At 73.0% G+C, this 166,397-nt stretch carries 168 protein-coding genes, 3 tRNA genes, 2 pseudogenes and 1 riboswitch (1 of these 174 cut by a window edge); of the genes and pseudogenes, 85 read left to right on the forward strand and 88 right to left on the reverse strand.

Going from position 1 to position 166,397, the window contains the following annotated elements; translation table 11 throughout:
* The 5 genes in view from ACA361_RS20520 to ACA361_RS20540 are tightly spaced (at most 59 nt apart) and all read right to left on the reverse strand, a layout consistent with a single transcriptional unit that may run on beyond the window.
* A protein-coding gene (locus tag ACA361_RS20520) for a response regulator (protein ID WP_375013920.1) crosses the window boundary here: on the reverse strand, positions 1-219 show its beginning. 408 nt of this gene lie to the left of the window's left edge; 219 of the gene's 627 nt are visible here — the first part of the coding sequence; it begins with the start codon at positions 217-219; the stop codon falls past the left edge of the window.
* A complete protein-coding gene (locus tag ACA361_RS20525) occupies positions 212-1,366 on the reverse strand; it encodes a sensor histidine kinase (RefSeq protein WP_375013922.1) in 1,155 nt (384 codons plus the stop codon). Before ACA361_RS20525 ends, ACA361_RS20520 begins: the two co-directional genes overlap by 8 nt.
* A gap of 14 nt (positions 1,367-1,380) precedes the next feature.
* Positions 1,381-2,121, reverse strand: a complete 741-nt coding sequence (locus ACA361_RS20530) for an ABC transporter permease (protein ID WP_375013924.1) — start codon at positions 2,119-2,121, stop codon at positions 1,381-1,383.
* A complete protein-coding gene (locus ACA361_RS20535; RefSeq protein ID WP_375013926.1) occupies positions 2,122-3,027 on the reverse strand; it encodes an ATP-binding cassette domain-containing protein in 906 nt (301 codons plus the stop codon).
* A 59-nt stretch (positions 3,028-3,086) separates the two neighbouring features.
* A complete protein-coding gene (locus ACA361_RS20540; RefSeq protein WP_375013928.1) occupies positions 3,087-4,316 on the reverse strand; it encodes an APC family permease in 1,230 nt (409 codons plus the stop codon).
* Between the two features lie 78 nt (positions 4,317-4,394).
* On the opposite strand from ACA361_RS20540, the gene ACA361_RS20545 reads away from it, so the two are divergent.
* Together ACA361_RS20545 and ACA361_RS20550 are read left to right on the forward strand one after the other, a co-directional pair.
* Positions 4,395-4,853, forward strand: a complete 459-nt coding sequence (locus tag ACA361_RS20545; RefSeq protein WP_375013929.1) for an Lrp/AsnC family transcriptional regulator — start codon at positions 4,395-4,397, stop codon at positions 4,851-4,853.
* A 29-nt stretch (positions 4,854-4,882) separates the two neighbouring features.
* On the forward strand, positions 4,883-5,062 hold the full coding sequence (locus ACA361_RS20550) for a hypothetical protein (RefSeq protein WP_375013931.1): 180 nt from the start codon (positions 4,883-4,885) through the stop codon (positions 5,060-5,062).
* On the opposite strand, the gene ACA361_RS20555 is transcribed toward ACA361_RS20550, so the two are convergent.
* The 4 genes from ACA361_RS20555 to ACA361_RS20570 all read right to left on the reverse strand — a co-directional run bounded on the left by ACA361_RS20555 (position 4,990) and on the right by ACA361_RS20570 (position 8,061).
* Positions 4,990-6,516, reverse strand: coding sequence for a DHA2 family efflux MFS transporter permease subunit (locus ACA361_RS20555; protein WP_375013933.1), 1,527 nt, complete (start codon positions 6,514-6,516; stop codon positions 4,990-4,992). The two genes, ACA361_RS20550 and ACA361_RS20555, sit on opposite strands and share 73 nt — an antisense overlap.
* A 14-nt stretch (positions 6,517-6,530) precedes the next feature.
* Positions 6,531-7,094, reverse strand: a complete 564-nt coding sequence (locus tag ACA361_RS20560) for an NADPH-dependent FMN reductase (protein WP_375013935.1) — start codon at positions 7,092-7,094, stop codon at positions 6,531-6,533.
* Between the two features lie 248 nt (positions 7,095-7,342).
* Positions 7,343-7,624 carry a helix-turn-helix domain-containing protein gene (locus tag ACA361_RS20565; RefSeq protein ID WP_375013937.1) on the reverse strand — a complete coding sequence of 94 codons (282 nt, stop codon included), beginning with the start codon at positions 7,622-7,624 and terminating at the stop codon, positions 7,343-7,345.
* Positions 7,625-7,698: 74 nt separating this feature from the next.
* Positions 7,699-8,061, reverse strand: a complete 363-nt coding sequence (locus tag ACA361_RS20570; protein WP_375013939.1) for a type II toxin-antitoxin system RelE/ParE family toxin — start codon at positions 8,059-8,061, stop codon at positions 7,699-7,701.
* A 351-nt stretch (positions 8,062-8,412) separates the two neighbouring features.
* Between ACA361_RS20570 and ACA361_RS20575 the strand changes: the two genes are divergently transcribed.
* Positions 8,413-9,021, forward strand: a complete 609-nt coding sequence (locus ACA361_RS20575) for a TenA family protein (RefSeq protein ID WP_375013941.1) — start codon at positions 8,413-8,415, stop codon at positions 9,019-9,021.
* A gap of 25 nt (positions 9,022-9,046) precedes the next feature.
* Here ACA361_RS20575 and ACA361_RS20580 read toward each other — a convergent pair whose 3' ends face one another.
* Together ACA361_RS20580 and ACA361_RS20585 are read right to left on the reverse strand one after the other, a co-directional pair.
* The gene (locus ACA361_RS20580) at positions 9,047-10,114 is read right to left on the reverse strand and encodes an alkene reductase (RefSeq protein WP_375013942.1); all 1,068 of its coding nucleotides are present in this window, start codon (positions 10,112-10,114) and stop codon (positions 9,047-9,049) included.
* 28 nt (positions 10,115-10,142) lie between these two features.
* Positions 10,143-10,532, reverse strand: coding sequence for a RidA family protein (locus ACA361_RS20585; RefSeq protein WP_375013944.1), 390 nt, complete (start codon positions 10,530-10,532; stop codon positions 10,143-10,145).
* 98 nt (positions 10,533-10,630) lie between these two features.
* On the opposite strand from ACA361_RS20585, the gene ACA361_RS20590 reads away from it, so the two are divergent.
* Positions 10,631-11,044, forward strand: coding sequence for a MarR family winged helix-turn-helix transcriptional regulator (locus ACA361_RS20590; protein WP_375013946.1), 414 nt, complete (start codon positions 10,631-10,633; stop codon positions 11,042-11,044).
* An 82-nt stretch (positions 11,045-11,126) separates the two neighbouring features.
* Entirely contained in the window at positions 11,127-11,309 is a 183-nt protein-coding gene (locus ACA361_RS20595) for a hypothetical protein (protein WP_375013948.1), read from the forward strand.
* Between the two features lie 189 nt (positions 11,310-11,498).
* Here the strand turns inward: ACA361_RS20595 and ACA361_RS20600 are convergent, their stop codons facing one another.
* The 3 genes from ACA361_RS20600 to ACA361_RS20610 are packed head-to-tail and all read right to left on the reverse strand — an operon-like array spanning position 11,499 to position 15,018.
* Positions 11,499-13,802 (reverse strand): heavy metal translocating P-type ATPase, encoded by a 2,304-nt coding sequence (locus ACA361_RS20600; protein ID WP_375013950.1) that lies wholly within the window; start codon positions 13,800-13,802, stop codon positions 11,499-11,501.
* A gap of 39 nt (positions 13,803-13,841) precedes the next feature.
* The gene (locus tag ACA361_RS20605; RefSeq protein WP_375013952.1) at positions 13,842-14,810 is read right to left on the reverse strand and encodes a hypothetical protein; all 969 of its coding nucleotides are present in this window, start codon (positions 14,808-14,810) and stop codon (positions 13,842-13,844) included.
* Position 14,811: 1 nt separating this feature from the next.
* Positions 14,812-15,018, reverse strand: coding sequence for a heavy-metal-associated domain-containing protein (locus ACA361_RS20610; RefSeq protein WP_375013954.1), 207 nt, complete (start codon positions 15,016-15,018; stop codon positions 14,812-14,814).
* 397 nt (positions 15,019-15,415) lie between these two features.
* Here ACA361_RS20610 and ACA361_RS20615 point away from each other — a divergent pair, with 397 nt between their 5' ends.
* Positions 15,416-16,129, forward strand: a complete 714-nt coding sequence (locus tag ACA361_RS20615; protein ID WP_375013956.1) for a hypothetical protein — start codon at positions 15,416-15,418, stop codon at positions 16,127-16,129.
* A gap of 83 nt (positions 16,130-16,212) precedes the next feature.
* On the opposite strand, the gene ACA361_RS20620 is transcribed toward ACA361_RS20615, so the two are convergent.
* Positions 16,213-18,009 carry an alpha/beta fold hydrolase gene (locus ACA361_RS20620; RefSeq protein ID WP_375013958.1) on the reverse strand — a complete coding sequence of 599 codons (1,797 nt, stop codon included), beginning with the start codon at positions 18,007-18,009 and terminating at the stop codon, positions 16,213-16,215.
* Positions 18,010-18,079: 70 nt separating this feature from the next.
* Positions 18,080-18,652 carry a TetR/AcrR family transcriptional regulator gene (locus ACA361_RS20625; protein ID WP_375013960.1) on the reverse strand — a complete coding sequence of 191 codons (573 nt, stop codon included), beginning with the start codon at positions 18,650-18,652 and terminating at the stop codon, positions 18,080-18,082.
* A 282-nt stretch (positions 18,653-18,934) separates the two neighbouring features.
* Between ACA361_RS20625 and ACA361_RS20630 the strand changes: the two genes are divergently transcribed.
* Both ACA361_RS20630 and ACA361_RS20635 read left to right on the forward strand, forming a co-directional pair.
* Positions 18,935-20,557 carry an ABC-F family ATP-binding cassette domain-containing protein gene (locus ACA361_RS20630; RefSeq protein ID WP_375013962.1) on the forward strand — a complete coding sequence of 541 codons (1,623 nt, stop codon included), beginning with the start codon at positions 18,935-18,937 and terminating at the stop codon, positions 20,555-20,557.
* Positions 20,558-20,651: 94 nt separating this feature from the next.
* Positions 20,652-21,311: an alpha/beta fold hydrolase gene (locus tag ACA361_RS20635; protein WP_375013964.1), complete on the forward strand. Its 660-nt coding sequence runs from the start codon at positions 20,652-20,654 to the stop codon at positions 21,309-21,311.
* A gap of 22 nt (positions 21,312-21,333) precedes the next feature.
* On the opposite strand, the gene ACA361_RS20640 is transcribed toward ACA361_RS20635, so the two are convergent.
* Entirely contained in the window at positions 21,334-21,759 is a 426-nt protein-coding gene (locus ACA361_RS20640; RefSeq protein WP_375013966.1) for a VOC family protein, read from the reverse strand.
* Between the two features lie 673 nt (positions 21,760-22,432).
* Positions 22,433-23,722, reverse strand: coding sequence for an XRE family transcriptional regulator (locus tag ACA361_RS20645; protein ID WP_375013968.1), 1,290 nt, complete (start codon positions 23,720-23,722; stop codon positions 22,433-22,435).
* A 214-nt stretch (positions 23,723-23,936) separates the two neighbouring features.
* Between ACA361_RS20645 and ACA361_RS20650 the strand changes: the two genes are divergently transcribed.
* The 3 genes from ACA361_RS20650 to ACA361_RS20660 all read left to right on the forward strand — a co-directional run bounded on the left by ACA361_RS20650 (position 23,937) and on the right by ACA361_RS20660 (position 26,933).
* Positions 23,937-24,236, forward strand: coding sequence for a hypothetical protein (locus ACA361_RS20650; protein ID WP_375013970.1), 300 nt, complete (start codon positions 23,937-23,939; stop codon positions 24,234-24,236).
* Positions 24,237-25,392: 1,156 nt separating this feature from the next.
* Positions 25,393-25,986 carry a dihydrofolate reductase family protein gene (locus ACA361_RS20655; RefSeq protein WP_375013971.1) on the forward strand — a complete coding sequence of 198 codons (594 nt, stop codon included), beginning with the start codon at positions 25,393-25,395 and terminating at the stop codon, positions 25,984-25,986.
* An 83-nt stretch (positions 25,987-26,069) separates the two neighbouring features.
* Complete coding sequence (locus tag ACA361_RS20660; RefSeq protein ID WP_375013973.1) at positions 26,070-26,933, forward strand: Fpg/Nei family DNA glycosylase; 864 nt, start codon at positions 26,070-26,072, stop codon at positions 26,931-26,933.
* Positions 26,934-26,942: 9 nt separating this feature from the next.
* Here ACA361_RS20660 and ACA361_RS20665 read toward each other — a convergent pair whose 3' ends face one another.
* Positions 26,943-27,356: an SSI family serine proteinase inhibitor gene (locus tag ACA361_RS20665; RefSeq protein ID WP_375013974.1), complete on the reverse strand. Its 414-nt coding sequence runs from the start codon at positions 27,354-27,356 to the stop codon at positions 26,943-26,945.
* Positions 27,357-27,447: 91 nt separating this feature from the next.
* On the opposite strand from ACA361_RS20665, the gene ACA361_RS20670 reads away from it, so the two are divergent.
* The 4 genes from ACA361_RS20670 (at position 27,448) to ACA361_RS20685 (ending at position 32,113) form a co-directional block, all read left to right on the forward strand.
* The gene (locus ACA361_RS20670; protein WP_375014239.1) at positions 27,448-27,780 is read left to right on the forward strand and encodes a rhodanese-like domain-containing protein; all 333 of its coding nucleotides are present in this window, start codon (positions 27,448-27,450) and stop codon (positions 27,778-27,780) included.
* A 19-nt stretch (positions 27,781-27,799) separates the two neighbouring features.
* A riboswitch (TPP riboswitch) is annotated at positions 27,800-27,916 on the forward strand.
* Positions 27,911-29,308, forward strand: a complete 1,398-nt coding sequence (locus ACA361_RS20675) for a purine-cytosine permease family protein (RefSeq protein ID WP_375013976.1) — start codon at positions 27,911-27,913, stop codon at positions 29,306-29,308. (Overlaps the previous riboswitch by 6 nt.)
* A gap of 123 nt (positions 29,309-29,431) precedes the next feature.
* Positions 29,432-31,294: a PAS domain-containing protein gene (locus tag ACA361_RS20680; RefSeq protein ID WP_375014241.1), complete on the forward strand. Its 1,863-nt coding sequence runs from the start codon at positions 29,432-29,434 to the stop codon at positions 31,292-31,294.
* Positions 31,295-31,606: 312 nt separating this feature from the next.
* Positions 31,607-32,113 (forward strand): ATP-binding protein, encoded by a 507-nt coding sequence (locus tag ACA361_RS20685; RefSeq protein WP_375013978.1) that lies wholly within the window; start codon positions 31,607-31,609, stop codon positions 32,111-32,113.
* 428 nt (positions 32,114-32,541) lie between these two features.
* Here ACA361_RS20685 and ACA361_RS20690 read toward each other — a convergent pair whose 3' ends face one another.
* Entirely contained in the window at positions 32,542-33,732 is a 1,191-nt protein-coding gene (locus ACA361_RS20690; protein ID WP_375014243.1) for an arginine deiminase, read from the reverse strand.
* Positions 33,733-33,830: 98 nt separating this feature from the next.
* Here ACA361_RS20690 and ACA361_RS20695 point away from each other — a divergent pair, with 98 nt between their 5' ends.
* On the forward strand, positions 33,831-34,979 hold the full coding sequence (locus ACA361_RS20695; RefSeq protein WP_375013980.1) for an MFS transporter: 1,149 nt from the start codon (positions 33,831-33,833) through the stop codon (positions 34,977-34,979).
* Here the strand turns inward: ACA361_RS20695 and ACA361_RS20700 are convergent.
* The gene (locus ACA361_RS20700; RefSeq protein ID WP_375013981.1) at positions 34,942-35,385 is read right to left on the reverse strand and encodes a pyridoxamine 5'-phosphate oxidase family protein; all 444 of its coding nucleotides are present in this window, start codon (positions 35,383-35,385) and stop codon (positions 34,942-34,944) included. The two genes, ACA361_RS20695 and ACA361_RS20700, sit on opposite strands and share 38 nt — an antisense overlap.
* A gap of 411 nt (positions 35,386-35,796) precedes the next feature.
* On the opposite strand from ACA361_RS20700, the gene tuf reads away from it, so the two are divergent.
* Both tuf and ACA361_RS20710 read left to right on the forward strand, forming a co-directional pair.
* Positions 35,797-36,981 (forward strand): elongation factor Tu, encoded by a 1,185-nt coding sequence (gene tuf / locus ACA361_RS20705; protein WP_375013983.1) that lies wholly within the window; start codon positions 35,797-35,799, stop codon positions 36,979-36,981.
* A gap of 166 nt (positions 36,982-37,147) precedes the next feature.
* Positions 37,148-38,056, forward strand: a complete 909-nt coding sequence (locus tag ACA361_RS20710; protein WP_375013985.1) for an endonuclease/exonuclease/phosphatase family protein — start codon at positions 37,148-37,150, stop codon at positions 38,054-38,056.
* Between the two features lie 55 nt (positions 38,057-38,111).
* Here the strand turns inward: ACA361_RS20710 and ACA361_RS20715 are convergent, their stop codons facing one another.
* The 3 genes from ACA361_RS20715 to ACA361_RS20725 form a co-directional block, all read right to left on the reverse strand.
* The gene (locus ACA361_RS20715) at positions 38,112-39,665 is read right to left on the reverse strand and encodes a long-chain-fatty-acid--CoA ligase (protein WP_375013986.1); all 1,554 of its coding nucleotides are present in this window, start codon (positions 39,663-39,665) and stop codon (positions 38,112-38,114) included.
* Positions 39,666-39,754: 89 nt separating this feature from the next.
* A complete protein-coding gene (locus tag ACA361_RS20720) occupies positions 39,755-39,925 on the reverse strand; it encodes a hypothetical protein (protein ID WP_366620964.1) in 171 nt (56 codons plus the stop codon).
* Positions 39,926-40,114: 189 nt separating this feature from the next.
* Positions 40,115-40,981, reverse strand: a complete 867-nt coding sequence (locus ACA361_RS20725) for a hypothetical protein (RefSeq protein ID WP_375013988.1) — start codon at positions 40,979-40,981, stop codon at positions 40,115-40,117.
* Between the two features lie 98 nt (positions 40,982-41,079).
* Here ACA361_RS20725 and ACA361_RS20730 point away from each other — a divergent pair, with 98 nt between their 5' ends.
* Together ACA361_RS20730 and ACA361_RS20735 are read left to right on the forward strand one after the other, a co-directional pair.
* Positions 41,080-41,790: a response regulator gene (locus ACA361_RS20730; RefSeq protein ID WP_375013989.1), complete on the forward strand. Its 711-nt coding sequence runs from the start codon at positions 41,080-41,082 to the stop codon at positions 41,788-41,790.
* Positions 41,790-42,911, forward strand: a complete 1,122-nt coding sequence (locus tag ACA361_RS20735) for a sensor histidine kinase (RefSeq protein WP_375013991.1) — start codon at positions 41,790-41,792, stop codon at positions 42,909-42,911. Before ACA361_RS20730 ends, ACA361_RS20735 begins: the two co-directional genes overlap by 1 nt.
* On the opposite strand, the gene ACA361_RS20740 is transcribed toward ACA361_RS20735, so the two are convergent.
* Positions 42,908-43,354: a MarR family winged helix-turn-helix transcriptional regulator gene (locus ACA361_RS20740; RefSeq protein WP_375013993.1), complete on the reverse strand. Its 447-nt coding sequence runs from the start codon at positions 43,352-43,354 to the stop codon at positions 42,908-42,910. The genes ACA361_RS20735 and ACA361_RS20740 overlap by 4 nt on opposite strands.
* A gap of 68 nt (positions 43,355-43,422) precedes the next feature.
* On the opposite strand from ACA361_RS20740, the gene ACA361_RS20745 reads away from it, so the two are divergent.
* The gene (locus tag ACA361_RS20745; RefSeq protein ID WP_375013994.1) at positions 43,423-44,025 is read left to right on the forward strand and encodes a TIGR03086 family metal-binding protein; all 603 of its coding nucleotides are present in this window, start codon (positions 43,423-43,425) and stop codon (positions 44,023-44,025) included.
* Here the strand turns inward: ACA361_RS20745 and ACA361_RS20750 are convergent.
* On the reverse strand, positions 44,001-44,387 hold the full coding sequence (locus ACA361_RS20750; RefSeq protein WP_375013995.1) for a hypothetical protein: 387 nt from the start codon (positions 44,385-44,387) through the stop codon (positions 44,001-44,003). The genes ACA361_RS20745 and ACA361_RS20750 overlap by 25 nt on opposite strands.
* A gap of 250 nt (positions 44,388-44,637) precedes the next feature.
* Between ACA361_RS20750 and ACA361_RS20755 the strand changes: the two genes are divergently transcribed.
* From ACA361_RS20755 to mptB, 3 genes are all read left to right on the forward strand, one after another.
* Complete coding sequence (locus ACA361_RS20755) at positions 44,638-44,976, forward strand: STAS domain-containing protein (protein WP_375013997.1); 339 nt, start codon at positions 44,638-44,640, stop codon at positions 44,974-44,976.
* 98 nt (positions 44,977-45,074) lie between these two features.
* The gene (locus ACA361_RS20760) at positions 45,075-45,791 is read left to right on the forward strand and encodes a glycosyltransferase family 2 protein (RefSeq protein WP_375013999.1); all 717 of its coding nucleotides are present in this window, start codon (positions 45,075-45,077) and stop codon (positions 45,789-45,791) included.
* Complete coding sequence (mptB, locus tag ACA361_RS20765) at positions 45,788-47,287, forward strand: polyprenol phosphomannose-dependent alpha 1,6 mannosyltransferase MptB (RefSeq protein ID WP_375014001.1); 1,500 nt, start codon at positions 45,788-45,790, stop codon at positions 47,285-47,287. The genes ACA361_RS20760 and mptB overlap by 4 nt, the downstream gene beginning before the upstream one ends.
* Here mptB and ACA361_RS20770 read toward each other — a convergent pair.
* Positions 47,169-49,364, reverse strand: coding sequence for a hypothetical protein (locus ACA361_RS20770; RefSeq protein ID WP_375014002.1), 2,196 nt, complete (start codon positions 49,362-49,364; stop codon positions 47,169-47,171). The genes mptB and ACA361_RS20770 overlap by 119 nt on opposite strands.
* A 61-nt stretch (positions 49,365-49,425) precedes the next feature.
* Between ACA361_RS20770 and ACA361_RS20775 the strand changes: the two genes are divergently transcribed.
* The 7 genes from ACA361_RS20775 to ACA361_RS20805 all read left to right on the forward strand — a co-directional run bounded on the left by ACA361_RS20775 (position 49,426) and on the right by ACA361_RS20805 (position 55,653).
* A complete protein-coding gene (locus ACA361_RS20775; protein WP_375014004.1) occupies positions 49,426-50,754 on the forward strand; it encodes a glycosyltransferase 87 family protein in 1,329 nt (442 codons plus the stop codon).
* Complete coding sequence (locus tag ACA361_RS20780) at positions 50,754-51,212, forward strand: DUF4446 family protein (protein WP_375014245.1); 459 nt, start codon at positions 50,754-50,756, stop codon at positions 51,210-51,212. Before ACA361_RS20775 ends, ACA361_RS20780 begins: the two co-directional genes overlap by 1 nt.
* Positions 51,213-51,328: 116 nt before the next feature.
* Positions 51,329-52,258, forward strand: coding sequence for a prephenate dehydratase (gene pheA / locus ACA361_RS20785; protein WP_375014006.1), 930 nt, complete (start codon positions 51,329-51,331; stop codon positions 52,256-52,258).
* Between the two features lie 92 nt (positions 52,259-52,350).
* Positions 52,351-52,650: a hypothetical protein gene (locus tag ACA361_RS20790; RefSeq protein WP_375014008.1), complete on the forward strand. Its 300-nt coding sequence runs from the start codon at positions 52,351-52,353 to the stop codon at positions 52,648-52,650.
* Positions 52,651-52,672: 22 nt separating this feature from the next.
* A complete protein-coding gene (locus tag ACA361_RS20795; RefSeq protein ID WP_375014010.1) occupies positions 52,673-53,476 on the forward strand; it encodes a class I SAM-dependent methyltransferase in 804 nt (267 codons plus the stop codon).
* A gap of 51 nt (positions 53,477-53,527) precedes the next feature.
* Positions 53,528-54,787, forward strand: coding sequence for a serine--tRNA ligase (gene serS, locus ACA361_RS20800; RefSeq protein ID WP_375014012.1), 1,260 nt, complete (start codon positions 53,528-53,530; stop codon positions 54,785-54,787).
* Positions 54,788-54,849: 62 nt separating this feature from the next.
* Positions 54,850-55,653, forward strand: coding sequence for an HAD family hydrolase (locus ACA361_RS20805; RefSeq protein WP_375014013.1), 804 nt, complete (start codon positions 54,850-54,852; stop codon positions 55,651-55,653).
* A gap of 33 nt (positions 55,654-55,686) precedes the next feature.
* On the opposite strand, the gene ACA361_RS20810 is transcribed toward ACA361_RS20805, so the two are convergent.
* From ACA361_RS20810 to ACA361_RS20820, 3 genes are all read right to left on the reverse strand, one after another.
* Positions 55,687-55,974: a helix-turn-helix domain-containing protein gene (locus ACA361_RS20810; RefSeq protein WP_375014015.1), complete on the reverse strand. Its 288-nt coding sequence runs from the start codon at positions 55,972-55,974 to the stop codon at positions 55,687-55,689.
* Between the two features lie 68 nt (positions 55,975-56,042).
* Positions 56,043-56,579 carry a bacterial proteasome activator family protein gene (locus ACA361_RS20815; RefSeq protein WP_375014017.1) on the reverse strand — a complete coding sequence of 179 codons (537 nt, stop codon included), beginning with the start codon at positions 56,577-56,579 and terminating at the stop codon, positions 56,043-56,045.
* A gap of 13 nt (positions 56,580-56,592) precedes the next feature.
* Positions 56,593-57,549 (reverse strand): NAD(P)H-quinone oxidoreductase, encoded by a 957-nt coding sequence (locus ACA361_RS20820; RefSeq protein ID WP_375014019.1) that lies wholly within the window; start codon positions 57,547-57,549, stop codon positions 56,593-56,595.
* Positions 57,550-57,692: 143 nt separating this feature from the next.
* Here ACA361_RS20820 and ACA361_RS20825 point away from each other — a divergent pair, with 143 nt between their 5' ends.
* The 4 genes from ACA361_RS20825 (at position 57,693) to ACA361_RS20840 (ending at position 62,614) form a co-directional block, all read left to right on the forward strand.
* Positions 57,693-60,062 carry an AAA family ATPase gene (locus ACA361_RS20825; protein WP_375014022.1) on the forward strand — a complete coding sequence of 790 codons (2,370 nt, stop codon included), beginning with the start codon at positions 57,693-57,695 and terminating at the stop codon, positions 60,060-60,062.
* A gap of 90 nt (positions 60,063-60,152) precedes the next feature.
* On the forward strand, positions 60,153-61,112 hold the full coding sequence (locus ACA361_RS20830) for an alpha/beta fold hydrolase (RefSeq protein WP_375014024.1): 960 nt from the start codon (positions 60,153-60,155) through the stop codon (positions 61,110-61,112).
* Between the two features lie 11 nt (positions 61,113-61,123).
* Positions 61,124-61,981, forward strand: coding sequence for an SDR family NAD(P)-dependent oxidoreductase (locus ACA361_RS20835; protein WP_375014025.1), 858 nt, complete (start codon positions 61,124-61,126; stop codon positions 61,979-61,981).
* A 99-nt stretch (positions 61,982-62,080) separates the two neighbouring features.
* On the forward strand, positions 62,081-62,614 hold the full coding sequence (locus tag ACA361_RS20840) for a VOC family protein (RefSeq protein ID WP_375014027.1): 534 nt from the start codon (positions 62,081-62,083) through the stop codon (positions 62,612-62,614).
* 8 nt (positions 62,615-62,622) lie between these two features.
* Here the strand turns inward: ACA361_RS20840 and ACA361_RS20845 are convergent, their stop codons facing one another.
* A complete protein-coding gene (locus ACA361_RS20845; protein ID WP_375014028.1) occupies positions 62,623-62,802 on the reverse strand; it encodes a DUF1737 domain-containing protein in 180 nt (59 codons plus the stop codon).
* 36 nt (positions 62,803-62,838) lie between these two features.
* Positions 62,839-62,928: transfer RNA gene (locus tag ACA361_RS20850), tRNA-Ser, on the reverse strand.
* 112 nt (positions 62,929-63,040) lie between these two features.
* Between ACA361_RS20850 and ACA361_RS20855 the strand changes: the two genes are divergently transcribed.
* The gene (locus ACA361_RS20855) at positions 63,041-63,211 is read left to right on the forward strand and encodes a hypothetical protein (protein ID WP_375014029.1); all 171 of its coding nucleotides are present in this window, start codon (positions 63,041-63,043) and stop codon (positions 63,209-63,211) included.
* A gap of 2 nt (positions 63,212-63,213) precedes the next feature.
* Here the strand turns inward: ACA361_RS20855 and ACA361_RS20860 are convergent, their stop codons facing one another.
* Positions 63,214-63,942 carry a M15 family metallopeptidase gene (locus ACA361_RS20860; protein ID WP_375014031.1) on the reverse strand — a complete coding sequence of 243 codons (729 nt, stop codon included), beginning with the start codon at positions 63,940-63,942 and terminating at the stop codon, positions 63,214-63,216.
* A gap of 140 nt (positions 63,943-64,082) precedes the next feature.
* Here ACA361_RS20860 and ACA361_RS20865 point away from each other — a divergent pair, with 140 nt between their 5' ends.
* Positions 64,083-64,472, forward strand: a complete 390-nt coding sequence (locus ACA361_RS20865) for a hypothetical protein (protein ID WP_375014033.1) — start codon at positions 64,083-64,085, stop codon at positions 64,470-64,472.
* Here ACA361_RS20865 and ACA361_RS20870 read toward each other — a convergent pair.
* Positions 64,469-64,927, reverse strand: a complete 459-nt coding sequence (locus tag ACA361_RS20870) for a MarR family winged helix-turn-helix transcriptional regulator (protein WP_375014035.1) — start codon at positions 64,925-64,927, stop codon at positions 64,469-64,471. The genes ACA361_RS20865 and ACA361_RS20870 overlap by 4 nt on opposite strands.
* Before the next feature lie 80 nt (positions 64,928-65,007).
* On the opposite strand from ACA361_RS20870, the gene ACA361_RS20875 reads away from it, so the two are divergent.
* Both ACA361_RS20875 and ACA361_RS20880 read left to right on the forward strand, forming a co-directional pair.
* Positions 65,008-66,018 carry a pirin family protein gene (locus ACA361_RS20875; RefSeq protein WP_375014037.1) on the forward strand — a complete coding sequence of 337 codons (1,011 nt, stop codon included), beginning with the start codon at positions 65,008-65,010 and terminating at the stop codon, positions 66,016-66,018.
* Positions 66,019-66,260: 242 nt separating this feature from the next.
* On the forward strand, positions 66,261-67,457 hold the full coding sequence (locus ACA361_RS20880; RefSeq protein ID WP_375014039.1) for an AAA family ATPase: 1,197 nt from the start codon (positions 66,261-66,263) through the stop codon (positions 67,455-67,457).
* A 286-nt stretch (positions 67,458-67,743) separates the two neighbouring features.
* On the opposite strand, the gene ACA361_RS20885 is transcribed toward ACA361_RS20880, so the two are convergent.
* Complete coding sequence (locus ACA361_RS20885; protein WP_375014247.1) at positions 67,744-68,691, reverse strand: MauE/DoxX family redox-associated membrane protein; 948 nt, start codon at positions 68,689-68,691, stop codon at positions 67,744-67,746.
* A gap of 9 nt (positions 68,692-68,700) precedes the next feature.
* Complete coding sequence (locus ACA361_RS20890) at positions 68,701-69,654, reverse strand: hypothetical protein (RefSeq protein ID WP_375014041.1); 954 nt, start codon at positions 69,652-69,654, stop codon at positions 68,701-68,703.
* A 326-nt stretch (positions 69,655-69,980) separates the two neighbouring features.
* Between ACA361_RS20890 and ACA361_RS20895 the strand changes: the two genes are divergently transcribed.
* The 3 genes from ACA361_RS20895 (at position 69,981) to ACA361_RS20905 (ending at position 74,317) form a co-directional block, all read left to right on the forward strand.
* The gene (locus tag ACA361_RS20895; protein WP_375014043.1) at positions 69,981-70,511 is read left to right on the forward strand and encodes a SigE family RNA polymerase sigma factor; all 531 of its coding nucleotides are present in this window, start codon (positions 69,981-69,983) and stop codon (positions 70,509-70,511) included.
* 227 nt (positions 70,512-70,738) lie between these two features.
* Positions 70,739-72,361, forward strand: coding sequence for a long-chain fatty acid--CoA ligase (locus ACA361_RS20900; protein WP_375014046.1), 1,623 nt, complete (start codon positions 70,739-70,741; stop codon positions 72,359-72,361).
* 288 nt (positions 72,362-72,649) lie between these two features.
* Positions 72,650-74,317, forward strand: coding sequence for an RNA polymerase sigma factor (locus ACA361_RS20905; RefSeq protein WP_375014048.1), 1,668 nt, complete (start codon positions 72,650-72,652; stop codon positions 74,315-74,317).
* 34 nt (positions 74,318-74,351) lie between these two features.
* On the opposite strand, the gene ACA361_RS20910 is transcribed toward ACA361_RS20905, so the two are convergent.
* Positions 74,352-75,143, reverse strand: coding sequence for a MerR family transcriptional regulator (locus ACA361_RS20910; protein WP_375014049.1), 792 nt, complete (start codon positions 75,141-75,143; stop codon positions 74,352-74,354).
* A gap of 113 nt (positions 75,144-75,256) precedes the next feature.
* Here ACA361_RS20910 and ACA361_RS20915 point away from each other — a divergent pair, with 113 nt between their 5' ends.
* The gene (locus tag ACA361_RS20915; protein WP_375014051.1) at positions 75,257-76,249 is read left to right on the forward strand and encodes an adenylate/guanylate cyclase domain-containing protein; all 993 of its coding nucleotides are present in this window, start codon (positions 75,257-75,259) and stop codon (positions 76,247-76,249) included.
* Between the two features lie 9 nt (positions 76,250-76,258).
* On the opposite strand, the gene ACA361_RS20920 is transcribed toward ACA361_RS20915, so the two are convergent.
* A complete protein-coding gene (locus ACA361_RS20920) occupies positions 76,259-77,068 on the reverse strand; it encodes an NAD(P)-dependent oxidoreductase (RefSeq protein WP_375014053.1) in 810 nt (269 codons plus the stop codon).
* A 56-nt stretch (positions 77,069-77,124) separates the two neighbouring features.
* On the opposite strand from ACA361_RS20920, the gene ACA361_RS20925 reads away from it, so the two are divergent.
* Positions 77,125-77,751 carry a TetR/AcrR family transcriptional regulator gene (locus ACA361_RS20925; RefSeq protein ID WP_375014055.1) on the forward strand — a complete coding sequence of 209 codons (627 nt, stop codon included), beginning with the start codon at positions 77,125-77,127 and terminating at the stop codon, positions 77,749-77,751.
* A 12-nt stretch (positions 77,752-77,763) separates the two neighbouring features.
* On the opposite strand, the gene ACA361_RS20930 is transcribed toward ACA361_RS20925, so the two are convergent.
* From ACA361_RS20930 to ACA361_RS20940, 3 genes are all read right to left on the reverse strand, one after another.
* On the reverse strand, positions 77,764-78,183 hold the full coding sequence (locus ACA361_RS20930) for a PPOX class F420-dependent oxidoreductase (protein WP_375014057.1): 420 nt from the start codon (positions 78,181-78,183) through the stop codon (positions 77,764-77,766).
* Between the two features lie 123 nt (positions 78,184-78,306).
* A tRNA-Ser gene (locus ACA361_RS20935) sits at positions 78,307-78,399 on the reverse strand.
* A gap of 94 nt (positions 78,400-78,493) precedes the next feature.
* Positions 78,494-78,922 carry a hypothetical protein gene (locus ACA361_RS20940; RefSeq protein WP_375014059.1) on the reverse strand — a complete coding sequence of 143 codons (429 nt, stop codon included), beginning with the start codon at positions 78,920-78,922 and terminating at the stop codon, positions 78,494-78,496.
* A gap of 219 nt (positions 78,923-79,141) precedes the next feature.
* On the opposite strand from ACA361_RS20940, the gene ACA361_RS20945 reads away from it, so the two are divergent.
* Positions 79,142-79,214: transfer RNA gene (locus tag ACA361_RS20945), tRNA-Arg, on the forward strand.
* Between the two features lie 70 nt (positions 79,215-79,284).
* On the opposite strand, the gene ACA361_RS20950 is transcribed toward ACA361_RS20945, so the two are convergent.
* The 3 genes from ACA361_RS20950 to ACA361_RS20960 form a co-directional block, all read right to left on the reverse strand.
* Positions 79,285-79,842, reverse strand: coding sequence for a site-specific integrase (locus ACA361_RS20950; RefSeq protein WP_375014061.1), 558 nt, complete (start codon positions 79,840-79,842; stop codon positions 79,285-79,287).
* Positions 79,843-80,120: 278 nt separating this feature from the next.
* Complete coding sequence (locus tag ACA361_RS20955) at positions 80,121-80,771, reverse strand: class I SAM-dependent methyltransferase (RefSeq protein WP_375014063.1); 651 nt, start codon at positions 80,769-80,771, stop codon at positions 80,121-80,123.
* A gap of 585 nt (positions 80,772-81,356) precedes the next feature.
* Complete coding sequence (locus ACA361_RS20960) at positions 81,357-81,704, reverse strand: hypothetical protein (RefSeq protein ID WP_375014065.1); 348 nt, start codon at positions 81,702-81,704, stop codon at positions 81,357-81,359.
* A gap of 230 nt (positions 81,705-81,934) precedes the next feature.
* On the opposite strand from ACA361_RS20960, the gene ACA361_RS20965 reads away from it, so the two are divergent.
* Complete coding sequence (locus ACA361_RS20965) at positions 81,935-82,351, forward strand: hypothetical protein (protein ID WP_375014067.1); 417 nt, start codon at positions 81,935-81,937, stop codon at positions 82,349-82,351.
* Here the strand turns inward: ACA361_RS20965 and ACA361_RS20970 are convergent.
* Complete coding sequence (locus ACA361_RS20970) at positions 82,348-82,809, reverse strand: hypothetical protein (RefSeq protein WP_375014069.1); 462 nt, start codon at positions 82,807-82,809, stop codon at positions 82,348-82,350. The two genes, ACA361_RS20965 and ACA361_RS20970, sit on opposite strands and share 4 nt — an antisense overlap.
* Before the next feature lie 189 nt (positions 82,810-82,998).
* Between ACA361_RS20970 and ACA361_RS20975 the strand changes: the two genes are divergently transcribed.
* The 4 genes from ACA361_RS20975 (at position 82,999) to ACA361_RS20990 (ending at position 85,761) form a co-directional block, all read left to right on the forward strand.
* Positions 82,999-83,295: a CPCC family cysteine-rich protein gene (locus ACA361_RS20975; protein ID WP_375014071.1), complete on the forward strand. Its 297-nt coding sequence runs from the start codon at positions 82,999-83,001 to the stop codon at positions 83,293-83,295.
* A 66-nt stretch (positions 83,296-83,361) separates the two neighbouring features.
* A complete protein-coding gene (locus tag ACA361_RS20980; protein WP_375014073.1) occupies positions 83,362-83,625 on the forward strand; it encodes a hypothetical protein in 264 nt (87 codons plus the stop codon).
* The gene (locus tag ACA361_RS20985; protein WP_375014075.1) at positions 83,622-84,410 is read left to right on the forward strand and encodes an inositol monophosphatase family protein; all 789 of its coding nucleotides are present in this window, start codon (positions 83,622-83,624) and stop codon (positions 84,408-84,410) included. The genes ACA361_RS20980 and ACA361_RS20985 overlap by 4 nt, the downstream gene beginning before the upstream one ends.
* Positions 84,411-84,606: 196 nt before the next feature.
* The gene (locus tag ACA361_RS20990; RefSeq protein ID WP_375014077.1) at positions 84,607-85,761 is read left to right on the forward strand and encodes a S8 family peptidase; all 1,155 of its coding nucleotides are present in this window, start codon (positions 84,607-84,609) and stop codon (positions 85,759-85,761) included.
* 138 nt (positions 85,762-85,899) lie between these two features.
* Here ACA361_RS20990 and ACA361_RS20995 read toward each other — a convergent pair whose 3' ends face one another.
* From ACA361_RS20995 to ACA361_RS21015, 5 genes are read right to left on the reverse strand one after another with little or no spacing between them, the layout of a single operon-like run.
* The gene (locus ACA361_RS20995; RefSeq protein WP_375014079.1) at positions 85,900-87,315 is read right to left on the reverse strand and encodes an APC family permease; all 1,416 of its coding nucleotides are present in this window, start codon (positions 87,313-87,315) and stop codon (positions 85,900-85,902) included.
* Between the two features lie 10 nt (positions 87,316-87,325).
* Positions 87,326-88,195 carry a polysaccharide deacetylase gene (locus ACA361_RS21000; protein ID WP_375014081.1) on the reverse strand — a complete coding sequence of 290 codons (870 nt, stop codon included), beginning with the start codon at positions 88,193-88,195 and terminating at the stop codon, positions 87,326-87,328.
* The gene (speB, locus tag ACA361_RS21005) at positions 88,192-89,142 is read right to left on the reverse strand and encodes an agmatinase (protein WP_375014083.1); all 951 of its coding nucleotides are present in this window, start codon (positions 89,140-89,142) and stop codon (positions 88,192-88,194) included. Before speB ends, ACA361_RS21000 begins: the two co-directional genes overlap by 4 nt.
* 21 nt (positions 89,143-89,163) lie before the next feature.
* Complete coding sequence (locus tag ACA361_RS21010; RefSeq protein ID WP_375014085.1) at positions 89,164-89,892, reverse strand: SDR family NAD(P)-dependent oxidoreductase; 729 nt, start codon at positions 89,890-89,892, stop codon at positions 89,164-89,166.
* The gene (locus ACA361_RS21015) at positions 89,892-90,587 is read right to left on the reverse strand and encodes an SDR family NAD(P)-dependent oxidoreductase (protein ID WP_375014087.1); all 696 of its coding nucleotides are present in this window, start codon (positions 90,585-90,587) and stop codon (positions 89,892-89,894) included. The genes ACA361_RS21010 and ACA361_RS21015 overlap by 1 nt, the downstream gene beginning before the upstream one ends.
* Before the next feature lie 171 nt (positions 90,588-90,758).
* Between ACA361_RS21015 and ACA361_RS21020 the strand changes: the two genes are divergently transcribed.
* The 3 genes from ACA361_RS21020 to ACA361_RS21030 all read left to right on the forward strand — a co-directional run bounded on the left by ACA361_RS21020 (position 90,759) and on the right by ACA361_RS21030 (position 93,601).
* On the forward strand, positions 90,759-91,838 hold the full coding sequence (locus tag ACA361_RS21020; protein ID WP_375014089.1) for a PucR family transcriptional regulator: 1,080 nt from the start codon (positions 90,759-90,761) through the stop codon (positions 91,836-91,838).
* Between the two features lie 10 nt (positions 91,839-91,848).
* Positions 91,849-92,325, forward strand: a complete 477-nt coding sequence (locus tag ACA361_RS21025; RefSeq protein WP_375014090.1) for a macro domain-containing protein — start codon at positions 91,849-91,851, stop codon at positions 92,323-92,325.
* A 139-nt stretch (positions 92,326-92,464) separates the two neighbouring features.
* On the forward strand, positions 92,465-93,601 hold the full coding sequence (locus tag ACA361_RS21030; protein WP_375014092.1) for a serine hydrolase domain-containing protein: 1,137 nt from the start codon (positions 92,465-92,467) through the stop codon (positions 93,599-93,601).
* A 27-nt stretch (positions 93,602-93,628) separates the two neighbouring features.
* Here ACA361_RS21030 and ACA361_RS21035 read toward each other — a convergent pair whose 3' ends face one another.
* The 6 genes from ACA361_RS21035 to ACA361_RS21060 form a co-directional block, all read right to left on the reverse strand.
* A complete protein-coding gene (locus ACA361_RS21035; protein WP_375014094.1) occupies positions 93,629-94,951 on the reverse strand; it encodes a sensor histidine kinase in 1,323 nt (440 codons plus the stop codon).
* A complete protein-coding gene (locus ACA361_RS21040) occupies positions 94,948-95,628 on the reverse strand; it encodes a response regulator transcription factor (protein ID WP_375014096.1) in 681 nt (226 codons plus the stop codon). Before ACA361_RS21040 ends, ACA361_RS21035 begins: the two co-directional genes overlap by 4 nt.
* Positions 95,625-96,116, reverse strand: a complete 492-nt coding sequence (locus tag ACA361_RS21045; RefSeq protein WP_375014098.1) for a hypothetical protein — start codon at positions 96,114-96,116, stop codon at positions 95,625-95,627. The genes ACA361_RS21040 and ACA361_RS21045 overlap by 4 nt, the downstream gene beginning before the upstream one ends.
* A 69-nt stretch (positions 96,117-96,185) precedes the next feature.
* Positions 96,186-97,058 (reverse strand): NAD(P)H-binding protein, encoded by an 873-nt coding sequence (locus ACA361_RS21050; RefSeq protein WP_375014099.1) that lies wholly within the window; start codon positions 97,056-97,058, stop codon positions 96,186-96,188.
* A gap of 220 nt (positions 97,059-97,278) precedes the next feature.
* Complete coding sequence (gene recQ / locus ACA361_RS21055) at positions 97,279-99,123, reverse strand: DNA helicase RecQ (RefSeq protein WP_375014101.1); 1,845 nt, start codon at positions 99,121-99,123, stop codon at positions 97,279-97,281.
* 65 nt (positions 99,124-99,188) lie between these two features.
* Positions 99,189-99,851 (reverse strand): HAD family hydrolase, encoded by a 663-nt coding sequence (locus ACA361_RS21060; RefSeq protein ID WP_375014102.1) that lies wholly within the window; start codon positions 99,849-99,851, stop codon positions 99,189-99,191.
* A gap of 201 nt (positions 99,852-100,052) precedes the next feature.
* Between ACA361_RS21060 and ACA361_RS21065 the strand changes: the two genes are divergently transcribed.
* Complete coding sequence (locus tag ACA361_RS21065; RefSeq protein ID WP_375014103.1) at positions 100,053-100,514, forward strand: hypothetical protein; 462 nt, start codon at positions 100,053-100,055, stop codon at positions 100,512-100,514.
* An 89-nt stretch (positions 100,515-100,603) separates the two neighbouring features.
* Entirely contained in the window at positions 100,604-100,978 is a 375-nt protein-coding gene (locus ACA361_RS21070; protein ID WP_375014104.1) for a phage holin family protein, read from the forward strand.
* Here the strand turns inward: ACA361_RS21070 and ACA361_RS21075 are convergent.
* On the reverse strand, positions 100,962-102,485 hold the full coding sequence (locus tag ACA361_RS21075) for a hypothetical protein (protein WP_375014105.1): 1,524 nt from the start codon (positions 102,483-102,485) through the stop codon (positions 100,962-100,964). The genes ACA361_RS21070 and ACA361_RS21075 overlap by 17 nt on opposite strands.
* 978 nt (positions 102,486-103,463) lie before the next feature.
* On the opposite strand from ACA361_RS21075, the gene ACA361_RS21080 reads away from it, so the two are divergent.
* Together ACA361_RS21080 and ACA361_RS21085 are read left to right on the forward strand one after the other, a co-directional pair.
* Positions 103,464-104,069 carry a hypothetical protein gene (locus ACA361_RS21080; RefSeq protein WP_375014107.1) on the forward strand — a complete coding sequence of 202 codons (606 nt, stop codon included), beginning with the start codon at positions 103,464-103,466 and terminating at the stop codon, positions 104,067-104,069.
* Between the two features lie 264 nt (positions 104,070-104,333).
* Positions 104,334-104,462, forward strand: coding sequence for a hypothetical protein (locus tag ACA361_RS21085; protein ID WP_375014109.1), 129 nt, complete (start codon positions 104,334-104,336; stop codon positions 104,460-104,462).
* 292 nt (positions 104,463-104,754) lie between these two features.
* Here ACA361_RS21085 and ACA361_RS21090 read toward each other — a convergent pair whose 3' ends face one another.
* The 3 genes from ACA361_RS21090 to ACA361_RS21100 all read right to left on the reverse strand — a co-directional run bounded on the left by ACA361_RS21090 (position 104,755) and on the right by ACA361_RS21100 (position 108,106).
* Positions 104,755-105,687: a cation diffusion facilitator family transporter gene (locus ACA361_RS21090; protein ID WP_375014111.1), complete on the reverse strand. Its 933-nt coding sequence runs from the start codon at positions 105,685-105,687 to the stop codon at positions 104,755-104,757.
* Positions 105,688-105,755: 68 nt separating this feature from the next.
* Positions 105,756-106,760 carry a hemolysin family protein gene (locus ACA361_RS21095; protein WP_375014113.1) on the reverse strand — a complete coding sequence of 335 codons (1,005 nt, stop codon included), beginning with the start codon at positions 106,758-106,760 and terminating at the stop codon, positions 105,756-105,758.
* Positions 106,757-108,106 carry a hemolysin family protein gene (locus ACA361_RS21100; RefSeq protein WP_375014115.1) on the reverse strand — a complete coding sequence of 450 codons (1,350 nt, stop codon included), beginning with the start codon at positions 108,104-108,106 and terminating at the stop codon, positions 106,757-106,759. The genes ACA361_RS21095 and ACA361_RS21100 overlap by 4 nt, the downstream gene beginning before the upstream one ends.
* A 275-nt stretch (positions 108,107-108,381) precedes the next feature.
* Between ACA361_RS21100 and ACA361_RS21105 the strand changes: the two genes are divergently transcribed.
* The 7 genes from ACA361_RS21105 to ACA361_RS21135 all read left to right on the forward strand — a co-directional run bounded on the left by ACA361_RS21105 (position 108,382) and on the right by ACA361_RS21135 (position 117,487).
* Positions 108,382-109,629 (forward strand): hypothetical protein, encoded by a 1,248-nt coding sequence (locus ACA361_RS21105; RefSeq protein WP_375014117.1) that lies wholly within the window; start codon positions 108,382-108,384, stop codon positions 109,627-109,629.
* Positions 109,626-111,974: a tetratricopeptide repeat protein gene (locus ACA361_RS21110; RefSeq protein ID WP_375014119.1), complete on the forward strand. Its 2,349-nt coding sequence runs from the start codon at positions 109,626-109,628 to the stop codon at positions 111,972-111,974. Before ACA361_RS21105 ends, ACA361_RS21110 begins: the two co-directional genes overlap by 4 nt.
* Before the next feature lie 2 nt (positions 111,975-111,976).
* Positions 111,977-112,942: a PP2C family serine/threonine-protein phosphatase gene (locus tag ACA361_RS21115; protein WP_375014121.1), complete on the forward strand. Its 966-nt coding sequence runs from the start codon at positions 111,977-111,979 to the stop codon at positions 112,940-112,942.
* Positions 112,939-114,312: a VWA domain-containing protein gene (locus tag ACA361_RS21120; protein WP_375014124.1), complete on the forward strand. Its 1,374-nt coding sequence runs from the start codon at positions 112,939-112,941 to the stop codon at positions 114,310-114,312. Before ACA361_RS21115 ends, ACA361_RS21120 begins: the two co-directional genes overlap by 4 nt.
* A 4-nt stretch (positions 114,313-114,316) precedes the next feature.
* Complete coding sequence (locus ACA361_RS21125) at positions 114,317-115,066, forward strand: FHA domain-containing protein (protein WP_375014126.1); 750 nt, start codon at positions 114,317-114,319, stop codon at positions 115,064-115,066.
* Positions 115,063-116,595, forward strand: coding sequence for a hypothetical protein (locus ACA361_RS21130; protein ID WP_375014128.1), 1,533 nt, complete (start codon positions 115,063-115,065; stop codon positions 116,593-116,595). The genes ACA361_RS21125 and ACA361_RS21130 overlap by 4 nt, the downstream gene beginning before the upstream one ends.
* Positions 116,596-116,662: 67 nt before the next feature.
* Positions 116,663-117,487, forward strand: coding sequence for a glutamate ABC transporter substrate-binding protein (locus ACA361_RS21135; RefSeq protein WP_375014130.1), 825 nt, complete (start codon positions 116,663-116,665; stop codon positions 117,485-117,487).
* A 37-nt stretch (positions 117,488-117,524) separates the two neighbouring features.
* Here the strand turns inward: ACA361_RS21135 and ACA361_RS21140 are convergent, their stop codons facing one another.
* On the reverse strand, positions 117,525-117,878 hold the full coding sequence (locus ACA361_RS21140; protein WP_375014132.1) for an STAS domain-containing protein: 354 nt from the start codon (positions 117,876-117,878) through the stop codon (positions 117,525-117,527).
* Positions 117,879-118,294: 416 nt separating this feature from the next.
* Here ACA361_RS21140 and ACA361_RS21145 point away from each other — a divergent pair, with 416 nt between their 5' ends.
* From ACA361_RS21145 to hisC, 7 genes are all read left to right on the forward strand, one after another.
* Positions 118,295-118,972, forward strand: coding sequence for a lysophospholipid acyltransferase family protein (locus tag ACA361_RS21145; RefSeq protein WP_375014134.1), 678 nt, complete (start codon positions 118,295-118,297; stop codon positions 118,970-118,972).
* Between the two features lie 183 nt (positions 118,973-119,155).
* Positions 119,156-119,851, forward strand: coding sequence for a hypothetical protein (locus ACA361_RS21150; protein WP_375014136.1), 696 nt, complete (start codon positions 119,156-119,158; stop codon positions 119,849-119,851).
* 72 nt (positions 119,852-119,923) lie between these two features.
* Entirely contained in the window at positions 119,924-120,124 is a 201-nt protein-coding gene (locus ACA361_RS21155) for a hypothetical protein (protein WP_375014138.1), read from the forward strand.
* Positions 120,125-120,262: 138 nt separating this feature from the next.
* Entirely contained in the window at positions 120,263-121,636 is a 1,374-nt protein-coding gene (locus tag ACA361_RS21160; protein ID WP_375014140.1) for a flotillin family protein, read from the forward strand.
* Between the two features lie 98 nt (positions 121,637-121,734).
* A complete protein-coding gene (locus ACA361_RS21165; protein ID WP_375014143.1) occupies positions 121,735-122,418 on the forward strand; it encodes an NUDIX domain-containing protein in 684 nt (227 codons plus the stop codon).
* A 124-nt stretch (positions 122,419-122,542) separates the two neighbouring features.
* The gene (locus tag ACA361_RS21170) at positions 122,543-122,839 is read left to right on the forward strand and encodes a DUF6401 family natural product biosynthesis protein (RefSeq protein WP_375014145.1); all 297 of its coding nucleotides are present in this window, start codon (positions 122,543-122,545) and stop codon (positions 122,837-122,839) included.
* Between the two features lie 68 nt (positions 122,840-122,907).
* The gene (hisC, locus tag ACA361_RS21175) at positions 122,908-123,987 is read left to right on the forward strand and encodes a histidinol-phosphate transaminase (protein WP_375014147.1); all 1,080 of its coding nucleotides are present in this window, start codon (positions 122,908-122,910) and stop codon (positions 123,985-123,987) included.
* A gap of 2 nt (positions 123,988-123,989) precedes the next feature.
* On the opposite strand, the gene ACA361_RS21180 is transcribed toward hisC, so the two are convergent.
* From ACA361_RS21180 to purD, 7 genes are all read right to left on the reverse strand, one after another.
* On the reverse strand, positions 123,990-124,499 hold the full coding sequence (locus tag ACA361_RS21180) for a hypothetical protein (RefSeq protein ID WP_375014149.1): 510 nt from the start codon (positions 124,497-124,499) through the stop codon (positions 123,990-123,992).
* A gap of 153 nt (positions 124,500-124,652) precedes the next feature.
* Positions 124,653-125,981, reverse strand: coding sequence for a transcriptional regulator (locus tag ACA361_RS21185; RefSeq protein WP_366621125.1), 1,329 nt, complete (start codon positions 125,979-125,981; stop codon positions 124,653-124,655).
* 694 nt (positions 125,982-126,675) lie between these two features.
* Positions 126,676-127,962, reverse strand: a complete 1,287-nt coding sequence (gene murA, locus ACA361_RS21190; RefSeq protein ID WP_375014249.1) for a UDP-N-acetylglucosamine 1-carboxyvinyltransferase — start codon at positions 127,960-127,962, stop codon at positions 126,676-126,678.
* 314 nt (positions 127,963-128,276) lie between these two features.
* Positions 128,277-129,131, reverse strand: coding sequence for a phosphoribosylaminoimidazolesuccinocarboxamide synthase (locus tag ACA361_RS21195; RefSeq protein ID WP_375014151.1), 855 nt, complete (start codon positions 129,129-129,131; stop codon positions 128,277-128,279).
* Between the two features lie 7 nt (positions 129,132-129,138).
* Positions 129,139-129,921: an MOSC domain-containing protein gene (locus ACA361_RS21200; protein ID WP_375014153.1), complete on the reverse strand. Its 783-nt coding sequence runs from the start codon at positions 129,919-129,921 to the stop codon at positions 129,139-129,141.
* Positions 129,922-129,947: 26 nt separating this feature from the next.
* On the reverse strand, positions 129,948-131,258 hold the full coding sequence (purB, locus tag ACA361_RS21205; RefSeq protein WP_375014155.1) for an adenylosuccinate lyase: 1,311 nt from the start codon (positions 131,256-131,258) through the stop codon (positions 129,948-129,950).
* A gap of 63 nt (positions 131,259-131,321) precedes the next feature.
* Positions 131,322-132,569, reverse strand: coding sequence for a phosphoribosylamine--glycine ligase (gene purD, locus ACA361_RS21210; RefSeq protein ID WP_375014157.1), 1,248 nt, complete (start codon positions 132,567-132,569; stop codon positions 131,322-131,324).
* A 390-nt stretch (positions 132,570-132,959) separates the two neighbouring features.
* Here purD and ACA361_RS21215 point away from each other — a divergent pair, with 390 nt between their 5' ends.
* Entirely contained in the window at positions 132,960-134,066 is a 1,107-nt protein-coding gene (locus tag ACA361_RS21215; RefSeq protein WP_375014159.1) for a magnesium and cobalt transport protein CorA, read from the forward strand.
* Between the two features lie 16 nt (positions 134,067-134,082).
* Here the strand turns inward: ACA361_RS21215 and ACA361_RS21220 are convergent, their stop codons facing one another.
* The 3 genes from ACA361_RS21220 to ACA361_RS21230 all read right to left on the reverse strand — a co-directional run bounded on the left by ACA361_RS21220 (position 134,083) and on the right by ACA361_RS21230 (position 137,638).
* Positions 134,083-135,003: a glycerophosphodiester phosphodiesterase family protein gene (locus ACA361_RS21220; protein ID WP_375014161.1), complete on the reverse strand. Its 921-nt coding sequence runs from the start codon at positions 135,001-135,003 to the stop codon at positions 134,083-134,085.
* Positions 135,004-135,121: 118 nt separating this feature from the next.
* Positions 135,122-136,405, reverse strand: a complete 1,284-nt coding sequence (locus ACA361_RS21225) for an adenylosuccinate synthase (protein WP_375014162.1) — start codon at positions 136,403-136,405, stop codon at positions 135,122-135,124.
* A 117-nt stretch (positions 136,406-136,522) separates the two neighbouring features.
* A complete protein-coding gene (locus tag ACA361_RS21230; RefSeq protein ID WP_375014164.1) occupies positions 136,523-137,638 on the reverse strand; it encodes a LuxR C-terminal-related transcriptional regulator in 1,116 nt (371 codons plus the stop codon).
* Positions 137,639-137,758: 120 nt separating this feature from the next.
* Between ACA361_RS21230 and ACA361_RS21235 the strand changes: the two genes are divergently transcribed.
* Positions 137,759-139,207, forward strand: coding sequence for an FAD/NAD(P)-binding protein (locus tag ACA361_RS21235; RefSeq protein WP_375014166.1), 1,449 nt, complete (start codon positions 137,759-137,761; stop codon positions 139,205-139,207).
* A 28-nt stretch (positions 139,208-139,235) separates the two neighbouring features.
* Here ACA361_RS21235 and ACA361_RS21240 read toward each other — a convergent pair whose 3' ends face one another.
* The 4 genes from ACA361_RS21240 to fbaA form a co-directional block, all read right to left on the reverse strand.
* A complete protein-coding gene (locus ACA361_RS21240) occupies positions 139,236-139,658 on the reverse strand; it encodes a DUF3151 domain-containing protein (protein ID WP_375014168.1) in 423 nt (140 codons plus the stop codon).
* A gap of 74 nt (positions 139,659-139,732) precedes the next feature.
* Positions 139,733-140,272 (reverse strand): GNAT family N-acetyltransferase, encoded by a 540-nt coding sequence (locus tag ACA361_RS21245; RefSeq protein ID WP_375014170.1) that lies wholly within the window; start codon positions 140,270-140,272, stop codon positions 139,733-139,735.
* A 48-nt stretch (positions 140,273-140,320) separates the two neighbouring features.
* Positions 140,321-140,779 carry a winged helix-turn-helix transcriptional regulator gene (locus ACA361_RS21250; protein ID WP_375014172.1) on the reverse strand — a complete coding sequence of 153 codons (459 nt, stop codon included), beginning with the start codon at positions 140,777-140,779 and terminating at the stop codon, positions 140,321-140,323.
* Between the two features lie 92 nt (positions 140,780-140,871).
* The gene (fbaA, locus tag ACA361_RS21255) at positions 140,872-141,894 is read right to left on the reverse strand and encodes a class II fructose-bisphosphate aldolase (RefSeq protein ID WP_375014174.1); all 1,023 of its coding nucleotides are present in this window, start codon (positions 141,892-141,894) and stop codon (positions 140,872-140,874) included.
* 390 nt (positions 141,895-142,284) lie between these two features.
* Here fbaA and ACA361_RS21260 point away from each other — a divergent pair, with 390 nt between their 5' ends.
* Both ACA361_RS21260 and ACA361_RS21265 read left to right on the forward strand, forming a co-directional pair.
* Positions 142,285-143,013 carry a DedA family protein gene (locus ACA361_RS21260; RefSeq protein WP_375014176.1) on the forward strand — a complete coding sequence of 243 codons (729 nt, stop codon included), beginning with the start codon at positions 142,285-142,287 and terminating at the stop codon, positions 143,011-143,013.
* Between the two features lie 72 nt (positions 143,014-143,085).
* Complete coding sequence (locus tag ACA361_RS21265; RefSeq protein WP_375014178.1) at positions 143,086-143,517, forward strand: hypothetical protein; 432 nt, start codon at positions 143,086-143,088, stop codon at positions 143,515-143,517.
* Positions 143,518-143,522: 5 nt separating this feature from the next.
* On the opposite strand, the gene pyrE is transcribed toward ACA361_RS21265, so the two are convergent.
* Entirely contained in the window at positions 143,523-144,059 is a 537-nt protein-coding gene (gene pyrE / locus ACA361_RS21270) for an orotate phosphoribosyltransferase (RefSeq protein ID WP_375014180.1), read from the reverse strand.
* 38 nt (positions 144,060-144,097) lie between these two features.
* On the opposite strand from pyrE, the gene ACA361_RS21275 reads away from it, so the two are divergent.
* Positions 144,098-144,595 carry a hypothetical protein gene (locus tag ACA361_RS21275; RefSeq protein WP_375014182.1) on the forward strand — a complete coding sequence of 166 codons (498 nt, stop codon included), beginning with the start codon at positions 144,098-144,100 and terminating at the stop codon, positions 144,593-144,595.
* Between the two features lie 189 nt (positions 144,596-144,784).
* On the opposite strand, the gene ACA361_RS21280 is transcribed toward ACA361_RS21275, so the two are convergent.
* From ACA361_RS21280 to ACA361_RS21295, 4 genes are all read right to left on the reverse strand, one after another.
* Positions 144,785-145,426: a tol-pal system YbgF family protein gene (locus tag ACA361_RS21280; RefSeq protein ID WP_375014183.1), complete on the reverse strand. Its 642-nt coding sequence runs from the start codon at positions 145,424-145,426 to the stop codon at positions 144,785-144,787.
* Positions 145,427-145,516: 90 nt separating this feature from the next.
* Positions 145,517-147,034, reverse strand: coding sequence for an NYN domain-containing protein (locus tag ACA361_RS21285; RefSeq protein WP_375014185.1), 1,518 nt, complete (start codon positions 147,032-147,034; stop codon positions 145,517-145,519).
* Between the two features lie 377 nt (positions 147,035-147,411).
* Entirely contained in the window at positions 147,412-149,061 is a 1,650-nt protein-coding gene (locus tag ACA361_RS21290; protein WP_375014187.1) for an alkaline phosphatase D family protein, read from the reverse strand.
* 63 nt (positions 149,062-149,124) lie between these two features.
* Positions 149,125-149,964, reverse strand: coding sequence for a LysR family transcriptional regulator (locus ACA361_RS21295; RefSeq protein WP_375014190.1), 840 nt, complete (start codon positions 149,962-149,964; stop codon positions 149,125-149,127).
* A 70-nt stretch (positions 149,965-150,034) separates the two neighbouring features.
* Between ACA361_RS21295 and ACA361_RS21300 the strand changes: the two genes are divergently transcribed.
* Positions 150,035-150,769, forward strand: a complete 735-nt coding sequence (locus ACA361_RS21300; RefSeq protein ID WP_375014192.1) for an SDR family oxidoreductase — start codon at positions 150,035-150,037, stop codon at positions 150,767-150,769.
* A gap of 9 nt (positions 150,770-150,778) precedes the next feature.
* On the opposite strand, the gene ACA361_RS21305 is transcribed toward ACA361_RS21300, so the two are convergent.
* Entirely contained in the window at positions 150,779-151,795 is a 1,017-nt protein-coding gene (locus ACA361_RS21305; RefSeq protein WP_375014194.1) for an NADP-dependent oxidoreductase, read from the reverse strand.
* A 68-nt stretch (positions 151,796-151,863) separates the two neighbouring features.
* Between ACA361_RS21305 and ACA361_RS21310 the strand changes: the two genes are divergently transcribed.
* Positions 151,864-154,998: a BTAD domain-containing putative transcriptional regulator gene (locus tag ACA361_RS21310; RefSeq protein WP_375014197.1), complete on the forward strand. Its 3,135-nt coding sequence runs from the start codon at positions 151,864-151,866 to the stop codon at positions 154,996-154,998.
* A 44-nt stretch (positions 154,999-155,042) separates the two neighbouring features.
* On the forward strand, positions 155,043-155,453 hold the full coding sequence (locus ACA361_RS21315; protein ID WP_375014199.1) for a hypothetical protein: 411 nt from the start codon (positions 155,043-155,045) through the stop codon (positions 155,451-155,453).
* On the opposite strand, the gene ACA361_RS21320 is transcribed toward ACA361_RS21315, so the two are convergent.
* Positions 155,411-155,905, reverse strand: coding sequence for a DUF5825 family protein (locus ACA361_RS21320; RefSeq protein WP_375014200.1), 495 nt, complete (start codon positions 155,903-155,905; stop codon positions 155,411-155,413). The genes ACA361_RS21315 and ACA361_RS21320 overlap by 43 nt on opposite strands.
* Positions 155,906-156,054: 149 nt before the next feature.
* Between ACA361_RS21320 and ACA361_RS21325 the strand changes: the two are divergent.
* Positions 156,055-156,261 (forward strand): annotated as a pseudogene (locus tag ACA361_RS21325) (RNA-guided endonuclease TnpB family protein); the annotation flags it as partial.
* A 13-nt stretch (positions 156,262-156,274) separates the two neighbouring features.
* Here ACA361_RS21325 and ACA361_RS21330 read toward each other — a convergent pair.
* Positions 156,275-158,164, reverse strand: coding sequence for a RiPP maturation radical SAM C-methyltransferase (locus ACA361_RS21330; protein ID WP_375014202.1), 1,890 nt, complete (start codon positions 158,162-158,164; stop codon positions 156,275-156,277).
* A gap of 85 nt (positions 158,165-158,249) precedes the next feature.
* Here ACA361_RS21330 and ACA361_RS21335 point away from each other — a divergent pair, with 85 nt between their 5' ends.
* Complete coding sequence (locus tag ACA361_RS21335; protein ID WP_375014204.1) at positions 158,250-159,449, forward strand: MFS transporter; 1,200 nt, start codon at positions 158,250-158,252, stop codon at positions 159,447-159,449.
* Here ACA361_RS21335 and ACA361_RS21340 read toward each other — a convergent pair.
* The gene (locus ACA361_RS21340; RefSeq protein WP_375014206.1) at positions 159,446-159,961 is read right to left on the reverse strand and encodes a GNAT family N-acetyltransferase; all 516 of its coding nucleotides are present in this window, start codon (positions 159,959-159,961) and stop codon (positions 159,446-159,448) included. The genes ACA361_RS21335 and ACA361_RS21340 overlap by 4 nt on opposite strands.
* A gap of 23 nt (positions 159,962-159,984) precedes the next feature.
* The gene (locus ACA361_RS21345) at positions 159,985-160,365 is read right to left on the reverse strand and encodes a VOC family protein (protein WP_375014208.1); all 381 of its coding nucleotides are present in this window, start codon (positions 160,363-160,365) and stop codon (positions 159,985-159,987) included.
* A 160-nt stretch (positions 160,366-160,525) separates the two neighbouring features.
* Here ACA361_RS21345 and ACA361_RS21350 point away from each other — a divergent pair, with 160 nt between their 5' ends.
* Together ACA361_RS21350 and ACA361_RS21355 are read left to right on the forward strand one after the other, a co-directional pair.
* Entirely contained in the window at positions 160,526-160,882 is a 357-nt protein-coding gene (locus ACA361_RS21350) for a YciI family protein (RefSeq protein WP_375014210.1), read from the forward strand.
* A gap of 1 nt (position 160,883) precedes the next feature.
* The gene (locus ACA361_RS21355; RefSeq protein WP_375014213.1) at positions 160,884-162,113 is read left to right on the forward strand and encodes an RNA polymerase sigma factor; all 1,230 of its coding nucleotides are present in this window, start codon (positions 160,884-160,886) and stop codon (positions 162,111-162,113) included.
* A 69-nt stretch (positions 162,114-162,182) separates the two neighbouring features.
* Here ACA361_RS21355 and ACA361_RS21360 read toward each other — a convergent pair whose 3' ends face one another.
* The 3 genes from ACA361_RS21360 to ACA361_RS21370 all read right to left on the reverse strand — a co-directional run bounded on the left by ACA361_RS21360 (position 162,183) and on the right by ACA361_RS21370 (position 164,762).
* A complete protein-coding gene (locus ACA361_RS21360; protein WP_375014215.1) occupies positions 162,183-162,821 on the reverse strand; it encodes a LysE family translocator in 639 nt (212 codons plus the stop codon).
* Positions 162,822-162,923: 102 nt separating this feature from the next.
* Positions 162,924-163,682 (reverse strand): helix-turn-helix domain-containing protein, encoded by a 759-nt coding sequence (locus ACA361_RS21365; protein ID WP_375014251.1) that lies wholly within the window; start codon positions 163,680-163,682, stop codon positions 162,924-162,926.
* A 195-nt stretch (positions 163,683-163,877) separates the two neighbouring features.
* Positions 163,878-164,762, reverse strand: coding sequence for a LysR family transcriptional regulator (locus ACA361_RS21370; RefSeq protein WP_375014217.1), 885 nt, complete (start codon positions 164,760-164,762; stop codon positions 163,878-163,880).
* A gap of 176 nt (positions 164,763-164,938) precedes the next feature.
* On the opposite strand from ACA361_RS21370, the gene ACA361_RS21375 reads away from it, so the two are divergent.
* A complete protein-coding gene (locus ACA361_RS21375) occupies positions 164,939-165,826 on the forward strand; it encodes a GNAT family N-acetyltransferase (protein ID WP_375014219.1) in 888 nt (295 codons plus the stop codon).
* Positions 165,827-166,036: 210 nt separating this feature from the next.
* Positions 166,037-166,397: pseudogene (locus tag ACA361_RS21380) on the forward strand (hypothetical protein); the annotation flags it as partial.

Here is a 166,397-nt window from a genome sequence, read left to right on the forward strand (position 1 = left end):
CCGGGCGAGTTCGGTGATGGCGTCCACGCCGCCGCCACCCGGCATCCGGAGGTCCATGAGGATCACGTCGGGGCGCAGCTCGGCGGCCAGCTCCACGGCCGCGCGCCCGTCGGCGGCCTCGCCGAGGACGTCGAAGCCGGGGGCGGCGGCGAACATGCCGCGCAGGCCGTCCCGGACGACGGGATGGTCGTCGACGATCAGCAGCGTGATGTCAGCCATGGCGGATCAACGGTACGCGGGCCGAGACGGCGGTGCCCCGGCCGGGTTCGGACTCGATCTCCAGCGTGCCGGCGACCCGCGCCGCGCGCTCGCGCATCGCGGTGAGGCCGAAGCCCCGGGAGGGCCGGGTGAAGCCGCGGCCGTCGTCGCGGACGTCGAGGGTCACCTCGTCGTCCATGTAGGAGAGGGTGACGCCGACGCGGCCGGCGGCGGCGTGCCGGGCCGCGTTGGCGAGGGCCTCCTGCGCGATGCGGAGGAGGGCGGCCTCGATCTCTTCGTGCAGCGGTTCGACGGTGCCGGTGACGGTGAGCTGCGTGCCGTCCCGCACGATCTTCTTGAGGGCCTCGGGCAGCGAGTCGTGCTCCAGGTGGGTGGGCGCCAGGTCGTGCACGGAGCGGCGGGCCTCGCGCAGGCTCTCGCGGGCCAGCGCGGTGGCGCGGCGGACGTGCTCGCTGTCCTCGGCGGCCTGGAGCTGGGTGATGATGCCGGCGAGGCCCTGCGCGATGGTGTCGTGGATCTCGGCGGCGAGGCGGCGGCGCTCGTCGTTCACCCCCGCCTCCCGCGCCTGGACGAGCAGCTGCGCCTGGAGCCCGGCGTTCTCCTGGAGGGCCTGCTCAAGGCGCGCGTTGGTGCGTTCGAGCTCGGCGATCGTGTCCTGCCGGATCCGGGCCTGCTCGTCCTCGCGGCGGGCGATGCCGGCGAAGACGAGCAGGAGGGAGGCGTTCAGGAGGAAGAGGCCGCCGAGGGCGAGCCACTGGAGGAGGCCCGCCGGCGGCAGCCCGCCCGACTGCGCCCCGGCCATCGTGACGGCCGTGATCAGCATGCCCGCGACGCTCCAGCGCCGGGACAGGAACCGGTGGGCGTCGAAGTACCCGGCGACTGCGTAGACGCAGAAGAAGGGGTTCAGGTAGGAGAGCGCGGCGGCCAGGACGGTGCGGGTCCAGTAGTAGGCGGGGCCCGTGACCCGTCCCGCGGTGTGCAGGATCTGGAAGGCGAGCGCCGTGAGGAAGAGCGGGACGACCGCCCGCTCCTCCCACGGCGACATCACCTCGGTGCGGATGATCAGCGCCAGCGGGATCGAGAGGGCCAGCAGGCCGTACGGACCCCACCGGTAGAAACGTTCCTCTTCCTCCGAGAATGTCGCCACGCACCCAGTGTGCTCTACTCCCAGCGGAACCACCGCGCCGCGGCGCCGATGAGAACGGCGGCCCAGGCGGCCGTGACGCCGAGGTGCGCCCAGTCGGGCCAGTCGCCCTGGGCGGCCTGGTTGAGGGCCTGCGACGCGGCGCCGAACGGGAAGAACTCGACGATGTCCCGCAGCAGGTCCGGCATGGCCTGGACCGGGACCCAGACGCCCGCGACGAACATCATCGGGAAGAACACGACCATGCCGACCACGTTCGTGGCCTTGACGGTCGGGGCCACCGCGGTGATCGCCGCACCCAGCGCGAGCGCGCTCAGGGCGCCGAGCAGGAGCGCCGCCGCGTACCCGGGCAGGTGCCGGGGCAGGGCCACGTCGAAGACCAGCCGGCCGATGGCGAGGACCAGCAGCGACGACGCCAGCGCGGCCGCGAAGTGCAGGACGATCTGCGCGGCCAGCAGCGACGCCGGCCGTACCGGGGTGGTGGACATCCGGCGCAGGATGCCCCGCTCGCGGTAGCCGGACAGGACGGGCGGCAGCACCTGGATCCCCGACATGATCATGGCGAGCAGCACGGCGATCGGGACGTACAGGTCGACGGTCCGGAGCCCGCCGAGGTCGGCGGACGGCTCGCGGAACGACGGGATCAGGCCGATGATGACGAACAGCAGGGCGGGGAAGGCCACGATCCAGAACAGGCTGAACGGCTCGCGGCCGAAGAGGCGGAGTTCTGCTTTGAGGACGGCGGTTGACGCGGACACTCAGTTCTCCCGGGCTTCGGTGAGTTCAAGGAAGGCGTCGTCCAGCGTGGAGTCGGTGACGCGCAGCTGGTGGGCGGTGATCTGGTGGCGGGCGAGCAGCGACAGGACGGCGTTGACGGTGGTGTCGGTGCCGTGGATGGTGATCCGGCCGTTGCGCTTCTCCAGCGCCGTGGCCTCGGGGAGCCCGGCCAGGTCGCGGTCGTCCAGCGGCCGGGACGGGGCGAACGCGATCACGGTGCCGCCGGCGCTGCGCCGGATCAGCCCCTCGGGGGTGTCGAGGGCGGCGATCCGGCCGTCCTTGATCACCGCGATCCGGTCGCAGAGGCGCTGAGCCTCCTCCATGAAGTGGGTGACGAGCAGGACGGTGACGCCGGAGTCGCGGACCTCCTCGATCAGCTTCCAGGTGTCGCGGCGGGCGCGCGGGTCCAGGCCGGTGGTCAGCTCGTCCAGGACGACGACCCTGGGGCTGCCGATGAGGGCGAGGGCGATGAACAGGCGCTGCTTCTGGCCGCCGGACAGCTTGCCGAAGCGGGTGGTGAGCTTGGCCTCCAGGCCGAGGCGGGCGGCCAGGGCGCGCCAGTCGGCCGGGTTCGGGTAGAAGGCGCTGTAGAGCTCCAGCGCCTCCCGCACGGTCAGCTTCTCCTGGAGTTCGCTCTCCTGGAGCTGGGCGCCGAGGACCTTCGTGACCTCGTCGCGGTCGGCGGCCGGGTCGAGCCCGGTGACGCGGACGGCGCCGCCGTCGGGGACGCGCAGCCCCTCCACGCACTCGACGGTGGTCGTCTTCCCGGCCCCGTTCGGGCCGAGGATCCCGAAGATCTCGCCCTCCTCGACGGCGAACGAGACGTCGTCCACCACGGGGCGGCCCCCGTACGCCTTGCGCAGGCCCTGCACTTCGATGATCGGCATGCTTCGAGGATCGCGCCGGGCGCCGTTCCGCCACATCGCCCGGCGCGCTCGTTCCGGCATCATCCGATCGGTTGACGCCTCCGTACGACCATGGCCGCGCCGCCGACCGCGAGGGGGATCAGGAGGTAGGCGCCGCACGACAGCAGCACCACTCCCGTGAACGCGGTGGCGGTGCGGGCGACGGCCGGGCGGGGCAGCAGCCGGACGGCGGCGGCGACGCCCACGACGGTGACGGCGGCCAGGCACGCGGCGGTCGCGCGCATCAGGGCGTCCAGCCCGAGGCCGGTGGGGACGGCGATGATCCCGAGGGCGGCGGTGAGCGCGGCGAGCAGCAGCAGGCTGCGCCGGACGGTCGCGAACCGGGCGGGCAGCGCGCCGTCGCGGGCCATCGCGGCGCCGAGCCGGGAGCCGCCCGCGATGTAGGTGTTGATCGCGACGAAGCTGAGCACCAGGGCCGCGACGGCGGTGGCCGCGCGGGCGGCGGGGCCGGTGCCGGCCTCCAGGAGGAGGGCGAGCGGTACGGGCGATGTGGCGGCGCGGTCACCGAGGACTCCCGTGACGGTCACGGCCAGCGCGAGGTAGAGCGTGCCGACGACGGCCAGCGTGAGAGCGGTCGCCTTCGGCAGCATGCGGCGCGGGTCGGCGAACTCGGCCGACAGGTGGCTGGCCGCCTCCCAGCCGGCGAAGGCGAAGAACAGCACGCCCGCCGCGTCCGCGACGCCGAGCGCGCCGTGCGGGGCGAACGGGGTGAAGTTCCCCGGGTCGGCGTGCGGCGCGGCGGCGGTGATCGCGGTGACCAGCAGGACGGCCAGCCCGCCGACCAGGACGAGCTGGATCCCGCCCGAGAGCCGCAGCCCGTGGTGGTTGGCGGCGAAGCCCCCGGCGAGCAGCGCGCACGCGATGGCGGCGGCGCCGTACCGGCCGAGGCCCAGGGCGGCGGCCACGTACTCGCCGCCGATCAGCGCCCCGGCCAGCACGCCCAGCGGCACGGCCGCGTAGAACCACCAGCCGACCGCCGCCGAGACGCGGGGGCCGAACGCGCGCGCCGCGAACGTGGCGACGCCGCCGCCGTCGGGGAAGCGGGCGCCGAGGGCGGCGAACGTGAGCGCCACCGGGACGCTGAGGGCCAGCAGCCCCGCCCACGCCAGGATCGAGGCGGGGCCGGCGGCCGCGGCGGCGAGGTGGGGGAGGGCGAGTACGCCCGGCCCGAGGACCGCGCCGGTGAACAGCGCGGTCCCCTGGCCGAGGCCGAGACGGTGTCGCGGGCGTTCCGGGTGTTCTGGGGTCACGCCTGGAACGTACGCATCCGGTCGATCCGTTCCGGTGCTCCTCGACCGTTCGATCGGAATCACCCCGATAATCCGTGCATGGACGAACTAGATACGGAGATCGTGCGGCTTCTCCAAACGGATGCCCGGCAGTCGAACCGGGAGCTGGCCCGGCGGCTGGGCGTGGCGCCGTCCACCTGCCTGGAGCGGGTCCGGGCGCTGACCCGGCGGGGCGTGATCCGCGGCTACCACGCCGACATCAACCTCGCCGACCTCAACCGGGGCGTGCAGGCGCTGGTGTCGGTGCAGATCAGGCCGCTGAGCCGGACGGTGATCAACACGTTCAAGGACGACGTGTCCACGATGCCGGAGGTGATCAGCGTGTTCGTGGTGGCGGGCGGCGACGACCTCGTGCTGCACGTGGCCGTGCCGGACCTCGACCAGCTGCACGGGTTCCTGCTCGACCGGCTCAGCAAGCGCAAGGAGATCGCCGGCTTCCGCACCTCGGTGATCTTCCAGCATGTCCACAACACCGTCCTGACCCGGCTGGACGCCTAAGGGCGTGGAGCGCTCATCGTCATCCGCGGGTGGACTACGGGCTCACGCCGCTCGGCGGGAGCCTGCACTCCACGATCAAGGCCCTGGTGACCTGGACGGAGGAGCACCAGAGCCGGATCGCGGCGGCCCGTACCGCCTACGACGCCGCCGCCTCGGCCGGGGCCGCCGCCGGCGCGGGCTCGGCGGAGGGCTCGGTCCGCGCGGGCTGAGCGCGGCGCGGCAGCAGCAGCGCGGGGACCAGCGCCAGCGCCATCAGCGCCACCGCCCACACGTACGTGCTCTGGAACGCGTCCGCCAGCCCGGGCGCGACCGCGGCGCGGGCGTCCGCGGCGAGCCCGTGCAGCGCCTGGAGGCCGCCCTCCCCCGCGAGCGGGACGCGCGCGGCCATCGCGCCCGACAGCAGGACCGACGCGACCGCCATGCCCACCGCGCCCATCGTGGTGTTGACGAGGTTGACGGTCGTGCTGGCGGCCGGCGCCTGCTCCTTGCTCATGCGCCGGGTCGCGGCGGTCATCAGCGGCATCATCGTCGAGCCGCCGCCCGCGCCCATCATCAGCAGCGCGGCGGCCAGCGCCCAGTACGACGCGTCCGCGCTGAGCTGGTAGGCGAACAGGCCGAACCCGGAGACGGCCAGCGCGATGCTCACCGGGATCGTCCGCCCTGGCGACAGCCGGTCGGCCAGCCGGCCGGCGAACTGCATGGACGTCCCCGACGCCAGCGCCATCGGCACGCCGAGCAGCCCCGCCATCGTCGCGCTCTCGCCCCGGACGACCTGGAAGTACAGCGGGAGCAGCAGCATCGAGCCGAAGTAGCCGGTCGCGAACAGCGCCATCGTGGCGGTCGCGGTGGCGAACGAGCGGTCCCGGAACGGCCTCAGGTCCAGCAACGCGTCCGCGGTGGTCAGCGCCCGCACCACGAACGCGGCGATCAGCACGGCGCCCGCGGCCAGCGGCAGCAGCACGGCGGTCTCGGTGAACGAGCCGCGCTCGCCGCCGGAGGTCACGCCGTAGATCAGGGCGGCCAGGCCGGGCGACAGCATCAGCATGCCGGGGACGTCCAGCCGCTTGACGCTCCGCTCGCCGTCGGCGGGGAAGATCCTCGTCACCAGCACCAGGACCAGCGCGCCGACCGGCAGGTTGACGAAGAACATCCACCGCCACGAGACCTCGTCGATCAGCCAGCCGCCCAGCACCGGCCCGGCCAGCGGGCCGACCAGGATCGCCAGCCCGAGGGTGCTCATCAGCCGGCCCAGCCGATCGGGGTCGGCGGCCCGGATGAGGATCGTCATCCCGACCGGCATGATCATCCCGCCGGCCAGTCCCTGCAGCACCCGGAACGCGATCAGCGACTCGATGTTCCACGCCAGCCCCGCCAGCAGCGAGCCGCCCGCGAACAGCGCGATCGCCGACAGGTAGAGCCGCTTGGCGCCGAACCGCCCGACCGCCCACGCCGACACGGGCACGACCGCGCCCAGCGCCAGCGAGTACCCGGTGGCGACCCACTGGATGGTCGCGAGCGGCGCGTCGAAGTCGGCGGCCAGGCTCGCGATGGCGACGTTCACCACCGTCATGTCGAGCGAGGCCATGATCGACCCCAGCACCAGCACCAGGGCGATCGTCATGGCGCCTCTGCCGGGCGGGGTCGCGCTCTCCCGGTCCGTCATGGTTCTCCTCCCTTTCACGCGCTGTAGGGGCGGACCGCGCGCGCGTCGCGCAGCGCGTGCCCCCACCAGGCGAGCTGGTCGAGCATGGACTTGGCGGCGGAGTTCGCGGCCTCGGGCGCCCGGTGGCGCCCGTCGGCGCCGAACTGGCCCCACGGGTTGTGGAAGCTGACGGTGTCGCGGACGGTCACCGCGTGCAGTTCGGCGAAGACCGGCCGGAGATGCTCCACCGCGCGCTGCCCGCCGGCCATCCCGCCGTACGACACGAACGCGACCGGCTTGGCCTGCCACTGCGTGAAGTGCGCGTCGATGAAGTTCTTGAGCGTCCCGGGGAAGCTGTGGTTGTACTCGGGCGTGATCACCACGAACGCGTCGGCGCGCTCCAGCTTCGCGGTCGCCTCGGCGTGGTCGCCGTCCGAGCCCAGGTCCGCGGGCACTGCCACCGCGCCCAGGTCGATCACGTCGGGGCGCACCCCCTCGTGCCGCTCGACCTGCTCGACGAACCAGTCCGCCACGGTCGGCCCGAACCGGCCGCTGCGGGTGCTGCCGATGATGACCGCCACGTGCAGCTTGTCGATCATGTCCCTGTCCCCTCCCGTCGTTCCGATGCCGACAACGCTAGAAATCCCGCGCCTGGCGGGAATCCGTCACGTGACCGGGGTCGATGACCGGCTGATCACAGGGTGAAACCTCAACAAAGCTTGATGTCAAGCACCCGGCAGCTTCGGTGTGGGATGGCGTACGGGCCGGTACCGGCGGCGAGTGGTGCGGGCCTCCGCCTGAGCCATTCGCTCAGGTGGAGGCCCGCATCTGTTCAGGCCGCGTCCGTTCAGGCCGCATGCGGCTGGAACGTGACGACTAGTTCGGCGTCGAGGGCCGCGGCCAGCCTCTCTAGGACTCCGATCGTGGGGACGCCGGCGCCTCCGGCCTCAAGGCGTGAGAGCGCCGACTGCGTCATGTTCGCCCGCCTTGCGACCTCTGATTGGGACAGTCCGAGCGCCTTGCGCCGGCTGCGTACCTCTGCTCCGAGCTCGTAAGCGCGCCGAGCCGCCTCGTAGCCTTCGGCCACGGCGCCGGAGTCTCGGTCGCGTTCCCACCTCGTGTGCTCCATCTCCCCCATTCTGCGGTCACCTGCTCTCCCGGAAGTGAACGACTCGATCCCCCCGTGCGGGGCCACGGCCCTGCTCAGTCGCGCAGATAGACGTCATGAGCCGGACCATGGCTTGCCTCACACTCTTTCTGGGCGGCCACCGCCCGCCTCACCTCGGCGTCCTCTGACGGTCTGGTCTTGCGGAAGGCCGTCAGCAGTATCACCCGTCGCCCTGGCGCCAGCCAGTAGGTGAGCCGCGTCTGCTGCCGAGAAAGGTAGAACCTCAGTTCCCGCACTTTGCCCTCCAGGTGCCGCGTGTACGGCTCACTGAGGGTTTCCGCGTTGTCGGCCAGGAGGTCTGCGTAGAACTCGGCACGCCCATAGTCGTGATCTGAGAGGGAGTCGAGCCACATCACGACCTCTGGCTCGACCTCGATGACATAGCGGCGTTGGGCCACCTGACCATGCTCTATGTATCACATGCTATATGCAACTCATGCTATATCGCCAGATTGTGAGCGCATGCCTCAAGCCGGGCGAGCGGCAGCCTTCCCCGACCGGCGGCTTGCGGTGGCCGCCGGGCCGACGGAGTGGGGTGGGAACAATGGAGGGCCGGGCGTGGTTACATGTGATGGCCGGTGTGCCTGGAGTCCCCGGGCCTCACCTATCGCCTTCGCGGAATACCGTCCGGCTGGAGCCGCGTTGTGCATCTCGCCGAGAGGCGACCCGCACACCGGCTTGACCAAGGCCCCGCCGGGTCGCGAGACCCGGCGGGGCCTGGTCGTCCCGGCGGTGGCAGACTGCCCGGCATGAGTCTCGCGGCGCACCTGGAGGAACTCGGCCTGCCGCTGGTCGAGGAGCAGCTGAAGCACCCCACCGTGGCGGGCATCGCCCGCGGCGATCTGGACGAGGCGGTGTTCCGGTCCTGGCTGGAGCAGGACTACCTCTACCTGCTGGACTACGTGCGGGTCTTCTCGCGGCTGGCCTGGCAGGCGCCGGACGGGCACCTCGGCGACCTCGTCGATCTCGCGCACTCGACGTTCCACGAGGAGATGGCGCTGCACCGGACGCTGTCGGCCGAGTTCGGCGCTGACCTCGACGGGGCCGTGAAGGGGCCCGCGTGCGTCGCGTACACCGGGTTCCTGCTGGACGCGGCCGCCTCGTACGGCGAGGGCCTGGCCGCGCTCTACCCCTGCATGTGGGGCTATTCCACGCTCGGCGCGCGGCTCGCCGAGAACCCGCCGGACGAGCCGCGCTACCGCGCGTGGGTGGACACCTATGCCGATCCCGACTTCGCCGCGCTGACCCGCCGCATCGCCGAGATGATCGACGAGGCGGCGCCGGACCGGGCGGCGGCGGAGCGGTACTTCATGGAGGGCATGCGGCACGAGCTGGCCTTCTGGGACGTGCCGCTCTGACCTGGCGGCGCCACTCTCGCCGCCCTCACCGGACCGGCTGGAGCGCCGGGTAGTCGGTGTAGCCCTCGGCGCCGCCGCCGTAGACCAGGTGCCCGGCGTACGGGGCCAGCGGCGCGCCGGCGGCGAAGCGGGCGGGCAGGTCGGGGTTGGCGATGAACAGCCGGCCGAACGAGAAGAGGTCGGCCAGCCCCGCGTTCAGGACCTGCTCGCCGGCCTCCCGCGTGGTGGGCTCGGGCCCGTTGAAGTTGGCGACCAGGGTGCCGGGCCACAGCGGGCGCAGGTCCGCCAGCGCCTCGTACGCGCCGCGCTCGATCACGTGCAGGTACGCCAGGCCGAGCGGCGCGAGGGTCCGGACGAGCGTCCGGTACGTCGTCGCGGGGTCGGACTCGGCGATCTCGTTCTCGGGGTTGCCGGGGGAGATCCGCAGGCCCACCCGGCCGGCGCCGACCGCCGCGGTGACGGCCTCCACGACCTCGGTCGCGAAGCGCGGCAGCTCGCCGAACCGGTCGGTCCGCCGGTTGGTGTTGTCGGACAGGAACTGCTGGATGAGGTAGCCGTTCGCGCCGTGCAGCTCCACCCCGTCGAACCCCGCGCGGATCGCGTTCCGCGCGGCGGCGGCGAACGCGGCGATCGTCTCCTCGGCCTCGGCGGTCGTCAGGGCGCGCGGCGTGACGTGGTCGAGCAGCCCCTCCCTGGTGAAGATCTGCTCGCCGGTGATGCGCACCGGGGAGGGCGCGACCGGCGACGCGCCGTCCAGCGTGACCGGATGCGTCATCCGCCCGACGTGCCAGAGCTGGGCGAAGATCCGCCCGCCGGCGGCGTGCACGGCCTCGGTGATCGGGCGCCAGCCCGCCACCTGGTCCTCGTCGATCAGGCCCGGGATGCCGGGCCCGCCCTTCCCGAGCGGAGTCGGGAAGATCCCCTCGCTGACGATCAGCCCGGCGCCGGCGCGCTGGGCGTAGTAGTCGCGGGTCAGCGGGTTCGGTACGGCGGTCGCGTCGTCGGCCCGGCCGCGCGTCATCGGGGCCATCACGATCCGGTTGGGCAGGTCCAGGTGGTCGCTCTTGTAGGGCTTCAGCAGGTCGTACGTCATGGCGGTGTCCTTTCCGGGAACGCGGGGGTCAGCGGGCGCTGGGGGCGAGGGCGGTGACCTCGACCTCGATCTGCCAGTCGGGCTGGGCGAGGCCGGCGACCTCCAGGAGCGTGTCGGCCGGGTAGGGCTCGCTGAGGAACTCCCCGCGCAGCTTGATCACGCCGTCGAGGTTCGCGGCCATGTCGGTGACGAAGATGCCGACCTTGACGACGTCCTCCAGCCCGGCGCCCGCCTCGGCGAGCACGCGCCGCACGTTCTCGAACGCCCGCCGCCCCTGCTCCAGGAAGTCGCCGGACACGGTGCGGCCCTGCTCGTCGATCCCGGCCTGGCCGGAGACGTGGATCAGGCCGTTCGCCTCGATGGCCTGGGAGATCAGGTAGGGCTCGTACCAGTCGGGGGTGGTCGCGATGCGGCGCATGGTGCCTCCTCAGTTAAATGCATGTACCTGCATTACTTGCTTGTGCATGCATAGATTGGCACTGCATATACTCGGCTGTCAACGGAAGGGTGCGCATCATGGCGACGGACGCGGAGATCTGGGGACGGATCGTGACCCTGCACGGGCGCGTGCTGCACGAGCTGGCACGGGTCATGCAGCGGCGGCACGGCGTCGGCCTGTCGGAGTACTGGGCCCTGTGCCGGCTGGCGGAGGCCGAGGACGGCGAGCTGCGGATGCAGGAGCTGGCCGACCTGATCGGCCTCAACCAGAGTTCGGTCAGCCGCCTGGTGGCCCGCCTGGAGGGCGACGGCCTCTCCGAGCGCACCCACTGTCCCAAGGACCGCCGCGGCGTCTACACCGTGATCACCGAGGAGGGCCGGGCCGTCCTGGAGAAGGCGCGCCCGACGTACGAGGCCACCCTCACCCAGGCGCTCGACGACGCCGCCGGCGACGAGCGCCTCGGCCCCCTCGTCGCCTCACTCCGCGGCTGACCCGCCGCGCCGCCGGCCCTGTTTTCCGGAACTTCACCCATCGTGATGAATCGGATACGCCCGACTGGATAGAGTCCCCTCCGTGGAAACGAGGCGGACACGACTGGTGTGGCCGGTGCTGCTGGCCGCGCTGATGCTGCTGGCCGGATTCGCCGGTACGACCCGTACGCCGGAGTCCGTCCTGCGCTCCGTGAGCGGCTGGGACCACGACCGCGCCGACCAGCGGAACGGCGCCCCGGAGCGCGGGTCACCCCGGCCCGGCTGACCGTCAGCGCGTCCAGCTCGGGCAGTGGGAATCGCCGCCCATGCCCGCCCTCCGCCATCGGGGCGCCCACGATGGGAGCGGGACCGGCGGCATGTCGATCTTGTTTTCAGCGCGATCTTGCTTTCAGTGGAACGGCGCCCCGCGCGTCGTGTCGCGCGGGGCGCCGTTCAGGGGCGGTGGACGGGCGGGTCAGCCGACCTTCGCCACCGGCTTCCCGGGCTTCGCCTGGGCGGGGGCCGGGCCTGCGCCCGGCCGGGTCAGCGGCTTGAAGCCGCGCAGCCGCAGGCTGTTGCTCACCACGAAGACCGAGGAGAAGGCCATCGCCCCGCCCGCGATCATCGGGTTGAGCAGGCCGGCGGCGGCCAGCGGCAGGGCGCCCACGTTGTAGGCGAACGCCCAGAACAGGTTGCCCTTGATCGTCCGCAGCGTCCGCCGGGACAGCCGGATCGCGTCGGCCGCGGCCCGCAGGTCGCCGCTGACCAGCGTCAGGTCCGACGCCTCGATCGCGGCGTCGGTGCCGGTGCCCATCGCCAGGCCCAGGTCGGCCTGGGCGAGCGCGGCGGCGTCGTTGACGCCGTCGCCGACCATCGCGACCGTGCGGCCCTCGTCCTGCAGCCGCTTCACCACGTCGACCTTGTCGGCCGGCAGGACCTCGGCGATGACCTCGTCGATCCCGACCGACTCGGCGACCGTCCGGGCGACCGCCTCGTTGTCGCCGGTGAGCAGCACCGGCCGCAGCCCCAGCTCGCGGAGCCGGGAGATCGCCTCGGCGGACGTCGGCTTGACCTGGTCGGCGACCGTGATCACGGCCTGCGCGCGGCCGTCGATCCCCACCGCGACCGCGGTGTGGCCGAGCGCCTGCGCGCCGGTCATCGCCTTCTCCAGCTCCGGCGTCAGGTGCTGCGACCACTCGGCCAGCAGCCGCGGCCGGCCGACGAGGACGCCCTTGCCGTCCACCAGGCCTTGGACGCCCAGGCCCTCGACGTTCGCGAAGTCCTCGACGGTCCCCAGCTCGCCCACCCGCTCGGCGGCGCCGGCCGCGATGGCCTGCGCGATCGGGTGCTCGGAGGCGTTCTCCAGCGCACCGGCCAGCCGCAGTACCTCGGCTTCGTCGGCGTCCTCGGCGGTGACGACGCCGACCAGCGCCATCCTGCCGGTGGTGACGGTGCCGGTCTTGTCCAGGACGACCGTGTCGATCGTCCGGGTGGACTCCAGCACCTCCGGGCCCTTGATCAGGATGCCGAGCTGGGCGCCGCGGCCCGTGCCGACCATGAGGGCGGTCGGGGTGGCCAGGCCCAGCGCGCACGGGCAGGCGATGATCAGCACGGCGACGGCTGCGGTGAACGCGGCGGCCAGGCCGGCGCCCGAGCCGATCCAGAAGCCCAGCGTGGCGATCGCGATCGCGATCACGATCGGCACGAAGATCCCGGAGATCCGGTCGGCGAGCCGCTGCACCTGCGCCTTGCCGGTCTGGGCCTCCTCGACCAGCCGGGCCATCTGCGCCAGCTTGGTGTCGGAGCCGACCCGGGTGGCGCGGACCAGCAGCCGGCCGCCCGCGTTGACGGTGGCGCCGGTGACCGCGTCGCCGGGGGCGACCTCCACCGGGACCGACTCGCCGGTCAGCAGGGAGGCGTCCACGGCGGACGAGCCCTCCTCGACGACCCCGTCGGTCGCGATCTTCTCGCCGGGCCGGACGACGAACACGTCGCCCACCGCGAGCCGGTCGACGCCGACGCGCTCCTCGCGGCCGTTCCGTACGACTGAGACCTCCTTGGCGCCCAGCTCCAGCAGCGCCGTCAGCGCGGCCCCGGCGCGCCGCTTGGAGCGCGCCTCGAAGTAGCGCCCGGCCAGGATGAACGCGATGACGCCGGCCGCGGCCTCCAGGTAGATGTTCATCGACCCGTCGGACCGGGTCATGGAGAACTCGAACCCGTGCTTCATGCCGGGCTCGCCGGCCGTGCCGAAGAACAGCGCCCACAGCGACCAGCCGAACGCCGCCAGCGTGCCCACCGACACCAGCGTGTCCATGGTCGCGGCGCCGTGCCGGAGGTTGGTCCAGGCGGCCTTGTGGAACGGCCAGCCCGCGTACACCACCACCGGCGCCGCCAGCGTCAGCGACAGCCACTGCCAGTACTCGAACTGCCACGCCGGCACCATCGCCATCGCGATCACCGGAACCGCCAGGACGACCGCCGTCCACAGCCGCTGCCGCAGCGGCGCCAGGCCGTCGTCGGCCCCGCCGTCCGCCGCGGTCTCCGCCCGCGGGGGCGCGGGCGGCTCGGCGGTGTAGCCGGCCTTCTCCACCTGCGCGATCAGTTCCTCCGGGGTGACCCCCTCGGGGTACTCGACCTGGGCCTTCTCGGTGGCGTAGTTGACCGTCGCGGTGACGCCTTCCAGCTTGTTCAGCCGCTTCTCGACCCGCGCCGCGCACGAGGCGCAGGTCATCCCGCCGATCGCCAGCTCGATCCGCCCGGACGTAGCGCCCGTGCTCATCGCGTCCTCCTCCGTCATCGTCTCGTCGGTTCCGTCAGGTCAGTGGGTGTGGTCGTCGCCGTGCCCGCCGCCGGACTCGCCGGGCGGCGCGCTCGGGACGGTGCCCGTTCCCGCCGTGGCGGTGAACTCGGCCGTACGGACCTTGCCCCCGTGCTGGAAGTCCAGGTAGAGGCGGTACGCGCCGGAGCTCGGCACCTCGGCGTAGAACGTGATCGCCGGGCCGGGCCGGGTCCTGCCGTCGCCCGGCTCGCCGTCCGGGTGCACGTGCAGGTAGGCCAGGTCGCGGTCGCGCAGGGCGACCAGGTGACCGTACGCCTCCAGGTACGGCTCCAGGTCCGTGACCGGCTCGCCGTCCTTGCTCACGGTCAGGGTCAGCTTGCTCGACCTGCCGGGGACGAGCGCGCCGTCCAGCCGTACCTCGTACCCGTCGACCTTCGCGGTCCGGACGGGCCGCGGCAGCGGCTCGGGCTCGACGTTCCCGGGCGCCGTGACGTCCGTGCCGAGCGTCAGCTGCTCGGGGGCGCCCTCGGGCTGGATGTCGGTGAAGAACCGGTACGTTCCGGCCTTCGGAAGCGTGAGCGGGACGGTCCAGACGCCGCCTCCGGCCTCGGTCGGGTGCAGGTGCTGGAAGCCGGACAGGTCGCGCCGCGCGACGATCAGGTGCAGCTTCTTGCCGTGCAGCGGCCGGTAGCCGGTGACCGGCCTGCCGTCCGGGCCGTTCACGGTGAACCGGAAGTCGGCCTTCTCGCCCGGTTCGACCACCGTGGTCTCCGGAGTGAGCGTGTAGCCGTCCTGGGAGACCTGGAGCCCGCCCGGAACGACCTTGGCCGCGCCCTTCCGCCCCTTCGTCTCGGTGCCGTGCCCGCCTTCGCCGTGCCCGCCCGCGTGTGCCTGCTCCGCCTGTACGGTGGCGCCGGTGGGGCCGGCGACTTTGCCGATCCCCACGGCGCCACCGAAGACGGCGGCAAGGCCCAGCGCGAAGGCGCCCAGCTTGCTCGCGGTGTTCATCTCATGCCTTCAGCTCGTACCCGGCCTCCTCGACGGCGGCCCGCACCTGGGCCTCGTCGAGGGGCGCGTCACTGGTCACGGTCACCTTGCCGGAGGCCAGGTCCACGTCCACGGCGCTCACCCCGGAGACCTGGCCGACCTCCTCCTTGACCGAGTTGACGCAGTGCCCGCAGGTCATGCCGGCGACGGTGTAGGTGGCGGTGCTCATCGTGTCGCTCCTCTGGATGATTCTTACCCCTGGGGGGTATCTGACGCCCTCATGCTGGCACAGGCTCTCGTGCTCTGCAACCCCTAGGGGGTATGGGTTATTTCGCGAGCCCTGTCACAGTGCGTGGGGAGTGTCGCGCGCGAGCCGTTCCGGACCTTCGTTGCCGAGAAGTTATCCACATGCCCGCCCTGGCCGCCGTGGACGATCTTCGTAGAGTTTTGTCCGGTTATATGGCTTCCCGTCCCACGAAAGCGTCGAACACCCGGCCTCATCGCCCGTTGCCCACAGGGTTTTCCACAGGCTTCCACAGGGGTGTGGAAAGCCTCCGGCGGCCCCTGCGGACGGCCGTTCCGCCGCCCGCTGGACACCGCCGAGGCCCGCCCGCGAGGGTGTGTCCGTGCGCATCAGAGCAGTGACCGGACACCCCCTCGCCACCGCCCTCACGACCATCCTCACGGCGTCCATCCTGACGGCGTGCTCCGGCTCGGAGGCGCCGCGGCGCCCGGGCCGCACCGCCTCCGCCGCGAGTTCCGCCGCGAGCCCGTCCCCCGGCGCGGTACCGGGGCAGGACTGGCGGCGGAACCGCGCGTGCGTCAGCGGGCACGACATGTTCACCACCCAGGCCGCGCCCTACCGCCGGAACGCCCCCAACAAGATCGCCGAGGAGTGGTTCGACGGAAGCTACGAGGGTGTGGCCACCATCCCCCCGTTCCCGCGCGATGACGACGCGCTCCTCGCGCGGACGCTCCTGCCGGACGGCTGGAAGCCCGACGCCCGCGACGGCTACAGATCGACGGCGGCATCGCTGGTGCTCTGCCACACCGCCACGGCGACCGGAAAGCGCCGCATCATGACCTGCAAGTTCACCGTCATGGGCGCGCCCGGCCCGAGATCCATCCCGGTCGTGCCGGGAACGCACCACTTCGAGGTGTACGAGTCCAGGACCGGCCGCTTCGTCGCCTCCTTCGAGCTGGAGAGCAGCGAGCACCGCCCGGCGGCACCGTGCCCGGACAGCGCGTACAACGTCAGCAAGGCCGACGTGATCGCGCAACCCCCGTCCCAGGACGCCCTGACGGAGAAGCTGCGCCCCCTGCACGAAGGCACCCGCTGACGCGCACCCGCTGACCGCCCGCCGCGTTGACTCGTGGCGTGTCGCCCCTCCCCGCGCCCTCTGGAAGGGAGACACGCCACGAGTCAACCCCGTGCCGTCACCGCGGCGGCGGCTGCGACGGCGGCCGGGTGGGTGAGTTGGGGGTGGTGGCCGGCTCCGGGGATCACGGTCACCGTTACGGCCGGGATGTCGGCGATCAGCGGGTCGTGTTCGCCGGCGACGAGGTGGACGGGGACGTCGCAGGCGGCGGCCAGTGCGCGCAGCTCGGCGCGTTCGGACGCGCGCTGCGCCCGGCCCAGCCGGCGTGCGGTGCGGCGCGCCACTCCCGGCCGCCGGAGCTGCGCTACCGCGTCGTCCAGCGCCGGGACGTCCACACCGCCGAGGCCGAGGGCCGCGCCGAGCCGCCGGGCCGGAGCCGTCCGGAGTACGGGCGCGACGACCGCCGGCGTGCGCAGGTGCCGTCCGGGGCGCCGCTGGAGGAAGTAGGGGGAGACGAGGACGAGCCCGGCGACGCGGTCCGGATGGGCGTGCGCGTACCGGAGGGCGGGCGCGGCGGCCGCCGAGTGCGCGACGAGGACCGGCCGGGTCCGCAGGGGCGCGAGCAACTCGGCGAGCCAGCCCGCCGGGTTCCCGTCCGAGCGGCTCGAGCGGCCGAGTCCGGGCAGGTCCGCCATCAGGGCGGGGCCGTCCAGTTCGGGGAGGACGCCCTGCCAGCATTCGGAGTCGAGCGGCAGGCCGTGGAGCAGCACGTACTCGGGCGCGGCGCGGTCGCCCGCGAGGTAGGTCCGGCTTCCGGCGACGGGATGGAACCCGCCGGAGAGCGGCGGCCGGGCGGCGCCGAACCGCTCCGCGACGAGCCGGTCGGCCCAGCGGCGCAGCGCCTCCTGGACGGGCGGACGCGCCAGCCCGGCCGCATCGGCGAGCGCGTCGGCGGACGCGGTGTCGTACCGGTCCTCGGCCAGGAAGGCCAGCGCCTCGGGGTCGATGCCGCTGAGCGCGCGCGGCAGCCGCCGGACGAGCCCGGCCGGGAGGAGCGCGCGGGGCGCGCGCACGCCGAGATGCCGGGCGAGGAGCGCGACCAGGTCGGGCAGGTCGGGTGTGGAGCCGTCCAGGACCCAGTGGGCGCGGAACGGCCCGCCGTCGTGCTCCGGTACGGCGGCCATGAACCGGGCGAGGTGGTCGACGGTGACGACCGGGACGAACGTCCGCCGCGTCCCGGCCAGCGCGGGCAGCCGCCCGGTCCACAGCCTGCCGATCAGGTCGGCGAGCCCGATGTACTGCCCGGCCTCGCCGGTTTCCGAGTGCCCGATCACGGACGCGGGATTGACCACCGTGAGCGGGACCCCCTCCGCCGCCGCGACCGCCCGTACCGCGGCGTCCGCCTCGCGCTTGGACGCCTCGTACGCGCCCCAGCGCCGGTAGAGCGCGGCCCGCCGCTCCGGCGAGGCCGGATAGGGGAACGTCTCCGAGGCCGTCCGGTAGCCCGAGACGTGGACCAGGCGGCGCAGGCGCGGGCGCGTGCCCGCCCAGCGCAGGACGTTCAGGGCGCCGTCGACGTTGGCGCGCCGGGCCTCGTCGGGGCCGAGGCCGAAGCGGAAGACGGCGGCGGCGTTGTGGACGTCGCGCACGGACGCCGGCCGCCGCTCGTCCTCCGGCGCGAGCCCGAGCCCGGGGCGGGTGATGTCGGCCGCGACGACGGTGAGCGCTCGTTCGTCCGTGTGGCCGTGGTCGCGCAGCCAGGCGCGCAGCTCCTCGGCGCGGTCCGGGCCGCCGCGGACGGTCACGGCGACCGCCCGCCCCTGGGTGAGCAGTTCGGCGGCCAGCCACCGGCCGATGAGTCCGGTCGCGCCGATGACCAGGCTGTCGGGTTCCTTCGCCATGGATTCCTCCAAGTAGACCGATCTGCATATTCTGCGCCGACAAGAACGCGGTCCGGCCCCGCGTCCCTGTTCAGGAGGCGAGTAGCGCGCCCGCCGTCCGCCGCGCCCGCTCGATGGGGTCCCGGCTGCGCCGCGCGCGGGCCAGGACGAGCGCCCCCTCGATCAGCGCGAGCAGCGAGCAGGCCAGGTCCTCGGCCCGGTCCGGGGCGTGGCCGTCGGCGACCAGCCGGTCCGCGAGGGCCCGCTGCCAGCCGCCGTAGACGTCCGCGCACACCTTCTGGAGCGCGTCGTTGGTGGCGGCCACCTCCAGGGCGACCGTGGCGATCGGGCAGCCCTTGGCGTACGCGGCCTCCTCCATCCGGCCGGCCAGCGCGTCCAGTGCCGCGTCGACCAGCGTCCGGGTGTCCGGCGCCTCGTCCGCCAGGCCGCGGAGCAGGGCGTCGATCTCCCGGCCGGACGCGGCGATGGCCGCCGCGGTCAGCTGATCCTTGCCGCCGGGGAAGTGGTGGTAGAGCGAGCCGCGCGGGGCCCCGCCCGCCGCGATCACCTCGTTCAGCCCGGCCCCGTAGTAGCCGCGCGCCTCGATCAGCACCCGCGCCGCCTCGACCAGCCGCGCCCGGGTCTGTTCCCCTTTGACCGCCATACCGGCAAAACTAGACCGGTCTGCATAATCCTGTCCAGGCGAAAAGCACTTCCGTCCCCTGACTACCGCCTGTTACGGTCGAGGCATGCAATACCTGTTCTTCCTCTGAGGGAGACGGCCGAGGCCGCCGATCCCGTCCCCGTCGCAGCCCTGACCAAGGGCTCCGGGGCGCGCGGCCGTTCGCATCCGCCGTCAACTCTCGATCTTTCGCGGATTCCCCGCCGCCACGCGCGCTGTGTGCCGCACGCGTGCCGGCGCGGCGAGTCCTGCCATGGAGGAAGCGTGTCCACCGTCATCGTGGATCCCACTCGTTCGCGAGCCCATCTCAACGCCACCGGCCTGCACGTCGCCCGCGGCGGCAAACCCGTGCTCACCGGCGTCGACCTGACCGTCTCCCCCGGGCAGCGCCTCGGCGTCGTGGGCGAGAACGGCCGCGGCAAGAGCACCTTGCTGCAGGTCCTCGCCGGAACGCTGGCGCCCGACTCCGGCACCGTCCACCGCGCCGGCACCCTCGGCGTCGCCGACCAGGAGATGCCCGCCGGCGCCGGCCGTACCGTCGGCGACCTGATCGACGTCGAACTCGCCCAGGTACGCGCCGTCCTGCGCGACTTCGAGGCGGCCACCGAAGCGCTCACCGAGGGCCGTCCGGGAGCCGAGCGGGACTACGCCGAGGCCCTGGCGGCCGCGGAGTCCATCGACGCCTGGGACGCCGACCGGCGCGTCGAGATCTCCCTCGCCGCGCTGGACGCCGTCGGCGACCGCGACCGCCCGCTCGCCGGCCTCTCCGTCGGGCAGCGGTACCGGATCCGGCTGGCCTGCCTGCTCGGCGCCGGGCACGACCTGCTGCTCCTCGACGAGCCGACCAACCACCTCGACGCCTCCGGCCTGGACCACCTCACGTCCCGGCTCCGCGAGCATCCGGGCGCCGTGGTGCTGGTCAGCCACGACCGCGTCCTCCTCGCGGACGTCGTCACCGCCGTCCTCGACCTGGACCCGACCCGGGACGGCCGCCCGCGCGTCTACGGCGGCGGGTACGCCGGCTACCAGGAGGGGCATCGCGCCGAACGGGAACGCTGGGAGACCGAGTACCGCGACCAGCAGGCGGAACGCCACCGCCTCGCCCAGGACCTCAGCGCCGCCCAGAACCGCCTGTCCACCGGCTGGCGTCCCGACAAGGGGACCGGCAAGCACACGCGCGCGACCCGGGCACCCGCGCTGGTACGGGCCGTCCACCGGCGCCAGGAGCAGCTCGAAGCGCACGTCCTGGACGTCCCCGAGCCGCCGCTCCGCTTCCAGGCGCCCACACTCGGGGCGTCCATGACGGGCCCCCTGCTCCGGGCAGAGGAGATATCGGTCCACGGCAGACTGGCCGCGCCGTCCCCGATCCTCCTCCGCGCCGGCGACCGCCTGGTGGTGACCGGCGCGAACGGCGCGGGGAAGTCGAGCCTGCTCGCCGTGCTCGCGGGCACCCTGCGACCCGACACGGGAACCGTCCACCGCAAGAGGGGCGCCCGGATCCGCCTCCTGTCACAGGAGTCGCCGGCCCCGTCCGGCCGGCGCGCCCACGAGGTGTACGACGCGGCCGTCAACCGCCTCGTCTCCCGGGGCGAACTGGCGGAGTCGGACCGGATCGGCCTGGCCCAGCTCGGCCTGCTCCCCTCGTCCGCCGCGCGCCGCCCGGTGAACGAGCTGTCCATCGGCCAGCAGCGCCGCCTCGACCTGGCGATCCTCCTGGCCGCCCGACCCCACGTCGTCCTCCTGGACGAACCGACGAACCACCTGTCGATGACCCTGGTGGAGGAACTGACCGAGGCGCTCATGGAAACGTCGGCGGCGGTCGTCGTGGCCACCCACGACCGCCAGCTCCTGCGGGACACCGCGTCCTGGCCCGCCCTGCGCCTCTGACACGCCCGCCCGTGCCCCGGTCCGAGGACCGGCCGGGGCACGGGAGCCGGCGGCGCCGCGATGAGTTTCCGCGCCTCCGGCGGTCATGACCACCATGACGACCTTCGCTCTCATCCACGGCGGCGGCGGAAGCGCGTTCGACTGGCACCTGCTCGAAGCGGAACTCCGCGGGCGCGGGCACGACACGGTCGCGGTCGACCTGCCGACGTCCGACCCCGAAGCGGGACTCTGGGACTACGCGGACGCCGTCGCCGAGAAGATCGGCGAGCGCCGCCCTCTCGTGGTCGTGGCCCACTCCTGGGGCGGCTTCGTCGGCCCCCTGGTCTGCGCGCGCACGAACGCCGACGCGCTCGTCCTGCTGACCGCGATGATCCCGAGCCCGGGGGAGGCGCCGGACGACTGGTGGGAACGCAGCGGCCGGCCCTCGTCCACCATCGACGACGAGTTCGAGCTGTACTTCAACGACGTCCCCCGCGAGCTGGCCCGGCGGGTGCTGGACCACGACGGCGCGCTTGCGGAGAAGATGAACATGGAACGGGCGTGCCGCGAACCCTGGCCGCTCCCCGCCTGGCCGGACGTCCCGACGCGCTACCTGCTCTGCCGCGACGACCGCCTCTTCACCCCCGATTTCGTACGCCGCCACGTCCGGGAACGGCTCGGCATCACTCCGGACGAGATGCCCGGCAGCCACATGGCGATGCTGTCGCGACCGGCCGAACTGGCCGACCACCTCGTGCGAGCACTCCCCGCGTGACCGCCGAGCCCCGCCGTGCCGATCAGGACGCGTCGTACGGACCGACGACGTCCAGGACCCAGGTCACGCCGAACCGGTCCTTCAACATCCCGTACAGCGGCGCCCACTGCGCGGGCCCCAGCGGCCGGACGACGGTGGCGCCATCGGTGAGCCTGTCCCAGTACGAGGTGATCTCCTCGGCCGCCTCACCGCGCACCGAGACGAAGAACGCGTTCTCCCCCTGGTCCCACGGCAGATCGGCGGGCACGTCATAGGCCATCACCGTGAAGCCGTTGCCGGCGGTCACCTGCCCCCACATCACCTGGTCGGCGGCCGACGGGTCCTGGACGTTCCCGGCGTCCTTGTAGCTGACCGCGGCCACCTCCCCACCGAACACCGACTGGTAGAACGCGAGCGCCGCACGGGCCTCGCCACGGAAGTTCAGATGGGTCACAGTGCTGACGGACATGATCGACTCCTTGCGCTCCGGATTCATCGTCAGCGGGGCTCCGCCCCGCTCGCCGCTCACCCTCGCAAGGGAAGCGGCCAGGTCATGACCGCTACCGCCACCGAACCAACAATCACCGCACTCGCCGCCACTCTGATCACCGGACGCCCAGAACGTTGACTCGTGGCGTGTCCCTCCCCGGGCGCCCGCGCAAGAGCGCAACACGCCACGAGTCAACACACCGGCCCGCGCGTGAACATGGCTGAGGAGTGTGGTCGACGGGTTGGGCGGAGGCGTACACAGCGGTCGGGAACAGGCGCGGGGCGCACATCCGCCAGGAGCACAGGAGCGCGTCTGTGCGGGGGAACGTTCGGACGCGGGCCGTGATGGCACGCGCCTCCCGGGCCGCAGGAGCGTGTCAGCGTGCGGGAACGGTCAGACGGCGGCCGTGATGGCGCGTACCGCCCGTGGCGCAGGGGCGCGTTCGTGCGGGGAACGTTCGGACGAGGGCCAGTACGGCGCGCACCTCCCGTGGCGCAGGGCGTGTCAGCGTGCGGGAACGGTCAGACGCGGGCCGCGATGGCGCTTACCTCTCGTCGCGCCGGAGCCGGTCAGCGTGCGAGGACGATCAGACGGCGGCCGTTACGGCGCGCACCTCTCGGGCCGCTGGGGCGCGTCAGCGTGCGGGGGACGGTCAGGCGGCGGCCGTGATGGCGCGTACCTCTCGGGCCGCCGGGAGCGTGCGGGCCTTCTCGGGGAGGGCCTGGAGGGCCTGCCCGGCAATGCGCCGCCGGGCCGGGCTGACAGGGTTGCCGTGCAGCATCGTCAGCAGCTGGTCGAGGCCGGTGTCCACGTCCCGCTCCTTCACGAGCCCCATCGCCCGGATCATGTGGAGGTTGGCGACGGGCCCCAACGTTCCGGGGCTGCTGTGAGCGAGCGCGGCGCTGAGGGCGCGTTCGGCCCGCGGGTCCTTGATCAGGGTGTAGACGTACGCCTCGTTCCAGTGCACGTTGGCCTCCTTCCACCCGTAGAGGCCCGGATCGAGCTTCTCGGAGACCTCGTTCATCATCCCTAGCGCCTCATGCGCGGAGCGCACGTCCTTCCGGATGGCGGCCAGGCCGGCACGTGCCGCATGGACCCGGGGCACGCCTGGAGAAGGGGTGCCGTTGGCGATCGTCAACGCTTCGGCGGCAAGGTCTTCGATGACGTCCGGCGGAGCCGAAGCCCAGAACGCCTCCTGGATTTCGCGTCCACGCACCCAGACTCGGAGATCGCGGTCGCCGGACGCGTCGGCGGCCCGGCGTGCGGTGTTCCAGGCCATGCGGGCGCCGCGCCGGTCGCCGATGTCGCCCACCTCGGTGGCGAGCAGCCCACCCAAGGTGGCGCTGATGCGGAGGAGGTCCTGTCGCGGTGCCCCGTCCCGATTGAGGAGTTCCCCCACGGCGATCATGTCGGCGGCCAGGTCATTGATCAGCGCGCCTACCGGCTGCTTGTCGATCAGGTTGCGGTATTCGATAACGGTGCGTTCCCAGCCCGCGACGTCGACGGATGAGCCGAGGGCGCGCTCCACACCGGAGAGGGCCTGTTCGAGGACGCCTGGCGGGATGGTGGTTCCGGCGCCCAGCGCAGCGAACATTTGTAGCGCGGTACGGCGTTTCACTTCATCGTCCCAATCGTCGGGAAAAGGACCCGAAGGTACGGTACCCATCGGCGCGATGGACGCATCCCCGGCCGCGAATAGATCTTCTTCGGACCGGCCCAGGACATCGCAGTACGCGCGGCGGTATTTGTGGCCGGGTACGTGAATGCCGCGTTCCCACTTCTTGATCATGTCCGCCAGCGTGCCGACATGGGGGAACGCGGGGAGGTCGAGTCGAGCGGCGGCGTTGATCAGGAGCCGCGCCATCTCGTTCCTTGGCCAGTACGGGGCAGCGGTTCGTGCCGTTTGCAGACGCGCTCCGATGATCACGCTTTTGGCGGACATGTCGTACACCTCTCGCCAAGGAAGGTGGGGGTCACCCCCTTGTCGCCCCCTTCTCACCCCCTGATTGTCCCCTAGAAATGCGGTGCGTGACGGGGATTTACTGACGGTCACGGAAGGGCGGGAGTCGCGTTCCGTCCCAGAAAACAAGGCGGCCCCGGCCGGTGCGCTAACACCGGGACCCGGGGCCTTGATCCGACAGCTGGAGGTCGGACCCGTGACCGATCGTAGAACCGATGCCGATCCGCTCGCAGCGCTTGGGGCATTCCTGACCGCCTGCGGGTTCCTCGCCGAGCCGGCCACAGACGGCTTGAGAGTGGTGAACCCGCAGGCTCTGGGATGCTGCGGCCTGATCGCGGACACCATCAGCCTCCGCCCTGACGCCCACGGCGGTCCCGGCGTGTTGTGGACGTCCTGGGGCGAGCCCGTCGGCCCCGCCACGCGGATCACCGACGCTGCGCTGATCGTGATGGCGTACCTCAGCACGCCCGTCCAGAACCGGGTGGCGGGCCGATGACCGCCGTCACGCCGCCCTGGACGGCGGCTTACCTGGACCCTGAACGAGCCACGGCCGAGCTGTGTCGCCGCTTCCCGGGCGTGTGCACCTGGTACGGCGAGTACACCGGCTCCTGGTGGGCCATGGTCCGCGACCGGCGCGGGCACCACCGCCTGCTCGAAGCGGCCACACCGGCCGACCTGAGCCGGGCGCTGTCGGAAGTGTTGGAGGGCCCGGCCCTACAGCCAGACGGGGCAGCACGCACCACGGCTCAGGCAGGCCGTCACGTCCCGGCGCCTGCCGCACCCCGTACGCCTTCGCCGCCCGGCGCTCCGGCGCGCACGACCTTCGGGCCTCGCGCGGACCAGCACACTCCCGCGCCTGCTTCGTCTCGTACGCCTTCATCTCCCGAAGCGGTGGGTGGGACCCGCGCAGGCCAGCACACCCCCATGCCCACCTCGTCTCGTACGCCTTCGCCGTCCGGGCCTACGGCGCGCATGACGTCCGGGCTTCGCGCGGACGGGCACTTCCCCGCGCCCGCCTCGTCTCGTACGCCTTCGTCGCCTGGCGCTTCGGCGCGAATGACGTCCGGGCTTCGCGCGGACGGGCACTTCCCCGCGCCCGCCTCGTCTCGTACGCCTTCGTCGCCTGGCGCTTCGGCGCGAATGACGTCCGGGCTTCGCGCGGACGGGCACATCTCCGCGCCCGCCTCGCCTTGTACGCCATCGACGGCTGGTGCGGCCGTATCCGGCGTGGACGGGCCTCCCGCGGACTGGCGCGGCGTCGTGCCTGCTCCGTTCCGTTCCGCTTCGGCCCGGGGGCCCTCGCAGGATGCGGGGGCGGGGGCCGTCGTGGGCGGGCGCGTCGCTGTTCTCGTCCCGCCGCGCACGTTTCCGCAGGACGGTGTGGGGTCGGGGCACGCCGCTGGGACTGCGGCGGGTCGGCATGCTCCCGTGCCTGTCCCTCCTCGTACGCCTCAGCGGTCACCACAGAGGGCTGCCGTGGGGCGTCGGCGAGTGGTTCGCCGGGGCAGGTGGCAGCGCTGCCGGTCGCTGCTCCGGAGGCTGCTCGATCTGTGAGTAAGACCGCCTCTGGGCCGCCGCGCGGGCGATGATTCCGCGCGGGCCGCGCGGTCTGCTTCTGTGACGGCCGTGGAACGCGGGGAAAGGTCGAGGGCATGGGCAAGGTGTTCGTGGCGGCGACGGTGTCGCTGGACGGGTTCATCGCCGACGAGAACGACGGCGTGGGGCCGCTGTTCGACTGGTACGGGAACGGAGAGGTCGCGGTGACCATGGGCGACCCCGACCGGGTCTTCCACGTGAGCCCGGCCAGCGCCGGCTTCATCCGGGAGACGGCGGGCGGGGTCCGCGCGGCCGTGATCGGGCGGCGGCTGTTCGACATCACCAACGGGTGGAACGGCGTCCCGGCCGCCGGGGAGCACGTCTTCGTGGTCACCCATGAGCCGCCGGCGGCCTGGCCGTTCCCGGACGCGCCGTTCACGTTCGTCACCGGCGGCGTCGGCGCCGCGATCGAGAAGGCCCGCGCGGCGGCCGGCGACGGGGACGTGTCGGTCACGGCCGGGGAGATCGGCGCGCAGGCCATCGCGGCCGGGCTGGTCGACGAGGTCCACATGAGCGTGGCGCCGGTCCTGTTCGGGAGCGGGAAGCGCTACTTCGGGACGTTCGACGGCGCGTACAGGATGCTGGAGGACCCACGGATCGTCGAGGGTGACCGGGTCCTGCACCTCGTCTACCCGGTCCGCAGGACCTGATCGGGGTCAGGGCGGCCGTGCCGGGCGAACGGGGTTTGACCTGGGGGGATTCGGGTGTCGGTCGCGTCGCCGATACTTGAGGCATGCCTGAACTTCCAGAGGTCGAGTCGCTGGCCGGGTTCCTGCGGGAGCACGCGGTCGGGAGTGTGGTCGCGCGGGTCGACGTGCTCGCGATCTCGGCCCTGAAGACGTACGACCCGCCGGTCACGGCACTGGGCGGGCTGACCGTCACGGGGGTCGAGCGGTACGGGAAGTTCCTCGACGTGGACGTCGACGGGCTGCATCTCGTGATCCATCTGGCGCGGGCCGGGTGGCTGCGCTGGCGGGAGGAGATGCCGCTGCGGCCGGCGCGGCCGGGCGGCAAGAACCCGCTGGCGCTGCGCGTGCACCTGGACGGCGGGGCCGGGTTCGACCTGACGGAGGCGGGGACGAAGAAGGGCCTCGCGGTCTACGTCGTACGGGATCCGCGGGAGGTGCCCGGCGTGGCGGGGCTGGGCCCGGACCCGCTGGCGGAGTCGTTTACCGCCGGGACGCTCGCGGAGATCGTCAGGGGGCGGCGGACGCAGATCAAGGGGCTTCTCCGCGACCAGAAGGTGATCGCCGGGATCGGGAACGCCTACTCCGACGAGGTGCTGCACGCCGCGCGGATGTCCCCGTTCAAGATCGCCTCATCGCTGACCGAGGCGGAGATCGGGGAGCTGTACGAGGCGATCCGCGCCACGCTCGCGGACGCGGTGGAGCGGGCCCGCGGCGTCGCGGCGCGGGACCTCAAGGGCGAGAAGAAGTCCGGGCTGCGGGTGCACGGGCGTACGGGGCAGGCGTGCCCGGTGTGCGGGGACACGATCAGGGAGGTGTCGTTCGCCGACTCCTCGCTTCAGTACTGCCCGACCTGCCAGACGGGCGGCAAGCCTCTGGCGGACCGGCGGATGTCGCGGCTGCTCAAGTGACGCCGCCGGTCAGCGGACCTTGGGGACGTCGCCGAAGAGCGGCGCGACCTTGGTCCACCGGTTCAGCTCGCAGCCGTCGTCGCGGGTGAACTTGGCGCTGACCCGCTCGTTCTTCCAGGTGCCCTTGACCGTGGCGATCTCCGGGCCGCCGTAGATCTTGGTGCACATCTGGTTCGCCGGAACGGGCTGGAACGGGGCCTGCGCCTTCCCGAGGGCGGCGCACGCCTGCTCGGCCTTCGGGTGGTCGCCGCCCGCGGGGTCGCAGGTCAGCGTCCATTTCTTGGCGGGGGCCTGGGCCGACGCCTTGACCTCGATCGTCAGGCTGTCCTTGCCCGAGGGCTGGACGGAGGTGGTGGCGGAGGGCTTGTCCGCGGAAGGGCTCTGGGCCTGTTCCTCGCCGCAGGCCGCCAATGACAGGATCATGGCTAGGCCGGGCGTCGTGAAAAGGAGCGTCCGATACCGCATGCGTGATTCGACGCGGGCGGGGTCCGCGCGGTTCCATGGAGGTGTGATGATTTTCGGGGACGACGTCCCGGCGGTCGACGCGAAGGACGTTCCGCAGGACGCGTACCTGCTGGACGTTCGGGAGCAGGACGAGTGGGACGCGGGGCACGCGCCCGGGGCGGTGCACATCCCGATGGGCCGGCTCAGCGACCGGGCCGGTGAGGTCCCGCGCGACCAGGAGGTCTTCGTGGTGTGCCGGTCGGGCGCCCGCTCGGCGCAGGTGACGGTGGCGCTCAACCAGGCCGGCTGGCTGGCGAAGAACGTCGACGGGGGCATGAAGCGCTGGGTCGAGACCGGCCGGCCGATGGAGAGCGCCACGGGGGCCGAACCCTACGTCGCCTGAGGGTTATGATCGGGTTTGACCGATCGACCGCGGGAGCTCGGGCCATGCCGGGCTGAGAGGGCGGCTTAACGCGGCGCCGCCGACCGCATGAACCTGTCCGGGTAATGCCGGCGTAGGGAGTGTGCGTCCCGTGACGTCCGATGTTCAGTCGCGCCCTCGTGCAGAGGTCCCGTTCACGCTCGACGAGCCGGCCCCGAAGGTGCTGGGCTTCTGGGACCAGAGCGCCTTCTGGGCGAACCTCGGGGTCAGCCTCTTCGCGTTCTCCGGCGCGTACACCGTGCTCGCCCCCGACGAGAACGGCCGGCCGACGCTGTCGATCATGGCCGGGATCGTGGCCATGGCGGTCGGGACCGCGCTGGGCGGGCTGATGCTCGGCCTGGCCGCGGCGCCCGGCGCGCGGACCGGGCAGCCGGCGATGGTGCTGCTGCGCGGGCTGTTCGGGGCGCGGCTGTCGTACGTGCCGACCGTCCTCAACATCGCCCAGCTGATCGGCTGGGGCACGTTCGAGCTGATCGTGATCGCGGACGCGGCGACCGCGCTGTGGGACGGGATCCCGCGCTGGGCGTACGTGATCGCCGCCGGTGTGCTGACGACCGTGCTGACGATCTGGCCGCTGGGATCGGTGCGGATGCTGCGCCGGTACGTGACCGCCGCCGTGATGGTCGCGCTGGTCTACTTCTACGTCCAGCTTCTCCGCGAGCCGCTGCCCGACCTGACCGAGGGCTCCTGGGGCGGCTTCTGGATCGGCGCCGACGCGGCGCTCGCGGTGTCGATCTCGTGGGTGCCGGTCGCGGCCGACTACACGCGGCACGCGCGGTCGGCCAAGGGCGCCTTCGGCGCGGCGGCCGTCGGGTACTCGGTGACGCAGATCATCGCGTACGTGCTGGGGCTGCTGGCGCTGGCCCTGGTCGCGGGCGACTCCGGGAAGGTCTTCGACCCGTTCCTCGGCGTCACGCTCGGCGTGCTGTTCTTCGCGGTGTTCGTCCTGCGCGAGGCGGACCAGTCGTTCGCGAACGTCTACTCCACCGCCGTCTCCATCCAGAACCTCGTGCCGCGCGCCGACCGCAGGGTCCTGACGATCGCGCTCGGCGCCGGGATCACCGGGCTGGCGCTGCTGCTGAACATCGGGGACTACGCCGCGTTCCTGTCGCTGATCGGGTCGGTGTTCGTGCCGATGCTGGGCGTCCTGGCCGCCGACTTCTACCTCGGCCGGGGCCGCTGGCGGGCCGCGACCGGCAAGGCGGACGCGGCCCGGCTCGGCTGGGACGTCTCGCGCCGGGCCCCCGCCCGCTGGGGCATGATCGCGGCCTGGGCGATCGGGTTCACGGCGTACCAGCTGATCTACCCGGGCGCGGTGAGCTGGTGGGCGGCGTTCTGGAAGGACGTGCAGGGCCTGCTCGGCTTCACCCCGCAGGGCTGGATGAGCGCCTCGCTGCTGTCGTTCCTGATCGCCGGGCTCGCCGCGGTGGCGATCGGGCGGCTCGGCGGCGCCGCCGGGCGCCGCCGTTCGCCGCGTGACGCGGAGTGACCCGCCGGTTTCCTGGCGCTGACGTGGTGTTCTTCCGGTAAAGGCCCCCCTATCGTGGGAACCTTTCCAGGGTGGTTGCCCGGCGGCGCCCGGAGGCTCGGTGGCACGATGACAGGCGTGCGGATGGACGTTCACGACCCGATCGCCCGTGCCGTCATCGAATGCGCCGCGGACGCGATCGTGGCCGTCGACGACGGCCTGCGGGTCACGGTGTGGAACCCGGCGGCCGAGCGGATGTTCGGCTGGACCGCCGACGAGCTGCTCGGCCGGGTGCTGCCGATCGTCCCGGACGAGCTCAAGGCCGAGCACAACGCCGTGCAGGAGCGGCTGCTGACCCGGCGCTCCGGCGACGGCGGCCAGATCTCGATCGCGACCCGCCGGTTCCACCGCGACGGGCGGCTGATCGACGTGCGGATCGACAACAGCCTGCTCCAGTCGCGCGACGGCGAGCCGCTCGGCTGGGTCGGGGTCTACCACCCGGTCGAGGAGGACGAGGTCGCGCAGCACCACATGGCCGAGCGGGCCCGGCTGGTGCGCCGCCTGAACGACATCGTCGCCGACCTGAACGCCGAGCTCGACCTGGGCGTCGTGCTCGACCGGATCACCGCCGCGCTGATCGAGCTGACCGGCGCGGACGCGGGCGGGTTCGTCCGGATCGAGGGCGACCGGCTGCGGCTGGTGAACGTGTCCGGGCTGCCCCAGCGCATGCTCGGCACCACCGCCGACCTGCGGTCCAGCCTGGTCGGCGAGCTGATGCGGTCCGGCAAGACGGTCAAGCTGGCCACCGGCGCGCGGCGGCTCGACGACCTGATCTGGTCCGAGCTGGACGGCCTGCACACGGTCGCGCTCGGGCTTTCGTTCCTGCAGAACAGGCCGTACGGCGCCCTGTACGCCCTGTTCTCCGGCCGCAAGATCGGCCACACCGAGCTGGAGCTGCTGGAACTGCTCGCCGGGCATGCCGGGGTCGCGGTGGGCAACGCCGTCGCGTACGCCGAGGTCGTCCGGCAGCGGGCGCACGAGCGGGCGGTGATCGACTCCAGCGCGGACGGCATCGCGGTGCTCGACCGCGACGGGCTCGTCCGGCAGTGGAACCCGGCCGCCTCCGCCCTGACCGGGATCCCGCCCGACGAGGCGGTGGGCCGCCCGCTGCCGTTCGAGCTGCCCGCGCTCGGCGAGATGCTCACCATCCCGCTGGAGACGGGCGTCTGGCTGAACGTGCTGGTCGCGGCGATCGAGGAGACCGGCGAGCTGGTGGTCGACTTCCGCGACGTGACCGAGGCCAAGGCGCTGGAGGAGGCCAAGGACCTCTTCCTGGCCACGACCAGCCACGAGCTGCGGACGCCGGTGACGGTCGTCCAGGGCTTCGCCAGCACGCTGGCCAACCGGTGGGACGACCTGGCCGACGCCGACCGGCGGGCCGCGGTCGCGACGATCGCCGAGCGGGCCCAGTCGCTCGGCCGGCTGGTCGAGCACCTGCTGCGCGGCGCCCGCGCCGGGGCCGACGAGCTGGCCGTCACGATCGAGACGTTCGACCTGGTCAAGGTGCTGGAGGGCGTGGTCGCGGGGTTCCGCTCGCTGTCGGAGCTGCACCGCGTCGAGCTGGAGGTCGAGCCCGGCCTGCCGCCGGCCCGCGGGGACGCGCTGGCCACGGACATCGTGCTGGGGCAGTTGCTGGAGAACGCGTTCAAGTACTCCCCGGACGGCGGCGAGGTCCGCGTCCGGGCCCGGTGCGAGGGCGGCGAGCTGGTGATCACCGTGGAGGACGAGGGGATCGGCATCGCCCCCGGCGACCATGACCGGATCTTCGAGCGGTTCGTGCAGGGGGAGGCCGGGGACCGGCGCCGGTTCGGCGGCATCGGGCTCGGCCTCTACATTGTGAAACGCCTCACAGAGGCGCAGGGCGGCCGGATCTCCGCCCACCCCGCCCGGCCGGACGGCGCCCGTACCGGGACGCGGATGTGCCTGCGGCTTGAGATCGCCGATTGAGGTCGCCCGTACACCCGCCGTGACCTGCGGATCCAAAACGTGATCTTTACGTGAGGTGGCGCCACTGGAACGTTCCGGTCACGCCAGTGTGACGGACGAAACGCACGTGTGAGGAGTAATCCGCCGTTGGGTGGATAGATCCCTAGATGTTCGCGGTCGGGGAGGAGCCCGTGAGGCTCGTTCCGCACGGGCGATGGTGGCCGTGACCGGAGGGTCAGTCGCTCGTTGAGCGGGGGACAGGGTGTTGCGCCAAGGTTTCTGGATGGCCACATTCGGGCATTTCGGTCCTACTAGGCCACGGGTTCGCGGGAGGTGAGGGCGTCGAGCGTCGTACTGCTGCCACACGCGCCGTCCAGCGTCGCGGTCGCCCGCAGGCGCCTGAGCGCCGACCTGGCCGCCTCGGGCGTCTTCGAGGGCATCGTCGACGACGCCAGCGTCATCGTCAGCGAACTCCTCAGCAACGCGCTCCGCCACGCGCGCCCGCTGCCGTCCGGCCAGATCCGCCTCACCTGGAACCGCGTCGGCGACCGCCTCGAACTCGCCGTCAGCGACGGCGGCGCCATGACCGAGCCCCGCCGCGGCCCCGGCACCCTCTCCTCGCTCGGCGGCCGCGGCCTCGGCATCGTCGAGGCCCTCGCCGAAGGCTGGGGCGTCCGCCACGACGACGACGCCACCACCACCGTCTGGGCCGTCCTCCGCGCCTCCAAGGCCGGCGCCGAGGAATCCCCGTCCGACGTCCTGGCCCGCTTCGCCGACTTCGGCGACCTCACCGACGACTGGCGCGAACCCACCTCATCGACCAGGGCGTATCCGGCTTAACGGCCAAGTCCGGACCCCACCTGTCGCGCACCGTTCATCCCCATGTATGGTCCTCTTCAAGCTCGGGCGCTGTCGTGCCCCCGTCGACACCGCCCGAGCTGCCAGCTTTTAATTTTTTGCCCTTGGCGTCAGGCCGTGAACGGCCTTCCTTCGGCGGGCAAAAGCGGCGATCGCTGCATCGCTCCGACTCGCCCAGGGGCTCGCTGCGCGATCAGATGCTCGCTCGCGCTCGCATCTGCCTTCGGACGCGATCGCAACGGTTGGGGTCCGCACACCTTGCGCAGGCCGGCTTGGGCGGTCACGGTTCTTTCTCGGCCTCATGCGGCCTGTTGTATTCGGTGCCTTACGTCGCGTCGGGCTTGCCCTCTCTGCGCCTGCTTGACCGCCGGTGGCCGACATGGCCGGGCCGCGGGCATCGACCTGGTCGGCTATGCCCTGAGCAGTGGGCATGACATGCAGCGGGGGCCGCCTCTGCCGGTGCCCAGTTCGCTTCCGGTTATGCGGATCACCTCGATGCCCGCGGCTTCCAGCTGGGCGTTCGTCTCGATGTTGCGTTCGTAGGCGACCGCCAGGCGGGGGGCTATGGCGAGGGTGTTGTTGCCGTCGTCCCACTGCTCGCGTTCGGCGGTGACCGGGTCCAGGCCCGTGTCGATGACCTTGAGGCGGTCCAGGCCCATCGCGTCGGCGGCGGCCTCCAGGAACGGGCGGGGGCCGTGCACGCGCAGGTCCCCGTTGTCGGCGGTGACCTTGTACGCGGTCAGCGAGTACGCGACCGGGGGGTACATCACGACCGTGTCGACGTCGACCATGGTGCAGACGGTGTCGAGGTGCATGGTCGCGCGTTCCTGGGCGATCGGCACGGCCAGGACCGTGTGGGCGAGACCGGCGTCGAACACGCGGCGGGCCAGGCGCTCCACGCCCGCGGGGGTGGTGCGTTCGCCCGTGCCCACGGCCAGGACCCCGGGGGACAGCAGGAGGATGTCGCCGCCCTCCACGTGCTCCAGGGACGGATCGTAGATCGGTTCGGTGCCGGCGAAGCGCGGATGGTGGGCGTAGATCAGGCCGGTGAGCTCCGCCTCGCGGCGGCGGGCGTCCATGGCGAGGCTGGTCACCGCGACGCGGTCGCCGATCCAGGCGCTGTTGTCGCGGGTGAACAGCAGGCCGGGCAGCGGGTCGATGATGAAGTCGAGACGGTCCATGAGGCGGTAGACGAGGCCGTGCGCGCCCTTCAGCTCCTCGTGGGCCAGGCCGGCGATCAGCACGTGGGCCAGGACCTCGGGATCGAGGTCCTCCAGGTAGTCCCGCACGACGCGGCGCAGCTGGTCGCCCCAGCGGCCGTCGTCGATCACGCCCGCGATCGCGGCCGCGCGCGCCTCCCCGTACTCCAGGGCCTCCTGGAGCAGCTCCGTCACGTAGAGGACCTCGACATCCCGGTCGCGCAGCGCCTGGGCGAACGCGTCGTGCTCCTCCTGCGCCCTGCCCACCCACGGGATGGCGTCGAACAGGAGCTTGTCGCTGTTCCGGGGCGTGAGCCGCTTGAGCTCCGCGCCGGGACGGTGCAGCAGTACGGTGCGCAGCCGGCCGACCTCGCTGGTGACCAGGTGCTCGTGAGCCGTCATCTCCGTCACATCCGCCAGTCTAGGTCGCCGCCGAACAGGTTGATCTACGCTGTGACATGCCCGGAAGACTGCCGGTTCATCTGGCTTCCGCCACGCTGTTGCGGATTTCCGCCGAGGGTGCGGCCACCGCGCTCGTGCTGACGGTCCAGGCCCGTACCGGGCGGGCGGCGGACGCCGGGTTCCTGCAGACCGCGCTGACCTTGCCGTACGTGCTGAGCGGGCCGGTGATCGGCCATCTGCTGGACCGCGCGGCGCGGCCCCGGGTGCCCGCCCTGCTGCTCGCCGCCGGGTACGCGGTGGCGACCGTGGCGCTGTTCCTGGTCGCGGGGCGCTCGCCGCTGATCCTGGCCCTGGCCGTGGCGGCGGTCGTGGGGTGCACGGAGCCGATCGTGGTGGCGCTCACCAGCATGCTGCCGCGCTTCGTCCCGGCCGAGCGGCTCCCCCGCGCGTACGGGCTGGAGGCGTCGAGCTACAGCGTCGCCGCCATCGCGGGGCCGGGCCTGGCCGCCGCCATCGCCGCGTCCGCGGGCGGTTCCCTGTCCGGGGCCGCCATCGTCGCGGCGGCGGGCGCGGGCGCGGTCGTCCTGGCCTTCCTCCGGCTGCCGGGGCCGGGGCGCGAGCCGGAACGGGCCGGCCTGCGGTCCGTGGTGGCCGGCGGGCTGCGCGTCCTGGTCGCCAACCGGGTGCTCCGGGCGCTGACGGTGGCGACGACGTTCGGCTGGCTGGGGTTCGGCGGGGTCGCGGTGACCGCCGTGCTGTTCGCGGAGCACATCGGCGCGGACGCCAGCGCGGGCGGGCGGCTGCTGGTCGCGTTCGCGGCCGGGTCCCTGGTCGGCTCGCTGGCCTCGTCCCGCTGGCTGAAGGCCCGGTTCGCGGAACGGGTCGTGCTGGGCGGGCTGGTCGCGTTCGGCGCGGCGGTCGCGCTGGTGTGCCTGGCGCCGTCGCTGCCCTGGGCGCTGGCGTGCTTCCTGCTGGTCGGCCTGGTGGAGGGGCCCGTCTTCACCGCCACCCTGATGCTCCGCCAGCGGGAGTCGCCGCCGGACCGGCTCGGCCAGGTCAACACCACCGGCGGCAGCCTCAAGATCGCCGGATCGGCGGTGGGGGCCGCGCTGACCGGCGCGTTCGCCGACGCGATCGGGCCTGTCGGGCTGCTCCTGGCCATCGCCGCGTGCCAGCTGATCGGCGCCCTCGCCGGCCTGCTGGTCCTGGTCAGTAGGAGCGGGCGCGGGTCGGCCTCACCCGGATGACGGTGGAGAGCTCGGTGAAAGCCTCCTCGGGTGTCATGCCCGCCCCGTCCATCGCTTCCCGGTGCTTCTCCAGGTAGGCGGCGACCTCGTCGCCGGTCAGCGGCGCGGGGCCGCCGGGCGGCGCCTGGTCGAGCTCGGCGATGCCCTCGATGGTGAGGACGCTGTGCTCCTCGTCGGCGGTGTCGAGATCCAGATGCAGCGCCACCCGGGGGTTGCCGCGCAGGTTCCGGACCTTGGGGGCGGCCGGGGCGCTGATGATCAGGAACGTGTGCCCGTCCCAGGTGTACCCCACCGGCGACGTCTGGGGCTGCCCGTCCGGGGTGACGGTCGTCAGCCAGATGATCGTGTTCGCGCGCAGCCGTCCGTCGGCGCGGACGGCGCGTTCCTCCGCTAGATCGGCGAGCATGAAACCACCATAGGCAATTTGGTGGTGTCTGTCATGGCCGTCCCGGCCGGTTTCTCCCGGCAGGTGCGGACGTCTTCGCGGGGTACGGCGCGGAGCCGCTCGGCGAGGTCGCGGATCAGCCGGACGCGCGGGCGGTTCCACGATAAATCGGTCGACTTCCGATGATCCGGTTCGTACGCTCAGGGCATGTTCTTCGCAGCCGGCACCCGGACGCTCGCAGAGTTCGCTCTGCTGAGCGCGGTGCCGGCTGCCTTCCTCGCCGAGGCGGCGGAAGCGGCCGCAGTCGACGGCGCGCGAAGCTGACCCCTCTCCGTCCCACCTCCGGAGAACCAGCGGAGGGGGGTGGTCCAGACACTCGCGGAATACCCGCGGGGGGTTCTCGCTTTCCTGTACGGACGAAGTGAGGACATCATGGCCAAGCAGCTCTTCGAGCGCGGCAAGCCGCATCTGAACATCGGCACGATGGGGCACGTCGACCACGGCAAGACCACGCTCACCGCCGCGATCACCAAGGTGCTCGCCGAGCGCGGCCTGGCGGCCGCCGTGCCGTTCGAGGGGATCGACCGGGCCCCCGAGGAGCGGGACCGCGGGATCACCATCAACATCGCGCACGTGCACTACGAGACCGCGACCAGGCACTACGCCCACGTCGACATGCCCGGCCACGCCGACTACGTGAAGAACATGATCACGGGCGCGGCCCAGGTGGACGGGGCGATCCTGGTCATCTCGGCGCTGGACGGCGCGATGCCGCAGACGCGGGAGCACATCGTGCTGGCCAAGCAGGTCGGCGTGCGGCACATCGTCGTCGCGATCAACAAGGCGGACGCGGTGGAGGACGCGGAGATCCTCGACCTCATCGAGCTGGAGGTCCGGGAGCTCCTGTCCGAGTACGGGTTCCCCGGCGACGAGATACCGGTCGTCCGGGTCTCGGGCCTCAAGGCGCTGGAGGGCGACCCGTACTGGTCCGCCCGGATCGGCGACCTGCTCGACGCGGTCGACGCGTACGTGCCGGTCCCGGACCGGCTCGTCGAGGGGCCGTTCCTGATGCCGGTCGAGAACGTGCTCACCATCACCGGGCGCGGCACGGTCGTGACCGGGGTGGTGGCCCAGGGCTCGATCCGGGTCGGGGACGCCGTCGAGGTCGTCGGGCTCGGCGACACGTTCGGCTCCGTGGCGACGGGGCTGGAGACGTTCGGGCAGACGATGGACCACGCCGAGGCCGGGGACAACACCGCGATGCTGCTGCGCGGCGTCAAGCGGGAGCAGATCCGGCGCGGCCAGGTGATCAGCGCCCCGGGCAGCATCCGGCCGCACGCGCGGTTCCGGGCGCGGGTCCGGGTGCTGACCGCGGAGGAGGGCGGCCGCAGCAGGCCGTTCTTCCACGGCTACCGGCCGCAGTTCCACTTCCGCACGACCGACGTGCCGGGCGGGGTGGACCTCGGCGGCGAGCGCGAGATGGCGCTGCCGGGCGACACCGTCGAGATGGCGGTCGAGCTCGGCAAGCCGGTCGCGATGGCCGAGGGGCTCGGCTTCGCGATCCGTGAGGGCGGCCGCACGGTCGGTGCCGGCACGGTCACCGGCCTGCTCGACTAGGGCGCTCCACCAGGGCGCTCCACCAGGGAAGGGCCCGGCGGGACGTCCCGCCGGGCCCTTTCTGGGAAACTGCCGAGTACTTCGGGCGTTCACCTGGCGAAGTGGATCTTGTTGTGGTGGGATTCCGCTGATTCCCCCGCTGTTCCACTTTCCAACTGGAGAACGAGTGCGAGCCCCGCGCGCCCTGATCCCCCTTCTCGCAGTCTGCGGCGCCGCCGCGGTCGTGGCCACCGCCGGCGCCGGCGCCGCCATCGAGCTGAACCCCGACGCCCGCGGCCCGGCCCTCGCCGACGCCGCCGAGGAGGTCCCGGCCGCCACGGTCAACGCGATGACCTGGAACGTCTGCGGCGACACCGGCTGCCCGCTCGGCACCCGGCCCGACGAGCTGGTGAAGGAGATCTCGGCGCGGGCCGCGAGCAACGAGGTCGGCGGCCGCCGGGTCCGGATGAACGCGGTCCTCCTCCAGGAGGTCTGCTCGGGACATGTCGACACGCTGCGCGAGAGCGCCACGTTGAAGTCCTGGAGCTGGACGTTCGCCCCGATGCGTTCGGGCGGCGCGAAGCGGGCCTGCGCGAACGGCCAGGGCGAGTACGGCGTCGCCGTCGGCGCCGAGTCCGCCCTGTCCGAGATCGAGGAGACCAGGCTGCCCTCGCCGGAACGGCACGGCCGCTCCGCCGTCTGCGGGACGGTCTCCGCCTGGCAGACCCGGCTGTGCAGCGTCCAGCTGAGCTCGGCGCAGCCGGACGACGACCCGGCCGGGACGTGGCGCGGCAAGCAGATCGGCGAGCTGGCCGGGTTCGCCGAGGAGAACCGGGTGATCGTCGGCGGCGACTTCACCGAGCGGCCCGAGGCCCCCGCCCTCGACCCCCTCTACCGCGACTTCGCCGAGTGCGACCAGGGCCCGGGCGAGTCCCGCACGGGCGCGCCGACCCAGCAGGGCCCGGACGGCGCCGCCGTCGCGAAGACCAGCTACCTGTTCATCACCAAGGAGGCCGGCGCGTCCTGCGGCGTCTCCACCACCCCCGTCGCGGCCTCCGACCACCGGCCGCTGACCGCGGCCGTACGCTTCCGCTGATACGGCACGGTGCCCGCGGCGCGCCGGCCGGACCGGCGCGCCGCGGGACCTGCCGTCAGTGCACCGCGCGGTCCTGGCCCTGCCAGTACGGGGCGCGCAGATCACGCTTGAGGATCTTGCCGGTCGGGTTGCGCGGGATCTCGTCCCGCCGCTCGATCGAGGTGGGGCACTTGAAATGCGCCAGCCGCTCCCGGCACCAGTCGATGAGCTCCTTCTCCGGGACGTCCTCCGACAGCACCACGATGCCCTTGGGCGTCTCGCCCCACTTCTCGTCCGGCACGCCGATCACCGCGCAGTCGGTGACCTTCGGGTGGTTCATCAGGACGTTCTCGACCTCGGCCGGGTAGATGTTCTCCCCGCCCGAGATGATCATGTCCTTGACCCGGTCGTGGATGTAGAGGTAGCCGTCCTCGTCCAGGTAGCCGGCGTCGCCCGTACGGAACCAGCCGTCCGGCAGGAGGGCCGCGGAGGTGGCCTCCGGCATCTCCCAGTAGCCCTTCATGTTCTGCGGCGTCCGGCACAGGATCTCGCCGACCTTCCCGAGCGGCACCTCCTCCAGCGTCGCCGGGTCGACGATCTTCAGCTCGCAGGACGGGTTGGGGATGCCCGCGCTGCGCAGCCGGTGCGCGTTCGGGCCGTCCGGATCGTGGTCCTCGGCCGGCAGGTACGTGATCGCGCCGGTCGTCTCCGTCAGCCCGTACACCTGCATGAACCGCGTCGTCGGAAGCATCCGCATCGCGCCCCGCAGGACGTCGTCGCTGATGGGGGACGCGCCGTACAGCAGCAGCTTCAGGCTCGACATGTCCGCCTCGGCCACCTCCGGGATCAGCTGCATGAACTGCAGCAGCACCGGGACGAGGAAGACGTGCGACACCTTGCGGCGCTCGATGTCCCTGGCGATCGCCGTCGGGTCCGGCTCGCGGGCGATCACGCCGGTGATCCCGTCGAAGATGACGCAGGTGGTCAGCGCGTTGCCCGCCACGTGGTACATCGGCATCGCGACCATCAGCACCGTGTCGTCGCCGATGTCCCAGATGTCATTGCTCAGCGGCAGCACCGACAGGAAGTTGTCGTGGGTGAGCATCACGCCCTTGGGCAGCCCGGTCGTCCCCGACGAGTAGAGCTGGACGAACACGTCGGACGTGTCCGTCGCGTCCCTGGGCTCGCCGGGGTCGTGGGCGTCCATCCAGGCCGCGTAGTCCTCGTAGCCCTCGTGCCCGCCGATCACGATCGTGTGCCGGGTGTGCTCCAGCTTCCCGGCGATCGCGTCCAGGACCGGGACGAACTCCGGCCCCACGATGAAGACCTTCGCCTGCGCGTTGTTGACGATGTAGGCGACCTCGTCGGGCGCCAGCCGGTAGTTGATCGGAACCTGCGCGGCCCCGACCCGCGCCGCGCCGAACAGCTGCTCGGCGTACTCCAGGGAGTTCTTGTCCAGTACCGCGACCCGATCGCCGTGGCCGACACCGGACGCGGCGAGCGCCGCCGCGGCCCGGTCGACACGCCGGTCGAAGTCACGGTAGGTGACGGAAAGATCGCCCGCGTGGAACGCGACGCGATCCGGATGCCGCTGCGCGCGCTCGCGCAGCACCTCAGTCAGGCTCGGCACGGTGGCCCCTTTCGCCCGGTGACCGCCTGTTGGTCAGGGAATCATGCGGTCGCCGGAGGGCCCGGCACAAGCCCTGGAAGGCGGGCTTTCTACCCCTTTTTGGACGTCTTGGAGACCAGCATCACGGCGAGGTACACCAGGACGGCCACGAAGCCGATGAAGAAGAAGAACTTCAGCATCGACATCAGCCAGCCCACCACGCTGAGCACCAGCCAGATGGCGAGCACGACACCAACGATCGTCAGAATTGTCCGAGCCATGCCCTCACGGTAGGCGGTCCCCCTGACACCGTCATCACCCCTGGGGACGACCTTCGCTTCATTGCGCAGCCCTTGGCGTCGGGCGATCAGGGCCTGGCTTGCGCTCGTCCCTGCCTTCGGACGCGATCGCAACGTGGAGGTCGGCGTACGGTTGCTCAACCCAGCTTGCGCGAGCCTCCGTAGTCCGCGTCAGTTGCTCGGCTGCTGCGACGGGCCGGAGTCGGAAGGCGGCAGGGGCTGGTCGAGAGACGTCGCCGGGGGCGGCGAGGGCTGGGCGGGCGGCTCGGGCGGCGGGGCGTACTGGCCGGGCTGGGGCGCGGGGGGCTGGTACGGCTGTGCGGCGGAAGCGGGCTGGTCCGCGGCCGCGGGGGGCGCCGGGGGCGCGTACTGGCCGTACGGGGCGGGCTGGCCGGGGGCCGGGGCGCCGGGCTGGCCGGGCGGCGGGAACTGGCCGGGCTGGCCGGGGGCGGCGTACGGGGCGGGGTGGCCCGGCTGCATGGGCTGGCCGAACTGGCCCGCGGGCGGCTGCGGCTGCCCGTAGGGGCCGGGCTGGCCGGGCTGGCCGAAGGCCGGCTGGAACCCGCCGGACTGCTGCTTCTTGCCGGCGGTCACCACCCGCAGCGCCGCGACGCCGGCGGCCGTCGCCGGCGCCAGCAGCAGGATGACCATGCCCAACAGGTCCATGTTGCCGTACGACCGGAAGTAGAACTCGACGGCCCTGGTCACCGTCAGGCCGCCGCTGAAGAGCTGGTACACCGAGAGGCCGATGACGTCCCCCAGGACGCCCGCGACGAGCGCGGCCGGTGCGGCCAGGAGCGGCGCGATCGGCCCGGACGGCCGCGTCACCAGCACCGGGGCGCCCACGCACGCGCCGACGATCACCGCGAAAAGCGCGTTCGCCGCGCGGACGAGGCCGATCCCGCCGTATCCGAGGTCATTGATCACGAAGCTGAGGGCGATCGAGAGGACCGCGCCGACGAGCACGGCGACGGCGGAGCCGACGGCGAGCGCGCCGAGGACCGCGCCGTTCGACGAGCGGGAGCTGGGTTGCGGCATCCAATCATTAAACCGGGGGCGTCAATCCCGCCGCGAACAGGTCTTACAAGACGATTACGGGATCGAGTGGGACGGTGCGGGCCGCGTAGCGTGAGCCCGTGAACACCGCCGTACCCACCGGCCGCGTCCTGGTCGTCGACGACGACCCGACGGTGGCCGAGGTCGTGGCCCGCTACCTCACCCGCGACGGCCACGACGTCGCCTGCGTCGCCGACGGGCTGCAGGCGCTGCGGGACGCCCACGCGCACCCGCCCGACCTGGTCGTCCTCGACCTCATGCTGCCAGGCATGGACGGCCTGGAGGTGTGCCGCCGGCTCCGCGAGACCTCGGCCGTGCCGATCGTGATGCTCACCGCGCTCGGTGCCGAGACCGACCGGCTGGTGGGGCTGAAGACCGGCGCCGACGACTACGTGACCAAGCCGTTCAGCCCCCGGGAGCTGGCGCTGCGCGTGCGGTCGGTGCTCCGCCGGTCCCGCGGGACGGTCGTGCCCGCGCCCGGCGGGCCGCTGCGGGACGGCGATCTCGTCATCGACGTGCCGGCGCACGAGGCCGAGCTGCGCGGCGAGCGGCTGGCGCTGACCACCCGGGAGTTCGACCTGCTGGTCTTCCTGCTGCGCAACCCGCGGCAGGCGTTCACCCGCGAGCAGCTGCTCGAACGCGTGTGGGGCTGGTCGTTCGGCGACTCGTCGACCGTGACCGTGCACGTGCGGCGGCTGCGCGAGAAGATCGAGGCCGACGCCGCGGCGCCGCGCCGGCTGGTCACCGTGTGGGGCGTCGGCTACCGGTACGAGCCCATCGAGGACGCGTGATGCTCCCCGTCGAGGATCTGCTGTGGGTCGCCTACTACGCGGTGCTCGCGGCGGCCGTCGTCGCGGGCGGTGCGCTCCTCCTTCTCCACTTCCTGCGGAGCCGCTCGGTCGCCGTGCAGCTGGTCGTGCTGGGCGCGGCCACCGTGCTCGCCACGGTCTCCGGCATCGTGGTCATCTCGCTCATGATGGTGCTGAACGACCATGACCGCGCGGTCGTCCTGGCCGTCGTGACCGCCGCCGCGCCGGTGGCCCTCGCCGTGTCCGTCCTGCTGGGGCGGCGGCTGGTCGCCGCGAACCGGACGCTGGTGGACGCGATCCGCGCCGACCGGTTCGAGCCGCCCGCCGCCGCCCGGCTGCCCGCCGAGCTCGCCGAGCTGTCGCGCGAGCTGGAGGCGGCGTACGAGCGGCTGGCCGAGTCGCACCGGCGCGAGCAGGCGCTGGAGGCGAGCCGCCGGGAGCTGGTCGCCTGGGTCAGCCACGACCTCCGCACCCCGCTGGCCGGCCTCCGGGCGATGTCGGAGGCGCTGGAGGACGAGGTCGTGGCCGATCCCGCGACCGTCCGCGACTACCACGGGCGGATCCGCACCGAGGTGGACCGGCTGGCCGAGATGGTCGACGACCTCTTCGAGCTGTCCCGCATCCACGCCGGGGCGCTGCGGCTGTCCCGCGCCCGCGTCGGCCTCGCCGATCTCGTCGCCGACGCCGTCGCCGGCACCGAGCCGCTGGCCCGAGCCAAGGGCGTCCGGCTGCACGGCGGTGTCAGCGAGGCGCTCCCGGTCCAGGTGGACGCGTCCGAGCTGGGCCGGGCGCTGCGCAACCTCGTGGTGAACGCGATCCGGCACACCCCGGGGGACGGGACGATCGAGGTCACCGGCGAGGTCCGCGACGGGGAGGCGCTGGTGACCGTCGCCGACGCCTGCGGCGGCATCCCGGAGGCGGACCTGCCCCGCGTCTTCGACGTGGCGTTCCGCGGCGAGTCCGCCCGCACCCCGGGCGGCGGCGCCGGTCTCGGCCTGGCCATCGCGCGCGGGATCGTCGAGGCGCACGCCGGCCGGATCGGCGTCACCAACGCCGGGCCCGGCTGCCGCTTCGTCGTCCACCTGCCGCTGCCCGCCCCTTAGGGACCGGCGAGGTCTTCCCAAGGGAGCGCGTGAAGGTCCTGCAGTACGCGGAGGAACGTCGCGCGCTCCTCTTCGGTCAGGCGGGAGAGCAGCCGCTCCTCGCGTTCCTGAACGGCGGCCTGTGCCGCGTCCCGCAGCCGCCTGCCCTCCGCCGTGATCGAGAGCAGCCGCACGCGCCGGTCCCCCGGATCGGGGACGCGCTCGATCAGCCCCCGGTCCTGGAGGTCGTCCAGGACGCCGATGATTCGCGTCTTGTCGGCGTGGATGGCCTCCGCCAGGGCGCTCTGGCTCCGTACGGGGCCCTCGTCCAGCGCCAGCAGGACCACGTACGCCCACATGGACAGCCCGTGCGCGCGCAGCACGGGGACCTCGGCCGCCGCCAGTGCCCGGCCGAGCCGGCCCGTCATCGCCGCCAGGTCGGGCCGCCCGTTCCCCTCCGCCATGCCGACAAGATACGCCGCCACAGAAAATGAGCATCGACAAATAATATGCATTTGCCTACTATCTGCCTATGCCTAACATCATCGCCCTCAACCGCCGCGCCGTGCGGCAGAGCATCGACACCGTCTCCCGCGTGACCCCTGCCGACCTCGACCGCCCCACCCCCTGCGAGGGCTGGACGCTCCGCGACCTGCTGGCGCACATGACCGCGCAGCACAGAGGCTTCGCGGCGGCTGCCCGCGGTAAGGGAGAGGACCTGGCCGTCTGGGAGACGCGCCCGGGCGAGGAGTACCCCGCCGCCTACAGGGAGGCGGCAGAGGACGTGCTCGAAGCGTTCGCGAAAGGAGAGGCGGAGGTGTTCGCCCTACCTGAGCTGGGTGCGGGCGTCACCGTTCCGGCGGCCAAGGCGATCGGCTTCCATTTCATCGACTACGTCGTCCACGCCTGGGACGTCGCCGTTTCCCTGGACATCCCCTTCGAGACCCCGGACGAGGAGTCCCTGGAGGCCGCCCTGGCGATCGCGCGGGCCGTTCCGCAGGGGGACCACCGCCTCCAGGAGGGCGCCGCGTTCGGCCCGGCCCTGGAGGTCGGCCCCGGCGCGACGCCGTTCGACGAGGTCCTGCTCCTGCTCGGCCGTACGCCCCGTGCTCAGCGGAGGTCGCGGGCGTCGTAGGTGCACTCCTCGATCGCCTTGAACGTGGGGCACGGCCAGCGCCACATGCAGGCCCGGCAGCGGCGGATGGGGCGGTCGGGGTCGCTGGAGATGCCGCCGGCGTCCTGCGGCCGGTGCAGGTCGAGCAGCCGGGTGCCCAGTTCGGCGAAGGCGATGACCTCCTCGCGGGCGGCGGCGAGGAAGGCGAGGTCTTCCCGGGAGAGTCGGGTGCGAACAGGGACGAAGCCGGACCTGTTCACCAGCCGGGAGAGGTACTGCGTGGAAGCGCGCCAGGAGCTGGACTTCTCCGAGCGGGCGCGGATCGCCGCCAGGCGGTCCCGGAGGCGGGTCTCGCGCGGGTCGGTGATCTGGCCGGTCCTCATGCGCGGCTCCCCCCGTGGATGATCGCCGGGGACGTGCCGGCCGCCGGCCTCTGCCGCTGTCGCACGCCCTCAGCCTCTCTCACCTCGCGGGCCCGTGCGGGCGGATTCCCGCAGGACAGGGGGCATGCGCGGGAATTTTCGCGGAAGATTTCGGGCGTACGTCATATCGGGTTATGACTCGCCCGGGATCCCGACACGGGGTTGTGGAACTCTCTGGCCCGGGCGCCGTTCGCCCGATAGTGTGCCGGACGTGGAGCTAAATGTCTCGACCGCGTCTCAAGGAGGTCACGCCCTCGTCACGGCGAGCGGCGAACTCGACCTGTACACGGCGCCCAGGTTGCAGACCGCCCTGGCCGGACTGCTGCGCGAGGAGCAGATCGACCGGATCGTGGTCGATCTGAGCGGCGTCGACTTCTGCGACTCGACCGGCATGAACGTCCTGCTGTCGGCCATGAAGCGGCTCAAGGAGAGGGGCGGCACGCTGGAGCTGGCCGCGCCCCGCACCGCCGTCAAGCGAATCCTCCAGGTCACCGGCCTGGACACCGTCTTCACCATTGTGGAGGCCGTCCCCGCCATGGACGTCGGCTGACACTCGAACGACCATGCCGCGGGCACCGCGCCTGACGTCGGTGACCGCCCCAGATGGCCTGCTGGGGCGATGCGATGAACACCACTACGATCGCGGGTATGCAGGATGTAGCGGTGATCATCCCGGCCAAGGACGAGGGCGATCGGATCGCGGCGACCGTCAAGGCCGCGCAGGAACTGCCCGGAGCCGGGCTGGTCGTGGTGGTCGACGACGGGTCCGCCGACGGTACGGGCCGCGCGGCCAGGGACGCCGGGGCCCGGGTCGTCCGGCACAGCCGCAACCGCGGCAAGGGCGCGGCGATGGAGACCGGCGCCGAGGCCGTCCGGCTGCTGGACGAGGGGAGCCCGCGGCACCTGCTCTTCCTGGACGCCGACCTGGCCGAGACGGCGCGCGAGGCCGCGCCGCTGGTGGAGCCGGTACGCGCCGGGACCGCCGACATGACGATCGCCGCGTTCTCCAGCACGGTGAAGCTCGGCGGGCACGGGTTCGTCGTCCGGCTGTCCCGGGAGGGGATCCGGCGGGCCACCGGGTGGGAGGCGACCCAGCCGCTGAACGGGCAGCGCTGCCTGACGCGGGCCGCGTTCGACGCGGCGCTGCCGCTGGCCGCCGGGTTCGGCGTCGAGACGGCGCTGACGATCGATCTGCTGCGCAAGGGCTTCCGGGTGGAGGAGGTCGAGGTGCCGCTGGCGCACCGGGCGACCGGCACCGACCTGAAGGCGCAGCTGCACCGGGCCAGGCAGTTCCGGGACGTGGCGCGCGCGCTGGCCGTCCGGGACCCCGCCCTGGCCGCACGGCCGGCCAAGCGCCGCCCGTGACCCCCTGGCAGGGGCGCGCGGGTCTGGGCGCGATCGCGGCGAGTCTCGGCTGCTTCCTGCTGACCGCCCTGCTGGGCACCTCCGTCATGCAGCCGGCGCTGCCGGGCGAGCCGGGGCAGCCGCCGTTCGCGCTGGACGCGGAGCCGTCGCCGTACCTGGTGATCGGGCTGGTCGTCGCGGGCGTGCTGCTCGGGGCGGGCGGCCTCGCGCTGTGCTTCACCGCGGTGGGCCGCGGCTGGCGCTGCCGTCCCGGGCCGCCGGCGGTGGCGGGCGTGCTGGTCGCGGGGGCGTTCGCGTTCCTGCCGCCGATCGGCTCCGGCGACCATCTGAACTACGCCGCGTACGGGCGGATGGCCGTCACCGGGCACGACCCGTACGCGACCCGCGCGGTGGACGTCCCGCACGACCCGGTGATCGGCGCGGTCGAGGAGTGGCGGAAGGCGCCCTCGGTGTACGGGCCGATCGCGACGGCGCAGGAGGCGTTCGCCGCGAAGATCGGCGGCGACTCGATGCGGCTGACCGTCTTCGTGATGTCGGTGATCAACTCGCTGGCGTTCGCGCTGACGGCGCTCGTCCTGTGGTGGACGTCGAAGACCCCGGAACGGCGCCTCCGCACGGCGCTGATGTGGACGTTCAACCCGCTGCTGCTGTTCCACCTGGTCGCGGGCTCGCACAACGACACGCTGGCGATCGCGCCGATGGTCGCGGCGCTGGCGCTGTTCGCGGGGGGCCGGTCGCTGCCGCGGACGCCGGCGGCGGGCGCGCTGGTCGGCGCCGCGATGGCGATCAAGCTGCCGGCCGGGCTGGCCGGCGGCGGGCCCGCGTGGGTCCTCGTCGAACGCTGGCGGGCGTCCCGGGACCGGGGCACGCTGTGGCGGCTCGCGGCGCTGTTCGGCGGGGCGGGCGCGGTGGTGGCCGTGACGTTCGCGCTGGCGGGGCCGCACGCGTTCGACCAGGTCTCGCGGGCGGCGAACTCGGTCTCGCTGGCGACGCCGTGGCATCTGGTCGACATGCTGCTGGGCCGCGGCGGGCACCGCACCTTCATCAAGATCGGCTTCGTGGTGCTGCTGCTGGTGCTGCTCTGGATGCTGGCCAGGGCGCTGCCGTACGACCGCGACGCCGACCCGGGCGCGGACCAGAGCCGGCGGATCGCGGCGGCGCTGGTGCTGGCGTGGCTGTTCTCCGCGCCGTACGAGCTGCCCTGGTACGACGGTTTCGCGTGGGCCGCGCTCGCGCTGCTGGCCTGGTCGCGGTTCGACTGGCTGCTGCTGGCGCACACGGCTGCGCTCAGCCTGGCCTACCTGCCGGCCCGGGACCCCGAGCTGATCGGCCTGCCGGACGATCTGAACTGGCTGGTCACCGTGGTCCGGCCGGTGATCATCCCGGTGCTGACGACGGCGATCCTGATCGCTCTGATGCTGGAGTGCCGGCGGCGACATGATCGTGCTCCAGCGCCCGTACGCTCGCCGCGAGCATCAGCGGGGTCGCGAGGCTGAACGACACCGACAGGATCACCACGCCGGAGTCGTTCACCAGCGTGCCCGCCGCCGCCATGGTCAGCGCGGACAGCAGCGCGGGCCGCATCGTGGCGCTGTGCGCGTACGCGCGGTCCAGCAGCGGGGTGCGCGCCTTGATCGGCCGTACCAGCGCGAAGAACAGGAAGCCGACCGCCCCGGCCAGCGGGATGATGAACGGCCAGTAGCCGAGGCTGCGCAGCATCGCCTGGAACTTGCGGGCGATGGTGTCCCACGCGTCGCCGCTCGCCAAATCCTGCCAGAACCGGCCGAGGTGGGTCGGGTTGGCGCTGCGCGCGTTGACGTACGAGATCAGCAGCACCAGCGCGGCCCCGGCGACCAGGAACAGCGCGAGCCGCAGCGGCGAGACGCGCTTGCCCGCGATCATCAGCCCGAGCACGGCGAACGCCGGCACCATCGCGATCACGCCGCCGAAGTCGCTGCCCCAGGCCGGCAGCCCGTCCACCGCGACCGCGACCACGCCGACCGCCGCGACGATCCCGACGGCGAGCCACTTGCGGCCGGCGCGCAGCGGGTACTCCGCCAGCCAGGCCGCCGACAGGATCGTGGCCACCGCGAACAGCGAGAACGCCTGGTTGCCGAATCCGTAGAACCGGCCCGCGACCAGCGCCGTGTAGCCCATCAGCGCGTTCAGCTGCAGGGACGATCCGGTCATCACGTCCACCGCGAGGACCAGCGCGGTCACCCCGGTGATCACCAGCGCGGGCGCGGTCACCGACCGCCGCCACGGGCCGGCCACCGCCACGCCCGCGAGGAGCCCGGCGAACCCGACGACCGCGCAGACCAGCGCGGGCGCCGGATGCGTGGCCTGCCACCAGGGGAGCAGCCCCGCCAGGAAGCAGGCGGCCGGCGCGGCACCGCCGACCAGCGCGACGATCCGCGTCCCGGCGAGGATCTTGGCCCGGGACTCGGGGGTGCTCCAGCGCCGCCGCCGCAGCGCCAGCGCCGCGAGCCCGTACAGGAGCAGCTGCGCCCCGGCGAGCACCCACCAGAACGTCGGCTGGATGCGCCGGATGGCCTGCGCGGCGACGTCGGCGTTCTCCAGCGTCTCGACCCGCTCGGCCGTCGTCTTCCGCGTCGGCTGGACGCGCCACGCCGAGCCGACCGCCTGCTTGGGCTGCGGCAGCCCGAGGGTCTTGAGGACGGTCGCGGTGGCGTCGGTGAGCGTGACCATGCCGGGCTGGCGGGTCGCGCTGGAGGTCAGCAGGCCCGCGCCGTACGGGCCGTTGGCCGCGGCGGCGACCCGCAGGTGGGGCGTCCGGCCGTTGTCGGCGAGCCCCGCCACCAGGATCGTCGTCCCGGCCGGGACGGCCGACACCACCCGCGCGATCTGCCGGTCGGCGGCGGACGCGGCGGCCCTGCGGTCCTCGACGGTCACCGGCGCCTGCTCGCCGTCGGCGTCCACGCCCGCGTCGACGTACGCGCGGAACACGTCGTCGACGTCCACCGCCGCCAGCGGGCAGCGCGCCCAGTCCCCGGCGGCCACCTCGCCGACCGACCGCCGGTAGTGGTCGACGCGCCCGGAACCGTCGGCGGCGCCGAACACCGCGCCGGGCCCGACGGCGAGCGTGCAGCCGCCGGCGCGGTGCACCGCGTCGCCGAGCAGCCCGACCTGGGCGTGGTAGTCGCCGCCCGCGTTGTCCTTCTTGATCTCCGCCCAGCCGGGCGCGGCCGCGCCCTGGCCCGCGGGCGGCGCCGGCGTGGCGGGCAGCACGCACTCGCCGTGGACGAGCCGGGCCCGCTGCCCGGCCGACAGCGTCAGCCAGCCGTCGGTGGGGCAGGTGTTGACCTTGGTGGTGCGCACGCTGAGGCTGCCGCCGGCGCCCTGCCCGGTGAGCCGCCACAGCGTGGGCGTCGCCTTCTCGCCGACGTCCTTCCACATGAGCCCCGGCACACCGATGAGCACGGTACGTCCGGAAGGCGCGGCGGAAGCGTCGGCGCGGGCCGGTCCGGCGGCCGCGACGCCGCCCGCGAACAGAGCGGTCACCAGCGTGGACACGGCGGCGAGGAACAAGCCGATCTTGAGCCCCCGCGCCATGGCGTCCAGGCTACAGGCCCTTGGCAGCGGGCAGTGGGGGACTTGGGCCAGGATGGGGGGCATGCGTGAAGGCAACGGGGTCCGCGACGCGGGCGTGCGGAGGTGGGCGCGGCCGCCCGAGCTGCTGATCCTGCTCGCCGGGGTCGCCGTCGCCGTGGCGACCGTCGCGCCGATCGTCGTGTGGTGGCTCACCAATCCGCCGGACCAGCGGCTGGTCGACCTGGAGGTCTACCGGGACGGCGGGCGCGCGATCCTGCGCGGGGCGCCGCTGTACGAGGTGCTCACCCAGCCGCCGCAGCTGCTCCCGTTCACGTACCCGCCGTTCGCCTCGCTGCTCGCGGTGCCGTTCACGGTGATCTCGTGGAAGGCGGCGCAGGGGCTGTGGATGGTGCTGCTGTACGCGGCGCTGCTGGTCGTCGTCTGGTACTCGTTCCGCGACCTCATCCGCCGTACGGGCCGCTGGGCGCCGCTCACGATGGGGCTGCTGGTCGGCGCGACCGCCTGGATGATGCCGGTGTTCGACCAGGCGAGGTTCGGGCAGGTCGGGGTGCTGCTGATGGCGCTGTGCCTGGCGGACTGCGTGCCCGGCCGGACGCACTGGCCGCGCGGCCTGCTGGTCGGGCTCGCCGTCGCGATCAAGCTGGTGCCCGGCGTCTTCCTGATCTATTTCCTGGTCACCGGGCGGCGCGACGCGCTGGCCAACGCGGTCATGACGGCCGGGGCGGCGACGCTGGGCGCGTTCGCGCTGCTGCCGAGCGACTCGGTCGACTTCTGGTTCGGGGCGCTGCTGGAGGGCGGCGACCGTACCGGCGCCGTGAACGGCACCACCAACCAGGCGATCAACGGCATGGTGGCGCGGATCTACCTGCCCGACCCGTTCGGCTCGCTGGTGTGGCTGGTGCTGGCGGCGCTCATGGCGTACTTCGGGTTCCGGATGGCGCGGCGCGCGACGCTGCTCGGGGACGCGCTCGCGGGCGTCGAGGGGCGCGCCGTGGACGCCCGCAGCCTCCGCCTCGCGGCCGTCGCGATCGTGGGGCTGCTGTCCGTGCTGCTGTCCCCTGTGGGGTGGATTCACCACCTCGTGTGGATGGTCCCGGTAATCGGGGCTCTGGTGGGCGATGGGCGAGACACGCGAAGACGTCTGTTCGCGGGCGTCGCCTGGGTCTGGTTCCTGTTCCCGCTGCCGTGGTGGGGCGCCAAACTGATCGGCCTCCAGCAGGGGCTAATCACCAAGATTCCGGGCAAGATCGTGCAGGACGCGTTCGGTCTGGCGGCCGTGGCGATGGTGGTCCTGCTCGGTCACTGGCTGGTCAAGCGGATCCCACCGGCCGAGCCCGGTCTCGGAGATCCTTCGCACGGCCGTGCCGAGGTGGGTACGCTCGCCCCGTGATGCTTGTCGCGGTGGCCGTCGCCGGGCTGGTGGCCGGGGTGGCCGGACTCTCGATCGCCGTGGTCGCCCACAACCGGGCCAACCAGGTCGTCGAGGAGTGCTCGGACGTGCTCAGGCGCCAGCTCCAGGCGCTCGGCGGCGGCCCTGACCGCCATGCCCTGCGCGACCTGGCGATCGTGCACTACGACGCGCTCAAGGAGATGTCCGGGCACCGGTCGTTCTCCCTCGCCATGATCAACGCCAACGGCGACGGCGTGGTGGTCAGCTCGATCAACGGCCGTACCGAGACCCGGACGTACGCCAAGGCGGTCCGCGACGGCCACCCGATCGAGCACCTCTCGCCCGAGGAGAACCAGGCGCTGCGCGCCGCCCGGCTGGGCAAGGGCCCCGTCGTCTCCATGGACGACCCGCTGCCCGACTTCGGAACCGGGCCCCGGACCCCGTCCCCCACGCCCTGAGGAACGAACCCGAGTAGAGCGCACCGTAAACTCGGACCTCACCACACCGTTCACTTTCATTCACGCCGCACACCCGCCGGGCCGTTCCGCCGCCACGGCGGAGGAGCCGATCCCTCATGTCACAGCGATTCGCCTATCTCGGGCCGCAGGGCACCTTCACCGAGGCCGCGCTGCGCTCGATCCCGGACTCCTACGACGCCGAGCACCTGCCGTACAGCACGGTCCCCGCCGCGCTGGACGCCCTGCGCCGCCACGACGTGGACGCCGCCGTCGTCGCCCTGGAGAACTCCGTCGAGGGCTCGGTCCCGACGACCCTGGACGAGCTGGCCACCGGCGAGCCCCTCCAGATCGTCGCCGAGGTCCACCTGCCGGTCTCGTTCGCCCTGCTCGTCCGCCCGGGCGCGTCGCTGGCCGACATCAAGACCGTCGCCTCGCACCCGCACGCGCAGCCCCAGTGCCGCCGCTGGCTCGCCGAGCACGTCCCGGACGCCGAGTGGCGCGCCGCCACCTCCAACGCCGAGGCCGCCCAGCACGTCGCCGACGGCCACTACGACGCCGCCCTCGCCGGCGCGTTCGCCGCGTCCCGCTACGGCCTGTCGGTGCTGGCCGAGGACATCCACGACGTCGCCGACGCCGTCACCCGCTTCATCATGCTGCGCCGCCCCTGCCCGCCCCCGCCGCCGACGGGCATGGACCGCACGACCGTGGTCGCGTTCATCGGCGAGGACCACCCGGGCGCCCTGCTGGAGATCCTCCAGGAGTTCGCGATCCGCGGGATCAACCTGACCCTGATCCAGTCCCGCCCCACCGGCGCCGGCCTCGGCTCGTACCTGTTCTGGATGGACTTCGAGGGCCACGTCTCCGACGCCCGCGTCGGCGAGGCCCTGATGGGCCTGCGCCGCGTCTGCGCCGACGTCCGCTTCCTGGGCTCGTACACCCGGGCCGACCAGATCCGCCCGGAGATCCGCCGCGGCACCCACGACGCCGACTTCACCGAGGCCGCCGCCTGGCTGGAGTCCGTCCGCTCGGGCCAGCCCCACGCGTGACCAACCGTGATCACCGGGCTCCCCGCCCGCCGCCAACCGAAGATCGTTCTAGAGCGTCTTGAGCGGGAAGGTCGTCCGGCCCGGCATCACCGGTGTCGTTCAACGCCTCGCCGGAGCCGGTGAGGAAGGGCGGGACGATCACCGTCAAGGGGCGGCTCGACCGGCTCGTGGGGTCGTGGAAGCCGGCCGCGGCCGGGGCGGCGGTCTCCGTGCAGTTCAAGGCGAGCGGCTCGTCCACCTGGACGACCATGGCCGGGATCAAGACCGACTCCACGGGGTGGTTCGGGAAGACGTTCACCGCCTCGAAGGACGGTGCGTGGCGCGCCGTGTACAACGGCAGCTCCACCTACCTCGGGGTCGTGGGACCCGGCGATCACGTGGATGTGCAGTAGGGCGGCGTCTACGCTGCGGTGAATGACGACGTTCGACGAGTACGAGCGTGAGCTGTGGGCCGGGCGGGCCGCCGCGTACGACCGCGGGTTCGCCCGGCTCACCGCGTACACGGCGCCCCTGCTGTGCGAGGCGGCCCGGGCGGGGGCCGGGACGCGGCTGCTGGACGTGGGGACGGGACCGGGCGTGGTGGCCCGCGAGGCGGTCCGGCGCGGCGCCGAGGTGTCGGCCGTGGACGCCGAGCCGGGCATGGCCGAGACGGCGGCGCGGAACGTCCCCGGCCTGGACGTGCGGGTGGCCGTGCTGCCGGACCTGCCGTTCGGGGACGGGACGTTCGACGCCGTCACCGGCAACTTCGTGATCAATCATGTGGGGGATCCGGACGCGGCGCTGCGCGAGCTGCGGCGGGTGCTGCGGCCCGGCGGGCGGCTGGCGCTGACCTGCTGGGAGATGCCCGGCAGCGGCGCGCTGGGGATCGTCCGGGAGGCGATCGACGAGGTCGGCGTGGCGTGGCCGGACGACATCCCGGTGTCGCCGTTCATGGAGTACGGGGAGCGCGCGGCGTTCGCGGACCTGGTCCGCGGCGCCGGGTTCGGCGACGCGGACGTGGACCCGGTCACCTGGCGGCACGTCGTCGATCCGGAGGACTGGTGGGAGACCGGGGCGATGTCCCGGGTCGGCAGCAACGGCGTGATCCTCTCCCGGCAGGATCCGGCCACGGTCGCGCGGGTCAGGACCGCCTACGACGCGATCATGACCCGGTACGCGGTGGACGGCGGGAAGGTGTCGCTGCCCGCACACGCGCTCCTCGCGCACGGGACGCGCTAGAGCCGGATACTCCCGCGCGGCGAGGGGCCCCGCAACGGTAGCCTCGGGTCTGTGATTGACCTGCGAGCTCTTCGAGAGGATCCCGAGCGGCTGCGCGCCTCCCAGCGCGCCCGCGGCGAGGATGAGACCGTCGTCGGCACGCTGCTCGACCTGGACGAGCGGCGGCGCGGCGCGCTGTCGTCGTTCGAGCGGCTGCGCGCGGAGCAGAAGAGTTTCGGCAAGTCCGTGTCCAAGGCGCAGGGCGACGAGCGGCAGGCGCTGCTGGCGCGCGCCAAGGAGCTGGCCCAGCAGGTCAAGGAGGCCGAGGCCGAGGCCGACCGGCTCGGCGGCGAGCTGGACGCGCTGCTCAAGAGCGTGCCCAACATCATCGAGGACGGCGCCCCGGCGGGCGGCGAGCAGGACTACGTCGTCCTGGAGCACGTCGGCGAGCCGCCGGCGTTCGACTTCGAGCCCAAGGACCACCTGGAGCTGGGCGAGAGCCTCGGCGCGATCGACATGGAGCGCGGCGCCAAGGTGTCCGGCGCGCGGTTCTACTACCTGACCGGGATCGGCGCGCGGCTCCAGTTCGCGCTGCTCAACCTGGCCATGGAGCAGGCCGTGGCGAACGGCTTCGTCCCGATGGTCCCGCCCGTCCTGGTCAAGCCGGACGCGATGGAGGGCACCGGGTTCCTGGGCGCGCACGCCGCCGAGGTCTACCAGCTCCCCGCCGACGACCTGTACCTGGTCGGCACGTCCGAGGTGCCGCTCGCCGCGTACCACATGAACGAGATCATCACCGATCTGCCGCGGCGGTACGTGGGCTGGTCGTCCTGCTTCCGGCGGGAGGCCGGCTCGTACGGCAAGGACACCCGCGGGATCATCCGGGTGCACCAGTTCGACAAGGTCGAGATGTTCTCCTACTGCGACCCCGCCGACTCCCACCAGGAGCACCTGCGGCTGCTGGAGTGGGAGAAGGAGATGCTCGCCAAGGTCGAGCTGCCGTACCGCGTGATCGACGTGGCGGCCGGCGACCTGGGCGCGAGCGCGGCCCGCAAGTACGACTGCGAGGCGTGGGTGCCGACGCAGAACACCTACCGCGAGCTGACCTCGACGTCGAACTGCACCGAGTTCCAGGCCCGCCGCCTGTCGGTCCGGCACCGCGACGAGAACGGGAAGAACCAGCCGGTCGCCACCCTCAACGGCACCCTGGCCACCACCCGGTGGATCGTCGCGATCCTGGAGAACCACCAGCGGGCGGACGGGTCCGTGCGGGTTCCCGAGGCGCTGCGCAAGTACCTGGGCGTGGACGTCCTGGAGCCGGTCAAGCGCTGATCGTCGCCTATGGTGTGTTCCAGCGGCCGACGGACGGGTCTCGGCGGTGACTGGAAGGTGACATGTCGGACTTCACGCCTCGGCTGATCGCCACCGATCTGGACGGCACCATCGTGCGCTCCGACGGTACGGTCTCGGACCGTACCGTCGCCGCGCTCGCCCGCGTGGAACGTGCCGGAGCCACCCTCGTCATGGTCACCGGCCGGCCGCCGCGCTGGATGAAGGACATCGCCGCCGAGGTCGGCCACCACGGCGTCGCCATCTGCGCCAACGGCGCCGTGCTGTACGACCTGCACACCGAGACCGTCCTGCGCACCCACGAGATCGAGCCGCGGGTGATCGAGCAGGTGGTCCGCAAGCTGCGCGAGGCCGTACCGGAGCTGCGGTTCGCCGTCGAGCACCCGGACGGCTTCTTCTTCGAGGCCAGCTACAACCTCGGCCGCTGGGACGCCCGCCGCTTCGGCGGCCAGGCCGTCGACGACGCGACGCTGTTCAGCAAGAGCGGCACCAAGCTGCTCGCCCTGCACCCGGCCGCCGACCCCGACTCCCTCGCCGCCCAGGCGATCGGCGCGGTCGGCGACCTCGTCACCGTCACCCACTCCTCCGGCCGCGGCCTGCTGGAGATGAGCGCCCAGGGCATCACCAAGGCCAGCGCGCTGGCCGAGTTCTGCAACGAGCAGGGGATCACCTCGGCCCAGGTGGCCGCGTTCGGCGACATGCCCAACGACCTCCCGATGCTCACCTGGGCCGGCACCTCCTACGGCGTCGCCAACGCCCATCCGGACGTCCTCGCCACCGTCACCCACACCACAGCGAGCAACGACGACGACGGCGTCGCCCAGATCCTGGAGAAGTACTACAGTTGACGTCCCCTCGCCCTGGAGCGAGAAATCTCCTTGCTACTCCCAGAGAGGAGCAGACTCGGAGTGGGTTCCTGCTTCATCGTGCCGCGCCGGAACGGAATCCGGTCTCATCAGCGCTCCACAGGCGTTTCGCCTGTCGGCCCGTCCGGCCGCCAGGATGTTGCGTGCCGCGTTCACGTCCCGGTCATGCACGCCTTCCGCATATGCCTGTCGGCGTGCGCGGAGTCCATCGTTGAACACGACCCGAGCGCACCCGAACGCCCGCGCCAACTCCTGCTGTTGGGCGGGCGTCGGGTAGAGGCGGTACCGGTACCGAAGACGCACCTCTGCATACTGCCACCGTGGAGTGACGGTCTGCAGTTGGATGGTTACGTTGACGGGCGCCTGATCGGTTACAGGTAGGGGCCCGAGGTGTGGCGGGGGCCGGGCTTCTCCTCCTCCGCGCCCGGTGGCACCATGCCGGCCGGCAGCGCCCGGCGCATCTGCTCCAGCTGGGCCCGCGCCGCCATCTGCTGCGCGAACAGCGTGGTCTGGATCCCGTGGAACAGGCCCTCCAGCCAGCCGACCAGCTGCGCCTGCGCGATCCGCAGCTCCGCCTCGCTCGGCACCGTGCCCTCGACGAACGGCAGCGACAGCCGCTCCAGCTCCTCGATCAGCTCCGGCGCCAGCCCGTCCTCCAGCTCCTTGATCGAGGACTGGTGGATCTCCCGCAGCCGGGCCCGGCTGGCCTCGTCCAGCGGCGCCGCCTTCACCTCTTCGAGCAGCTGCCGGATCATGCCGCCGATCCGCATGACCTTGGCCGGCTGCTCGACCATCTCGGTCACCGACTTCTCGCCGGACTCGTTCTCGCCCGCGCCCTCGATCGCGATCCCGTTCGGACCGACCACCAGGACCTGCGGCTCCTTCTCCTGCTCCGAAGGCTGATTCATGATCACTCCCGTCTCATCCGCTCAGCAGAATCTTGCCGATGTGGCCGCTCGCCTCCAGCAGCCGATGAGCCTCGGCCGCCTCGGCCATGGGCAGCGTCCGATCGACGATAGGACGGACGTCGCCCTTCTCCAGCAGCGGCCACACATGTTCGCGCACCGCCGCCACGATCGCGGCCTTCTCGTCCAACGGACGGGCCCGGAGAGAGGTGGCGTGGACGGCCGCCCTCTTGCGCAGCAGCGCGTTCAGGTCGAGTTCGGCCCTGGCCCCGCCCTGGAGCCCGATCACCATCAGCCGCCCGCCCGTGGCCAGCGACTCCACGTTCCGCGCCAGGTACTTGGCGCCCATGTTGTCCAGGATGACGTCGTACGGGCCGTACGCCACGAAGTCGTCCTCGCGGTAGTTGACCGCCCGCTCGGCGCCCAGCTCCCGGCACCGCTCCGCCTTCTCCGCGGTGCCCACCGTGCACAGCACCCGTGCCCCGAACGCCCGCGCCAGCTGGATCGCCATCGTCCCGATACCGCTACCGCCGCCGTGCACGAGGAACGTCTCGCCCGCCTTCAGGCCGCCGAGCTGGAACACGTTCGACCAGACCGTGCAGGCCACCTCGGGCAGCCCGGCCGCCTCGACCAGACCGACACCCGCGGGCACGGGCAGCAGCTGGCCCGCCGGGATCGCCACCTTCTCGGCGTACCCGCCGCCGGCGAGCAGCGCGCACACCTCGTCCCCCACCCGCCAACCGCCGACGCCCTCGCCGAGCGCGGCGATCCGTCCCGACACCTCCAGGCCCGGGTACGGGGACGCCCCCGGCGGCGGCTCGTAGAACCCGCGCCGCTGCATCACGTCCGCCCGGTTGACCGCGCTCGCGGCCACCTCGACCAGCACCTCGCCCGGCCCCGCCGCGGCGTCCGGCACCTCGGTCCACTCCAGGACGCCGGGATCCCCGGGCTCGCGAATCACGATCGCATGCATACGGATCACGCTACCGGGAGGTCAGGGGGGACATGGGAACTCGCGGGGGATGCGTGGTATTGACGCAAAGGTATCCTTCGGATGGGCCGATGCCTTACCCGCTCCTGAACCCGACTTTAGAGGCGCGGCCGAGGGGAGAGACGGTGGCAAGGAACGATCACGACGGACGCTCCCTGGAGGAGCGTCTGGCGTCCCTGGACGCGATGAGCGGCGAGGCCACCGGGCCGTCCGCCGTCCCGCCCGCGCCCAAGCCCGCCGCCGATCCCAAGGAGCCCGCGGATACCGGTGATTCCAGCGGTCCAGGCGAACAGAGCGAACAGAGCGAACCGGGAGCGGACTCCACGCTGGTGGAGCCGGGCGAGCAGGTGTCCTCCTCCGAGGCGCCCGCTCCCGCCCTGGAGGAGCCCGAGAACCCGTGGCTGGTGCCGCCGCCGTTCCAGGACGACCTGCCCGCCGAGGCCCCCGGCGCCCCCGGGCAGCCGCCGGCGCCCCCGCCGCCCGGGTTCCCGCCCGCGTACAACGACTTCAACGCCCCGCCCCCGTACGCGGCGTCCGCGCCCCCGCCGCCTCCCCCGTACGAGGGCAGCCCGATGCCGCAGCCGTTCGACGGCGGCATGCTGCCCCCGCCGTACGCGGGCGACTTCGAGCGGCCGGGCCCGCAGCCGCCGAACGAGGGCGGCGAGGTCGCGCCCCCGCCACCGCCGCCGAGCAACGGCCAGAGCTCCCCGCCCCTGGAGCAGCTGCCCCCGTACCCGCAGGGCCCGTACGGCCCGCCCGAGCAGCAGGCGCAGGGCCCGTACTCCCCGGCCGAAGGCGACCAGCGGTTCCTCAACGCCCCGCCCGCCGAGGGCGCCCAGTACCCGTACACCCCCGAAGGCGCCCCAAACCAGCCGCCCCCTCCTGGCGTCCCCTACGACCCGAACCAGCCGCCCCCTCCTGGAGCGCCGCAGGACGCCAACCAGCCGCCGCCGCTGCCTGGGGCGCCGTTCGACGCCAACCAGCCGCCTCCGCCCGGCGCGCCGTTCGATCCGAACCAGCCGGTGCCGTCCGGGGCGGCGCAGGACGCCAACCAGCCGCCTCCGCCTGGGGCGCCGCAGGACGCCAATCAGCCGCCCGCGCCTGGCGTTCCGTTCGGTCCGAATCAGCCGCCTCCTTCTGGCGCGCCCTACGACTCGAACCAGCCGCCCCCTCCTGGCGCGCCGTTCGACCCGAACCAGCCGGTGCCGCCTGGCGCGCCCTATGACCCGAACCAGCCGGCGCCTCCTGGCGTGCCGTTCGGGGCCAACCAGGCGCCTCCGCCCGGGGTGCCGTTCGATCCGAGTCAGCCGCCGCCTCCGCCTGCGGCGCCCTACGACCCCAATCAGGCCGTGCCGCCCGGCGGCGCGCCGTACGACATGAACCCGGGTCCGCCCGCGCCGGTGTCGTACGACCCGAACCAGCCGTACCCCGCGCAGGGGTACGGACCGCCGATGCAGCCGCTGGGGGAGCAGCAGCCCCTCATTCCGGGCATGCCGCCGGCCGGCGGGTACCCGCAGCAGGGGCCGCAGCCGCCCCAGGCACCGCAGGAGCCGCAGACGGCCGAGAGCCTCAGCTCCGAGAACCTCCTCGGTGAGCGCCGCATCGCGCCGTCCGGCGGGTGGCGGCGGGCCGTCTACAAGGCGACCGCGGGGAACGTCCACCCGGGCGAGTCGCAGGCGGAGATGCGCCGCAAGGACCTGGTCGCCCGGGCGCGCCAGCCGGTCGCCGGCGGGCACCACCGGGTGGCCGTGATGTCGCTGAAGGGCGGCGTCGGCAAGACGACCACCACGACCGGGCTCGGCTCGATGCTCGCCTCGCTGCGCGGCGACCGGGTGATCGCGGTGGACGCCAACCCCGACCGCGGCACGCTGTCCGACAAGGTCAAGCTGGAGACGGCGGCGACGGTACGCGACCTGCTCAACAACCGCGACCAGATCCACCGGTACGCCGACGTCCGCGGGTTCACCTCGCAGAACGGCGCCCGCCTGGAGGTGCTGGCGTCCGACCGCGACCCGGCGGTCAGCGAGGCGTTCAGCGCCGAGGACTACTCGGCCGTCGCGGTCGTCCTGGAGCAGTACTACTCGATCTGCATCACCGACTGCGGCACGGGCCTGCTGCACTCCGCGATGGCCGGCGTGCTGAGCCTTGCCGACCAGCTCGTGCTGGTCAGCTCGCCGTCCGTGGACGGCGCGCGGTCGGCGAGCGCGACGCTCGACTGGCTGGAGGCCCACGACCACGGCCACCTGGTACGGAACGGCGTCGTCGTGCTGTCGATGGTCCGCAACCGCACCCGCAGCCAGGTCGACCTGGACAAGCTCCAGGCCCACTTCGAGAGCCGCTGCCGGGCGGTCGTCCGCATCCCGTACGACGACCACCTGGAAGAGGGCGCCGAGGTCGAGCTGGAGGCGCTCGCCCCGCACACCCGCGAGGCGTACCTCAACCTCGCCGCCGTCGTCGGCGACGGGCTGGGGCACCAGCGCCGCCCGCACGAATGATCCTGCTGAGTGGGACGGCCTGATGCGTTCCGGCGGGGACGTGCTGCACATTCGTGAGCCAGCAGCGCGTCTCCGCAAAGGAACCATGGCATGGTCGGCTGGAGTCACCGGTACGCGAAGATCAACGGCCTCGACGTCCACTACGTAGAGGAGGGCGAGGGGCCGCTGGTCGTCCTCCTGCACGGGTTCCCGCACACCTGGTTCAGCTGGCGCCACCAGATAGGGCCGATCGCCGCCGCCGGCTTCCGCGTCGTCGCGCCCGACATGCGCGGCATGGGGCGGACGAGCGGTCCGGCCGACCACCGCGAGTACGGCGTCGACCGCATCGTCGGCGACCTCACCGGCCTCCTCGACCATCTCGGCGAGGAGAAGGCCGTCTTCAGCGGGCTGGACTTCGGGCTGTTCGCGGCGTACGACCTGGCGTACCACCATCCCGAACGGGTCGCGGCGCTGATCGGCCTGGAGAACCCGTTCTTCACGCCGAGCCCGGTCTCACCGCTGACCCTCGCCGCGAAGCAGGCGCGGAAGCACTTCAACCACATCCACTACTTCGTGGACACGCCCGGCGCCGCCGACCGCGACCTGGCCGCGGCGCCCCGCGAATTCCTGCGCAAACTGTTCTACGCGCTCTCCAGCGACTACCACTACCTCGACGTCTGGCGTAAGCCGCCGGGGACCACGTACATCGACGCGCTTCCGGAGACACCGCCGCTGCCCTGGCCCTGGCTGACGGAACTGGAGCTGGAGTTCTACGTCGCCGACTACAGCCGCAGCGGATTCACGGGCGGGCTGAACTGGTATCGCGCCATGGACCTCTCCTGGGAGTACCGGAAGTCGTACGGCGACCGGAAGACGACCGTTCCGTACTACTTCATCGGCAGCGAGCAGGACGTCGACCTGGAGGCATGGCACGGCACCGATCCCCTGGACAGACTGCGGGACCACCACGGCGACGTGCGCGCCGTGCGCATGCTGAAGAACGCCGGCCACATGATGCAGATGGAGAAGGCAGAGGAAACGACGGCCACGATGCTGGAGTTCCTCTCCTGAAGGAGGAGTGGATGACCGACAACCGGGTCGCGGTCGTGACCGGCGCCAGCCGGGGCGCCGGCAAGGGAATCGCGCTCGCGCTGGGCGAGGCGGGCGCGACCGTCTACGTGACCGGACGCACCCGTTCGCCGGGCGACGCGGACCTCCCCGGCACGGTCTTCGCCACCGCCGAGGAGATCGACGCCCGCGGCGGCACCGGCGTCCCGGTCGTCTGCGACCATTCCGACGACGCCCAGGTCGAGGCCCTCTTCCGGCAGGTGGAGCGCGAGCACGGCAGGCTCGACATCCTCGTCAACAACGCCTTCACCATTCCCGACGGCCTGACCAGGAAGGGCCCCTTCTGGGAGAAGCCGCTGGGCCTCCAGGACATGTTCGACGTGGGGATGCGCTCCGCATACGTGTCCAGCTACTACGGCGCGCCGCTGCTCACCAGGAGCGATTCGGGCCTGGTCGTCAACACCTCGTCCTTCGGCGGCCGCTGCTACATGCACGGCCCCGCGTACGGCGCGGGAAAGGCGGCCGTGGACAAGATGGCCCACGACATGGCGGTCGACTTCAAGCCGTTCGACGTCGCCGTCATCTCCCTCTGGATGGGCCTCCTGATGACCGAACGCAACGCCGCCCTGTTCGGTGCCGTTCCCGAGCGCTACCAGTCCATCGCCGCAACCGCCGAATCCCCGGAATTCAGCGGCCGCGTCATCGACGCCCTGGCCCGCCACCCGGACCGGATGAACTGGTCCGGCCAGGTCCTGATCGGCGCCGAGATCGGCGCGGAACTGGGAGTGGTCGACATCGACGGCAAGAAGCCCGCGTCCCACCGCCCCATGCTCGGCGACACCCCCACCTACAGCACCGCGGTGGTCGACTGAGGAGCGCCGCCTCGGTTTCGCCGATGTTCTAGGACAGGTATCGACCTACACGCTTCCTATCGTCGCTAGCGCCGTTAAGGACCAGCGAAAGGAAGCTCGATGACCGAGCAGAACAGTGCCGCGCCGCAGGGCTACACCACCGTCGCGCCCTGGGTCGTCACCGATGACACGGGAGCCTTTCTCGACTTCGTCGCCCGGGCGTTCGGAGGCGAGGAACTGGGACGGGTGGCGACCGCGGACGGCAAGATCGGCCACGGTGAGATCCGGGTCGGCGACACCGTCGTCCTGGCCTTCGACCGGCACGCCGACTGGCCGGTCATGCCGAGCCTGCTGCGCGTGTTCGTGGCCGACGCGGACCGGGCGTTCGCGCAGGCGGCCGAGGCCGGGGGCCGGGTCGTCACCGGCCTGATGAACGACGCGTTCGGGCACCGCGGCGGCCGGGTCAGGGACCCGTTCGGCAACATCTGGTGGGTGGAGAGCCACATCGAGGACGTGCCCGAGGACGAGATGTGGGAGCGGCTCCGGCGGCCCGAGTACGCCGAGGGCATGCGGGTGGCCCAGGAGACCCTCGACGCCGAACTCAGCGGCCGAACCCGCGGCCGCAGCAGCACCCCCGTCGACCCGGCCGGCTGAGCGGCGGCTCAGGCGGCCGGTCTGAGGAGGGCCTGGGCGACGATGACCGTCCGGCCGGTGAACGCCAGTGCCGGAGAGCCGTGCAGCTCGTAGCCGAGGTCGAGCATCTCGCTGACCCTCCGGCAGAAGTCGGCGTCGTCCGGGCCGGTGAGCACCCGGTACCGGGGGAGATCATCGCTGTCGGGCATGCGGTGATCGTAACCCGTGCGGGCGATGGGTTCAGGCGGAGGCTGTGGGATTCGAACCCACGGTACCGGGGTCACCGGCACTGCGGTTTTCAAGACCGCCGCACTCGTCCACTATGCGAAGCCTCCTGGGCAGGCTCCACGATAGCGGGTCGGGTGGCGGGAGTTCACCGGGCTTTCGGCGGGGCGGGTGGGGCGTTGGGCCTGAGGCCGGATGATCCCATCCGTTACCCTCGTCCGCATGTCTGAGACACCGAACGACCCGGCCGGGACCACGCACCAGTTCCAGAACTTCCAGGCGCAGCGGCCGGCCGAGAAGACCTCGAAGGTGAACACCGGGCTGATCGTGGGCATCGTGGCCGCGGTGGCGGTCGTGGTCGTGCTGGCCGTCATCGTGGCGATGATGCTCTGAGCTCAGCGGCCTGAGGCCGAGAAGTGCTGGTAGTCCTTGGTGCCGCTCCAGTCGCCGCCCCAGCCCCAGCCGATCGAGGCGAACGCCTTGACGACCTTGTCGCCGTCGTGGATGACGCCGGGGTCGCGGCGGGAGCGGTCCTTGAACTTGACGCAGTCCTTGTGGGCGACGCGGCCGCTCGAACTGACGTAGGGGTTCTCGCACGGGTTGATGTCGACGGCCGTGCCGAGCGCGTGCTGTGACCAGTTGCTGGAGCCGGTGGCCTGGCGGCAGTTGAACGCCGAGGTGTTGTTGGCCTCGATCGAGTCGAAGTCGCTGCCCTTGTAGACGTCCACCGGCTCCATGCGCTTGATCGGGTACCGGTCGTCGTAGAGCCTCCGGAAGACCTTGACGAGGTCCTCGGCGTGGTCGGCGTTCACGACCAGGCGGCCGTTCGGGTGGGGCTTGTCGTCCATGCCCCAGTACGTCATCTCGATCATGCGGAGGCCGGACGGCGACACGGGGCAGCCCCGGCGCCAGGAGTGCGGAAGGTCGCGGGCGGTGACCTTCTTGATCTCCGACCGGAACGCCTGCGGTGAGGCGGGCGCGGACGGGGAGGCGCTGCCGCCGGTCGCGGTGGGCGGCGGGGCCGGGGTCGTCGGTTCCGGGTCGGAGTCGCGGCCACATCCGGTCGTGGTGGTGGCGAGGGCCGCCACGAGGACCGCCGTGGTGGTGAGCCGTCTGCCTGGCATGACGGCAGGATCGCATGCCGCGGCGGCTTCGCGTGGGACCCCGGATTCGCTACGGTGCGTCTGAGGGCGTGCCCGCCGTTGAAGGGGACGGGGGCGGGTTGCGCGGTGCCGAGTCGTCGTCCCCCGGCCAGGGAGCCGGAATGGGCGATCCCCAGGAGCCTTCGAGCCTGGAGGACGAGATCTTCGCGGTGGCCTCCTCGGTGGAGGAGACCGACCGGGGACAACCGCTGCTGCGGCTGAGTCCGCGGCGTGTCGAACTGCCGCGCCGGGACGTGGGCCTGGCGGCGGGCGGGTTCCTGACGTTCGCGTTCGTGGACGCCGTGATGATGTACGCGCCGCTGATGATGAGCAGCCGGCCCAGCCTGCTGCCGCAGATGGTGACGCTGCTGGTGCTGGCGTTCGGGCTGGGCGGGCTGCTCGTCTGGAAGGTGCGGGGGGCGTGGCGGCCGTTCGGTGTCGGGATGATGCTGGGCTGGGTGTTCCTGACGCTGGTGTCGGTGGGGTTCCTGACCGGCCTGACGACGCTCTAGCCGGTGCCGATGCGCTTCAGCACCTGGGTGAACGCGCGTCCGATGGCCTCCAGGTCGGCGGGGTCGACGACGTCGACGAAGAAGTCCCGGACGGTCTCGACGTGGTCGCGGGCGGCGCGTTCGAGGGTGGCGTAGCCCTCGTCGGTGAGGTGCGCGAAGACCCCGCGCTTGTCGTTGGGGCAGTTGTCGCGCCTGACCAGCCCCTTGCTCTCCAGGCGGGAGCAGGTGTGCGAGAGGCGGCTGCGGGACTGGCTGGCGTGTTCGGCCAGTTCGGCCATCCGCAGGCGCCGGTCGGGCGCCTCGGACAGCCGGACGAGGATCTCGTACTCGGAGACCGACAGCCCGTGCCTGGTCTTCAGGTCCCGGTCCATGATCTCGTTGAGCCGGACGCTGCCGTCCACGTAGGCCCGCCAGTCGCGCTGTTGGGTGGCATCGAGCCAGCGTGGTTCGCTCATGGTGAGAAGTATATGCGCATGTTGAAGATTCAACTACTGCTGGGTTATAGTTTATTATTCAACTAGTGGAGGAGAGTCCGATGCCTGCTGTCACGGCGGATCCGCTCGCGTTGCCCCGCCTGCCGCGCCTGCCCGAGGGCGAGACCGACTGGCGCCGGGTCGCCAAGGTCGTCACCGCGCAGCGACACCTGGAGGGAGAGGGGTTCCAGGTGCGGCGCCCGTTCCCGGGACCGGACCTCGCGCTGGCCGACCCCTTCCTGCTGCTCGACCACATGGGAGCCGTCGAGTACGCCCCTGGAGAGGCGAAGGGGACGCCCTGGCATCCGCACAGGGGGTTCGAGACCGTCACGTACATCATCGACGGCGCGTTCCAGCACCAGGACACGTCCGGGGGCGGCGGGCTCATCGCCGATGGGGCGACCCAGTGGATGACCGCCGCGTCCGGTATCCAGCACATCGAGCAGCCGCCGCCGGAGCTCGTCGCCAAGGGCGGGCTGTTCCACGGCGTGCAGCTGTGGGTGAACCTGCCGCGTTCCCAGAAGTGGGTCCCGCCCCGCTACCAGGACATCGAGGCGCGCGACGTGAAGCTGGTCGCCGCCGACGACGGGTCGTCGCTGGTGCGCGTCATCGCCGGCTCGGTGGCCGGGTACGACGGGCCCGGCGTCACGTACACGCCGATCAACTACCTGCACGCGACCGTCGCCCCCGGGGCCCGGCTCGCGCTGCCGTGGCCGCGGGACTTCAACGCGCTCGTGTACGTGCTCTCCGGGCGCGGCACGGCGGGCGTCGAGGAGATCGCCCTGGACGAGGGGCAGATGGCGGCGTTCGGCGGCTCCCACCACAAGGGCACGGGCGACGGGCTGCTCCTGCGGGCAGCCGGCGTCCAGCCCCAGGCGAGCGCGAACGGCTGGGAGATCCTCGTGCTGGGCGGCCTGCCGCTGCGCGAGCCCGTCGCGCGGTACGGGCCGTTCGTGATGAACACGCGGGAGGAGATCGTCCAGGCGTTCGAGGACTTCCAGGCGGGACGGATGGGGACGATCCCGGCGGAACGCGTCCCGCACCTGTCGTCCGCCGACGAACCGCTGGAGTGATTCCGCGGGTTCCCGTGACGGCCGGGGGCGCGTGCGCTACTGTGTTCGAATAGTCGAACAGAAGTTCGACCAGCACGTTCGCACGCGCGCCCCGGGAGGTGGCAACGGTGGCGACGATGACCTCGGCCGGCCGGGACACGGCGGCACGTTGCCAGGGGCGGCGGGAGCCGTACGCGACACGCCGTACGAGTTTCTACGCAAATCTACGGCCGCAGCTATATCGCCTCATAGAGTCCGAGAGCGTGGACCCCGTGCGCAACCCCTACGCCCCGGGCGCCGGGCAGCGTCCCCCGGAGCTGGCCGGCCGCGACCGCGAGCTGCGGCAGTTCGAGGTCGTCCTCGAACGGGTGGCGCGCGGCCGCCCCGAGCGCAGCATGATCGTCACCGGGCTGCGCGGGGTCGGCAAGACCGTGCTGCTCAACGCGTTCCGTTCGATGGCGATCCAGCGGCTGTGGGGCACCGGCAAGATCGAGGCCCGGCCCGACCAGTCGATCCGCCGGCCCGTCGCCTCGGCCCTGCACATGGCCGTGCGCGAGCTGGCCCCGCGACACCGCGCGCCCGACCGCATCGAGGAGTTCCTCGGCGTGCTCAAGGCGTTCGCGCAGGCGGGGGAGGAGCCGTCCGGCGGCCGCGGCAAGGCCCGCGTCCACCGCTGGCAGCCCGGCATCGACGTGCCCGCGGCGCGCGGCCGCGCCGACTCCGGCGACCTGGAGATCGACCTCACCGAGCTGTTCGTCGACGCCGCGTCCGTGGCCACCGACGTCGGCGCCGGCATCGGCCTGTTCGTGGACGAGATGCAGGACATCCCCGCCGACGACGTCTCCGCCCTCTGCGCCGCCTGCCACGAGCTGTCCCAGATCGGCGGCCCGCTGATCGTGGTCGGCGCCGGGCTCCCGCACCTGCCCGCCGTCCTGTCGGCCAGCAAGTCCTACTCCGAGCGCCTCTTCCGGTACGCCCGCATCGACCGGCTCGACCGCGAGTCCGCCGACCACGCCCTGACGGCCCCCGCCGAACGCGAGCAGGTCACCTTCACCCCCGAGGCCCTCGACGCGCTGTACGGCGCCGCCGACGGCTACCCCTACTTCGTCCAGGCGTACGCCAAGGTCGTCTGGGACGTCGCCCCCGACACCCCCATCACCGCCGACGACATCAAGGTCGCGGCGCCCGAGGCCGAGAGCGAGCTGGCGGTCGGCTTCTTCGGCAGCCGCTACGAGCGCGCCACCCCGGCCGAACGCGACTACATGCGCGCGATGGCGATGCTCGGCGACGACCCCGTCCCGACCGCCGCCGTCGCCGACGAGCTGGGCCGCAAGCCGTCCAGCCTCTCGCCCGCCCGCGACGGACTGATCAAGAAGGGCCTCATCTACAGCGCCGAACGCGGGCTGGTCGCCTTCACCGTCCCCCACTTCGGCAAGTTCCTCCGCTCCCAACCCGCCTGACAGCGCCACCCGCACAACGATCGGCCACCGCGGTCGACTGCTCTATACGGCTCTCTACTCTCCATCCAAGAGAGCCGTATAGAGCCGCATCCCCGCACCACCATCCCCACGTCGGCTCCCTGGACGACCGGGCACAAGCCGGTGCAGTCAGCGCACTACGTCTTTCTAGCAATCTCTAAGGCTCACTCTAGAAAGCCTTAGAGATCTGGATGGGACGCGGCCACGGCGACCGCCGCCCGAGTGTGCTGCGCTTTCTAAAGGACTCTAGGAGCAGGTCAAGAGGGGGCTAGAGAGTCGCAGGCAGGGCGGGAGTGGCGGGCGGAACGGCGGCGACCCGTACGGTGTGTCCGCGTTCGGCGGTGGACACGGCGAACACCAGCTCGGTGTCCCGGCCGTCCACGTGCGCCGGATAGACCACGAAGCGCCAGCAGCCCTCGCGCCACACGTCCAGCGGCACGGCGCTCACGATCGCGTTCTCCGACTCCCTCCAGGCATCGCTCTCGCGCAGCCGCGCGTACGTCTCCGCGAGCGGGCTGCGGCGGCGCTCGCACGGCGTCACCGGCCGCAGCCGCGGGCGGGTGCGGCCGAGCAGGACGGCGATCTCGGGGGACAGCGCCGCGAACAGCGCCAGCTCGGCCAGCAGGACGGCGCCCGCGGCGGACGGCCCGTCCAGCAGCACCGTCAGCCCCGCGTGCGGGGCGTCGAGCGAGACGACCGCCGCGGCGGTGAGCAGCACGGCGCGCAGCACGGTGCGATGGCCGATCTGCTTGGTGCTCAGCCCGCCGAAGCAGCCGCAGCCGGCGTCCGGCCGGCGCACCCGCAGCTCCCCCACCGCCCAGGTGGCGGCGGCGAACACCGCGATCGTGGCGAGCCGCACCGCCAGGTGCGGGGTGATCAGCAGGGCGAGGCCGAGCACGCCCTCGGCGGCGCCGAGCCCGACGTTCGCCCGGCGGTCCTGGCGCAGCGCGGTCGCCCGGCGGAGCCGTCCCGGGACCGGTACGCCGTGCACGTGCGCGGGCGCCGCCGGGACCGGGGCGCGGAACACCAGCTTGGCCAGGCAGGCGGTGAGCAGCACGCCCGCCAGGAGCAGGACCTGGGCGTTCGCGATGTCGTCGGCCAGCGGGCCGCCCAGCACGGGGGCGATCAGCACGGGATCGATCAGCGTCGACGCGACCAGCATGGGGTCGCCCAGGACGGAGAGAACCAGCGCGGGGTCGAGCGGGAGCGGATCCATCGGCACGGGTCAGCCCTCCGCGGGCCGTGCCGGGCCGGCGCCCAGGACGGCGCTGAAGCAGCCGGCGTCGAGGTCGCCACCGAGCGCGACGAACGCGGCGGGCGTCAGCTCGGCGAGCCGCCCCCGCGGGGTGGTGTCGCACTCGACGCACCGGTCGCAGAACCGGGCGGCGACGCAGCCGCACTCGATCACCGGGAGCGCCGCGGACAGGTCGGAGCACGCGTTGTGCAGCGCCAGCTCGCTGCCGATCGACAGGTAGGGGAGGGCGACGCAGCCCGCGGGCGTGTCGGCGCAGCCGCCGGCCTCGCCCTCGGGGTCGACCGCCGGGTACGCGGCGCCGGCCTCGCCGAGCAGCGTGAAGGCGCGGCCCCCGTCCGGCGGCCGGTACGTGGCGCCGCCGAACCAGGTGGCCGTGCCCCGTACCGTCTCCGGCACGGCGGCGCCCGGCTCGGGCGGGGCCAGGTCGTCGGCCCGGTGCCCCGGCTGCGACGTGCCGGGACGGACCGCCGCCGGCCCGTCCGGCGTCCGCACGCAGATCAGGTCGATCAGGTAGCCCGGTTCCAGCCGGGGGTGCCGGACGAGCACGCGGCCGAGGACGTGCGGGGGGATCACCACATGGGTACGCCCGCGATGCGGACCCATGTCCACCTCTACGGTGTCCCGCCCGCACGCCCGGATCGTGCCGGCCACGCGGCCGATGTCCACCCAGACCCGGGCCGCCCCGAGTCCGTCGGACGCCGGCCGGACGATGACCTCCCGGCCCGGCCGCAGCGCGGCGAGGCCCCCGCGCTCGCCATGCCAGATCGTGGTGCCGGGAAGCATCGGTACCCGCACCTCGCCGTCGGCGGTGTGCAGGACCAGCAGGTGGGGGCTGGCGTCCAGGACGACGCCCCCGGTGACCTTCTGCGGACGGCGCGGCGCCGCCGGGGTCGCGCTTCGCGGGTGCGCGGGCGCACCCAGCACGACGTCCCGGTATCGGCGGCGCGCCGGTCCATGACGGCGGGTTCTTGGCGGCATGGCGGCACTCCGGCGTCGATCTTTTAACTCATGGCCACTGCTGTGAGGACAGCTTGTCAAGACTCAACGCCGGGTGACCCGGGTGTCAGCGGATTTATCGCGACAAGTCGGCCAGGGGTTGACCTTCTTTTTACCCGGGTTGATTATTCTCCCCCGGTTGACACAGATATGCCATTTCCGATGGACCGGAATTACGTTCCCCATGCGATCGTCTAATCAAGATCCATCTCGGCGAGGGCCCGGCCGGCCCCTACCCCTGGCTCGGTGGTGACGTGAACCGGACGCGGCACGACGAGTTCCGCGACTACGTGGAGGCCCGCGGCCACATCCTGCTCCGCGCCGCCCTCCATCTCACCGGCGACCGTGCCGAGGCCGAGGACCTGCTGCAGGCCGCCTTGGCCAAGACGTACCTGGCCTGGGACCGCATCCAGGACCGCTCCTCGGTGGACGGGTACGTGCGCCGGGCCATGGTCAACACCCAGATCTCCTGGTGGCGACGGCGCAAGCTGGAGATCTACCCTACCGACGATCTTCCCGACCAGCCGGTCGACGACCACACCCGCCGCAGCGAGCTGCGCGACGCGCTCGGCCGCGCCCTCGACCGGCTCCCCGAGCGCCAGCGCATGGCGGTCGTCCTGCGCTATTACGAGGACATGCCGGAGAACGAGATCGCCGAAGTCCTCGGCATCAGCGTCGGCACCGTCAAGAGCACGGTCTCGCGCGCCATGGCCAAACTACGGGACGACAGCGCACTGGAAGAGGATTTCCCGGGAATTCCGCCCCAACATCCACAACGCCCCTAATTCTGAGCAATTCTCACAAAGAGGAAGATCCACTACCGCTCGGCATCCTCCGGCCGCGCGCCCCGCCCAGCGGCCGGACCGCCCCGCCGCCGGCCGCCGGACCTGCCCGGCTGCCGGGAAGGTCGGGGTTGTGGGGGATGGATAAAAATGAGGTGCCGAGTGCTGACATGGCGGGGCCGTTCGGGCAAGAATCCGGTTCTGGGATCCGTCGAGGCCGGAGGCGCGCCATGTGGAGCACGATGCAGGACTTCCCGCTGACCATCACCTCGATCATGCGCTACGGCACGAAGGTCTCCGGCGGTGCCGAGGTGGTGACCTGGACCGGTGACGGGACGCGCCGCCGCTCGTACGCCGAGCTGGGCGAGCGCGCCGCGCGCCTCGCCGGCGCCCTGCGCGGCCTCGGCGTGGACGGCGACCAGCGCGTGGCCACGTTCATGTGGAACAACGCCGAGCACCTGGAGGCTTACCTCGCCGTCCCCTCCATGGGCGCGGTGCTGCACACCCTCAACCTGCGGCTGTTCCCCGACCAGCTCGTCTACATCGCCAACCACGCCGAGGACCGGATCGTCATCGTCGACGGGTCGCTGATCCCGCTGCTGGCGCCCGTGCTCGACCAGTTCAAGACGGTGCGGCACGTCGTCGTGGTCGGCGAGGGCGACACGGCCCCGCTGGAGAGCGCGGGCAAGGAGCTGCACTCGTACGAGGAGCTGCTCGCCGCCGCGCCCGCCGAGTTCGACTGGCCCGAGATCGACGAACGCTCGGCGGCCGCCATGTGCTACACGAGCGGCACGACCGGGAACCCGAAGGGCGTCGTCTACTCGCACCGCTCCGCGTACCTGCACTCGATGGCCATCTCCACGGGCAACGCGCTCGGGCTGAACGCCGAGGACCGCGTGCTCCCCGTCGTCCCGATGTTCCACGCCAACGCCTGGGGCATGCCGTACGCGGCGGTCATGGCGGGCGCCTCGCTCGTCATGCCCGACCGGTTCCTCCAGGCCGAGCCGCTCGCGCGGCTGATCGAGGCCGAGCGGCCGACGATCGCGGGCGCGGTGCCGACGATCTGGGCGGATCTGCTGCGGTACGTGAAGGAGCACGGCGCCGACCTCAGCTCGCTGCGGCTGGTGCCGTGCGGCGGGTCGGCCGTCCCGGCGGCGCTGATGCGGGGCTTCGACGAGATCGGTGTGCGGATCGTCCAGGCGTGGGGGATGACCGAGACCTCGCCGGTGGCGACGATGGCGCACCCGCCGGTCGGCGCGGACGCCGACGCGGCCTGGGCGGCGCGGGTGTCGCAGGGCCGGGTGCTGGCCGGGCTGGAGATGCGGATCGTCGGGGACGGCGACACGGTGCTCCCCGAGGACGGCGAGGCGGTCGGCGAGGTCGAGATCCGCGGCCCGTGGATCACCGGCGCGTACCACCTGGACGAGGACCCGGCGCGCTTCCACGACGGCTGGCTCCGTACCGGCGACGTGGGGACGCTGTCGCCCGACGGCTACCTGGTCCTGACCGACCGGGCCAAGGACGTCATCAAGTCCGGCGGCGAGTGGATCTCCTCGGTGGAGCTGGAGAACCACCTCATGGCCCATCCGGACATCCTGGAGGCGGCCGTGGTGGGCGTCCCCGACGACCGCTGGCAGGAGCGCCCGCTCGCCTCGGTGGTCGTGCGGGAGGGCGCGGCCGTGACCGCGGAGGCGCTGCGGGAGTTCCTGTCCGGCCGGATCCCGAAGTGGCAGCTCCCCGAGCGGTGGTCGTTCATCGAGAGCGTTCCCAAGACGAGCGTCGGGAAGTTCGACAAGAAGGTCCTGCGGCGCCGGTACGCGGACGGCGAGCTGGTCGTGGAACGGATCGACTGAATTCCGCCGCCGCGTCTCCGGGCATTCCGCCATTTCAGCGTGTCACCGTTCCGATACTCCCTGATGTGTCGCCGAATACGAAGGGGTGGGTGATTGTCACCCCAGCGTCATGTTCATCGTGATTTCCAGGGATCAAGTGGTGCGGAAGGGGCAGCGGGGTGTATGCAAGATGGGCCGAACTATCAGCAGGCCCCGCGAGGGCGGGTCTCCCCCATGCCGGTGCCGGGAGCGCATATGCCCAGGTGGTCCTCCTTCGACGCCGCGGCCGACCGCCGGTTGGTCCATGGGTTGAACGAAGGCGACGACGTTTCCCTGGCGCTTCTCTATGAGGCGTACGCTGAGCGGCTGTACGACTACACGCTGTCCATGACGGGCGATGACAAGGCCGCCGCCGACATCGTGCACGACACGTTCATCGACGCCTGCCGCCGCGCCCCGCGAATGCGCGACCACGCCCGGCTGCGTTCCTGGCTGTACGGGGCGGCCCGGCGCCGCTGCGTGCAGCGCGGGCGGGCACGGGGCCTCCATTGGGAGCACGACGCCGAATTCGGTGACGGCGGCCCGGCGGCGGCGGACGGCGCCGACGGGCCGGGAGCGGCGCGCCGCGACTCCGGCGTCGAACTGCCGCCGTCCGCCGAGCTGCGGGCACTGCTGGACTCCTCGCTGGCCCGCCTGGAGACGGGCGAGCAGGAGGCGCTGCTGCTGGCCGTCCGGCACGGCCTGCTCCCGGCGGAGATCGGCACCGTGCTGGGCGTCTCCGCGCGGCGGGCCGCCGGCCGGGTGGCGCGGGCCCGTACCCGGCTGGACGCCGCGTACGGGATCGAGGTGGCGCTGGCGGCCGAGCACTGCTCCGCCGGCACCCGGACGCAGCGGCGCCCCGAGCCCGAGGCCGTGAAGGAGGCGGAGGCAGAACCGTCCGTCCGGACGGTCGTCGCGGACGCCGCCGCCAAGGAGACCGCCAAGACCGCAGGGGACGCGGGGGACGCGGGGGACACAGAGAAGCCGCGCGGCTCGGCGGCCGTCCTGGCGCCCCGTACACCGACGCCCTCCCGCCGGAGCGCCTGCCGGTCCCTGCCCGGCGCCCGGCGGCGCCCGGCCCCACGTACCGCGCCCGCGGCCGCTCCCGCGTCCGGCCACCACTGCGCCGCCTGCGAGCGCCGGGCCGGCGTGTACGCGGCGGCGCTGCTGGCGATGGCGCCGTCCCCGGTGCTGCCCGCGGCGCTGCGGCACCGCGTCATCCACACGGCGACGGACTCGGAACTGGCCGGGTACCGGGCCGACATCGCGGCCCGCGGCGGCGGCCTGACCCCCGACGGGCTGCCCAGCCAGCCGGACATGCCCTCGCCGTTCACCCGGCGCTGGCTGTTCGCGGGCGGCGGCATGGCGGGCGCGCTGGCCACCGCCGTCCTGATCGCGCTGCTGATGGGGCCCGGCGGGCTCGGCGACCCGACGATCTCGTGGCCGCCGTTCCAGACCGGCCCGCAGCCGTCGATCACCCAGCAGGGCCCGGACGGCCGGTCGTCCGGCGGTGCCGGCGCACCGGTGCCGCCGCAGGCCCAGGCGCCCGGGAGCGGCGGCCGTCCCGGCGCGCCCGCGACGCGCGGCCCGTCGTCCCCGGCGCCCAGTTCACCGGCGCCGTCCTCGCCCGCGCCGCCGAAGCCGCCCGGCAGCCTGGCGGTGAGCCCGGCGAAGGTGGAGATGTACGGCACCAAGACCGCCCAGGTCCGGCTGACCGCCGAGGAGGGCCCGGTCTCCTGGAACGCCGTCGCCTCCTCCGCGAAGGTGTCGGTCTCCCAGCCGCAGGGCGGGCTGCCCGAGGACGCGCAGACCAACGTGACGATCACCCTGGACGCGGGGCTGCTCAACCTGCCGGGCGAGGCCACGGTCACGTTCATCGACGCCGAGACCGGCGAGACCCGCGAGGTCGCGGTCGTCTGGGGCGCCTCGCTCCTCTGACGGCTCTGCCGGCTCTGAGGCCGGCCGTCGCGGATCAGCCCTCGACGGCCGAGGGGGCGGCGTTCTCCGCGGCCAGGTGGTCGCGGATCTGCTCCAGCTGCGTGCCGAGCGCGGCCTGCACGCGCGCCTCCATCGCGCGCGCGATGAACGGGTCGACGACCATCTTCACCAGCGGCCGCATCCGGCGCACCATCGCGGCCATCTCGGCGATGTCGTCCCCGCTCACGGCGCCCGCGTCGTCCTCCAGCCGCTGGAACACGTGCTCGCGCACCAGCCCGACGAACCGGCCGGCGATCACGTCGCAGTCGTCCCGGATCTCCTGGGCGATGTCGAGCACCGCCTCCAGCGGGATCCCGGCGGCGACCAGCTCCTCGCCGACGTGCAGCAGCCGCGGGCTGGGCACCCGGAAGTGCTCGCCGTCGCCCGCCGCCTCGACCAGGCCCAGCTCGATCGTGCGGGCCAGGTCGCGGGCGACCTCCTCGTCACCGGCGCCGGGGCTGAACGCCTCGCGCAGCTCCTCGAACGTGACGGTCCCGGGGATCTCGTCCGACCACGGGTCGGTGAGCACCTTCTCCAGGCCGAGCACCTCGCCGACGTCCTTGCCGGTCTCCCACGCCGAGATCAGGTCCTTGATGATCGCGAACGTGTAGCCGCGGCCGAGCAGCTTGCCGATCAGCCGCAGCCGGGCGAGGTGCGAGTCGTCGTACAGCCCGACGCGGCCCTCCAGGCGCGGCGGCGGCAGCAGGCCGCGGTCCTGGTAGGCGCGGATGTTGCGGACCGTGCTGCCCGCAGCCTGGGCCAACTCGTCGATTCGGTACTCGGCCATGCCCCGTCCGCCGGTCGCCTCTCTGGTCCACCCTGGTCCTGGTCGGTCTTCTTGACCGCCTTGATCTTACGCGCCACGATTGTTACATCGACCGATGGCACATAGAGGTGGTCATGGCTGGTCCCCGGGAGCCCCACGATATCGAGGAGACGCTCCTCGGCGGCCCGCTCCGCTACACGCGCAAGGAGGTCGCGGAACGTTCCGGGATCTCCGAGGACGAGGCCCGCCGCATCTGGCAGGCGCTCGGCTTCCCCGCGCCGCCCGACGAGGAGGTCGCGTTCACCGACCGGGACGTGGCCGCGCTGCGCGAGATCAGGGGCCTGCTCGGCCACGAGATGGTCGACGAGGAGATGGTGCTGCGGCTGTCCCGCGCGGTCGGCCAGACGATGGGCCGGCTGGCGAGCTGGCTCGGCGACGTCTGGCTCCAGCGCTACAGCGAGCTGCTGCCGCCGGACGAGCCGGTCACCACCGAGGCCGTCGTCGCCGCCCTGGAGGCCACCGAGGAACTGCGGCCCGCGTTCGAGCGGCTGCTGATGCACGGCTGGCGCCGCCAGCTCGCCGCCGCCGGGCTGCGCGCCGCCGGCTCCAGCGCGACCGCGACCGCCGATCCCGCCGCGGGCGTCGCGCTGCTGGCCGCCGGGTTCGCCGACATCGTCTCGTTCACCCGGATGAGCCGCCGCATGGACGGGCCCGAGCTGGCCGACCTGGTGGAACGGTTCGAGACCGCGGTCACCGGGATCGTCGCCGAGGAGGGCGGCCGGGTGATCAAGACGCTGGGCGACGAGGTGCTGTTCGTCGCCGACGAGCCGCGCGCCGCCGCCGAGATCGGCCTGCGGATCGCCGAGCTCTCCGAGGAGGACCCGGACTTCCCGCGCGTCCGGGTCGGGCTCGCGTACGGCGAGGTCATCTTCCGGCTGGGCGACGTGTTCGGCACCCCCGTCAACACCGCCGCCCGCCTCACCTCCACCGCCCACCCCGGAACGGTCCTCGCCGACACCGGGCTCGCCGACGCCCTGCCGCGCGGCTCCTACGACGTCTCCTCCCTGCGCCCCCGCAACCTCCAGGGCCTCGGCCGGGTCCGCATCCGCCTCCTCCGCCGCGCCTGAACGCGCCGTTCAGCCGCGGCGGAGCTCCTCGATGACGCTCGTGAGGCCGTCGGTGCCGTGGCCCTGCGCGATCCTCCGCTCGACCAGCGCGTGCATCTCCCGGAAGCGCTCGGCGCCCACGCTGATCAGGTGCTCCAGCACGGGGGCGTGCTCGGCCAGCGACGCCGGCCCGCGCGGGTAGTCGCGCGAGGTGACCTCCCGCGCGGTGTCACCGGCCGACTGGGCGACATATCCGAACTGCCGTGCGGCGAACGGCGCGAACGCCTCCGGGTCGTCCACGAACGCCAGCGCCCGCAGGTAGGCGAGCATCGCGTCGTACCAGAGGCCGTGCATGGTCAGGTCGTACAGGCACGCCTGGCCGGGGTCCTCGCCGACGAAGTGGAACGTTCCGAGCAGGTCCAGCGCCTTGCGGTGCCGCTCGTACACCGCCCGCGGCCCGCCGATCAGCAACGTGGCGTCCGGGCCGCCGATCTGCGCGGGCGACGCCTGGACGACCCCGTCGAGGTAGCCGGCCCGTCCCGCCGCGACCCGGCGCGCCTGGTCCGGCGTCCCGGTGGTGAGGTTGACCAGCGGCCGGTCCGGGGCGGTGCCGTCCAGGATCGCCTCGGCCGCCGTGTAGTCGCTCACGCACAGGACGCCGAGCGCGCCGGCCGCCAGCGCCTCGGCGGGCGTCGCCGCCCGCGTCGCGCCCCGTTCGACCAGGTCGCCGTCCTTGCCGGGGGTGCGGTTCCAGACCACGACCGGGTGGCCGTGATCGAGGAACGTCCGCGCTAGGGCCGTACCCATCGCGCCGAGACCGAGCACCGAGATCGTGTCCATGCCGTCCGTCCTTCCAAGTTAAGTTACGAGTCGTAACGTAACACTAGAATGGACGCGTGCAACAGTCCCGCGGAGGCCGTCCCCGCGACAGGCGGATCGACGAGGCCGTACTGAACGCCACGCTCGACGCCCTCGAACGGGACGGCTACGTCCGCCTCACGTTCGAGGACATCGCGCGGCGGGCCGGCACCACCAAGCCCGCCCTCTACCGGCGCTGGCCCGACCGGCGGCGGCTCGTCCTCGCCGCCCTCGCCCTGCGCCTCGGCACCGTCCGCACCCCGGACACGGGCTGCACGATCTGCGACCTGAACGAGGGCATCAACGTCTTCGTCGCCGCGTTCGGCCGGATCCGCCCGGACGTCCTGGCGCCCCTCCTGGCGGACTGCGGCACCGATCCGGCGCTCCGCGAGACGTTCATGGCGACGCTGTTCGAACCGCCGCGCGCGGCGGTCGCCGAGATGATCGACCGCGCCGCGGCACGCGGCGACCTGCACGCCGGCCTGGACCGCGGCCTCGTCCTGGACATGCTCGGCTCACTCGTCCACTACCGGGCCCTGTTCGGGCACGCCCCGACCACACCCGCCGAGGTCGAGCGCGCGGTCGAGGCCCTGCTGAGAGGGATCGCCGCCGATTACCCGGCCCTGGTCGAGCACAGCCGCCGGCTGGCCCACCCACACCCCTGACAGGGACGGCGATCAGCCGGACGCCTGGTCGCTGTCCTTCAGCGCGCCCCACCCGTGCCACCGGTCCACGGTGATCCACGCGCTGATCCGCGCCCGCACGCGGTCCGGGTAGGGGGATCCGCCGTAGTGGCGCGAGAGGCGGTCGATGTCGGCGAGGTCCTCGTCGCGGTACGTCTCCGTGACGCGCCCGATGAGGGTGACGTGCGTGTACCAGTTCTCGTCCAGCACGGTCAGCGAGACCCGGGGATCCCCCGCCAGGTGCTTCAGCCGGATCCGCCCCTCGTCCATGTTGACGAGGGCGCGGCCGTTCTCCCACAGGTACCAGGTCGGCGTCGTGACCGGCGTGCCGTCCGAACACAGCGTGGCCATGACGCACGGGTTGGGCTTCGCGAGCAGCGCCTCGGCTTCGGGCGGCAGCGGCGGCTTGGACATGCGGTCTCCAACGGCAGGACGGATACGCCCGATCACCTACCCCCGACCGGCAAGATCGACACAGCGCCACGGCCGTGAAACGACCCGCGGGGATGCATCGTGCGACGCATCCCCGCGGGTCGGTGGCGGAGGATCGGGGATTTGAACCCCGGATGGGCGGTAAACCCAAACCGCATTAGCAGTGCGGCGCCATAGACCGGACTAGGCGAATCCTCCAGAAGCCATCAGGCTCACGACAGGTTACCGGTCAGCGGCCCGACCGGCAAAGTGCGGGCGGGGACCCGCTCAACGAGGCCCCGCCCGGCACCGATCAGAGGCCCGCGGTGCCGCAGGCCTTGCCGAGCTCGGCGGCGTTCTGGATGAACGAGCTGGTGCCCGAGCTGCTCGGGGTCTTGCCCGACCCGAGGTTGCTCATCATGGTGGCCAGCCCCTCCAGGTCCGTGGCGACCTTGCCCGCGGCGGTCTCAACGTCCCCGCCGGCCTTCTGGCCCTCGGAACGGATCTTCGAGGCGGTGTCGCGGTAGAGCTGCGCGTTCGCGGCGGCGCTGGCACCCGGGTTGCTCATGTCCGGCGAAGAGATCTTGCTCTGCACGGACGACAGCTCGGTGCGGATGTTCTTGCACGCGGCGTCCTTGTCACCGCCCCCGGCGACGGAGCTCAGGGCGCCGCAGCCGGTCGAGGTGAGCAGGGCTCCGCCGATGACGACGACGCCGGCCAGCCGGATGGCGGACATGCGCATAGGGGGTTCTCCTTCAAGGGGGTCACGTGAGGCTTGGGCCCTCACGCCACTTGTATATCGGTCGCCACATTGGGCGCACCACACAGCCGAACGGTTCCCTCACGCTCCGCGAGATCCTTCCGGGGCACGGGCACCCCGTTCCGTGCCCTACACTGGAGCACGTTGCCGAGGCGGGGAAGCTGCTAGACTCCCCTCCGGCATCAGGTCACCGACCAGCCAGCAGCCGTAGCTCAATGGATAGAGCATCTGACTACGGATCAGAAGGTTGGGGGTTCGAATCCCTCCGGCTGCGCCCCAGGTAAAAGCCCCCTTGCGAGTTCCGCAAGGGGGCTTTTTGCTGCCCGTACAGCAGCAAAGTACAGCTACGACGCCATTCCAGTGCCCTTATCGCCGGGCCGGTGAAGATGGTCCCCGAGCCGCTTGAGTGCGGCCCTGGTGCTCTCTGAGGGAATCTCGGTGTAGATCTCCATGGTGATGCTGATTCGACTGTGCCGAAGGATCTGCATCGCGACGCGGGGATGGATGTCCAGCGCGGCCAAGAGCTTGCCGCAGGTGTGCCGGGTGTCATGGACCCGGATCACCGGGACGCCGGCAGCAGCACAGCGCGCCTCGAAGGCGCGATTGACGTTGCGAGGCTCGATCGGTCGGCCGGTGCGGGTCGTGAACACCAGCCCGCTTGACGTCCACTCCTTTCCTGCGGCCTGACGTGCGACCGCTTGCTGACCCTTGCGGAGCCGCAGCGCCGCAGAGCACGGCCCGGGGAGCGGAAGGACATCAGTGGAGCCGTCCGTCTTGGTGCGCTCCTTGTGGATCAGTCGGTTAGCGACACGCTGCAACTGCCATCCGATCGCCAGCTCCTCAGCGTCGAAATCGACGTCGGCCCAGCGCAGCCCGAAGACCTCGCCCTTGCGCATGCCCATTCGGGTAGTCCTTGCAGCACTCCCCCACAGCGCAGCAGCGTTGACGCTTGCGAGCGTCCTTGTGCTCCACCTTCCGCTTCGCGTCCTTCCCTTGGGCGCAGCACTGGCAGGCCCCAGGAAGCTTGTTCAGCCAAGTCTGAACGTCCCGCACAGTAAGCCGGTCAAGGGCGCCCGCTTCGCGGTCGCCGGCGGCCGCCCGCCCCGGCGCGTCGGGCGTGCGGCCTGTTCCGTCCGGTCCCACCGCGCCGCGTCGCCCGTCCGCCTTTGCTTGCCGGGATTCAACCGTGAAGCCTCCGGCGCGCGAATACGAGCGCTTGTGAAGCATGCTCACCCGGGTTGAGCAGAATCTGAGCCTCGACATCGAATCCGGTGTCACGGAGCCAGGACGACACCTGGTCAGGCTGACGGAGGTGGACATGGACCTTCATCGGCTGACCGCCATACCCCTCCGTCTTCAACTGCGACCCGTCGCCGATATGGAACAGGAGTTGAAGCGGTCCACCTGGGCGCAATGCTCGGTGAAAGTGCCGGAACACGGTCAGCACTTGTTCATCAGGGATGTGGATCAAGGATTGCCAGGCGAGCAGGCCAGCAACCGAGACATCCGCAAGATTTGGGTCTGTCATAGAACCCACGTCGAACCGAAGGCCCGGATGATCGCGTCGTGCCACGTCGATCATCCCAGGTGAAAGGTCAATGCCGAACGCGTCTAGACCGAGTTCGTATAGGTGGGCGGTCACGTGGCCCGGACCGCAGCCGACATCCGCCACAGGACCGCCACCAGCCGCCCGCACACTGTCAGCGAACAGCGCAAGAGCCGCGCGAAGGTACTGATGCCCAGCGATGGCATCGCGCACCAGAGCGGCGTAGCTGGCTGCGACCGTGTCGTACGAGATTCGGGTATTGGTCAACCAGTCGTCCGTGTCCATGATCGGCACGGTAGCCCATGACGACAAGCCGTCCGCCGATCTTCGGATGGTGAACGGACCGGGCCGGTTCAGTGGGGCGATCGGTGAAGCGAGCGCGAACCAGGGGGCTGCGCCGCCCCCTGGACCCCCGCGAGCCGGAGTGCTCATCCGCGCGAATCCGTCTGTCACACCGTCTCGCCGTTCGCGCGGATGAGCACTCCGGACCGGCTGAGGTGGGTGCGATCCATGGGCGTCCACTGTCGAACAGGGGAGTGTAGCTGTACGTTGAGAGGGCTGTGGGAGCCCGCTTCCGCCAGGTCAGGGCGGTAGGAGTACAGCAGAGAAGTACAGCAACACCGGCACACAGCGGCTCACCTCCACGATCACCGGCACCCGCTTCTAGCTGGGCGGGAACGACCGAGCACGGGCCTGCCAGTTGCTACGGATCAGAAGGTTGGGGGTTCGAATCCCTCCGGCTGCGCCACAGATCAAAGGCCGCTCTTCATCATGGAGAGTGGCCTTTTTTGCTAGCGCCCTTGCCAACAGCCGCCTTTATACGACGACCAGGTGAACGGGGTCGTGCCGCCGGACGGGCTCGGCCGGCGGCTACCCTCGCTCGGAAGACGATGCCTTACTGTCCGTACCGCGCTCGCGGTACATGCGCATCAGCGTCACTGCTCCGCCGCCGAAACCGATGAGAAGAGCCACGCCAGCGATCCAGAAGGCGGGGGCTCCGGGCTCGACACCGGTGAACGAGCCGACGGCGACCGCCAGTGCCCACGTGGCGAAAGCGGACACGGCCAGCACCGCGGCACCCCGATCACCTTGCCGCTGCCACCGATAGAACATCACCATCATCCCCGCAGCGCCCAGGTAGAAGGCGGCTCCCTGTAGGGCAGTGGACCAGCTCCGCCCAAATATCAGGAAGACCGCCACTACAGAACTGATGGTCATCAGGAGAACCTGAATGGATACGGCATTCGGCCTGTACGGCATCCTGCACCTCACGAGGCGGGAAAGGACCACGCCCATCTTCGGTCAGCTTGGCTCTTGATACCTCCCATGACCGGACGTGGCCGACATGTGCAGGCGGCCCCCGCGAGCCGAAGCCGCCGAACGAGGGCGCTCGCCCTCGCCTCCTGCGGCAGCCGGAATCTGGACCTTCGGCGTGGGAGGCTTGCCGGATGATCGGTGGAGATGATCCGCGGCCGCGATGGATCGCTCGGCTCGTCGACGAATTGAGTGCGTTCTTGCAGGAACGGGTCGTGCTCGTGAAGCCCGTCGAGGAGTGCCTGGTGGACGGCGACGCCTTCTCCTGCCTTATCCGTAGCTCGCCCCCAGAAGGCAACGGCTTCCGGTTGTGCTGGGAAGGGGTCCTGGGGATGCAGCCGAGTGACGGAAAGCCTCACATCAGCGTCTCGCTCTTTCTGTACGGCAGGAACCGGCGACTCGGGTTGATGGGACACGCCGAGGGCAGCGTCCTGGAGATCGACTACGAGGGTTCGCCGGGGCGCGGCGGGCGGTGGGGGGCTCCTGAATGGCTGCCCGACGAGTTCGGTGAGTACCTCGCGTACGACTCGTGGAGCGGTGAGCCCTCCTAGCCGAGGGCGTCGCCCGGCTTGCCCGGGAGGAGTTTCAGGGCGCCGCGGGAGACGCCGACGCACAGGGCCGTGGGGACGAGCACCGCGAGCGCCCCGAGCAGGCTCGCCAGGAGAGAGGTCGCGATGGTCGCGTCGGTGGCCAGGCTGACGAGGAACGTGTAGACCATGGCCAGGGCTCCGGCCGCGGCCGAGGCGGCGAGCCACACGGTGAGCAGGCGCCCGCTCTTCGCGGCCGCCTCTCCGATGACGCTGGCCGGTATGAACAGCAGCGGAACCAGGACGACGCCCACGGCGCCGACGAGCAGGACCAGGAAGGGCCCCGCCAGCGGGCCGCCGGTGTCCGTGCCGGTGACGAGCGCGTACACGAGCAGGGCGGCGTAGGCGACGACGCCCTGTAGGGCGAACGCCAGGCAGGCGACCACCGCACCGACCACATGCCTGCCGGCTTGTACGAACACAACGCCCTCCCCATGCCGGTACAGCGCGCCGAGCGGATCAGGCTGCTGTGAAATGCCTGGATCGTGATCGTATCGGGCGTTCGGTGAGTGCCGCGCGTACGACTCGTGGAGCGGTGGATGAGCAGGCGTCGAGTCTGGTTTCATTGCGCGGATGGCGGTCAGACGGAACTCTCGGAAGATGGCGGCTAGATGTTCATCAATGTGCGCCGGCCGCCGAGAGGCGAGCCGTACGCCTGCCCATGCTGCGGTCACCTGACGCTCCAAGAGCGGGGCTACAACGAGATCTGCCCGGTGTGCTTCTGGGAGGACGACGGCCAGGACGACCACGACGCCGACGAGAGCCGCGGCGGCCCCAACCGCGGGCTCAGCCTCACGGAGGCCCGGCGCAACTTCGCCGCGTTCGGCGCGAAGGACCGCCGCGCGCTCCGGCACGTCCGCGATCCCCACCCGCACGAGTTCACGGAACGGCCCTCGCCCGCCGACTGAGTGGGAGTGCGTGCGTTCATCTCCGGGCCCGCCGGGGTGTGGTGGCTTGCGCCTAGACTTCGCCGCATGGAGATCACTGACGCGGTGCGGATGGTCTTGGCGGAGTCCGCGGCCTTTCCTGAGTTGATGCGGGTCGCGCGGGACGCCCATGACGAGCTGGCGGCGGGCCGCCGCGTTTCGCACGACGCGCTCGGCTGGATGCTCCGGGAGGCGAGCCGTAAGGGGCTGTACGGGGTGCTCATCGAGAAGCACGGGCACGCGGCGTTCGATGACATGGTCGTCGTGCTGTGCAAGGAGATCGACCGGCAGGCGCCGGTGTTGAGCCGTTGAAGGCCCTGCTGGACGTCGCGCTCGGGGCGGCGGATGTCGCTCGCGGGCTGATGGTGTCGCGGGGGCCGGGCGTGGTCACGGCCAAGGGCGACCGGGACATGGCGTCCGAGGTGGACTACGCCGTCGAGCGTGCCGTACGGGAGTTCCTGCGCGAGCGTACGCCCGAGATCGCGGTCCTCGGTGAGGAGGAGGGCGGCAGCGCGGACGCGGAGCTGCTGTGGGCGGTCGATCCCGTGGACGGGACGGCGAACTTCGTCCGGGGCATCCCGCTGTGCGGGTTCTCGCTCGGGCTGGTCAGGCGGGGGCGGCCCGTGGTGGGCGTGGTCGACCTGCCGTTCCTGGGGACGCGGTACCACGCGGCCGAGGGGCTGGGCGCGTTCGAGGGCGGGCGGCCGGTGCGGGCGAGCGCGACGAAGGACGTCCGGGACGCGGTCGTGTCCATCGGGGACTACTCGGTGGACGAGGGCGCGGAGGCCAGGAACCGCGTCCGGCTGGAGTTGACGGGGCGGCTGGCGGCGAACGTCCAGCGGATCCGGATGGTGGGGTCGGCCGCGATCGACCTGGCGTGGGTCGCCGACGGGAAGCTCGACGCGTGCGTGATCCTGTCCAACAATCCGTGGGACACCGCGGCGGGTGTCGCGATCGCCCGGGAGGCGGGGGCGGCGGTGCGCGACCTGGACGGGAGCGAGCACACGACGGGGTCCGCGGCGACGCTCGCGTTCGCGCCGGGCGTGCGGCCGGAGCTGACGGCGCTGATCGGGGACGTCCGGGAGGGCCTCGCCTAGCGCGTGATGCGGATGGGGCCGGCGGCGGGGGCACGGTGTTCCCGCGGGCATTGAACGTGAATGACAGTTGAATGTTGATTTCTGGTGCCATCGAACCCGTTGACTGACATGTCCGGGCTGACCAGCATCTTCATCGATCGACTTCGTGAGACGGGCCGTCCCCCGAGCGGCCGCTCCCGCGTAGAACGGAGTTTCGATGAGAAGGCGCTTCCCGCTGGTCGCGACGCTGGCCGCCGTGCCGCTCGCGGTCGTGCTCGCCGCCCCCGCCCAGGCCGTCACCCATCATGCACCGCTGGCGATGGCGCCGGCGGGGCAGGGGATCGAGGGCCAGTACATCGTGACGCTGAAGAAGGGCGTATCGGTCGGCGACACCGTCTCCAAGCGCGGCATCAGCACGACCCACCGCTTCGGCAAGGTGCTCAACGGTTTCGCCGCCCGGATGAGCGCCGAGCAGCTCCAGCGCATGCAGCGGACCCCCGGTGTGGCGTCCATCGAGCAGGACGGTGTCGTGTACGCCAGCACGACGCAGAGCAACCCGCCCTCGTGGGGCATCGACCGCATCGACCAGACGAACCGGCCGCTCTCCAGGAGCTACACCTACACCGCGACCGGCGCCGGGGTGAACGCGTACATCATCGACACCGGGATCGCGACCTCGCACTCGGACTTCGGCGGCCGCGCGACCAACGTGTACGACGCGGTCGGCGGGAACGGCCAGGACTGCAACGGGCACGGCACGCACGTCGCCGGCACCGTGGGAGGCAACGCGTACGGCGTCGCCAAGCGCGTCAACCTGCGCGGCGTGCGCGTCCTCAACTGCCAGGGCAGCGGCTCGTTCTCGGGCATCATCGCCGGGATGAACTGGGTCGCCGGCAACCACGTGAAGCCGGCCGTGGCGAACATGTCGCTCGGAGGCGGCTACTCGTCGTCGGTGAACTCCGCCACGAACAACCTCGCCTCGTCCGGCGTCTTCGTCGCGGTCGCCGCAGGCAACGACAACCGGAACGCCTGCAACTACTCGCCCGCGAGCGCGGCCAACTCCACGACGGTCGCGGCCAGTACGAGCACGGACGCCAAGGCGTCGTACAGCAACTACGGCAACTGCGTGGACGTGTACGCGCCCGGCTCGTCCATCACCTCGACCTGGCTGAACGGCGGCACCAACACGATCAACGGCACCTCGATGGCCAGCCCGCACGTGGCGGGGGTCGGGGCGCTGTACAAGTCGGCGAACGGTGACGCGTCGTACTCCACGATCCGCGGCTGGATCACGTCCAACGCCACCAGCGGCGTGATCACCGGCAACCCGTCCGGTACGCCGAACCTGCTGCTGAACAAGCGTTCCCTCTGACCAGTAGTCCCTCGGGCGAGAGCCCTGGGGGTCTGGGGGTCCGCCCCCGGAAGTGACACTGCCAGGAGGGCACGACCCCGGGAGGCCCGGCTCCGGCGCACCGCTCCCAGAGCGCCGGGGCCGGGCCTTGCGGCGCGGTCAGGAGCGCTCGGCCATGGCGGGGCCGATGCGGCGCCGCGACCAGCCGAGGTAGAGCGCGGTGCCGGCGGCGGCGACGGCGGTGAACGTGATGACCATGCTCCAGTCGATGTACCAGGGCCGGTCGGTGTCGCGCGGCCAGCAGATGTTGACGGTCTGCACGGCCAGCCACACCGCCGCCAGGTAGGTCACGGGCCCGCTGAGCCGCCCGAGGGTGAACGGGCCGGGCCGCCAGCCGCCGCGCAGGTGCTGGACCGCGGCGCCCCAGACGGGCAGCCCGAACGCGACGTAGAACCCGACGGTCGTGAAGTTGACCAGTACGGCGTAGAGCGTCGAGCCGGAGAGCAGCACGAACACGGCGGCGCCGGCGCCGGTGAGGACGATCGCGTTCACCGGGAGCCGTTCGGTGCCCGCGAGCCGCCCGAGGACGCGGGAGCCGGGGAGGGCGCGGTCGCGGGCGGAGGCCCAGATGACGCGGGACACGGCGGCCTGGACGGCGAGGAAGCTGGCCAGGAAGCCGATGACGAACATGATGAGCAGCGGCCGCCCGACGGCCGAGCCGAAGTGCGCGACGAGCGTGTCGGCCACGGGGTCGCCGTCCGCGGCGGCGGACATGTCGGGGATGGCGAGGATGAGGCCGGCGGCGGAGTACATCACGATGGCGCCGACCGCGAGGAGGGAGAAGATGAGCGCTTTCGGCACGTCGCGTTCGGGGCGTTCCACCTCTTCGGCGATGGCCCCGGCCGCTTCGAAACCGACGAACGACCAGCCGACATAGGCGGTCGCTGCCAGCAGCGGCGCCCCTAGCAGCGGAGCCCCGCCGATCCCCTCGAAGAGGACGCCCACCGGGTTCTCCCGGTAGAACAGCAGCAGTACGGTGCCCAGCCCCACGGACGCGAGGACCTCGCAGATGAGGCTCGCGACGACGAGCGTCTTCAGGGTGCGGCGGCCGACGATGTTCGCCAGGCTTCCCAGGACCAGGATCCCCAGCGCGGTCGCCATCGTCGCGGCCTTGCCGGGCTCGTCCACGCCGAACGCCTCCAGCAGGAAGCCCGCCGCGCCGTACGAGAGCGTGGAGAGGGCGATGGTCAGCCCCCACATGTAGGCCCACGCGGCGAACCAGCCCGCGCCGGGGCCGCGCACGTGCCGCGCCCACTGGTAGACGCTCCCTTCGTACGGCCAGCGCGAGGCCAGCTCGCCGAAGACGCACGCGACGAGGAGCTGCCCGGCGAGGACGATCGGGAACGCCCACCAGAACCCGGGGCCCGCGGCCAGGAGACCGAGCGTGAAGATGGCGTAGAGGGCGACGATGGGGGACACGTCGGCGAACGCGAGCGCGGTCGCCGTGCGCAGGTCGAAGCCCTTGCGGAGCGTCTGGGACGCGCGGGGCGGCGGTGGCTTGGCGGTGGACGTCATCGGCCGTTCCTCACGGGCGGGACAGGTGCCTCGGGCTCAGGGCGAGCCCCCGGACGTGCCGGGCGATGTCGCCCAGCGGGGCGAGCCACACGTCACCGGCGCCCGCCACGTACTCGATGAGCCCCTCCAGCGCGGCCGCGCGGCCGGGGCGGCCGGACAGGAAGGGATGCAGGGTCAGGACGAAGCAGCCGCCCTCGCGGCGCATCGCCTCGTACTCGGCCCGCCACAGCTCAACGGCCTTGGCGGGGGTCTCGATCAGGCCCGAGCCGGAGAGGCCGGGCAGGTAGCAGTACTGCTCCCAGTCGTCGAGGCCCCAGTGGACGGGGATCTCCACGATGGACGGCGCCGCCGCGAGCCCGGTCGCCAGCTCGTAGGGGACGTCGGCGTCCATCAGGCTGGTGTCGTACAGGAAGCCGCGTTCGACGAGCAGCCGGGGCGAGTCGTAGGTGAGTTCCCACATGGGCGCCCTGTAACCGGCGGGGCGCACGCCCGCGACCTGTTCCAGTGCGTCCAGGCCCCGGTCGAGGATTTCGGCCTCGGCGGCGGGGTCCACTCCTATCAGCGGCTCGTGCAGGTAGCCGTGATGCGCGATCTCGTGTCCCGCGTCGGCGATCGCCTGTACGGCGTCCGGGTGCCTGTGCGCGGTGAAGCCGGGAACGAAGAACGTCGACCGGACCGCCTGCCTGGCGAGGATCCGCAGCAGGCGCGGCAGCCCGGTCAGCGGCCCGTACGCCTGGTGGCTCAGCACGCCCGGCCGCCCGGCGGCCGCCGGGGACGCCGCCAGCACCGCCGACTCCGCGTCCACGTCGAACGTGAACGACGCCGCCGCCCGCGCCCCGCCGGGCCACGGCACGGGATCCGCCGGGCGCGTCAGGCTCACGTCCGCGCCTTCGCGAGCATGCCGACCAGCTCGTACACGACCGTCGCCGCCGCGATCGAGGTGATCTCGGCATGGTCGTACGCGGGCGCGACCTCGACCACGTCGGCACCGACGATGTTCAGCCCGGCCAGCCCGCGCAGGATCCCGAGCAGCTCGCGGCTGCTCAGCCCGCCGCTCTCCGGCGTGCCGGTGGCCGGCGCGAACGCGGGGTCGAGCGTGTCGATGTCGATCGACAGGTAGGCGGGCGCGTCCTGGACGCGCGCCCGGATCCGGTCCGCGACGCCGCGCACGCCCAGGTCGTCCACCTCGGCGCAGTGGACGATCGTGAAGCCGAACCGGGCGTCGTCCACCAGGTCGCGCGGGTCGTACAGCGAGCCCCGGATCCCGACGTGCGCGCTCGCGTCCCGCATCAGCAGGCCCTCCTCGGCGGCGCGGCGGAACACGGTGCCGTGCGTGTACGGCTCGCCGAAGTAGGTGTCCCAGGTGTCCAGATGCGCATCGAAGTGGACGAGCGCCAAGGGGCCGTGCAGGGCGTGCGCTGCTCTCAGCGCGGGCAACGCGACCGTATGGTCGCCGCCGATGATGACCGCGGGACGGCCCTCGCCGGTGAGTTCGCGCAGCCCCGCCTCCAGTTCCCGCAGCGCGTTGCCGATGTCGAACGGGTCGCACGCGATGTCCCCCGCGTCGACCACCTGCCGAGAGGCGAACGGCAGCACGTCCAGCGCCGCGTTGTACGGCTTGAGCAGCCGCGACCCCTGCCGTACGGCGGCGGGCCCGAACCGTGCCCCGGGCCGGTACGTGACACCGCTGTCGAACGGCGCCCCCACCACGGCGATGTCGAACCGGGGCACGTCCTCGCGGCGCGGCAGCCGGGCGAACGTGGAAGGCCCGGCGTACCGGGGGATCCGCAGGGCGTCGGCCTGCCCGGCCGGCTCCTGAGGGTTCATGGGTTCCTCCCTGGGCGCGGGCTATATGCGGGTACGGGTCGTACCGCCGTTGACGTGCAGGATCTGCCCCACCAGCGTCGGCAGGCGCTCGTCGCACAGGAACGCGACCGCCGCCGCGATCTCGTCGGGGGAGGCGATGCGGCCGAGGGGGACGCGCGCCGCGTACCGTTCGCGGATCTCCTCCACGGGCACTCCGGCGTCGCGGGCGTCGACCTCCAGCTGCGGCGTGTCGATCACGCTCGGCGCGATCGCGTTCACCGCGATGCCGAACGGGGCCAGCTCCCGTCCCAGCGACTTGGTGAGCGCGATCATCCCGGCCTTCGCGGCGGCGTACGCGGACGCGTTCGGCCAGCCGGTGACGCCCCACTCGGAGGCGACCATGACCATCCGGCCGCCGCCGCGCTCCGACATCCCGGGCAGCACGGCCTGCGCGCACGCGAACGCGCCGCCCAGGCCGGTGTCCACGATCCGCCACCAGTCGTCCAGGTCGTGCTCGGCGAGCGGCGCCATCGTCATGTACGCGGCGTTCGCGACGAGGACCCCGACCGGCTCCCCCGCGCGCTCCTCGACCTCGGTGACGAGCCGTTCGACCTGCTCGGGGTCGGCGATGTCGGCGGGCACGACGATCTCCCCCGGCGGCGCCGTCCCCGGGAGGTCGGTGGCCGCGACCCGGAACCCGTCGGCCGCCAGCCGCCGCGCGACCGCCCGGCCGAGGCCGCCCGCGGCGCCGGTCACCAGCGCGACCGCCATCAGATCACCGCCCCGGCGTTCGGCGAGATGATCTCTCCCACGCAGAACGTGCCCTCCTCGACCAGGTACGCCGCCGCGAGCGCGATCTCCTCCGGCGCGCTGAGCCGCGCCGCGGGGAGCCCCTGGAGGTACGCGAGCCGCCGCCAGGGAGAGTCCGGCGGCAGCAGCGGCGTGTCGGTCGGCCCGGGCGCCACCCCGTTCACCCGGACGCCCGCGGGCGCCAGCTCCGCCGCCAGCGACCGGATCAGCCCGATGACCGCGCCCTTGGCCGCCGCGTAGTGCGCCTCCCCGTCGCCGCCGCCGATCGCCAGCTCGGAGGTGACCCCGACGATCGCGCCGGAGCCGCGGTCCGCCATCGCGGGGGCCAAGGCGCGGCACACGTTCAGGAGGCCGCCGAGATGGACGCGCAGCATGCGCCGCCACTCCGGCCAGGCGATGTCGGCCAGCGGCGTGATCGCGTAGTGCCCGGCCGCGCACACCGCGGCCTCCACCGGCCCCAGCTCCCGCTCGATGCGGCGCACCGCCGCGCGGACCTGCGCCGGCTCGGAGACGTCCACGCCGATGCCGTGGTCGGCGGCCGGGGCGGGCCGCAGATCGAGCCCGGCCGTCCGCCAGCCGCGCCGTCCCAGCTCGGCCACCACCGCCGCGCCGATCCCGCTCGCCGCCCCGGTCACCAAGACGATCCGATCGGTCATAGGGTCTCCCTGATCGCCAGAAGCCCAGGCAAACCCGCCGAGCGGCCGTGCGGCAAGGGTTTGTGCGAACCTTGGCCAACCGCACCACCCGGCCGCCGCCATGTCGCCGAGTTGGCCAACACCTGTTCACGGAACGGTCATACGCCCCATCCGCGGTGAGAGGCTGGAGGCGTGGACGACGATCTGCGGCTGACGGTGGGGCGGCTCCTGGAGGTGCCCCGGTTCCAGCTGCGCCTCGTCGCCGGCGCCGCCGGACTCGACCGCCCGGTCCGCTGGGCGCACTCCACCGAGCTGCTCGACCCCGGCCCGTACCTGCGCGGGAACGAGGTCGTCCTGACCGTCGGCGCCGCCCTCGGCGACGCCGAGCGCTGCGCCGAGTTCGCCCGTTCCGTGCACGCCAGCCGCGGCAGCGCGATCGGGTACGGCATCGGCGACGTCCTCCCCGAATCCCCGCAGCCCCTCCGCGCCGTCTGCGAGGAACTCGGCCTGCCGCTCCTGGAGGTGCCGCCGGAGGTGCCGTTCCTGAGCTTCACCGAGTGGTTCGCCGAGCAGATGGCGACCTCGCGGACCGAACGGCACGGGCGCGAGGAGACCGGCCGCCTCTTCCAGCTGGTCGCGAACGGCCTCGCGTCCCCGGAGGCGCTCCGCAGCAGGCTGGACGAGGCGGGCCTGTCCGACGAGTCCCTCGCCGTCCTGGCCGTGCCGTCGACCGACCTGCCGGAACGCCTCGACACGTCCCGCGGGGCCGTCCTCGGCGTGGACGGCAACATCGCGCTGCTGGTGGTGGGCAGCGAAGAGCACGCCACCGAACTCGCCCGCTCCTGGGGCGGCGTAGGAGGGATCGCGACGCCCGGTCCCCTGGAGCAGATCCCGCAGGCGCTGGCGGAGGCCATCTCCGCGCTGGAGACGGCCGGGCGCGGCGGCACGATCGTGCGCGCCGCCGACCTCGCCACGTTCGAGGGTCTCCTGAGCCGCCTCGAACGCCACCAGATCGCCCCGTTCGCGGACCAGATCGCCCGCCCCCTCACCGACCACGACGCCGTCCACGGCACCGAGCTGGCCGAGACCCTGCGCGCTTTCCTGCGTACGGACGGCGCCGCCGGCTCCGCCGCGCGCGAGCTCCACCTGCACCCCAACACGCTGCGGCACCGCCTGTCCAGGATCAAGACGCTGACCGGCCGGGACCCGCTGGACTTCGGGGACCGGGTGGCGCTGGCCATCGCGATGTGGGCCGTCCGAGGTGACCGTTAAGTTCGCCTGTATGGCGATCAGATACCTCAAGGGGGACGCGACCTCGCCCCAGGCCAAGGGCGTGAAGGTGATCGCCCACGTCTGCAACGACCTGGGCGGCTGGGGCAAGGGCTTCGTCCTGGCCGTCTCCCGGCGCTGGCCCGCCCCGGAGGCCGCCTACCGCGCCTGGCACCGCGACCGCGCCGCTAACGACTTCGGGCTGGGCGCCGTCCAGTTCGTCCAGGTCGAGCCGTACATCTGGGTCGCGAACATGGTCGCCCAGCGCGGCGTGAAGCCCAGCCGCAAGAACGGCCCGCCCATCCGGTACGAGGCCCTCGACACCTGCCTCGGCGCCCTGGCCGCCCGCGCCCTGGACCTGGGCGCCTCCGTCCACATGCCCCGCATCGGCTGCGGCCTGGCCGGCGGCAGGTGGTCCAGGGTCGAGCCGCTCATCGACGGCCGCCTGACCGCCCGGGGCGTGGACGTGACCGTGTACGACGCCGGCTGATCGGCGGGTGTACCCAGGTACACCCCGCCCGGGTGTCCAGGGCCATGTTCCCCCGCGCCGCGCACCGGCAGTGTTGATCACGGTTGATCACGGTTGATCACGGTTGATCACGTCGGAGCACGCACCAGAGGAGAACCCCTTGCCGAACGCACCCTTCCCGGCCCGCCGGGCGGTCATCGCGGCCATCGCGGGCGGCGCGCTCGCCGCCACCCTCGCCCCGGCCACCGCGACCGCCGCGCCGGCCCGCCCGAAGCCCTCCGCGGACCTCCAGGCGGCGGTGGACCGGCTCGTCGCCGACGGGCAGCCCGGCGTGATCGCCCTGTCCCGCCGGAACGGCAGGGTCGCGCACGCCACCGCGGGCGTCGCCGACAAGGCCACCGGGCAGGCGATGGACCCCCGCCTCCAGGTGCGGGTGGCCAGCGTGACCAAGACGTTCACCGCCACCGTCGTGCTCCGGCTCGCCGCCGAACGCCGCCTCTCCCTGGACGACACCGTCCACCGGTGGCTGCCCGGCGTCGTCCGCGCCAACGGCAACGACGGCGCGAAGATCACCATCCGGCAGCTGCTCGCGCAGACCAGCGGCCTGAACGACTACACGGCCGACCCGCGCGTCCAGACCGACCCCCGCCGCACCTGGAAGCCCCGCGAGCTGGTCGACATCGCGCAGGAGAAGGCGCCGCGGTACGCGCCCGGCACGTCCTGGAACTACTCCAACACCAACTACATCCTCGCCGGGATGGTCGTCGAGAAGGTGGCGCGCCGCTCCCTCGGCACCGAGCTCCAGCGCCGGATCCTTCGCCCGCTGGACCTGCGCCACACCTCCCTGCCGGTCGCCGAACGGACCTTCCCCGGCCCGTACGTCCACGGCTACTGGGGGACGTACGGGGACGTCAGCACCGAGGTCAGCCCGTCCAGCGCCTGGGCGTCCGGCGGCATCGTCTCCACGGTCGGCGACGTCGCCCGCTTCCAGCGCGCCCTGGTCACCGGCCGGCTCCTCCCGCCGCGCCTCCAGCGCGAGCTGACCACCACGCGTCCCGTCGTGGACGAGTGGATCGAGGAGGACTACGGCCTCGGCATCGCGCGGCGCCGGTTCTCCTGCGGGGCCGCCTGGGGCCACGACGGCGGCTTCCCCGGCTACCGCACCTGGGCGTACACCAGCGCCGACGGCAGGCGCCAGGCCGTGATCACGTACAACGACAACAGCGCCGAGCTGGAGGCGGACCCGCGCTTCCGGGCCCACCTGAACCAGGCGATCGACGCCGCCCTCTGCGGCTGAACGACCTCCGCCGGCTCGTCCCGGACCTCACGCCGGGAGCGTGACGCGCACGGTCGTGCCCTTCTCCGGGGTGGAGAGCAGATCGGCGCGGCCTCCGTGGGCGGCGGCGATGGCGGCGACGATCGGGAGGCCCAGGCCGGTGCCGGTGCCCTCGCCGGAACGGTGGAAGCGCTCGAACGCGCGGGCGGCGTCGCCGGGGGACATGCCCGGGCCCTCGTCGACGACCTCGATGACGATCGAGCCGGGTGCGGCGGGCGGGCGCGACAGGCGCACGGTGGCGCCGCCCGGGGTGTGCGCGCGGACGTTGGCCAGCAGGTTGGCGAGGACCTGCCTGATCCGGGCCTCGTCGACGGCCGCCTCAAGGGTGCCGGGGGCGTCGACGGCGAACGCGCGGTCCGGGGCCGCGGCGCGGGCGTCGTTGACGGCGTCGCGGGCGAGGGCGGCCAGGTCGGCGGTCGCCGGCTTCAGGGACGCCCCGCGGTCCAGGCGGGCGAGTTCGAGGAGGTCGCCGACCAGGCGGCTCATCCGCCCGGCCTCGTCCTCGATGCGGCGCATCGCCTCGGGCAGCTCGTCCGGGCCCAGGGCGCCGTGCCGGTACAGCTCGGCGTAGCCCTGGATGGTGGTGAGGGGAGTGCGCAGCTCGTGCGAGGCGTCCGCGGCGAACTCGCGGACGCGGGCCTCGGACCGGCCCCGCGCGTGGAACGCCTGCTCGATCCGGTCGAGCATCACGTTGATCGCGGCGGCCAGCCGGGACGTCTCGGACCGCGGGCCCGGGCCGGGCATCCGGGCGCGCAGGTCGCCGCCGGACGCGATCGCCTGCGCGGTCCGCGCCATCTGGCCGAGGGGGAGCAGGCCGCGGGTGATCAGCCGGCGGCCGATGAGGAGCAGCGCGGCGAGCAGCGCCGCGGCCGTGGCGATCTCGGTCAGGACGAGGTTGCGGACGGCCGAGCGGATCCCCGTCAGCGGCGTGGCGACGACGAGCGTCCCGCCGCCCGCGCGGGCGGGGCGGGCCACCGCGCGCATGTCGCCGAGCGTGAACGGCTCCCCGGTGCGGACGGCGGGACGCCGCCGGATCTCGCTGATCGCGCGGGACGGATCGGGACCGTACTCGCTCAGCACCCGCACCTCGCCGGACGGGCCGACGCGGAGGACGACGAACTCCGCGGGCGCCGCGCCCTGGCCCGGCCGGACGAGCCGCGCGACCGTGCGGTCGTGGGTGGCGAGCAGCTGCTCGTCCACCCGGTGCATCAGATGGCCGTGCAGCACGGTCGCGCTGACCACGCCCATGATCAGCAGTCCGGTCAGGGTGACCGTGACGAGGCCGGCCAGCAACCGGGTGTTGAGCGTCATTCGCGCAGGTAGTACCCGACGCCGCGCTTGGTGTGGATCAGCGGCGGGCCGAGCGGGTCGAGCTTGCGGCGCAGGTAGCTGACGTAGGTCTCCAGGACCTGCGCGTTCCCGTGGTGCTCCCAGCCCCAGACGTTCTCCAGCAGCTGGGCGCGGGTGAGGACCCGGCCGGCGTTGCGCATCAGGAACGCCAGCAGCCGGAACTCGGTCGGCGACAGGTCGATGTCGGTGCCGGCCCGCCGTACCGTCCAGCGGGCCTCGTCCAGCTCCAGGTCGGCGACGCGGAGCAGCGGGTCCTGCTCCTTGGGGGCCGCGCGGCGCAGTACGGCGCGGACGCGGGCCACCAGCGCGTCGATCGAGAACGGCTTGGTGACGTAGTCGTCGCCGCCGAGCGTGAGCCCGATGACGGTGTCGGACGGCGTGTCGCGGGCGGTCAGGTAGATGACCGGCACCTGGTCGCCGCCCGAGCGCAGGCGGCGGCAGACCTCGAACCCGTCGACGTCGGGCAGCATGACGTCCAGCAGGATGAGGTCCGGCCGCCGGTCGCGGGCCTTGCGCAGCGCCTCGGCGCCGGTCCGCGCCGCGCTGGTCTCGAAGCCGTGGAAGCGCAGGGCCGTCCGGACCAGGTCGCGGATGTTGGCCTCGTCCTCGACGATCAGGACCAGCGGGTTCGCGCTCACCCGCGTTCCGGCACCCTGATCATCTTGGCGGTGCGGGCCGATCCCGAGCGCTCCCCGACCACGATGACGCGGTCGCCGTTCGCCAGGGCGCCCACGGAGGACTTCGCGCGGTCCTTGCGCACGCGGGTCTTGTCGTCGGTCGTCCACGTCCACGACGTCCCGTCGGCGCTGCGCACCGTCACGGCGGCGCCGGACCGGCCGGTGACCTCGCCGCGCTGCCAGGTCCGCACGTGGAAGCCGTCCTCGCGCTTCACGGTCGCCTCACCGTGCACGCCCTGCCCGCCCCAGCGGTGGGGGTGGCCCTTGCGCGCGCCCCTGTGCGGGTTCTCGTGCTGCCCCTTGCGGGGGTCCTTCGGGTGCGCGGTGGCGGTCTTGCCCGGCGCGGGCGAGGGGTCGGCGGAGGCGGCCGGAACGGCGATGTAGAGGCCGAGGCCCAGCACCGCGGCCCCGCCGATCCCGGCCGCCACCGTCTTCCTGTTCACGTCCATGCGCCACAGCTAATCGGACTCGCCTGGCATCAGGCCAGTGAGAAGCCTGGGATAACGCTGGGAATCCGTCTAGCGGAAGTCGGCCGCGTGGTCGCGCGCCCATTCCGCGAACGTGCGGGCCGGCCGCCCGGTGACCGCCTCGGCCGTCGGGAACGGCCCGTACGCGGACAGATCGAACTCCTCCACGGCATCCGGATCCGCCGCGCCGCCCGAGTAGTCCTCGAAGCCCAGCAGGAAGTCGGCGTTCTCGGCCGCGAAGCCGCCCTGCGCGAGGTAGATCTCGCGGGCCTCCCGCGGAGTGACCCGCTCGAACCGGATCTCCTCGCCGAGCGCGTCCCCGATGGCCGCGGCCTGGTCGCGGAGGGAGATCGGCTCCGGGCCGTTGAGGTCGTACGCGGCGCCCGCGTGCCCGTCGCCGAGCAGGGCGGCCACGGCGACGTCCGCGATGTCCCGCTCGTGGACCGGGAGCCACGCCATGTCGGGGTGCGGATCCCGCACGACCCGTTCGGCGCGGATCGACGGCCCCCACAGCCACAGCTTGTTCAGCATGAACTCCCCGGGCCGTACATGGGTCCACTCCAGGCCCGACGCCTCCACGGCCCGCTCGACCGGCAGGTGATGGTCGGTGTCCAGGCCCCCGGTCACGGCCCCGGACGACAGCACGACGATGCGCTTCACCCCCGCGTCCACGGCCAGCTCGACGACCCGCCGCGCGGTCGCCGCGACCGGGAACAGGTAGAGGCGCTCGACCCCGCGCAGGGCGTCCACCAGGCTCTCCGGCTCGGTGAGGTCCCCGCCGGCCACCTCGACGCCGGCGGGGAAGGACGCCCTGGCCGGGGTACGGGTCAGCGCCCGTACCCGCTCCCGCCCCTCCTTCCGTACGAGCCCTTCGACCACGAGCCGGCCGACGCCGCCGGTCGCGCCGGTCACCAGGATCGTCATCGCGTTCCCCCTTCGTCCGGGCATGGCGAAGAAGCCCCGGGCCGGGGCGTTCTTCGGGATGCCCCATCCTGCGCACGCCGGAAAGGCGGAGGCAAACGCGAACACGGCATTCACATAACGCTCTGACCTGCGCTGACAACGGTAAAGCCGGACTGGCGGTCCCCCGCCTGACCTGGCCTTCCAGGAAATCCGGAAAAAGTCGCGTGCGGGGGTGCCGGGGCTACTCGGCGGCCAGGGTCTCCAGGACCTGGTCGCCGTATTTCGCCAGCTTGTTCTCGCCCACTCCGCTCACCTTGCCCAGCTCGTGCAGGGAGGCGGGCATCGCGGTGGCGATCTCGCGGAGTGTCGCGTCGTGGAAGATGACGTAGGCGGGGACGCCCTGCTCCTTGGCGGTCGCCGCGCGCCACGAGCGCAGCCGCTCGAAGACCGGCTGGGCCTCGGCGGGGAGGTCGACCGGTGCCTTCTTCTCCTTGGCCGTCCTGGCGGCCTTGGCGGTGGCGCGCTCCGGCTCGCGGCGCATCATGACCTTGCGCCGGCCGCGGAGGACCTCGGCGCTCGTGTCGGTCAGGACGAGGGCGCCGTAGTTGCTCTCGACGGCCATGAGGCCCTGCGCGAGCAGCTGCCGGACGACGCCGCGCCATTCGGCCTCGCGCAGGTCGTCGCCGATGCCGAAGACGCTGAGGGCGTCGTGGTCGAACTGGATGACCTTGGCGTTCTTCCTGCCGAGCAGGATGTCGACGATGTGGCCCGCGCCGAACTTCTGCCGCCGCTCGCGGTCGAGCCGCACGACCGTGGACAGCACCTTCTGCGCGGCGACCGTGCCGTCCCAGGACTCGGGCGGCGACAGGCACGTGTCGCAGTTGCCGCAGGGCATCGCGGGCTGGCCGAAGTAGTCGAGCAGGCGGACCCGGCGGCAGTCGACGGTCTCGCAGAGCGCCAGCATCGCGTCCAGGTGCAGGCCCAGGCGGCGGCGGTGCGCCAGGTCGCCCTCGGACGACTCGATCATCTTGCGGAGGTTGACGACGTCCTGGAGGCCGTACGCCAGCCACGCCGTGGACGGCAGCCCGTCGCGTCCCGCGCGGCCCGTCTCCTGGTAGTAGCCCTCCACGGACTTCGGCAGGTCGAGATGGGCGACGAACCGCACGTCGGGCTTGTCGATGCCCATCCCGAACGCGATCGTCGCGACCATGACCAGGCCGTCCTCGCGCAGGAAGCGGGACTGGTTGGCGGCGCGGACGGAGGAGTCGAGGCCCGCGTGGTACGGGAGCGCGTCGACGCCGTTGGCGGTGAGCCACTCGGCGGTCTTCTCGACCGAGTTGCGCGACAGGCAGTAGACGATGCCGGCGTCGCCCGCGTGCTCGGTCTGGAGCAGCTTCAGCAGCTGGCGCTTGGCGTCGGACTTGGGCTCGATCCGGTACTGGATGTTGGGCCGGTCGAAGCTGGCCACGAAGTGGCGGGCCTGCTCCAGATCGAGCCGGGCGGCGATCTCCGCCCGGGTCGCGGGGGTCGCGGTCGCGGTCAGCGCGATGCGCGGCACGTCCGGCCAGCGCTCGTGCAGCCCGGACAGGGCGAGGTAGTCGGGCCGGAAGTCGTGCCCCCACTGGGCCACGCAGTGCGCCTCGTCGATCGCGAACAGCGAGACGGTGCCGCGGTCGAGCAGCTGCACGGTCGCCGCCACCTTCAGCCGCTCGGGCGCCAGGTAGAGCAGGTCGAGCTCGCCCGCCAGGAACTGCGCCTCTACCACCTTGCGCTCGTCGAGATCCTGCGTCGAGTTGAGGAACCCGGCCTGGACGCCCAGCGCCCGCAGCGCGTCCACCTGGTCCTGCATCAGCGCGATCAGCGGCGAGATCACGACGCCGGTGCCCTTCCGGACCAGCGCCGGGATCTGGTAGCACAGCGACTTGCCGCCGCCGGTCGGCATCAGCACCAGGGCGTCGCCGCCCTCGACCACATGCTCGATGATCTCCTGCTGGCCGTCCCGGAACGTGTCGTACCCGAACACCCGCCGCAGCGTCCGCTGCGCCTCGCTCGTCCCTGACTCGGTGTCGATCTCCGGTGCGGTCACCGATTCATCTTATGGACTCCGATTCGTGCCCGGAGGGCTTCCGGCATCCTGTGGATAACCGGCCTTCAGGGCGCCGCCGTCCCGGCGATCAGGTCGGGGGTGAGGGCGTCCAGGTCGTCCGCCGTGTGCGAGGCGAGGGCGAGCGCGTCGGGCTCCGGCGGGTACCTGGGGCGCGGCACGGCGATCACCCGCATCCCGGCGGCATGCGCGGAGCGGAGGCCGTTGGAGGAGTCCTCGACGGCGACGCAGGCCGCCGGCGGCGTCTCCAGTTGGGCGGCCACCATCAGGTAGCCGTCGGGCGCGGGCTTTCCCTGGTCGACCTCCTCGGTCGAGACGGTGGCGCGGAACAGCGCGGCCACCCCCAGCTCGCCGAGGACGAGGTCGATCAGCGCGCGGGGGGACGAGCTGTTCAGGCCGAGCGGGTAGCGGTCGGCGATCCGCCGTACAGCGGCGACGGCTCCCGGGAGGGTGGGCACGCTCTCCGCGTACCGGCGGCGCATGCGGTCGATCACCTCGAACGCGACCTCCTCGGGCGCGGGGCCGTCGACGAGGTCGGTGGCGAGGTACGTCGCCCACTCCTCGGTGCTCATGCCCATCAGCCGCCGCTGCGTGTCGGGCAGCCAGCGGCCGCCGTGGTCGGCGACGTACCGGCGGCGGACCTCCTCCCAGACCGGTTCGGAGTCGATCAGCACGCCGTCCAGATCGAACACCACGGCCTGCACGTTCATGGGCGCTCCCGGGGTCGTTTCCGCATGTCCGGCAAGGATTCCACTACCCCTCGGGTACGGCCGGAATCGTCATGATCGCGGCGAGTGAACAGGGGGCTGAGCTGGATAAATGCCGCAAATAACGCGAATCACGTTCGGGTCTGGCATGGTGGGGACACCTCGCTTCCGCCTCCGGAGAGTGACTGGAGAGGAGAACGACCCATGGTGTTCCTCGGACTGCTCCTGGCCGCGGCGGCCGTCACCGCCGCCACCGGGATCATCCTGTCCAACGACGGCGCGGCCACCCTCACCGTATTCGGCGAGACCGTGCCCGGCGTGAGCAACCAGTGGCAGATCTTCATGTGCGGCGCCCTGGTCGCCGTCGTCTTCATGGCCGGGATGACGATGGCCTTCCTCGGCTTCGGCCGCCTCATGCGCACCCGCCGCGACCTGCGCTACCTGCGCGAGGAGCACGAAGAGTCGCTGACCACGCTGGAAATGGAGAAGCGGCAGCTGCAGCGCGAACTCGCCCGCGTCCGCGGCACCGGCGGCAAGCCCGGCGCCCCCGCCGCGCCCGCCGCCCCCGCGCGCCCGTCCGTCCCCCGGCAGCGCGGCCCCCGCAACGGCGACACCCCGCTCGCCGGCGCCGCCGCCCGCTCCGACTTCTTCGACCGCAAGGACTGACCGCTCGTACCCGAAGATGAGGCCGGGGCCGGCCGAGATCCCCACGTGGACTGATGAATGAACCGGCCCCGGCGGCGCAGGATCAAGGTGTGCGGATTCTTCTCAAGGTAGCCATCACCGCGGTCGCGCTCTGGGTGGCCACCCTGCTCATCAGCGGGGTGGACGTCGAGGGCGACACGGCCGGCCGCCGGGCCCTCACCCTGGTCGGCGTCGCGGTCATCTTCGGCATCGTCAACGCGATCATCAAGCCCATCGTCAAGACCCTCGGCTGCGCGTTCTACATCCTCACCCTCGGCCTCATCGGCCTGGTCGTGAACGCGCTGCTGCTCCTGCTGACCGGCTGGTTCGCCGACGAACTCGGCCTGCCGTTCCACGTCGACGGCTTCTGGCCCGCGTTCTTCGGCGCCATCATCGTCGGCGTCGTCGGCTGGCTCCTCGACCTCCTCGTCAAGGACGGCGACTGACCAGCGGCTCCAGCAACGGCCCCGCGCCCGCGTACTCCTCGTACGCGGGCGGGCGCTCGTCCACGGGCCCGGCCACCACCCACCGCCGGGCCCGGACCGCGCCGACCAGGAAATCACCCACGTTCACCGTCCCCGCCACCACGAGCACGTCGAACTCCGCCGCGGGCGCCGCCCCGACCGCCGCCGCCGTACCGCAGACCAGCTCGGCCGTGCGCAGCATCACCTCGCGGGCCTCGTCGTCGGCGTCGTCCCGCTCCAGGTAGCCCGACAGCCGCTCGATCCGGCGCATCGCCCGTTCCTGATGGGTGGCCAGCAGCGCCCGGTCGATCGGCTCCGCACCGCAGATCTCCTGCACGTTCTCCCGCGACCGGGCCTCCGCCTCCGTCGCCGCCTCGTACTCGGCCGACCGCGCCGTGATCTCCTGCTCCGCCTCCGCGCGCCGCCGCACCAGCAGCGCCTCCGCCTCCGCGGCACCCGCCTTGGCGGCCTCGGCCTCCGCGCGGGCCCGTTCATGGGCGGCCCGGGCACCCTCGTACGCGTGCCGCGCCGCCACCAGCCGGCCCTCGATCTCCTGCGCGACCCGCTGCGCCTCCAGCGCCACCGCGCTCGCCTGCCTGGCCCGCTCCACGGCCCCCGCCGCGTGCCCCGCCTTCTCCTGGTAGTCGGCCGCCGCCGCCTGCCGCTCGGACGCCAGCCGCGCCAGCTCCGCCCCCAGCTGCCGCTGCGCCTCCTGCGCCGCGTTCAGCCGCGCCCCGCCCTCGTTGATGAACGCCTCCAGCTGCGTCCGGTACCCGTGCGCCCGGTCCGCCGCCTCCTTCGCCTGCGCCGCCTGCGCGGCGGCCTCGTCCGCCTGCCGCGTCAGCGCCTTCACCTCGGCCCGCAGATCCTTGATCTCCGGCGGCGGCGCGGCCACGTGCAGCCGCTGCCCCAGGCTCATCTTGCGGCGCCGCGCCGCCAGCGCCGACTCCGCCGCCGCCAGCCGGTAGTACCGGGTGTGCCCCTCCGCGTCCGCCGCCGCCGACTCGGCCACCAGCCGGTCCGCCTCCTCGGCCGCCCGCGGCAGGTTCTCCCGCGCCTGCGCGAGATCGCTCGTCAGCGCCGCCTCGGCCTGCTGCGCCGACCGCAGCTCGGCCCGCGCCTGCTGATCCCGCTGGTCCAGCGCCGCGCACCGCGCCCGCGTCGCCTCCGCGACCCCCGTCAGCCGGTCCGCCTCCTCGCCCGCCTGATCCGCGAGCGCCTGCAGCCGCTGCGCCTCCGCCCGCGGCCCCGCCAGCTCCGCGGCGATCTCCTCCTGGACGGCCTGGAGCCGGTCCGCCTCCTCGGTGGCCCGCACCCCCGCCTGCTCGGCGGCCCCCACGGCCCCCTTCAACTCCTCGGCCCGCCGTTCCAGCCCCGCCAGCTCGGCGTCCAGCTCGTCCCGCCGCCGCTGCCGTCCCTGCTCCAGCGCCTCCAGCGCCGCCAGATCCCGCGGCCACTGCTCCAGCCACATCAGCCCGCGCTGCAACATCCGCGCCTCGGTCGCCCAAGCCTGCCGCCAAGCCTCCCCCACAGGCCGAACGACGACACCCCGCATCCGTGCCTCAGGAGCATCCCCACCGCTCACCACGGCCGCGGACGCACCCGCCACCTCCGGCGCAGGCACCTCCTCATCCGAAGACGCAGCCTCCGCCTCCGGTGAGGACTCCTGCCCACCCGTCTCCTCGGCGGGCGCCACCGGCAACTGCTCGGCCCGCGTCACGTCCGCAGAGGTCAGCGGCCTGAACTCCACGGTCCTGCTAGCCCCACCCTCTCCTCGCCCAACGTCCGCCGCCCCCTGCGCCACGCCCGGCGCAGCGGGTGGCGCCTGCTGCGCCTCCGGCCCGGCGTACGGCGCTTGCTCTGCCCCTGGCGCGACGGGCGGGTTCTGCGGCGCCCCCGGCTCGGAGTACGGAGCGCGCGGCGCGCCTGATGTCTCTCGCGTGGCCGGAGGCGTCTGCTGAACGTTCGACGAAGCCTCAGGCGCTTGCTGCGCATCCGGCGCGGCTGGCGGTGCGGGCTGGACACCCGGCGCAGCCGGAGGCGTCTGCTGTGTCTCTGGTCCGGCGTACGGCGCTTGCTGTGCGCCCGGCACGGCGGGTGGCGTTTGCGGCGCCTCTGGCACGACGTGCGGCGCGCCTGGCGACGTGTCTGGCGCGGCCGGCGGCGTTGGCCGGACGCCCGACGACGCCTCAGCCGCCTGCTGCGCGTCCGGCCCAGTCGACGGCGTCTGCCGCGTCTCAGGGCTGCCGTACGGCGTTTGAGGCGCGGTGGAGGGCGTCTGTCGGGGGTTTGATGAGGTCTGGGGGGCTTGCTGCGCGTCCGGTACGGCTGGCGGGGTGGGCTGAGGGCCTTGTGCGACCGGCGGGGTCTGGTGCTCGGTTCCCTCGACCAGTAGGGCGAACACCTCGTTCCCGACATCCTGGAGGACCTCGTCCGCTCGTGCCTGTTCAGGCACCAGCACGAGCACTTGCTCGCCGCCTGCGAGGGCCTCCCGTACGACCTCGCCGACGTCCTCCCTTACGACGGGCTCCTCAACGAACCGTTCCAGCTCTTCTGGAAGGTTCGCCTGCAGAGCCCGCAACGCGGCCAGGTGCCCCCGCCACCCGATGGCGTCGGATCCGTGTTCCCGGAGTTCGCGTTCAAGCCGCTCGTAGATCTCGATGAGCGGCTCCAGCGCCAAGCGCGCCCGCGGCTCCCCCGCGACGAGCTCCTCGCCCGCAGGCCGCCGCAGTCCGGCGGCTGTACGAGCCACCTCCGGGTCCAGCGGCGCAGTGGCCTCAGCCGCTTCGCCCCACGACCCGATCTCCGCGCCCACCTCGTCCTCGACCAGCGCCGGATCAGCGTCTCCCAGCCGCTCCTGCCCCACATGCGCGGCAGCCAGTCCACCCGGTTCGTCCGCCGGGTCCTGATCACCTACGTCGAGCCCGTCGGTGGCCGCGGCGGCTTGTGCCAATGCCGGGTCGAGCGGCGTGGTGGCACCTGCTCCCGTCGTCGCTTCCGGGGCGGCGCCCGTGCCCTGCTCCTCTTGCTCCCCATGCGTGGCAGCCGACTGCGTTACCGGCTCGTCCGCTGAGTACCGCTCTCCCACGTCTAGCCCGCCGGCGGCGTCGTGTGCTGCGGCTTGTGCCATTTCGGGGTCGAGTGGCGTGGTGACGCCCGCCGCCGTCTCCTCTGGAGGAGCGCCGGTGCCCCACGCGTCCTCGTCCAGGACGTCGCTTGCGCCCTGCTCCCCTACGTCGAGCCCGTCGGTGGCCGCGGCGGCTTGTGCCAATGCCGGGTCGAGCGGTGTGGTGGCACTCGCGCCCGACTCCTCCTGAGCGGCGCCGGCGTCCTCTTCGTGGAGGTCGTCCGTGCCCTGCACTTCCGGGGCGTCGCCCGTGTCCTGCCGTTCCAGGGCGGCCTGGACTGCCTCCGGCTCCAGCGGTGCGGTTCCCTGCGGCCCGAGTTCCGTACGTTCGTCCTCTGAACGTGGCGAGCCGGCTTCCGCCGGTGCGGGGGCTTCCTGCTCGTCCTCGTACACGGGAAGGGCCTGGGTCGCGTCTGTTTCGGCCGGTGGAGCGGTCTCGGCGTCCGGGGCTGCCGGCGCCGGCCGGTCGTCGGGGGTGGAGAACGGGACGGTGCGTTCCGGCGTGGGGGGCTCGTTGGGGAGGTCGTTGGCCGGCCTGTCTTCTGAGTGCTTCACGCCGTCATCCCGTTCCTAGGTTCGGGGCCTGATTCTCTCCCCTTCCGCCCAGGACTAACGTCTCACAGGTTTCCGATCAACGATGGCCGGCCAGGGGCGCATGGTGATCGATGCCGTCGCGGGGATGCGGGTCGGCGTGGACGAGGGCGGCGGTCAGGCGGGGGAGGGCGTGGAGGAGGCCGTGTTCGGCTTCCAGGGTGATGCGGTGGGCCTGGACGAGGGTGTGGTCCGGGTCGATCTGGACGTCGCATTCGGCGCGGAGGCGGTGGCCGACCCAGCGGAGGTGGACGGAGCCGACGCCGAGGACGCCGGGGGTGGCGCGGAGGGCCTGTTCGGCCTTGTCGACGAGGGCGGGGTCGACGGCGTCCATGAGGCGGTGCCAGACCTGGCGGGCGGCCTGGGTGAGGACGAGGAGGATCGCGAGGGTGATGAGCAGGCCGATCACGGGGTCGGCCCAGGGGAGGCCCAGGGCGGCGCCGCCGGCGCCCAGGAGGACGGCCAGGGACGTGAAGCCGTCGGTACGGGCGTGCAGGCCGTCGGCGACGAGGGCGGCGGAGCCGATGCGGCGGCCGATGCGGATGCGGTAGCGGGCGACGAGTTCGTTGCCCGCGAAGCCGACGAGGGCCGCGAGGGCGACGGCGGTGAGGTGGGTGACGGGGCGGGGGTGGGCGAGGCGGTCGATGGCGGTGTACGCGGCGGCGACGGCGGAGGCCGTGATGGTGAGGAGGATGAGGACGCCCGCGACGTCCTCGGCGCGGCCGTAGCCGTAGGTGTAGCGGCGGGTGGGCGGGCGGCGGCCGAGGAGGAACGCGATCCCCAGCGGGACGGCGGTGAGGGCGTCGGCGGCGTTGTGGATCGTGTCGCCGAGCAGGGCGACGGAGCCCGACACCGCGACGACGGCGGCCTGGAGGGCGGTGGTGGCGGCGAGGAGCGCCAAGGAGATCCACAGGGCGCGGATCCCCTCGGCGCTCGACTCCAGGGCCGTGTCCGCGTGGGAATGTCCCTTCATTCCTCCACGATGGCCCAGAACGCGGATTGCAGCATCTCGGGAATAGCGGCGTTCACGCAGGTGCGAGGCTAATGCGGGTTGGTCGCCAGGAGTTCCGCGAGGAGGTCGTCGAGGGTGACGATCCCGGCGAACGCGCCCTGGGCGTCGTTGATGACGGCCAGGGGCGCGCGGTCGCGGCGGAGGCTGGTGACGGCGTCCAGGACGGTGGTGTTCGCGGTGAGGACGGGCGCCGGGTGGGCCATGTCCGCCGCGCTGCGGCCGTTGGGCTCGGTGATGGCGGCCCGTACGTGGACGATCCCGGCGACGGTGCCGTCGTCCTCGCGGACGAGGAGGCGGCTGTGGCCGCTCGCGGTGGCGGTACGGCGGATCCCGGCGGCGGTGGCGCCCGCGTCGATCGTGGTGACCTTCGCGGCGGGGACGACGAGCCGGGCCACGGTGGCCTCGCGGGCGGAGATGGCGCGGCGGAGGAGTTCGTGGTCGTGCCGGCCGATCAGGCCGAGCCGGCGGGACTCGCCGAGCAGGTGGCCGAGGCGCTGCGGGTCGGTGTGGTCGTCGAGCCCGTCGCGGGGCGTGATGCGGATCAGGCGCAGGAGCCCGTTGGTCGTGGCGTTCAGGGCGGCCAGGACGGGGCGGGACACCTTCGCGAACGCGCGGAACGGCAGCGCCAGGATCAGCGCGGAGCGTTCCGGGTGGGTGATCGCCCAGGACTTCGGCGCCATCTCGCCGATGACCATGTGCAGGAACGTGACGACGGCCAGGGCGGCGGCGAGCGCGATGGCCTTCGAGCCCGCCTCCGGTACGCCGAGGGCGTGCAGGGGCGGTTCGAGGAAGTGCTCGAACGCGGGCTCGGTCACGATCGCCAGGCCCAGCGAGCACATGGTGATGCCGAACTGGGCGCCGGCGAGCATGAGGGAGAGTTCCCGGGTGCCGGCGAGGGCGGCGGCGGCCGGGCGGCTGCCGGTGGCGGCCATCCGTTCCAGCTGGGGGCGGTTGGCGGCGACGAGGGCGAACTCGGCGGCGACGAAGAAGCCGTTGCCGACGAGGAGCAGGACGGTGATCAGGAGGGTGGTCACGACGACGCCTCCGCCTTCCCGCGCTCTCCGGCGAGGACGGGCGGGACGAGCGTCCGCAGCCGTACCTCGTCGGGGACGCGCCGGTGGATGGTGATGACCTCGAGTTCGACGTGGGAGCCGGGCAGCTCGATGGTGAGCCGGTCGGCGGGCGCCGGGAGGCGGCGGAGCTGGGCCATGATCAGGCCGCCGAGGGTGTCGTAGGCGTCGCCTTCGGGGAGCGCGAGGCCGGTGAGGCGGCTGACCTCGTCCACGCGCAGGCCGCCGTCCACGACCCAGGAGCCGTCGGCGGCGGCGGTGGGGGCGTCCTCGGCCTCGTCGGTCTCGTCGGCGATCTCGCCCACGAGTTCCTCGGCGACGTCCTCGAACGTGAGGATGCCGGCGAGCCCGCCGTACTCGTCGACGACGCAGGCGAACTCCTCGCCGGACTCGCGCATCTGCTCGATCACGCCGTACAGCGGCTGGCTGCCGGGGACGAGCAGGGCGGGCCGGGCGATCTCGGCGAGCGGGGTCGTCTCGGCGAGGGTGTCGTCGGCGACCTCGCGGGCGCCGGCGACGCCGATGACGTCGTCGACGTCCTGGCCGTACACGGGGAAGTTGGTGTGGCCGGTCTCGCGGACGAGCGCGACGAGGTCGGCGACGGTGGCGCCGCCGGGCAGGGTGCTGACCTGGGGCCGGGGCACCATGACCTCGTCGGCGGTGCGGTCGCCGAACGACAGGGCGCGGTCGAGCAGCCCGGACAGGTCGGCGGGCAGCGTCCCGGCGCTGTGCGAGCTGCTGATGATCTCGCCCAGTTCCTCCAGGGTGGCGCCGCTGTGGAGCTCCTCGACCGGTTCGACGCCGACGGCGCGCAGCAGGCGCACGGCGGAGCGGTCGAACAGCCGGATCAGCGGGCCGAAGACCGTCAGGTAGACGAGGGTGGACGCGGCGAGCGCGCGGGCGAGCGCCTCGGCGCGGGCCAGCGCCAGGTTCTTGGGGAACAGCTCGCCGAGCAGCATCTGGATGAGCGTGGCGAGCACGAAGCCGGTGGCGAGCGCGATCGCGCCGGTGGCGCCGGTGGGGATGCCCGCCAGGCGCAGGAGCGGCTCGATCAGCTCGGCGAGGGCGGGCTTGGCGATGAAGCCGACCACCAGGGTGGTCATGGTGATGCCGAGCTGGGCGCCCGACAGCATGAAGGACAGCCGGCCGATGACCTTCAGCGCGCGCCGGGCGGCGATGTCGCCCTGGTCGGCGGCCTGGGTGAGCCGGGCCCGGTCGGCGGCGACGAAGGCGAACTCCTGGGCCACGAAGTAGCCGGTGGCCGCGGTCAGGAGGAAGACGGCGAGTACGCCCAGTGTCGCGGTCAGCACGGCGCACCGGGTCTATGACTGGGGTCCGGCACTGCGGACTCTCAACTCCTCTCGATAGGGGGATCCATAAATGCGCAACGTCACCTCACACCAGGTCGTTCCCGGTTGACAAGACGTCGTCTGGTGACGAACGCCTCAAAACCCCCATGGGACAAACGCCGCTTGTCTGGAAAAGTGTCACCGATCACACTGGAAGCCGAGCGTGCGGTGGATCCTGGGGTCCGGGCGCGCGGGAGCCCGAGGCCGACGGGGACCATGAACGCGGGGCACGACGAGTGAACGAGAGCGGCGCGGCCGCGCCGATGAGCCGTGAGGGGATCGACCACGCCCTCGGGCGCCTGCGCGACGAGAAGGACCGGATCTCGGCGGCGCTGCTCGATCTGGAGGACCATGACGGCACCCGGCTGCTCAAGGGGGCCCGGCTGGCGGGCGAGACGTGGCGCCGCTGGGAGGACGCGCGGGCCCGGATCGCGCTGGTCTGGCGGCTGTACGACGCGTACCAGCGGGTCCTGGCGGAGGCGGTGGAGCTGCGCGAGCGGCACGGCCGTCCGAGTCCGGCGGTGCTGGTGGAGCTGACCGGGCTGCTGGCGGGCGAGTCGGTCGAGGTGCCGGGCGGGGACGTCCCGCTGGAGCGGCGGACGCTGCTCGGCTCGGCCAAGGAGCGGATCACGCTGGACGAGGCCGTCGAGCGGATGTCCGCCGGGTACGCGGCCGCGGCCGAGGTGATCGCGGCGGCGGACGCCGCGTGGACGGCGCTGCTCGTCCCGCTGGAGGACGTCGAGGAGATGTGGCGGGAGACGGCCCGGCTCGCCCAGGGCCTGGACGGCGGCGCGCGCCATCCCGAGCTGGACCGGCTGGGCCGCGAGCTGTCCGGGGTCGGGCAGATCGCCCGTACCGACCCGCTGTCGCTCGTCCGGGACGGGCGCGTCGACACCTCCCGGCTGGACCGGTGCCGGGAGTCGATGGCGGCGCTGCGGTCGTCCCTGGAGGAGGCCGTCCGGCTCCGGGACGGCTACGAGGAGCGCCTGGCCGCGGTCGCCGCGTCGATCGGCGAGGTGGAGGAGATGGAGCTGCGGGCGCGCGAGGCCCGCACCGCCGCCACCGTCAAGATCCAGGCGGCCCGGCTGCCGGAGCCGCCCGCGCTGGGCACCGGGCTGCGGCACCGGCTGGCCGATCTGGACGGGCTGTGCCGGGCGGGCCGCTGGGCGGAGCTGGCGGGCCGGCTGGCCGAGCTGGACCGGGCCGTCGCGGCGGCGCTGGAGCTGGCGCGCGACAGCCTGCGGCTGAGCACCGGCCTGCTCGACCGGCGCGGCGAGCTGCGCGGGCGGCTGGAGGCGTACCGGGCGAAGGCGGGCCGGCTGGGGTTCGCCGAGGACGAGCGGCTCTCCGAGCTGTACGGGACGGCGCGGACCCTGCTGTGGTCGGCGCCGTGCGACCTGCGCCGGTCGACGGCGGCCGTGGCCGAGTACCAGCGGGCGATCAGGGCGTGCGAGAGCGCGGCGGAGATGGAGTCGGGTCGATGACGCGGTGCGCCCAGCCCGGCTGTACGGGCAGCGTCCAGGACGACGGTTTCTGCGACATGTGCGGCATGGCGCCCGCACCCGGCTCCGCGTCCGCGGCGGCGGGCTCCATGCCCGGTTCGGCGGCGCCGGAGGAGGCGTCGGTCTCCCCGACGACACCGGCCGCGATGGCCTCCGCGCCTTCAGGGCCTTCCGGTCCGTCGGGGTCGTCGCCCACGTCCGGTTCGTCGGGCCGGACGGCGACGCGGGGCAGCGCGGGCTCGGGCTCGGGCGGCTCGACGCGGCGCGGGATGCTCGGCGCGGGGCTCGTCGAGGTGCCGCCCGTCCCGTACCGCGATCCCGCCGACGCGGTCATGGAACGGCCGGAGGTCCCCGAGAGCCGCCGCTTCTGCAGCCGCTGCGGCGAGCCGGTCGGCCGCGGCAGGGAGGGGCGGCCGGGCCGCACCGAGGGGTTCTGCCGCACCTGCGGGCACCCGTTCTCGTTCACGCCGAAGCTCACGAAGGGCGAGCTGCTCGGCGGCCAGTACGAGGTGCTCGGCTGCCTCGCGCACGGCGGGCTCGGCTGGGTCTACCTGGCCCGCGACCACAACGTCAGCGGCCGGTGGGTGGTGCTCAAGGGGCTGCTCGACACCGGCGACGCCGACTCGCTGGCCGCCGCGACCGCCGAGCGGGCGTTCCTGGCGGAGGTCGAGCACCCCAACATCGTCAAGATCTACAACTTCGTCCGGCACGGCGGCTCCGGCTACATCGTCATGGAGTACGTCGGCGGCGAGTCCCTCAAGGACATCCTGCTGCGCCGCCGCAAGGAGGCCGGGGACAACGAGTCGCTGCCGCTCGGCCAGGTGATCGCGTACGGCCTGGAGGTGCTGCGCGCGCTCGGCTACCTGCACGCGCAGGGCCTGCTCTACTGCGACTTCAAGCCCGACAACGCGATCCAGTCCGAGGAGCAGCTGAAGCTGATCGACCTCGGCGGGGTGCGGCGGGCGTTCGACTCCGGCAGCCCGATCTTCGGCACGCCCGGCTACCAGGCGCCGGAGATCGCCGACCAGGGCCCGTCGGTGACCTCCGACCTGTACACGGTGGGCCGCACGCTGGCCGTGCTGAGCTTCCCGTTCCGCGGCTACACCGGCCGCCACCTGCGCAGCCTGCCGCCGCGCGACGAGGTGCCGCTGCTCGTCCGGTACGAGTCGTACTACCGGCTGCTGCGCCGCGCGACCCACATGGACCCGGCCCGCCGCTTCCAGAGCGCCGCCGAGATGGCCGAGCAGCTCACCGGCGTGCTGCGCGAGGTGCTGTCGGCGGACGACGGGCGGCCGCGGCCCGCGCCGTCCGCGCTGTTCGGGCCGGAGCGCGACGCCGCCGGCACCGACGTCGTCCCGCTCCCGCCCGGGTCCGGTACGCCGGGTCAGGCCGGCCCGGGCGACGGTTCGCGTCCCGTCCTCGCGCCGCTGGCCCCGGAGGCCGCGGTGGCCGCGCTGCCCGTGCCGCTGGTGGAGACCGCGGACCCGGGGGCGGGCTTCCTGGCCGGGCTCACCGCCGGCGACCCGGCGGGGCTGGCCGCCGCGCTCGGCTCGACCGCGCTGAAGTCGGCCGAGATCAGCCTGGCGCTCGCCCGCGCCCGGATCGAGCTGGGCGAGCCGGACGAGGCCGCCGGGAACCTGGACGCGGTCGCCGCCGACCGCCCGGACGACTGGCGCGTCGACTGGTACCGCGGTGCCGCCGCCCTCGCCGCCGGCCGGTACGCCGACGCCATCGCGTTCTTCGACGACCTGTACGACCTGATGCCGGGCGAGCGGTCGCCCAAGCTGGCGCTCGCGTTCGCGTTCGAGTGCGCGGGCAAGACCGCCGAGGCCGACCGCTACTACGAGACGGTACGGCGCACCGACCCGACCTTCGTGAGCGCCGCGTTCGGGCTGGCCCGCGTGCGGCTGGCGGTACGCGACCGGGACGGCGCGCGGGAGGCGCTCGACACCGTCCCGCTGGTGTCCCGCCACTACGTCGCCGCGCAGCTAGCGAACGTCGTCGCCGCCGTGCGCGGCCGGCCGCCGGGGGACCTGGACGCGGGCACGCTCACCGGCGCGGGCGGCCGGCTGGAGAGCCTGCTGCTGGACACCGAGCGTTACAGCACGTTCGCCGCCGAGGTCCTGGAGGCGGGGCTGGGCTGGCTGGGGTCGTCCCCGCCCGATCCCACCGGCGGCGACCTGCTCGGCACGCCGCTGTCGGAGCCGCCGCTGCGGCGCAGGCTGGAGGAGACCTACCGGGTCCTGGCCAAGCTGGCCGGGCGGCCCGCGGACCGGCACGCCCTCGTCATCAGAGCCAACGCCGTGCGGCCGAGGACGCTGTTCTGACGATGGGCGGCCAGGGCGGTGACGGCGAGCGCGAGCGGGCGGGCGCGTCCTGCCCTGCCTGCGGCGAGCCGCTCGACCCGGACGACCGCTTCTGCGAGGCGTGCGGCCTGGCCGCCCGCGCCGCCGACGGCGGGCGCGCCGAGAGCGAGCTGCCGGGCCGGGCCGCCGGGGTGAGCGACGCCGGGCTGGCCCGCGACCGCAACGAGGACGCGCTCTCCCTGGCCGAACTCCCCCGTTCCCGGACGGTCTGCGCGGTCGTCTGCGACGGCGTCGCCGCCGCGCCCGGCTCCGACCGGGCCGCCCGGGTCGCCGCCGACACGGGCACGGCGACGCTGGTCGCGCGGCTGGAGGCGGGGGACGGGCCGGAGAAGGCGACCCGCGCGGCGCTCGACCGGGCGAGCCGCGCCGTCGCCGACCTGGCCGCCGGCCGCCGCTCCGCGCCCGCCTGCACGTACGTGTCGGCGGTCGTCGAGCCGCGGTCGGTCACGGTCGGCTGGGTCGGCGACAGCCGCGCGTACTGGATCTCCTGCCGCGGCGACCGCGGCTCCCTGCTGCTGACCAGGGACGACTCCTGGGCCGACCTGATGATCTCGCGGCGCGCGATGAGCGAGCCGGCCGCCCGCGCTGACCCGCGGGCGCACCTGCTGACCGGCTGGCTGGGCTCGGCCGCCGCCGCGTTCGCGCCGCACGCCGCGACGTTCCGGCCGAAGGGGCCGGGCGCGGTGCTGGTGTGCAGCGACGGCCTCTGGAACCACCTGCCGGACGCGGCCACGCTGGAGGAGGCCGCCCGCGCCGCCGCCGCGCGGGACGGCGGCCTGCTGGACGTGGTGCGCGGGCTCGTCCAGGCGTCCCTCGACGGCGGCGGCCACGACAACGTCACGGTCGCGCTGATCCCGTACCCGCCGCTCCCGCCCCGCCCCACCGAACCCGACCCACCGGACGAACCCCCGAGGGAGCCTCCCCGATGAGCGACCTTCCCGAGTTCAGCATCCGCGTCGACCACAATCCCTACCTCGCGGCGGGAGGCCGCGAGACCCACGCCATCGTCACCGTCACGGCCGCGGGCGCCGGAACGGGCGGCGCCGCCGTCCCCGCGTCCCCCGCCACGGAGGCCGCCGAGGTGATCATCATCGACGCCTCCGGCTCGATGTCGTACTCCGGCAAGATGGCCGCCGCGAAGCGGGCCGCCAAGGCCGCGCTGAACACGCTGCGCGACGGCGTGCGGTTCGCGGTCGTCGCGGGCGCCAACCAGCCGCGCATGATCTACCCGAAGGGCCGCCGGCTGGTCGCGGTCGACGGCGCGACCAGGCGCGCCGCCGCCGACGCCGTCTCCCGGCTGGACGCCGCGGGCGGCACCGCGATCGGCTCCTGGCTGCGGCTGGCCGACGAGCTGTTCGCCGGCCACCAGGACGCGGTACGGCACGCGATCCTGCTCACCGACGGCAAGAACCAGCACGAGACCGACGCCGAGCTCGACGCGGCCCTCGCCCAGTGCTCGGGGAACTTCGTGTGCGACTCGCGCGGCGTCGGCACCGACTGGAACGTGGCGGAGCTGCGCAAGATCTCCTCGGCGCTGCTGGGGTCGTTCCTGGACGTGCCGGACCCCAACGACCTGGAGGCCGACTTCCGCGAGATGACCGCGGCGGCGATGGGCAAGCGCGTCACGGACGTGGTGCTGCGCGTCTGGACGCCGCAGCACGCCGAGCTGCGCTTCCTCAAGCAGATGGTCCCGGCCGTGGAGGACCTCACCGGCCGCCGCAGCGGCACCGGCATGATCGGCGACTACCCGGTCGGCGCCTGGGGGGACGAGGAGCGCGAGTACCACCTGTGCGTGGAGGTGCCCGCCGGGGGCATCGGCCGGCAGATGCGGGCCGCCTGGGTGAAGCTGGTCCTGCCGGCCGGCGCGGGCGAACCGGCCGACCGGGAACTGGCCGCCGGCAACATCCTGATCGAGTGGACCGACGACGAGGCCAAGTCCACCCGCATCAACGCGCGCGTCGCGCACCACACCGGCCAGTCGGAGCTGGCCGACGCCATCCAGGAGGGCCTGGAGGCGCGCCGCGCGGGCGACGAGGAGACCGCGACGGCCCGGCTGGGGCGCGCCGTGGTTCTGGCGGGCGAGGTGGGGAACGAGCAGATCGCCGGGCTGCTGGACCGGGTCGTGGAGGTCGTCGACGAGCGGTCCGGGACCGTTCGGCTCCGCAAGGACGTGTCCAAGGCCGACGAGATGTCGCTCGACACCCGTTCGGTACGGACCGTGCGGACGCTCAACCGGGGCGGGCAGGACGGCCATCCGCGCACCCGCGCCACGCGTCCCACAGCCGGAGAGGAGGCGTGAGGCGATGCCGATCTGCCCGTCCGGCCACACGTCCGGGTCGGACGACTTCTGCGACACCTGCGGCGTCCTGATCCCGGGGGCCCCGCGCCAGAACCTCGGCCCGGCGGACGCGGACCCGGACCCGCCGGCGGGTCCCGGCTCCGCGGGGCGGGAGGCGCGGGAGGCGGAGGAGTGCCCGATGTGCGGTACGCCCCGTTCCGGGCGGTTCTGCGAGGTGGACGCCTACGACTTCGAGACCGGCGCCGTGAGCAGCACCGCGCAGTTCTTCGCCGAGGCCCCCGAGACCCCCGCGGCCCCCGAGGTCCCCCAAGCCACAGAAGCCCCTGAGGTGCCCGAGGGCGCGGTGTGGACGGCTGTCATCGGCGCCGACCGCGGCTACTACGACTCGGTGATCGCGATGGGCGGCCCGGACGCCGCGACGATCGCGTTCCCGCCGTACTGCCCGGAACGCCGCGTGCCGCTGGCCGGCGGGCAGATCAGGATCGGCCGCCGGAGCGTCTCGCGCGGCATCGAGCCCGAGATCGACCTGAGCGTCCCGCCCGAGGACCCCGGCGTCTCGCACCTGCACGCGGTCCTGCTCGCCCGCCCGGACGGGACGTGGGAGCTGGTCGACCCCGGCTCCATGAACGGCACCACGCTGAACGGCGGCGGCAAGCCCGTCGACGTCAACGTCCCGGTCCCGGTGGGCGACGGCGACCGGATCCACGTCGGCGCCTGGACGACGATCACGCTCTCCCTCCGGAGGCCGGAATGACGCAGACCGCTCCGCCGAAGAAGGCGGCCGGGCCCGCCGTCGCGAAGCCCGCAGGGGCGCGCCCCGCGGAGGTCCGCCCGGCCGAGCCCGCGCCGGGCGCGGTCGCGCGGTTCGTCCGGGGCCGCTGGCTGGGCACCGTCCCCGGGCGCATCAGGCTGCACGCGGTGCTCGCGCTCGGCGCCGTCGGCGTCCTGCTGCTGCTCATCGCCGCGACGGTCGGGAACGCCCGGGACGCCGTGCGCACCATCGGCCACGACGCGGGCCCGCAGGTCGTCGCCACCGGCAACCTGTACTTCGCGCTCAGCGACATGGACGCGCACGTCGCCGACGTCCTCCTCATCGGCCGCGAGCACGGCCTCGGCATCGGCCGCGACGAGTCGCTGCGGCAGTACGAGGCGCGCCGCGACGAGGCGGGCCAGGCGGCGATCGAGGCGGCGCAGCTGGCCGGGCAGGACGCCGGCCGGCAGAAGACCGTCCGGGAGGTCCTCCAGGCGCTCGGCCGCTACGACCGGCTCGTCGGCGAGGCGCTGCTGCTGAGCCGGCAGTCGGGCCACGCCGCCGGGCGGACGCCCGAGCCGGTGATCGGCGCGTACCGGCAGGCCACCGACCTGATGCGCATGGAGCTGCTGCCCCGCGCGTACAACCTCACGCTCGACAGCGGCGCCACCGTCCGGCAGGAGTACGAGGACAAGCGCGGGGCCGTCCAGGCGGGCCGGGCGTGGGTGGTGCTGGCGGGCGTCGCCGCGCTGGCGGTCCTGGTCGCGGCGCAGCTCTACCTCGCCCGCACCTTCCGCCGGGCGGTCAACCCGGCGCTGGCGCTGGCGACCGCCGGGACGCTGCTGCTCCTCGGCGCCGCCGTCGGCATGCTGAACGGGCAGCTCGACCATCTCCGGAAGGCCAAGGAGGACGGCTTCGACTCCGTCCTGACGCTGTCCAGGATCCGGGCGATCAGCCACAGCGCGTTCGCCGACGAGAGCCGCTACCTGCTCGACCCGGAGCGCGCCGACACCTACGAGCAGAACTTCCTCGACAAGGCCCTGGCCATCGCCTACGTGGACCCGGGCGAGTCCCGGCCGCTGAACCTGGACACCTACTACGCGCTGATCGGCCGTACCGCCGCCGAGTACCCGTCCGCGTCGGGCGACACGCGCTTCCTGGGCCTGTTCGCGACGGAGGCGGCCAAGGCCGACGAGGCCGGCGCCGAGCCGCGGCTGGCGGCCGTGCTGCGGGCGTACGCGCGGGTCATGGACGGCGACCGGCGGATGCGGGAGCTGGCGGCCGGCGACCGCCGGGACGAGGCGATCGCGCTGCGGATGCGGCGCGAGTCCGGCGGCATGATCGCCGAGTTCGAACGGTACGACGCCGGACTGGTCGGGCTGTCCGGCCTGCACCGGCAGCGGTTCCAGGACGCGATCGGGGCCGCCGACGGCGGGCTGCGCGGCTGGGGCGCGCTGCCGCCGGCCGCCGGCGCGGTGCTGGCGGCGCTGATCCTGGCCGGGGTCCGGCCGCGGCTGGCCGAGTTCCGGTGACCGCTCCGATGGTTGCGACGGTCCGCGACGGGGAACGGCCCGACATCCGAGAAGGGGACGGCTGAACATGCGCATCTTCCGGGGCGCCGCGGCGGCCGCCGCGCTGGCCGCCGCGGCCGGATCGGGGGCGGCCTGCGGGCTGGCCGCGGGCGAGGAGTCGGTCGCGCGCAAGGAGTCGCTGGTGATCGGCGTGAAGGCCGACCAGCCGGGGCTCGGCCTCAAGGCGAAGGACGGCACGTACGCCGGCTTCGACGTGGACGTGGCCCGCTACGTCGCGGGCCGGCTGGGCGTCCCGCCGGGGCGGGTCGCGTTCAGGACCACGCCGTCGTCGGTGCGGGAGAAGGCCCTCGCGGACGGCGACGTGGACCTGATCTTCGCCACGTACTCGATCACCGCGCGGCGCAAGGAGGCGGTGACGTTCGGCGGGCCGTACTACGTGCCGCACCAGGACACGCTGGTCCGCGCGGACGACGCCTCGATCCGGAACGTGCGCGACCTCAAGGGCAAGCGGCTGTGCGAGGTGGCGGGGTCCAACTCCTGGCGGCGGGTGATCGAGGAGCGCGAGATCGCCGCGACGCGGGTGAAGGCGCCGACCTACAGCGCGTGCATGGACCTGCTGGCGGGGCGCAAGATCGACGCGGTGTCGACCGACGACCTGATCCTGGCGGGGTTCGCGGCCGGCCGGCCGGTGAAGATCATCAATGCCCCGTTCACCGACGAGAAGTACGGCGTCGGCATCCGCAAGGGCGATCTGGAGGGCTGCGAGGCGGTCAACCGGGCGATCACCCGGATGTACCAGGACGGCACCGCGGCCCGGCTCCTGACCAAGTGGTTCAAGGAGTCCGGGCTGAAGCTGGCGACGAGCGTCCCGCAGTTCGAGGGCTGCTCGTAGAGCCCCGGACGGCGCGGAGCGGCGGCTCGGGACGAGGTCAGGGCGAGGTGGTGGACGGGAGCGCGCCGATCGCCTCGCGCAGCGTGTCGTAGATCGGGATGAACTCGTCCACCGCGGTGATCCGGAACACCCGGCGCACCCGCGGCGGCAGCGCCACCAGGGCGATCATCGTGCCGCGCTCCAGCGCGTTCCGGTGGGCCGTCACGATCGAGTTGAGGCCGGTGGAGTCGCAGAACGTGACCTGGCGCATGTCGACGACCATCGGGCCGCCCGCCTCCAGGACCTCCGCCATCGTCTCCTCGAAGCGCTCGCGGGACACCACGTCGATCTCGCCGCGGACCCGCACCACGGTGCAGCGGTCCTGCCGCAGAAGGGAAACGTCGAAATCCATGGGCAACCTCCCCGCCCCGAGTATGAGAGCACCCGTGACCCGCCCCGCACGGTCCCGGGATCGCGCACTCCGTGGCCGCCGAACCGGCCCGTCCGGTGTGGGGCCTCATCGCCCCGTACGTTCCCGACCGTAACCGATCCCCCGCCGTGGCCGGACCGCCCGGCTCCTGGGAATCCCCTGAAAAAGCTACTGCACAGAAACCTACTTTGCAGTAAGGAATGGTCCCGGATTGGATCAAGAGTCCAATGCGGCCTGGTTACGGCCGCCCCTTCCCGGCGTGGTACACGTCACCTTGACGCCTCCATGACCTGCGGCGGAGTCGTACACTGCCCTTCTGGCACCGGGAAAGGGCGCCGGTGACCATGGCCCGGAACGGCTCAGACGTTACAGTGGCGGTGCCGAATTCTGGAGGCTGGGTGTTCTACACGTTCATGTCGCGCGTCGTGGCCCCGATCCTGCGACTGCTTTTCCGGCCGCGGATCGAGGGCCTGGAGAACGTCCCGCTCTACGGGCCGCTCATCGTGGCCAGCAACCACCTGTCGTTCATCGACAGCTTCATCATCCCGCTGTCGCTGCCGCGCCCGGTGACGTACGTCGCCAAGGCCAGCTACTTCGAGGGCAAGGGGCTCAAGGGCTGGTTCGTCCGCTGGTTCCTCACCACGCTCGGCCACGTCCCGATCAAGCGCGGTGCCGGCCGGGCCGCCATGGGCGCGCTGGAGCAGGGCCGCGACGTCCTCGGCAACTCCGGCGCGTTCGCGATCTACCCGGAGGGCACCCGCTCCCCGGACGGCCGCCTCTACCGCGGCCGCACCGGCGTGGGCTGGCTCGTGCTGGCGTCCGGCGCCCGCGTCCTGCCGGTCTCCCTGGAAGGCACCGAGAAGATCCAGCCGCTCGGCGCCTCCAGGCCGCGCGTGCTGGGCCCGCGCCCCACCGTGCGGATCGGCCCGCCGATGGACTTCACCCACTACCGCGACCTCCCGCCGGCCAAGGCGCGCCGCGCGATCACCGACGAGATCGTGGAGACCATCCAGAAGCTGGGCGGCCTCGACTACACCGGCACCTACAACGACCGCGCCGACGCCGCCGGCAACTGACGCCCGCGAGCGGCCGGGCCCAGCGGGCCAGGCGGGCCGGTACGCCCGCATCCTCCCGCGATGCCGGAGCCCGCGCCGCCGATCGGGCGCCCGGGTCGCCGAAAGGGCGTGTCGCCGCAGGGGGTTCCCCGCCGTCCGCCCCTAGTGTCACCAGGCATGGCGCACAGGCTCGCACGGACAGCGATGATCACGACGATGGCCGCCGCCTGCGCGGGCGCGTGCGGCGGCGGGGGCGCGGACGGCGCCAAGACGCAGCAGGTGAAGTCGACGGGACGGGCCGCGCTGGCCGGCACCGCGTACACCTCCGCGCAGCTCCAGCAGGCGCTGCTCGCCCAGCCGGCCGGCTACAAGCGGGTCGGCGAACTCGACGCCGGCGAGTACGGCGCGCTCAAGGCCGTCCAGAACTTCGAGCAGCTGCAGCGCCAGGTCACCCTCGACAAGCCCGACTGCGCCGGCGCCGCGGGCGGCACCCCCGGCGGGAAGGCGCTGGACAAGACCGCGCCGGCGGCCATCGCCTCGTACGGCAAGAGCAGCGGGCAGACCGTCACCGAGACGCTGATGGCGATGCCGGCCGAGGCCGCCGAGCAGCACGTGAAGGCCAAGGTGCCGGCGGTGTGCGGCACGTTCAGGACCAGGGTCGGCGGCAAGTGGTCCGAGCACCGCGTGGTCGAGTCCCCGTCCGCCGCCATCGGCGACGGGTCCCGCACGGTCGGCATCTCGACGCGGACCGGCGCCGCCCGGGTCAAGACCTGGTACGTCGTCGTCCAGGGCCGCCGCTACCTCGCCACCGTCAGCCTCATCGGCCCGAACGTCACCCGCGCGGAGGCCGAGCAGATCGCCCGCCAGGCCGACGCGCAGGCGCGCCGCGTCCTGCCCTGACGCACTCGCGGCCGGGATCCCCGAACGGATACCGTTCCCCTTACTTGACGATGTGAGCGAGTGGGGGAGCCCTTGATCGGCAAAGAGGGCCGGGTCACCGGCAGGATCGGTCCCGGTCTGGTCGGGGAGGTCATGATCCCGGTCCGCGGCGGGGTGGAGGCGTTCTACGCGCACCCGTCCGACCCGCGCGACGAGTTCTCCCCCGGGACGATCGTGGTGGTGGTCGAGTACCACCCGCCCCGCACCGTGTACGTCGCCCAGGCGCTGGGCTGAATCCGGCCACCGAAAATTAGCGGCGCTAAGGGAACCTGGGCGCCGCCGGGCGCATCATAGGAGGGACGCCGACCGCTGGCGTCCCGATCCGGCGGGGAAGCGAGCGCCGGACCGGCCCCCCAGCCCAGAGGAGGCCGCATGCCCGTTGTCGGAATCGCGATCGCGGTGGTCGTCGCCCTGATCGTGCTGATCATCCTGTTCAAGATGGTCTGGCGGGTGGCCGAACCCAACGAGGCGCTGATCATCTCGGGGCTGGGCGCCAAGTCAAAGCCGCTCGACGGCGTCGACAGCCTGGGCTTCAAGATCGTGACCGGCAAGGGGACCGCGGTGCTGCCCGGCTTCCAGGTCTCCCGCCGGCTGCACCTCGACAGCCGGTCCGGCAACCTCGAGGTCAACTGCGTCACCCAGCAGGGCATCCCGGTCAAGGTCCGCGGCGTGGTCATCTACAAGGTCGGCGACGACTTCATCTCGATCGCCAACGCCGCCCGCCGCTTCCTGGAGCAGCAGAGCTCCATGGACGGCGCCATCCACGAGCTGTTCACCGGCCACCTGCGCTCGATCATCGGCAACCTGACCGTCGAGGACCTGATCCTCAACCGCGAGCGGCTGACCAGCGAGACGCGCAGCTCGGCCGCCGACGAGATGAGCAAGCTCGGCCTGGTCGTCGACTCCCTCCAGATCCAGGAGATCGACGACGAGACCGGCTACATCGTCAACCTGGGCCGCCCGCACGCCGCGAAGGTCGCCGCCGCGGCCCGCATCGCCGAGGCCGAGCGCAACCAGGAGGCCACCCGGCGCGAGCAGGAGACCGAGCGGGAGAACGCCGCCGTCATCCGGGACACCGAGATCAAGAAGGCCGAGTACGACGGCCAGGTGAAGCAGGCCGAGCAGCAGGCCCGCCAGGAGGTCATCCAGCGCGAGACCCGCAACGCCGAGCTGGAGGCCGAGCGCACCGAGCGGCAGCTGGAGAGCCAGGTCCGCAAGCCCGCCGACGCCAAGGCGTACGAGCAGGTCAAGCTGGCCGAGGCCGAGCGCGAGGAGCGCATCGCCTACGCCCAGGCCGCGGCCACCGAGGTGCAGCTCAAGGCGCAGCGCGAGTCCGAGGCCATCCGGCTGCTCGGTGAGGCCGAGGCCGACGCGACCAGGCGCAAGGGCCTGGCCGAGGCCGAGGCGATCAAGGCCCGCGCCCAGGCGCTGGCCGAGAACCAGGAGGCGGTCATCGCCCAGCAGCTCGCCGAGAACTGGGCCGAGATCGTCGAGGCGGGCGCCGGCGTCTTCGGCAACGTCGACAACATGGTCGTCCTGAACGGCGCCCAGGGCGTCGAGGAGATGCTGGCCAAGGCGCTGACCCTCGGCGGCACCGGGCTGGGCCTGGCGCGCCAGCTCCTCGCCGGCCAGGCGAGCGCGCAGGCGGCCAAGCCCGCGAACGGCAGGCCCGCCGACGCGGCGGCCGCCGCGACCGGCTCCGTCCCGGTCGCCGCTCCCGCGCCGCCCAAGCCCGACACCGACTGACCGTCCCGTACGCGTGCCCGCCCGTCCCGGAGCCCGTCCGGGGCGGGCGGTGCGCGTTATGGGAGTCGGCGGTGGCGTCCCCCCATATTGTTGACACCATGTCCGTGCCCCGGCTCGCCGTCTCCGTCGATCTCGTCGTCCTCACCGTCCGGGAGCAGCGGCTCAGCGCGCTGATGTGGCGCCGCGACCGGCCGCCGTACGACGGGTGCTGGTCGCTGCCCGGCGGGTTCATCCAGCTGGACGAGGACCTCCCCGTGGCGGCGTCCCGGCTGATGGCGGAACGGGCCGGGCTGGCGGACGTGCGGATCCACCTGGAGCAGCTCGCGACGTTCGGCTATCCGGACCGTGACCCGCGGCAGCGGGTGGTCAGCGTGGCCTACCTGGGCCTGGCCCCGGACCTGCCGGCGTCGAGCCGGGCGCAGGTGCTGTGGACGGCCGTGGACGAGCTGACGCGCGGCGGGTCGGCGTTCGACCACCGGCGGATCCTGTGCGACGGGGTGGAGCGGGCGCGGGCGAAGCTGGAGTACACGTCGCTGGCGGCGGCGTTCTGCCCGCCGGAGTTCACGGTGGCGGAGCTGCGCCGCGTGTACGAGATCGTGTGGGGCACGGAGCTGGACCCTCGGAACTTCCACCGGAAGGTGACGGGCGCGGACGGCTTCCTGGTCCCGACGGGCCGCACGACCACGCGCGACGGCGGCCGTCCCGCCCGCCTTTACACGCGCGGCGACGCCGAGCAGCTGCGCCCGCCGATGCTCCGCCCGCGCACCGGCGCCCGCGCCTGAGGGGCCGGCCGCCCCGCGTCCCGGGCCCGCTGAAACCGGTGTACGAAATCTTGACCGGAGCCATGTCCCCGCTGGTCGGCGCATCGTTTCCGGATTGCTAGCTTGGTGTCCCATGGATGGCGAAATGTCCGAAGAGCTGGGGCTGCTCGTCCGCGACATCGGCGACGCCGGCGTGGAGGAGATGGCCGGGTCGCCGGCGCTGGCGGCGGCCGTCGACCAGCACGCGGCCGCGGTCCGCGACGCCGTCGCCGGACCGGACGGCGGCCGCCCCGGGACGGACGCGCTGATGGACTACCTGCACTCGTTCGCCGAGGACGCCTTCCGGCGCGGCTGGTGGCCGGGCAGCACGCACGACTGGGAGTTCGTCCGGATCGTCACCGTCTGCTGGATGCTGCGGCAGGGCCCCTCGCCGTCGTCCTGACCGGGCGGCACTCCGTAGGCTGGGCCCCGCAGGCTGGGAAGCACATCCGAAGAACGAGGAGGACAACGGTGTCCGAAGCATCCACCCCCCGCTTCCGCTCCGTGCTCGACCGCTTCCAGGCGTACAAGCCCGGCAAGGTCGTGGTCTCGCCCGAGGGCCGCTCGTTCAAGCTGTCGTCGAACGAGACGCCGCTGGGCCCCCTGCCCTCCGTCCTGGACGCCATCACCGAGGCCGCCCAGCGCGTCAACCGCTACCCCGACAACACCTGCGCGGCGCTCATCGAGGCGATCTCCGCGCGGTTCGGCGTCCCCGCCGACCACGTCGCGGTGGGCTGCGGGTCGGTCGGCGTGACGCAGATGCTGCTGGAGGCCGTGGCCGAGCCCGGCGCCGAGGTGCTGTACGCGTGGCGCTCGTTCGAGGCGTACCCGGTCCTGGTGGCGCTCTCCGGCGCCACCTCCGTGCAGGTGCCGCTCACCGGCGAGGCGCACGACCTGGACGCGATGGCGGACGCGATCACCGACCGGACCCGGCTGATCTTCGTCTGCAACCCGAACAACCCGACCGGCACCGTCGTCCGGCGGGCGGAGCTGGAGCGCTTCCTCGACCGGGTGCCCGCCGACTGCCTGGTCGTGCTGGACGAGGCGTACCGCGAGTACATCCGCGACCCCGAGGTCCCCGACGGCCTCACCCTCTACCCCGACCGCCCCAACCTGGTCGTGCTGCGGACGTTCTCCAAGGCGTACGGGCTGGCCGGGCTCCGCGTCGGCTTCCTCGTCGGCCACCCCGCCGTGGCCGAGTCGATCCGCAAGACGTACCTCCCGTTCAGCGTCAACTCCCTCGTGCAGGCGGCGGCCGTCGCCTCGCTGGCAGCCGAGGACGAGCTGCTCGCCCGCGTGGAGAGCACGGTGAAGGAGCGCGAGCGGGTCCGCGACGCGCTGCTCGCCGACGGCTGGACGGTGCCGCCGACCGACGCCAACTTCGTCTGGCTGCGGCTGGGCGAGCGCACGATGGAGTTCTCCGCGGCCTGCGACGCGCAGGGCGTCAGCGTCCGGCCGTTCGCCGGCGAGGGCGCGCGCGTCTCGATCGGCACGCCGGAGGAGAACGAGGCGTTCCTGGCCGTGGCCAGGGCGTTCCCGCACCGGAACTGACGTCAGCCGGTCCCGGTCCCGCCGCCGGGGTCACCCGTGCCCGGGTCACCGGTCCCCGGATCACCCGTGCCCGGATCGCCGGTCCCCGGGTCGCCCGTGCCCGGATCCCCCGTCCCCGGGTCCCCGGTGCCGGGGTCTCCCGTGCCGGGGTCACCGGTTCCCGGATCGCCGGTCCCCGGATCGGGGTCGGGATCCGGCGTGCCGGGTCGCGTCGGGCCCGGCCCGGGCCGGGTGGGCCGCTCGCTCGGGCCGGTGGTCTCCGGCGCGGGCCCGGTCGTCTGCGGCGCGACCGGCGGCGGCGCGGTGTCGTCCGCGGCCGGGGGAGCCGGCGTGCCGGGTGTGGCGCTCGGCGCGGGATCCGGACCCGGCGAGAGCCTCAGCAGCGCGGGCGCGTGCCGGCGGATCGGCTCGTACCCGACGACGGCCGAGACGGCGGCCCCGGCGCCCAGGACGCCGGCGGCGGCGCCCGCCGCGGCGGCGACGCGCAGGCGTTCGGAGGTCTTCTGCTTCATGCCCTGCCCCCAGGGCCAGGCCGGTGAGAGTTCACCGGTTTCCCTAGAGAGTGGGACGGGCGCCGCCCGGCGCGCGTTGTCCCGTGGCCGGGTCCGGCCGTCCCGAACGGTCGGCGCGCCTCCCCGGGCCGGTCGGTGCCCGGGGCCCGGGCGTCAGGTGCCGGCCTTGGGGCCCAGCTTCTCCACGATCAGCCGGTAGAGCTGGCGCGGCCGGCCGGGCTGCGGCGTCCGGTTCGGCGGCAGCGGCCAGGCCAGGCCCTCCTCGACCAGCGTGCGCAGCAGGCGCCGGGCGGTGCGCGGCGTCACGCCGAGCATCTTGCCGGCGTTCTCCGCGTCCACGATCAGCGGCTGCTCCTGGTCGCCGAGCTTGTCGGCGAGCCGGGCGAGGATCTCCAGGCCCTTCGGCTTGGCCTGCGGCTGCGCGCGTGGCGGCGTGCGGGGAGCCGGCACGAGCGCGCGGCCGTCGCGGTCGAGCGCGAAGCCCTGGGCGCGCTGGGAGCTCTGCGAGCGGGCCAGCGCGGCGCGGGCGTGGGTCTCGGCCTCGTGCGCCGTACGGCCCATCCCGATGCCGACCTCGATCGCCAGCCCCAGCTCCTCGCGGACCCGTTCGACGAACGGCGGCGTCCGGAACCCCTCGGTGCCGGCGGTGACCGAGCCCCGGGTCGCGATGACCAGGTAGCTGTGGTCGTCCAGCGGCCACACGGAGGCGTTCATCCGGTGCGCCTCCTGGAGCAGCACCCGGTGCAGCGCCAGCTTGAGCTCGTCGCGCCAGTAGCGCGGCGTGACGCGGCGCGGGGTCTCGCGCAGCGTCGGGACGTCCACCAGGACGACGACGAGCTGCGACTCCTCCAGCCGGTGGTGGGCGCCCAGCAGCGCCGCCGTCTGCAGCGAGCTGCGGATCGCCGCGCCGGTCGGCCGGACCCTGATGGTCGGCACCCCGGCCATCTCCATCCGCTCGGCCGTGGCGTGCACGCACGTCATCGCGACCGTGGTCGCGCCGCGGCGCCACAGCCGCTCGTGGAACGCGGCCAGCGTGCCCGGCCCGGCGGCCTCCTCGCGCAGGTGGACCTGCTCGGTGCCGAGACTGATCTCGGCGTACGCCTCCTCGACCTCGGCGCGGCCGAGCACGTCGATGCTCACCCGGCCCGGATCGAAGCGCTCGTCCAGGGAGGCCCGCAGCAGCGCGCCCTGGAGGGCGGCGCCGTTCAGCGGCACGTACGTCGCCGGCATCGTCAGCACCCCGGCCTTGCGGGCGAAGTCGTACGGGACCGGGCTGGCGAACAGGCACACGTCCACCCCGGAGCCCAGCCGTACGACCTTGTCGGCCGCCTCCTGCTCGTCGCGGTACGCGGCGGCCACCAGCCGGCTCGGTACCGGTGTGGGGCCGTGCCCCATCAGCATGACCCGCTCGACCAGGTCGTGCGGGCCGACCACGCCGATCGTCAGATCGGGGGTCACCGACCCCGTCCTGGTGGTCGTCATAGGTGATCGCTCGCTTCCCGACCAGCCTCGTGTGGGGGGCCCTGCCCCGGCCATGCGTTCGCGCACGCTCCGCCCAACGGTTGACTCATGGCTTGTCGCCCCTGCCTTCTGACCCTGCACCGCAACCCCGCGATTCGTTCCCTCAGTGGGCAGATCGGGTCAGGGCGACGATGTGTGACGCCCAGACGCGAAATCGAATCAAGAGTGCGGCGAAAAAGTAACCTACGCGACCCCCCAGTCAGTAATTTGTCACCAATCGGTCAGTCTTGATCCTGCATCTTCGGACGTCCGAAGTTGAAAAACAAGACCCGAAATCACCGCGCGGGGCCTCCTGAGGCACTGATGCGCACTGAAGAGACCCCTGCGGTGTCCGATCGGTTTACGCCGGGGCCGAAATGCGACCGTCCTGTCTCCGCAGCTCAAGTGAAGACGAGTGATCCGCCGCCGGCGGCGGAGTCCGCGCCGTTCCGGCCGGTCACGCGTCCGCCGAGGTGGCCCGCACTTCCGATGTACGGCGCGCGGCGCCCGGAAGGACCGGGCCGGAATGTCCAGGTCCGGCCAGCGGAAAGCGCCGCGGCCCGGTCCGAGGGGACCGGGCCGCGCGCCCAGGCGTCAGGCGCCTGTCAGGAAACGATGTCAGAAAGCCAGTCAGGGTCGCCCCCGGGGACGGCCTCCCGGACGCCCGAAGAACGGTTCAGAAGGTCTCGCGGATGATCTCCGCGCCCAGCTGCGAGAGCCGCTCGGCGGTGTGCGCGTGACCGCGGTCGAGGTAGTACGCCGAGGTGATCGTGGTCTCGCCCTCGGCGGCCAGCCCGGCCAGCACCAGCGCGCTGCCGCAGCGCAGGTCGTGCGCCTCCACCTCGGCGCCGCGCAGCGCGTTCGGCCCGTTGACCTTGGCGCGGTTGCCGTCCACCTCGATGTCGGCGCCCATCTTCCGGAGCTCGTCGGCCAGCTTGAACCGGCCGTCGAAGATCCGCTCGTAGATGTAGGACGGGCCGTCCGCCAGGCAGGACAGCGCCATGATCGGCGACTGGAGGTCGGTGGCGAAGCCCGGGTACTCGTCGGTGATCACGTTGATCGGGCGCAGCGCGCGCTCGCGCCGCACCTGGAGGACGGCGCCCTGCTGGTGGAACTCCAGCCCCATCTGCTCCAGCTTGTCGGCGGCCACGCCCAGGTGCTCCAGGTTGGCGCCCACCAGGTGGAGGTCCCCGCCGGTGATCGCGGCGGCCATCACGAACACGCCGGTGTCGATCCGGTCCGGCATCACGGTGTGCTCGACCGCCGACAGCTCGTCCACGCCCTCGACGGTGATGAAGCCGGTCCCGCCGCCGGTGATCCTCGCGCCCATCGCCTGGAGCAGCGCGATGTTGTCGAGCACCTCGGGCTCCAGCGCGGCGTTCTTGATCAGCGTGGTGCCGCGGGCGAGCGCCGCCGCCATGATCAGGTTCTCGGTGCCGGTGTGCGAGGGGGTGTCGCAGTAGAGCGTCCCGCCGCGCAGGTCGCCGGCCTTGATGTGGATCTGGCCGTTGCCGTTGTCGCCCATCTGCTCGGTGACGGTCGCGCCCAGCCGCTTGAAGCCGTTGTAGTGGAAGTCCAGGTTGCGGCTGCCCAGGTTGCAGCCGCCGACGCCCTCGATCACGGCCTCGCCCAGCCGGTGCAGCAGCGCCGGCACGAACAGGAACGAGCCGCGGAAGCGCGCGGCGATGTCGGCGGGCAGGACCGGGCTGTCGAGCGTCGAGGCGTCGATCACCAGCGTCCGCTCGGCCTCGTGCAGCTCGGCCTTCGCCCCGATCGCCCGGGCCAGCTCGACGGCGCGCCGCACGTCCTCGATGATCGGGACGTTGCGCAGCACCGTCCGGCCTTTCGCCGCCATCAGCGAGGCACCGATCATGGGCAGGACCGCGTTCTTGGCCCCCTGGATGAAAACGGTGCCGTTCAGCTGCCGGCCGCCGCGAACGCGGTACCGAACGTCGTGGCCCATGCTCATGCCGTATAGCTCCTTAGCTGCGGAAACGGTCCTGCGAAGATCAACTGAAGTGTGCATGCCCCGTACGGGCGGGCGTGACCCGTCCGAATTCGACGGGGGCCGTCGCGAGGGCCGGACGTGCTGGCGCCATCCCCCTCCTTGCGCGACGCGTCCCCAGTAAACCACCGGGAACGAGGTGGGAAGTGCCGGTCGTCCGGGTCGTTCCCGCCTGCTCTCTATGACCTCGCGAATCGCCGTAAAGTTCGGGCGGGCCGGAGATCCGATCCATCGGCCCGGGCCGGTCCCCTCGGCAGCGAACGGCGGCGCGGCTAGAAAGTACGGCCGGTGATGCGTTCGTAGGCCTCGATGTACTTGGCTCGGGTCCGGTCGACGATCTCGGGCGGGAGCGGGGGCGGGGCCTCGCCGGAGGCGCGGTCCCAGCCGGACTCCGGCGACACCAGCCAGTCGCGGACGAACTGCTTGTCGAACGAGGGCTGCGAGCGTCCCGGCTCCCACGCGTCCAGGGGCCAGAAGCGGGACGAGTCGGGCGTCAGCACCTCGTCGGCCAGCACCAGCTCGCCGTCCGCCGTCCGGCCCAGCTCGATCTTGGTGTCGGCGACGATGATGCCGCGCTCGCGGGCCAGCTCGGCGCCGCGCCCGTACACGGCCAGCGTCAGCTCCCGCAGCCGGGCCGCGAGGTCGGCGCCGACGGCCGTCTCGACCTCGGCGAACGTCATCGGCTCGTCGTGGTCGCCGACGGCCGCCTTGGTGGTCGGGGTGAAGATCGGCTCGGGCAGCCGGGAGCCGTCCACCAGGCCGCCGGGCAGCGGGACGCCGCAGACCGAGCCGGCGTTCGCGTACTCCTTCAGCCCCGAGCCGGTCAGGTACCCGCGCGCCACGCACTCGACCGGGACCATGTCGAGCCGCCGCGCCACCACCGCGCGCCCGGCCCATTCGGCGGGCGCGCCGGGCGGCAGGCCGGTGGACAGGATGTGGTTGGGCAGCAGGTCGGCGAGCCGTTCGAACCACCACAGCGACAGCTGGGTCAGGATGCGGCCCTTGTCCGGGATCGGCGTGTCCAGCACGTAGTCGAACGCCGAGATCGTGTCCCTCGCGACCATCAGGAGCTCGCCGCCGGGCAGCTCGTACAGGTCGCGGACCTTCCCGCTGTGCAGGTGCTTCATCGGATGCCTAAGCCTCTTCCACGATTTCCACGGGGTCGCCGAGCGACAGCGGCCCGGTCGTGCGGGGGACGGCGTTCACGCCGAAACGCAGCCCCCGGTCGATCATCCGGTACGAGGCGAGCGTCCGCAGCGGCTCGCGGCCCCGTTCCGCGGTCTCCTGGTCGGTGGTGGTGATCACGCAGCGGGCGCAGGACTTGACCATCTCGATCACCGTTCCGCCGATCCGCAGCAGCCGGACCCGGTCCTCGCCGTACGCGCCGAGCCCCTCGACGACGAGGTTGGGCCGGAAGCGGTTCATCGGCAGCGGGGCGTCCAGGCGGGAGTTCAGGTCGGCCAGCGACTCGGCGGAGATCAGCAGCAGCGGGTAGCCGTCGGCGAACGCGACCTCCCCGCCGCCGCGGGAGGTGGCGCGGGAGCCGGTGAAGCGCACCAGCCGGCAGTCCGCGCCGAGGAACTCGGAGAACCAGCCGGCCGCCTCGTCGCCCTGGTCGACCCCCTGGCACTCCGACCGGTGCACCAGCACGTCCAGCACCGGGCCGTCCGCCACCGGCTTGTGGACGAACGACGCCCGCCCCGGCGCCTCGACCGCGAGCTCCTCGCCGTCGTACGAGGGCCGCAGCAGCGCCATCTCGGCGTGGTCGCGCTGCGACAGGAACCGGCCCCCGGGGCTGACGAGCATGAACTCGCGGTCGTACCGGAGCCCGGTCGCGAGCAGCTCCGCCGTGCGCAGCGGCGTCCCGGCGGCGCTCTTGAACGGGTAGACGGCGAGTTCGGTCAGCCTCGGGGCCATCCGGGCCTCCTCTTGTTCTCCCAGGGCTACGTCAGCGCGGCCAGGCGCTCGAAGACGGGGCCGAGCCGCTCGACGAACCGCTCGGGCCGGCAGACGGCGTCCAGCCGGTCCTCGTCCAGGCTCAGGCCCGCCTCGGCGGCGCGCTTCCGCAGAGTCTCCCGGAACGGCTCGCCGGTCTGCCAGGTCTCCATGGCGGCCTTCTGGACGAGCGGGTACGCCTCGTCGTCGCGGGACATCCCGGCCTCGACCAGCTCCAGCAGCACGGTCGAGGTGTAGATCAGGCCGCCGGTGGACTCCAGGTTGGCCGTCATCCGGTCGGCGTCCACGACCAGGCCCGACATCAGCCGGTTCGTGAGGTTGAGCATGTAGTCGAGCGCGATGGACGCGTCCGGCAGCGCGATCCGCTCGGTGGACGAGTGCGAGATGTCGCGCTCGTGCCAGAGCGGGATGCCCTCCAGCACCGGGACGATCTGCGCCCGCACGATCCGCGCCATCCCCGCCAGCCGCTCGGAGATGATCGGGTTCTTCTTGTGCGGCATGGCGGAGGAGCCCTTCTGCCCCTTGCCGAACGGCTCCCACAGCTCGCGCACCTCGGTGCGCTGCCCGTGCCGCACCTCCAGCGCGATCGCCTCGCACACCGTCGCCATGATCGCCAGGGCGGAGACCCACTCGCTGATGCCGTCCCGGATGACCACCTGGGTGGACACGTCCGCGCGGGCCAGGCCCAGCCGCTCCGCGACGTGCGCCTCGATCGCCGGGTCGATGTTGCTGTACGTCCCGACCGCGCCGGAGATCGCCATCACTCCCACGGCCTCGCGGGCGCGCCGCAGCCGGTCCCGGGAGCGCGCCATCGCGAACGCGAAGTCGGCGACCCGGTGCCCCCAGACGTCCGGCTCCCCGTGGATGCCGTGCGTCCGCCCGACCCGCAGGGTGGCCTTGTGCTCCAGGGCGTGGTCGCGCAGCGTCGCGACCAGCGCGTCCGCCTTGGCCAGCAGGATGTCGGTGGCCTCGACGAGCTGGAGGGCCAGCGCCGTGTCCAGCAGGTCGGACGAGGTCATGCCGAAGTGGACGTACCGCGCCGCCTCCCGCGGCTCGGTGTTGTCCGCCCAGGCCGACAGGAACGCGATCACGTCGTGCTGGGTGACCGCCTCGATCTCGTGCACCGCCTCCGGCGTCGGCGGCGGCGCGTTGCGAACGGGCTCCACCACCTCCGCCGGGATCGTGCCGGCCGCGGCGTGGGCCTCGACCACCAGGGTCTCGACCTTGCACCACAGCTCGTACTTGTGCGCGTCGCTCCAGACGCGTCCCATCTCCGGAAGGGTGTACCGCTCAATCACGGAACGATTCTTCCAGGTCGGCCGCCGTGCCCGCGCCCGGGGCCCGCCGCCCGCGGCGCGGGATCAGCCTCCGGACGCGGTGAGCGCGATGTCGGTGCGGTGGTGCGAGCCGCGCAGCGTGATGCGGCTCACGGCCTCGTAGGCGGCGGCCCGCGCGGCGGCCAGGTCGGGGCCGGAGCCGACGACGTTCAGCACGCGGCCGCCGTTGGCGACGAGGTTTCCGTCCGCGTCGCGCTTGGTACCGGCGTGCAGGACGTACGCGCCGGGCACCTCGTTCGCCGCGTCCAGGCCCTCGATGACGTCGCCCTTGGCCGGCGCCGCCGGGTAGTTCTCGGCGGCGATCACGACGGTCACGGCGGCGCCCTCGTGCCATTCGGGCCGGAAGTCGGGGTTCAGCCCGCCGATCGCGCACGCCTGGAGCAGGGAGGCGAGCGGCGTGGCGAGCCGGTCCAGCACGACCTGCGTCTCCGGGTCGCCGAAGCGCGCGTTGAACTCGACCACGCGCACGCCCTTGGGCGTCAGCGCGAGGCCCGCGTACAGGACGCCCACGTACGGCGTGTTGCGGCGGCGCAGCTCGTCCACGGCGGGCTGCACGACCGTGGCCATGACCTCGTCCACCAGGCCGGGCGGCGCCCACGGGAGCGGCGCGTACGCGCCCATGCCGCCGGTGTTGGGGCCCTCGCCGCCGTCGTACGCGCGCTTGAAGTCCTGCGCGGGCAGCAGCGGGACGGCCGAGTTGCCGTCGCACAGCGCGAACAGCGACACCTCCGGGCCGTCGAGGTACTCCTCGATGACCACGCGGCCGCAGGAGGCGGCGTGCGCGGCGGCCTCGGCGCGGTCCTCGGTCACCACCACGCCCTTGCCCGCGGCGAGGCCGTCGTCCTTCACCACGTACGGCGCGCCGAACGCGTCCAGCGCCTCCTGGACCTCGGCGTCGGTCTCGCACACCCGCGCGGCGGCGGTCGGGACGTTCGCCGCGCCCATGATGTCCTTGGCGAACGCCTTGGAGCCCTCGATCGTGGCGGCCTCGCGGTCGGGGCCGAAGCAGGGGATGCCCGCCCGGCCGAGCGCGTCGGCGACGCCCTCCATCAGCGGCGCCTCCGGGCCGACCACGACCAGCTCGGCGCGCAGCCGCCCGGCGAGCTCGACCACGGCGGTGGGATCGGCCGGATCCAGCGCGTGGTTCTCGGCGATCGGCGCGGTGCCCGGGTTGCCGGGGGCGCAGTGCAGGGCGGTGACGGAGGGGTCGCGGTGCAGCGCGCGGGCGAGCGCGTGCTCGCGGCCGCCGGATCCTAGGACGAGTACTCGCACGCCGGGAGCCTATCCGGCCGGGCGGGGCCGCCGCCCGGAGGCGGGGTGACCGCCGCCACACCGGCCCCCGGTGAACTTCCCCCGCGCCCCGGACGTCCTCATTCCCGGTTCGCTTTTGTGGCCGGCTGGTAAGCTTCACCCGGCCCCAGGCCCGGAGACGGGCCGCCGCCGAGGAGCGAAGGGAGGTGGTCGGGATGAGTCCTGGTGATCCTTGCAGTACGCCGGAGATCCCTCACAGTCCGAGCCGGACTGTCCATCCGTCCGCCTCTATCCGGCGTCCGGCCGGCGCACGCGCGCGCTCCCCGTTCTAGGTTCCAGGTTTCTCGCTCTGGCCCCGGGATCGAGCGCGCCCTGACGTGCGTGTCCGGCCGGCGGGTTAGGAGCCGCACCATGGCCATGACACGAGTTCGCCCGGGCCGCGCGACCAGGTCGCTGTTCAAGTCGCTGGGCCGGCCGAGCGCCGCGCCGTCCGCGCTGCGCCGCCGCGACACCGCCGTCATCGACTGGGCCGCCTACATCGACGGCCACCGCGTCTGCACCGACACCGTCGAGGACGCCGTCCGCATGATCCGCGACGGCGAGCTGGCCCGCGCGGAGAACGACGCCAGCGCTGGATTCGTCTGGGTCGGCCTGCACGAGCCGTCCGCGACCGAGCTGTCCGAGCTGGCCGAGGTCTTCGGCCTGCACCCGCTGGCGGTGGAGGACGCGATCCACGCCCACCAGCGGCCCAAGCTGGAGCGGTACGACGACGTCAACTTCTTCGTGATGAAGACCGTCGGCTACGTGCGCAAGGCTCCGGAGGCTCCGGAGGTCGTCGAGACCGGCGAGCTGATGATCTTCGTGGGGCCGGACTTCGTGGTGACCGTACGGCACGGCGCGCACGGCGAGCTCGCCTCGGTCCGCGGCCGGCTGGAGCGCGACCCGGGCCGCCTGGCCCTCGGCCCGGCCGCCGTGGTGCACGCGATCGCCGACCGGGTGGTGGACGGGTACGTGAACGTCGCCGACGCCGTCCAGGAGGACATCGACGAGGTCGAGGAGGCGGTGTTCTCACCCGAGCGGACCGACGAGTCGCGCCGCATCTACCGGCTCAAGCGCGAGGTCATCCAGCTCAAGCGGGCGGTCGGGCCGCTGGCCGGGCCGCTGCGCAACCTCGGCGGGCGGCGGTTCGTCCCGGCCGAGATCAAGGAGTACCTGCGCGACGTCGAGGACCACCTGACCCGCGTCCGCGAGCAGGTCGAGTCGTACGACGAGCTGCTCAACCCGATCCTCCAGGCGCACATGACGCAGGTCACCGTCGCCGACAACAAGGACATGCGGAAGATCTCCGCGTGGGGCGCCCTGTTCATGGTCCCGACCGCGATCGCCGGGATCTACGGGATGAACTTCACGTTCATGCCGGAGACCCAGTGGAGGTTCGGCTACCCGATGATCCTCGGCGTCATCGCGACCGCCTGTTTCTGCCTCTACCGCGGTTTCCGCCGCAACGGCTGGCTCTAGGCGGGCCGGCCGCCGGCTAGCCCACCGACAGCGCGTCCGGGTACTGCTCCGGCACGGGCAGCCCGCGCTCGGCGAGGACGCGGCGCAGCCGGTCGGGGTAGTCGGTGACGATCGCGTCGACGCCGTAGCCGACGAACCGCTCCATCTCGGCGGGCTCGTTCAGCGTCCACACCGCGACCGGCAGGGCCATCCGCTGGGCGCGCTCGACCAGCTCGGGGGTCGCCATCGCCATCTCGGGGGACAGCGCGGTGGCGCCGATGTCGAGCGCGGCGCCGGCCGGGTCCTTGTGGTCGAGCCCGGCCAGCCAGCGCGTCCCGGCCACGGCCGTCGCGCGCTCCACCAGCGCGACGCGGCCCGCCTCCGGCGCGTACCGGCGGGCCTCCACCAGCACCCGCCAGTCGAACGCCAGCAGCCGCGCCCGCGCGGTCAGCCCGAACGCGGCCAGCACCTCGGCGACCGCGGCGGTGAACCGGGTGATCTCGGCGTCGGGCCATCCCGGGTCGGTCTTCAGCTCGACCGCGGGCGCCACCTCCGGGACGGCGCTGAGCAGCGCGCACACCTCCGCCAGCGTGGGCGGCGGGGTGCCGGGCAGCGGCAGCTGGGTGAGCACGAACGGGTCGTCGTCGCGCCCGGGCCGCCGGATGCCGGCGTCCACGGTCCGGATCTGCGCCAGCGTCAGCTCGCGCAGCGGCTTGCCGACGTACGGGTAGCGCGGGTCGCCGGGCAGTGCCGGGCCGGTGTCGGTGGCCGTGAGCGGCGAGAGCACCTGGTCGTGGTTGAGGACCACGACGTCGTCGGCGCTGAGGCCCACGTCGATCTCGATCGCGTGGACGCCCAGCGCCAGCGCGTGGGCGATTCCGGGCAGGGTGTTCTCCGGCCGGAGACCCCGTGCCCCCCGGTGTCCGTGCAGCTCGACGGTGCCCCCGGTGAAAGTCACGGCTGGAACGCTACATCCGGCCGCGGAACGACTCGTGACCGACCGGTGAGATTCCGTCGAACGTTCGGGACGCCAGTGACCAAAGGGGGACATCCTGCCTTTGGATGTTGCCGTGTCGTTAGACGAGCGGGCGCAGCGCCAGCGTCTGGTCGCGGCCCGGGCCGACACCGATCGCCGAGATCTGCGCCCCCGACATCTCCTCCAGCGCGCGGACGTAGCGCTGCGCGTTCTTGGGGAGGTCGTCGAAGGTCTTGGCGGCGGTGATGTCCTCCTGCCAGCCGTCCAGGTACTCCAGGATCGGCTTGGCGTGGTGGAACTCGGTCTGCGAGGCCGGCAGCTCGTCCACGCGCCGGCCGTCCACGTCGTACGCGACGCAGACCGGGACCCGCTCCAGGCCGGACAGCACGTCCAGCTTGGTGAGGAAGTAGTCGGTGACGCCGTTGACCCGGGTGGCGTAGCGCGCGATCACCGCGTCGAACCAGCCGCAGCGGCGGTCGCGGCCGGTGGTGACGCCGTACTCGCCGCCGGTCTTGCGCAGGAACTCGCCCCACTCGTCCAGCAGCTCGGTCGGGAACGGGCCCGAGCCGACGCGGGTGGTGTACGCCTTGAGGATCCCGATCACCTTGGTGATCCGGGTCGGGCCGACCCCGGAGCCCGCGCAGGCGCCGCCCGCGGTGGGGCTGGACGAGGTCACGAACGGGTACGTGCCGTGGTCGATGTCCAGGAGCGTTCCCTGGGCGCCTTCCAGGAGCACCACCTTGTCGTCTTCAAGCGCCTTGTTGATGACGAGGGTGGTGTCGGCGACATACGGGCGCAGCCGCTCGCCGTACTCCAGGTACTCCTGGACGATCGGGCCGGTGTCGATCCGGCGCCGGTTGTAGACCTTGGTGAGGACCTGGTTCTTCTCGCGCAGCGCCAGGTCGAGCTTCTGGGTGAGGATGTTGGCGTCGAACAGGTCCTGCACCCGGACGCCCATCCGGTTGATCTTGTCGGCGTAGGTCGGGCCGATGCCGCGCCCGGTGGTGCCGATCCGGGCCTTGCCGAGGTACCGCTCGGTGACCTTGTCCAGCGCCCGGTGGTGGGGCATGATCAGGTGCGCGTTGGCGGAGATCAGCAGCCGCTCGCAGCCGATCCCGCGGTCCTTGAGCCCGTCGATCTCCTGCAGGAGCACCGACGGGTCGATCACCACGCCGTTCCCGATCACCGGCACCACGTCCGGGGAGAGCACTCCCGAGGGCAGCAGGTGCAGGGCGTAGCTCTTGTCGCCGATGACCACCGTGTGGCCGGCGTTGTTGCCGCCCTGGTAGCGGACGACGTAGTCGACGTCACCCCCCAGCAGGTCGGTGGCCTTGCCCTTCCCCTCGTCCCCCCACTGAGCCCCGACCAGAACGATCGCCGGCATGCCGATTCACCCTTCCCACGACGAAGGCCCCTGATCGCAAGCGCGAAGGGGCCTCTTGCGATCAAATCGTACCCGCACCGGGCCGCCAAGGAAACCGGGAGGGCGTCGCGCCGCTGGTCAGGCGGCCGATCCCGGTACGGATCCGGCCGTCCGGCGGGGCCAGTAGTCCGCGGTGAAAAGGCGGGCGACCAGCTGGCCGCGGCTGGTCACGCGGGTCTTGGCGAAGACCGTCTTGATGTGGTCGCGCACTGTATGCGGGGAGATGACCAGCTCGGCGGCGATCTCGCCGGTGGACAGCCCGCGCGCCACCAGCTGGGTGATCTCCAGCTCGCGGGGCGACAGCCCGTACGCCTCGGCGATGATCGGCGCCATGTCGGAGCCGGCGGCGGGCTGGATCACCATCGCGGTGGGGCCGGGGGCGCCGTCCGGGCCGTCCAGGCAGGACGCGTGGCAGACCAGCCAGCGGCCGTCCCGGGTACGGATCCGCACCCGGGCCGCCCCGCGGTCGCGCCCGGCCGCGACGGCGCGCGCCTGGGCGGCCGCCCCGGTGAGCCACACCGGCAGCGGCGGGCCGAGCGGCGACGGCCTGGACGGCCCGGCCGGGAGCCGGTCCAGGTACGCGCGGGCCGCGTCGTTGATCGAGAGCGGCGTCCCGGCGGCGTCGAAGATGATCAGGCCGGGCTCCGGCGTCCCCGCGTCCCCCACCGGCTGGACGGGCCGCGCCAGCGCCCGCAGGCGGCCCGCCAGCGGCGCCGACAGGCTCGCGAGGAGCGCCACGTCGGCGGCGCCGAAGGGCGCGCTCCCCTTCTCGCGGAAGAGGCTCACCACCCCCCACGGCCGGCCGCCGGCCCGCAGGACGGCCCGCAGCTCGTCGCCCACGCCCTGCCGCCCGAGGAGCTTGCGGTACTGGGCGCTGCGCGCGGGCAGATCGTCCGTGCTCGCCCGCAGCCCCGCCGCGGGGACGGCGGCGCGGGCCAGCTCCCGGAACGGGATGACGCTCTCCTCCAGGAGCGCGCACTCCCAGTACGTGAAGCAGTCGTCGCCGCGCCCCAGGTTCTCGACCCGCATCGGCGCGGTGACCAGCCCGGTCTCGGGATCGGTCGCCGACCACGCCGCCGCCTGGAAGTTCACCAGGCGGCGCAGCCGCGCCGACGCCGCGGCGAACACCTCGCCCGCGTCCTTCGCCCGCCCGGTCCGTTCGAGTACGGCGCGCGCGCCCCGTTCGTCGATCACCCGATCCAGTCTGCCCGGCCCGGCCGCGCGCCGTACCCCCTCGTTTGAGGGGATACGGGCCGGCGGCTCCCCCAAGCGGGGGGATGGGGATCGGGCGGCCGGGCGGCGAGGCTCGGCCCCATGGAAATCGCGATCATCGGGGCCGGGGCCGCCGCCGTCGGGCTGCTGGACGCCCTGCCCGCCGGAGCCGCCGCGGCGGTCACCGTGTTCGACCCCGCGCCGCTGCCGTGGCGCGGCCGCCCCTACCAGCCCGACCTGGAGTCGGTGCTCGTCAACGCACCACCGGAGATCATGTCGATCCGCGCCGGGGACCCGGCGCACTACGCCCGCTGGCTGGCCGGCCACGGGGCCGCGTTCGACGCGTACACGGATCCGGGGCTCGGCCGGCCGCTGCTGCCGCGCGGCCTGTACGGCCGGTACCTGGAGGACACGGCGCGGGCGGCGCTCGGCCGCTTCCGGGACGCCCGCGTCGTGCGGTCCGCCGTGCTGGGCGTCGCCGAGGAGGGCGGCCGGCTCGTCCTGGAGACGGCGGCCGGGACTCACGCGGCCGACCAGGCCGTCCTGTGCGTCGGCGGCGGCACGCCCCACGACCACTACGGGCTCGCGGGCGCGCCGGGTTTCGTCGCCGACCCGTACCCGCTCGAACGGACGCTCGCGGACGTCCCCGCCGGCCGGGACGTCGTCGTGATCGGCACCGGCCTGACCGCCGTCGACATCGCCGTGTCGCTCGCGGCGCGCGGGCACGAGGGGCGGATCGCCCTTGCGTCGCGCGGCGGCGCGCTGCCTTTCGTCTGGCAGCGGCCGGCCGCCGCCGAACCGCGCCACCTGACCGCCGGCCGGCTGCGGTCGCTGGACGCCCCCGTACCGCTGGACGTGCTGATCGGGCTGATCCGCGCCGAGCTGGCGGACCGGGGCGAGGACTGGGACGCGCTGGCCGCCGATATCGCCGCGGCCATGAAGGCCGACCCCGCCCGGAACCTCCGCGAGCAGCTCGCCGCGGTGGACGCGCCGCCGATGGGCCGCCGGATCGTCCAGGTGGCCGCGCACACGGTCGGGCCGCTCGCCTGGCGGCTGCTGGCCGGGCCGGACCGGGAACGGCTGCGCCGCGGGCTCTTCCGCACGATCACGGCCGTGGCGTCGCCGATGGTGCCGCGGAACGCCGCCGTGCTGCTGGACCTGTTCGACTCGGGGCGGCTGGAGGTCCTCGCGGGCCTCGCCGGGATCGGGCGGGACGGGTCCGGGTTCCGGGTGGCGCACGCGGGCGGCGTCCGTACCGCCGACGTGGTGATCAACGCGGTGAACCCGCCGCCGCGGTCGGTCCCCCGGGCCGCGGAGCCCCTGGTCGCCTCGCTCCTGGCGGCGGGCGCCGCCCGGCACCCGGACGGCGGCCTGGCGGCCGATCCCGGCACCGGCCGGCTGCTCGCCGGCGGCCGCCCCGACCCGCGCCTGCACCTGGTGGGCGACCTGGCGGGCGGCGGCTCGTTCATCACCTCGGGCATCCCCGGCGTGGCCGCCCAGGCGGCGAGAACGGCCGAATCGATCGCCGCCGCGGCCCGCACCCCCGCCTAGCCCCTAAGTGTTGACTCGTGGCGGGCGTTCAGCCGCCGTTGAGGGCCTCGGCGGCGGTGGGGCTGCTGTCGCGCAGGAAGGTCTTGCAGCGCTCGGCCTCGTGGTCCTCGCCGATCGCGGCGGCGGCGCGGCCGAGGGCGTGCAGGGCGCGCAGGAAGCCGCGGTTGGGCTCGTGCTCCCACGGCACCGGCCCCTGACCCTTCCAGCCCGCCCGGCGCAGCTGGTCGAGCGCGCGGTGGTAGCCGGTGCGCGCGTACGCGTACGACTCGATCACGCTGCCGGCGGTGAAGGCGCGATCCGCCAGCGCGGCCCACGCGCCCGGGTACTCCGGATGGCGGGCGGCCACCTCGACCGGGTCGACGCCGCCGTCGAGGGCCGCGCGGGCCTCGGCGTTGTCCGGCAGTTCGGTCGGGGGCGGGCCGCCGAGCAGGTTCTGGGTCATGCGGGTCATCGTAAGTGGGCGCGGCCGGTGCGCCTCAACCCGGGTCCCGCCGCGCGGGAACGGCGGCACGGGCCACGCCCCGATCATGCCGCCGGGAGCGGAAGCGGCAGGTCGTAGCGGGCGGCGCCGTCCCGGGTCCGCGGGCGCGCGGCGGGCCAGGCGTGGCGGATCGCCAGCATCGCCTCGCGGTTCTCCAGGATCACGTCGGCGTCGAAGCCGGTGATGCCGCGCCGCTGCGCCAGCACGGCCAGGTACGCGACCAGCCGGCGACCCAGGCCGTGCCGCTGCCAGGGGTCGGCGACCAGGACGGCCAGCTCGGCGCGGCACGGGCGCGCGTGGTCGCGGACGTAGTGCGCCAGGCCGATCATCTCGCCGTCCAGCAGCGCGACCATCGCCTCCCGGTCCCAGTGGTCGAGCGCGGCCAGCTGCGCCGCGTACGCGTCCGGGATGCGGGGGGTGCCGGAGAAGAAGCGGGTGTAGAGGGACTTCGTGGAGAGCCGGTCCGACATGCGGCGGAGCCGGTCGCCGTCGCCGATGCCGTACGGGCGGAAGCGGACGTCGCTGAGCGGGATCAGCGCGGACAGGGAGGCGGGGACGCCGTCGGCCCCATGAAGTTGTTTCATGCAACTCATTGGACAGCAGTAGGTTGCGTGAAGCAACTACCTAGGGGGTCAGGTCGCGGTCGAACCCGGCCCCGGCCGGGCGTCCACCTCGTGCGGCTCCAGCGGCCGGCCGCAGTGGTCGCAGGTCAGCCGGTCGGTGAGCAGGCCCGGGCAGCCGGCGTGCCCGACCAGCACCGGCGGGCCGTCCGGGGCGTAGTGCCGGTCGCCCCACTTCAGCAGCGTCATGATGACCGGCCACAGCTCGACGCCCTTGCGGGTGAGCCGGTACTCGAACCGGTCGGGACGCTCCTGGTAGCGCACGCGGCGCAGGACGCCCTCCTCGCAGAGCCGGGCGAGCCGGTCGGTCAGCACGTTGCGGGCCACGCCCAGCGCGTCCTGGAAGTCGTCGAACCGGCGTACGCCCTCGAACGCGCTGCGGATCACCAGCAGCGTCCAGCGGTCGCCGACGATCTCCAGCGAGCGGGCGATCGAGCAGTTCTGGGAGTCGTAAGTGCGGGGCAGCGCCACGCACGCGAGGTTACCCGGGTTGTGTGAAGAAACGAACCGCCCCGGTCCGCGCGGGACCGGGGCGGCCGCGGCCGAGGCCGGGAAGGCGCGGCCTACTTCAGCTTCTTGCCCGCCGACATCAGGCTCTCGCACGCCTCGACGATGCGGGCGGCCATGTTCGCCTCGGCCGCCTTGCCGTACGAGCGCGGGTCGTACTGCTTCTTGTTGCCGACCTCGCCGTCCACCTTCAGCACGCCGTCGTAGTTGCGGAACATGTGCTCGGCGATCGGGCGGGTGAAGGCGTACTGCGTGTCGGTGTCGATGTTCATCTTGATGACGCCGTACGACACCGCCTCGCGGATCTCCTCCAGCGTGGAGCCCGAGCCGCCGTGGAACACCAGGTCGAACGGCTTGTCCTTGCCGTACTCGGCGCCGACCGCGTCCTGGATGCCCTTCAGCACCTCGGGACGCAGCTTGACCGCGCCCGGCTTGTAGACGCCGTGCACGTTCCCGAACGTCGCGGCCAGGATGTAGCGGCCCTTCTCGCCCACGCCGACGGCCTTCGCGGTCTCCAGCGCGTCGCCGTTGGTGGTGTAGAGCTTCTCGTTGATCTCGTTGGCGACGCCGTCCTCCTCGCCGCCGACGACGCCGATCTCCATCTCCATGATGATGTTCGCCTTGGCGCACTGCTCCAGCAGCTCGGCGGCGATCTGCAGGTTCTCGTGCAGCTCGACGGCCGACCCGTCCCACATGTGCGACTGGAACAGCGGCTGCTCGCCGCGCTTCACCCGCTCCTGGGACAGCTTGATCAGCGGCCGCATGAAGCCGTCGAGCTTGTCCTTGGGGCAGTGGTCGGTGTGCAGGGCGATGTTGACCGGGTACTTGTCGGCCACCACGCGGGCGTACTCGGCCAGCGCGACCGAGCCCACCACCATGTCCTTCACCGAGGCGCCGGACAGGTACTCCGCGCCGCCGGTGGAGACCTGGATGATCCCGTCGCTCTCGGCGTCGGCGAAGCCGCGCAGCGCCGCGTTCAGGGTCTGGCTCGACGTCACGTTGATCGCGGGGTAGGCGAACCCGTCCTGCTTGGCACGGTCGAGCATCTCCGCGTAGACCTCGGGCGTCGCGATGGGCATGTCAGCGTCCTTTCTTACGCAGCGGTGCCGCCGGGCATCCGGCCGGGCGGTGCGCCCCGACCAGCGTCCCGGGCGGGCCGGGAGACGCGGGGTCCGGGCAGGGCATGCCGTCCAGGGGCCAGTATCTCGGATTTCCCTCCGGGAGTGCCCGCCCAGCCCCCCGGCAAGCGCGCGCTACCGGCCGGGGAGCCGCTGTACGGGCCTGAGCGGCGCGCCACGGCCCGAACGCCCCCGACATTGCCGGGGTTACTGGATCGTTCCGCCTAGGGACGGAGAAAGGCGTACAACTCCGTACCGAGTCGGCCGGAACGGGGAGGGAGGGGCCGGGATTATCTCATGTGCCGCGGAGTGCCCCGGCCCGAGGCGCCTCCGCCGGGTTACCCTCGCAGGGTGGATCTCGCGCTCGTACCGCTCGACGTCACCGAATGGCTGCATCCGGCGGCCTGGCTGCGGCTGTTCGGCACGTTCGCGACGATCGGCGTCCTCGTCATCATCTTCGCCGAGACCGGGCTGCTCTTCGGCTGCGTCCTGCCGGGCGACTCGCTGCTCTTCACGGCGGGCATCCTCACCGCCGTCACGACCGTCGACGGCCAGGAGTTCCAGCCGCTGTCGCTGCCCTGGCTGCTGATCGGCGGCCCGATCGCGGCCATCCTCGGCGCGCAACTCGGGCACTGGATGGGCGCCAGGTACGGCCGCCGGCTCTTCGAGCGCCCCGACTCCCGAATCTTCCGGCAGGACTGGGTCCGCAAGGCGGAATATTATTTCGAGCGCTTCGGCCCGGCCAACGCCGTCGTGGTCGCCCGCTTCATCCCGATCGTCCGGACGTTCCTCAACCCGCTCGCCGGGATCTGCGGCATGGACGCCCGCAGGTTCCTCCTCTGGAACGTCGTCGGCGCCGTGATCTGGACGGACTCCCTGTTCCTGCTGGGCCACTACCTCGGCGCCACGGTCCCTAACATCGAGTCGTACATCATGCCGGGAGTGGCCGTCGTCCTGCTCCTGTGCGCCGTCCCGATGGTCCGCGAGATGCGCCGCGGGCGCCGCCGGGCGGGCAACGGTACGAATAAGAATGCCTCTGAAGAGTCACGTCCGTCGCTCAGCGGTGACAGTTATCGCTAACCTCCCCATGTGGGACGTCATCGGTCGGACCCTCGGGGTCTCGCGCGCATCCTCATCGCGGTCGTAGCCGTGATGCTCGCATTAGCGCTTCTGGTCGTGGGCGGCATGGCGCTGGTGAACGCGCTGACCGGCAGCTCGTCCAAGGATCCAGGCGCCGCGGCGCCTCCGGCGGCCACCGAGCCGGAGGACTCGGGGCCGCAGACGGGCACGTCCGCGGCCCCGGAGACGTCCCGCCCGGCGCAGAGCCCCGCCGCCGCGCAGACGCCGCTGGTCATCCGCGTCACGGGCGCGCCCACGCAGGTGTACGTGCGCGGCACCACCAGCGGCGACGTCCTGCATTCGGGCGTCCTCAACACCGGGGAGGCCCGCAGGTACGACCAGGCACCCCTCTCCGTCGTCGCCGTCAACGGCGGCTCGGTGGAGGTGACCATCTACGGCGAGGTCCAGGCGCGCAAGCCGGCCGGGACCCGCGGCGAATGGTTCGTCCCCGAACGCGAACGCTGACCGCGTCAGGTCACGCCGAGATCGGCCACGGTGTACGGATGCCGGTACACCAGGCCCTCCTCGGCGATCCGCGCGGCGGCTCCCCGCTCCACGATCGTGGCCACCCCGACGACCTCCGCGCCCGCCTCGCGCAGCGCCTCCACCGCCGTCAGCACCGAGCCGCCGGTGGTGGAGGTGTCCTCGACGGCGAGCACCCGGCGGCCGGCGACGTCCGGCCCCTCGATCCGGCGCTGCAGGCCGTGAGCCTTGCCGGCCTTGCGCACCACGAACGCGTCCAGCGCCCGCCCGCGCGCGGCCGCCGCGTGCAGCATCGCGGTCGCGACCGGGTCGGCCCCCAGCGTGAGCCCGCCCACGGCCTCGTAGTCGAGGTCCGCGGTGGCGTCCAGCATCACCCGTCCCACCAGCGGCGCCGCCGCGGCGTCCAGCGTCACCCGGCGCAGGTCGACGTACCAGGACGCCCGCTTCCCGGACGACAGCACGAAGTCCCCGTGCACGACGGCCTTCGACTTGATCTCTCGCAGGAGGTCATCACGTTCGCTCACACCCAGAACCCTATTTACCGAGCCGAACGGGAGGCGACATGACCCCCGGCACCCTCGTCCTGCTGCACGCCCCGCTGGCCCGCGCCGCGTCCTGGGGCGCCCTGCCCGACACCCTGCGCGCCGCCGGCCTCACCACGATCACCCCGGACGTACCGGACGCCACCGGCATGGCCTACGTCGCCCGCGCCAGCCTGGAGATCGCCTCCGCCGCCCCGGCGGCCCCCCTGGCCCTGATCGCCCAGGGTGACGCGGGCCCCCTGCTTCCCGCCCTGGCCCTGGCCCAGCGCGCCGCCCACCGCCAGATCGGCGCCTACGTCTTCCTGGACGCCACCCTGCCGCGCCCTCCCCGAGCCCACGACCACGCGGGCGAGGAGCCGGCGGTCCCCGTCCCACCGGACTGGCCCGAAGCCCCCTGCGGCTACCTGACCACCGGCACCGCCCCCACCCAGGCCGTACGAGAGGCCCGGCTACGCGCCTGGCCCGTACAAGAAGGCCCCCCGACCGAAGCCCTCCCCGCCCTACTAGCGGCCCTCTAAAGCAGGGGTACAAGGGGGCGCACTCCCCCTTGCGGGGGACGAGGGGCGGAGCCCCAGCAGGGGGTGCGGGGGACGGAGTCTCCTGCCCTGGGGCGGGTGCCCCGAAGCGAGGAACGAGCGCAGGGGCGCCCACCCCAGGGCAGGGTGGTGTGGAGGGTCGCCCCTCCACAATGAAACGTCCCTCCGCGATTACTCGTTCTTGAGGAGGTCGTCCAGGAGGGCGTCGTAGTCGTCTTCCTCGCGGCCCAGGTCGATGCGGGCGCGGTAGCGGAGGCGGAGGAGGGCTTCCAGGCTGTCCTCGGCGAGGGCCACGTCGTCGGGGCCCGGGGTCAGGGAGGCGTCCTCGTCCTGGGGGGTGCTGCCGGTGCCGGCGCCCACTCCGACGGCGCGGTCGCGGAGGGCGAGGACGACGTCGGCGCCCGCGGTGGCCCATTCGTGGGCGCCCAGCGGGTCGCCCTGGGCGTACAGGACCTCGGCGACGGCGCGGTAGACCTCCGGGTCGCGGGGGCGGTCGGCGCGGATCTGCTCGATCAGCTTGCGGGCCTCGTCGGCCTCGTCGAGTTCGAACAGCGCGTCGGCCAGGTAGGCGCGGGGGTCGCCGTAGGTCTCGCCGCCGTCGGCGATGGCCGAGCGGTAGGTCTCGGCGGCGCGGGCGTGGTCGCCGGCGTGCTGCCACTGCTCGCCGGCGCGGAGCAGCACGTTGGCGCGCGACACCCCGCCGGACACCGCCTCGGCGAGCTCCGCCAGCCGCCGTGCCGCCGAGATGTGATCGCCCGTGCGCAGGGTGTCGAACTCCAGGTCGTCGAGATCGTCTTCCGTCACATGCGTCACGGTTCAACGCTACCCGCCGCCCGGCGAGCGAAGCGGGTGAATCGAGGAGGATCGTGAATTACCTACGCGTACGTTCGGGGCGCACCGTGATCACCTGCGGGAACGTTCGAGGGCGTCCCAGAATCCGCGGCGCAGGGCGTGCCGGACCTCGTCGTGGAGCAGGAAGTCGATCGGCAGCGAGGAGCCCTGGAGCAGCCGCGCCTCCAGGTCGGAGGGCATCCGCGGCTTGCGGGCGAGGACGGCCTCCAGCCACAGCGCGGGCGCGTCGCGGGCGACGGACTCGCCGAAGTCCTGGCCTTCCTGGTGGGCGGCCTTGACCGCGTCGGCGAGCGACGGCGCGGCCTGCTGGGACGGGAGCGGCGCGATCTGCTGGGGCCCGGTGTACGGGCCGGACGACGACGGCGGCGCCGCCGGCGGCTGGGTGGGCGGCGGCACGGGCGAGGACGGGAGGTACTGCGGGCCCGTGCCGGGCTGCGAGGGCGGGGCGGCCGGTCCGGGGTTGATCGGGCCGGTGCTGGACGGGCCGGGCGTGGGGGCGGCGTGCAGCGGGGACGCGTGCGCGCCGCCGAGGCTGCCGAGGCCGCCGCCCAGGCCGGAGCCGTTGATCGGGCCGATGCCGTTCGTGGAGGACGGGGACGACCCGTTGCCGTAGCTCGATGAGGAGCCGTTGCCGTAGCTGGGGGACGACCCGTTGCCCAGCAGGCCGGGCGGCAGGCTGCCGAGCGAGCCGCTGGAACCGTTGGAGCTGGAATCGGAGCCGTAGCCGCCGGTTCCGAGGCCGGTGTCGTAGCCGCCCGTTCCGTAGTTCGACTCGAACGAGCCGGTGCTGGAGCTGAAGCTGGAGCCCAGCGGCGGCGGGGCGCCGGTGCCGGACGGGGAGGAAGAGGGCGAGGGCGTCGACGGGGGCGGTCCGGTGAGCGGGGCGGACGACGGCGGCGGGGTCAGCGGCGAGGACGGCGGCGGGGCGCTCAGCGGGGCGGCCGCCTCCAGCGCGCCGATCGCGCCCAGCGCGCCGCTCGTGCCGTGGCCGTTGGACAGCGGGGCGGGCAGCGCGGGCGTCCCGGTGTCGGCGCCGGAGAGCAGGCTGACGTACGGGCGGAGCTGGCCGGAGTCGACCTCGACCAGGTCGTCGCATTCCTGGCGCAGCGCGCGGGAGATCGTCCAGTTGCCGTCGACGGCGACGTGCAGGACGGTGACGCGGACGCCGAGGTCCTGGGCGTCCACGACGACCTGGGCGAGGTCCTCGTCGCCGGCGACCACGACCGCGTCGGCGAGCGCGCCGTTGCGGGCGAGCGTCATCAGGTCGCGGTGGATCTCGGTGTCGACGCCCTCGCGGCGGCCGGGCCGGACCCGGCCGAGCCGCAGCTTGAGGCCGGGGAGGTCGGCGAGGGCCTCGTGCTCGGGGGCGCGCCGGCCCTCGACCGTGGACTCGTACCAGTAGCAGCGCAGCAGCGGCATCCCGGTGCGGTCGCGGGCCAGGCCGCCGAGCAGCTGGAGCAGTCCGGCGAAGTCCCACGAGACGGTCTCGCGATGGCGGGTGCCGTGCACCGCCATGGCGCCGTCGGCCAGCAGGTAGCCGGCGTCTACGAACAGCGCGCAGCGATCCATGGCATTTCGCCCTTCCTCAACACGGGACCTCTGGGAGCCCACTCCTCGGTACGGGGACGCGAGGGTGACCATGTACGGGCGGCCTCCCCTTCCTGCTGCCGGGGACGCGGGCCGGAGTGAAGACCCCGGGCTTCTATAGCGTAGTGAAGCCCGTTAGCCCCGTAGGCCAATACGGCGATTCGCCACTCTTTCATGACACTTAGCCCGGCGCGAGTCATCCGCGCGCGCAAAAACGGATGGGAGCCGGTGAGCGGGCATGACAAGTGCGGACGCTACCAGTCGTTCTGGGCGGTCCATAATGGCCGCCCGCGAATTTTTACGGCCGCAATCGGCTGCCCGGTTCACGGATGCACGTGCGATAACTCTGCGAAACCGGATCAGCACACCCTGGCAGCGCCGATCTGCTCCAAAGCGGTCGCCGAACGGGGGCTTTCCCACCTGACGTCGCACTCCCGCCCGGCCAGCTCGACGGTCGCGATCGCGTTGTCGAACCACGGCCCGTCGGTGATCCGCCACTTCAGCGGCGGCGGCGCGACCTTCGCCAGCCGCGCGAGCATCCGGAACGGCCCCGGCATGCCGCGCATGCAGGCGATCTTATTGGCCAGCCGGAACTTGCCCACGAGCGGATTGCGCAGCGGTGAGCAGACCACCTGAGTGATCGTCGTGTCGGTGTCGGGCGCCGTCACCCGGGCCAGGTACGAGTAGTGGATGTCACCGGAAAGAAAGGAGATGCTGGCGGGCGCTTCGCCGCGCTCGCCGCGCGCGACCGCGACGACGTCCTCCGCCACCGCGCGGAACGAGGAGTCGAACGCCGCCCAGTGCTCCAGATCGGCCGCCTGCCGGAGTTTCTCGCCGAGCGCGCCGGTCCGCCTGCCCCAGACGCCACCGGCCATCGCCTCGTTCCAGGTCTCGGCGTGGTGGATCGCGCGGGGCAGCAGGTACGGCAGCGAGCTGGCGATCAGCAGGTGCTTCATGCCGCCCTGGCACTGCCCGTCCAGCCAGCGGAACTCCTCGTCGTCCAGCATCCCGCGGCGGTCGGCGGTCAGCAGCCGCGAGCACCGGCTGTCGACGACGATCAGCCGGGTGCCGCCCCAGTCGTGCGCGTAGCTCCACCGCATCGTGGCGGGCTCCTTGTCGGCGCGCTCCGCGAACTCGTCGAGGATCTTGCCGGCGTCGCCGCCGCCGGCCGAGGCGGCGCGGACCGCCTCGTAGACGGGGTCGGCGGCGCGCTCCTCGGCCGACAGGTTCCCGAGGTGCTGGTAGATCCAGTACGACCCGATGCCGCCGGTGATCCGGGCGCGCCACCAGGGCTTCGACCACATCTCCCGCCGCCAGGCGTACGAGGTGTTCCAGTCGTCGCGGATGTCGTGGTCGTCGAAGACGGTGAACACGGGCACCGTGGAGAGCAGCCACCGCACCGCCGGGTCCTCGTGCCAGGCGAGCTTGTAGAGCTGGGTGTACTCCTCGAAGTCGGCGACCTCGTCCTTCGGCTCCACGTCGGGCGCGCGCCGGCCGGCGATGTAGGCGCGCATCTCGTCGCCCAGCTCGTCGGCGTAGATCTGGTCGCCGACCATGAGCAGCACGTCGGGCCAGGACGCGCCCGCGTCGCCCGCGAGCCGGTTCGCGAACGCGGTCAGCGTGTCGAGCCCGTGCCGCCCGGCGCGGTCGGGCGACCGCCGGCACGAGCCGAACGAGATCCGCACCGCCCCGGCCGCGTCCATCGTCCTGATCAGCGGGGCGGGGAACGGGGAGTCCGGCTCGGGCCACACGCGCTCGCCGTCCAGCTCCACCGCGTACGGGACGCGGGCGCCCGGTTCCAGCCCGCCGATCTCGACGAGCGCGTAGTGGTGGCCGTGCGCGGTGAACGTCCGGGCGGCGGCGTCGACCCCGTGCCCGCCGTCCGTACCGTGAACGTCGTGCCCGTCGCTCGTGACGCGGACCTCGCACGGGCGGTCGGTCTCCACCCAGACGGTGGCGGTGCGATCGCTGACGTGGCGGAGGAGCGGCCCGAGTACCAATGCGGTCATAACAGGTACCTCTAGCGGACCGGCGGTGGCCGCGTCCATCGTTCCGGCGGTTGGTACCGCGTGCTATACCTCCGATTTTCGATACGAACCCGCCATCTCCGTGGCGGTCCGGACGAAAGCGGCCAGGGCGGGCGAGGTGCTCCGCTCGGGCCAGGCGAGCACGACCGCGACCGGCGGGGCGTCCGGGACCGGGACGCAGGCGAGGTCGCGGCGCAGGTGGTCGCGGACCGACTCGGGGGCCAGCACGACGGTACGGCCCAGCGCGACCAGCTGCATGAGGTGCCCGGCCTCGGGCGCGCCGCCGGTGCCGCGGTCGAAGAGCGGCTCGCCGTCCAGGTCGGCCATCGCGGCGTGCGCGCGGCCCGCGAGCCGGTGGCCCCGCGGCACCACCACGACCTGCCCCTCGGTCATCAGCTCCTCGCTGTCGAGGCCGGCGAGGTCCTCGTACGGGGCGTGCAGCAGCGCCACGTCGGCCGATCCGTCGTGCAGCGCCCGCACCCGGTCGCCGATGCCGCGCATCAGCACCTCGACCGGGACGGCGTCCGGGCACGCCTCGTACGCCGCCAGGATCGCCGGGAGCAGCCCGCCGTCGCCGCCGGGCTTCAGCACCAGCACGAGCCCCGGCCGGTCCGCGCCCTCCCGCCGGGTGAGCCGGACGGCCGCGTCCACCGACTCCAGCGCGCGGCGGGCCTCGCGCAGCAGGACCGCCCCGGGCGCGGTGAGGGCGACGCCGCGCGGGCCGCGGTCGAGCAGCGTGACGCCGAGGCGCCGCTCCAGCCGCCGGACGGCCCGCGAGAGCGGCGGCTGCGCGATCCCCAGCCGCCCGGCCGCCCGCCCGAAGTGCAGCTCCTCGGCGACCGCGACGAAGTACTCCAGCTCGCGCGTCTCCACACGGTCGGCCATACCGCCAGGGTATGGCGCGTGACCCGGATCGTCCTGTCCGGACGGGGCGCCGCGGTGGTGTCCTCGGATCATGAGCGACGACACGAACGGCAGGATCGCGCTGGTCACCGGCGCGAACAAGGGAATCGGCTTCGAGATCGCGGCGCAGCTGGAGGAGCGCGGGCTGACCGTGCTCGTCGGGGTGCGCGACGCGGGGCGCCGGGAGGAGGCCGTGGCCCGCCTGAAGGACGCGCACGGCGTCCCGCTCGACGTCACCGACCAGGAGAGCGTGGACGCGGCGGCGGCGCTGGTCGCGGAGCGCTTCGGCCGGCTGGACGTCCTGGTCAACAACGCCGGGATCTCCGGCCCGGGGACGCCGCCGAGCGCCTGCGGGACCGGCGAGCTGCGGGAGGTGTTCGACACGAACGTCCTCGGCGTCCTCCGCGTCACCAACGCGATGCTGCCGCTCCTGCGGCGGTCGCCGGCGGCGCGGATCGTGAACGTCTCCAGCGGCGTCGGCTCCCTGGCCCACCACACCGATCCGGAGCACTACATGTCCGCGCTGCCCGCGGGCGCCGCGTACCCGGCGTCCAAGACGGCGCTGAACATGCTGACCGTGCAGTACGCCAAGGAGCTGCGCCCGGAGGGGATCCTGGTGAACGCGGCGATCCCCGGCGCGTGCGCCACCGACTTCACCGCGCACCTCGGGTTCGACATCCCGCGCACGGCCGCGCAGGGCGCCGCCATCGCCGTCCGCCTGGCCACCCTCCCCGGTGACGGGGGGAGCGGCGGGGCGTACGACGACGACGGCCCCGTGCCCTGGTGACCGATCGGTTCACCCTTCCAGGCGGACGAGCATCTTGCCGGTGTTGGCGCCGCGCAGGACGCCGATGAGCGCCTCGGGGGCCCGGTCGAGCCCGTCGGCCACGGTCTCCTCCGTGCGGAGGCCGCCGTCCGCGAGCCAGTCGGCCGCGCGGCCGATGTACTCGGGGAACAGGTCGAGGTGGTCGGCGATCTGGATACCACGCAGCGTGAGCCGCTTCTCGATGATCTTGAAGAGGTTGGCGGGGCCCGGCACCGGCTCGGTGGCGTTGTAGCCGCTGATGGCGCCGATGAGGGCCGCGCGGCCGTGCGGGCGCAGCGCGTCCAGCGCGGCCTCCAGGTGGTCGCCGCCGACGTTGTCGACGTACAGGTCGATCCCGCCGGGGGCGGCCGCGGCGAGCCGCTCCCCCAGTGGCCCGGCGCGGTGGTCGAGCGCGATGTCGTACCCGAAGGAGTCCACCAGCCGGCGGGCCTTCTCCGGGCCGCCGGCCGAGCCGATCACCGTGGCCGCGCCCAGCCGCCGGGCCAGCTGGCCCGCGACGCTGCCGACCGCACCGGCGGCGGCGGACACGAACACCACGTCCCCCTCCTGGACGGGGGTGAGGCGGGTCAGGGCGGCGTACGCGGTGAGCCCGGTCGTGCCGAGCGGGCCGAGGTAGGCGGCGGGCGGCGCGAGCTCCGGGTCGATGACGGTCGCCTCGGCGGCGTCCAGCAGGGCGTGCTCGCGCCAGCCCAGGAAGTGCGAGACGGTCGCGCCGACCGGGACGCCGTCCGCGCGGGACGCGATCACCTCGCCGACCGCCGCGCCGTCCAGCGGGGCGCCGATCTCGAACGGCGGCAGCACGAGGGACGGGGCGTCGTCCATCCGGCCGCGCATGTACGGGTCGACGGACATCCAGGTGTTGCGGACGAGGATCTGCCCTTCGGCGGGCGCGGGCAGTTCGGTCTCGACGAGGGAGAAGTCCTCGGGGCGGGGCTCCCCGTAGGGGCGGGCGGCCAGGACGATCTCGCGGGTCTTCGTGGAAGTCATGGAAGGAGAGTGCGGGAACGGACTGCGGGCTTCCTTTAGGTCCGCTGTAGGTCGGTTAGCCTGCGCCCATGCGATTCGGGGTGCTCGGTCCGCTGGCCGTGTGGACGGACGAGGGCGCGCCCGTGAAGGTGCCCGAGCTGAAGGTGCGGGCGCTGCTCGCCGACCTGCTCGTCCACGAGGGGCGCGCCGTGCCGGCCGACCGGCTGATCGACGACCTGTGGGCCGGCGAGCGGTTGCCGCGCAACCCCGGGGGCACCCTCCAGACCCGGGTCTCGCAGCTGCGCCGCGCCCTGGAGGCCGCGGAGCCCGGCGGGCGGGCGCTGGTCGTCTCGCAGCCGCCGGGCTACCTGCTCCGGACCCGTCCACAGGCTGTGGACGGCGGACGCTGGCGGGAGCTCGTCGCGGGCGCGCGCGCCGAGAACGAACCGCGCGCCAAGGCGAAGCTCCTCAACGAGGCGCTCTCGCTCTGGCGGGGCGAGTCGGCGTACGCGGACTTCGCGGACGAGGAGTTCGTACGGGTCGCGGCGGCCCGCCTGGAGGAAGAACGCCTGGTCGTCCTGGAGGAACTCGCGGAAGCAAGGCTCGCCCTGGGGGAGCACGGCGAACTGGCCGGGGAACTGACCGTCCTCGTGGCACGGCATCCCCTGCGCGAACGGCTCAGAGCCGTCCACCTGCAAGCCCTCTACAGGTCGGGGCGCCAGACCGACGCCCTCGCCTCCTACGAGGAACTGCGGCGGCACCTGTCCGAGGAGCTCGGCCTGGACCCGGGACCCGAACTCGCCGCGCTCCACGAGGCCGTCCTGCGCCAGGACCTGCCGAGGCCGCGGCGCTCCAACCTGCCGGCGCCCGTGACCGAGCTGATCGGACGTTCCGAAGCGGTCGCCGAGGTGCGCTCCCTGCTGAGGACCTCGCGGCTGGTGACGTTGACCGGGCCGGGCGGAGTGGGGAAGACGCGGCTGGCGCTGGAGGTCGTACGGGACGTTCCGGGCGCCGAGGGGGCCGGGGGGGCCGGGGGGATCGGAGCGGACGTGTGGCTGGTCGAGCTGGCCGGCCTGGACCGCACGGCCGGCCGGGACGCGCTGGCGGACGCCGTGTCCACGGCCCTCGGCGTGCGGGACGACGCCCACCCGCCGGGCGCGCCCGCCGATCCCGCCGAGCGCCTCGCGGAGGCGCTCCGCGACCGCCGCCTCATCCTGCTCCTCGACAACTGCGAGCACGTCGTGGAGCCGGCCGCCGAGCTGACCGGCGCGCTGCTGCGCGCCGCGCCCGGCCTGCGCGTCCTCGCCACCGGCCAGGAGCCCCTCGGCATCGCGGGCGAGGCGCTGTGGGCCGTGCCGCCGCTGGACCTGGACGCCGCCGAACGCTCCAGCGCCGTGCGGCTGTTCGCGGCCCGCGCCGCCTCCGCCGCGCCCGGCTTCACCGTCGACGCCGCGAACCTCGACGACGTCATGACGGTGTGCCGCAGCCTGGACGGCATCCCGCTGGCCCTGGAACTGGCCGCCACGCGCGTCCGTTCCCTGGGCGTCCGCGAGCTGGCCCGGCGCCTGGACGACCGGTTCCGCGTCCTGACCTCCGGCGGCCGCGACGCCCCGGCCCGGCAGCGCACCCTCCGCGCGATGATCGACTGGAGCTGGGAGCCGCTGCCGGAGCGCGAGCGGACCGTCCTGCGCCGGCTGGCCGTGCACGCCGGCGGCTGCACGCTGGACGCGGCCGAGGAGGTCTGCGCCGAACCCGGCCTGGACGTCTTCGACGCCCTGGCCCGCCTGGTGGACCGCTCCCTCGTCTCCCTCGTCCCTCCGGCCGGCGCGGCGGACGGCCCGCGCTACCGCCTCCTGGAGTCGGTGCGGGCGTACAGCGCGGAACGCCTCGAAGAGGCCGGCGAGGCCGGCGAGATCCGGCGCCGCCACCTGCGCCACCACGTCGCCCTCGCCGAACGCGCCGAGCCGTACCTCTACGGGCCCGACCAGCGCGCCTGGCTGGAACGCCTGGACGCGGACGCGGCCGACCACCGCGCCGCCCTGGAGTCCGCCGTACGGCTCGGGGAAGGCGGCCTCGCCCTGCGGCTGGTGAACGCCCTCGCCTGGTACTGGTTCCTGCGCGGGCGCCTGAACGAGGGCCGCCGCTCGCTCGACACGGCCCTCGCCCTGGCGGACGACCCCGAGGCCAGGGCGTGGCGGGCCGGTTTCGCGCTGCTCGGCTACGACGGCACCGATCCGCGGTCCCGCGAGGAGGTCGCGCTCATCGCCGAACGCGGCGTGCCCGCCATGAGGACGCGGGCGCGCTGGTTCCTGGCGTTCGCCTACCGCGGGTTCGGCGACCTGTCGATCACCGGCCGCCTGATCGACGAGGCGCTGGCCGAGTTCCGTGCGCGCGGCGAACGCTGGGGGACGGCGGCCGCACTCGCCGTACGGGCCACCATCAGCCGCGCGCGCAGCGAACTCGGCGACGCGTACCGCGACGCGTCCGAAAGCGAGGAGCTGTTCCGTTCCCTGGGCGACCGCTGGGGGCTGCTCAAGGCGACCAACAGCCTCGCCGAGCTGGCCGAGATCGCGGGCGACTACGCCCGCGCCAAGGACCTGCACCGGGACGGCCTGCGCCTGGCCGAGGAGCTCGGGCTCCGTTCCGAGGCGTCGTTCCGCCACTCCGGCCTCGGCCGCGTCTCCCTCCTGGAACGGGACTTCGCGGCGGCCGACGAGCACCACCGCCGCGCCCTCGCCCTGGCCGCCGAGCAGGGCAACCGGGTCGCCGAGCACTTCGCCGAGGTCGGCCTGGCCCTCTCCGCTCGCAGGCAGGGCCGGTTCGCCGACGCCGAGGCCCACCTCCGCAAGTGGCTCGGCTGGATCCGGCAGGTCCACGGCGAGCCCGGGCTGCCGCTCGTGCTCGCGGAGCTGGGCTTCGCCGCCGAGCAGCGCGGCGACCGCGACGCCGCCCGCGCGCTCCACCGGGAGGGCCTGGACGCCGCGCGCCGCATCGGCGACCCCCGCGCCGTCGCGCTCGCCTACGAGGGCCTCGCGGGCGCCGAGGACGACGCCGTCCGGGCCGCCCGGCTGCTCGGCGCCGCCGCCCGGCTGCGCGCCTCGGTCGGCGCCCCGCTCCCGGCCGCCGAGCGCGGCGACGTCGACCGGATCACCGCCGCCGCCCGCCGCGCCCTGGGTGAGGACGCCTTCGCGGCCGCGTTCTCCTACTCAGGAGATCTTGAGTAGCGGCGCCCTTAGCCGGACCCGCCCGGGCGGGAAGACTCGTCCGCATGACGAGACACGTCCTGGCCGCCGCGCTGACCTTCGCCGCCACGCTGCTGAACTGGTACGCCTGGCTGGGCTGGGACCAGCGCCGCGACGAGCACCCGGACGGCCACACCACCGGCCCGTACGAGGGCTGGCAGGTGGCCGGCCTGGTGCTCGTCCTGCTCGCCCTGGCCGTCGCCGCCGCCTGGTACGGCCACGCCGCGGCGGGCCTCATCGGCGGCACCGCCGGCATGGCGGCGGCGACGGCCGTCGACTGGTCGGACGACTCCAGCGGCCTCTGGATCGTCGGCGCCTGCCTCGTCACGTTCGGCACCCTCCTGGTGGGCGGCATCGCGACCGGCCTGACCGCCCTCCTCCGGAACGGGCGCCGTCAGATGGCGAAGAACGGCACCGGCCACCTCCCCAGCCGGTAGGGAAGCGTCACCGCGAGGTCACCGACCCGCAGCACCAGCCGGCGCCGTACGAGATCGCGGAGAGCGGGGGCCTCCACGTCCCGTACGGCCGCCGGCGTGAGGCAGGCGGTGAACGCGTCGATGAGCGCCGGGTCCTCCAGCACCGTCTGCACCGGCGACGCCGCGTCCCGGACGTCCTTGACCTGGAGGAACCCGGGGCCCATCCGGTAGTGCAGCGACCCGAACGCGTACGCCCGCGCCCACGCCTCCATGGCCTCCTTGGCGTCCGTGTCCGGCCCCAGCTCCACCGGCGGCGGCAGATGGTGCAGGAGGCTGAGATCGATCCCCCCGCCGGCCCGCCCGCGCCACGCGACCCGCCGCCCGGTCGGCACGAGATCCCGCAACCACACCACGGCCCTGACCGTCGCCTCCGGATCGTCCCCGATTTCGAGGTATCGGTCGATCGCAGTCATCTCTACTCCTCTGGGAGACGGCCGCCTACCGGCGCCGGGGGAACGCGGTGGCCGTGGCGGCGTGGATCACTGGATTTCAGCCAGCGCCGGTTCAAGGGCGCGTTGGATTGCATACCGTGACCGAGCATGTACATAGCGCGTAGATCATGATGCCGTTGAACGTCCGTTTCTGGGCGTGGGGCTGCGGAGCGTCTCATGGCCGAGACGTGAACGCGGCCAGGAATCTTCTGGCCGCCGGACTGGCGGTTTCTGCCTGTGGAGCCGGTGTGAGACCTCAACGGAACTCTTTCCGTGCGGGGCGGTCGGCAAGGAAGCAGGAACCCCAGGGCGAGAGCCCTGGGATTCCGTTGCCCTGAGCTGCGGAAGAGGTCAAACGTGCGGCCGCCAGCGGGCGGTGTCCTCTAGGGACTCGGCGACCTTGTGGACGGGCATGCCGCGGGTGGCGAGCGCCAGGTAGGTGGGGCCGTCCCGGAAGAGGAGGCCCTTCGCGACCTGCTCGTCCAGCCAGGAGAGCGGGACGTCCAGGTGCGCGGCGGCGCGGCCGCGTTCCAGGGCGCGGTACGCGGTGGCCTCGGCGCCGGTGAGGACGTGGTCCGTGCGCGGCCAGCCCTCGCGGCGGTCCTCGATGCGCAGCATGTCCGGGGTGTCCTCGCGGATGACGAGAGACGAGGCGGGGTACGCGTCGCGCCAGCGCAGGCCGGCGTCCTGGAGGCGCTTCTCCAGGGCGGCGGAGATGCCGGCGGGCGGGGCGTCGAAGAGGTAGACGAGGTCGTCCAGCTCCTCGCGCGGCAGGTCGTAGACGTGGCCGTAGATGCGGTGCGGGCGGCGTTCGGGGAAGCCGAGCTCGGGCCGCTCGAAGTACGGGCTGAAGCGTTCGAGCAGGATGCGGCCGACCGAGCCGGGCGGCTGGAGGTGGACGAGGGCGGGGATCTGGGCGAGGACGTCCAGGTAGTCCTCGTCGGTCTCGCCGGGGAACCCGCACAGGTGGTTCCAGGAGACGGTGATGCCCTCGGCCTCGCAGTCGCGGAGCGTGCGGACGTTGATCGTGGCCGTGGAGCCCTTGTCCATCAGCTCCAGGACGCGGGTGCTGAGGCTCTCGATGCCGGGCTGGACGCAGTGCACGCCCGCCTCGGCGAGCAGGCGGATCTGGTCGGCGCGGAGGTTGGCCTTGACCTCGTAGTGGATGCGCAGGTCCCAGCCGGTCGCCGCGAGGCCGGGCAGCAGGTCGCGGAAATAGCCCATGTCCAGGATGTTGTCGACGGTGAGGACGTCGAGAATGCGGTGCCGTTCGACGAGGTGTTCCAGGTCGGCGCGGAACCGTTCCGCCGGATGTGCGCGAAACGCGATGGACGAGCCATTGAGACCGCAGAACGTGCACTGGTGCTTCTCGCCCCACCAGCATCCGCGCGCCCCTTCGAGCAGCAGTTTCGGTTCGATGTACGGGCGTACGGCCGACGAATCGAGTGCGGCCTGCCAGGCGTCGAAATCGGGCCGGGGGATGAGCGCCGGCGGAACGGGATGCGGCGCTTGCGGATTGGCCACCGAATCGTCACCTTTCCACCAGCAGACGCCGGGAAGGTGTTCCGGCGCCTGGCCGGCGGCGACGCGTTCGAGCAGTTCGGGGAATACGCGCTCGCCCTCGCCGCGGACGACCAGGTCGACGAACGGGTGGTTGCGGTGCAGCGCGTGCCCCATCGCGCCGTCGCAGTTGCTCCCGCCCATGACGATCACCAGGCCGGGGGCCTCCTCCTTGAGCCTCCGCGCGAGCGCGAGGCTCGCGAGGTTCTGCATGAACGTCGAGGTCAGGCCGACGACGTCGGGCTCGCCGGCCAGGATCTCGCGGGCGGCCAGCTCGACGAAGCCCGCCGCGAGCGGCCGCATGCGGCGGGCCGCCGAGATGTCGAGCGCGCCGCCGCGGGCGTCCGCCGCGTACGCCTCCAGTTCGGCCGTCCGCCATTCCGGGTCGTCGTAAAGCGCGCCCGCGAATACCCAGTCGCCGATCCCGTGAAACACGTCGTCGACGGAAACCCGTTCGCAGGTCTCCGGCGTGATCTCGCCTCCGGTCTCGGTCAGGAGGTATTCCGCCCAGCGCAGGTAGCCGTGGTATTCGCGAACGGTGTCCATCGGGCGAACGTCGGCGAGGCGGGCGGTGAGCAGGGCGAGGGGAAGCGACGGCAGTTCGAACGACTGCCAGGGCATCGACACGAGCGTGACGCGGAGTCCGGCGCCATTGCCGGGCGGGGTGAGAGGGAGCATCATCCGGCCAGTGTCCGTTATTTACACTACTGCGAAAATGCCCTGACCGGATAAGGTCATGTCCTTGCCTTGAAGATCATGACGTGATGTGGTGCGCAGCATGCTCGCGGCGCTCAGGCACCGGCAATTCGCGCTGCTGTGGAGCGGGCAGGCGCTCAGCGCGATCGGGAACCGGATGTTCCCCGTCATCCTGGCCCTCGTCGTCCTCGACCGGTACGGCGCCGCCGCGCTGGGCGCGGTGCTGGCCGTCCAGGGCGCGGCGCTGGTGCTCGGCGCGCTCGCCGCCGCCGCCGTGACCGACCGGCTGCCGCGCCGGACGATCATGATCGTGACGGATGCCGCCCGCGCGCTGGGCGTCGCCGCGCTCACGCTCGCCCCCGGCCCCGCCCTCTTCCCGCTCGTCGCGGCGATCGCCCTGGCGGAGGGCCTGTTCCAGCCCGCCTACGCGGCGCTGCTCCCGCGCGTGCTGCCGGCCGGACGCCTCCGGGAGGGCAACTCCCTGACGGCGTTCTCGCAGTACACCGCCATGATCGTCGGCCCGTCGCTGGCCGGTGCGGTGATCGCCGCCGCCGGTACTACGGCCGCCCTGTGGATCGACGTCGGCACGTTCGCCGCGAGCCTGGTGACGCTGGCGCAACTCCGCGAGCCCCCGGCCGGGCCGGCCGCCGCCCCCTGGACGCTCCGGGAGACCGGCCGCGACCTCGCCGGCGGCCTGCGCGCGGTCCTGGAGCGCCCCTGGCTCGCCGCCTCCATGGCCACGTCCACGCTGGTCATGACCTTCGCCATCGCCCCGATGATGCTCGCGGCGCCGCTCGCCGCCGGCGGCCCCCGCGCCTACGGCGCCCTGTTCACCGCCCTCGGCGCCGGCTGCGTCGCCGGAACCGTCCTGGCCGCCCGCCTCCGTACCCGCCGCCAGGGGGCCGTCTCCGTGGCGGGCCTCCTGGCGGCGGCCGCCGCGCCCCTCGCCCTCGCCGGCCTGCCGCTCAACGCCGTACTGCTCCTCTGGGGCGTCGCAGGAGCGGGCATCACCGTCTACGAAGTCCTGTGGACGACCGCCGTACAGCAAGAGGTCCCCGACGCCCTCCTAGGCCGGGTCATGGCGCTCGACTGGTTCGGCAGCGAGGCACTGACCCCCTTGGGCTACCTGCTGGCAGGACTGGCGGTGACCGCCCTGGGCACCGGCGCCGTCCTCGTCGCGGCGGCCTGCATGGTCGCGCTCACCGCACCGCTCCCCCTGCTGGTACGGGGCGGATCCACGTTCACGACACCCGCGCGTACACCCGCCTAGGAGAGATCGAGCACCCATGTGCAGAGGGTGTAACTGCGCCGCTCCCCCTCCACCACCTCCGGCTCGGCGTCGGTGAGCCGGAAACCGGCCGACCGCGCCACCGCGATGCTCGGCGCGTTGTCCGGCTCGATCTCCAGCGCCACCCGCGCGTACCCGAGATCCTGCCGGGCGAGGTCGGTCATCAGCCGCACCGCCCGCACCGCCAGGCCCTGCCCCCGGTGCGCGGCGCCCACGACGTAGCTGATCGTGCCCTTCAGCCGGTTGAGCCGCACCTCGCCCTTGACCTCGGTCCCGTCGGTGGTGATGGCCAGCTGCACGCGCTGGTGCGCGGCCTGCGCCTCCCGCGCCCGCTCCAGGTACGCGCGCGCCGCCGCGAGGTCGAACGGCGAGGCCAGCGGCGTACGGTCGGCCACGTCCGCGTCGTCGAACAGCTCCACCATGGCCGCGAGATCGTCGTCGGCCCACTCGCGGAGCGTCAGCCCGTACCCGGTCAGCGATGAGATTCGGTCCACGACGCCGACCGTACGCCGCCCGCCTACCCGTACTGGACGATCTCGTGCCCGTTGCCGTCCTGATCACGGAAGGCGAACATCGGCGGCGTCCCCTCCCACTCCAGCAGCTCGTCCACCTCGACGCCCCGCTCCTTCAGCGCGGCGTGCAGGGCGGCGGCGTCCCCGGTGCTGAACCGGACGCCGATCTCGTTCCCGGCGGGCTGCGCCGCGCTCTCCGGAACGAGCGCGACCTCCGTCCCCGACCCGGGCGGCGCCACCGTGATCCACCGCGCGCCGAACCGCTCCAGCGGCACGTCCAGCCGCTTCTCCATGCCCAGTACGCCGACGTAGAACGCGACCGCCTTGTCCTGGTCGGTCACGGGCACGGCCACGGCCCCGATGCCGGTGACGCCCATCTGCTCCATCTCGGCCCTCCTCGTCGCGGGTACACCGATGCCGACCGGCGGCCGCCCCGAAACTCATCGCGGAACGCCCCGCTGAAAAAATTTCGGGACCGGGTGTCCATCCGGGCGGGGGCCGCTCGTGGACAAGGCGTACGACGTCCCGAGAGACAAGGAACGGACCATGAAGTACATGCTGCTGCTGCACAGCCCGCCGGTCGACGACGAGGGCCGGGGCCCCGAGCCGGACCCGTGCGAGTTCGAGAAGTGGGTGGAGTTCGACAAGGCGATCACGGACGCCGGCGTCGTGGTCGACTCCGCCTCGCTCGCGGACCTGACCACCGCCACCACCCTCCGGGTGAACGCGGCCGGCGAGCGGGTGATCACCACCGACGGGCCGTTCGCCGAGACCCGGGAGGTCCTCGGCGGCTACTACGTCGTCGACGTCCCGGACCTCGACGCCGCGCTCGACTGGGCGGCCCGCTGCCCGGCCGCCCGCGACGGAGGCTCGGTCGTCGTCCGCCCGGTCGGCGAGTACTGAGATGGACGCCGCGGAGGCCGTGTTCCGCGAGGAGCACGGGCGGCTGCTGGCCGCCCTCGCCCGCCGCTTCGGCGACCTCGACCTGGCCGAGGAGGTCGCCGCCGACGCGATCGAGGCGGCGCTGGTGCACTGGCCCGCCCGCGGCGTCCCGCCCAACCCCGGCGGCTGGCTGATGACCACGGCCCGCCGCAAGGCCGTCGACCGGCTCCGCCGCGACAAGGCGTACGCGGCCCGGCTCGCCCTCCTCCAGGTGGAGGCCGACCGGGCCGCGCCGCCCGCAAGCGGCGACGAGCTCCCCGACGAGCGGCTCCAGCTCTTCTTCACCTGCGCCCACCCGGCGCTGCCCGCCGAGGACCGCGGCGCGCTGACGCTGCGCTGCCTCGCCGGGCTGACGACGCCCGAGGTCGCGCGGGCGTACCTCGTCCCGCAGGAGACGATGGCCAAGCGGCTCGTGCGGGCCAAGAAGAAGATCCGCGAGGCCCGTATCCCGTTCCGCGTGCCCGGCCCCGACGAGCTGCCCGAACGCCTCCCGGGCGTCCTCCAGGTGCTCTACTCGGTCTTCACCGAGGGGTACGCCGCCAGCTCCGGCCCCGACCTGCAGCGCCCCGGCCTGGCCGACGAGGCGATCCGGCTCGCCCGCATCCTCCGCCGCCTCCTGCCCGCCGAACGCGAGGTCACCGGCCTCCTCGCGCTGACGCTGCTGATCCACGCCCGCCGCGACGCCCGTACCGGCCCGGACGGCGAGCTCGTCCTGCTCGGCGACCAGGACCGCGGCCGCTGGGACCGGCAGATGATCGAGGAGGGCCTGCGGCTGGTCCCGGCCGCCCTCGCCGGCGGCCCGCCCGGCCCGTACGGCGTGCAGGCCGCGATCGCCGCCCTGCACGACGAGGCCGCGGACGTCGCCACCACCGACTGGCCGCAGATCGTCGCGCTGTACGACGTGCTGCTGGCGCTCGTGCCGTCCCCGATCGTCCGGCTCAACCGCGCCGCGGCCGTCGCCATGCGGGACGGCCCCGAGGCCGGCCTGGCGCTCCTCGACGAACTCGCCGCCGAACCGCGCCTGCGCCGCCACCACCCGTACCCCGCGGCCCGGGGCGACCTGCTGCGACGCCTCGGCCGCCGCGCCGAGGCCGCCGCCGCGTACCGCGAGGCCCTCGCCCTGGCCGGCACGGCCCCGGAGCGGGCCCTGTTCCAGCGCCGCCTGACCGAGCTGGAGCGACCGCCCGCCTAGCCCCCGCTCAGGTCGACTCGTGGCGTGTCTCCCCTCCGTGCGCCCGCCGGCGGGGCGACACGCCACGAGTCAACGGGGGGCGCCGGCGGCGAGGCGGACGGCCAGGCCGGTGAACACGGTGCCGCTGAAGATGTTCAGGGCGCGGGCGGCGCGGCGGCTGCGCTTGAGCAGGTCGGCGAGGCGGCCCGACAGCAGCCCGATCGTGGCGTCGACGGCCAGCCCGATCGTGACCAGGGTGATGCCGAGGACCATGAACTGGGCGACGGTGTGGCCGAGGGCCGGGTTCACGAACTGCGGCAGGAACGCGATGTTGAACAGGATCACCTTCGGGTTGAGCAGGTTGGTGATCGCGCCCTGCCAGAACGCCCGCCTGCGGCCCGGCCCGCCGGCCGCCGGCGTTCCGTCGGCGGCCTCGACCGTTCCGCGGTCCCGGAACGCCTTGACCGCGAGGTAGAGCAGGTAGGCGGCACCGGCCCAGCGCAGCACGTGGTAGAGCGTCGGCAGGGCGGTGAACAGGGCGGACAGGCCGAGCATCGCCGCGACCGCGTGCACCGACGCCCCGAAGGCCACGCCGAGCGCGGCCATCACGCCGGTGATCGGCCCGCCCCGGCCGCCCATGGCGACCACGAACATCATGTCCGGCCCGGGAGTCAGGCACAGCGCCAGCGCCGCAACAACAAAAGCCGCAAAAAGGGAGACATCAAGCACGCTGCGATTGTCGCCGACGCGGCGACCTCTCCGATACGCCCCCATGCTGGGACACGCGGCGGCGGCCACAGGCCCGGCCCATCGCCGGCGCTCGCGACGGGTCTACGCGTCGCCGTCCCGCTCCGGCTCGGCCGGGCCGCCGGCGGCCGGTTCCGGCTTCGTGTAGAGGACCTCGCGGGCCTGCTCGGCGGCGCGGACGAGGCTCTCGGTGACGAAGTCCATGTAGCGGGCGATCTTCTCCAGGCGGTCGGCCGCCGGGGTCCCGGGACCGAGGACGCCGACGCCCTGGCGCGCGGCCGCGACGAGCTGCTCGTTGTCCCGGGCGCTGCGGATCATCGACTGGTACCAGACCTCGTCGTCGACGGCGTAGCGCTCGCGGCGGCCCTCGTCGCGCTCGCGGCGGACGAGGTCCAGGTCGGCGAGGGCCGTGATCGCCTTGGAGACGGTCGCCGGGCTGACCTGGAGGCGCTGGGTGAGCTCGGACGCGGTGAGGCTGCCGGAGTCGGTGGTGTAGAGGCAGGCCAGCACCCGCGCCATCATCTTGGGCAGGCCCGAGGTCATGAAGACGGTGGCGAAGCTCTCCTCGTACTCGCGCACGGCGTCGGCGTCGCGCCCGTGCGGCTGCGGGACCGCCTGCGACTCCCGGGACGAGGCGGGCCGGCGCCGGTGGGCGCGGCGTTCGGTGGCGCGGTGGGCGAGGTCGGCGCGGTAGCCGGTGGGGCCGCCGTTGCGCATCACCTCGCGCGTGATCGTGGAGGTGGGCCGGTCCAGGCGCCTGGCGATCTCGGCGTAGGCGAGGCTGTCGGCCAGGCCCAGCGCGATCTGCTGGCGTTCCTGCTGGGTGAGCCTGCCTCCCGGCATCGCGATCTCCTCGGTGCTCCTCGACGCGGCCTCCACCCTAGCCGCCATCCTCAATCCATTGCAACGGGAGCGCGGCCCTGTGTTGCGTTAGCGCGGATTCGTTGCAACGGAGCGTGGTCATCGATCGGGCAAGTCGCCGGTAGTACGCAACGGCCTCGTTACGTGATTCGCGAAGGCAACGTAGCGTTTCCGCGTTCAGAAATCGGTGAGGTCGGTGAGCAGGTCGGCGAACGCCATGGCGCGGGGCGTGTGGCCGGCGGTCGGCCACAGGAGCCCGTACTCGACGGGCGGCGCGTCCAGGAAGGGGACGAACGCGACGCCGGGCCGGGCGAAGTAGCGCTCCCCGCGTACCGAGACCGGGAAGGCGCCGAGGCCGGCGGCGGCCAGGGAGAGCACCTCGGCCCAGTAGGTGAAGACCGGGCCGCGGGGGATGGGGCGGCCGGACGGGGTGTGGGTGGGCAGATGGACGGCCGTCATGTAATCCGGGAGCCCGCCCGGAATGATCAGCGGGATGTCGGCGAGGTCCTCCATCGTCACGTTCTCCCGCTGGGCGAAGGGGTGGCCGGCGGGGACGAGCAGCGCCCGGGAGTCGGACAGGACGGTGGGTCCGACGGTGATGCCGGGTTCGGCGACGGGGAGCTCGCTGAGCTGGAGGTCGAGGTCGCCGCGGCGCAGCGGGCCGTGCGGATCGTTGAGCTGGATCTCCTGGATCTGGACGGTGCAGGCGGCGTAGCGGGCGCGGAAGGTCTCCGCCGCCTTGAGGAGCAGGTCGGCGCACCAGGGGGTGGAGTAGCCGACGCGCAGGGTGCCGGTGATGCCGCGCGCCTCGGCGACGGCCTGGTCCACGGCCTGCTGGATCCGCTGGTGCGCGGGCAGCAGATTGTCGCGGAGCCGTTCGCCCAGCGGCGTCAGGTCGACGGTGCGGGACGTGCGGGCGAACAACGGCGCGCCGATGCGGCGCTCGGCCTTCTTGATGACGTGGCTGACGCGGGACGGGGTGATGTGCAGCCGCTCGGCGGTGCGCCCGAAGTGCAGCTCCTCCGCCAGCACCAGGAAGATCTCGATGTCCCGAAGCTCCATGAATCCCCCCGAATCGATCGTGAACGTAGCCGTCATCGCCGCGTTGACACAAATCGCATCGATGACCGGCCGGGCAACGCTGCCTTGCCGACATCGCCGTTGTTCGGCGAGGGCCGTCCCGCCAGCCTGGTGACGGGCGCCTCCGGCGCCGGACCGCCGGTGATCAGGGAGTGGACATGACCGATGACGGCGCCTGGGCCTGGCCGGGGCGGGTGCGCGTCGCCCGCGCCGAACCGGCTCGGGAGGAGCCGGACGGGCCGTGCCTGCGGGCCTGGCACGCGGTGGTCGCCGCGTCGATGGCCGCGGACGCGCCCGGGACGGCGCCCGCCGCCCCCCGCCGGTTCCACGCTCACCTGACCGCCGGGGCGACGGCCGTCTGGACGGCCACCCGGGCGGGCCAGGTCCTGGGACTGGCGGTGCTGCACCTGCCGTCCGCCACCGCGACGGGACGCGCGCACGTGCACGTCCATCCGGCGTACCGGCGCCGCGGCGTCGGCGGCCGGCTGCTGGGCGCGCTGACCGCCGAGGCGAGCGAGCGCGGCCTGAACGGCGTCATCGCGGCCGTGCCCGTCGGCGGGACGGGCGACGCGTTCTGCCTGCGGCGCGGCCTGACCCGCGTGCGCACGCTGCACCACCTGCTGCTGTCGCTGCGGGACGTCCATCCGGGCTGGCTGGACGAGATGGTCGCGGCCGAGCATCCGGGCTACCGGCTGACGAAGACGGCGCGGATCGCCCCGCCGGGACGCGAGGACGCAGTCCCGGGCGACGTGCTGCTGACGGTCGCCGCCGAGCACGGCCGCGGGGTCGTCGGCTGCACCGAGGTCGTGGTCCCCGGGGGCGGCGGGTCCCGCGCGGCCCAGCACGACCGCCCGCCGTCCGACGACCATCACGGCCTGGGGCTGGACCTGTGGGTGAAGGCGACGATGCTGCGCCTGCTGTACGACGAGTACCCGCAGGTCACGCAGGTCGCGACCGACAGTCCCGGGCACGACGGCGACCTGCTGGCGGTGAACCGCCACCTGGGCTTCCGGCTGCACCACCGCACCAACGAGTACCGCCTCTGAACCCGGCGCAGAGCGTTAACTCTCAGTCCGTTGCAACGAATACGGCTCCGATGTTGCATTAGCCTTCAGTGTTGTTGCAATGATTAAGCAGCTTCTACCTGCGAGAACGTGAAGCCAGCGCAACATGTATGTTGCTCAATCTGGAAATGCAACGTAGCGTTTGCGATGTCAGAAACAAGCACGAACGAACCGAACCGCAGGGAGAACCCGATGAACACCTTCGCCACCCCCGCCCCGATCACCGCCGTCCTGACCGTCCCCGCCGGCCGGGTGCAGTTCATCGCCGCCGACCGGGCCGACACCGCGGTCGAGGTCCTGCCCGCCAACGCCTCCAAGGGCCGCGACGCCAAGGCGGCCGAGCAGACCACGGTCGACTACGCCGACGGCGTCCTGCGCATCCAGGTCCCCGAGCCCAAGAACCCGGTGACCGGCAAGTCCGGAGCGGTCGAGGTGACCGTCCAGCTGCCCGCCGGCTCCCGCATCCAGGTCACCGCCGCCGCCACCGAGCTGCGGGGCGTGGGCCGCCTCGGCGAGGTCGCCTTCGAGGGCGCCTACCGCCAGATCAAGGTGG

The sequence above is a fragment of the Actinomadura sp. 21ATH genome (genome assembly GCF_041951345.1).
Classification (GTDB): Bacteria; Actinomycetota; Actinomycetes; order Streptosporangiales; family Streptosporangiaceae; genus Spirillospora.

Coding starts and splice junctions, on each gene's coding strand:
- ACA361_RS20635 (WP_375013964.1), top strand. CDS start 20,652: ATGACGACCTTCGCTCTCATCCACGGCGGCGGCGGAAGCGCGTTCGAC.
- ACA361_RS21320 (WP_375014200.1), bottom strand. CDS start 155,905: ATGACTGCGATCGACCGATACCTCGAAATCGGGGACGATCCGGAGGCG.
- ACA361_RS21090 (WP_375014111.1), bottom strand. CDS start 105,687: ATGAAGGGACATTCCCACGCGGACACGGCCCTGGAGTCGAGCGCCGAG.
- ACA361_RS21120 (WP_375014124.1), top strand. CDS start 112,939: ATGAGCGACCTTCCCGAGTTCAGCATCCGCGTCGACCACAATCCCTAC.
- ACA361_RS21160 (WP_375014140.1), top strand. CDS start 120,263: ATGCCCGTTGTCGGAATCGCGATCGCGGTGGTCGTCGCCCTGATCGTG.
- ACA361_RS20575 (WP_375013941.1), top strand. CDS start 8,413: ATGAGTCTCGCGGCGCACCTGGAGGAACTCGGCCTGCCGCTGGTCGAG.
- ACA361_RS21060 (WP_375014102.1), bottom strand. CDS start 99,851: ATGAACGTGCAGGCCGTGGTGTTCGATCTGGACGGCGTGCTGATCGAC.
- ACA361_RS20555 (WP_375013933.1), bottom strand. CDS start 6,516: ATGACGGACCGGGAGAGCGCGACCCCGCCCGGCAGAGGCGCCATGACG.
- ACA361_RS21180 (WP_375014149.1), bottom strand. CDS start 124,499: ATGAAGCAGAAGACCTCCGAACGCCTGCGCGTCGCCGCCGCGGCGGGC.
- ACA361_RS21065 (WP_375014103.1), top strand. CDS start 100,053: ATGGTGTTCCTCGGACTGCTCCTGGCCGCGGCGGCCGTCACCGCCGCC.
- ACA361_RS21290 (WP_375014187.1), bottom strand. CDS start 149,061: ATGACCGCATTGGTACTCGGGCCGCTCCTCCGCCACGTCAGCGATCGC.
- ACA361_RS21140 (WP_375014132.1), bottom strand. CDS start 117,878: ATGGATTTCGACGTTTCCCTTCTGCGGCAGGACCGCTGCACCGTGGTG.
- ACA361_RS21150 (WP_375014136.1), top strand. CDS start 119,156: ATGATCACGACGATGGCCGCCGCCTGCGCGGGCGCGTGCGGCGGCGGG.
- ACA361_RS20605 (WP_375013952.1), bottom strand. CDS start 14,810: ATGAACACCGCGAGCAAGCTGGGCGCCTTCGCGCTGGGCCTTGCCGCC.
- ACA361_RS20835 (WP_375014025.1), top strand. CDS start 61,124: ATGACCGACAACCGGGTCGCGGTCGTGACCGGCGCCAGCCGGGGCGCC.
- ACA361_RS21025 (WP_375014090.1), top strand. CDS start 91,849: ATGGCGATCAGATACCTCAAGGGGGACGCGACCTCGCCCCAGGCCAAG.
- ACA361_RS21265 (WP_375014178.1), top strand. CDS start 143,086: ATGCTCGCATTAGCGCTTCTGGTCGTGGGCGGCATGGCGCTGGTGAAC.
- ACA361_RS21050 (WP_375014099.1), bottom strand. CDS start 97,058: ATGACGATCCTGGTGACCGGCGCGACCGGCGGCGTCGGCCGGCTCGTG.
- ACA361_RS21295 (WP_375014190.1), bottom strand. CDS start 149,964: ATGGCCGACCGTGTGGAGACGCGCGAGCTGGAGTACTTCGTCGCGGTC.
- ACA361_RS21370 (WP_375014217.1), bottom strand. CDS start 164,762: ATGGAGCTTCGGGACATCGAGATCTTCCTGGTGCTGGCGGAGGAGCTG.
- ACA361_RS20915 (WP_375014051.1), top strand. CDS start 75,257: ATGGCTGGTCCCCGGGAGCCCCACGATATCGAGGAGACGCTCCTCGGC.
- ACA361_RS20910 (WP_375014049.1), bottom strand. CDS start 75,143: ATGGCCGAGTACCGAATCGACGAGTTGGCCCAGGCTGCGGGCAGCACG.
- ACA361_RS20920 (WP_375014053.1), bottom strand. CDS start 77,068: ATGGACACGATCTCGGTGCTCGGTCTCGGCGCGATGGGTACGGCCCTA.
- murA (WP_375014249.1), bottom strand. CDS start 127,962: ATGGGCCACGACGTTCGGTACCGCGTTCGCGGCGGCCGGCAGCTGAAC.
- ACA361_RS20740 (WP_375013993.1), bottom strand. CDS start 43,354: ATGGCGGAGGGGAACGGGCGGCCCGACCTGGCGGCGATGACGGGCCGG.
- ACA361_RS21170 (WP_375014145.1), top strand. CDS start 122,543: ATGTCCGAAGAGCTGGGGCTGCTCGTCCGCGACATCGGCGACGCCGGC.
- ACA361_RS21015 (WP_375014087.1), bottom strand. CDS start 90,587: ATGACCGATCGGATCGTCTTGGTGACCGGGGCGGCGAGCGGGATCGGC.
- ACA361_RS20560 (WP_375013935.1), bottom strand. CDS start 7,094: ATGATCGACAAGCTGCACGTGGCGGTCATCATCGGCAGCACCCGCAGC.
- ACA361_RS21240 (WP_375014168.1), bottom strand. CDS start 139,658: ATGACCCGCATGACCCAGAACCTGCTCGGCGGCCCGCCCCCGACCGAA.
- ACA361_RS20655 (WP_375013971.1), top strand. CDS start 25,393: ATGGGCAAGGTGTTCGTGGCGGCGACGGTGTCGCTGGACGGGTTCATC.
- ACA361_RS20900 (WP_375014046.1), top strand. CDS start 70,739: ATGTGGAGCACGATGCAGGACTTCCCGCTGACCATCACCTCGATCATG.
- ACA361_RS20885 (WP_375014247.1), bottom strand. CDS start 68,691: ATGGATCCGCTCCCGCTCGACCCCGCGCTGGTTCTCTCCGTCCTGGGC.
- ACA361_RS20815 (WP_375014017.1), bottom strand. CDS start 56,579: ATGAATCAGCCTTCGGAGCAGGAGAAGGAGCCGCAGGTCCTGGTGGTC.
- ACA361_RS20820 (WP_375014019.1), bottom strand. CDS start 57,549: ATGCATGCGATCGTGATTCGCGAGCCCGGGGATCCCGGCGTCCTGGAG.
- ACA361_RS20950 (WP_375014061.1), bottom strand. CDS start 79,842: ATGGGCATGCGCAAGGGCGAGGTCTTCGGGCTGCGCTGGGCCGACGTC.
- ACA361_RS21110 (WP_375014119.1), top strand. CDS start 109,626: ATGACGCGGTGCGCCCAGCCCGGCTGTACGGGCAGCGTCCAGGACGAC.
- ACA361_RS21195 (WP_375014151.1), bottom strand. CDS start 129,131: ATGAAGCACCTGCACAGCGGGAAGGTCCGCGACCTGTACGAGCTGCCC.
- ACA361_RS20940 (WP_375014059.1), bottom strand. CDS start 78,922: ATGCGCATGTCCGCCATCCGGCTGGCCGGCGTCGTCGTCATCGGCGGA.
- ACA361_RS21350 (WP_375014210.1), top strand. CDS start 160,526: ATGAAGTACATGCTGCTGCTGCACAGCCCGCCGGTCGACGACGAGGGC.
- ACA361_RS20600 (WP_375013950.1), bottom strand. CDS start 13,802: ATGAGCACGGGCGCTACGTCCGGGCGGATCGAGCTGGCGATCGGCGGG.
- ACA361_RS20580 (WP_375013942.1), bottom strand. CDS start 10,114: ATGACGTACGACCTGCTGAAGCCCTACAAGAGCGACCACCTGGACCTG.
- ACA361_RS20845 (WP_375014028.1), bottom strand. CDS start 62,802: ATGCCCGACAGCGATGATCTCCCCCGGTACCGGGTGCTCACCGGCCCG.
- ACA361_RS20860 (WP_375014031.1), bottom strand. CDS start 63,942: ATGCCAGGCAGACGGCTCACCACCACGGCGGTCCTCGTGGCGGCCCTC.
- ACA361_RS20840 (WP_375014027.1), top strand. CDS start 62,081: ATGACCGAGCAGAACAGTGCCGCGCCGCAGGGCTACACCACCGTCGCG.
- ACA361_RS21135 (WP_375014130.1), top strand. CDS start 116,663: ATGCGCATCTTCCGGGGCGCCGCGGCGGCCGCCGCGCTGGCCGCCGCG.
- ACA361_RS21275 (WP_375014182.1), top strand. CDS start 144,098: ATGACCCCCGGCACCCTCGTCCTGCTGCACGCCCCGCTGGCCCGCGCC.
- ACA361_RS20780 (WP_375014245.1), top strand. CDS start 50,754: ATGCTTGTCGCGGTGGCCGTCGCCGGGCTGGTGGCCGGGGTGGCCGGA.
- ACA361_RS20870 (WP_375014035.1), bottom strand. CDS start 64,927: ATGAGCGAACCACGCTGGCTCGATGCCACCCAACAGCGCGACTGGCGG.
- ACA361_RS20690 (WP_375014243.1), bottom strand. CDS start 33,732: ATGACGGCTCACGAGCACCTGGTCACCAGCGAGGTCGGCCGGCTGCGC.
- ACA361_RS20975 (WP_375014071.1), top strand. CDS start 82,999: ATGTTCATCAATGTGCGCCGGCCGCCGAGAGGCGAGCCGTACGCCTGC.
- ACA361_RS21115 (WP_375014121.1), top strand. CDS start 111,977: ATGGGCGGCCAGGGCGGTGACGGCGAGCGCGAGCGGGCGGGCGCGTCC.
- ACA361_RS20625 (WP_375013960.1), bottom strand. CDS start 18,652: ATGGCGGTCAAAGGGGAACAGACCCGGGCGCGGCTGGTCGAGGCGGCG.
- ACA361_RS20805 (WP_375014013.1), top strand. CDS start 54,850: ATGTCGGACTTCACGCCTCGGCTGATCGCCACCGATCTGGACGGCACC.
- ACA361_RS21045 (WP_375014098.1), bottom strand. CDS start 96,116: ATGGACGTGAACAGGAAGACGGTGGCGGCCGGGATCGGCGGGGCCGCG.
- ACA361_RS20660 (WP_375013973.1), top strand. CDS start 26,070: ATGCCTGAACTTCCAGAGGTCGAGTCGCTGGCCGGGTTCCTGCGGGAG.
- ACA361_RS21345 (WP_375014208.1), bottom strand. CDS start 160,365: ATGGAGCAGATGGGCGTCACCGGCATCGGGGCCGTGGCCGTGCCCGTG.
- ACA361_RS20680 (WP_375014241.1), top strand. CDS start 29,432: ATGGACGTTCACGACCCGATCGCCCGTGCCGTCATCGAATGCGCCGCG.
- ACA361_RS21245 (WP_375014170.1), bottom strand. CDS start 140,272: ATGAAACAACTTCATGGGGCCGACGGCGTCCCCGCCTCCCTGTCCGCG.
- ACA361_RS20830 (WP_375014024.1), top strand. CDS start 60,153: ATGGTCGGCTGGAGTCACCGGTACGCGAAGATCAACGGCCTCGACGTC.
- ACA361_RS20955 (WP_375014063.1), bottom strand. CDS start 80,771: ATGGACACGGACGACTGGTTGACCAATACCCGAATCTCGTACGACACG.
- ACA361_RS20610 (WP_375013954.1), bottom strand. CDS start 15,018: ATGAGCACCGCCACCTACACCGTCGCCGGCATGACCTGCGGGCACTGC.
- fbaA (WP_375014174.1), bottom strand. CDS start 141,894: ATGCCCATCGCGACGCCCGAGGTCTACGCGGAGATGCTCGACCGTGCC.
- ACA361_RS21035 (WP_375014094.1), bottom strand. CDS start 94,951: ATGACGCTCAACACCCGGTTGCTGGCCGGCCTCGTCACGGTCACCCTG.
- ACA361_RS21185 (WP_366621125.1), bottom strand. CDS start 125,981: ATGACGACCACCAGGACGGGGTCGGTGACCCCCGATCTGACGATCGGC.
- ACA361_RS20980 (WP_375014073.1), top strand. CDS start 83,362: ATGGAGATCACTGACGCGGTGCGGATGGTCTTGGCGGAGTCCGCGGCC.
- speB (WP_375014083.1), bottom strand. CDS start 89,142: ATGAACCCTCAGGAGCCGGCCGGGCAGGCCGACGCCCTGCGGATCCCC.
- ACA361_RS20640 (WP_375013966.1), bottom strand. CDS start 21,759: ATGTCCGTCAGCACTGTGACCCATCTGAACTTCCGTGGCGAGGCCCGT.
- ACA361_RS20745 (WP_375013994.1), top strand. CDS start 43,423: ATGCCTAACATCATCGCCCTCAACCGCCGCGCCGTGCGGCAGAGCATC.
- ACA361_RS20700 (WP_375013981.1), bottom strand. CDS start 35,385: ATGCTCGCCGATCTAGCGGAGGAACGCGCCGTCCGCGCCGACGGACGG.
- ACA361_RS21300 (WP_375014192.1), top strand. CDS start 150,035: ATGAGCGACGACACGAACGGCAGGATCGCGCTGGTCACCGGCGCGAAC.
- ACA361_RS21200 (WP_375014153.1), bottom strand. CDS start 129,921: ATGGCCCCGAGGCTGACCGAACTCGCCGTCTACCCGTTCAAGAGCGCC.
- ACA361_RS21285 (WP_375014185.1), bottom strand. CDS start 147,034: ATGGATCGCTGCGCGCTGTTCGTAGACGCCGGCTACCTGCTGGCCGAC.
- ACA361_RS20965 (WP_375014067.1), top strand. CDS start 81,935: ATGATCGGTGGAGATGATCCGCGGCCGCGATGGATCGCTCGGCTCGTC.
- ACA361_RS20875 (WP_375014037.1), top strand. CDS start 65,008: ATGCCTGCTGTCACGGCGGATCCGCTCGCGTTGCCCCGCCTGCCGCGC.
- ACA361_RS21075 (WP_375014105.1), bottom strand. CDS start 102,485: ATGTTGCAGCGCGGGCTGATGTGGCTGGAGCAGTGGCCGCGGGATCTG.
- ACA361_RS21365 (WP_375014251.1), bottom strand. CDS start 163,682: ATGCCGGGAGGCAGGCTCACCCAGCAGGAACGCCAGCAGATCGCGCTG.
- ACA361_RS21310 (WP_375014197.1), top strand. CDS start 151,864: ATGCGATTCGGGGTGCTCGGTCCGCTGGCCGTGTGGACGGACGAGGGC.
- ACA361_RS20620 (WP_375013958.1), bottom strand. CDS start 18,009: ATGGCGAAGGAACCCGACAGCCTGGTCATCGGCGCGACCGGACTCATC.
- ACA361_RS20960 (WP_375014065.1), bottom strand. CDS start 81,704: ATGACCATCAGTTCTGTAGTGGCGGTCTTCCTGATATTTGGGCGGAGC.
- ACA361_RS20865 (WP_375014033.1), top strand. CDS start 64,083: ATGGGCGATCCCCAGGAGCCTTCGAGCCTGGAGGACGAGATCTTCGCG.
- ACA361_RS20565 (WP_375013937.1), bottom strand. CDS start 7,624: ATGGAGCACACGAGGTGGGAACGCGACCGAGACTCCGGCGCCGTGGCC.
- ACA361_RS20995 (WP_375014079.1), bottom strand. CDS start 87,315: ATGACGTCCACCGCCAAGCCACCGCCGCCCCGCGCGTCCCAGACGCTC.
- ACA361_RS20720 (WP_366620964.1), bottom strand. CDS start 39,925: ATGGCTCGGACAATTCTGACGATCGTTGGTGTCGTGCTCGCCATCTGG.
- ACA361_RS20585 (WP_375013944.1), bottom strand. CDS start 10,532: ATGCGCCGCATCGCGACCACCCCCGACTGGTACGAGCCCTACCTGATC.
- ACA361_RS20990 (WP_375014077.1), top strand. CDS start 84,607: ATGAGAAGGCGCTTCCCGCTGGTCGCGACGCTGGCCGCCGTGCCGCTC.
- pheA (WP_375014006.1), top strand. CDS start 51,329: ATGTCACAGCGATTCGCCTATCTCGGGCCGCAGGGCACCTTCACCGAG.
- ACA361_RS20545 (WP_375013929.1), top strand. CDS start 4,395: ATGGACGAACTAGATACGGAGATCGTGCGGCTTCTCCAAACGGATGCC.
- ACA361_RS20665 (WP_375013974.1), bottom strand. CDS start 27,356: ATGATCCTGTCATTGGCGGCCTGCGGCGAGGAACAGGCCCAGAGCCCT.
- ACA361_RS21225 (WP_375014162.1), bottom strand. CDS start 136,405: ATGCCGGCGATCGTTCTGGTCGGGGCTCAGTGGGGGGACGAGGGGAAG.
- ACA361_RS20725 (WP_375013988.1), bottom strand. CDS start 40,981: ATGCCGCAACCCAGCTCCCGCTCGTCGAACGGCGCGGTCCTCGGCGCG.
- ACA361_RS21330 (WP_375014202.1), bottom strand. CDS start 158,164: ATGATGCTCCCTCTCACCCCGCCCGGCAATGGCGCCGGACTCCGCGTC.
- ACA361_RS20855 (WP_375014029.1), top strand. CDS start 63,041: ATGTCTGAGACACCGAACGACCCGGCCGGGACCACGCACCAGTTCCAG.
- ACA361_RS21125 (WP_375014126.1), top strand. CDS start 114,317: ATGCCGATCTGCCCGTCCGGCCACACGTCCGGGTCGGACGACTTCTGC.
- ACA361_RS21315 (WP_375014199.1), top strand. CDS start 155,043: ATGACGAGACACGTCCTGGCCGCCGCGCTGACCTTCGCCGCCACGCTG.
- ACA361_RS21215 (WP_375014159.1), top strand. CDS start 132,960: ATGGCCATGACACGAGTTCGCCCGGGCCGCGCGACCAGGTCGCTGTTC.
- ACA361_RS20735 (WP_375013991.1), top strand. CDS start 41,790: ATGCTCCCCGTCGAGGATCTGCTGTGGGTCGCCTACTACGCGGTGCTC.
- tuf (WP_375013983.1), top strand. CDS start 35,797: ATGGCCAAGCAGCTCTTCGAGCGCGGCAAGCCGCATCTGAACATCGGC.
- ACA361_RS20535 (WP_375013926.1), bottom strand. CDS start 3,027: ATGCCGATCATCGAAGTGCAGGGCCTGCGCAAGGCGTACGGGGGCCGC.
- ACA361_RS21375 (WP_375014219.1), top strand. CDS start 164,939: ATGACCGATGACGGCGCCTGGGCCTGGCCGGGGCGGGTGCGCGTCGCC.
- ACA361_RS21235 (WP_375014166.1), top strand. CDS start 137,759: ATGGAAATCGCGATCATCGGGGCCGGGGCCGCCGCCGTCGGGCTGCTG.
- ACA361_RS21010 (WP_375014085.1), bottom strand. CDS start 89,892: ATGGCGGTCGCGCTGGTGACCGGCGCCGCGGGCGGCCTCGGCCGGGCG.
- ACA361_RS20795 (WP_375014010.1), top strand. CDS start 52,673: ATGACGACGTTCGACGAGTACGAGCGTGAGCTGTGGGCCGGGCGGGCC.
- ACA361_RS20760 (WP_375013999.1), top strand. CDS start 45,075: ATGCAGGATGTAGCGGTGATCATCCCGGCCAAGGACGAGGGCGATCGG.
- ACA361_RS20645 (WP_375013968.1), bottom strand. CDS start 23,722: ATGTCCGCCAAAAGCGTGATCATCGGAGCGCGTCTGCAAACGGCACGA.
- ACA361_RS21355 (WP_375014213.1), top strand. CDS start 160,884: ATGGACGCCGCGGAGGCCGTGTTCCGCGAGGAGCACGGGCGGCTGCTG.
- ACA361_RS20770 (WP_375014002.1), bottom strand. CDS start 49,364: ATGGCGCGGGGGCTCAAGATCGGCTTGTTCCTCGCCGCCGTGTCCACG.
- ACA361_RS21305 (WP_375014194.1), bottom strand. CDS start 151,795: ATGACTTCCACGAAGACCCGCGAGATCGTCCTGGCCGCCCGCCCCTAC.
- ACA361_RS21130 (WP_375014128.1), top strand. CDS start 115,063: ATGACGCAGACCGCTCCGCCGAAGAAGGCGGCCGGGCCCGCCGTCGCG.
- ACA361_RS20590 (WP_375013946.1), top strand. CDS start 10,631: ATGGCGACGGACGCGGAGATCTGGGGACGGATCGTGACCCTGCACGGG.
- ACA361_RS20930 (WP_375014057.1), bottom strand. CDS start 78,183: ATGTCCAAGCCGCCGCTGCCGCCCGAAGCCGAGGCGCTGCTCGCGAAG.
- ACA361_RS21165 (WP_375014143.1), top strand. CDS start 121,735: ATGTCCGTGCCCCGGCTCGCCGTCTCCGTCGATCTCGTCGTCCTCACC.
- ACA361_RS20750 (WP_375013995.1), bottom strand. CDS start 44,387: ATGAGGACCGGCCAGATCACCGACCCGCGCGAGACCCGCCTCCGGGAC.
- ACA361_RS20775 (WP_375014004.1), top strand. CDS start 49,426: ATGCGTGAAGGCAACGGGGTCCGCGACGCGGGCGTGCGGAGGTGGGCG.